The organism is Fusicatenibacter saccharivorans (assembly GCF_027667425.1).
Taxonomy (GTDB): Bacteria; Bacillota; Clostridia; order Lachnospirales; family Lachnospiraceae; genus Fusicatenibacter; species Fusicatenibacter saccharivorans.
Genome location: NZ_JAQEGR010000007.1, coordinates 1 through 194,920 on the forward strand (window position 1 = coordinate 1; position 194,920 = coordinate 194,920).

Here is a 194,920-nt window from a genome sequence, read left to right on the forward strand (position 1 = left end):
TTTTTGGGGCAACACAATCCGTCGAATTATTTTGCACTTACATTAAGAAACGCCATCTAACATTTTGACGGTTTTCCATAACATTTCTTCCTGTTCATGGAAGAAAGATTTCGTTATAATAAAATCAGACAGATCACGGAACATGTGCAGAGTCAGGAGTCGTGTCAAGGCGGAACTTTTTCCGATAGGCACTTGGCGTCATGCCCTGCTTCTGGCGGAAGGCTTTGGTAAAAACTTCGGCATTCCGGTAACCACAGGAAAAAGCGACCGTTTCGATGGAGAGATCCGTATACGATAAAAGCTCGAGCGCACGCGTGATCCGGCAGGAAGAAAGATAGTTCTGCGGTGAGGTATGGAGATATTTCTGAAACAGGGTATAAAGGTAACTCCGGTTGATGCAGACATATCTGGCAATATCCGAGACAAGAATTTCATTGGAATAATTATTTCGGATAAACTCAACGGCTTTTTCCACGTAAAGATTGCCGCTCTCCCGTGCAGAAGGATCGGCAAGCGTGATTTCGCGGGAAAGAATTGAGAAAAACTGGTACAGACAGCCTTCCAGAAGATACTGGTCCGAGGTGTCATAGGTATTGTGCTTTTGCATCTGAAACAAGAGGGACTGCAGTTCACCGGAAAAGTTGCACTGGTAGACAGGGTGCTCCTCGGAAAGACCGAGTTCCTGTACATAAGAGGCAGCTTTTTCGCCGTCAAAACCGATCCAGAGATATGTCCAGGGATCATCCGCATCGGCTTCATAGTAGGTGCGGACATTTGGCATCAGGAAAAAGCCCTGTCCGGCGGTTAAGCGGTAAGTGCGGTTTCCGATGGTAAAAGTGCCTTTTCCGGAAATAATGTAGTGGATCACGTAATTGGGGCGGACAGCCGGGCCGTAGCTGTGGAACGGCTGGCAGGCTTCGTAGCCGCAGAAGCAGAGATAAAGATCCGAAAATTTATGCTTTGGGACAGGAAGTGTCCAGGAAGTTTCCATAAGTATACCTCACAAAATGAATCATCAGAAAAGCCGGAATGTCACAAAAGGATGAGATTCCGAAATATCAGTAAAATTATATCGTGTTTTGCAGGATACTGCAAGCAGCTGTAGGAGATCAAAAGCCCGGAGTAGCAGCCGTTACGGTTCACGCAGCACCGGAACACTTGTTGTTCGGGTATGTAAGAAAGTGATTTTGGTGTGAGCAGCCCGAAAAAATGCGATAAGATAAAGGAGAAAAAACCATGGCAATCAAAGTAAGTGAAAATGGACGGTTATTTACCCTCCAGACAAAAGACAGCAGTTACCAGATGTTCGCAGATGACAAAAATGTGCTTCTGCATCTCTACTATGGAGAAAAAATCGGTGAGGAAAATCTTTCCGGTCTGATTTTCTGTACGGATATGGGATTTGCAGGAAATCCGGAGGAAGCCGGAAGCGATCGCACGTATTCTCTGGATACACTGCCGCAGGAAGTACCTTCGAGCGGAGTCGGCGATTACCGTGATGATATGGTTCGGATTCGTCAGGTGGATGGAAGCTGTGCGGCAGATTTCCGTTTCGATTCTTATGAAATCCTCGATCATTCCTATGCGGTTCCGGGTATGCCGGCACTGTACGATACAGAGGAAGAAAAAGGAGAAACGCTTGTCATCACGATGAAAGAGAAAGCTTCCGGTGTTGTACTGAAATTGTTCTACGGAGTATTTGAAAACGAAAACGTGATTACGAGAGCGGCAAGACTGGAAAACCACGGAGAGACGGCAATCGAGCTGGAAAAAATGCTGTCTTTCAGCATGGATCTGATGTATGAAAATTATGAGATGATCTATTTCTCCGGCCGTCATGCGATGGAGCGTACGGCAGAGCGGATTCCGGTGCAGCGCGCAAAAGTCGAGATCGGCAGCATCCGCGGCACGTCGAGCCATCATTACAATTCGGCCGTAATCCTCTGCGAGGAGGGGGCTGACGAGACACACGGTTCCTGCATCGGCGCATGCCTTGTTTACAGCGGAAACTTTGTTGCAGCGGCACAGAAGGATCAGAAAAACCAGACCCGTTTCCAGATGGGTATTCACCCGGCAAACTTCTGTTTCCACCTGGAAAAAGGAAAAGTGTTCGATACCCCGCAGGTGATCCTGAGCTACTCCGGAAGCGGCCTTACCAAACTGTCACAGCAGTATCATGAGATCATCCGCGAGCATATCTGCCGCGGTGCGTATAAACATGCCGAACGTCCGATCCTGATCAACAACTGGGAGGCAACGTATTTTGATTTCAATGAAGAGAAAATTCTGAAAATCGCAGAGCAGGCGCAGAAACTCGGCATCGAAATGCTGGTGCTTGATGATGGCTGGTTCGGAAAACGAGATGATGACAACAGCGGCCTTGGCGACTGGTTTGTCAACGAGAAGAAGATGAACGGTTCCATGGCACAGCTTGCAGAAAAAATCCACAAGATGGGCATGAAATTCGGTCTCTGGTTCGAGCCGGAGATGATTTCCGAGGACAGTGATCTCTACCGTGCACATCCGGACTGGGCATTTGCAGTTCCGGGACGTGTGCCAAACCATGGAAGAAATCAGCTTGTACTGGATATGACGCGTGACGATGTGCGGGAGTATCTGCTGGAGCGTTTGACGACCATCGTCCACGATGCAGAAATTGATTATGTCAAATGGGATATGAACCGCAGTGTCTGCGATGTTTACAGCCATGTGGCAGCACAGAGCCGAAACGGAGAGCTGTATCACCGCTATGTGCTCGGTGTTTATGATCTGCTCGAGCGTTTCCTTGCCGCGTGCCCGGATCTGCTGCTTGAGGGATGCAGCGGAGGCGGCGGAAGATTTGATGCCGGTATGATGTATTATTCCCCGCAGATCTGGTGCAGTGATAACACGGACGCGATCAACCGTCTGTCGATTCAGTATGGAAGTTCCTTCTTCTATCCTATCAGCACGGTTGGATCCCACGTTTCGGTATGCCCGAACCATCAGACCGGCCGCGTAACTCCATTCAAGACAAGAGGTGATGTAGCTCTTGCAGGAAGCTTCGGCTATGAGATGGACCTGAACAAGATTTCGGATGAAGAGAAAGAGATGGTAAAAGAGCAGGTTGCTGCAATGCATACATATTACGATCTGACGCACGAAGGCCTGTATTACCGTCTGACCGGGCTGAAAAAGCAGGATTTCATGGCATGGGAGTTCGTGGCAAAAGATCAGAGCCGCGCACTGCTTACACTGGTAAAGACGGATGCAGAAGGAAATCCGCTTCCGGTTCACACGAAAGTGTGCGGTCTTGCAGAGGATAAGCTGTACCGCTGCAGTCTGGATGGAGAAATCCGCTCCGGCCGTACTTGGAACCGTGCGGGACTGACGCTGCAGCAGGTGCTGGGAGAGTATGAGAGTATCCGGGTCGAATTTACAGAAGTAAAATAAAAAAGATAAGAAAAATCTTCAACTGGATTTGAGAGGAAGGGAACCTCAATCTGGTTGGAGATTTTTTTGCATAAAGAAAATCAAAGCAGGAGGGAAGGAACGTACTCTTTACAGTGCAAAAATAGTTATGATACAATAAGCAAAAGAAATTTTCTGACAGAAAATAAAGAGGGAACTGTCAAGAAAGGAAATTGTACATGAGAAACAAAAAAAACTGTTTAGCTGTTCTTCTGATGACAACTATTGTGGTAATGGGATGTGGAAATCAGCAGGTGGAAAAGGAGAATCCATCGGTTGTCTCCGAAAGAGCATCCAGTGTCCAGGATGAGTCAGAAGATGGTGAAAAAGAGTTTCTTTCTACATACCAGAATATTATAATCACACTTCCAGAAGGCTGGAATGTAATGAGAGATGAAAAAATTCAATGCAGTTTCATATCGGAAGATGGGGAAAGTCTTGAGATATCGTATCGGGAAGGAATGGCAAAAGTGATACTTATGGATTTCCCGGAGGACGAAGAGAGTGCTGAAAAATTAATCGATCAAAATGAAATAACCGGGGAAAACAGCATCAGTGATTTTGTAGCGAAAACAGTTAACGAAGGAAAAAGTAAAGAGAGTTCCTTTTATCGTTTCCAGGTAAAAAATTCCCTGCAGATTCCGACCGCATTTTTCTGCGGAGTGAAAACGGAGAATGAAGGGTATCAGATTATATGGAAAAAAGGAAACGGCAGCAACGATACACAGCAAATCGTGCCGGAAATACTGGAGTCTCTGCAGTTCCCGGACAATGAGCTGCTGACAGAAACATTTCAGACGGCCTGCCAGGAGCAGAAAAGAGCGCTGGAAGCAGAAAATAATTCGGATGGCGTGAAAAAGCAGAAGGGTAAGAAAACCGTCACCTGTATCTCACCGGTCAATGTACGTACAGAACCCAACGTCAGCACAAGCCAGGTTATCGGAGCTCTGACGACAGGGGAAGAAGTGGAAATGCTCGGAAAAGAGAACGGATGGTACAAGATTTCGTATGAGGGAAAAACGGCGTATGTGTACGAAGACTATGTGAAAGAAAAAGAAAATTAAAAAAGAATGATATTTTCAAAAAAGCTGCCGAAGCAAACAGAACCGGCAGCTTTTTTGAAATAATTTTGAAAAAGAAAAATCCCAGAAACTATCTGTTTCCGGGAAAGAAGAGGCGTCGACCGGATTTGAACCGGTGGATACTGGTGTTGCAGACCATTGCCTTACCACTTGGCTACGACGCCATATGACTCCGACGGGAATCGAACCCGTGTTACCGCCGTGAAAGGGCGATGTCTTAACCGCTTGACCACGGAGCCGAAGTTTTTGTTTTGTCTGCCGTGATTTTTGCTCAGCGACAAGTAGTATATTATCATAAGAAAACGAGTTTGGCAAGTGTTTTTTGAAAAAAAATCAAAAATTTTTGAGATTTGTGTTGCCGTGCATTCAGAAGGAAAAAATTTGCCGGGTCAGGGCATGGCTTTTCGATATTCTTCCGGTGACATACCAAAAGTCCGGCGGAAAATGCTGGCAAAATAGCTGGGGCTTTCAAATCCGGTATGCAGAGCAATTTCCAAGATAGAAAGCGAGCTGCCGGTAAGAAGATCCGCGGCTTGGGTTACGCGGTACTGGTTGATATAGGAAATAGGCGTTGTGTGAAAGTGCGTTTTGAAGAAACGACAAAAATATTGTGGATTCATATTGAGTATAGCAGCAAGATCTGAAAGACGGATTTTAGAATCATAGTTATCCTGAATATAACGTAAGAGTTTTTTACACTGATCAGATCTTTCTTTTTTACGAGTGCAGAGGGGTTCCGGATGAAGAAAAAGCTGGTATTGCGCCAGAAGTGCAAGAATCCGATACATGTCACTTTTGATCAGAAGAAACCAGCCGATGGGTTTGGTATCGTATGCATACAGGATTTCCTGGAAAAGCTCAGATAATGTCAGTACAAATGTTTTCTGTGTCTGAGAGGAGGCTTCAGCAGCAGAAAGCTCTTCCAATGGAAAAGCCGGAAGAAGCAGTTGATGAGAGAGCAGCGGACGAATCCAGTCTGCTTCACAGGAATCCAGATAGGCACATGAGAGAATTTCTGGAAGAAATACAAGGGCATGGTGAACCGAAGGGGCAGTTCCAATGCTGCAGAGCTGATGCAGTTCGTGACTGTTGATGAAAAGAAAAGTACCTTCGGAAATTGTCCGGGTTTCAGTTTTCAGTGTCAGAGTGAGAGTACCTTTTTCAACCCAGATCCATTCTAATTCTTTATGCCAGTGAAAAGGAACAGAGAGCCCGCCATGAGTATAATCCTGATGATAGATATGGAGCGGAACAGGTTCGGTTCCATGCACGGTAAAATCCCGGATTCCGCCAGAAAGAACAGGGGAACAAGATTCAGGAGAAAAGAGCTCTTTTGAACGTTCTTTTTTCATAAAAGTCAAAATCCTTTCATTAAATACGAAAATCAGGTTAGAAAATATAAGATAATATCATTATACTGCTCTTATAGGAAAAAAGAAAGAGAGGACAGAAAATGAAAAGAGAGTGGTGGCATAGCTTAACCGTATATCAGATTTACACCAGAAGCTTCTGTGACAGCAACGGAGACGGCATCGGCGATTTTGGAGGGATTCTGCAGAAGCTGGACTATCTGCAGGAGCTTGGTGTTGGAGCCATCTGGCTTTCGCCTTTTAACGATTCTCCTAATTACGACAATGGATATGATGTCAGTGACTATTATAAAGTAATGGAAGAAGCGGGCACAATGGAAGAGCTGGAAGAACTGATCGCAGCCTGTGAAAAGCGGGAAATTGTGGTCATGATGGATCTTGTTTTAAATCATAGTTCCCATCTGCACCCATGGTTCCTGGAAGCCAGAAAGGATCGAAACAGTAAATACCATGATTTTTACATCTGGAAGGAAGGAACGAAGGAGCAGCCGCCAGAAGGCGGCGGAGCATTCTTTGGAGGAAGCACCTGGGAATGGGTGCCGGAGGTTCAGGAATATTATTATCACAGTTTCAGTGTAATGCAGCCGGATCTGAACTGGAAAAATCCGTCGCTTCGGAAAGAGCTGTACCGGATGATCCAGTTCTGGATGGATAAAGGGATCCGTGGTTTCCGGCTGGATGCAATTGACAATATTGTAAAAGATGGACATGGAGGAAATGATACTCATTCGGAGCAGATTCATACATACTTAATGGAAATGAATCAGAATACGTATGGAAAATCAGAACAGATCCTGACAGTGGGGGAAACCGGAGGTGCTACGGTAGAAATGGCACAGCAGTATTCTGATCCGGAAAGCCAGGAGCTCAGTATGATTTTTCAGTTTGAACTGATGGGAATCGACGGCATCCGAAGTGGAAACTGGGATCCGAAACCGTATACGCTGCCGCAACTGAAGCAGATCTTTGAAAAATGGCAGACGGGACTGGAAGAAAAAGGATGGAACAGTCTGTTCTGGGGAAACCATGATTTTCCGCGTGTCATATCGCGCTTTGGAAATGACAGGGAACCGTATCGGGAAAAATCAGCAAAAATGTTGGCTGTCCTTCTCCATGGGATGAAAGGAACTCCTTATATTTACCAGGGGGAAGAAATCGGTATGACAAATGTGTCAGGGCTTCGGATCGATGACTATCAGGATATCGAGTCTGTAAATTTTGCCGAAGACCGTAAAAAAGAAGGCTGGGAGGAAGAAAAAATTCGTACCTATCTTGCACGGAACAGCCGGGACCATGCGCGGACGCCAATGCAGTGGAATGCGGAAAAACACGCCGGATTTACAGCGGGAACACCGTGGATGGCGGAAAATCAGAATTACGAGGAGATCAATGTGGAAAACAGCAGAAAAAATCCGGATTCCCTCTTCTATTTCTATCAAAAACTAATTGCGCTGCGTAGGAAAAATGACACTCTTGTTTATGGGGATTTCCGTCTGATTGAGGAAGAAAATCCGGATATTTTTGCTTATGAGAGAAATCTGGGAGAGAAAAAGCTGATTGTGCTCTGCAATTTCCGGGATACCGCGGCAGAGATGAAAGCCCGATATGATTTGACAAAAGGAACGGTTCTGATTCATAATGATACAGAAAGTCTCACAAAAGAAGTGTGGAAGTTACAGCCGTATGAGGCGTATATGATTGAACTTCTGCAGTAAAAAGACAGAAATGAAAAGCAGCAGGAGAAGAAAACTGCAGGAGCAACTGGAAACAGGAGGGAGAAAATGTATCGCGTTCTTCTTGTAGAAGATGAAGAAATTGAACTGGAGACATTGCGGGATTATATTGACTGGAAAAAGAACGGGATTTCCAGAGTATTTACCGCGCGCAATGGCAGAAGGGCACTGGAGTGCCTGGAAGAAAATATGGCAGATATTGTGATTACGGATATTCAGATGCCAGGAATGAGTGGAATTGAACTGGCAGAGACGATCGTACGCCGGGGGTATCCATGCAAAATTGTTTTTCTGACAGGATATGATGATTTTTCCTATATCCATTCCGCTTTTCAGGTGAATGCCGTGGATTACCTTTTAAAGCCATTTACGATTGAAGAAGTAGAAGCATGTCTGAAAAAAGTGAGAAGTGAATTGGAGAAAAGTGAGATAGCAGACTGGTCGCGGAAAACGGCGGCGAAGCAGTTGCTGGAAATGGCTTTGCGGGAAAAACAGGAAACAGAGCTTTTACGGAAAAATTTCCGTGGTGTATTTGGAGAAGAACTGGAAGAGTGCAGGTTTGGAATCATAGCGGTTTATGGAAAAACGGAAGAAAACATCTGTAGCCAAATTCAGGAAAAATACAAGGGCATCCGTTACATCAGCAAAACGGAACGGATCAGCATTCTGCTGCTGGCGGGGTATCTGTCGGTGAAAGATACGGCATTTCAGATCTGGAATGATTTGAAAGAAGACGCACCGAGAGCCGTTGGATGGTGCAGTGGAGCATGGACAGCTGACTGCCTGTACGAAAAGGCGGAAAAACTTCGGAACTGTTGTGTTCTGGCATTTCATATGGATCCACCGGAACTTTTCTGTGCAGATGAAAAAGAAACGGAAGAGGAAAAAGCATATCATTTCCGGGAACAGAAGGAGCGGAGAGAAGAAATCTGTCGTCTGGTCAGCAGCGGGAAAAAGCAGGAAACGCTGCAGACCATGAAAGATTATTTTCAACAGCTAAAGGGGCTTGCGCCGAAAACATTTGCGGGAGAAGTTTATAATCTCTATATGTATCTATGGAACCGTCTTGTTTTGAGCGATGAACTGCTGGAAAACTGGATGGAAGCAGAAAAAATTTTGAGAGAAAATGAAATTTTTGAAGCAAACAACAGTTATCAGATGCGGGAAAAGATGAAGCAGTATCTGGAACGGATGTTGGCATTTTTTGAAGAACAGAATCAAAATCCAAATTACTATGCCGTTTATCAGGTAAAAACATATCTTCAGGAGCACTGCTCGGAAAGCGCAGATATCGAGAAGCTGGCCGCGGAGGTCGGTTTGTCTCCGAATTATCTGAGGAGCCTGTTTAAAGAGGCAACAGGAAAAACGATTTTGGAATACAATACGGAAATGCGTCTGCAGAGGGCGGCGGAACTGTTAAAGAATAAGAAAAATAAAGTACGGGAAGTGAGTCTGGCGGTTGGATATGAAAATGTTTCTTACTTTGGCGTTGTGTATCGCAATGGCGATGAGTGTCCTGATGGCAGCGGGAATGCTTGCAGGATGCGGATCAAATGGCAGTACATCATCAAGTACTGCATCCGGCAGTGCATCATCTGCATCGGACGAGGTATCAACAGACGGAGTTACGATTTCTATCTTTGACAAAAACTCCGGAAGCAATACCTTTGATGATCCAGTTGCAAAAGCAATTGAGGAAAAAACAGGTGTCAAAATTCAGGTAGAAAATCCAACCGGAGATCCGCTGGAAAAATTGAACCTGATGCTGACCGGTCAGAATTACCCGGATATCGTCCTGATGGATCGTGGAAATGATATTGTAAACCGTTACATTGAGGCAGGCGCACTGCTTCCGTTGAATGATCTGATCGATGAGTACGGTCCGGATGTAAAAGAGATGTACGGGGAAACCTTAAACAAGAGTCGTTATACCGATGGAAAGAATTACTATCTGAATAACTGGTACGGAGAAGATCCAGATCCGGTAGCCGGTGTTCTGATGCGCTATGATTATCTGTGCGAAATCGTTGGAAAAGACCGCGCAGACAGCGATGAGCCATTTACACAGGAAGAGTATATTGACATTTGCAAGAAATTCAAAGAACTTCATCCGACCATTGACGGAAAAGAGAGTATTGCCATTACCTTTGATGCAGAATCCAAAAACTACGATGGAACATTAAAAGGAATGTATGGTCTGAAAACATATTATCAGGATGGGGACAATCTGGAACATGTTGCCAAAGCACCAAACTTCAAAGAGATGATGTCCTTTGCCAATGAACTGTATACCGAAGGCCTTCTGGACAAAGAGTGGGTTGTCAACAAGAAAAATCAGTGGACGCAGAAACTGTCTGCAGGTAACGTATTCAGTACCTTTGCTTCCTACTGGGATACCGATGCAGCAAATACAGCACTTGCTTCTTCTGTAGGAGAAGATGCAAAATTCTATTCCTATAAAATCCTTGGAAACGGAATCAGTGCAGATGAAACTACTTACTGCGGAAGAAGTACACTTGGCTGGGATGCAATCGCGATCACCAAGAATTGTAAAAATCCGGAAGCAGCCATGAAGATGATCAACTACCTTGCAAGCGAAGAAGGACAGTATCTTCTGATGTGGGGTATTGAGGGAACCAACTGGAATATGGAAGATGGAAAACACGTTCCGAACGATGATCTGATTGAAGGATTCCAGACGGATTTTGACAAAACAAAACTGGATACCGGCGTCCGCAAATGGACTTGGTTTGTAAAGAACGGAAATGGTACAGACGGAACTCCATACGATGTATCACAGTATAAAGTAAAAGAGACCCGGCAGGTGGCTATGAATCACTTTGGTGAGAACGACAGATGGGATACCGCAGAGTTTACAGGCCTTGCCCCGGCAGGAAGCACTCCGGATGGCTTGAAATGGCAGAAAATCCAGGATATCTACGATCAGGAATATCCGAAGATTGTGAATGCAGACAGCCACGATGCGGCAATGGAAGAGTACGACAAGATGATTTCCGAAATGAATGACGCAGGACTGGAAGATGTAGAAAAAGTTATCACACAGAATTATCAGGAGCGTATGAAACTCTGGAATGAGTAAGCTAAAGTAAAATAAAAAAATCACACACGGAAAAGAACCGGCAGAAATCGAAATACAGATTTCTATGTCGGTTCTTTTTTATCAGAAGAAGCATTGCGATTTTCAAGGAATCTGGATATAATGAGGAAAACTGGAAAAACAGGGAAATCCAACCGCATGAGACAGGAGGCATCGTACATGGCAGCGAAAGAACAGTTAACCGCAATGGAAATGATCTGGGGATTTATGAGTGGGACGACAGGACATATGGGAAAGACGGACTTTGCGCCGCAGAAGGAAGCGTTCGGGGATTTTGCATCTCCGGAAACGTATTTTCCGCGCGTGGTGCCGGAGAGCGAAGGCATCTCATCGGAAAAGCTGACGCAGATGCTTCGTGAGCTCGCCGCTGCGCGCCATACGGACATGCATCATCTGCTGGTCCTGCGGAATGGACATGTCATCTGCGAATGCAATTTCGCCCCATACCGCAGCGGCATCTGGCATGCGACGTATTCTATGTGTAAGAGCATCACTGGCATGGCGGCTGGTTTTCTGATCAGTGAAGGAAAACTTTCCCTGGACGAGAACGTCTATGATATTTTTGAAAAACGAAACGGTCTGCTGCAGAAGATCCTGCGCCCGAATTTGACCGTGGAGCATCTTCTGACGATGAAGAGCGGCGTACAGTTCAATGAGATGGGCGTTGTTTCCGGCAACGACTGGGTGGACAGCTTCTTAAATGCGCCGGTCAAGGGAACGCCGGGCGAAGCGTTTGAGTACAACAGTATGAACACGTATCTGCTGTCTGCAATCATACAGGAGCGCACCGGCATGAAAATGGTAGATTACCTGCGGCCGCGTCTGTTTGAGCCTCTTGGCATCCGGAAAGTCTTCTGGGAGAGCTGCCCGGCAGGGATTACGAAAGGCGGCTGGGGCCTCTTCCTGTGCCCGGAGGACGCGGCCAAGCTCGGGGTGATGTACGTGAACGGCGGAAAATTCGAAGGAAAACAGATCGTCCCGGCGGAATGGGTCGCAGCGTCCACCTCCGTTCATGCGACACCGCCGGAAAAGATGGGAAAATATGGCTATGGTTACCAGGTCTGGATGGAGGAGCGGCCGGGCAGCTTTGCGTTCAATGGCATGCTGGGGCAGAACGTACTCGGTTACCCGGATACCGGCGTGGTGATTGTGACGAATGCGGGCAGCAACGAGCTGTTCCAGACGTGTGAGATGCTCGACATTGTGCGGAAGTATTTCGGCGCGGAATTTGGTGCAGAGCTGAAATCCGGCGAGGCGGAAAGCCCGATGGCATATCGGAAGCTGGTGCAGACCTGCTGTGATCTGGAGGGCGCGAAAGAGACACCGGGAAGAATCCTGCGCGGCGGCTGGAAGCGGAGAACACCGGGGCCGCGGAACAGCGGAACACCGCGTCAGATCGACATGGCGCAGCTTCTGCACGGAAAAGAATATAAAATGGAGGACACGCATGTCGGCATGTTTCCGCTGACGCTGCAGGTCTTCCACAACAACTTTTCCGACGGCATCCGCCGCATCGGTTTCTTCTATGAAAAAGGCCGTTTCTTTGTCGAGCTGACCGAGGGAGAAAAAACACAGCGCATTGCGATCGGTCTTACGGGGTCCAAAGTTGTAGAATGGGTGGAAAACGAGGAATCGTATCTGCTCGGAACGACGGGACAGTTTGCGGAGAATGAAGACGGCGAACTGGTGCTGAAGCTTGAGTTTGCATTTCTGGAAGAGGCCGCAAGACGGAGGGTCAAAATCATTTTCCAGCGTGATTTCGAGCGGATCAGACTGGAGTGGAATGAGACGCCGGGCAAGGATCTGATTATTGAGGGACTTGAATCCCTCGTGACGGATGTGGCGATCGCGCCGCTTCTGCCGTCGCGGTTCCGCGAGCGGAGCCTTGACATGATCCATCTGCTGATGGCACAGACCATTGAGCCAATGGTAGAGGCACACCGCGTGTGGCCGGGGGAAGAAACGGCAGCGGAAGCTGAATCGGCCGCGGCAGTGGAAAATGCGGAAAACGCAGAAGAAACGGTGTAAAAACAGAAAAAATCAAAAGAGAAATGTGGATAAAAAAGGGAATGGAGCTGCCGGATGCGCAGTTCCATTCCCTTTTAAAAATACAGATTACAGATTCAAAGCCATATCGCCGGATTTGATCAGGTTTGCCTTGCGGAATACCTCTGAGAAGAACAAGGTGATCACAGCCGGAAGCACGAAGTGGAGCAGAATAATTTTGATGATGACGAGCTTCGGATCATCGTAAGCGATCATCGTCTGATACGTTGTGATCTGTCCGACAAGACCTGCGGAACCCATGCCGCTTCCCGTTGCATTATTCTGCATATTGGCGAGGATTGTGGAGACGGGTCCTAAAATCGCACTCGAGAAGATGACGGGCAGCCAGATCAGCGGATGACGCATGATGTTCGGCACCTGAAGCATCGAGGTTCCAAGACCCTGTGCGACAAGGCCGCCGAATTTGTTTTCCCGATAACTTGCAACCGCGAATCCGACCATGTTGCAGCAGCAGCCGATCGTTGCGGCACCGGCGGCAAGACCGGAAAGATTCAGAATGATGCCGAGTGCAGCGGAGCTGATCGGCAGTGTCAGAACCATACCCATGACGACCGAAACAACGATGCCCATGATGAACGGCCGCTGTTCCGTTGCCCAGTTGATGATGCTTCCAAGGCCTGTCATCATCTGGGAGATCGGCGGTCCGACGAGCAGTCCGACAACGGAACCGGCTCCGATGGTGATGACCGGTGTCACGATGATATCAACCTTGGTCTTGCCGGAAACCAGATGGCCGCAGGTGATGCCTGCGAAAGCTGCGATGAAAGCGCCGAGCGGTTCGCCAGGTCCTGCCAGAACGGCATTTCCGTCCACAAAGAATGTGCCGCCGGTGATCTTGCCGGCATAACCGCCGACCATGGCGGCGACGGCTGCAGAAACCGTGACAAGCGGGCTTTCCCCATATTTCACTGCCACGCCGACACCGATACCGGCACTTGTCAGGGCTGCGGCAGCTTTTCCAAGCAGATAGATCACATTTCCAGTCGAACCGCCGATCAGAAGACCGATCTGCTGAATCATTGTACCGATAATCAGGGTTGCAAAAAGACCCTGCGTCATGCCGCCGAAGCCATCAATGAAGATGTGCGAGGCGACTTTTTTGATTGTTCGCATATGGAATTCCTCCTCATGTATGTGGTGTGTTACTGTATTCACAAGTGACTTGTCAGTCGACTTTTAGTCTATCATAAGATGGGGGCGGGTGCAATCCTTTTCCGGGGGCATAAGTTGACAAAAGAAAGGGGCACGCTTATAATTGAGACAAATTCAGAGCGCTTCCAGAAAACAGCGCAGACAGTAAAAAAGTGATAAAGGAGACGCATGGGAAAACAGAAAAAGAAACAGAAAAAACGCGGCAATCCGCTTTGGACTCTGGTATTTTTAGCGGCACTTGCTGTTTTCTGCTTTTCCGGGTATAAGCTGATCGGCATTTACCTGGATTACAAGACCGGTACGGATGAATACCGGGATCTGCAGCAGTATACGACGGAAATTACAAAAACACCGGAGACACCGGCACCAAAGAAAACAGAGGAGCCGCAGGCGGAATCCAAACCGGCGGAGCCTTCCGAACCGGAGCCGGAACCACTGTCGTATCCGACAGAACCGCCGCTTGCCGTCGATTTTGAATCCCTAAAAGCGATTAACCCGGATGTGAAGGGATGGCTTTATATCGAAGCTCTTGACATCAGTTACCCGGTCGTACAGGGGCCGGACAACGATGCGTATCTTCATACGACGTATGAGGGAACGAGCAACTTTGCGGGTTCCATTTTCCTCGATTACCAGAATCAGGGTGATTTCAGTGATGGAAACACAATCGTTTACGGTCATAATATGAAGAATCTCTCCATGTTCGGAAAATTGAAACAGATGAAGGAGCAGGAAAAATATAGGGACAGCGTCTATTTCTGGATGCTGACGCCGGAATCAAACGATGTGTACCAGATTTTTTCTGCCTTTTATACGGAGGCAGACAGTGATGTCTACACGCTGTATTCCGGCGGGGGTGAAGCGTTTGTACAGTATCTGAATACCATGGCGGCGCGGTCAGAGATCCCGGTGGAGCAGCCGGAGATGGATGAAAACAGCCATATTATTGTGCTGTCCACCTGTGCGGCGAGCGATACGACTGGACGGTTCGTCGTTCTGGGCGTGCGGCGGAACCGGTAATGATTGGTCAGGAGGAGGAATGACAGATGGAAGAGGAAAGAAAAATCGAAGAACTGCAGAGATTGATTGATACGCATGAAAATATCGTATTCTTCGGCGGCGCGGGCGTGTCCACGGAGAGCGGGATTCCGGATTTCCGGAGCGTGGATGGCCTTTATCATCAGAAGTATGACGTTCCGCCGGAGACAATTTTAAGCCACAGCTATTTCCTGCGGTACCCGGAAAAGTTTTATGCTTTTTACCGCGACAAAATGCTTCCGGTCGGCGCAGAACCGAATGCGGCGCACAAAAAGCTTGCAGAGCTGGAAGCGGCGGGAAAATTAAAAGCGATTGTGACGCAGAACATTGACGGACTGCATCAGGCGGCGGGAAGTAAAGTAGTGTATGAACTGCACGGAAGCACACACCGCAATTACTGCATGAAATGCGGGGCAGCCTGCGATACAGAGCTGGTGAGAAAGAGCAGCGGCGTTCCAAGATGTGAAAAATGCGGAGGCATGATCAAACCGGATGTCGTACTCTACGAGGAGAGTCTGAATGAGAAAGTGCTCGACGGTGCGATCCGCGCGATTGCGGCCGCCGATCTTCTGATCGTCGGCGGAACGTCGCTTGCTGTGTATCCGGCAGCAGGTCTTCTCCAGTATTTTCGGGGCGATGCACTGGTCCTGATTAATAAAGGTGCAACACCGATGGACAACAACGCAGATCTTCTGATCCAGCAGCCGATCGGACAGGTGCTCGGCAGTATCCGGGTGTGAAACTTCAGAGCTGTGAAAAATGGAGGTGCGGCTCTGATGATACAGAGAGAACCTTGAGAAAAAATCTCGGAAAGTGTCAGGAAATATAAAAATAAGGCGGAAAAACATGGCAGAACATTACGAAGTAGGCGATATTGTAAAACTGAAAAAGCCGCATCCGTGCGGCAGCAGCGAGTGGGAAATCCTGCGTGTCGGCGCAGATTTCCGTCTCAAATGCACCGGCTGCGGCCACCAGATCATGGTAGCACGCAAGCTGGTCGAGAAAAACACCCGCGGATTACGAAAAAAAGATGCGTAATATCGTGAAAAAAACAAGAAAACACGCGAAAAAGGGCTTGCTATAAGCCCTTTTTTATGTTAAAATAACAAATTGTGACGTATAAAAATAATTCCTTGCTCCCCATAATGAAAATGGGGTGCCAAAAAGTCCAAAAGGAGGTAAAGCATGAACAAGTACGAATTAGCACTGGTTGTGAATGCAAAACTTGAAGAAGAGGAACGCGCAGCTGTAGTTGAGAAAGCCAAAGGTTATGTAACCCGTTACGGCGGAACAGTTGGCGAAGTAGAAGAGTGGGGCAAAAAACGCCTTGCATACGAAATTCAGCATATGCGTGAAGCATATTATTACTTTATTCAGTTTGAAGCAGACGCAACAGCTCCGGCAGAGATCGAGAGCCATATGCGTATTATGGATAACGTACTGAGATACTTAGTCGTTAAAAAGGAAGCTTAAGAGGTAAGCGAATGAATAAAGTTATATTGATGGGAAGATTGACCCGAGATCCCGACGTCAGATACTCTGCTGGAGAGAACTCCACAGCGGTAGCCCGTTATACACTGGCTGTTGACCGCAGATTCCGCAGAGACGGCGATTCCGCAACCGCAGACTTTATCGGATGCGTTGCTTTCGGCCGCCAGGCAGAATTTGCAGAGAAATACCTGCGTCAGGGAACGAAGATCGCCATCACCGGCCGCATTCAGACCGGAAGCTACACCAACCGTGAAGGCCAGAAGGTCTACACGACAGACGTAGTTGTAGAAGAGCAGGAGTTTGCAGAGAGCAAAAATGCAGGTGGAAACAACGGAGGATACTCCGCACCGCAGCATAACAATCCGGCTCCGTCCGCGAATACATCTGACCTGGGCAGCGCCGATGGTTTTATGAATATTCCCGATGGCATTGACGAAGAATTGCCATTTAATTGATAGAAAAGGAGAGATTGATCATGGCTTATAATAATAGTGAAAGACCAGCTTCCAGAAGACCGGCCCGCAGAAGAAGAAAAGTTTGTGTTTTCTGTGGTGGAGAAGAGATCAGCTACAAGGATGCAGCTAAACTGAAAAAATATGTATCCGAGCGTGGTAAAATCCTGCCGAGACGTGTAACTGGAACCTGCGCAAAACATCAGAGAGCAGTAACAGTAGCCGTTAAGAGAGCAAGACATATGGCTATTATGCCGTACGTAGATGATTGATTCTGACTTGCGCTAAGCACTGTCCGAACGTTCATTTTGAATCGGTAAATAAATGGAGGTATCTGCCCGAAAAGGGCGGGTACCTTTTTTGTATCCAGAAGTATCTTGTTGCCAAAGTACAGGTCAAAGTGGTATAATCGGAAGGACAGGAGCGAAATACAACACGCAACGTTGGAAAGGTGTTAGGAAATGAAAAGCAAAATGAAGTTGAGCGGCCAATTGCGGAGCTATCTTCGATGGCCGCTGATTTTGTCCATCCTGATGCTTGTGATGAATATCGGCATGTATTTTGTGGATGTGATGGCAGGAATGTGGTTCACGCTGTTTTTTGCAGTCTATGTGATCGCAGCCGCAGTTCTCTATTACAGACAGCGTCCGCAGGTGATCAACGAGCTGATTACCTTTGCGACCGAATACGGCCAGGTTCAGAAGCATCTGATCCAGGAACTGGCGCTGCCCTATGCCGTTATGGATTCGCAGGGAAAACTTCTCTGGGTCAACAAAGAGTTTACAAAAATCACAGGGAAGGATACACAGTATCATAAATGTATCGCCACTATTTTTCCGGAGCTGACGGTCGAGCGGCTGCCGAAAAATGAGGAGGAGACCGACATCAACGTGGCTTACGGCGAAAAGAATTTCCGTGCCCATGTAAAAAGCGTCTGCATCGACGAGCTGATCCAGAATTCGGAGATGATCAACACAGATATCAAAGGCTATTTTATGCAGGCACTGTATCTGTTCGATGAGACGGAGCTCCGCGAGTATATGCGGAAATTCGAGGACGAAACGATGGTCACCGGTCTTCTGTATCTGGACAACTACGACGAGGCGCTGGAGAGCGTCGAGGAGGTCCGCCGTTCCCTTCTGACCGCACTGGTCGAGCGAAAGATCAACAAATATTTCAACGATCTCGACGGACTGGTGAAGCGGTATGAGAACGACAAATACATCGTGGTCATGCGCCGGAGTTCGTTAAATGAACTGAAAGAGAAAAAGTTCGATATCCTCGAGGACGTCAAGACCATCAACATCGGAAACGAGATGGCGGTCACAATCAGTATGGGTATCGGAGCAGATGCTGGATCGTTTGCGAAAAACTCCGAGTATGCGAAAATCGCGATCGACCTGGCTCTTGGCCGGGGCGGCGATCAGGTCGTTTTAAAGGACGGTTCGAAGATTCAGTATTTCGGCGGAAAAACGCAGGCTGTGGAAAAGAATACGAGAGTCAAAGCCCGCGTCAAGGCGCACGCGCTGAAAGAATTTATGAACACGAAAGAGAAGGTCGTTGTCATGGGACACCGACTGCCGGATGCCGATTCGTTCGGTGCGGCCATCGGTATCTACCGTGCGGCGAAAACGCTGAATAAAAAAGCGTACATCGTCATCGACAACCCGACCAGCTCGATCATTCCGCTGATGAATACGTTCCGCGACAACCAGGATTATGAGGCGGACATGTTTGTCAACAACCATGAGGCGAAAGAGATCATGGACGACAACACGCTGCTCGTTGTGGTCGATACGAACAAGCCGAGCATCACACAGTGTGAGGAGCTGCTGTACATGGCGAAAATGATCGTCGTGCTGGATCATCACCGGCAGGGAAGCGATACGATCCGCAACTCGGTGCTTTCCTATATTGAGCCGTATGCATCATCCGCGAGCGAGATGGTTGCCGAGATTCTCCAGTATTTTACCGAGGGAATCCGCATCCGGAACGTGGAGGCGGACAGCATCTATGCTGGCATCATGATCGATACCGACAACTTTATGCAGAAAACAGGTGTCCGCACGTTCGAGGCGGCAGCGTTCCTGCGCCGCTGCGGTGCGGATGTGACGCGTGTGCGCAAGCTGTTCCGTGAGGATATGAACGATTACAAGGCAAGAGGAGAGACGATCCGCAATGCGGAGCTGTTCCGCGGCCAGTTCGCGATTTCCGAATGCCCGAGCGACTATGTGGACAGCCCGACGGTGGTCGGAGCACAAGCGGCGAACGAGCTGCTGAACATTGTCGGTGTCAAGGCGTCCTTTGTACTGACTGAGTACAAAGGCGTGATCTATATCAGCGCCCGCGCGATCGATGAGGTCAATGTACAGATCATCATGGAGCGGATGGGCGGCGGCGGTCATCTGAATATGGCAGGATGCCAGCTTGAGACCGTCGATCTGGAGGGGGCGCGCAGCCTCCTAAAATCAACCTTAACAGAAATGCAGGATGGAGGAGAAATCTGATATGAAAGTTATCTTACTGGAAGACGTAAAAGCACTTGGTAAAAAAGGACAGACTGTAAACGTAAGTGACGGATATGCAAGAAACATGCTTCTGCCGAAAAAACTCGGCATCGAGGCAACCGCAAAAAACCTGAATGAGCTGAAACTCCAGAAAGCACACGAGGACAAAGTGGCAGCAGAGCAGCTCGCTGAGGCACAGGCTTTCGCGAAAGAGATTGAGGACAAACAGGTTACCGTAGCAATCAAAGTCGGCGAGGGCGGAAAAGTATTCGGAAGTGTATCGGCAAAAGAGATCGCTGAGGCAGCAAAAGAGCAGCTCGGATACGACATCGACAAAAAGAAAATGCAGCTTCCGAACCCGATCAAGGTTCTTGGAACGACAGAAGTGCCGATCCGCCTGCATACCAAAGTAACTGCAAAGCTGAAAGTTATCGTAAAAGAAGCATAATTCTATGGAAGAAGCACTGATTAAACGAATCCTTCCGCACAGCATCGAGGCGGAGCAGTCGGTCATCGGTTCCATGCTGATGGGGCGCGAAGCCATCATGGCGGCATCGGAAATCCTGACGAGCGACGATTTTTACCAGCACCAGTACGGCGTCATTTTTGATGCCATGGTGGAGCTGTTCAATGAGGGAAAACCGGTCGATCTGGTCACCCTGCAGAACCGCCTGCGTGAAAAGGATGTTCCGCCGGAGATCAGTTCGATGGAGTTTGTCCGCGATCTTTTAAATGCGGTGCCGACTTCGGCGAATGTGCGCCATTATGCGAACATCGTCAGCGAGAAAGCGGTGCTGCGCCGTCTCATTAAGCTGACAGAAGAGATAGAGAATGACTGCTATCTGAACAAAGAGCCGGTGGAAGTCATCATGGAGGAGACGGAAAAGAAGATGTTCCAGTTATTGGGCCAGCGGAATTCCGGAGACTTCATGCCGATCCGCCAGGTTGTCATCAATACGCTGGAGAACATCGAGCGTGCATCGAAGACGAAGGGAAATGTCACGGGTATTCCGACCGGATTCACGGATCTGGACTACAAGACATCGGGTCTGCAGAACTCTGACTTTATCCTGATTGCGGCACGTCCGTCTATGGGTAAAACGGCGTTTGTCCTCAATATTGCGCAGTATATGGCGTTTAAGAAAGACAAAGCCGTTGCGATTTTCAGTCTCGAGATGTCGCGGGAGCAGCTGATGAACCGTCTGCTCTCGATGGAGTCGAAAGTAGATTCCCAGCATCTGAGAACCGGAAACCTGAAAGACGACGAATGGAGCAAGCTGATCGAGAGCGCCGGCATGATCGGTGAATCCCGACTGATGATCGACGATACACCTGGTATCTCGATCGGAGAGATGCGGTCGAAATGCCGCAAATACAAGCTGGAGCACGGTCTTGATATCATCATCATTGACTACCTGCAGCTGATGTCGGGAAGCGGAAAGAGCTCCTCGGAATCGCGCCAGCAGGAGATTTCGGATATCAGCCGTTCCTTAAAAGCACTCGCGAGAGAGCTGAATGTGCCGGTTGTTGCACTGTCCCAGCTTTCCCGGGCTGTTGAGCAGCGTACCGACCACCGTCCGATGCTTTCCGACCTGCGTGAGTCGGGAGCGATCGAGCAGGATGCCGACGTTGTTATGTTTATCTATCGAGATGATTACTATAATAAGGATTCCGAGAATAAGGGAATCGCGGAAATCATCATCGCCAAACAGCGAAACGGCCCGATCGGAACCGTCAATCTGGTCTGGCTGCCGGATTATACGAAATTTGCGAATGCAGAGAGATAAAAGAAAATATTTTATGTGTCAGAACGTGTCGTGGGATAGTCCTGCGGCACGTTTTTTGTGTATAATTGTATGAATTTGTCGGAATATTACGATGAGATTTTCTTGCGGCAGGGGATAACAGATCCTATAATAAAGGGAAGAAGGGAGTGGCTGCCGTATGGAAAATAGAACGTATCTGGTCACGGAGGCGGAGAAGCTGACCGGGGAGAAAGCGCATGTGCTCCGGTACTGGGAGGACGAGCTCGGCATGGAAATCCACCGCAATTCGCTGGGACACCGCTGCTATACTGCGCAGGACATTCAGATTTTTCTGGGAATCCGGGAACTGAAGAAAAAGGGGCTTCACCTGAAAGCGATCCGCGAGCTGATGCCGAAGCTGGTGCAGGCAACGGCGGAGATCAAAGCGTTTCCGGCGGAAGCGGCAGAGACGGCAAAGGAGAAGCCGGATCCGGCAATACCGGGAAAAGCGGACGAAGTGCCGGAGGTGGTTGTCGATCTTCTGCCCGAGCGGGAAGCAGAACAGCTGGCGGACACTGTGATGCGGCAGGAAGAGGAGGAGCGTCAGACGGAGTTTTACCGCGTGCTCGGCCGTCTGCTCGATCAGATGATACAGAAGCGGCGCCAGGAAGAGCGGAGCCGCCGTGTGGATGAGGCGATCCGCCGCCACCAGCAGAGCCGGAGAGAAGCAGCGGCGACGCTGGAGCAGAAAGGAAAACGGACGAAAGCAAAACGGGGCCATCGGAACAATGGGTAAATCGGACAGAAAAAAAGAACGCCTGCGAGAGGCGTTCTTTTTGGATCCACGCGGAAATCCGACTTATTTTGCAGCCAGATAATCGTTGATCTGGTCTTCCAGAACCTGAGCGTCCAGACCGTGAACCATAGCTGCTTCTTCCAGGGACTCACCCTGTGCAGAAGGGCAGCCGATGCAGTGCATGCCGGCTCCCATCAGGATTCCGATGATATTTGTATCCATTGCGATTAACTCGCCGATTGTCATGTCTTTCGAGATCTTTGCCATCTTAAAGTTCCTCCTTTAAATGTGTATATACCCGTCGTTCCGAGTTTGACGGCTATTTTGATTATAGCGTACCCCCGGGGGGAATGCAAGAACAAATTCATAAGATTATAGAATGTTTATAATTTTGTACTTGTATTTCAGGGGGCAATCGTTTACAATGTGGATAGTACCGAAAGGGCCAAAAAATCTACAAGGAGGATAAGATCATGGCATATGTAATCACAGACGAATGTGTAAGCTGCGGAACCTGCGCTGGAGAATGTCCAGTAGAGGCTATCGCTGAGGGAGATTCCCATTACGAAATCAACCCGGATGTATGCGTTGAGTGCGGAACATGCGCAAGCGTATGTCCAACCGAGGCTATCACAGAAGAGTAATTTGTACGGAACGTACAAAAAAGGAAGTCCTTCGCGGACTTCCTTTTTTTATACATACGTTTCAAAACTTACAGAGAAGCCAGCTCCTGCAGAGCATTCTCTTTTACCATTGCATTTCCATGTTCCAGCAGAAATGCTTCAGCGGCCAGGGAGAAGGATTCCTGTCTGCCGTACTCGGAAAGAATGTTGCAGACCTTGTTGAATTCCTCCGGTTTGCAGCCGGACTGGTGCAGAACGAGCTGATAGTTGGCATCTGCCCTGTTCTTATAGAGGGAATTGCTGCCGGTAAAATACTGGTTCAGCGCTTTTGCGGAGCTGATGACATCGTCGAGGGTTGAGAAGTGGAAGGTGCGTACCAGATCCACATTCTTTTCCTCGGATGCTGCAGGCTCTTTTTCGTTTTCCTTCTGTGCCGCTTTCTTTGCGATTTCCTGTGCCTTGTTCTTCACATCGCAGAGCTTGTGGAACAGGTCGATGATGTCGTCCGCGCCGGAATACTGTACCGGTTCCGGTCCGTCCGTATCGTCGCCGGATGGAGCAAATTTGGCGAAGCGGGTGTCGAGCTCCTGTGGATCCTCGACTCTGGTGATAATGAGGACAATGCTGTCCGGAGCCACCGGAACGGCCTCGACCATGAGCGGGGCATTATCCACATTGAAGCCGAACTGCTGGTTGGCTTCAAGCATCATATCCTGAAACAGGCTGCGGGCCTTTTCCGTGCCGTAAGCCAGTTCGCTGAGCTTTAAATTTCTTTCGGCAAGATCGGCGCTGGTCAGTGTGCAGCGGATCTTGTTATCATTGATTTTTTCTATTTTCATAACTCTCACGTCCTTAATTACTCTTTACTTATATAAATAGGGCTGCTTACAATATAGTATAACACATCACGGAAAGAAGTAAAGAACTTAAGATTTTTTTTACATTTCGCATAATTTTTTCAGAAATGAAGGGACAAACTTTATTTGTAATTCCCCCGGCTTGAAGTATAATAGGAGTTGGGGAAACCTTTGCTTCTGCCCGGAGGGTGCATACTCCGGCCGGAAGCAGGCACAGAAAAAACGGATCGGATAAGAAGGCGTCCCCGCGAAACATGATCATTGAAACTAAAAACAAAAGTATTTCATACGGATCGATGGGGCTTTCTTTTTTGTACGTCACAACTGCAAATAAGCCATGAAACAAACAATCGACAAAACTTTTTAAACAGATTTTCTGAAAAATACCCAATAGCAAAAAGCAACGATACGTTCGTTACTGTTCAATCAGCAGTGAAACACCTGCTGTTTCGCTGCGTAAGAACATGATTCAGGTGTGAGCAGCCCTCCTTTTGCGAAGCAAAACTTTAAATGAGGGCTGCGAATGTTACAGTTCGCTGGGAACCAGTGAACTGTAACGATACTTTCTGACTCGCATGCGGTTCCCTTGCGCATAACGGTTGCTATTGGGTATTTTTTTTGTTATAATGGGCGCAAGTGGGGAGATCTTCAGAGCGAAGAAAAGGGGAAAAGAACACATGAAGGAGCAACAGAAGAAAAAAGCAGCGCCGGTACTGGTCGTACTGATTCTGATCGTGCTAGTCGGTGCAGCAGGCATTGTTTCATTTTTGATAAACCGATATAAACCCGGAACCGAATACATGGCCGGGAACGAATATTTTAACCTGACAGACGAAAACAGCGTTGCGCTGATCCAGAACGGAGAACTTCTGGAAGAGCAGGCCGTCCTTATCGGAGGAGAGCCGTATGCGGCGTACACATATGTAGAATCCCAGCTGAACAGCTGCTTCTACTGGGATGAAGAAACAAAAGGAATCCTGCTTACAACGAGCGGCGGCGTGCAGACACTGCTTCCGGGCGATGCGGCCGTTGCCAAAACACCGGGCGGACAGCCTGCCGTACAGCAGGAGAGCGACGGAACGGTTTACATTTCGCTGGATGTCGTAAAAGAATACACAGATCTCGACTATGCATATTACAGCGATCCCAACCGTGTTGTAATCCGGAATGAATGGGACGGAGTGGAGCAGGCGACGGTACAGTCAGACACCGCGCAGGTGCGCCAGAAAGGCGGCATCAAGAGTCTGATTCTTGCGGATGTACAGAAGGGTGACACCCTGCTGTATCTGGAAAATCTGGACAACTGGTGCAAAGTCATGACGGCGGACGGCTATACCGGCTACATCCAGACAGAGGATATCTCCGAGCCGGAGGACATCGAAGCGCGGACGGCAAAGAAAGATTCCTATGAAAGAATTACACGGGATCACAAAATCAATCTGGTCTGGCATCAGAGCACATCGACCGAGTCGAACGACGCGATGGCAGAGATGACAGCAGAAATGACCGGCGTGAACGTGATTTCACCGACCTGGTTTTCCGTGACAGACGAAACCGGTACGATTTCCAGCCTTGCGAGCGCCGATTACGTGAAACTGGCGCATGAAGCGGGACGGGAAGTCTGGGGATTGATTGATAACTTTAATGAAGCATTTGACGAAACAACCGATCTTGCCTACGCATCCGTGCGCAGTAGAATCATTGAGCAGCTGCTCGCCGAGGCAGCATCGTGCGGCATGGACGGCATCAACGTGGATTTCGAGAATCTGAAAGAGGCCGGAATCCCGCATTACCTGCAGTTTCTGCGGGAACTGACGAGCGCGGCGCATGCACAGAATCTTGTGGTGTCGGTCGATACGCCGGTACCGCAGGCTTACACGATGTATTATCAGCGCGGCGAGCAGGCAAGATTTGTGGACTATATGATTGTCATGGCCTATGACGAGCATTTCGCGGGAAGCGAGGAGGCAGGCTCTGTTTCATCCCTCCCGTTCGTACAGCAGGCCGTGGAGGAGATGACGCGGGTGATGCCTGCCGATCAGGTGATCTGCGGAATCCCGTTTTATACCCGTGTCTGGACGGAAAAGTTCGGACAGAGCGCCATTACCAGCGAGGTGCTGGGCATGGATGGCACCAAAAACTATGCCAAAGAGAATCAGATGACAGAAACCTGGGATGCATCCCTTGGCCAGAATGTGGCAACGGTAGAAACTTCCGATGCCAGATACACGATCTGGATGGAGGATGAGCAGTCCATGGAGGAAAAACTGAAAGTGATCCAAAGCGCTGATCTCGCCGGGGTGGCAGAGTGGAAGCTCGGATTCGAGTGCGCAGACGTCTGGAGTCTGATTTCAGAATATATTGAAACAAACAGTTGACGAGGAGTCCGGGAAGGATAAGGGGAATGATAAAAGCCCGGGCACGAAGGAGGAGTATACATGTCAGAAAACAATCACGAAGAATTATTTAAAACAACGCTGATGGGCGGTTTCGATAAGGACGATGTCATGACGAAAGTGCAGAACCTGAAAGATCAGGCGTATGCCGCTCAGAAGAAACTGGAAGCGAAGATCGAGGAAAAAGAGCAGGAAATCGAGAAGCTGAACCGCAAGATCCGCGAGCGTGAGGATAAAATCGAGGAGCTCGAAAAAAATATTCATGAGAAATACCAGAGCTATATCGACAATTATGACAGCATCAGCGGCCTTGTGTTTGAGGCACAGGTGAAAGCGAAAAAACTGACACAGGAAACAGAGGAGAGCTGCAGAAAGCTAAAAGAAGAGACCGAGGAAGCCTGCCGCCGGAAAACCGAAGAAACGGACGAGTCCTGCCGCGAGAAAACGGAGGAAACGGATGAGGCGTGCTGCAAAAAGAGAGAGGAGACAAACGAGTCCTGCCGGAAACAGCGGGAAGAGACAAAGGAATCCTGTGCAAAGCAGCGCCGCGAGACGAAGGAACAGTGCGAATACATGGTAGAGAGCGCACGTCAGAAGGGCGAGGAACTGGCTGCTGTTTATGAAGAAAAACTGCAGGCCGAAGCAGAAGAAATCCAGAGCCATATGGACGCGGAGCTGCAGAAAGCCAACACCAGATACCAGAAGATTTACGCCGAGATGGAAACCATGACGAGTGTACTCGAGAAGAATCGCAGAATTTTTGAGGAGACCTTTGCCGGCATCGAAAAAATGCGTGAGGAGATGAAACGTTCTGCATCGGAAGTGGAAACCTTCATGAAAGATCCGGTAAAAAGTATCTTTCCCGGAGAGGCAAAAGAAACAGCCGCAGAGCCAGACCGTGAAGATACCGCAGAAGAAGCAGAGGAAGAAGACGAAATCGTCGAAAATTCCGCAGTCATCGATTTCGAAAATGAGCCGGATTATCTCGATGATGACAACGACGAAGAAGAGGATGAAATCCCGAATCGCGCGCATGATGAAGAAGATGAGGAAGAGTAACCGGAAGCAATAAGAGTTGTAACCTGCCCCGCTGCTGCATAAAATGACCAAGAAAGGAAATTTGCAGCAGGGGGCTTTTTATTTGGAAAAAGGGAAAAAACTGGAATGGCTGATGGCGGTGATTCTGCTTTCGGCGGCGTATGTTCTGTCCCGCGAGGGCGCACGGCTGGTGGCAGCACAGAAGGCAGCCACAAAAGTAGTGGTGCTGGACAGCGGCCACGGCGGCGACGATCCCGGCAAAATCGGGGCAAACGGTGTCAAAGAAAAGGACATCAACCTTGCGATTGCCCGTCTGCTGAAAAAGAAGCTGGAAAAGCAGGGAATCCTTGTGGTGATGACGCGGGAAGGGGAGAATGATCTCTCCGATCCGGGAGCCGTGAATGCGAAAGTGCAGGATCTGCAGCGGCGCGTGCAGCTGATTCATGAAAAAAAGCCGGACTGTGTGATCAGCATTCACCAGAACAGCTACCCGGATGCGGCGGTCAAAGGGGCGCAGGTGTTTTATTATACGGATTCAAAAGAAGGCGAAAAACTGGCGCTCTGCATGCAGGCTGCACTGGTCGCGGGGCTCGATCCGGCGAATCACAGGAAAGCCAAGGGAAACAAAACGTATTACATGCTGAAGAAGACAGACGCAGTGCTGGTGATCTGCGAGTGCGGATTCCTCTCAAATCCGGAGGAAGAAGCGCTCCTGAACACAAAGGAGTACCAGAAAAAGGTGGCGGATGCACTGTGTGACGGCGTTTTAACGTATCTGGGAGAAAAGAAGAATGGCAAAGAGAAGACACAGACGAAGACGGAAGAGACCGCTGCGGGCGCTGCTTCCGCTTATGCTTGCCCTGCTGGCGGCTTATCTGGTATTCGGAGAGTTTGATGAGAGCGATCCCGCGCAGAACGGAAGCGGAGCGGACAGCAGCACTGCTTCACAGACGGCAGACGAAAACAATGGTCTGTCAGAGAATGGCGCAACACAGTTTCAGGCGGAAAATACAGATGAGGAGGAGCTGGCGAAGCGGTATTATTACAGCCAGCTCGATGAAAACAGACAGATGATTTACCGCGAACTGGTGCAGGGAATCGCGGAACACCAGGAAACCATCATCACAAAAGGCGGCGATCCCGATGTGACGGCGGAGGTTTACGGATGGGTCTATATGGATTACCCGGAGTACTGCTGGATCAACGGAGCATCACATGTCACGGGATACGGTGAGCCGAAAAACTACTGTGAGGTAGTTCCGGAATACACGATTTCTGCGGAGGAGATCACAGGCCGCCAGACCCAGATCAAAGGGGCGGGAAATGATTTCTTAAGTGATATCGACCGTTCGATGGATGACTATGGGAAGATCAAGGCTGTCTTCGAAAAATGTATCCGGCAGATTGATTATGTGAAAGATGCGCCGGAGAATCAGACACTCTACAGCGGACTTGTGAACGGACAGACGGTCTGCGCAGGCTATGCCAGAACGTTCCAGTATCTGATGAACCGCCTGGACATCCCGGTCATTTATGTGACGGGAACGACAGACACCGGCGAGGCGCACGGCTGGAATATCGTAAAGTGCGGAGACAATTATTACAACGTCGATGTAACCTGGGGCGATCCGGTATTCGCAGAGGGCGAGAGCGGCGAGTACAATCTGCCGGACGACCTGATCTACTACGATTTTCTCTGCGTTTCCGATGCGGAATTTTCGGACACGCATCAGGCGGATGCGAATCTGCCGCTCCCGGCGTGCAATGCAGATGACCTCGAGTATTACCGCCAGATCGGCCGGTACATGGATACATTTGATGCGACGCAGATTCTGTGGGAAATGGAGACGGATATTGAAGAGACAAAAGAGTATTCCGAATTTAAATTTGCCACCGATGATCTGATGGCACAGGTCATGGAAGCCCGACCGGAGCTTCTCGATAAGGCTTCCGGCTATCTTTGCAGCTATTACGGACTCGGGTCCGTAAAATATACATACAGCGAGGATACGGCGACAAGAAAGCTGATGGTATTCTGGCAATATAAAGGAGAACCGAGTGAATGACGGTTCTCCTTTAAAAATATCCGGAAACAAAATGTCGATCAGCTCGCGCTCGAGAAACTCGATGGTAATCAGGCACGAATAAGGGAGTTCGGAAACCTGGGAAACACTCACAAGATCCTGACGGACGGTGATGGAATGATCCGTGACATCGGTAACCTCTGCGACCCAGGCGGCATGCGGGATCGTCAGATGTTTCGCAATCAAAGGGCCGACCTGCGCGGTATCGCCGTCGGTTGTCTGACGTCCGCAGATAATCAGATCCGCGCCGCCGATCACCTGAATACCCTGCGCCGGCGTTAAGAATATCCCCCGTGGGGGCTTGTGAAAAAGGCCGATTTTTGGTAGAGTAAAGGGATATTTGAGCGGTTGGAGAACGACCCCGCCGGGAAAGTTAAGAAAAAGAAGAAAGAAGCGGAAGATATGGAACAGGAATTATTACAGGAAATTGCCTCCTACTGGGGAACCCGTGCGGAGGGGTATTCTGAGGTCAATGAAAAAGAACTGGCGGGAAGCCAGAGAGAAGCGTGGCTGCATGTATTAGAGGAGCAGTTTCCAGAGAAAAAGAAAGAAGAGATGAAGATTCTCGATATCGGAACCGGCCCGGGATTCTTCCCGATGATTTTGTCGGAGGCAGGTTATACGGTGACGGCTGTTGACTACACGGAGGAGATGCTGGAAAAGGCGAAAGAGAATCTGGGAAAATATACGAAATACGGTCTGGAGCGCGTGACGCTGCAGCGGATGGATGCACAGAATCTGGAGTTTGCGGATGAGACCTTTGATGTTGTCATTTCCAGAAATCTGACCTGGAATCTGGAAAAGCCGGAGCAGGCATACCAAGAGTGGATGCGTGTCCTGAAACCGGGCGGCGTGTTGCTCAATTTTGATGCGAACTGGTACGGTTATCTCTATGACGAGGAGAAAAAAGAAGCGTACGAGGCAGACCGGAAGAAAGTGGAAGAGCAGCAGCTCGACGACCATTATCTGTGCACGGACATTGACCGCATGGAAAACATTGCGCGCCAGGTGCCGCTCTCTGCGATGGAACGGCCGGCGTGGGATACGAAGGTGCTCGAATCCCTCGGCGTCTGTTCCATCCAGACCGATTCCGAAATCTGGAAGCGCGTCTGGAGCGAGGAAGAGAGACTGAACTATGCATCGACACCGATGTTTCTGGTGCGCGCGGAAAAAAGCGCAGAGCAGTCCTTCCAGCTTGGTGATGTGACCGTCCGCCGCGGCGAAAAATATCAGGCGGCTTCCGAAGACGGCCTCTGGTATCCGGCGGCAAAACCGGGCGATATGGTAACAGAAGGGGGCCCTGTCGTTGCTTACGGAAGAATTGTGCGCGAGCCGGAGTACGACGACCGCAAAGAGCAGATTGTCCATTACTGGGAGAAACGGAGCGAGAGCTTTTTAGAGCAGAGACGCTCCGAACTTGCAAACCCGATTGCGAAGCGCTGGATGAAAGAGATTGAAAAACAGATCCCGGCGGGAAGACGGTTAAAGATCCTTGATGTGGGCTGCGGAGCCGGATTTTTCTCGATCCTGCTGGCAAAAGAGGGCCACGAGGTATTCGGCATCGACCTGACACCGGAGATGATTGAGAATGCAATCCAGCTTGCCGAAGAAGAGAATGCCGACTGCTGCTTCCAGGTCATGGACGCGGAAAATCCGATGTTTGCGGATGAAACGTTCGATGTTGTCATTTCCCGAAACCTGACGTGGACGCTGCCGAATGCGGAGCATGCTTACGGCGAGTGGATGCGTGTGCTGAAAACGGGCGGTGTGCTGCTGAACTTCGATGCCAATTACGGAAAAGAAGATGTTGCCGATACGAAGGGACTTCCGGAGGCGCATGCCCATTTCAAGGTTGGAAACGAGATGCTAGAAGAGTGCGAACGGATCAAATCACAGCTCCCGATCAGCCGCAAAAACCGGCCGGCGTACGATGTGGCGGTGCTGTGCGAAAACACAGCGGGAGAAATCCGCATTGATACGAGCCTTGGAAAACGCATTTATCTGGAAAAAGACGAGTTCTATAACCCGGCACCGATGTTTTCGATTTGTGCCGTGAAGCAGTAAAGGAGTATTTGTGAAAAAATATCTGTTAAAACGACTGCTTCGCCTGATTCCGGTATTCCTCGGCGTGACGATTCTCGCTTTTCTGCTGACGGGACTTTCCTCGGTCGATGCGGTGGATTTAAAAGAGAGCAGCAGCGGCGGCGTGATGTCGGAGGCGGAAAAAGAAGCGATGCGGGAGGAGCTGGGACTGAATGAGCCGAAAGCTGTCCAGTACCTGCAATGGCTGAAAAACGCCCTGCGCGGTGACTTCGGGGAGTCGTACGTTTCCGGCAAACCGGTGCTTGTAAGCTTCTGCGAAAAACTGCCCGCAACGATTGCACTTGCGGCGCTGGCGCTTGCCATGACGGTCTGTCTTTCGTTTCCGCTCGGTATCTTAAGTGCAAAATATCAGAATACGTGGGCGGACCGCAGTATCAGCCTGTTCTGCTTTGCAGGTAATTCGTTTCCGGGGTTTTTCACTGCACTTCTTCTCTTGTATTTCTTTTCGCTGAAATGGAATCTTTTTCCGGTTCTCAGTATGGGAAAGGGATGGAAAAGCTGTGTGCTTCCGGCGGCGACGCTTGCGGTTTCGATGACGGCAAAATACACCCGTCAGGTGCGTTCTGCCGTGCTTGCAGAGCTGGAGCAGGAGTACGTGGCGGGTGCACGGGCACGTGGGTTAAGTGAAAACCGGATTCTGTTCGGAAATATATTAAAATCCGTGCTGCTTCGGATGGTCACGCTGCTATTCTTATCCGCCGGTTCGCTGCTTGGAGGAACCGCCATCGTTGAGACGATTTTCATGTGGAATGGTGTCGGAAAAATGGCCGTGGATGCCGTTTCCATGCACGATATTCCCGTGATTCAGGCATATCTGGTGTGGATGGCGGCGATCTATCTGCTGCTGCATCTCATTGCTGATCTGCTGATGGGGGCACTGGACCCGCGGGCGAAGCTGGAGGGAATGCGATGAAAAAAGAACAGAAAAGAAAGATCCTTTTTTATGGCATCCTCGCCGGTGCGCTGCTGCTGTTTGCCGCGTGTGCGGCCCATCTGGCACCGTACGATCCGTATGAGCAGAATCTGGAACTGTCCCTTCTTCCGCCGTCCGCGGCGCACTGGATGGGGACGGACCGCTATGGAAGAGATCTGTTTTCAAGGATTCTCTCCGGCGCGCGGGTCAGCATTTTTTCAGCACTTCTTGTCGTTGCGGCAAGCGCTCTGATCGGAACACTCGCCGGAATTTTCAGCGGCTGGCTGGAAGGTAAAACGGATACGGTTCTGATGCAGATCTCCGATATTTTTCTGGCCTTTCCGGGTATGGTATTTGCAATCGCATTTTCCGGCGTTCTGCAGAGCGGCATGACGGGAGCCGTTGTGTCGCTGATCCTTGTTTCCTGGCCGAAATATGCACGGCTTGCACGGAACCGTGTGCTGGCACTGAAACACATGCCGTTCATCGCGGCGGCGCGCCTTACAGGAAACGGAACATGGAAGATGATCGGACGCCATATTCTGCCGAATCTTGCGGGGCAGACGATTGTCACAGCGGTGCTTGATATCGGAACGATGATGCTGGAAATCGCGGGTCTGTCCTTCCTCGGCCTTGGTGCGGAAGCGCCGTCGGCGGAGTGGGGAGCGATGATGAGCAACGGAAGAAGTATGCTGCAGACCGCGCCCTGGGTCATTCTGGCGCCGGGACTGGCGATTTTTCTGACCGTTCTTGTCTGCAATCTGCTTGGTGAGGCGGTACGGAAAACGGTGGATCAGGGATAAGGGGCAAACGAAAATGGAAACAAAGGGAGCAAAAACATGAGCGAAAAACTGCTGGAAATCAGCGGCCTTTCTGTCTGTTATGAGGGGGAGCAAATTTTAAATAACATCTGTTTTTCCGTCGAAAAAGGAGAAACCGTCGGCATCGCCGGGGAGTCGGGCAGTGGAAAAAGTACCTTGCTGCGAGCGATCCTGCGGCTGATGGGAAAGAATAGCTCCATCACCGGCGGGCAGATCACATTTCGCGGAGAGGAGCTGACGGGCATGTCCGAAAAGAAGCTGCGGAGTCTGTGCGGTTCAGAAATTGGTATGATTTTCCAGAATACAGGGGCATCACTCTGTCCGACCCGGAAAATCGGAGCACAGATCTGTGAAAGCGTGCGCGCCCATGAGAAACGCTGCGGATTCATCACCCCGATTTCTGGGGGAATGTCTGGCAGAAAAAGCCGCAGAGAAATCAAAGATATGACGCTCCAGCGATTTGCGGATATGGGGCTTTCGGATGGCGAGACGATCTGGAACAGCTATCCATCGTCGCTCTCCGGCGGCATGAACCAGCGCGTCGGGATTGCGCTCGCAATGCTGCTGCATCCGTCGCTTCTTCTGGCGGACGAGCCGACGAGTGCACTCGATGTGGTTTCGCAGGCGCAGGTGCTGCGGGAGCTTCAGGCGTTGCAGCAGAAAGAGCAGACGGGGATGGTGCTGGTGACGCACAATCTTGCGGTTCTCGAGCAGATGGCAGACAGGGTTGCTGTTTTGAAGGATGGAAACATCGTGGAGCAGGGGGAGACAAGGACGGTTTTCGATCACCCAAAGGACGAATATACAAAAAATCTCCTTGCGGCTGTGCCGGGAAGAGGGAAGAACGATGCATAATCATAACATGCTGGAAGTAAACAACTTAAGCAAAAACTTTGCTGGAACCGGCCGGGAAACGGAATTTGCCGCCGTGGACGGCATCAGCTTCACACTGGATGCGGGTGAATGTCTTGGCCTGATCGGGGAGAGCGGATGCGGAAAAAGCACGACGGCCCGTCTGATCACCGGATTGGTCCAGGCGGATGCAGGCAGCGTTCTGTTGGAAGGCGAGGAAATCCTCGGAAGAAAAGGCAGGCGGCAGCGCGAAGTTTACCGGAAAATACAGATGGTCTTCCAGACCCCGCAGGATTCCTTCGATCCAATGCAGACGCTCGAAACCGGGATTCTGGAAGCTTTTCGGAATCAGGGAATGAGCCGGAAAGAGGCGTGTCTTCATCTGCCGGAGCTGTTGAAAAAAGTGGAACTTAGTTCGGAAACGGCGATGCGCTATCCCCGCGAGACGAGCGGCGGAGAGTGCCAGAGAGCCGCAATTGCGCGGGCTCTTGCTGTGCAGCCGTCTCTTCTGATCTGCGACGAGGCAACGAGTGCGCTCGATGCGGCGGTACAGGCGCAGATCGTTCAACTGCTGAAAAAACTGCAGCGGGAAGAAGGACTTGCGATGCTGTGGATCGGCCACGACCTTGCGCTGGTGCGGGAACTCTGCAGCCGTGTGATTGTCATGCGGCAGGGAAAAATCGTGGAGCAGGGGGAGACGCGGGAGGTATTGGAGTACCCGAAAGAGGAATACACGAAACTGTTGATGGAGTATAGTCTGTGAGAAAACTGTTGAAACAGAAAATCAGACAGCGGAAATGGTGGTGCCATTTGCGAAAACAGGAGAAGTACAGAATGCAGAGAAAGAACGGCAGAAGGAAAAAAATTGCATATGTTTTGTGCGGCATTCTGGCGGTGGTACTGTTTTCCGGTTGTCAGAGCACAGCGGCAGATGGTACAGATGAAAAAGTTTTCGTATACGGCGACACGACATTCAACGCCGAAAACGACGAGTCCGATGTCAACCCGCACAACGGCTATTCCGGCTGGGCGTGTATCCGCTATGGGATCGGTGAGACGCTGTTTCATTATTCCGATTCTATGGAGATTGAGCCATGGCTGGCAGAAAGCTATGAGCTTGTGGACGATACAACATGGCGGATTACACTGCATGAAGGCATCTCCTTTACGAGTGGGCGCACTCTCGACGCGGAGGCGGTCAAAGAATGTCTCGAGGATCTGATCGCAGTACATGACCGTGCACGCGGGGATCTGAAAATTGAGAGCATCGAGGCAGACGGCCTGATCGTAACGATTCACACCGAACAGCCTGTCCCGGCGCTTCTGAATTATCTGTCTGACCCATATGGATGCATCATTGATATGCAGGCAGGTGTGACGGATGACGGCAATGTCGCCGGAACCGGCCCGTACCGCGCAGTACAGGTGGAGACGGATCAGGGACTGACGCTCATGAAAAATGACAATTACTGGAACGGAACGCCAAAGCTCGACCGGATCGAAGTCAAAACAATCCGCGACGGCGATACGATGACGATGGCGTTACAGTCAGGCGAGCTCGACGCGGCGTACGGCCTGCCGTATTCCAATCTGATCCTGTTCCGCGATGAACCATACACGATTTCTTCGGCGGATACGTCGCGTACCTTCTTCGGACAGTTTAACGGATCATCCGAGGTGCTGCAGGACGACCGCGTGCGCGAGGCAGTCATCGGAGCGATCGACCGGGAGGGCTTTGTGAATACGCTGATGGAAGGAAACGGAAGCGTGGCGGAAGGCCCGTTCCCCTCTTACTTTGCATTCGGCGACAGCAAAGTGCAGGAAGAGTCCTATGATCTTGAGTATTCCAGAGAACTGCTGGCTGAAGCAGGCTGGACCGATGAGGACGGCGACGGCTACGTGGAAAAAGACGGAAAACGCCTGACCATCTGCTGGCTCACGTATCCGAGCCGCCAGGAACTGCCGCTTCTCGCGGAGAGTGCACAGGCATCGCTGAAGAAAATCGGAATCGAAGTACAGATCCAGTGCACGGCAAATCATCTGGAACTGCTGAAAAAAGGAAACTGGGATGTTTATGTCAGCGCATTTGTCAGCGCACCGACGGGCGATCCCGAGTATTTCTTTACAACGCACTGCCTGCAGGATTCCTCCAAGAACCGCGGCGGTTATTACAGTGAGACACTCGAGATGCTGGAACAGCAGTTAAGCGGCGAGTTTGATACCGAAAAACGAACCGAACTGGCCATCGAGATGACGCAGATGCTGCTGGATGACCACATGTTTTTCTTCACATCACACCTCAAAATGTCGATGGTATCCGGCGAGGGCGTGACGGGGCTTACGGCGCATCCGTGCGATTATTATGAAATTACAGTCAATTTGGACAAAAACAAATGATTATTTGGCAGAAAGAGCAGAAAATGTGGATTTTCTGCTCTTTCTGCGCTATGATAGGAAAAGAACGGCACTGCGACGGTGCCAGAGAAGAGAAAAGGAGAAGTTACGATGCGGAAAGAAGAATTGAGAACATATATTGAAAACCACGAATCCGAAATGATCGAGGATCTGAAAAGCCTGATCCGGATTCCAAGCGAAAAACAGGCGGCAGAGCCAGGCAAACCATTCGGCGCACCGGCGGCAGAAGCACTGGCGCAGGGAATCGAAATTCTGGAAAAATACGGCTTTGCCGTAACCAACTACGACAACTACGCGATTGCAGCTGACTTTAATCAGGAAGAAAAGGGCCTTGATATTCTCGCCCATCTCGATGTCGTACCGGCAGGCGAAGGCTGGCAGGAGACCGATCCATTCACCCCGCGCATCAAAGAAGGAAAAATGTTCGGCCGCGGAACCGCAGACGACAAAGGACCGGCGATCGCAGCTATCTACGCAATGCGCGCTGTCAAAGAACTCGGTTACCCATTAAAGAAAAACGTCCGTCTTGTCCTCGGTTCCGACGAGGAGTGTGGAAGCTCTGACCTCGAATATTATTATAAGAAAGAAGTGGAAGCACCATGCACCTTCTCACCGGATGCCGAATTCCCGGTCATCAACATTGAAAAAGGCGGCATGCGCGGCCACTTCGAAAAAACATCCGATGCCGGAACGACAGGCGTGCGCCTTGTATCCTTACAGGCCGGCACCAAACTGAACGTTGTACCAGGCAAAGCATATGCAGAGCTTGCCGGCATGGCAAAAGAAGACCTGAAAACCTGCGCTGACGAGACTGAGCAGAAGACCGGCGTTTCCTTCGTTCTGGAAGACACCGAAAACGGCAATATAAAAATCACAGCCTGCGGTGCCTTCGCCCACGCATCCACCCCGGAAATGGGTAACAACGCACTGACCGCACTGCTGCAGCTTCTCGCATCTGTTGGAATGGAAGAGAGTGAACTGAAAAACGACATCAGTTTCCTTGCAAAAGTTTACCCGCACGGCGACGGCAAAGGCGCAGGCCTCGGTGTCGCCATGTCAGATGAAGAGTCCGGCGAGCTCACCTTAAGCCTCGACCTCATGAACTACGACGGCAAAACCTTGATCGGTTCCTACGACTGCCGCGCCCCGATCTGCGCGACAAAAGAAAACCTGTACGATACCGCCGGGCAGAACATGAAAAAAGGCGGCTTCTCCATGGAAGGCAGCGGAATGTTCCCACCACACCACGTCCCGGCCGACAGCCCGTTTGTCCAGAACCTGCTGCAGTGCTACACGGATGTCACTGGAAAACCAGGCAAACCATTTGCGATCGGCGGCGGAACGTATGTGCATCATCTGAAAAACGGTGTTGCGTTTGGATGCGCAGACCTTGAAGTCGACAACCGTATGCACGGAGCAGACGAGTTCGTGGAAATCGAATGCCTGAAAGAATGCGTTGTGATCTTCGCGGAGGCGATTGTGCGGATCTGCGGGGAATAAATAATTGAAAAATAAAAGATAAAAAAGATCTTCAGCCAAACCGATAGATTCTGAAAAGAACAAGGTTTGCCTGAAGATTTTTTATGGCTCTGAATTGCTAAAAATTTTCTCAGAACCGCAGTTCCCTGCACCGGTTCAGGCATGCAAAGATTTCCTGCCGTCTCGGCCGTGCCAGGTCGCTGGGTCTTCCAGGAGCGAGAAGAGAAGCAAGGCCTTTTTCATCCATCTGTTTTTCCAGCAGATCCACCACCTGCACCAGTGTTTTCTTACTGTCCATTTTGTGTCCGGCGGCTTCTAAAAGAAGCGCAGCCAGCCCGTTCAGCTGTTCACTGTCCGTGAGCTGTTCCACGGCGCGCAGATCCGTCAGAGATTTGTTGATGAGGATGGATTCCTGTCCCATCACTTTGACTTTCGTGCGGTCACTTCCCGTCAGGCCTTTACCCGGCTGCGGGCAGCGATGGAAGGCTGGAACGGAAAAGGGACGCACGGAGGCAGTAAACGGCGGAAATTCTGCGGCTGTGGTTTTCGCGCGATCCGTAATGTCATAAGGAACGTATTCTTTCATCTGAATGACAGTGTCTGCCACGTGGAAGTAAGAACCGGAGCTTCCGGCAACGAGAATCGACGAGATGCCGAGCTTCTCATACAGATCCCGCACGCGGCTGATAAACGGTGTGATCGGTTCCTCGCTGTCGGCAACGACGCGCTGCATCAGCTCATCGCGCACCATAAAGTTGGTGGCGGACGTATCCTCATCGATCAGAAAGAGGCTCGTGCCGGATTCGATGCCCTCGATCACGTTGGCAGCCTGCGAGGTGCTTCCGCTGGCATCGGCGGTCGAGAATGAAGTCGTATCACTCTTTCCGGGAAGATTGTGGATGAAGAGGGAGATATCGACGTTGCTGATGCTTCTGGAGTCCTCGGAGCGGAGCTTTCCGGCGCTTGCATCGGTGATGACATATTCACGGCCGTCCCCGGCGATGTGGTTGTATACGCCGCGCTCAAGAGCCTGCAGCAGGGTAGATTTTCCATGGAAGCCTCCGCCTACGATCAGTGTGACGCCGAGAGGAATTCCCATGCCGGAAACAGGTCCGCGGTTTGGAAGATCGAGGGTAACGCGCAGGGATTCCGGTGAGGTAAACGGAACGGCGTGCTTCATCGGCAGATCGGAAACACCGGTCTCGCGCGGGAGAATGGAGCCGTCGGCGATGAAGGCAGTAAGCCCTTTTTCTTTTAATGCGGAACGGATCGCCTGCTGGTCCTCACAGAGATAGGCGACGTTGGCGCATGCTTTCGGATCCAGAGCACGGTAGAACAGCGATTTTTCCACGCAGCCGGGCAGAAAGTCGAAAAGAATGCGGATCAGCTCCTGCGAGGCGATGGTGCGGCCGTTAGCCGGAAAGCCGATTTCCGTGTTGACGACAAGACTGCCGTCGGAAGGATTCAGAACACAGGCAGTACGCTCCAGAATTTCCTGCCCGCAGCGGCTTATCCCCAGCAGACCACTTTTGCCGGAACCCTTCGCGCGGAAGGAATACGGTGCGATAGTGCGCGCAAACTGGCGCAGCAAGTAATCCTGGAGGGCGACGCGCTTTTCATATGTGTCGTAGAGAAAAGCCGGAAACGCAGCGGTTTTGCCGCTGATATGAACGCTGACGCGCGATGGAGCGGCGAACGGATCGCCCTGCACGTGGTCGATGGAGAGTGTGTAGCGCGGAAACTGATAGGCACCGCGGGTAGATTTATAGGCGGGATAGCTTTTGTGATTGATACTGAATAAAAGCTGTTTCAGGTCATTTGCAGATTGCATAAAAAAAACTCCTTTCAAAATAAAAAAGGTGAGGCTGCCGTACAGAGCGTGTCTGAAAATGGCTTTTCGCAAGCTGCGAGTTCCGGTTTGCGGAAATGATTTTTCAGACACGCGCTGGACGACAGCCTCATCCAAAAAGCTTTAACGTCTGGAAACACTCTGGCGCTTCACCAGCTTGGTTGCCATGCACATTTTCAGACATTCGCGTTTCGGATCGGCCACGCGGTCAAGCAGGCGCTGGACGGCAGTGGCACCAAGCTCGCGTTTTCTGACCTTCATGGTGGAAAGCGGCGGAACCATCATATCGCACATCGGAACGTCATCAAAGCCGATGATGGAGACATCCTCCGGGATGCGGTAGCCGTTTTCACGCAGTGCACGCATGGCGGCCGCCGCGATGATGTCATTATCGGCAAAGTAGGCATCCGCGATCGGAGCTTTCGATTCGAGAAGGCGCAGCATGTCGCGGTAGCCTTCGTCCGAGGTCGGGGAAACCAGGTGAACATATGGATGCGAGGTGCTGATGCCGTTTGCACGGAGCGCTTTGTAGTAGCCGTCGGCGCGTTCGGAGAAGTTGCTGATGTCGAGGCTCGAGTGAAAGTAGCCCACGTTTTTGTGTCCGCACTGAATCAGATAATTCGTGGCGTTGAACGCCCCCTGAATGTTGTTGATCAGAACGCAGTCGTAATCGAGCTCATCGTAATAGCAGTCCACGACAACGATCGGAACAGAAAAATCGCGGAACTTGCGGAAATCGGACGGAGCCATTTCGGTTGCAAGAAGAAGAATGCCCTCACAGTCCACAGCGCGGAGTGCATCGAGCTGGCTGTCAATATCCATGGTCTCATAAAAATAGGAGATATGAAGCGCACAGCCCTGGCGGGTGCATTCGGTGGAGATTCCTTCGGTCAGCTGGGAGAAAAACGGCGTGTCGGCAGCGACCTTTCCGTGCTTTTTATAATTGACCAGCTGAATAATGCGGGAGGAAGCGCCGGAGGCTTCAGTTTTTTTCGGCGCATAGCCATACTCGGCTGCGGTTTTTAAAACCAGCTCTCTTGTGGCATCGCTGATGCCGGGTTTGTTATTGAAAACCATAGAAACCGTGGCAGGCGATACGTTGATCAGCTTTGCCAGTTCTTTCGCAGAAATATTCATAAGAGTTCAGCTCCTGTTCGATAAAATCAGCCCGCATGGTGCTTTCGTTTGTTTTGTGCATGCGGGATGTTGAAATTTATTTCAGTATTTATCTGAAAAATATTAAACTTATGCATTGATTTTAATATGAATTAAAAAAGAAGTCAACTTCTGAACTGTAAAAAAATGAAATATGAAGAAATGCATAAAAACAGCCATTCTTTTTTGTATAAATTACTAAAAAAGATTTAATAAAGCTGAATAGATGTTGACAAGTTCAAAAGAATTTAGTAATATAAGAGCCATAAAGAACAGGGAAATTCAAGGCATAATTTAGCAGAGTTTAAAGAAAATTAAGTGGAGGAAATGAATATGAAATCAATTAAGATCGGATTTGCACCTACGAGAAGAAGCATTTTCAGTGCCCCGGATGCCGTAAAATACGCCAACCTGACGAGAGAGCGTTTAAAAGAGCTCGGCGTTGAATTTGTCGATATCACAGACATCAATGAGGAGGGTCTGTTTTACGATGAGGCGGACCGTGAGAAAATCCAGGAGAAATTCCGCCGTGAAAACGTAAAGGGAATTTTCTTCCCGCACGGAAACTTCGGAACGGAATATGTCTGTGCAAGACTGGCAAAGGAAATGGGGCTTCCGGTACTTCTCTGGGGACCGCGCGATGAGAGACCGGATGAGAACGGTGTGCGTCTCCGCGACAGCCAGTGCGGCCTGTTTGCAACCGGAAAAGTGCTGCGCCGTTTTGGTGTTCCGTTCACCTATATGACGAACTGCCGTCTGACCGATCCGGAATTTGAGCGCGGCATCAAGGATTTCCTTGCTGTATGTAATGTGGTAGATACCTTCCGCCACACCAGAATCCTTCAGATCGGACCGCGTCCGTTCGATTTCTGGTCCACCATGTGCAACGAGGGCGAGCTGCTGGAAAAATTTAACATCCAGCTTTCCCCGATTCCGCTTCCGGAACTGACTGCGGAGATGAAAAAAGTAAAAGCAGAGGGCAGCGAGGTAGAAAAAGTCGTTGCATACTGCAATACCAATATGTGTGTAAAGATCAAACCGGAAGAACTGGAAAATGTAGCAGCTCTGAAGGTTGCGATGAAAAATCTGGCTGCAAAATATTCCTGCAATGCCATCGCGATCCAGTGCTGGAACGCGCTGCAGGGTGAGATCGGCATCATGCCGTGTGCGGCAAACTCACTGCTGAACGAAGAGGGAATTCCGGTTGTCTGTGAGACCGATATCCACGGAGCCATCACCGCTCTGATGGTAGAGGCTGCCGGCAGAAACGACAAGAGAAGCTTCTTTGCTGACTGGACGGTACGTCACCCGGACAACGAGAACGGCGAGCTGCTGCAGCACTGCGGACCGTGGCCGATTTCTGTTGCACAGGAAAAACCGACGATCGGTTATCCTCTGGCATTCAGCCATCCGGGCGCTGTAGAGGCACAGGCAAAATTAGGTGAAATGACACTGGCACGTTTCGACGGAGACAACGGAGAATACTCTCTGCTGCTTGGAAATGCAAAAGGTGTCGAGGGACCTTACACGAAGGGAACCTACGTATGGGTTGAGGTACAGAACCTGAAACGCCTGGAGGCAAAAATCGTGGAAGGACCGTACATCCACCACTGTGTCGGTATCCACGAGAACGTTGTGCCGGTTCTGTATGAAGCATGCAAATACATCGGTATTGCCCCGGATTTATATGATCCGATCGAGGAAGATGTCAAAGCATATTTAAGAGGAGAATGAAAATCATGAGTGAATACAAGGAATTGAGTTGTCTGGCGTATGATCTTCGGAAGAAAGTAGTGGAAATGGTAGTTTCCGGCAAGGGCGGCCACATCGGCGGTGACATGAGTGTCATTGATGTGCTTGTAGCGCTGTATTTTAAAGAGATGAACATCAGCCCTAAGAACATGGACGACCCGGACCGCGACCGTTTTGTAATGAGTAAAGGTCATTCCGTTGAGGCATATTATGCAGTACTTGCGGCAAAGGGATTCTTCCCGATGGAAGAGGTCATCGAAAAATTCTCCAAATTCGGCAGTCCGTACATCGGCCATCCGAACAATAAACTGCCGGGCATCGAGATGAATTCCGGTTCTCTCGGCCACGGACTTCCGGTCTGCGTGGGAATGGCGCTGGCAGGAAAAATGGATAAAAAAGATTACCGTGTCTACACCGTTATGGGTGACGGCGAGCTGGCAGAAGGCTCTGTCTGGGAGGGCGCAATGTCCGCAGGAAACTACAAGCTGGACAACCTCTGTGCGATCGTAGACCGCAACCGTCTGCAGATCTCCGGAAATACCGAGGATGTCATGAAACAGGACAGCCAGGAGGAGAGATGGGCAGCGTTCGGATGGAATGTTCTTTCCGTACCGGGCAACGATATGGACGCGCTCGTTCATGCGTTTGAGCTGGCGAAACACTGCAAGGGAAAACCGACGGTTATTATTGCAAACACAACGAAGGGCTGTGGTTCTTCCGTGATGGAAAATAAGGCGGAGTGGCATCATAAAGTGCCGACACCGGAGGAAGTAGAACAGATCATGAAGGATCTGGATGAGAGAAAGGAGGCACTGTCATGAATAAGATTCCAAACAGACAGGCCATTTGCGAGGTTTTAATGAAACATGCCGAAACGGATAAAGATATCGTGGTGCTCTGCAGCGATTCCAGAGGAAGTGCTTCCCTGACACCGTTTGCAAATGCGTATCCGGAGCAGTTTGTGGAGATGGGTATCGCGGAGCAGGATCTGGTCAGCGTTTCTGCCGGTCTTGCAAAATGCGGCAAGAAAGCATTTGCGGCATCTCCGGCGTGCTTCCTCTCCACCAGAAGCTATGAGCAGGCGAAGATTGACTGTGCATACTCCAACACCAATGTAAAGCTGATCGGTATCAGCGGCGGTGTGAGCTACGGTGCGCTTGGCATGAGCCATCATTCTGCACAGGATATCGCAGCAATGGCAGCCATTCCGAATATGCGTGTGTATCTGCCAAGCGACCGTTTCCAGACAGCAAAACTGGTTGAGGCGCTCCTTACCGATGAAAAACCGGCTTATATCCGAGTGGGAAGAAATGCCGTTGCGGATATTTACAGCGAAGAAAATACCCCGTTTGAGATGGATAAGGCAACGGCTCTCTCGGAAGGCACCGATGTTTTACTGGTAGCCTGCGGTGAGATGGTCCGCCCGGCGCTCGATGCAGCTGCTATGCTGAAAGAAGAGGGAATCAGCGCAGGACTGCTCGATATGTACTGTGTGAAACCGCTGGACAAAGAGGGCCTGGTAGAGGCTGCAAAGAAGGCAAAAGTTGTCATTTCGATCGAAGAGCACGCTCCATTTGGCGGCCTTGGTTCGATGGTAAGCCAGGTGGTCGGCGCAGAGTGCCCGCGTAAGGTAGTCAACATGTCTCTGCCGGATGCACCGGTGATCACGGGAACTTCTAAAGAAGTCTTTGACTATTATGGACTGAATGCCGAGGGCATTGCAAAAAAAGCGAAAGAATTACTGGCTTAACCAGAAATGGAATCAGCGGTGAATGTGATAGCCCGCAGGGAACTGTAAACTGCCGCAGGTCTGCGTATGCCATGTTCCTGCGTGCCCGGGCGGAAGAAAATCCGGGAACGCAGGAACTTTTTCTATATAATCAGGAACAAATCGTTCTGCGGAAGATGTTGGAATGTGTGGTAATCGCCAAAGATCTTGCCTATAGGGGCAGGGTGAATGCTGCGACAATAGAAAATGACGCATGGTGTGTTGAAAAACAGGGTGTATTCAGCGTTATTCGAGATGGGGATCTGGATATTTATAAAATTTTAGGAACGGAGCTGGAAAAATGGAGAAAAGGTATATCATCGGAATTGACCAGAGCACGCAGGGAACGAAAGCGCTGCTCTTTGATGGGGAGGGACATTTACTCCGCCGTACCGACCTGCCGCACCGGCAGATTGTCAATGAAAAGGGATGGGTGTCCCATGATCTGAATGAGATTTACCGGAATACAGTACAGACGGTAAAAACGCTGGTGGCAGAGTCCGGTGTTGCACCGGAAGAAATCGCCGGAATCGGCATCAGCAATCAGCGTGAGACGACGGCGATCTGGGACAAGGCGACCGGGGAACCGCTGGAAGAGGCAATTGTATGGCAGTGCGGCCGCGCAAGCGGCATTGCGCAGGAGATTGCGGAGCAGGGGCACGCAGAGGAGATCCGCGAGGCGACGGGTCTGCAGCTTTCGGCTTATTTTCCTGCTGCAAAGATGGCGTGGCTGCTTCGAAACGGCGGAGAAGAAAGACAGAAACGTGCTGCAGACGGGAAACTCTGCCTGGGTACGATTGACAGCTGGCTGGTTTACAAGCTGACGGGGGATCATGCATTTAAAACAGATTTTTCAAATGCGTCGAGAACGCAGTTGTTTAATTTGAAAACACTGGCATGGGATAAGAAGATCTGTGAGATGTTCGGGATTCCGGTCTGTGCGCTGGCCAGGGTGTGCAATTCCGATGCGGTGTATGGAGCCACGACGATGGAAGGATTGTTTTCCGAGCCGGTTCCGATCTGTGGTGTATTAGGCGACTCTCATGCGGCTCTGTTCGGACAGGGCTGTTTAAAACCGGGCATGATCAAGGCGACGTACGGAACGGGTTCTTCGCTGATGATGAACATTGGAGACAAGCCGATTAAAAGCAGTCACGGCGTTGTGACATCTCTTGCGTGGGGAAGAGGCGGCAAGGTGGACTATGTGCTGGAAGGCAATCTGAACTACACCGGAGCGGTGATTACCTGGCTGAAGGATGATCTGAAGCTGATTTCTTCGGCAAAAGAGACGGAAGGACTGGCAAGGGAGGCAAATCCGGCGGACCGCACCTATCTGGTTCCGGCGTTTACCGGGCTTGGCGCGCCGTACTGGGATGAGAAAGCAACGGCATCAATCAGCGGAATTACCCGCACCACAGGAAAAGCTGAGGTGATAAAAGCGGCTCTCGACTGCATTGCCTACCAGATCACCGACCTTGTCCGTGCGATGGAGCAGGATACCGGCATGCGGATCGAGGAACTCCGTGTAGACGGCGGCCCGACACGAAACGGATATCTGATGCAGTTCCAGAGTGATATTACGAATAAACGCGTAAATATTCCGGACGCGGAGGAGCTTTCCGGCATCGGAGCGGCTTATATGGCCGGTATTTCAGCCGGGGTCTACGATCTGGAAAAACTCGCGGGAAATATGAACCGAAGTGTGTATGAACCGAAGATGGACGATGAAATCCGGGAGAAGAAGTATGCCGGATGGAAAGTGGCTGTCGACGGGGTGTTAAGTAAATAGGAGACTTGTGCTCTGTGCGGCGGGAGGTTTTTTGCGCCTGACGGTGGGATGACGAAGGGGGGACGCGGGCATTACTGTGCACTCGGCAAATACGCGTTTGTGATAAGAAAACGAAAACGCATACGTGCGTGATTGAGAAATTTGAAAAATAAAATAATCTACAAACAAAAAGGAACGATTTGGATAGAACGTTCCTTTTTTGCATATAGAGAATAAATTGTACAGAAATAAAAGGCGCTGTATAAACAGCGCGTAATGCTGATAGAATGCGAGAAAACAGCAAGAAAAAGAGGATTAAACTTGTAGTTCAATGAAGAAAAAAATAGATGTGGTATAGTATCAAGAAAAAGGGATTTCGCATGAAGGAAAGTTCAATAGAAGATGTATTAGAGCGTGTCTGAAAAATCATTTCCACAAACTGGGACTCGCAGCTTGCGAAAAGCCTTTTTCAGACACGCTCTAGAGTGTACATTATGCAAAAAAAGGAGGGACAAGAGTTTGTCCGGTAAAAAACAGGAAGTATGGTAAGATAAGCTGGTAATGGAGAACGTATGCAGATTCGTATGGATGAAAAAGGGAGGATTCTGTTTATGGCTACTTACGTTATTTCTGATATTCACGGTGAGTATGAGAGATTCATGGAGCTGCTGGAAGAAATCGAGTTGAAAGATACAGATACGCTCTATGTTCTGGGTGATGTTTTAGACCGGGGTGAGCATCCGATTAAGGTGATATTGAAACTGATGGAAATGCCGAATGCGTTCTGTATCGTGGGGAACCATGAGGTGATGGCGCTGGAATGTCTGCGGTTTCTCTGTCAGGAAATCACAGATCTTGCCATTGAGGAAGTGGATGCTGAACTGCTGGACAATCTTGTTCTCTGGAAGTATAACGGCGGTGATGCTACGATCCGGGAATTTCGGGCGCTGGATCCCGAGATGCGGGAGGAAGTACTGAATTTTCTGGAGGATTTCAGTCTGTATGAGGAGCTTACAGTGGGAGAAAAACAGTATCTGCTGGTGCATGGAGGGCTGGGTGGATTCACACCGGAAAAGAGGATCGAGGAATATTCCCTGCACGATCTTGTATGGACCAGACCAGATTATCAGAAGGAATACTTTGCGGATACAAATCTGGTAACAGGGCATACGCCGACGCAGACGATTCCTGACAATGACAATCCCGGGTATATTTATAAAAAATATCACCACATTGCGATCGACTGCGGCGCATGCTTCCCGGGAGGGCGGCTGGCAGCAATCTGTCTGGAAACGGGGGAAGAGTTTTACAGTTCGGACAACAATGGGTGAAAGATTTTAGACGTTCCATGATGCCAGCATCAGAAGACCGGGATCCGGAACCAGCAGAACAAGCGGGAAGATTTTTGAAACAGGACATGCCAAAACACAAGCAGGAAAGCCGTTTTGGAAAAAATGAGCGGATAACGAAAGCTTTGAAGATTGCAGGAGCAGACATGAAAGCTGCGAAAGAAAAGGAGATTTTGGATGCACTATATTATTACCGATATACATAACGACAGCTGGCGGTTCATGAAATTGCTGGAAAAAATTGATCTCAAAGAGGAGGATCACCTGTATCTGCTTGGTGATTTGTTTGACCGCTGCATGGATCATCCAGACCCGGCGGGCGTGTATTTTCAGGTATTGAAGCTGGGGAAAAAATGTACTGTGATCCGCGGCAACCACGATCATTGGCTTGCCAATTACATTTTCCGCTATTACGGGATGGATGAGAGAGACCGCGTCCTCCTGCAGTCGTATCCGTACAATTCCTTCCATCTTTTACAGGAACGCCTGACGGAAGTTGATTTAAAGCAGCTCGCAGAGCGCATCCTTTCCTGGCCGGTACAGGTGGAAATCGAGGTGGACGGTCAGCCGTATCTGCTTGCCCATGCCTGTACGGCAGAACCGGGAAAATGGAAACTGGACAACTATTATCTGATGGGGGATTTGTGGTACAAGGTTTTTCTTCATGAGGGAGTGCATGGATATATTTCCGTCTGCGGCCATCAGAACATGGGAAATGGATCCATCTGGAAGAATAAAAAAGAAAACGTTTATCTGTGTGACTGCGGCTGCGGTTTTGAGAATGGAAGACTGGGATGCCTTTGCCTGGAAACGAAGGAAACTTTCTATGTATAAACAAACAGAGGAAAAGCAATGAAGCGATATATGATGTCAGATATTCACGGATTTCTGGAGGCATTCGAGGCAGCTCTGAAAAAAACAGACCTTTCGGGGAAAAACCAGCTGATTCTGTTGGGCGATTACATAGATTATGGGCCAGATGGCCGGGCGGTGCTGGAAAAAGTCAGGGCATTGCAGGAAAAATATAGTTCGGAAAAAGTCATTGCCCTGATGGGAAACCATGAAAAAGCACTGCTGGACTGGCTGGAAGAATATGCGGATGTCAACCGGCATATCGGCAGTGTGGAACAATATCGCAGCCGGGAATGGCTGGCATCGGATGCAGATGGAGACTATGAAACGCTGCACAGCTTTCTGAAAGAAGAACATTTTCAAGAGTTTCTGGAAAAAGAAGCACACCTCTCAGAGGATTCCAGAAATGCAGAAGCAGTACGGCTGATGCTCGAAGATGCGTGGGAACTGATTACCTGGATGTGCCATCTTCCTTATTTTTATGAAACAGAGCGCCAGATTCTGGTGCACGCCGGAATTGCCGAATGGGGCGGTAAAGACTGGCTGTGCGTGACCAGCAGGGAGCTGATGGTGGGGAAAAGAACGGTAAGCCGCGGAGCATTCCATAAGGATGTGATTGCAGGCCACATTTCCACGGCAAAAATCAGCGGAAACAGGACATATGACGGTATCTGGCACGACGGTCAGAGCCACTATTATCTCGATGGAACCACCTGGCGGAGCGGAAAAATTCCGGTGCTGGAATATGACAGTGAAACTGAAAAATACAGAGAAATATGGTGAGACACGTTGTAATGCAGTACAGTAAGATCACGGCAGGGCAGAAAAAGTGATTTAGTCAAATTAAGCAAGTGGTAAAGTGGATTGCGGATATCCGCTTTGAAAAGATACAGGATCGAAACAGAAGGGAGTACATCAGATGCATTTACCAATCAGTGTGACACAGGATGAATTATTAGAAGTTTTGCTTCAGGTTGCGCCGGTACGGCCGGTCTTTATCTGGGGTGCACCCGGCATCGGAAAATCCGCGTTAGTGGAAAAATTCGCAGACGAAGTCGGCCTGCCGTGCGTGTCGCTCCTCGGAAGCCAGCTCGCGCCGGAGGATATCATTGGCATTCCGCAGATCCGGGGCGAGACATCGGAATTCCTTCCGCCGAAAATGATCGCCAGAAAAGAGCCATATGTCCTGTTCCTGGACGAACTCAACGCCTGTACGCAGGAAGTGCAGAAAGCCTTCTATTCCCTGATCCATGAGCGGCGGATCGGAGAATACCATCTTCCGGAGGGAAGCATTGTGATCGGAGCAGGAAACCGTGCCGAGGACAGCGCGATCGTAAAAACGATGTCGTCCGCCCTTTTAAACCGTATGTTCCATGTGCAGCTGAAAGCGGATGTGGGACAGTGGATCAAGTGGGCGCAGGCAGAAGGACTCCATCCGTGGGTCATTGACTATATCATCCAGCGGCCGGATCACCTCTTTTCCGAACCGCCGAAAACCGAAGAACCGTTTTCCACCCCGCGTTCCTGGCACATGCTGAGCGATGCGTTGAAGGAATACCGGGCCGGGGAGCAGGATATTTCGCAGGAAACATTAAAAATGATGGCGTACGCCTGCCTCTTGGAACAGCATGCGGGGATGTTTCTTGCTTACACAAAAACACTGCGCAACACACATCTCTTGGATGACATTATCGCGCAGAAAGCAAAATGGCCGGACAAGCCGGAAAATCGGGATGTGCTGTATTTTCTCGCACAGTCCTTCCGCGCCAGACTGCTTGCAGAACTGCCGAAAAGCAAGCAGGGAATTTCCGGCGGCATGCTTTCCTTTGCGTACCGCGCCAAGGGCATGATCAAAGAACTCGCAGTCATCAATTTCGAAATCGCCCAGATGATCGTCGCAGCTGATGGGGCGGAGGCACTGCCGGACTGGTTTATGATGGAAATCATCCGTGATCTGCCGCGGCTCGTCGGATGAAAAAGGAAGGAGAAAAGGATGCCATACGTTCGAAGCAGGTATTACCGCGAAGAAGAAAAGCCGGCCGGGTACCGCAGAGTGGAGGCCGGCTTTGGTTTGCTGGAAAAAAATACACTGTTCCATCAACTGGATGGGTACATCACTGCAAAGCCCTCCCATCTGAATGCAAAAGGAAGTCTGGCCTGTGTTACGAAAGATGGAGATATCTACGTCAACATGCGGGCGAACCTGTCGCCGGAACAATGGTGCTATGTGATGGCACACAACCTTCTGCACCTGGCGTTCGGCCACTTTGACAAAGCGAGCATCCCTTCCGACTGCGAATTTGTCCCGGCACTCTGGAACAAAGCCTGTGATATCTACATCACCAGATTCCTTTATGACATCCGCCTCGGCGAGCCGATCTGCGCAGATCCGGCGGAAGCATATCCGATCAAACTGAACAGCGAGCAGAAAATTTATGAATATCTGTTGAAGCACCAGGATAATGGTGCGCAGATCTGCGGGACAAACTCTGAAAAATTAAAGGATATGATCGGGGTAGAACGGCCGATCGTTTATAAAAAGGGAGAAAGAAATGCATATGCTGAAAAATTTTCCTATGCAGTCACTCATTCCATCAAATCTGCACTCTGCGATGCGGGAGGATACGATCTTAAAACGAAAAAGAATACCGTCATTTCCAGAGCAGCAGAATGGTTCCTGTCCCATTATCCGCTGCTTGGAGGTCTTGCAGCTACATTTAAAATTGTGGAGGACATTGAAATGTGCCATCGGTATGAAATCCATATTGCAGCGGTTGACGCAGAGCAGGGAATCATTTATGCCAATCCGTCGTGCGGATTTTCGGAGGAAGAGTGGATTTTTGTTCTCGCGCATGAATATCTCCATGCCGGACTGCAGCACCAGAAACGGTGCAATGGGCGTGACTTCTTTCTGTGGAACATCGCCTGCGACTACGTCATCAACGACTGGCTGCACGAAATGGAGATCGGCAGAATGCCGCCGGATGGGCTGTTGTATGATGAAACACTTCACAACAAATCGGCAGAAAGTATCTATGATCTGATCGTGAAAGAGATCCGAAAGTACAAAAAGCTAAACACCTTCCGGGGCTTTGGCAGAGGTGATATGTTTAACGGAAACAGACCGCATTTTACTGGAAGAGAAAACGGGGTCAGCCTGGATGAACTGCTGAAAAATGCACTGCGGGAGGGATTGGATTACCATCAGGAGCACAATCGTGGTTTCCTGCCGGCCGGGCTGGTGCAGGAAATCAGGGCGCTTGCGATGCCGGTCATTCCCTGGGATGCCGCGCTGACGAAGTGGTTTGACGTACAGTTTCCACCGCTGGAAAAACACCGTACCTATGCGCGGCCGAGCAGACGGCAGGGTGCCACGCCGGACATTCCAAGACCAGGATATGCGTATTACGAGCAGGATCTGGAGAGCCGGACCTTCGGTGTGGTCGTGGACACGTCCGGTTCCATGAGTGCAAAACAGATCGGTATGGCACTTGGCTCCATCGCCAGCTATGCCGCGGCGAAAGATGTTCCGTTCGTGAGAATCATTTTCTGTGATGCCAAAGCGACGGATGCGGGATATCTGGCACCGGAAGATATTGCCGGACGGGTAAAAGTCACGGGACGAGGAGGAACCATACTGCAGCCGGGCGTGGATTGTCTGGAACAGGCGAACGATTTTCCAAAGGACGGGCCGATTCTGATTATTACGGACGGGGAGATTGAGAATGACCTGAAGGTAAGACGAGAGCATGCATTTCTGCTTCCGAGAGGAAACCGGCTGCCGTTCCGGGCACGGGGAGAAGTGTTTTATTTTCGGGAATAGTGCGGCGTAGTCTGTGTCTCTGCAAGAAGCGATAGCAGCGGCAGAGAAAGCGGACAGAATTTGCGGATGATGTTTTGCGATACTTTAGAGAACAGAAACAGAGAACACGAGAGGAGACGCTGAGAATGAGCATTGTCATTACAGGCGATACCCATGGCACCTTTGATATTGGAAAAGTTGTACGCTATTTTAACGAGCACGAAGACGAGTACACCCGGGATGACTATCTGATCATCTGCGGAGATGTCGGCATCTGCGGCTTTTCTGCAGCATACGAAGCGAATACGAGAGCCGTTTTCCGAAGTCTGCCGGTGACGACACTGTTTATCGACGGAAATCATGAGAACTTCGAACAGCTGAACTCCTACGCCGTGGAGCAGTGGAACGGCGGAAAGGTGCATATCATTGAGGACAACATGATCCATCTGATGCGCGGCCAGATCTTTACGATTGACGGGCTGAAATTCTTTACCTTCGGAGGTGCTTACAGCATCGACAAAATGTCCCGCGCGGAGGGAATTTCGTGGTTCCCGGAAGAAATTCCGTCACGGGAAGAGTACGAAGAAGGATGGAAAAATATGGAAAAAGAAGATTTTCAGGTGGACTACATACTGACCCACACAGCCCCAAGAGATGTGACCGCGGCAATGGGGTATGGAGAGCTGTCTGACGATGAGGTGGAACTTCGCCAGTACCTGCAGCGCGTGGCGGATGAGACAGAATTTCAGAAATGGTATTTCGGACACTTTCATGAAGATGCGGAAGTGGAAGAGGTGTTTGTGTGTCTGTATGATGAGGTTGTGGAGTTGAGTTAGGACAGGATCTTGTCCTGAAAAAAATAAGAAGCATGGTAAGATAAAATAGAAGCAGAGAACAGCCAGAAAATGCACGTCGAACCATAAAAATCTGCTTTGAAAAAAGAAAAGTTAATTGTGTTCTTCTGACGGGGCGTCCATGTGATCCAGCGCATACTCACACGCCTGAATCACAAAACTGGAAAAGGTAATGTCCTGGTCAGAATCGGAAATTGCCTGTTCGATCTGATCGATCAGGTGAATGGGGAAACGGATGGTTTTGTTTTCCGTTTCCTTGCGGTTGCCTTTTAACTGAAATGCCATATCAAACTCCATTCTGCTGCCGGAGAATATAAGAACGGAGCATGCTTCCGGATCTTATGTGGAAACTACGGGCAGCATAAAACATAACAAAGGTGTTTCAAAAAAAGTTCGACAAAAAATAAATTTTTCGAATCTGCGAAATCGAAAAATGAAGAAAAAGCTGTTTTGGGGACAGCTTATTTCAGTGCGCTTTTTTCTGGCTGTATTCTGATTTTAAAGAGTACTGGAAGCCCAGTCTGTTTTATTGTATTGCATAATGATAATGAAATATGCATTGCAAAATGCATGACAAAATATATTGCAAATAAAGGGAGGATGTATTACACTAAAAGAAATACAATAGAAGAAGGAGGAAAATGAAATGTTCGTTGCTCTGCTCGGCTAATGATTGAGATGTAGAGCAAGAAAAGCCGCCTTTCCATTGACGGAAGGCACCAGGGATCCTGAAGACAGCATAAGCGGCAGATATTCAGAGAAAAAGGATCGAAATTTTACATTTACGAGGGAGAAGACGTATGAAAGTGTGGAAGAAATTACAAGTTGTCTTTCTGGCACTGCTTTTATGCACCGGAATGATGACACAGCCTGCTCTTGCAGCATCGCTGCTTCAGGATGGAATCGAAGCAGCCTTGACAACAGACAAAGAAACTTACCAGCAGGGTGAAGAAATCAAAGTTACTTTAACTGTAACCAATACAAATGATACAGCAGTAACGAATCTGTCACTGGAAAATATTTTGCCGGAAAATTTTGTGCTGGCCGAAAATGCGGAGACAACAAAAAAGATGGAATCTCTGCAGGCTGGAGAAACCGTTACGTTGACAACGGTTTGTACGGTAAAAGCATCAGATGACAAGAAGGATGATGAAAATAAGGAAAATCCTTCTGGAGATGACAAAAAGAATCCGACAGATAATGAAAAGCCAGGAAATGGAAACGTAGCAAATGACACGAAGAATCCTGGTACGACAACGGGCAGCAAGGATTCCGGAACGACATTAACAAAAGATCAGGGAACTGGAAACGCAAAGCAAAATGGCCAGTCCTTAAAGGCTGAGAAACTGAAATCTGCACCGAAAATGGGTGACAACACCAAAATTATTGTTTGGGTTGTACTGCTGGTGCTGGCAGGAGCAGCCATTGTTGTTGCACTGAAGAAAAAAAACAGAAGAAATAAAATGTTGGCGTGGTTTCTGTGCCTGATTATGACGGGAAGTACTGTTGCAGGCGTATTTCCGGAACGGGCAAGAGCAGAAGCACAAAGTGTAAACATAGGAAAGGTCATGGAGCTTTCCAAGAATATTCTTGTGGATCAGACTACCGCGGAGCTGAAAGCAAAAGTTGAATATACCTACGTGAAGTCAGATGATCCATCGGACGATACCAAAACATATACACGCGGTGAGTGGGTGCAGATGCTCGCTGAAAAGGTTGAAATGAACCTGGATACAGATCCGGATTCCTTAAACCATTATTATGCGGATACGGCAGGAAATGCGTATGAAGCAGCAATCGAAATCGCAGAGAAATATGGAATCCTGCCGCCACCGGATATCGAAGATCTGGAGCAGGATATCCCGTTTTTCTATCCAGATGAACCGGCAACACGCGAATTTGCGGCTTATACGGCAGTACATGCAATGGGATTCAATGGAATACATTCGTATGATACGAACAGTTGGACGGACTGGGATAGTATTACATATCAAAATGAAGCAGCAATTGCAGTAGGGAAAGGATTTTTGGAATTAAATACAGAAAACCAGTTCCAGCCGCATGCGTTGCTTTCCAAGAAAGATGTTAAATCGATTTTCTATGAAATTGATGAAATCAGACAGGAAGACACAACAATTGGTGAAGAGCCGCATGATAATACACAGTACGTAGATGGTGTATTGAAAAAAGAACTGGAAAATATCACAGATTATACAGTTGTAGAGAATGCGGATGGAACCTATACAGTTACACTTCCGAAAACAACCGAGACAGAAAAAATCGGAGAAGGAAGTGTTATGATCCTTCCTGCGAATGAAGTTTATATTTCAGGTATCGCGCTCAAAGCAACTACGGTAACAGAGGATGGCGAGAAACTGATTCTGACATGCATAAAGCCAGAATTATGGGAAGTGGTCAGCAAAATTGATTTTGTCGGAGGCGGTACAGCACTTATCGGAGGAGCTGCTGACACGGATGAATACGGAATTGCAACACAGGCTAATATAGGAGCAGGTGGTGTTATTGATGTTGGCTACGAAAAGAATTTTGAATTTAATATTGGTTCGAATGATGAAGGAAAAGGAAAAATTGATTTTGAAATTCCTGAAATTCTGTGTGTTGTAAATGTTGACGTTGGAGTAAATGGTGTTTCGGTAAATGAACTTAAACTTGCTGTCACGGAAAATGCAAATGAAGATATTACGGCGGAAAAAGAATTTGCTGACAGTGGTCAGGTAGAATTAATGCGTTTTCCAATTACAATAGGGGCTACCGGTTTTACCTTTGATGTTGTACTTTTCTGTTCATACAAAGCAGATGGATCCTTACATATTTCATATAGCGTTGAATCAACACAGGGATTTGAATATAAAGATGGAACATGGAGAGGCATTTTCGATTTTCATCATGGTGTTGATACCCTTGAGGTAAAGGGAAATATGGAAGGCGGTATTGGCATAAAAGGTCTGTTGACTTTGTACAGTGTTTTTGATTTAGCAGGCTATTATGCAGATTTAGGCTTAGGCGTTGAGGCAGAATTTGCATACCATGATTTAGAAAATGGAAGTCTCGCATGCGAGGATATCAAGGTATATCCATACTCAACAAATGGACTCGATACAGATTCCCTGCTTGGAGATGTATTGAAGAAATATTTCGATTTTGATCTGGAATTCAAACCGCTTCAAAATGATGAAAACAACAACTTGAGAATAAAAATGCATAAGGAAAATGGAGTCCGCGTTGAAAAATGTACGTACGCCAGCGGCGGTATCACAGGATATGTTTACTCGGGCAAAACACGTTTGCCGATAGAAAACGCGAGAGTCAGAATTTCCAGAAAAGTCAGAGCAGGCAGCGGCAATGGTGGAAACAGCGTAGCCGGAGGCGGCAGTGGAGGCGGAAGCCATGGAGCCTGGAGCCTTGAAACAGAAGAAAATGAAATTGCTGTTTTTTCAGGAGGAGCTGGAGCCTGGAGAGAGGAAGGAACAGAAACAGAAAGAATTCTCTATACCGATGTGTTTGGCAAGTACAGCACCAAAAATCTGCAGGATGGAACTTATGAAATTACAGTATCCGCAACGTCTTATCAGACGTACAAGGTTGCGGAAGTTCTGGTTCAGAACAGTGAAATCAGATATGTAGAAGATATCTATATGGTGGAGCGCCATGATGATTTTAATACAGGCTCTGTAGAGGGAACGATAACCGATGCAGTCACGGGAGATGGTATTACAGAAACAGCCTACATTGTACGCAAAGGCTGGAACAATCAAACGGGTGATGCTGTGACAGAAGGAGTATTTGAAAATGCAGACTATACTCTTTCAATGGAAAATGGAAATTATACGCTTGAAATCAGCAAAGAAGGCTATGTGACGAATTACAAAAATATCACAGTAGCGGGAGACCAGATTGAAACAGCAAATATTGTTCTTGTACCGGGAGATGGGGACGGTGAAACCGCAGGAGAATTCCGCATCGTATTAACCTGGGGCGAAGAGCCGTGGGATCTGGATTCTCATCTTGCATGCTACTCGTCGGACAAACCGTATCATATCTGGTTCGGACAGACAGATTTCGAAGGAAATTCTGTTGGAAACTTAGACGTAGATGATACAAGTAGTTATGGTCCGGAAACCATTACAGTACGTAACGTAAAAGCAGACGAAAAGTTCAGCTATTTCGTACACGATTATACCAACAGTTACAGTGAAGTGGCCAATGAAATGTCTCTTTCCGGAGCAAAAGTTCAGGTTTACCTCGAAGGCAAAAACATTGTAACATACACGATTCCGACAAATCAGCCAGGAACCTTATGGCATGTTTTCGATTTCGATGGAGCGACCAAAACCATTAAATCTGTAAACACGCTTGAATATCAGAATGACCCATACACCATCGGCGGAATTGATCAGGAAATGGATGATGTGGATGACACAGAAGAGATTGAAATGTACGCTGGAAAGGTACGAAACAAAAAACAGCCAGAGCAGAAAGTGGTTGTTGAGGAAACTCCATTACCGGAAACAACATCAGAGAGCGTGATTTCAGAGTCGGAAGCAGAAAAACCTGGTGAAGCAGTATCCAAATCAGAATCAGAGCCAGATGATGAAAACGTGGCAGAAGATGAAACGGTAACTCCGTAATACAAAGAAGCTTAAAATGTGGTGAATCAGTAAATCTGGTGCACCACATTTTAAACGAATCAAGCAAGTAGCGAAGCGGATTGCGAATATTCGCTTTGACAGGCAGAATAAGGAGCAGGTACAGATGAAAAAATGGATCCGCGCAGTATTGGCAGGCACAATCATTCTGGCATTGATTCTGTTTGGAATTTTTGCTGCTCAAAATACACAGAAGAGTACAAAGCCGGAACAGAATCCGGAAGAACAGAATACAAGTGTATCGGAAAACAGCACATCGGATGAGAACACAGCAGAAAACAGTACGGATGATCCTGACATCATTGTAAAAGACAATGTAAAGGTGATTACCAATGAGATGAAATCAGAAGATCAGCCAACGGAAGTTTCTGACAACAGTCTCACCTTTGAAAAAGATCCTGGTTACCAGACCGGAGATGTTCTTGTTGCGGGAGAAATCAGTGCAGCGCCTTCTGGATTTATTCGAAAAGTAGTGCAGAAAGAAAAAACGAATCAGGGTTACCGGGTAGAAACAGAGCCGGCGACCCTGCTGGATGTATTCGAAAAGGCACATATTATCAAACAGTTCCGGCTGACGGAGGATGGTGCAAGTGAAACAGGAAATAACAGCGCTTATACCATTAAAAGACTGTCCGAAGATGAAGCGGAAGAAGAGACAGAGGAAGAAAACAGTGATTACGATTACAGTGTCTCAATCAATGTTGAAGAAGAACCCGTTCAGTTTTCCGGAGAGGCAGGATGGGGATGCTGGCTGGAACTTCAGATTGATATCGAAGACGGTGAAGTCCAGTGTGGAATTGCAGTAAGGAGCAAAGCCGGTATTGCCCTGGAATGCGGCGCAAACAGCGAGAAAGAATTTGAAAAGGAAAAAACCGTTTACGAACGAAAACTGCCGAATATCGAGTTCAACGCCGGTATTGTACCGATTGTTATTACAAATCATCTGGAAGCCGTTGTCGGGGCAGCGGGAAGTCTGGAGGGCGGCATTCACAGCTCTTACGGTGCAACAGCCGACAGCACCCTGGGATTCCAGTATGACAGCAGAACAGGCAAAGTAGAAGAAGTCAAAGAAGGAAATCTGAATTCAGACGGACTTGAGTGGAGTACGGTTGAGGTGAACGGTAGGCTGGAAGCATACATTGCCATCCGGCTGAGCGCAAAATTATATGACAGCGCTGGCCTGAATCTTTCCGGCGGAGCAGTTGGAAAAGCAGAAGGCCAGGCAAAGGTATCCATGAAGGACGACCTGGGTGGATATGCGGGCTCACTGGAGCTTTCCATCAGCCCGAGAATCAAAGGAAAAGCAGTGGTTGATATCCCGGTCATTGATAAAAAAATGCAGGAAACAGATCTTTTTGACCGGACCTTTGATCCAATCTGGTCAAAACACTGGGAGTCAAGTGCAGACTGGCAGAAGGATATGGAATGGACGGAAACTGGGGAGCAGGGAGATATCTATGTTACACGGTATGGAGAAGTAAATCAGTGTGACAGCACGGCATTCCAGTTTGAAATCCCAAAAGGCTGGGAAATTCAGACGGAGGAAGTTGGCGGTTCCATGGATGCGGTCAGAGAAAACGTTGTTCTGACAAACGATAGAGGTGTTACCGTTTCGTTTTGGTACTGCCAAGGCGCGCTTGGCGGCTATTCGCGTGATATGCTGAAGGCACAGGTTTCACAGGCAGACACTTCTAATTTTGTGCCTGGATATCCATGGGGAACCGATCGTGACTGTTCAGATCTTGGCGAATTTATGGTAGCACGAGTACATATCACAGGCGAGATGATGGCTGGTATTGATGATGATTATGTTCCTGTAGACAGCACGTTGTTCGCAGTGATACCGACATCCCGTCTTGGCGAGATTGAATTTGCAGGTCAGGCTGGGGACGTAGACGAATTTTCTTTTGACTATCCGACACCAGTTGCATTTATCGCAGAAGCACCAGACGGTACATTTACAGAAAAAGAAGAAGAACAGGTGATTCGCATTTTGAAGAGCTTTAAAGTGGCTGAATTAGATTAAGAGGTACCCCGGAGGGAAGGAAGAGATGAACTGTGTTCCGGGGTATTTCAACATCACGTAAGATAAGATGGAAGGAAAGTACTATTTTAAAATCTTGTGAGATCAAAGAGTGGGGATTTTTTGGAAATTACATAAAAAGAAATAGTAAAGAGAAACGAGCTGCGATATAATGAATGTGATGAAAAATGAGTAACGAAGAATCAATAAAAATATGGAAAAGAACATAGAAAACATGGATTTTTCGGGAAACAAAAAGAAAAAGGGAGGAGTGTTTCGAGATGGAAACAAAGAACAAAAACAAAAAGAAAGCCATCATGCTTGCTGTAATTGGTATTGCGATTGTCTGCATTTGTGTCATCGGAGTTTTTGCAAAGAAAGCGTATGACCGCCATCAGGAGGAGCTTCGTTTACAGGCGATTGAAACAAAAAACAGTGAGATTGATGAGGAATATCAGAGATTTGAAAAAGGAGAAGACAGAGATAAAAAACTGGAAGCATTGAAACAAGAGATGGAGAGTGCGGAAAAATATAAAAAGACAGAAGGCGCTTATAAGGAATGCTCTGTACACTATGAAAAAATCATTGCGCAGATGAAGAATTCCTTTGTATCCGAATATGACGACACGATCAAAATAATTGCGGATAAAATTGGTGATGATGTTGAAAAAGTGGATGATAAGGAAGCACTCAAAAACGCTACCAGCGAATTTACGACATTCAAAGATACCTTGAAAAATGACTTCGAAAATTATAATACCGTTGAGCAGGACAGCTTTGACAAATATAACAGTACGATTGATGATTATGTAACAAAATACAATGATAGAGTAACTGCTATTGAAAAAGCCGAGGAAGAAGCTCGTAAGAAAGCTGAAGAAGAGGCTAAAAAGAAGGCTGAAGAAGAAGCAGCAAGGAAAAAGGCTGAGGAAGAGGCTGCTGCTAAAGCTGCACAGGAAGAAGCAGAAAGAAAAGCTGCTGAACAGAGTTCTGGATCATCTTCAGGTGGTTCTAGCTATAGTTATGATGATAGTAATGATTATAGTTATAGTAGTGGAAGTTCAAGCTCTGATTATTCAGGTGGTTCTAGCTATAGTGATTCTGGATCTTCTAGTTCTGGAAATGATTACAGTGGTGGGTCAAGCTCATCTGGCGGAAGCTCAAGTGATATTCATAATGAATGGTATGGTGGATGGACTGATGAAAAAGGCAATGAATATAATGATTATTACGATCCAAATACAGGAAATTCATATGATTCCAATGGAAATTATCAAGGAAATATGAACGATTGGCTTTGGGATTAATATTTTAAATTAAATATTAATTAAACTATTTAAATAGGAAAAGTTTAATGCTTTTATTTTGCTTTCCTATTCAGCTCTTTTTAGTGACAGGAGCCAATATAAGATCATAAAAAATTGGATAGATTAGAAACCGATAAGAACCATTGCCAAAGCAAATAAAACCAGCTAAAATAGAGATCAGAACATAAGCACAGCTGCTGGTGTCAAAAGCCGCAAAAGTTGGAAAGGAAGGTTTCAAGATGAGAAATCCAAAACTCCCGACCGGGATTGACAACTTTAAAAAGATTCGCAATGGAAATTACTATTATGTAGATAAAACTTCCCTCATAGAACAGATTTTAAATAACGGAAGTGAGGTCACGCTTTTTACGCGCCCACGCCGTTTTGGAAAATCCCTGAATATGAGTATGATTCAGCATTTCTTTGAAATTGGAACGGATCCAGCACTTTTTGACGGCTTGAAGATTTCTAAGAATACAGAGATTTGTGAACAATATATGGGAAAATATCCCGTTATTTCCATCAGCTTAAAAGGAATTGATGCCGATTCCTATGAAAAAGCCCGTGCGCAGCTCATAAAAACAATCAATCGTGAGGCAAGAAGATTTCAATTTCTTCTGGAAAGCGACAAATTGAGCCGGGTTGATAAAGCACTTTTTTCAGAACTTCTGACAAGAAATATGGAAGAAGACACCATTACCAGCAGTCTTCAGGAACTGACACAACTGTTGGAAGTTCACTATGAACAGCAAGTGGTTGTCCTGATTGACGAATACGATGTTCCGATGGCAAAAGCCCATGAAAATGGATATTATGATGAAATGGTATTGCTGCTTCGAAATATGTTCGGAAATGTTTTAAAGACAAACAGCAGTCTTGCCTTTGCTGTTTTGACGGGCTACCTGCGAATTGCAAAAGAAAGCATCTTTACCGGACTGAACAATTTCAAAGTATATTCGATTACAAATACAGAATTTGATGAAACCTTCGGTTTTACAGATGAAGAAGTAAAGACCATGCTGCATGACTATGAAATGGATGACCGATATGACGAGGTAAAAGAATGGTATGACGGATACCGATTCGGAAAAGCAGATGTGTACTGTCCATGGGATGTTGTGAATTACTGCAATGATCATATCCATAATCCAGAGGCCGAGCCGGAAAATTACTGGATGAATACAAGCGGGAACAGTGTGATTCATCATTTTATCGACAGCATCAATGAACCGGATATGCTCACAAAAACAGAACTGGAATGGCTGGTAAATGGAAAAACAGTGATCAAACAAATCGATGAAATGGTTACCTACAATGACCTGTATTCGACCATGGATCATCTGTGGAGTACACTTTTCATGACTGGATACCTGACACAGCGCGGAAGAGAAAGCGATGGCCGCTATTGCCTTGCAATTCCAAACCGGGAAATTCGAAATATCATAACAGAACGGATTCTTACACTGTTTCAGCAGGAAGTGAAAAAAGACGGGAAAATGGCAGAACAGTTCTGCCAGGCACTCTTTGACGGAAAAGCAGCAGAGGTGGAAAGCCTTTTGAATTTGTATTTGCAGAAGACAGTTAGCGTACGCGATACCTTTGTGAGGAAATCACTGAAAGAAAATTTCTATCATGGAATTCTGCTTGGAATCTTAAGCTATAAAAATGACTGGCGTGCATCTTCCAATCGAGAATCGGGAGAAGGATTCAGCGATATTGTGATTGAAATGGGAAATGCAGAAACAGGAATTGTGATAGAAGTGAAGTATACAGATGAGAAAAAAGATCTGGAAAGAGATTGCCGGAAGGCATTGGAGCAGATTCGGGATAAAGATTATACGCAGACACTGTGGCAGGAGGGCTATAAAAAAATGGTGCAGTATGGGATTGCATTTCATTTAAAACAGTGTTGTGTGATGGAAGAAGAGATGCAGCGTAAGCGGAATCGGAATGGGGCTCTGAATAGTTACAATTTGTTATAAAATTCAGGGCAGAGATATTGCCCTGAATTTTATATACGGACAAGTTTCTGTCAATATTTTCCGTTCGATATGAGATAAAATGGTAATATTCAAAAGAAAAAGCCTACCATGAGGAGAAAAAGATGGAAGAAAAGACAGCAAACATGGCAGAGAATATTCGCGTTACATTCACCGGATTTCACTACATAAAGGATGGCGATTATCCAAATGACTTCGAGGTATGCTTACTGATCCTGAAAGACAACAGCTTATCAGCAGGCTGCTGGGATACAGGATTGTATGCCACGGAAGGCGGCAAGCAGCCAGGTGCATTCCGACAGGCAAGGGGCTGCTTTATCGATGCGGACTATGTAAAAGCCTGGACGAAGCTGGAGGATAAGGTGTATGATTTTCAACAGAACAGCATTGTATGATAGGAATACGGGAGGAGAAGTGTAATGGATAGAAGAAGTAATAATATCGCGATATTTCAGGATTCCATGGATATGATAAAAGCAAGCCAGAAGCTTCAGCAGGCAGTTCAGCTTTCAATTCAGAACCAAAAACTGTATGTTCCATCTCAGGCGATTGCACTTCCTGAATCTGGAAAATCACCTTGCAAAACGATTGTTTCATCCAAAAGAAGCTTCGAAGCCGCCTCTGCATACGCAAAAGCCAGAAAACGAGTCTGTGTCCTGAATTTCGCCTCTGCAACCAACCCCGGCGGCGGTGTAACACGGGGAAGTACGGCGCAGGAAGAATGCCTTTGCCGATGCAGCACACTGTATCCATGCCTGGACACAGAAACGATGTGGCATCAGTTCTATCAACCGCACCGAAAAGCAGGCGATCCACTTTATAATGATGATCTTCTGTACACACCAGAAGTCGTCGTATTTAAGACCGATATCGCTGCACTGGAACGAATGGAAGAAAAAGACTGGTATCAGGTAGACATCATTACCTGCGCAGCCCCGAATCTCCGAAAGAAACCAAGCAATGCCATGAACCCGTCTGCAGGAAATGCGCCGGTTAAGATTAGTGAGAAAGCACTGTACGAACTTCAGATGCAAAGGCTGGAACGTGTTTTTCAGGCGGCAGCATCGAACGGAGCGGAAGTTCTGATTTTAGGAGCGTTTGGCTGCGGCGCTTTCTGCAACCCGCCAAGAATTGTAGCACGGGTATTTCGGAGCGTACAGGAAAAATATGCATCCTATTTTGAAACGATAGAATATGCGGTGTTCTGCGGCAAAAATGATACGTTAAATTATGATACATTCAATCAGGCGCTTGGAGGTAGAAAATAAAATTTATAGCAACCCCGAAAAGAATGCAAAAAATTCAGTACCACAGAGTGTGAATTACTGTGTCACAGATTTTCGTCGTACCCTGGTACGCTTTAAAATTTGTTCCTTGCGATTCGCATTTTGTAGCATTGTCTTTTTTTCATTATTTTCGGGCTTTTCTATAAACTGGGCTCTGAAAGAACGTAAAAGCGAACCAAAAATATGACTTCATGAAAGGCAGACAAGATTAATTTTTTTAGAATAAAAAGCGTTGTACAAATGTCGCCTATAATAAGTAGAATAGGCTATGACAAACAGGAGAGGGGAAGAGGATAAATGAAGGTTCTGAACTTTGAAGACAGCGTTTACAAAGCAAATGCAATCCGCAAGGTATTGAACCAATGTGGCGTGGCTAAAATTGAACTGGTGTCAAATGTCGAGGATGGTCTGCAGATGCTGAAGAATGCAGAAGACACTGGGGATCCGTTCGATTTGATTATCACAGATATGCATTATCCCATGAAGCAGGGAGCTGTTAGTGATACGGAGGCGGGAGAAAAGCTGGTTCAGCTCCTGCAGGAGCAGGGCAAACAGACAAAGGTTATCGTATGCTCATCCAGAAATATGAAGCTTCCCGGAGTGTATGGTTGTATCTGGTATTCGGAAAGAAGATACTCTTTATATCTTAGGCGATGTAGTCGATCGTGGACCAGAGCCAATGAAAATCCTGAAATACATGATGGCACATTCCAATATCATTCCGATCATAGGAAATCATGAAGTTATGGCGCTACCGAATCTCAAACTTCTGGTGCTGGAAGTTTCGAGAAATTTTCTGGATAAACTGCCGCCGAAGGTGTATCGGGATTTTGACAACTGGACGCAGAACGGCAGTACCAGTACAATCCAGGATTTTCGCAAACTGCCGCAGGAAGAACGGCACCAGGTAGTAGAATACATGAAATCATTCCGCCCATACGGAAAGGAAATTGTTAATGGCAGGAATACTGGCTGGTGCATGCCGGACTGGATCATTTTTCAGAAACAAAACATCTGGAAGAATATTCGGTAGATGATCTGGTATGGACGCGGATTGACTACGAAATTCCATATTTCGATGATATCATTGTAGTCAGCGGACATACACCGACACAGAATATCCTTGGGAATAGCCACCCAGGGTATATTTTTAAAGCAAACCATCACATTGCGATCGACTGTGGAGCAGGGAAAATCAATGGAAGACTGGCGGCAATCTGTCTGGATACCGGGGAAGAATATTATGCACGGTAAATGCTGTAAAGAACGAAATAGGGAGGAGTATGAAAATGAATTTTAAATTGATTTTAGATAAATGGAATCTTGTATCAGAAAAAGGACTGCCGGAGGACGGAACCTGGTGTTTTGTGGCATGGAAAAACTGCACAGGCGAATATGAATGGGCCATCGGAGGCTATCAAGAAGCGGAGCATCAGTTCTATGTCAATTTTGGCATGGGAGGAATGGTTCTTGAAGAGGAAGAGGCTGTCGCATGGGCGGAACTTTTCAAAGATGAAGTTTTTACAGCGGAGTAAGGAAAATCTTCAAAGAAAAGAGGAATACGAATGAGCCAGAAACGATCAAGAGTAAAGATGAATGTAGATATAGCAAAGATGAGAAAAGCGGGAAGTACAGAAGAGACTGCTGGATTTCTTCCGGAAGAGGGGATTTTCTTATGAGGTTCATATTGGATACCTATATCATGGACAAATGACACAGGAGGGGTGGCAGCAGATTTTGACAGAACTTAAAGAGTGCGGGCTGGCACAGTTTATCCATGATGTTTTTGTGTATGACATGCCTGGAAAAATTCTTGTGGTAGAAGATGGAAAGCAAGAATATAGATAGTTCTTTCAAAAGTGCATGGTTGCGGCTAAAACGAATTGTCAGATAATAGGTAAACAAATAAGAAAAAAAGCAAATTCATATCAAAAATAATAAAAAAGAATGGTAAAAGAAAGTGGATTGCGTTATAATAAAAACAATTAAAATGTGTAACAAAAAATCAATAAAGTTAGTATAAAAGAGAATGAAAAAAGTAATGGAAAATGACATTTATATCGCCCAAAAGAGAATCAGTACAGAAAATTTTTTGTTGAAACTGAATCGACAGGCACATCAGCTTGAAGTTTATAAAAAAGCAGATGGGCAGGCTCTGCGGAAGAACTACAGCATCCGAAAGGATTTTGTCCCGTGTGAATATACGATTTATGAAAAAATCAAGGAAATGCCATGCCTGTTCGGCCGCGAAGATTCCCCAACTCCTTATGGTGTGTTTGATATTGTAAAAAAATCAAAGGTAAAAGAAGAATATATCAGCGGCTATCATAAAAAGTATGAACGGATAAAATTTTTTGGCTATCTGGTGATTTTCGAAGACTACTTTATTCACAGTGATCTTTATATGGACAGAGTGACATCTGAAACATTTGAGCAGGCAGAGCCAATCAGCAACGGAGATACCGGCACGGCAGGCTGCATTCGGGTCAGCCAGAAAAATGTAGAGTGGTTGCTGGAAAATATAGAAGTAGGAACTACGGTAATCCTTTGATGAAGTGGGGGAGCGATGGAAAAATACTGGGAAGACGTTAAAAATACGGAAGAAATAGATCGAGGTTTGTATATCATACTTCCTCTTCGATATCAAGGGGATTTTCAGTAGATACCGTTTAGTGCGAAAAAAATGAATACAAACCAGAAAGATCAATCCGATGAAGAAAAGGATCGCTCCGGATTTGATTCCGATGATTTTCTGGAAATTCTATCCATAAAATGCCGTTCTGGCGAATTTGTCAAAAGGTGTATGCTGGAGGAGAAGGCTGCAACGGTGCAGAAAAAATGGAAAGAAGCAGTAAAGATCTCCTTTCCGTATGATCTGACGCAATTGCAGGTATTTTCTTTCAACAATGGAATTGCCTTTTTAACCGTGTATCTGGCATATAAAAATAAAGACGTCCAGGAAATTTATCAGTTAATCAATCCGGGATACATAGATGATAAAAAACAGGAAATTCAGGACAGCCTGTTAGCAATTTTAGAACAGGAAGTATTTGAATCATGGCATAAGGAATATGGCGTTCAGTTAAAATGGTTCGGACAAAGCGAAAAAACAAAAATCTACATGATGAAAGAAGCTTACCGACTGAATGTGGCGGCACTTCCGAAACGTTTTGAAGAACGGAAGATTGCGGAGAAAATTGCCTATAATGAACATCGGCTGATTGATGTAACGAAGGAGTTTTCCGATTTATCGGAGAAAGATGTTGAGTATGCATCTGGGGCAAGGGATGTAAATGACAGCCATTATGGATGGGCATGTGCAATTACATCACAGGAGATTGCCTATGCGTATGGTCCCAAACCGGGGAAAACAGTTCCACTTACAGCGGAAGCATTGCTAGAACGAGCAGAAGACGATCTGGCACTAACGATGATTGTAATGTATCAAAAATATACTTGTATGCTGTTGAACGAAAAAATCCATGAGAGATTTCAGGGGATTTCAGCTCAGAGTATTCGAGGACTGAAAAAAGAAGCATTAGAATTCATCGCATACGGAACATTGACACCATCCCAGGTGTCAAAATGAAATAATGTCTGTGAGACATATCGAGCGCTGCAGAAAGAAAATGGCGTGAATGAAGCACTGGATGAGATCAAAGAAAAAATTGAACTGTTAAACGAAGAACAGGATCACATCGACAGCAAGCGGGAATCACGAGTGAGTATGATTATTGCGGTATTTGGATTCGTTTCCATTATCGCGGCGGCGTTACAGATATTAGATTACCTGAGTTCAGGGAGAGGGGTGATGATTGGGGGATTTATTGGTGCTGTGAGTGGTATTTTATGTATTAGCTTAGTATTGTATTTCAAGCAAAAAAATTAAAAAGTTGTTGCAGAAAAATTTAGAGAGATTTCGAATATCTGAGGTGAATGAAATGGACCAGTCGGAATAGATGTAACTAATTGAGAAGCTTGAATAGTGAGAGCAAAAAGTTTAAGTAAAGTGCTAAATCGAAGAAGAGATTGTATAATTAAATGCAAGAAATGAGGGAAAGAGAAAAATGGTAGAAGATAGAGTGAAAAATTTTAATTGTAAGCAAAAAGAAAGTTTGATTAAAATAATTGATGAATTAGGGGAAAAAGCAAAAAAAAAGCATTATTATGTGGGCTATTTTGAAAATGAAAATAATACATTTAATATAATGAATTTGGAAGATAAAGAAAAACATGATTATTTAAATTATTATTGGTGTGAATATCAAATAGAAAATGAACAATTTAAAATTACCATGTTTTATAAAGACTTCGACTGTGGATCTGGTAATATACATGTTCTACCAGGAGCGATTCAGGTATGGAAAAAAATAGAAGAAGATGGTTGGGATTGCTTTGGATTTTGTGAAAAAACTTTGAGTAGATCTAATAGAAATAAAGAGGGAATCGTCGAGTATAAAATGATTGGAGGAAAACCATATTGCGAATATGGGTGGATGCCATTAATTGAAACACCTGTGTTTTATGATGACAAAATCTTAGATAATTTTATTGATAATATTAAAAATAACACTGTGCAAGGTGTTAAAAATACTATGAATAGTAATGAATTTTATAAAAATGTAAAAGATTATTCATCACATGGGAGATCGGGACATTATATGCGATATTCTTTACTCAAATACGAGTACAAAGAAAACTATTTATATTATAAAACAATGTATATTACAAACATAGGTTTTTTTACAAAATATGATGGAGAAAAAGTAGCATTTGAACTGGGAAACGGTATTAATGGGTGTGGACCTAATTACTATGATGATAAATCTAATAAATGGATAATACAAAAAGAACAATATAAAGAGGATTTTAGTAACCATATTGCATAATATGAAAAAGCGATCTGACGATGCTGTACATGCTGCCCAGATAATGAATGGGCAGCATGATTTTTTTTAAAATGTATAAGGCGTTATACAAATGACGCTTATAACTGCTAGAATGACCTCAACAAAGGAAAAGATCGAAAATTAAATGTAGCCAGGGAAAAATCCAGCAACTGGATACTCAGATTAAGTGGAGGAATACAAACAATGGGCTTAAAGAACGATATAAAATTTAAAATTTTACAGGAGCTAATGCAAGAGACAAATATAGAAAGACCAATATCCATTTGGAAACTGCGCGATGCTGTTTATGGGGAAATTTCCGTAGAGGGAGACAAAGAGAAGAAAAAGAACAAACGCGATAACCAGATCAGAACTGTAAAAAAGGATGTCTTTGAACTGGAAGCGGAAGGCATTGTTACGATCACCGAGATGGATGAGGATGGAAAGATAGATAATAAAAAGAATATTATCTATTACAATCATCCATTGAGTCAGAAAAAACTGCCATTTCTGATTGAACATATTTTTACCATGACAGCAACGATGGAGGAAAAACAGGAAATTATTCGAGATCTGATCACCTGTGCCGGAGTAGGAAATATTAAGAAATATCATTGCTATCTGGAAAGGTTTTCCCCGGAATATTTATTAGATGATGTGGGAAAAGCGAAGGTTTCAAAAGAACGGAAATATCCGAAAATACCGCAGATGGAAGGCGAAGAGGTCGTCCGCCGGGCAGAACCGTGCCACTATACAAATCTGCATGAGAATATGAGCAGAATCTTTGAAGCACTGAGCAATCAGACAGGACAGTTTTTTCGGAAAATCTCATTTAAACTCATACAGTATACGAAATCAGGGGAGCGTGCTTATGTCGATGGTGGAAAGGTCTATGTCATTTCACCTTATTTCATCAGCAGTTCAAATGGGAAACTGTGGCTGGTTGGAAACCATGAGCCGTATCAGGGTTTGTCCAATTATCCGATTGAACGCATGGACGAAATTCAGGTGCTTGAGCCGGGAGAGGGAAGATACCGTCCGATGTCTGAATTGGAAGACGAGAACAAGAAGCTGGATAAGTATCGTTATGTAGCAGAACACCAGGGTGGCAGCTATGGCAGTGTGGAACCCATCATTTTACGGGTGCGGAAAACGCCAAATGCTTATACGATCATGTATCATACGTTTGATGATGAGTTTTATTTCCTAAAGGGTGGAACAGAGGAATATGATCGGGTGCTGGTATATCGAACCGCGTATTTTATGGCAAACTGGGCGATGATGAATTCAAGGGATGTCATCGTGGAGACGCCGTCTGTACAGGAACTGATCCGAAATAAAATGAAAGAACTGGAAGGGCTTTATCAGACCAATGAATAAACCAGAAGTTCAATGAAAAATTCTGGAAAGTGTGTAAAAATAGGGAAATATAAAAATTTTTGCAGGGTGCGTAAGGAGGCGTTTGTTACGATGACAGAACAAGGTAAGGTTCATTATCTACTGGTGCGTGGCTATGAGGAATTTCATGATGAGGATGAGTGGCTTGGAATTTATTCCACTTGGGAAAATGCAATTGCTGCATATGAGAGAGAACATGCTGCGCTGGAAAGAGAAAAGGCGAGAGATCTGGAAACCTTTGGCGAACGGGCTATGCAGCTTGCCATGCGTGAAGAAATCCAGATTCACAGCTTTGAGGAAACGACGGGGAGATGGCGATACCATCTCCAGTCAAAAGAAAATCTGCAGAAATGAAAAATGGAATTGTAGTATGAATTATTTTTTTGTTCCGCAAGAAGCGTTACACAAACAACGCCTATTGCGGATAGAATAGGCACATAACAAAAAGCTGTTTCAGATCCAAGGTCAGGGAGGAAAGATACATGTGTAAAAGACATAAACGTTTTGTGATATTTCTGGATGTTGACGGAGTGCTGAATACCACAACCACAGTCCAGAAAACCCCGGATGGATATACGGGGATTGATGATGCACGAGTGGAAGTCCTGGCAAAGACAATTGAAAAAATTGGTGGAGCAGATCTTGTTTTGTCTTCCGACTGGAAAGAAGTGAAACCGACAGATGATGATTATGTGTATCTCATTTCTAAACTTGCTTTGTGCGGGCTGTCGATCGATGGGCAGACACAGGATCAGATGTACAAAAGGGGAGAAGGGATTTTGAAATACCTGAAAGCACATCCGGAGATTGAAGAGTATGTAGTTCTGGATGACTGCAGATTTGACTTTCAAAAGGACCGAAAACTCTGGGAACATCTGCTGCTCACCAATGGAATCGAAAACGCACAATTTGCATCGGAAACCCCGGCGGTGGAGGCAATCGTGTTTAGGGATTATCTGAAGCTGTTTTGAAACAGGAGTACTCAAATGAGAAAGAGAATCAGCAGAATGATAGGAAATATATTGTAAAGTGACAAAAAAGTTTTTCTGCGCCAGATACTGAAGGAGGAGCAAAATGAAAAATCAAATTACAAAAGAAACCGTCTATCGTATCCCAGCTGATGTGAAGAGAGAAAGTGCTGTGACCCTGCAGGAAAAGCATCTGCTTCAGAAATTCACCAATATTCTCCGCGAGGATGGGAAAAATTACTGGTTCAATGCGGAGAGATTTCTGCGGACAGCGGAAGAATACAACTTTACAGTTTCAAGCATGATGAGAGACATCGAATTATCAGAGTATGTGGAGGAAGAAGAGATTCCAAGTCTTAAGACGCTTCGCAGATTACTCAATTATTGTGAATATCCAGATGAGAAGCTTGTGGTCGGAATTCAGGCGATTAAACGGATTGGAAAAGCGCTGTACGGGAATCAAAATGCGTTCCTTGAAATTATCGATGAAGAGAGTCTTAGCTGCATGGCAGAGCAGTATCTGAAGATTCGGGAACAGTGAAAGTAAAATCCTGTGAAACAGAAAAGTGGCCAAAAGAGTGTCCACATGCAGGAACGGTTCCATGATAAGATAAGGCATACCCGGAAAGTAAACCACAAGTTCAATGCAAACGACGGAGAGACGTGGAATAATAGGAGTACATAAGAGCTCCGGCGGATGCATCAGAATACAGGACAGATCAGGAGGAACAACTCGATATGACGTTGAACGAACTTTTCGCAATTCAGGAAGCAGACGTAACAAAAGAATTCCTGTTGAAAGCCGGCTGGAGTGAGATCGCAGAAGAACCGGCGGAGATATTCCGGCGGAGCAGGCTGGTTCCTGACAGAGTGGAATCACATAAGGAATACAAAAGTTAAAAGAGAAATATGAGTGAGGTAGCTCAGCCATGGTAGAGCAGAGAAACCAAGCCGATCATGGGTGTGGTCGGTACAGCAAAAGATCTATTGTCGCTGGTTCGATTCCAGCCCTCACTCCTGAAACATGAAAACTCACAGTCAACGTACAAAAGAATGGAGACGAGATCACAAATGAACACAGGATCTGCAATCGAAACTGAAAGATTATTCCTTCTCCCAAGCCGGACGGACAGAGACTCCGAGGCATTTTTACAAATGCTGCGGGATGATGGCGACTTCTACATATTCTGCGGAGTCAGCCCATCCGAAAAACATGTGATGGGGTTTGCCAACTACTTTGAGAGAACCGATCATGAGCTTTGCACCTATTCCATTTTTCCCAAACAGCAGAAAGACAAGTTTATTGGTTACGTAGGCGTACATAGAGAAATGGAAGACGAATACGAAATTGAATTTTATATCGCCAGAGAATACCGAAGAAACGGCTACTGTGAAGAAGCCAGCCGAGAGCTGATTAATCAGCTCTTTGGTGATGGGGTTTCTGCAAACGGAAAGAATCTTTTCATCGATAAGCTGTATGTGACAACCCAGACAGAAAATGAACCAACGATCAGCCTGCTGCGGAAGCTGGGGTTCAGAGAAGTAGAGGACGGCCCGGTCATGGTTGTGCTGGGTAACATTTTCGAAAAAGAAGATAATTTTTTCGCACACGAAGTAGTAAAACTGGTACTGACAAAGGAGGAGTTTTCTGATGGCAATTAAATTTGAAGAACTGAGAAAATATGTTGCACGCAATGTCCGCTTATCCATCTGTTTTGAGGATGGTTATTACCACGATTATCTGATGATGTCAGACATTCCGGAACAGAAATATGCCGGCTTTTACATCTATGGAGTCGGAATGGTGGATGTGGAATTTTACAGAGATGTCTATACGGCTTTGCCGGAACCGGAAGGAGAATGTTGGTGCAGTAAAGATGATACAATGAATCCGGCGATGGAACTTATGATTTCGGAAGAACCGCGGGATATCAAACGGAGTGTGGAACAGAAGCTTTTGTTCCGGGATCTAAAACCGTATCTGCAGATCGGCAGACATTTTTCTATCGTAAATCGAAATGACTGGTCATCTGAATACTATGAATATCGGAGTGAGATACCGGAGAAATACGATGATATGTATGTGTACGGCATCGGAATGGAAGAGTGTCCACATGTTGAGAAAATGTGGATGGATGTTCAGTATGAAACGGTTCACAGAAAGCAGATGGTGATTGTGCTTTCCAATCAGCCGAGAGAAGATCTGAGAACAGAATAAAAGAGAACTTTTTATGCAACGGAAAAAGGAAAGGAAGAGAGCCAGAGATATGGATAGAGATCACACGTTTGATTTACCAGATTTAACAGAAGACTTCTGGAAAACCGTTGTGTTTGCACAGGAGGATCCCCCTTCTGGAATGGGCGGCCCGGGATGTGTATGTCTGCTCAGCAAAGAGGGAAAAGAGTATATTTTCGGATTTGAAGAGACACCATTTTACAAAAGTACCGAGCTTTTCCCGATCTTTGAGACGACCGATGAAAGAATTGGTTATCGTCATAAATATAAAGCAGAAGATCACGGCTGGAAATATCTGGAGAAAGAAAATGCACTGATCCGGGAAGACATTCTGGATGAGTACAGCAAAGCGGCTGCGGAGGCGAAACGGGAAAAGGAAAATTTCTGGCATTTTTATGCCATCGATCTGGCCGGCCGGGCAATTGGCGTGGAGCATCTGGAACGATATGATTACATCGGAAGCGTTCTGTACAGGGAAAGAATGGATCGGGAAATGGCGGAACGCCGGAAAAAACGCGAGAAGGAGAAACTGACGGAGAACGAATTTAACTGGAAGCCGATGCATGTGAACAATATTCCGGACAATTCTGAGATGGGCGTTTACGCACTGTTGATGAGAAGGAATGACGGAAAAATCAAGGGTGTAAAATACTCGATTCTGTATCAGTACGAGGAGCACAGCCCGATGCTGATATACAGTGATGCAAAGGTGGAAGCCTATATTCTTTTCTACGCGGATTACGATGATATCATCGGTCCGTGGGATTATCATTCTGTCAGCAGACAGGAATGTGCAGAGCTTTACGGAAAAGAAAATCATTTTCCGCCGGAATTGGCATATTATGACTGGATTACGTTTTCAGATGGTGATATTCATAACTTCGGCAGATTTCTCCGCACATTCCAAAGTCTGGAAGAAGCTAAAGCATATGCGATGTATTATGCGAATGTGAACAGCGGCGGAATCAACAAGAAAACAATTCTGAAACAGGAGGAGGAATCCAGAATCGAAGATCATGTGAACCGTATTGCACATTACGAAGCATATCAGATGTATCGAAAATATTATAAAGAAATTCTGGATGCTATCAGCGAAGAAAACTGTTTCCCGGATTCCTGCAGCGGAGGCGGTGTATATCTGCGGGAGGCAATTTTAAAGAAAGTGCCGGAGATCACAGAAGAACAGCTCAGGATGATCTGGAGAGAACTTCCATTTGTGATTGAGAAGAGAACGCAGGACTGGATTGAACGGGAAAAGCAGTTCAGTGAAAATTATATCCGAAAGGCCAAAAAGCGGAAACCCGGGAAAACGAAAAGAACCGCAGATCAGATCGGGAAATAAAGGAGAGGTGCAATATGGGTATTTTAGAATTTCTGGAATGTTTTGATCCACTGACGGAAATCTGCGTTGAAGATGCCACGGAAGTCGTGTTTGAAGGAAGGGCAGAAGATTTTCCTGAAGAAAAGGATAAGGCCTATATCATCGTTCCGTCTCGCACAAACAACAGAGATGGCGTGATTAGGCTGTTTGTTTCGAAACAGGAATATTTGGAGAAAAAGTGCGGGCAAAATAAAATATATGTACTGGATGCACTTTTGGCTATTCTGTATTCTGTTATGAGAAAAAATTCTGAAGCAAAACAGGTATTTCTTACCATGGTGGAAAAAGCGGAGGACTATAATGAAATACTGCAGAAGTGGGAAAAAGCTCCTGAGAAAGAAAAAGAGCCGCTTGAACGGGAAAAACAGGGGAGATGGAAAGCTTTTCTGGAGGAAAAAGAGCATCTTCTTCGGGAAATGAAACAAATAGAACCACTTTGGGATATTTCGGGTCAGTGGATCGGATACAGCCAGGAAGAGCTGGAGTATTTTGCAGAGTATCTGGTAAGAAGAAAGAACATGCTTCTGGAAAGAAAACACACGCTGGAAGCACAAAGCTGGGCACAATGCCATGAAGATGAACTTTGCCAGATCATGAAAGCGGACTACCCAAATGAGGGGATTGCAGCGTTGGCACTGGAAAAGCAGTATGGACTGGATGAACAGCAGGCCAGAATGATTTTCGATTTGAGATTTCGATTCATGTTTGGAACAGCCAGAGATCTGGTAGAACGAGACAATATGGTAATTGGACGTATGCTTGAAATTTTTCTGAAAGATGAGGGAGGGGCAGAAGGATGATTTTCCTGGCGGGATCTGCGGCGAGCGGAAAAACGAAAAAAGCGGTTGCATATGGCTGGAAAGAGCGAAAAACCAGCGAGGATGGAGTTCTCCTTTTTTCACTGCAGCATGAAAAGAAGGAGATGTGGAAGATTCTGCAGAGCATGTACGGGCAGGAGGAGCTTTCCAAGATAGAAATTGATGATACACCAGCGATGATGGTGGAGAGAATGGCAGAAATCATAGCGCAGAAAGCAGAGAATGGAGCAATTTCTGTTTTTGTGATTGATGAAGTGCCGATGATGACAAGCAGAAAAAATTTTGCCGACAGAAAAGAAGAGCTGCGGTATATGATTGGCTTGCTGGGAAACTGCGAGAAAAAAGAACATGTTGTGATTGTAGCCGTTATTCCAGTGTCGAAATACTGTACAGAAATGCAGAAGAAAAAAGAAGTAAGTACCTGTTATGGAGAAATAGAAAAACCAGAAAATTGTCTGGTTTTCGTATAGACAAGAACCTGTCCACATATGGGATACGGCAGGTGGTAAGATAGCAGGTAGAAAGAGACAACAGAAGGATTACCAGTAAAAGCTCCAAGGGAGGTAGCAGCGAATGATTCTTTACAAATACACAGCAGACTGTTCAAAACTGAATCTGGAACAGGAGGATTCAACGAAGGAAGGATATGAGCGTCTCTATTCCAGACGGAGTGATGCTGCGGAATGGAACAGCAAGTTTTACACTGCCTACCGTACAGAAAAGAAGTTTTTCATTATGATCAGTGATATTCTGAATGGTCAGATGACGATTGTGGCTGCACTTGAGATGGAAGTGGTTCCCCGGGTATGTGTGGATTGTATTCAGAAGATACTGCCGGAAATTGAGTTGCTTGCGTATGAGGAGATCACAAATGATGCGTTTTGCAAAGAACTGGTTCGGGCAGAACGGAATAACTGGACGGAGTGTTACAGCGGGTCGCTGAAGGAAAAATTAAAACTTGCGATAGAACCAGAACATCACAGTTTTTTTGAACCTGTTGCGTATCAGGTAAGTGAACGGATTTATACCGCTCAAAATATGACCAGACAAAAGCAGGCGGAGCAGATGCAGGAAATTATGGCATCGGAAAGCTTCTATGACGAAATGGAGCGGATTTACGCCCCGGAAAATGAAAAACGTTTTGTTGGGCATCCGGTTCATTATCTGATCACAGCCGGTGACAAAGCGGCTGCGGATGATATGATAGATCTTCTGATTCCGGCACTGCTGGAGAATCAACGATTGCTGAGCGGCAGAGTTTACGATGTGCAGAAGATGACATACAAGGCAGAGCGGGAAGATAATTTTGACAATATTTTCTCCAGTGCTAGAGGCGGAACAGTGATTCTGAATCTGGAAGGTGAAAAGAGTACAGGAATGTATGCCACCGGCAATTATGATCTGGCGAAAACACTTGGGAAGAAACTGAATGAGTATGGAAATTCTACATTGTTTATCTTTGTGGACATTTCCGGAAGCCGCAGCGTATCGGATGAGACGATAGCGGAAATTCTTTCCAACGCGGATCTGATTCAGATTCAGGAAGGCCAGGGAGATCTGGAACGGGCGACGGGCTATTTGAAACGTCTGGCGGATAAGACAGAGTATCACGACTACACGATAGAAGAGCTGACGCGGTATCTTCCGAAAGAAAAGAAATTGTATTCTGTATCGGATATCTTTTCTGCCTACAACAGATGGTACGGAAGCGGATTAAAAACGCATATTTACAAGGCCTACAAACAAAAAGACCTCGTCAAAATTCAACTGAAAAAGAAGACAGACAAGCCGTATGTGGAGCTGCAGAAAATGGTAGGCCTGTCGGATGTAAAGAAAGTGACAGATGAGATTCTGGCGGCGGCCAAAATGCAGAAAATGCGGAAACAGATGGGTCTTCCGGGGGTTCAGTCATCCATGCATATGCTGTTTTCCGGAAATCCAGGGACAGCAAAGACAACCGTGGCGCGTCTGCTATCCCAGGTCTTGAAGGAAGAGGAAGTGCTGAAATATGGCCACATTGTAGAGTGCGGCAGACAGGATCTGGTCGGAAAATATGTCGGCTGGACGGCACAGATTGTTGAGAGTAAATTTCAGGCGGCGCGTGGCGGCATTCTGTTTATCGATGAGGCGTATTCTCTTGTAGAAGACAACCGCACGTATGGCGCCGAGGCGATCAATACCATTGTGCAGGAGATGGAGAATTACCGGGATGAGGTCATTGTCATTTTTGCAGGATATCCGGAGAAGATGAAGGAGTTTCTGGAGCAGAATGAAGGTCTTGCAAGCCGCATTGCCTTTCACCTGAATTTCCCGGATTACTCACCGGTAGAACTGACGCAGATTCTGGATCTGATGCTGGAAAAATCGGAATACCGGATGGACGAAAGAACAAGGGAAAAATGCTTTTCCATCTGCGCCGATGCCTGTCGGGAAGAAAATTACGGCAATGGACGGTTTGTCAGAAACCTGCTGGACCACGCTATCATGCGCCAGGCAGACCGCCTCATTCGGGAACATCAGAATGGTACGCTGGAAAAAGAGGAGGCCTGTCTTCTGACGGCGGACGATTTCGAGATGATCGGACTGAAAAAGAAACCGCAGAGTCGGCAGATCGGATTCTGTGCCGGGCGAACAGCATAAAAAATCAGCAAAAAAAATTAAACCAGCGGTTAAGTGCAGAAAACGAAAGCATGTGATACAGTATATGCATGAAGATTGCGGGAGTGCAAAGCACGTAGCAATCTGGTATCAAAGGGGTCAAAAAACCTTTTGACCCCAACATCTATACATAACAAAACACGGATATTTATAAAAAGACCAGAAAGGGGGAATGAACACATGAAGTTAAGCGAGCTGTTGAATGTGTTGAAAACAGCAGAAACTGTGGAAGAGATGGATATGAGACGAGAAGAAATCGCAGCACTGATTCCGGCCGTACGAACCATGTTCGGCTATGATCAGAAGAACAGTGCACATCAGTATGACTTATGGATGCATTCCCTCCATGTGGTCTGCAATCTTCCGCGGAGGATGGAAAATGATATGGTCTATCTGGCGGCGCTGCTGCACGATATCGGAAAGCCTGAAGCTCAGTGCAGGGGAAAACGCGAGGGTGATCCGGACATGCATTACTACGGTCATCCCGAAAAAAGCATGGAAATCGTGCGCGATATCGTGATCCCGGAGCTGGACCGGCAGGGGTATGTGATTCCGTGTTTCGATGTACAGGAGCTCCTGTATTATGTGAAGTATCATGATGACCACGTCAGTGTGAAATTAAAGCACGTCAGACGCCATACGAAAATGGCCAGCTTTGCGATGTTTCAAAACCTGATGCTGCTACAGCTGGCAGATGCCAAAGCACATATCCAGATCCCTGTTATCGCCGAACGGGCAGAAATCTGCGGACGGCTTGCCGGGGAGGAAGGCAGACTTCTCTATCAGAAAATTCTGGATGGGGAGTAGGCTGATGAGCCGAAGCTGTAAAAAAACGCCCGTCAGCAAAGGCCGATGCAAAAATTTCCGTTGGGCAAAGCGCGCGGCAAATAAGAGGGTTCGACGGGCGAAAACACTGTGGGGAAAATCAAAAGCATTTCGAAAAATTTCTGAGACATGGGATATCTGCGACTGGAAATTTTACGGTGAGAGATCCTGGAATCCGAATCGGGAAGAAAAAAATCACTGGGAAAAATGCTATTACAGAAAATGATCTGGAAAAGATGCATGAAACCATGGATGAATTATGAACCAAGATCCCGAAAGGAAATCCTGAGCTGGGGACAGAAGACAGAAACACTAAAATAACAGAATAAGGCGGTAGTTTAACGGGCAAAACCTGTGCAGAAAAAAAGGTTTCATGTTTGTGGAACACACAGCAACTTTTTGAGGAGAATAGGGAGGCACAGAATGCAGGTTCAAGTCCTGCCCGCCTTACGCGAGTGAGGTAGCTTAAAAGAAAGAGCGCGAAAAAACGGTCATGTGCGTGACCGTAACGGCAAACTTTTTTCCAGTGGTAATGGCGAAGATGCCGGTTCAAATCCGGCCCTCACTCAGAAAAAAACAGAAGAGCAAACGAGAAAGAATGGAGTCCATAGATCCAGAAAAGGATGTCTGGAGAAAACAGTGGAACGAAGGAAAGGAGCGGCAGCGATGGATTTTGCAGAATGGATACGGGAGCAGGCGACAAAAACTTATACAGAAAATGGAGCAGTAGCACGGAACACAACCGGCGATGCGCGGCTGGATCTGTTTGCGACAATTGGATCCCTGCGCAGAGCGGATCCGGAAAGAATTGAGCTTCTGTTTGCGGAAGCATATCAGGCAGACCCGCTGTTCGCATTGAAAATCCTGTTTTATGCGCGTGATATCCGGGAAGGTCTCGGCGAGAGACGTGTCTTTCGGATTCTACTACAGTATCTTGCCGAGTACCATCCGCAGGCAGTTATTGCCAACCTTGATCTGATTGGTGTTTTCGGCCGTTTTGACGACTGGTACTGCCTGATCGGAACTGGCGTTGAGGACGAGATGTGGAGTGCCATGAAGCAGCAGCTGGAAGCAGATCTGAAAAACTTTCAGGAGAGAAAAAGCGTTTCCCTGCTTGCTAAATGGATCAAAACGGCAGACTCTAAAAATACGGAGACGAGAAAACTCGGCATTCTGACGGCGCAGAAACTCGGCTATCCTGTTTACAACTTCAAAAGAATCGTCCGTTCTCTGCGGAAATATATCGGTGTGCTGGAAGTGAAAATGTCAGAAAGAAAGTGGGAGGAGATCGTTTACCCGGAGGTCTCCGGAAGAGCCATGATGATTTACAGGAGCGCATTTCGAAAACATGATGAAAAGCGTTTTAACCAGTATCTGTCGAAGGCACTGGATGGAAAAGAAAAGATTCATGCGGAGACGCTGTACCCGTACGATCTCGTGGAAAAAGTTCTGTATGGACGTCAATGGAATCAGGTATTGGAGGCGCAGTGGAGGCAGCTGCCGGATTATGTGGCGCAGGAAACGAATGCAATTGTCATTGCAGATGTTTCCGGTTCCATGAGTGGAAGACCCTTGGCGACATCCATTGGTCTTGCTATTTACTTTGCAGAGCGGAACCGGGGCGCTTACCACAATCTTTTCATGACGTTCAGCCAGAAGCCGGAATTTGTTTCTCTGAGAGGGGAAACCTTGCTGCAGAAAATCAAATACGTCGAGCGTACGGAATGGGGGATGAATACTAATCTTCAGGCTGCATTTGAGCGGGTTCTGGAAACAGCGATGGATCACGATGTACCGCCGGAAGAAATGCCGAAAGCGCTGATCGTTGTATCTGACATGGAGATCGACAGATGCGGAGACCGCAATTGGATGTTTTATGATCATATGAAAGAAAAGTACGAGTATTGCGGCTACCAATTACCGAATATTATTTTCTGGAATGTAGACAGTCGAAACGATATTTTCCATGCCGACAGTCGGAGAAAAGGTGTCCAGCTATACAGCGGCCAGTCGGTTACGACATTCCAGAATCTCCTGAACAATATTGACAGCACGCCGGTTAAATCGATGGAAAAAGTGATTGAGAGCGAGCGGTACGCATGCGTCAGAATTGGAAATGCGGCATAAAAATGTTAAAGTTAGCAGTATGGATAGAAAGCTTTCAAAAGATGTAAAGCTGATATTGAAAAAAAGAATGCAGAAGAATAAAGGAAAAGAGGACACTATGGCATCAAGCATGATTCACTTGGCAATTGTACAGGAGATGAGAAAGAAAGTCTCGTTTCGAGATATCAACCGCCTGTTCCTTGGGGTGATTCTGCCGGATGGGGCGGTGGCGGGAAATAGCCATTTAAAGAAGAAAATCTGCGAAAATACCAGATACACATACGATCTCGAATGTTTCCGCGACAGATACGGGAAATACATGGAGAAGGATGATTTATATCTCGGCTATTATCTTCATCTGATCCAGGATATGCTGTATCGGAGATTTATGTATGGGGAGCATGGCTGGAATTCGAGCGTTCCTGGAAATGTAGAAAAACTGCATCGTGACTACGAGATATTAAATGAATATGTTTCGAAAAAATATGGACTTTTCCAGGAAATGATCCAGGAGCTGGATCTTACAGAAGAGCCATTGGCACAGCTTGCTGAATTCGATGTGAAAGGTCTTATAAAAGAAGTCCGCGGGGAATTCGTCCAGAGAAAAGAAGAGAAATTGTCCATCCTTACCAGACAAATGGCCAACGAGTACATCGTACGCGCGACGGAATTCTGCGTGGAAGAGCTAAAGGCACTGTCCAAAGGGAAATCAGGTCTGGACAGTACTGTGTGGAGCTGGGAAAAACCAGAAAACATATCACATGAAAAATTAAACCAGAAGTTAAATGCAAAAATCGAAAATATGTAATATAGTATATACAGAACAAAGCACGGACATTCACAAAAAGAACAGAGACGTGCAGAAAGCAGGAATGCAGCAGACACATTTATGAGTGCAGACCGCAGGCATACAATGTGGGATGTATGAAGCCATGGATGAATTATGAACCAAGGTCTCTGAAGGAAATCCTGAGCTTTAGAGAGAAGGCTGAGGCAGGAAAATAGCATCTCCACCGATGATATAAAGCAAGTCAGAGTGGAACAGCATTTGATACACATCAGTATCCACAAAAAATGTGGCTGAAAATAAGGCGGTAGTTTAACGGGCAAAACCTGTGCAGAAAAATGTTTCATGTTTGTGGAACGTACAGCAAATTTTTCGTAGAGGATAAGGCACAGAATGCAGGTTCAAGTCCTGCCCGCCTTATGCGATTGAGATAGCTCAAAAGAAAGGAGCGGCAGCGATGGAACAGATCATCGAAAGCGAGCGGTATGCGTGTGTCAGAACAGGGATGTGGAAGAAAAGATGTAAAGTTGTGATTGGAAAACAGGATGTAGGAGAATAAAAGAAAAACGGACGCTGCGTTTCAAAGATGAAGCAGTGTCTGTTTTTTACTATATGTAAGATACCGGGGTCAAAGGGGTCAAAAAGCCTTTTGACCCCAACATCTATTTAAGAAAAGTTGACAGTTGAAAAATTATCCAAAATACTCTCCCGCCAGTTCCTTAAACGCCGGCAGTGCCCGCTCAATCTGCGCAGTAGTAACGCAATAAGCAATCCGCACGAATCCCGGTGCACCGAAATCGTCGCCTGGAACCAGAAGAAGTTCGTACTTTTTCGCTTTCTCACAGAACGCATACGCATCCGGTTCCGGAGTTTTCATGAAGAGATAGAAAGCGCCGTCCGGGTGAACGCAGGTGAAGCCGTAGGCGGTTAATGAATCATACAGCAGATCGCGGTTTTTCTTGTAGACCGAAAGATCAGAAACCTGTCCTGCGCATTTGGCGATGACGTGTTGGATCAGGCTTGGTGCGCAGACGAAGCCGAGGGCGCGTCCGGCACCGCAGACGGCTGCGTAGATGGTTCTTGCATCATCGACCTCATCCGGAACGAGAACGTAGCCGATACGCTCGCCCGGCAGGGAGAGGGATTTGCTGTAGGAGTAGCAGACCAGCGTGTTTTTGTAATATTTTGTCAGATACGGAACTTCCACGTCTCCGTAGACAAGCTCGCGGTACGGTTCATCAACGATCAGATAAATCGGATGGCCGTATTCGGCAGATTTTGCTTCCAGAAAAGCAGCGAGCTTCTGAATGCTTTCTTCTGTGTAGACAACGCCGGACGGATTGTTCGGAGAATTGACGAAAACGCCTTTGGTGTGCGCTGTGACAGCGGCCGAGAGGCGGTCAAAGTCGATCTGGAACGTGGAAGAATCAGCCGGCGTTTCGATCATGGCTGCGCCTGCAGATTCGATGAAAACACGGTATTCCGGAAAGTACGGGGTAAATACGATATACTCGTCGCCCGGAACGGTTAAAGCGCCAAGGACGATGCGGAGCGAAGCGGCTGCACCGCAGGTCATATAGAAGTTGTCGGCATGGAACGCGGTACCAAAGCGTTTGTTCAGGTCGGCTGCAACGGCGGCGCGGGTATCGGCATCGCCTTGCGCGGAGGTGTAGCCGAAGAGATAGTAATCGTCTTTGGAATCAAGCAGCTCCTTGATGGTCTCATGAACGGAGACCGGAGCCGGGACGTTTGGATTTCCGATACTGAAATCAAAGACATTTTCTGATCCGATCTCGGCAGCGCGTTTTTTACTGTATTCGAAAATCTCGCGGATTACCGATTTTTTTGTGCCGAGAGTTACCATTTTTTCTGAAATCATGTGTCAATCCTCCTGAAGTAAATTGTTTGCCGCTGTTTTAAATGAACTGTAAATATTATTCTTTTTTCTGCTTTTTCCTTATTTTAGCAGACAAAGACTGAATTGTAAATGCAGCATTTTCGGTCTCATGCTCCCGCAGGCTGAAAAGATGGCGGAAGCACACCACGAGTGATATCAGCAGACTGCCGAGCCGCACGGACGGAAGAAAGCGGGAAATTTGTGCGGCAACGGCAAACCCGGAGAACGAAACGATCGAGCGCAGACTGTGTGGCTGGATAATGAGAATCAACGAAAACGTCAGATAAAACGCCGCCAGAAGAAGCACCGGCCGCAGATCCGGCAGGAGGCCGAGCAGCACGCCGAACGAGACAGAGATCGCCTTTCCGCCTTTCGCAGGCTGCAGAAACGGCCATGCGTGTCCGGCCACCGGGGCGAGCAGAATCAGGGCGAAAATCCAGGAACCCATCGAAACAGCGGAACTGTGCGCCGCCAGAAACACCGGCAGAAATCCCTTCCCGATATCGCACAGGACGCAGAGCAGTCCAATCCGCGGTCCGGCCACTGAAAAGGCGTTGAAGGCACCGGGATTCTGATCTTCATTCACAGTTCGGACATCCACGTGGCAGAAGTATTTTGGAATCAGGTACGAATACAGTACGCTGCCCGAGAGGTACCCGAAGAAACTATAAAACAGATAAGCAGTAAGCATCATAAGCAGTTACTCCGAAATTAATTTTTCCAAAAGGTGTGTAATTGACGTTCCCGCCTGCGGATGGCTGTTTTGATGCTGGGCATCGCGCATCGCAATCTGACGTGCATCATCGCGGGCAAGCGAAATACCGGCCTCTGCCAGCTCTTTCTGATGTGCGCCGGTCACGGACATTCCGCGTGAGACAAAAAAAGCACGGTTTTTTGTTTCGCAACCCGGAATCGGATCAGTGTGGACAAGCGGAACGCGCCGCACAGCGGCCTCGGTACTGCTTAAGCCCCCGGGCTTTGTAAACAGCACATCGGCAGCGGCCATATATTCCGCAACGTGGCGTGTAAAACCGATGATATGTACATTTGGGTTCTTATGGAACTGCAGCCGGAGCGAACGCATCCGTTTTTTATTATTTCCGCAGATGATCACAGCCTGTTCGCCGTTTTCCAGCCGGGAAACGAGTTCATGTGCGAGCAGATGCACTTTGCCGAATCCCATACTGCCGCTCATGACGAGAAACAGCGGAGCATTCTCGGGAAGACCGAGATGGCGGCGCACATCCTCTTTGGATGCAGGGCGCGCAAATGCGGGCCGCACCGGAATACCGAGAGGAAGCAGTTTTTCTTCCGGGATGCCGCAGGATGCAAACTCCGGGATCAGATCCTTGTGCGGAACCACATAGTAATCGCAGTTCGTCTCTTCCCAGAACGGAATGCACGCGTAATCGGTGGCAACGGCAACGCAGGGAATCGTCAGCCGTCCTTTCTGTTTCATCCAGGTCAGTGTTTCCGCCGGATAAAGATGTGTGGTGACAACGGCATTAAAATGGTTTTGATCAATATAATCTGCAAGCGCATTTCCAAGCCGCGCATTTGCATAGTAAACGGGGGATTTCCAGGGAAATTTCCGTACCAGCTCACCAAGCTGATAGAGTGCGCCGAAGCCGGCCGGAAAAACGGAGACGAGCTTCACATAAGCTCCGCCGACCAGTGCGGAGGTATGCTTTCGTCCGAGGCTCATCAGATCCAGAACCTCGGCTTCGTGGTGATAAAAATTCAGACTTTCTTTTAATGCAGAGGCCGCAGCATTGTGGCCACCGCCAGTATTGCAGGATAAAATCAGTACCTTCATAAGAAAACTCCATTCTTTTGTTGTATCCCAAAGAGAACCTGAAAAAGGGGATGCCGATGATTTGTTTTCAGACACGCTTTAGTATAGAACGCTGTTATTTTTCGGACAATCCACAAAATGAGAAAAGTGTCTGATATAACAGAAAAGCGACAAGCTGCAGAAACACCGGGGAGACGCAGAGGTAGCATCCACCTGCGGATCAAGATATTGAGAGAAAGAAAAGAAACAACGGATGCCTGAAAAATTGGCAAAATAGAATAAAATCAAAAGAAAAAGAAACGAAAAACAGGATAAAATGCTGAAAAATCAATTGACATCTATTCCAAAACTTCGTATCATAAAGACAGAATGGGGCGCGTTCGGAAAGCGATCTGCGCACCGGAAAATACAGGAGGTAAGCTTAAAATGGGTAAATGGCAGAGAAGTCTTTACCAGCCGGTTCTGCCGCTGGGAAAAGACGGAAAAAGGGTAACAGGAAGCGCGGAACATATCGCACTTTCCAGAAAAGCAGCAGGCGAGGGTATGGTTCTGGTGAAAAACGAGAACGAGACATTGCCGCTCGCAAAAGGCACAAAAGTAGCTTTATTTGGAAAAGGAACGATTGATTACGTAAAAGGCGGCGGCGGAAGCGGTGACGTTACCGTTGCGTATATCCGCAACTTCTACGAAGGCATGAAGATCAAAGAGGCCGAGGGGGAGGTTTCTCTGTTCCATGAACTTCCGGAATTCTATGAGAAAAATGTAAAAGAACAGTATGCTGCAGGTGCTGTACCGGGCATGACAAGAGAGCCGGAAGTACCGGACGAGCTGGTACAGAAAGCAAAAGCATATACCGATACCGCAATCATCACCATCTGCCGCTTCTCCGGCGAGGGCTGGGACCGCAAATGCCAGATCACCGAGGAAGGCTATGAGCTGTTTGAGGATGAGAAAAAACAGATCGAGCTGAGCGCCAGCATCTTCGAAAACGGCGACTTCTGCCTGACAAACGGCGAAGCAGCCATGGTAGAAAAAGTAAAAGCAAACTTTAAAAATGTCATCGTTGTCATGAACGTCGGCGGTATGGTTGATACCAGCTGGTTCAAAGACTGCAAAGAGATTCCGGCGGTGCTGATGGCATGGCAGGGCGGCATGGAAGGCGGCCTCGCGGCAGCGGACGTTGTAACAGGCGACGTCAACCCATCGGGTAAACTGGTTGATACCTACGCAGCAACCCTCGAGGATTATCCATCCACCGAGAACTTCCATAAATCCGTTTATTACGTGGATTACAACGAGGATATCTACGTTGGTTACCGTTATTTCGAGACGATTCCGGGCGCAGCGGAGAAGGTCAATTATCCGTTCGGCTTCGGTCTTTCCTACACCAGCTTTGAGACAGAAGTTCTGGGGGCAGAAGAGAAGGATGGAAAGATTGTTGTAAAAGCAGCTGTTACCAACACCGGAAAACGTGCCGGAAAAGAAGTTGTACAGCTCTACTATGGCGCACCGCAGGGCAAGCTTGGCAAACCGGCCAAAGAGCTCGGCGCTTACCGGAAAACAAGACTGCTGCAGCCAGGCGAGACACAGAGAGTCGTTCTTTCCTTTACAGTGGAAGATATGGCATCTTTTGATGATCTTGGAAAGGTTGCAAAATCTGCCTATGTTCTTGAGGCAGGAAGCTACGTCTTCTACGTTGGAAACAATGTAAGAGATGCGAAGAAACTGGACTTCACCTACGATCTGGCAGAGGCAGAAGTGACTGCACAGTACACCAGCCTTGCCGCTCCGCATAAGCTGGAAAAACGTCTCCTTGCGGATGGAACCTACGAAGCGCTTCCGACCGATAACGGCCCTGTCGAGGAAGAAGGACTGGAGCGTCAGGATAAGCTGACTCTGGAAGGTTTCCTCCCGGCAGTCAAAGCACAGGAGAGAAAGAGCTTTGGCGAGCTTATGGAAGCAGCAAAGACGAATCCGAACCTGATGAATGTGGCCGAGGGAAAAGAAACGCTCGACGAGTTTGTAGATAAGCTTCCGACAGAAGCACTCATTCATCTGCTCGGCGGTCAGCCGAACACAGGAGTTGCCAACACGTTTGGCATGGGAAATCTGCCTGAGTACGGCATCCCGAATATCATGACCGCAGACGGACCGGCAGGCCTTCGCATTCAGCCGCAGTGTGGCGTCAACACGACCGCATGGCCGTGCGCAACATTGCTTGCCTGCACCTGGGATCCGGAGCTGATCGAAGAGATCGGTAAAGCCGGCGGAGAGGAAGTCAAAGAAAACAACATCGGCATCTGGCTGACCCCGGCTGTCAACATTCACAGAAGCCCGCTCTGCGGAAGAAACTTTGAGTATTATTCCGAGGATCCGCTTGTAGCCGGAAAATCCGGTGCGGCAATGGTACGCGGTATGCAGTCCGAGCATATCGGGGCAAGTGTGAAACACTTCTGCTGCAACAACAAAGAAACAAACCGAAAAGACAGCGATTCCCGCGTTTCCGAGCGTGCGCTGCGTGAGATTTACCTGAAAGCCTTCGAGATCATCGTAAAAGAGGCAGATCCATACACAATCATGTCGTCCTACAACCTGATCAACGGCGTTCAGGCATCTGAGAACAAGGATCTTTTGACCGGTATTCTGCGCGGTGAGTGGGACTTTAAGGGAATGGTAACGACCGACTGGTGGACACACGGCGAGCATTACCGCGAGACAAAAGCCGGAAATGATATCAAGATGGCAAACGGATACGAGGAGCGCGTACAGGAGGCATTTGAGAAGGGATACATCACCCGCGACGAAATCGCTCTTTGTGCAAAACGAATCCTGACCATGATTCTTCGCATGGACTGATGTGGATGCATGTGAATAAATAAAGAAAAGTGTAGATAACGCATAAAAAAATCGTATGCTGTTGTGGAAAAAGCAACAGCATACGATTTTTTACTTTCCGGACAGGATTCTTTCCTGTTTACACGGCAATGATCTGTAGCAAGACTCTGGCGACCGCAGCTCACGAAAAGTCTTTTGCAGAAACGCTCCGGGAAAGAAACCTGTTTTCAGGCAGTAGCCTTCTGTAGCTCTGCCATGATCTTAAATTCCCGCACGACCATAACGATGCTGACTGATGCGGCTGCAAGGTCTGCAATCGGTGCAGTGTACATCACGCCGTCAATGCCGAAGAGATACGGAAAAATCAGCAGCAGCGGAAGCAGGAAAATAATCTGTCTCGTCAGCGAAAGAAAAATACCCTTCTTCGGTGCTCCGATTGAGGTAAAGAAGTTTGAGCTGACCGGCTGGATACCGTTCAGGAATGTGAAAAACAGGAAAATACGGAAGTACCGCTCTGCAAAATGCAGGTACTCTTCTGAACCGGAACCAAAAATGCCGATAATCTGGCGCGGAAAGAGCTGGAAGCAGAGGAAGGCGACGATGGAAATGGCAGTCGCCGCAAAAACTGCTTTTTTATAAGCGTCCTTCACGCGGTCATATTTCTGTGCACCGAAGTTGAAGCTGACAATCGGCTGAAGTCCCTGGGAAATGCCGATGACAAAGGAGAAGAACAGCATATTCACCTTTGAAATAATACCGGCGCATGCAAGCGGAATGTCGCTTCCATAGACGGAATTGGAGCCGTAGTAGGTCAGTGTGTTGTTCATAACGATCTGAACAACCATCATTGCCACCTGATTGAATGCCGGAGTTGCACCAAGCGCAGCGATCCGTGCCCAGCAGGCTATTTTTGGCTTCAGATCGGAAAGAGAAAGCGGCAGCGTTTTAAAACCGCGCAGATAGAAGACAACGAGCGCGAATGATAAAATCTGTCCGGTGATCGTGGCGAGCGCTGCACCTGCCATGCCCATGTGGAAAACGAAGATGAACAGCGGGTCGAGAATCGTGTTGACGATCGCGCCGACCAGGTTGCACAGCATGGAAAATTTCGGGCTGCCATCCGCGCGGATCAGGTTGGAGCCGCCGATTGTGACGATCAGAAACGGGAAGCCGATGGAGGTAATTCTGGTGTAAGTACAGGCGTAATCAATGACATCCGGCGTCGCACCAAAGAGAAGCATCATCGGACGCAGAAAAAGCTGAACGGCAACGCAGAGGATCACACCGAGGATTGCCAGCATGGAGATGGCATTTCCAACATAGGATTTCGCGTGCTCCGGATCCTTTCTGCCCATGCAGAGATTGAAGTTTGCAGCACCGCCGATGCCGCAGAGCAGACCGATGGATGTGCAGACCATGCTGAGTGGGAACGCTACGTTGGTCGCTGCGTTTCCGAGCACGCCGATGCTGTGACCGATAAAGAGCTGGTCTACCATGTTATAGAGGGCGCTGACGAGCATCGCGATGACGCTCGGAATCGCAAAACGCCGCAAAAGAGAGCTGACCGGTTCCGAGCCGAGAGGATTTTCGGAAGGTTTCATAGAGGGTATCTCCTTTCAAATGGAATAAAAATTCATCGTTTGTATCGGGTGAACATTCCCGGAAAAACTCCGAGACTATATAGTATACCATAGAAAGAAAACAGAAAACAAGAGGGTGACCGCTATTTTCAGGAAGTGTAACAGAATCGTAGCAGAACTCTCTGCATTTTTAAAAAAGGGATTGACAAAAATGAAATATTAACCTATATTGAAACAAGGTTAACAATTCGAAAGCAGAAAGAATTGGATACAAGAACCTGCGAGGAGGACTTACATTCATGAAAAAATCAAAACTTACCACAAAACAGATTGTACTGACCGGCATGATGACGGCAGTGCTTGCGGTACTGTCCATTGTGACGATTCCGCTTCCGACCGGCGTTCCGGTGACGCTGCAGACCTTTGCAATGGCATTTTGCGGCTACGTGCTTGGCTGGAAATTGGGAGGTGCATCGTCCGCTCTTTATCTGATCCTCGGCGCGATCGGCGTTCCGGTTTATGCCGGCATGAGCGGTGGATTCGGCGCTCTTCTCGGACCGGCCGGCGGCTTTATTTTCGGATTTATTCCGATGGCAATGCTCTGCGGTGCCGGAATTAAAAAAGGCTTCCCGGGCAAACCATTCGTTCTTGGAATCGCAGGTCTTGCGGTATGTCACGCATTCGGTGTGGTACAGTTTTCCATTGTAACAGGAAACACGATCCCGGCTTCGTTCCTTGCAGTTTCCGTTCCGTACATCGTAAAAGATGTGATTTCCGTTGTAGTAGCTGAAATTCTCGGTGTAGCCGTTCGAAAAGCACTGTCAGCAGCTCATGTAATGAACTACGGAACCGCAGCATAATCACAGAGCGTTTCTGAAAAACCAAAAGATAAAAACAAGAGACAGGCATCCTGACAATCTGCCAGGTGTCTGTCTTTTTCTGTTTTGTCAAGCGGATATTCGCAATCCGCTTCGCTACTTGCCTGATTCGGTTAAAGTATTCCGCAGCAGCAGCGGTTATTTGAAAAAACGTGCAAAATGCATTTCATACAGTTTCAAAATTTTAATGAATTCCTAAGAAAGAGGCAAGAAGGCGTTAAGGGAGATATGGTAGGATAGAAAGCAGGAAAGAACAACAAAGGGGTTTGAAACTATGAGAAAAAGAACACGAAAACACCGGGGAACAGCGGGAAAAATGGTTGGAGGTTTTCTGGCATTTTTCTGCCTGATCCTGCTGACGGCCGGAATGTTCTGGGCAATCCAGGGATATGTTTCCTATCAGAAGGCAGTGAAGGAAAAGCCGCTCGCGCAGGCGGTAGAGGAAATCAGAAGCGAAGCACAGTGGGTTCCCCTGAAACAGGTGCCGGAGCTGTACAAAAAAGCGGTGCTTGCTGTCGAGGATCACCGGTATTACACACATCACGGGATAGACTGGATCAGCATGGCGCGCGCGGTTGTACATGACATCCGCGTGATGAAACCGGAGCAGGGAGGCAGTACTATCACACAGCAGCTGGTAAAAAACATGTATTACGATCAGAATAAGACACTTGCCAGAAAAGCGGCAGAGGCGTGGACAGCACTCTATGTGGAACGACAGCTCTCCAAGGAAGAAATTCTGGAGCTGTACATCAACACTATTTATTTCGGGGATGGCTATTACGGACTCAAAGAAGCATCGCGTGGTTATTTCGGAAAAGAGCCGCAGGATCTGACCGACAGCGAAGCCATTCTCCTCGCCGGAATCCCGAATGCACCGTCCGCCTACGCACCGTCGCGCCACGCGGATCTGGCGCTGCAGCGGGAAAAGCAGGTGCTGGCGGCAATGGTAAAATATGGATACCTGGAACAAAGTGAGACGGACAGCCTGCTGTGGGATGCGGCAGCCGATCCGGTTCTGGCACGATAGAAAGAAAAGTGAGGAAAAAAGAATGGGAAAACTGATCAGACTGGGGGCAACAGCGCTGTCCATGATTGGAATTTTGGTGATGATTCTCTGTGTGCAGGCGGCGATTTTATTTGTGAGGCTGTGCATCCGAAGAAAGCAGAAAAAAATTGAGCTGAAATAAGAGAAAGAAAAATGTGAGCAGAATTGCCGGAAGAAAAACGGTGATTCTGCTCGCGTTTTTTTTCTGTGAGCAATCCGATTGCGTTTCCGCCGGGAAAAAGGTATAATGAAAAACAGGCAAAAAAATGGTAAAACAGACAGCTTTTGAGGAAAAATAAATGGAACAGAAAGACAGCGCAGAACGGATTTTAAAACAGATTCCCTATGAGATCGTGTATTCCGCCCGCAAAACGCTCGCCGTCCAGGTCAAAGCGGATGGAAGCGTGGTGGTGCGCGCACCGAAACGGATGGCAAAATACAAAATCGAAGCATTCTTAAAAGAAAAACAGGATTGGATTCACACACACCGGGAAAAAGCGTTGGCGGCCGCAGAGCAGAAAGCAGCGAACCGTCTGACGGAAGCAGAGCGAAAAGCGGTGGTTAAACGTGCGGCGCAGATGCTGGCGGAAAAGACGGCACATTTTGCAAAAGAGATGGGCGTAACGTATGGCAGAATCACAATTCGTGAGCAGAAAACCCGCTGGGGCAGCTGCAGCAGCGCCGGAAACCTGAACTACAACTGGAAACTGGTGCTGATGCCGGAGCGCGTGATGGATTACGTCGTTATCCACGAGCTGGCGCACCGGAAAGAGATGAACCATTCCGCACGGTTTTACGCGGTGGTGGCACAGCAGATGCCCGATTACAAAGTGTGGCAGAGCTGGCTGAAGGAGCATGGAAGAGAGTACTGAAAAAGAGAGGCAAAACAAATGATACTGACCGAAGAAAAAACATATATCATCAATGTGACGGAAGTCGATACCGACGCGGAGCTCGGTTTAAATAAGAAAGATATTATGATCGAATACACGAATCTGGAGCTGCTGCACGCGGTTCTTGCAAGCACGATGCCGTACGGCCGTCTGTCGGCGCGCTACCGCGGAAAACGGAAGGCGGAGCTGCAGTCACGGATTGCGATGGTGGAGAGTGTGCTCGAAACACGCGGCGACCAGCTGGCAAAAGCGGAGCAGATTATGTATCTCGACACGGCGGAGCGCAGTGCAATCTGTCATTATCTCGGCATCATCTACACGCGGCTGATTGCGCAGAAGCTGTACGGAATTGACTGTATGGTACCGCTGAACCTGATCGAGCAGCCGGGGGAGAAAAAATTTGTAAAATACAACGGTGCATACCGCCAGGATCTGATCGGATACGGAAAGCAGAACGCATGGAGCGTCTGGGAGCCGGTCGGCAGGAGCGAGAACAGCCAGGCGGCCTTTGGAAATGGATGCCGGGCGGCGTCGGAGATCGAGAAGATCAATGAAAATCCGTTGGCGAAGAGCGCGGCGTGCATGACGTATTACGAGAGAGGCTATCTGAATGCCGTTGTAAAAGAGCCGGAGCGGACCGGGGACGGGACACTTTGGTTTCCAGAGGAGAATTATTTCAAAGCATATTATCAGCCGCTTTTCGAGCTGTTTGCGGACGAACAGCCGGGTGAGCTGTACGGAAGCAGCGGCGGCTTTGAACTGGAGCTGACTCTGCCGTGGACAGAGGAAGGAAAACGCGGCTTCCGCCATCTGCAGATCGGAACGGATCAGGTGACGATTGCATTGATGCGGGAAGGGAAGTACGATCAGATCTTAAAGCGGATGGAAAACGTTTTGGATGTATCAAAAGAGTGCAGATTCTGCGGGGAAGATGGCATCTGGGTAGGCGCAGAGTAAAGGTCATCGGAAGTGCCGAAGCTGCCGGGGATGATGGTACACAGATTCTGTGTGGGAAAAGCGAAAAAGAAAGGACAAGAGCAATGGCAAAAGAAATGGAAACTCTAAAGGACGAAGGGCTGCAGGGGAATGAAACGATAGAGGAAGCAATTCTGGGACTGCAAAAGGAGCCGACGCCGGAACTGCTGGCACATGTGCTGACGGTAATCCGCCGCAGAATGAAAGAGGGCGGACAGGCGATTCTTTCCGTGGAACCGCCATCCGGCGACGATCAGATCCGGATCGGAACGGTAAAGAGCGCAGACGGAAAAGTCTGGTGGGCCGCGTTTACGAGCTTTGATGAGGAATTAAAGGGGAGCAGCAGCGTGAAATCTACGTTTCTCGTGAGTCTGGAACAGCTGATCCACATGGCATCCGAAACAAAGGAGATCAGCGGTGTGATTTTCAATCCGTGGAACCGCACGATCATGCTGGATCATACGCTGCTTTCGATTATCATCGGGGAAGAGAATGCGGGGCACTGAATTGCCGAAAGGAAAAAAGCAAGCACAGAAAGACTCCGAGGGTACATTATTATTTTAAGGAGGTTTTACATCATGGAGGGTTTTCAGGTAACAGAAATCGGGGAAAAAATTTACTGTATTTTGGACGCAGGAAATTCATCGTTCTATGTAGTAGAAGGTGAAGAAAAAGCGGCTGTCATTGATACCGGCATTACGGCAGGCACAAAGATTCTGCCGGTGATCCGTGAGCTGACGGACAAGCCGCTTCTGCTGGTCATCACGCATGCGCATCCGGATCACATGTATCACATGGATGAGTTTGATGAGGTGTACATGTGCCACGATGAAAAGAAGATGGATCCAGAGACGCTTGTGATGCTGACAGCGGGAAAATTAAAACCGTGGGAGGAGATTCATGACATCCGTACCGATTCCGTGATTCCGCTCGGCGGCACAGAGCTGGCCGTCTGTCAGACACCGGGCCATACGCCGGGCAGCGTCGTTGTGCTTGAGACGAAACAGAATTACCTGTTCACCGGAGATGCGATCGGAAGCGGCTGCGGTGTCTGGATGCAGGTGCCGGGCGGAACGAGCCTGGAAGAGTATTACGACGGGCTGGTCGGACTGATGGTGTGGCTTGTGAAGAGGGGCGGCCGCATGAAATTCTTCGGCGGTCATCACACGCAGGTGTTTGAATCGACGGCGCATCCGGTTTACAATCCGCTCAGCCTCGGCGTTCTCGCAGATCTCATCGACCTTGTGGATCAGGTGATCCACGGCGAAAACCTGGGACGGCCAAGCAATGCGAAGCCGTTTTCGAAAGAACAGGTCCGCTACGCGTCGTACGGCCGCGCAGAAATGCAGTACTGTGCATCGCGGATTCACCGAAAATAAGCGCGTGAAATCTTAAAACTTCCATAAGAAGAAAGGTTTTTGCCCGCGGCGGCTTGACAAAATAAAAAAACGCGATTATGATAAATGCAGTTTCTATTCCAACAGAAAAAGAAAAGGTTATGAGGAAGAGGAGTACATGGCAGGCCCCAAAAGAGAGGATGGTTCACCGGCTGAAAGGCTGTCCGGGAAGGTGGTCATGGAAGGTAGCTTCTGAACCGGAGAGCTGAAAAGCACAGAAGATGTGATGATTAGGTTCTCACGCATGAGTCACGTTACAGACTCCGAAACGAGATACAAATTAAGGTGGTACCGCGGAATTTTCGCCCTTTGCATGCATGTTATGTGTATGTGAAGGGCGTTTTTGATTTAAGACAAGCCTCTGCGGGAATAAATACCACAATACACCAAACATAAAAGGAGGATCTCATGAGCAAAGAACTCGCAAAGACCTACGATCCGAAGGGACTCGAGGACAGACTGTATCAGAAATGGCTGGATAAAGGATATTTCCACGCCACTGTAAACCCGAACAAAAAACCGTTTACCATTATGATGCCGCCTCCGAACGTAACCGGACAGCTTCACATGGGCCATGCACTCGACAACACCATGCAGGATATTCTCTGCCGTTTCAAACGGATGGAGGGATATGAAGTCCTCTGGCAGCCGGGAACCGACCATGCGGCGATTGCAACCGAGGTAAAAGTTACCAATATGCTCAAAGAGCAGGGCATCGACAAAGATGAAATCGGACGCGAAAAATTCCTGGAGCACTGCTGGGAGTGGAAGAAAGAGTACGGCGGACGCATCAACAGCCAGTTAAGAAAGATCGGCTCCTCTGCAGACTGGGAGAGAGAACGCTTCACCATGGACGAGGGATGCTCCAAAGCCGTAGAAGAAGTATTCTGCCGTCTGTATGAAAAAGGATGGATCTACAAAGGAAGCCGCATCATCAACTGGTGCCCGGTATGCCAGACTTCCATCTCCGATGCAGAGGTTGAATATCAGGAGCAGGCAGGCCACTTCTGGCACATCAACTACCCGGTAGTTGGAGAAGAAGGCCGCTTCGTAGAAATCGCAACGACCCGTCCGGAGACTCTGCTCGGCGATACTGCCGTAGCTGTCAATCCGGAGGATGAAAGATACACCGATATTGTAGGAAAAATGCTGAAACTGCCGCTGACCGACCGTGAAATCCCGGTTATCGCAGATGCTTACGTAGACAAAGAGTTCGGAACTGGATGCGTTAAAATTACACCGGCACACGACCCGAACGATTTTGAGGTAGGAAAACGCCACAACCTCGAAGAGATCAACATCTTAAACGATGACGGAACCATGAACAACAAGTGCGGCAAATACGCCGGCATGGACCGCTACGAGGCAAGAAAAGCCATGGTAGAGGATCTCGAGAAGCTTGGCCTTCTTGTAAAAGTAGTGGATCACGTTCACAACGTAGGAACCCACGACAGATGTAAGACAACCGTAGAGCCGATGATCAAACCACAGTGGTTTGTAAAAATGGCGGATATGGCTGCCGCTGCCAGCGAAGCAGAGAAGAACGGGGAAGTAAACTTCATCCCGGATCGTTTCAGCAAGATTTATCAGAACTGGCTGAACAATATCCACGACTGGTGTATTTCCCGTCAGCTCTGGTGGGGTCATCGTATCCCGGCCTATACCTGTGATGACTGTGGCGAGATCACGGTTGTAAGAGGTGGAATGCCGGAAAAATGCCCGAAATGCGGCAGCACCCATCTCACCCAGGACCCGGATACCCTGGATACCTGGTTCAGCTCCGCTCTGTGGCCGTTCTCCACTTTAGGATGGCCGGAGAAAACACCGGAATTTGATTACTTCTATCCGACCGACGTACTCGTAACCGGATACGACATCATCTTCTTCTGGGTTATCCGTATGGTATTCTCCGCACTGGAGCAGACTAAACAGGTTCCGTTCCACCACGTACTGATCCACGGACTCGTTCGTGATTCCCAGGGTCGCAAGATGAGTAAATCCCTCGGAAACGGTATCGATCCGCTCGAAGTCATTGACAAATACGGTGCAGATGCTCTCCGTCTGACTTTGATGACCGGTAATGCACCTGGAAACGATATGCGTTTCTACTGGGAGCGTGTAGAAGCCAGCCGTAACTTCGCAAACAAAGTATGGAACGCTTCCCGTTTCATCATGATGAACCTGGAAAAAGCAGAAGTTCCGTCTGAAATGCCAAAAGACAAACTGACACTGGCAGATAAATGGATTCTTTCTAAGGTAAACACGCTGGCAACGGAAGTAACGGACAACATGGACCGCTACGAGCTCGGTATCGCCGTACAGAAGGTTTACGACTTTATCTGGGAGGAGTTCTGCGACTGGTACATCGAGATGGTAAAACCGCGTCTGTACAGCGAGACCGACGAGACGAAGGGCGCTGCACTGTGGACCTTAAAAACCGTTCTTGGCAATGCATTAAAGCTGTTGCATCCGTTTATGCCGTTCATCACAGAGGAAATCTACTGCACACTGAATCCGGACGAGGATTCCATCATGATCGCCGCATGGCCGAAAGAGACCGAAGACTTTGCATACGCAGAGGATGAGGCAGCCGTTGAGATGATGAAAGAGGCGGTAAGAAGCATCCGTGGTGTCCGCACCAGTATGAACGTACCGCCGTCAAAGAAAGCAAGCGTATTCGTTGTAACGGAAGATGCTGCTGTACAGGAAACCTTCCGAAACGGCGCCGTATTCTTCGGAACACTGGCAGGTGCAAGCGAAGTTCACGTACAGGCAGATAAAGCCGGTATTGCAGACGACGCAGTATCCGCAGTGATCCCGCAGGCGACGATCTATATCCCGTTTGCCGAGCTGGTTGACCTTGAAAAAGAGATCGCCCGCCTTGAAAAAGAGGAAGAGCGTCTGACAAAAGAGATCGCACGTTCCAACGGCATGCTTGGCAACCCGAACTTTATTAACAAAGCTCCGGAAGCAAAAGTTCAGGCAGAGAAAGAAAAACTGGCGAACTATCAGCAGATGATGGAGCAGGTTCAGACAAGATTGGAGCAGCTGAAAAAATAAATGAAAAAAGGAAAAAAACTGCATGGAAACAAGGAAACCGTAGTGAAAGTCTGCAACTGGCTCTCTTTGCCGCTGCAGGCCCTGGGATGCTGTATTCTGTATCTGGTGATTGAAGCATTTTCCCGCCATTCGCTGGCATCTGCATGGAGCTACATGGTGGAAAGCCCATGGGTCTTTTTGTACAATGCATTTTTGATCTTCACTACTTTTATGGTAGTTTATCTGTTCCGCAGACGTGTGCTGGTACGGCTGGTGATGAGCTGTTTCTGGCTGCTGCTCGGCATCATTAACGGTGTGATTCTGGCAAACCGCGTCACGCCGTTTACCGGACCGGACTTGCGGAATTTAAGTGACGGCGCAAAGGTCGTGACGAAGTATCTGTCGAAAGGTACCATGATCCTCGTCGTAGCAGCCCTTGTGGCATTATTGGCATTTTTTGTATGGGTCTGGATCAAAGGACCGAAATTTCAGGGGAAAATCCGCTGGTATCTGAATGTGCCGTTGATTGCTCTGGTAATTGTACTCTTTACGGGAGCAACAAATCTGGCGCTTGCAAAGCGTGTGCTTTCCAGCTATTTCGTCAACATCGCATTTGCCTACCAGGATTACGGCTATCCGTACTGTCTGGCAGTCACCCTGTTTGATACGGGAATTTCAGAGCCGAACGGCTATTCCGAACAGCTCGTGAAACAGATTGAGACGAGTGAAGGCGAACAAAAAGAGGATGATACGGTAAAACCGAATATTATCTTTTTGCAGCTGGAGTCCTTTTTCGATCCGGAGCTGGTTAATTTCCTCAACATTTCCGAGGATCCGATCCCGTATTACCGGCAGCTGATGAAGGATTATTCTTCCGGTTATCTCCGCGTGCCGGTGGTGGGAGCCGGAACAGCAAACACAGAGTTTGAAACTATTTCCGGCATGAGCCTCCGGTATTTCGGAGCGGGTGAGTATCCGTACAAATCGGTGCTTTCAGAGGAGACCTGTGAGAGTGCGCCGTATGTTTTAAAGAATCTTGGCTATGCGACCCATGCGATCCACAACAATGAAGCAAACTTCTATTCCAGAAGAAGTGTATTCTCACGTCTTGGTTTTGATACCTTTACCTCGGAGGAATATATGCCGGATATCTCGGATGTGACGGCGACAGGATGGGTAAAAGACCATATTCTGACAAAAGAGATCATAAAAACGCTCGATGCGACAGACGAACCGGATTATATCTATACGATTTCGGTACAGGGCCACGGTGATTATCCGACAGAGCCGGTGCTTGACGATCCGGAGATTACAGTGACAGGCGCGGAAGACCGGGAAAAAAATAATTACTCCTGGGAATATTATGTAAATCAGATCCATGAGATGGACAAATTTGTCAAAGAGCTGACGACAAAGCTTGCGGATTATCCGGAGCCGGTGGTACTTGTGATGTACGGGGACCATCTGCCAACGATGGGACTGAAAGTAGAAGATCTGGAGAACCGCTATCTGTATCAGACCGAATACGTAATCTGGGATAATATGGGACTGAAAAGAAAACAGGAAAACATTGCTTCCTACCAGATTGCAGCAGAGGTTATGAACCGTGTGGGAATTCATGACGGAACCATTTTCCGGTATCATCAGACGAGACGGAATACGAAGAATTATCAGGTGGATCTCGAGGTGCTGCAGTATGATATGCTGTATGGAAAACGGTACGTTTACGGAGAAGACGGAGAGACACCGTATGAGCGTGTGAAGCTGCAGATGGGTGCTCTGCCGGTAACACTGGAACGAATCGAAAAATCCGGAGAAGATACCTGGTATTTTTACGGAGAAAACTTTACGGCATCGAGCCGTGTGGAAGTCAACGAGGAGATACAGGATACCGTTTATGTCAGCCCGTCGATTCTGATGGTGCATAGTCTGACCCTGGAAGACGGTGATCAGATTACAATCGCGCAGCAGAGCAACAGCTCGACGAAGAAGGTGCTGACAAGGACAGAGCCGATGATGTATGAAGAGCCAAAAACGGTATCTACACCGACGCCGACGCCGAACCCGGACAGCACGAAAACAGATGTGACGCAGGAAAATGCCAATACGAGCACTGCGCCGCAGGATGAACTGACGGCAGCGCCGTCCGGTGCGCCGGAGGGCGAAGGCGACAAGATTGAGCCGTCAAAAACAGAAAACAGCGATAAACCGGCCGAAGACGGCGGTCTGCAGAATTAAAAAGAGTGTCCGAAAGATCATACAGTGGGGCGGATTTTGACGTCCCACTGTATCTTTTTACGGGGAAAGTCGAAAAGTCGGGACAAAATTTTGAAAATTGCTATGGACATATCCGGTCACTCGATTATAATGATACTAGGGTTTGAAAGCAGCCCTAAAATACTGAAGAATGGTGAAATAAAGTGAATTATACAGAAGCAGTTGATTATATCGAAACAATACCGAAATTTACGGTGAAGCATCCGCCGGAACATACGAGGGAGCTTCTTTCGCGCCTTGGGAATCCGCAGGAAGGGATCAAAATTATCCATGTGGCGGGCACGAACGGAAAGGGAAGCGTCTGCGCGTACTTGAATGCGATGCTGCTTGCAGGCGGCAAAAAGACAGGACTTTTTACCTCCCCGCACCTTGTACGCATCAACGAGCGGTTCCAGATCAACGGGGAAGATGTGTCGGATGAGCAGTTTCTCGACGCATTTCTCAAAGTGGAAAAAGCAGCCAAAGAATACGAGGCGGAGGGCGAAGGCCATCCGAGCTATTTTGAGACGCTGTTCCTGATGGGAATGCTGATTTTCAAAGAAGCCGGCGTGGAATACCTGGTCATGGAGACCGGCCTTGGCGGACGGCTGGATGCGACAAATGTGGTCGAAAAGCCGCTGGCATGCATCATCACGTCCATCAGCCGCGACCACACCGAGTATCTCGGCGACACCCTCGAGGCGATTGCGGGAGAGAAAGCCGGCATCATCAAAGCCGGTGTCCCGGTAATCTACGACGCCAGCCAGCCAGGTCCGGCTTCTGTCATTGCCGCAAAGGCGAAAGAGATGGGAAGCCCGGCATGGCCGATGGAGCCGTCGTTCTATGAGATGAAAACACAGAGCCGCGAGGGTATCACCTTTACCTTTGCATATCCGGGCGGCGAAAAAGCAGAGCTTGCGATTCCGTATGTGGCAAAATACCAGATGATGAATGCAAGCCTTGCGTTCTACATGATGCATATTCTGCAGGACGTGCACGACATTCCTAAGAACGTGCTTGCGGAAGGCCTTTCGAAGATCAAATGGCCGTGCCGTATGGAAATGGCTGCGCCGGGCGTCATCATCGACGGCGCGCACAACGAGGACGGCATTGCACAGTTTGTCAGCACGGCAGGCTATTTTGCGAAAGAAAACGAGATCACGATTCTGTTCACGGCAGTTGCAGACAAGCACTATCATGAGATGATCGGTGAAATCTGCGAGGGAATTCATCCGTCCCATGTTGTTGCAACGCAGATCGACGGAAGCCGCGTCGTACCGGCGGAAGTGCTTGCAGAGGACTTCAGAAAAGCAGGATGCACGGATGTCTGCGCGGAACCGGAGATCGGGGCAGCGTATGAGAAGGCACTGGGCAAAAAGGGCAGCGGCATGCTGTTCTGCGTGGGTTCTCTGTATCTGGCGGGCGAACTGAAAGCATATCTTGCAAAGCGGAATGGTTAGTGAATACAGGAAGGAATTTTTTGTTTATGTTAAATTACGAAGAAGAACTGAAGAAGTTTAAACCGTGTCTCGATGTGGATGAGGTGGAGGATGCGATTTACAGCCGTGATCTGACGGATGTGATCGACATTTTGAAAGAAATGATGAAAAACGACAAGCCGGAACAGGAAAACGAGACAGAAGCGGAAAAGGAAGAGTAAGGTGCCGGAATGAACTGTATGAATTGTAAATCGGTTGTGGACGTCGGAATGGAGATCTGTCCCAACTGTGGTTTTAACCTGAGAGTACAGAGAAAATGTTTTTCTCTTTCGAATATGTACTACAATCTGGGCCTCGACAAGGCGGAGATCCGGGATCTTTCCGGAGCGATCGATATGCTGCGGCGGAGCCTGAAGTTTAACAAATACAATATCCATGCGCGGAACTTGTTAGGCCTTGTCTATTTTGAGACGGGTGAAGCGGTTGCGGCGTTAAGTGAGTGGATCATCAGCAAGAATATTATGCCGGAGAATAATGTGGCGACGGAGTATATTGCGACGCTGCAGGCGGAGCAGGCGAAGCTGGATATGATCAATCAGACGATCAAGAAATACAACAGTGCGCTGAAATGCTGCCGCGAGAACAATGAGGATGTGGCTGCGATCCAGCTGCGCAAGATTCTGAACCAGAATCCGAAGCTGATCAAGGGATATCATCTGCTGGCGCTGATTTATATTCACAAGGGTGAGTATGAGAAAGCGCGGAAGATTCTGAAAAAGGCGGCGAAAATTGACAAGACGAACTCGACGACGCTTCGTTTCCTGAAGGAGGTTGATTTCCAGACGGGTACGCAGACGTCGCTGGAGCCGCGGCGGTTCGGCCGCAGGGAGCGTACGGAGGAGCAGCGCGAGGACGAGCGTGAGCGCGTGGTAAGCGGGGATACGGTGATTATTCCGCCGACGTTCCGCGAGACGTCTACAGCGGCAACGATGCTGAATATCGGTATTGGGCTGGTGCTTGGCGCACTGGTTGTGTGGTTCCTGATCGGGCCTGCGAATACGCAGCGAATTAACCGGCAGGCGGACGAGAAGGTTGTGGAATACAGCGGCAAGATGGCGAGCCAGGAGGCCCAGCTGAACCAGCTCCAGAGCCAGGTGGATTCTCTGAACGAAACGACGGCTTCTGCGCAGCAGCAGATCCAGACGGCACAGGATACGGCGGCTTCCTACGAGAACCTTTTAAAGGCTGTGGAAGCGCAGCAGCAGGGCAACACGAGCAACGCAACAAACGCACTGACCGAGGTCAACCCGGAGGTGCTTTCTGTGGACGCAAAGGCTGTGTATGACACTATTTACAAGAGCATGCAGTCGTCTATGTTCCAGGAGCTTTCGCAGTCGGGTGTGAATGCATTTGACGATGCGAATTACACTGAGGCGATTGATAAGCTTTCGAAGGCTAAGAATATCAACGACAGTGACTATACGGTGCTTAACTATCTGGCGCATGCGTATCGGCTGAGTGGGGATACCGATAATGCGATTTCGGTGTTCCAGGAGATCATCGATAAGTTCCCGGGAACCCAGAAGGCTACTAAGGCCGAGCAGCAGATTGAGGCGCTGGGGGGGACTGTGAAGACGGAGGAATAGTGAGGACGGATGCCCACGGGGCAGAATGCCGCAGGAGATGCGGCGCTGTTTCGTCGGGCTGATACCACTGACTACGCGGAGGTTGCGTGGGACGAAGGGCAAAAAAGTATAAAAGTGAGAAGATAAAACACAAAAGATGAAATTCGCTTTACGGCGAAAAATCTTTTGTGTTTTTTATTTTATGACAGGAAAGAGGGAGGATAGGAAATGGATAATCGTGTTTGGGTGAAGGATGCGGTGATGACGATTCGGCTTCCGGAAGAGGTGGATCATTTTGTGGCTGACCGGCTTCGGGAGGAGGCGGGGGAGATTTTGGTGGAGAGGAATGTGAGGGAGGTGGTGTTTGATTTTCGGAAGACGGTGTTTATGGACAGTTCGGGGATTGGACTGGTGATGGGGAGGTTTCGGGAGATGGAGCTGATTGGCGGGAAGGTGAGAGCGGTGCATGTGGGAGAGCGGATGCGGAGGATTCTGGTGATGTCGGGGGTGACGCGGGTGATTGAGGTGGAAGAGGAGAAGACGTGGAAGTAGGTTTTGGACGGGGAGTGGGCAGAAAGGGGAATGGGATGATGCGAGAAAGGATGAAAACAGAAGAGAAGATGCGGTGGAATACGATGACGCTGGAATTTGAGAGCCGTCCCTGCAATGAGAGTTTTGCGCGGGTGTCTGCGGCGGCGTTTCTGGCGCAGCTGAATCCGACGGTGGAGGAAGTGGCGGATGTCAAGACGGCGATTTCGGAGGCGGTTACGAATGCGATGATTCACGGATACCGGCAGGAAAAAGGGAAAATTCAGATGAAGTGTGTGCTGGATCTGGAGGAGAAGGTGTTTCAGGTGACGGTAAAAGATACCGGCGTCGGGATCGAAAATGTGGAGAAGGCGATGGAGCCGATGTTTACGACCTGCCCGGAGCTGGAGCGGTCGGGGATGGGGTTTTCGTTTATGGAGGCGTTTATGGATGAGCTGGAAGTAAGGTCGCATCCGGGATGGGGGACGGAAGTGGTGATGAAACGGAAAATCGGTGTGCATCCGGAAATGTAAGGGCCGGATCGGAAGTCATAGGAGTCAGAATGCATGGAACATACGCTTGCCCTGATCGAAAAGGCACACGAAGGGGATAAAGCGGCAAGGGATACACTGGCAGAGGAAAATATGGGACTGGTCTGGAGCATGGTGAGGCGGTTTGCAAACCGCGGGGTGGAGATGGAGGATTTGTGCCAGATCGGGAGCATTGGGCTGTTGAAGGCGATTGATAAATTTGATCCTTCGTTTGAAGTCTGTTTTTCGACGTATGCGGTTCCGATGATTGCGGGGGAGATCCGGCGGTTTCTGCGGTCGGAGGGGATGGTGAAGGTGAGCCGCCCGATCCGGGAACTGGCGTGGAAAGCGTATGCGGTGCGGGAGCGGCTGGAGCGGGAGAACGGGCGCGATCCGACGCTGGCGGAGATAGCGGGGGAGCTTGATGTTACCGTGGAGGAAATCGTGGAGGCGATGGAGTCCGGCGCGGAGGTGGAATCGCTGCAGAAGACCATCTATCAGGGGGAAAACCACGATATTTCTCTGATGGACCGCATTCCGGAAAAAGAGAACGGGCAGGAAAAGCTGCTGAACCGGATTTTCTTGGAAGAGCTGTTGGGACGACTGCCCGCGAAGGAGCGGCAGCTCATCTACATGCGCTATTTTCAGGACATGACGCAGGCGCAGATCGCCGGAAAACTGGGGATTTCGCAGGTGCAGGTGTCGCGGATGGAAAAGAAGATTCTGCGGCAGATGCGGATGGAAAAGGTCTGACAAAAATACAAATCCGGCGGAAGGGCGCTTTTCCTGGGAAAGGCAGAGAAAAGTGCCTGAAACCCGGGCGGATAAAGGAAGAAAAGAAAGGCGAAGCGGGGAAAGGCGGCAGAAAGTTTAAAAATATTCACTGGAATATCGGAGGAAGGTGTGCTACAATGAGCGAAATACGAAGAAAGGCAGGTGGAAGAACATGGATTATCTGACAGAAAATGTGGCGGTCAATCTGAAACGGATCCGGCAGTCGAAAGGGATGAGTCTCGACCAGGTCTCAGAGCAGACCGGGGTCAGCAAGAGTATGCTCTCGCAGATCGAAAAGGGAACGGCGAACCCGTCGCTTGGCGTGCTCGGGAAGATTACGAGCGGCCTGCGGATTGAATTTCAGGAGCTGATTGCAACGCCGCTGGTGGATAGTTATCTTGTGACACCGGAGGATCTGGTTCCGACGAAAGAGCTGGAGGGGCAGTACACTGTGTGGACGTTCTTTCCGTATGAGGACACGCGGCTTGTGGAAATCTACCGCATCGACATCGAACCGGGCGGAACGTATGTGAGCGGCGGCCACGGAGAGAAAACAAGAGAGTACCTGGTGGTGACAGACGGCGTGATGACCGTGGAGTGCAATGGAAAAGAGCATGAGATCCACTTGAAGCAGGCATTCCGTTTCGAGACAGACCAGACCCACATCTACCGCAACAGAGGGACGGAGAAGACGAGCTGCATGTGTTTCTTTCTCGACTATCACTAAAAGCCGCAGAATAACAGGCTTTCTTTTTTTGAATGAACTGTTCAATATAATGGACAGAAGTCCACTGGAACATCAGAATAAAAAACAACGGATATGAAAAAAATACGGTGGAAGACGAAAAAACATCAAAAAAGAATAGGAAAAGCGGGTGTTAAAGAAAAAGCAAAAATAAAAAACTTTTTTAAAAAAGTAATTGACAAATATAGGGAGTGGTGCTATTGTATGGTTGTACAAAATAATAAACGAAAAACAAAGCAAAGACGCTTACCAACGAGTAGTCTTTGCTTTTTTGTTTTTTATTTAAAAAATCTTTTCAACGCTATGGGAGGATAACACTATGAGATTAAAAGACACAGGATTAACGGTTCAGGACATCAAAGACAAAGTAAACAAGTACATGATCGAGACCTACGAGCGTTTCGATTTCCTTGCAGAAACCGCAGAGGGGATGTACATGTACGACGAAAACGGAACGCCGTATCTTGACTTTTACGCAGGAATCGCCGTAAACAACGCCGGAAACAGAAACCCGAAAGTTGTTGCAGCAGCAAAAGAGCAGCTCGACGATATCATGCATACCTTCAACTATCCATACACCATCCCGCAGGCACTGCTTGCTGAGAAAGTCTGCGAGACCATCGGCATGGACAAGATCTTCTATCAGAACTCCGGTACCGAGGCGAACGAGGCCATGATCAAAATGGCAAGAAAGTACGGCATCGAGAAATACGGCCCGAACCGTTACCACATCGTAACCGCAAAGATGGGCTTCCATGGAAGAACCTTCGGTGCCATGTCTGCAACCGGTCAGCCGGGCAACGGATGCCAGGTTGGATTCGGACCGATGACCTACGGATTCTCCTACGCACCGTACAATGATCTGCAGGCCTTCAAAGATGCATGTACCGAAAACACCATCGCCATCATGGTTGAGCCGGTACAGGGCGAAGGTGGTGTTCATCCGGCAACGAAAGAGTTCATGCAGGGACTCCGGAAGTTCTGTGATGAGAACGACATGCTGCTTCTGATTGATGAAGTACAGACCGGCTGGTGCAGAACCGGTGCGGTAATGTCTTACATGAACTACGGCATCAAACCGGATATCGTATCCATGGCAAAAGGTCTTGGCGGCGGAATGCCGATTGGCGCAATCTGCGCAACAGCTGAAGTAGCAAAAGCCTTTACCCCGGGATCTCACGGAACTACCTTCGGCGGCCATCCAGTCAGCTGTGCAGCAGCACTGGCAGAAGTCAACGAACTGATCGACCGCGACCTTGCCGGAAATGCAAAGAAAGTCGGTGATTACTTCGCAGAAAAATTAGCAAAACTGCCGCATGTCAAAGAAGTCAGACATCAGGGACTGCTGGTCGGCGTAGAGTTTGATGATACCATCAGCGGCGTAGAAGTCAAACATGGCTGCCTTGACCGCCATCTGCTGATCACAGCCATCGGGGCGCACATCATTCGTCTGATCCCTCCGCTTATCGTAACCGGGGAGGACTGCGACAAGGCAGTTGCTATCATCGAAGAAACCGTAAAAGCTCTGGAAAAATAAAGAATTCTTATAGAAACAAAGAAAATCTCATAGCGTGAAAAGAACAGGACAAGGACGTCAAAAAGCAAAGAACCATGCTTCGCCCCTGTCCTGTTTTTCTTTTCATTCTGTGAATCGGAAACAACAGGTAAAACAGAGAAATTAAATGTGAGAGGAAAACGGTATGGGACATCTGGTTATCACAATCGGCTGCGAGTACGGAGCCAAAGGAAATGCCATCGGCAGGAAAATTGCGGAGGATCTCGGAATTAAGTTCTACGATCGCGATCTGGTGGATCAGATTATTGAAGAAGTCGGAATTCCGAAAGACATCATGAACCGTGTAGAAGAGGGCGGTACGATTGCCGGAAAAGGAGCCGAGGGCGATGTCCGTGGATCCTTCTCAAAATATGCGGACCTGACCGAGCGTGCGATTCATGTACAGAAGCAGATCATCCGGAAACTGGCAGAAAAAGAGGCCTGCGTCATCATCGGACGATCCGCGGATTACATCTTAAAGGACAGCAAAGATATCAAGCTCCTCCGGGCTTTTATCTATGCACCGGATGAGATCCGCATTCAGAATATCATGAAGAGCCACAGCCTTTCCGAGAGCGATGCAAAAATTCTGCTGCTCGAGAAGGACAAACGGTATCACAAGCGTCATCTGGCGCTGACCGGCAGCAACCGCGGAGACCGGCACAACCGAGACATTCTGATCAACAGTGCATTCCTTGGTGTGGAGGGCACAGCGGAATATCTCGAGGAACTGATTCAGAAGAAATACGGAAGCGGGGAGGAATAAGCCATGGAACAGAAAAAATCAGAATTTGACAAAGTATTAGGTGCATGGGATATTCTCGTCATCGCTTTCGGAGCCATGATCGGCTGGGGCTGGGTCGTATCCTCAGGAAGCTGGATTCAGAAGGGCGGCGTTGTCGGAGCTTCAATTGCGTTTGTGATCGGCGGTGTCATGATCTTCTTCATCGGACTGACTTACGCAGAACTGACTGCAGCGATGCCGCAGTGCGGCGGCGAGCACGTCTTCAGCTACAAGGCGATGGGCCCGAACGGTTCGTTCATCTGTACCTGGGCGATTATTTTAGGATATGTCAGTGTTACGTGTTTCGAGGCGTGCGCCTTCCCAACCATCATCACGTATCTGTGGCCGGGATTCCTGAAAGGCTATATGTACAGCGTGGCAGGATTTGATATCTATGCTTCCTGGGTAGCCGTAGCCGTTATTGTAGCGTTCCTCATCACACTGATCAATGTGCTGGGCGCAAAAACAGCAGCCGTTCTGCAGACGGTCCTTACCTGTATCATCGGCGGCGCTGGTATCCTTCTGATTGTGGCATCCGTGATCAACGGAGATTCCAGCAATCTGCAGGGACAGATGTTCGTCGGCGAGAGCACCGGAACGATGTTCCAGAACATCATCAAAGTTGCTGTTGTTACCCCGTTCTTCTTCATCGGCTTTGACGTTATCCCGCAGGCAGCAGAGGAAATCAACGTTCCGTTAAAGAAAATCGGTAAAATGATGATTCTCTCCGTTGTACTCGCTGTTGTTTTCTATTCCTGTGTTATCCTGGCTGTCGGCTATGTGCTGAACCCGTCCGAAATCCTGAGCTCGGAAGCAGGAACCGGACTTGTCACAGCAGATGCGATGGCGAAAGCGTTCGGTACAGCGGTTATGGCAAAAGTCATCATCGTCGGCGGTATGTGCGGTATCATCACATCCTGGAACTCCTTTATGATCGGCGGTTCCCGTGCTCTGTACTCTATGGCTGAATCCTACATGATTCCGCCGATGTTCGCAAAGCTTCATCCGCAGCACAAAACTCCGATCAACGCCCTGTTCCTGATCGGCGCGCTGACTATGCTGGCTCCGTTTGCAGGACGAGGCATGATGGTGTGGATCTGTGATGCAGGTAACTTTGGATGCTGTCTTGCCTACTGTATGGTATCTCTTTCCTTCCTGATCCTGCGGAAGAAAGAACCGGATATGCCGCGTCCGTACCGTGTTCCGGCATACAAATTTGTTGGAACGATGGCGGTTCTGATGTCCGGATGCATGGTGCTTGTTTACTGCATTCCTGGTTCCGGCGGAACGCTGGTATGGCAGGAGTGGCTGATGGTAGGCGGCTGGAGCCTCCTCGGTGTTGTATTCTTTGCAGTCTGCAAGTTCAAATATAAAGAGAAGTTCGGCAGCCTGATCGAGCTGATCTCCGACGAGGACGCAGCGTCCCTGATGCCGGAGGCAGACGATGCGGAACTCGACGTTGTCATCGATGCAGCAATCGACCGTGTCCTTGCCAAAATGGCTGGCTGAAGCTGAGATAGGATAAAACAAAGCGTGTCGGAAAGAAAAATTTTCGGCACGCTTTCTGAAAGAAAGGGGAAAAATAAGATGAATTCATTCGAATTTTCGATTCCACAGAATATTATTGTCGGAGCAGGAACGCTTGCCAAACTGCCGGAGTGTGCCAAGAAGATGGGCGGAACCCATGCGATGATTCTTTCCGGTCCTACCCTGAAAAAAATGGGCGTTGTGGACAAAGCAGCGGACAGCCTGAAAGTGGCAGGCATCGCAGCCGATATTTTCACAGATATTGAGGCGAATCCGTCTGTGACGACAGTAGAAAAAGCAACCGAGAGCTATCTTGCTTCCGGCGCAGACTTTCTCGTAGCACTCGGCGGCGGTTCTCCGATGGATGTAGCAAAGGCCGTCGGTGTGACGGCAAAATACGGCGGAAGCATCACGGAATACGAAGGCGCACACAAAGTGCCGGGAAAAATTGTCCCGCTGATTGCCATTCCGACGACTGCGGGAACCGGCTCCGAGGTGACCGCATTTTCCGTGATCACCGACCACAGCAGAGATTACAAGCTGACCGTATTTAGCTATGAACTTCTTCCAGAGTACGCGATTCTCGATCCGGAACTTTTAACTTCCGCTCCGGCATCCGTTGCGGCAGCGTGCGGTATTGATGCTTTTATCCATGCGGAGGAGGCTTATATTTCTACAGCTGCATCTCCGTTTTCCGATGCCATGGCAGAAAAAGCGATGGAATTGATCGGTAAAAATATCCGCCGTTTCGTGGCGCGCAGAACCGATCTCGAAGCCGCAGAGGCGATGCTGACCGGTTCGCTGTTCGCGGGTATTGCATTTTCCTACGCAAGACTTGGAAATGTCCATGCAATGAGTCATCCTGTGAGCGCCTTCTTCGATGTGCCGCACGGCGTGGCAAATGCCGTTCTGCTTCCGGTCATCGCAGAGTACAATGCACTGGCAGACCATGGAAGATATTTGAAGATCTACAACTACATCAGCGAAATCCCGGCATACGCCGATGAATTTGAGCCGATGATGCTGGTCGGCGCGATCCGCGAGCTGACCGCAGCCATCGGAATCCCGGCCAGCCTGACCGATGCGATCCGCCAGGCGGCAAAGGGAAAAGAAGTGACAGCAGAGGAGATCGAGAGCAAAATCGTGCCGATGGCGGTAGATGCGATGAAGAGCGGAAACATCGCCGTCAACCCGAGAGCGTCCTGTCAGCAGGACATCGAGGCGCTGTACCGGAAAGCACTGTAAGAGACAAGCTAATTTATAGAAGAAACCGTAAAGGGCGATGCTGTGAAAAGTATGTACAGAATCGTCCTTTTTCTGCTTGTCTTCCGAAAATATGTGCTGTAAAATAAATTTATCGTGCTGTTCTTACAAAACAAAGCAGCGAGGGGTGGATTTTTTTATTAAATCTTACTATTGGAGGAAGCAAAACATGGAAAATAATGTATTGCAGCAATTAAAAGAAAATATCGCAAAGGTCATGATCGGAAACGAGCGCACGATAGAGCTTGTCCTGACCTGCCTTGTTGCCAAAGGTCATATCCTGCTCGAGGATGTCCCGGGAACAGGAAAAACGGTCATGGCGAAATCCCTTGCGAAATCCGTCGAGGCAGAGTTCGGCCGCATCCAGTTCACACCGGACTTACTGCCGTCCGATGTCACCGGTCTCAATTATTTTGATGCCAAAAGCGGAGAGTTCGTCTTTTCGAAAGGCCCTGCCTTCTGCAACATTCTGCTTGCCGATGAGATCAACCGTGCAACGCCGAAGACGCAGAGCAGCCTTCTCGAGTGCATGGCTGAGCGCCAGATCACCGTGGACGGTGTGACACGGCCGCTCGAGGAGCCGTTCCTCGTCATCGCCACGCAGAACCCGCTCGAGACGCTCGGAACCTTCCCGCTGCCGGAGGCGCAGATGGACCGTTTTTTAATGAAACTTTCGATGGAAGCATTAAGCCCGGCGGAAGAGACGCAGATGATCGCCCGTTTCCTGACCGAGGAGCCGCTCGCCGAGCTGTCGTCTGTCTGCCAAAAAGAAGAAATCCGTACCCTGCAGGAGGCGTGTAAAGAAGTCTACCTGCATCCGGAACTGGTACAGTATCTCGTCCGCATCGTACAGGAGACGAGAGTCAACAGCAAAATTGCAAGCGGTGTGAGCCCGCGTGGAACACTCGCATTTTTACGTGCCGTACAGGGCCACGCGCTGGTGCAGGGACGAAACTACGTTGTGCCGGAGGACTTCAAGACCGTGGCTGTTCCGGTACTCGCACACCGTCTCACCATGCAGATCGGCGCAGACGACGGAAGAGCCGCAGAATCGGTGATCGAGGAAATTTTAAACCGCATCGATCTGCCGACCGAAAACTGGTCAGGAAGGTAACGGACTATGCTTCTTTTATTACTATTTGGAATGGCGCTCGCCTGGTTTCTGCAGAAAAAGCTGTACCAGAAAAACTGGCAGAAAAACCTGAAAATCCAGGTCAGCTTCCAGGATTCCGCGATCTATGAGGGCGAGGAGAGTACGTTAAAAGAGGTCGTCGTAAACGACAAACTGCTGCCGATTCCGGCACTCGAGCTTGGCATTTCGATGAGCCGCAATCTGGAATTCGACCGCGAGGCAAAAGCAAACGCAAGTATCACCGACCAGAGCTACAAACGCGATGTCTTTTCGTTCCTGTTTCATCAGCAGGTCACGAGAACACTGCCGTTTCAGGCGAAAAAACGAGGATTCTACGAGATCACCGGTGCGCATGCCGTAGCGTACGATCTTTTTTTCCGGGAGGGTCTTTACAGCGATTACCCGCAGCAGACACAGATGTACGTTTACCCGCGCCAGGTCGATACTGCACGGATTCAGATGATCTGCCGTGCCGTGTCGGGCATGGTTCTGTCACGGAATCGCCTGTACGAGGACCCGTTTGAATTTTCCGGTATCCGCGATTACCGGAAAGAAGACCCGATGAACCGCATCAACTGGAAATCGTCGGCACGGATGGGAGATCTGATGGTCAACCAGTTTGACGCGACGACGAGCGTGGAAGTTACGGTGCTTCTCGATATCGAGGACGCCAACATTCTGCGCGAGGAAGCGCAGGTCGAGGAGAGCATCCGCATCACGTCTTCGCTTGCGGCGCGGATGGTGAAAAACAAGATGAATCTGTGGGTGAAGAGCAATGCGAAAGATGAGGAGACCGGCGAGGAGCTGCGTGTCCATCTGGCAGCGGGCGCCGGAAAAACAGCGGAGCTGAACCGGAAACTGGCGTGCGTGCAGCTTGGGGGCAATCTCACAGGCAGCGCGGAGTTTCTGCACAAAGAGGCGGAAAAAGAGCTCACCGGCCACACCTACGTTGTCGTATCCAAAAACAGAACCGATGAGGTCCGTGAGGCGCTTCATCTGCTCTCCGGTGCGCAGAACCAGGTGCTGTGGGTGATTCCGTATCTGCCGGGCGAAGAAGTTCCGTCGGAGCAGAACCGTGCGTACACCGCAATCGGCTGGGAGGTGAAACCATGGAAATAAAAAAGACACCGGTACAGATCCCGCTGACCTGGCTTCATGTCTGGCTTTTATTCGCCGGCATCTATGGCTTTGCCGCCGGTTTTCTGGAGCTGACGGGAAGGGAGGCGCTGTATTTCTGCGCCATATCCTTATTGCTGCTGATTCCGGCCGCTGCAAGCTGGATTCTGATCCGGAAAACGAAAGCACTCTGGCAGTTTCTGCTTGGCGGAATTGCGGTCTGCGCGGTGACGTATCTGGCAGCGAAATTTTTCTGTTCCCTGTTCAGTGTGCAGGCGGCAGCGGTAATTGAAGCGTCTGTGGCGGCAAACGATGGAAAAAACAAGTTTGAGAACGGTATTTCTCCTGCATTTCTGGAGAGCCTTTCCGGCGTGATGACGGGTCTTATGGCCGCTGTGATTTTCCTGATCCGCGGCTATGTCAGAATCCGCAAAGGCCAGTTAAAGAAAGCAGCGCAGGAACTGCCGGCCGGCTCAATGCCGCTGGCGGATATGGAAGCGTGGGAGATCCCGACGCTCCTCGATGAGCCAAAGCCCCTTCATTTTCTCTGGTTTATGATACAGTATGTGATCGGTGTGCTGATGAAAATGCCGTTCTACTGGCATCTGATCTACTGGTTTTTCTTTGCAGATGTATTCCTGTGCTTCTTCTGCCAGTACCTCGACGGCATGCACGGGTTCATCCGTGACCATCAGAAAATCGCCAATCTCCCGGTGGAGACGATGCAGCGGACGGGAAAACTGATCCTGAAAATTGCAGTACTCCTTCTGGTACTGTTCGTGCTCCCATCGGCGCTCTACGGAAAGGATCCGATTGCGGAGGCGATCGCAGGATATGAGCCGAAAGAGCTGGAAAGCGATCTTACGATCGAAACACCGGAGGCCGAGACGCCGCAGGGCATGGAGCAGGCCGATCTGTCCGATATGCTGGGGGACAAAGAGTACAAACCGATGCCGCAGTGGATCCAGAATCTTTTTACGGCGGTCATGTATCTTGTGATGGTTGCCGTCGGAACCGCGGTTCTGCGGGCGATTTACCAGAGCGTAAAAAATGCGGGAAAAGCCTTCTCAGAGGATGAGGAGGACGAAGTTCTCTTCCTGCATCAGGGAAACGACGAACGGGAAAATCTGCCGTGGCGGCGGGAAAAGAAAGAGGGCTATCTCTCCCCGAATATGCGTATCCGCCGGCAGTATAAAAAAACGATCAAAAAAGCCGGAAAATACCAGCCGACCGGAGCCGAAACCCCGGCGGAGCTGGAAGAGAGAAACGAGCTTTCCGGCGACGGCATGAGACGGCTGCACGACGGCTATGAAAAAGCCCGTTACAGCCGCGAGGGCTGCACAAAAGAAGAGGCGGAAGCGCTGCGGAACTGATTTAAAACCAGTTCCCAGCAGCGGTCCACAGCCAATAGAGAAAGCCGAGCAGCCAGCTTGCAAAGACACCGTACAGAATGACAGGTCCGGCGATGGTGAAAATTTTCGCACCGATGCCGAAGACCTGTCCTTCTTTTTTATATTCAATCGCAGGAGCTGCAACCGAGTTGGCAAAGCCGGTGATCGGGACGAGCGCACCGCAGCCGGCAAAGGTGACGATTTTCTGATAGATGTTGAGGCCGGTTAAAATCACACTGCTAAGGATCAGAATCAGCGAGCACCAGGAGCCAGCGTCATCTTTGCTGAGTGAGAACTGCGTTTTGCCGATATGGAGCAGAATCTGCCCCACGACACAGATCAGACCGCCGACGATAAAGGCTTTTGCCATATTGCAGAAGAGATTCTGCTTTGGCGTCACCTCTTTGACAAACTGTTCGTATTCTTTTTTTGCCCGTTCACTTTTTAAACTCTGCATCACATCTTACCTCCAGTTCTTATTGAAATCCACTTGCAAAATAATAGAGAGAGCCCGCGATTTTCCCTGCCGCCATGCAGAGAATTACAAACGGCAGTCCGCGCGTCAGTCCGATCCGGCGGCAGAGGATCGAAAACAGGTTGACGACTTCGCCGAGCGCGATGATCCAGCTTCCCAGATAAATGCCCGCAAAAAGCCAGAACACACCGGCCGTCCAGGAGGGCAGGGAAAACGAGAAGGTGCCAAGCGAGAAAAGATCGCCGAACAGCGCCCCGGCCATACAGCAGCATTCGTAAAAACGCAGACTCTCTGCTGTCTTTGTGATGCCGGCGTACCGTGTCACGATGCCAAGGCCGATCACAAGCGCGACAAGGCCGCTCGCGATGAAAAAGCCAAGGCTAAGACCGGCTGTGATCAGCAGGATCTCTGGCAGGATTCGCATGAAAAGCCTCCTTTCCTTTACCGGAGCGGTCGTTCTGTTCGATAATGGTCGTATCGATATCATCCTCGTAGACCCGCATTTCCACCTCGAGCGGCGTCGGGTCCTGCGTGAATTTCCGCCGTCCGAAATGGTTGAAATAGAGCACGACGCCAAGGCCGATGCCGATGGAATATGAAATTTCCAGCACCGAAAATCCGGGCGTCATCTGCGGGAGAAAACGGGTGTAAACATCCAAAAACAGCTCGCGGACGCCGATGTCGGTGTGGAAGGTCATAATGGAAAACGCAGTTCCGATAAACGTAAGGATGCCGACCAGAATCGTTTTGCACCAGCTGATCCAGGTGTTTTTCTGACGCGGATCCTCGTACGTTAAAATAAAATTCGGCTCGCCGATGTGGGTGACATCGACGTGCTCCTCGGCCTCCGTGACGAGGCGGACGAGGGTGGAGGCGGAGCAGACGTAGCGCCCGTATCCGTCATCGGGAAGATGCGCCACGCGGCGGACCTGATTGCGGGCGAGGACAGCGCCGTCTGAACAGGAAAGCTGCGCCACATCGCCGAGCGTCACGACGGGACTGGTGATTTTGATATTACGCTCCGTCTGAAGATACAGCATTTCACTCATGAAAAACATTCCTCTAAAAGTTTCTGAAACAGGATTTTTGTGCTACAGCGTACAGAGTTCCCTAAAACAGGAAAATCATGCGTAAGAATGGAAAAAACGGAAATACTGAAGGTCAGAAATGGTAAGACGCAAAATAAGAAAACGGAGGAATTTGCCGATGAGACAGATGACAGGAAAGCAGAGCATCTCGTTTGCCAAAGCCGTCTATATCGAGGGCAGCGCGGCGATTGTAGGAGAAAAGGAAAAGGATGGACCGCTGGGCGAATACTTTTCGCACACGCTTTCGGACCCGATGTGCGGGCAGGAGAGCTGGGAGGAGGGCGAGAGTGAACTGCAGCTTGCCACCGCGAAGCTGGCAATGCAGAAAGCCAATGTGAGGCCGGAGCAGATCCGCATGATTTTTGCGGGCGATCTTCTGGCACAGTCAATCGCATCATCGTTCGGCCTGGTGGATCTGAACTGCCCGCTCTACGGCCTGTTCGGTGCCTGCTCGACGATGGGAGAGGCGCTTTCGCTTGGCGCGATGGCAGTCGCGGGAGGATACGGTGACCGGGTGCTGGCGGTGACATCGAGCCACTTTGGAACGGCGGAGAAGGAGTTCCGTTTTCCGCTCGCCTACGGAAACCAGCGCCCGCCGTCCGCGAGCTGGACGGTGACGGGAAGCGGCGCGTGTGTGCTTGGAAAAACGAAGAGCAGAGTGAAAATCACGGGCGCTACGACGGGAAAAATCATTGATTACGGGCTGAAAGACAACCAGAACATGGGCGCCTGCATGGCCCCCGCTGCGTGCGATACGATTGCACAGAACCTCGTCGATTTCAACCGGGAACCGGCCGATTACGACCGCATTGTGACGGGAGATCTCGGCGTTGTGGGGCGGGAAATTCTGCTGGAGCTGCTGAAGAAAAAAGGATACGATATCTCGGAACAGCACAGTGACTGCGGCATGCTGATCTTCGATCCGGCAAAACAGGACACCGGTGCGGGCGGAAGCGGCTGCGGCTGTGCGGCATCGGTGCTGGCGGAGTATCTGCTGCCGAAGCTGGAAAACGGAGAGTGGAAGAGGATTCTGTTTGTACCGACTGGTGCGCTGATGTCGAAGGTCAGCTTTCAGGAGGGCAGCAGCGTGCCTGGTATTGCACAGGCGGTTGTAATCGAGAGGGAGGAGGATGTGTAAAATGGGAACGTTCATGGAATATTTCAATGCCTTCTGGGTCGGCGGCCTCATTTGTGCCCTGTGCCAGATTCTGCTCGACCGCACGAAAATGCTGCCGGGAAGAATTATGGTAACGCTTGTGTGCACGGGCGCGGTGTTGAGCTTTCTGGGACTCTACGATCCATTTGCAGAATACGCCGGGGCAGGCGCGTCGGTGCCGCTGCTCGGGTTCGGGCATCTTTTGTTTCAGGGAGTAAAAGATGCCGTAAAAGAAAGCGGATTTTTAGGATTGTTCCAGGGCGGATTAAAGGCGGGGGCTGTCGGAACATCAGCGGCGTTGATTTTCGCGTATCTTGCAAGCTGGATTTTCCAGCCGAAGATGAAAAAATAGCAGGTGAAAAATTGCGCAGAAGCAGGCGGACTGATATAATAAAGAAAAATGCCGCAGAAAAAAGCAGAATCGCAGCGGCAGGACGAATACAGAAAAAAGCGGGTGTTTTGCGGAAAAAACATCAAAACACCCGCGACAGGAAGAAAGGAAGTCTGCAATGAAGACAAGAGAAGAAGCGCTATCCTATGGCCTTTCCTTCCCGGACACATATCAGGAAGCACCGTTCCACGATGACAACTGGCAGCTCATCCGCGTGAAAGGAAGCAAAAAGGCATTTCTGTGGGTCTATGAAAAGGACGGAATCATTCAGCTGAATGTAAAAGCAAACCCGGAATGGCGGGACTACTGGCGCGATGCATTCGCGTCAGTTATCCCGGGATATCATCAGAACAAAGAACATTGGAACACGATTCTCCTCGACGGAACCGTACCCGATGACGCTGTGCGTACCATGATCGCCGAGAGCTACGACATCATCACGGACAGCCCGACCAAAAGAATCTATGAGGCGGTAAAGCAGATTCCGCGCGGAAAAGTGGCGACATACGGCCAGATAGCAGCGCTTGCAGGCGAGCCGAAGATGGCGCGTGCCGTGGGAAACGCCTTACATAAAAACACAGATCCGGAGCACATTCCATGCTACCGTGTGGTAAACTCCAAAGGCGAACTGGCCGCGGAATTTGTCTTCGGCGGCGCCGGGAAACAGGCGGATATGCTGGAGGCAGACGGCATTGTGCTGGAAAACGGCCGCGTCAATTTAAAGAAGTACGGCATCAACGTGGAAGAGATGCTGGCACAGCGGGAGCTGGAGCAAAACTGAAAAAATAGGATGCACAAAACAGCGAAAGACCGGAACGGCAGAGGAAAATGTCCGTTTCGGTCTTTCATTATGTTTGGCTTATAAAATTAGAAAATACAATTATTTCGCATTGAATACATACTTATCCATACGGTCAAATGCCTCTTTCACAAGCACATGCGGCAGTGCCAGATTCAGGCGGATCGCATACGGTCTGTGGAACGGCCGTCCGTCCTGCCAGATCACGCCGACAGCAACACCGGCTTTCAGCAGTGTATCCATATCGGTATCATGCTCCTTGCACCACTCCTCGCAGTCGAGGTACAGCATGTACGTTCCTTCTGGTTTGGAAAGCTTCACGCCCTTGAAATGCTCGAGAATGTAGTTGTACGCATAATCCGCATTCGATTTCAGCACTTCGCGCAGTTCATCCACCCACTGGTATCCCTCCGGACGGTAAGCGCCGATCAGCGCATGAACAGAGAGTACGTTCGGAGAATTGTAGTGAGAAAGGGACGAAGCCTTCTCCACACGGTCGCGCAGCATGCGGTTGTAGATGATGTGGTAGGAGCCTACAAGGCCAGCCAGGTTAAAGGTCTTGGACGGTGCATAAAGTGCGATGGTGCGCTCGCGTGCATCCTTCGAAACGGACTGCGTTGGGATATGTTTGAAGCCCGGCAGTGTCAGGTCAGACCAGATCTCATCGGAGATGACAACGCATTCATTTGCTTTGTAAATTTCCATCGCCTTTTCAATTTCCTCGCGCTCCCAGACACGGCCTGTCGGGTTGTGCGGAGAGCAGAAAATCGCGAAATGAATGTTGTGTTCTTTTAACTTGCGGTCCATATCGGCGTAGTCCATACGCCATACGCCGTTCTCATCCTGAACAAGATCGGAGAGAACGATATTGCGTCCGCAGTTCTCAAGAACACCGGTAAAACCGATGTATGTCGGGGAATGCAGAAGAATGGATTCGCCCGGGGATGTAAAAGCGGCAGCAGCCGAAGCAACACAGCCGAGCACGCCGTTCTCATAGCCGATCGCCTCACGCGGCAGATCTTCCACACCGTTGCGCTCTTTCTGCCAGCGGATGATGCTGTCAAAATATGCATCCGGCAGATTAAAGTAGCCAAAATGCGGTTCGTTGACTCTCGCGTGAATTGCTTCCTGAATGGTCGGAAGAGACGGGAAGTTCATGTCGGCCACCCACATCGGGATGCGGGAGAAGCCCTCTTTGACTTCCGCACCCGGAATCGGGATCTGATCGACAGCGATCGAATCGTGGCCGCTGCGGTTCATCAGAGATGTAAAATCGTATTTCATTGGTAAAAACCCTCCTTTGTGTTTGCTGTGCTCTCGAAGTAAAACCAAAAGCACATGGAAAACCGGATGCAGCTTCCTTTCCTCGCTGAAAGAAAAACCTGCAGCCGGCTGAATACAAATATTATAACACGGAGGGGAATTTTCGTAAACAAAAGAATGCTTTATTCGGCACCATTTATTCCGCGCCGATCCAGTTATCGCGGTTGATTGCTTCCGTGTGGCTGGTGCTTTCGTTCATGATTTTCTGCAGATCCGGCCGGTCATAGTTGACAATGCCCTTTCCGAGATATTCATGGCTGCCGCGCCGGAAGACGCTGACGACATCGCCTTTCTTAAAATCGCCTTCGACTGCCACGATGCCTTTAGGAAGCAGGCTCTTTGCCTGAACAGCAAGTGCTTCTGCGGCACCCTCATCGACGTAGAGGTTGCCCGCACTCGGCGCATAGAATGCCATCCACTGCAGACGCGTTTTCATGTTGTGGCCGCTGGCGGTAAAGTACGTTCCTTTTGCGGTTCCTTTCACCGCACGCACAATGTTGTTTTCCTCCGCCGAGGAGCAGATCAGAACCGGCACACCGGCTCTTGTGGCAAGCGAAGCGGCGGAGAGCTTCGTTGTCATGCCTCCCGTTCCGTTGCCCGATCCCGCACCGCCTGCCGCAGCAGTGAGCTCCGGCGTGATCTCATTTACCACGTCGATATGGCGCGCATTCGGGTCACTCTTTGGATTGGTAGTGTAGAGCCCGTCGATATCGGTCAGCAGAATCAGAAGCGATGCATGCAGCATCGCAGCCACCTGGGCAGAGAGCGTGTCGTTGTCGCCGACCTTCAGCTCCTCAATCGCGATCGTATCGTTCTCATTGATGATCGGAATCGCACCGCGCCCGAGCAGGACGGAGAGGGAGCCGAAGATGTTTTTATAGCGGCGGCGGTCCTCAAAGTCACTGCGGTTCAAAAGAATCTGCGCACACGGAATCTGGTACGCCATCAGATTTTTCGTGTATTCCTCCATCAGAAGGCCCTGGCCGACAGCAGCGGCAGCCTGTTTATCGTCAATTTTCGTCGGCCGTTTTTTAAAGCCGAGACGGGAAAAGCCTGCGGCGATCGCACCGGAGGAAACGAGAATCACATGGTGGCCTGCCGTCTGCAGCGCGGCAAGCTGGGTCGTAATGTTCCGTATTTTTTCAGCATCCATGGTTCCGTCTGAGAGTGTCAGGGAGCTGGTGCCGACTTTCACAACTATCGTCTGTTTTTCCATCATGAAAACCTCAAATGTAAGAAATGATAAGAAACGTTGTTTACGGGTGACAAAACATCAATTACAGACACTTTAACACAGTACTGTGTGAGAGTCAAGAAGATGCGGAATGGTCGTTACATTTTTCGTGAAAGATCTGCAAAAAGATAGAAATTTGTTGCTGGAATTCTGAAAAAGTATGGTAGAATAGAAAACGAGAAAAAGGTGTGTGCAGAAATACATTTTTCCTGAAAAACAAAAGAAGCGGAAAGAAGTCCGGCGCACGACGGAGGGAGTCCAAGATGGAGGAAAAAACAGAAGAAAGAGGCAGAGGCTGCATGACAACGCTGTGCTACATCGAAAAGGATGACAGCTATCTGATGATGCACCGCACGGTGAAAAAGAACGATGTCAACAAGGACAAGTGGATCGGCGTCGGCGGCCATGCGGAACTTGGCGAAAGCCCGGAGGAATGCCTGCTGCGTGAAGTAAAAGAGGAAACCGGCTACACGCTGACGAGCTGGCGTTTCCGCGGTCTCGTTACCTTTGTGACAGAGGCAGAAAACAGCAAAACGGTGGAGTACATGGAGTATATGTGTCTCTACACGGCAGACGGATTCACGGGAGAACCGACTGCATGTGATGAGGGCGAACTCGCCTGGGTGAAAAAAGAGGACGTCCTGCACCTGAATCTGTGGGAGGGAGACAAAATCTTTTTCCGCCTTCTGAATGAAGACGAGCCGTTTTTCTCCCTGAAGCTGCGGTATGTGGGCGACACGCTCGCAGAAGCGGTGCTGAACGGAAAACAGATGGAACTTTTTGAGGAGCGCTCAGGCGACGGCACGCCGACCGGAACCATCGTAGAACGCGGCGTGGCGCACAGTGAGGGACGGTGTCACGGAACGGCACATATCTGGATTGCACGGGCGAATGAGAAGAGCGGCTGTGAGGTACTGCTGCAGAAAAGGAGTGCCTGGAAAGATTCGAATCCGGGCTGCTACGATATTTCAAGCGCCGGCCATCTCTCGGCGGGCGATACGTATTTGGAAGGGGCTCTGCGGGAAATCGGCGAGGAGCTCGGCATCCACGCAGAGGCAGAGGAGCTGAGGGATCTTGGCCTGCTGGAAAAAGTATCACACGGTGTTTTTTACGGAAAACCGTTCCACGATCATGAGGTCAGCGCCGTGTATCTTTACACGAAGCCGGTCGAGGCGGAAAAACTGCATCTACAGGAGTCGGAAGTAGAAGCAGTCCGCTGGATGGATCTCAAAGAGTGCCAGAAGGCGGTAAGAGAAGGAAGCATTCCCAACTGTATTGATATCCGGGAACTGGAAATGATTGAAAAAGCGTGGTTCGCCGGAGAAAAAACAAAAAATGAGGAGTAAGAGAAGATGAAAGAAAATGGATTCATCAACGAGAAGCTGACCCCGAAGCACGAGGAAAAAGAGGCAGCAGCCACCGCTGAAAAATAAAAAGAAATGCATGAAAAAAGTCACCGGTTCGAAATAGAACATGGTGACTTTTTTGGATATCGCGTAAATGAAATTTGTTTTTTTATTTCGCTGCTGCTTTTACCTGGCTAAACAGTCCGGATTTCTGAAGAGCCGGACGCAGTGCCATGTAGATGACAACGGAAGCGATGGTGGAAAGTACGGCGTTGATGGAAGTTGCCGCTACGTTCCAGCTTAAGGTAACCTCTGCTGCCGGTTTTCCAAGAAGAACCAGTTTGTAGAAGTAACCGATGAGCGGATCGAAGATCACATTGAACAGAAGTCCGCCGATGGCTGCAAGCAGTGCCCATTTGAAGATCTGTTTCTGATCGGTCTGCTCGTTGATTTTACCGATTTTGTGTGCGATCAGTCCTGCGATGAGGCCGATGCAGAATTTTAAGATGAAGGTCTTTGGTGCGTATACCACATAGACCGGATCGAGAAGATCTCCGATGGTCATGCCGATCGCACCGCCGATTCCGCCGTAAACACCGCCGAGAATTAGCGCACCGAGCACACAGACAGCGTTTCCGAAATGGATTGAGGTGGCATCTCCGCCTGGCAGCCAGATTTTGAACTGCAGGAAGGTGAAGACAACGTAGGAAAGGGCTGCAAAGACACCTGTCATTGCGATTTTCCAGACTTTTTCATTTTTCATAACAACGCACTCCTTTGGTATCTGGAACTTTCGTTCCTTGATTGCACCCTATTATAGGGAGTGGTGGCATGAAGAAAAAGTTCCAATTCCGGATTTTTTGACCAGACCAGTTATTTCCGGTACGATTTCATTTTTTCGTGTTCTTCTTTTAATTCTCTGTAGAGCTGCAGCGAATTCCACGCCTGGTTCTGCGTTGTGACGATGGCTTTGAGGGCGATCGGCGGCACTTTTTTCCGGCGCATTTCGGTGAGAAAAAGATCGAGTTTCCGCTCGGAAAAGCCGGCCATGACCATCATTGGTTCATCAAATCCGGCGCCGTCATAGGCTTCGGGGGATTCTGCAAATGCTTTATTTCCGGCAAGAAATCCGATCGACTGGAGATACTGTTCCGGTTCCACAATGCGCACGCGGATACCGAGCTTTAAGAGAACCGGCTTTAAAAGCACAGCTGTTTTCGTTCCTTTGATCTGATATAAGAGTACGGTTTCCATGAGAAAAATCCTTTCCACGGGCAGATTTCCGGATCAAATGCGCGGATGCCCAGAACTATGATATAAGAAATGTTTTGGAAAAACAATACTTTTATGGTATCATAGGAACGTACAATTCAGAACACGATAAATTTTGAGATAAAAGAGAAAGGAAACCAATAAAATGTGGATAGCAGATGGATGGAAAGATTATGAAGTGCTGGATACGTCCGGCGGAGAAAAACTGGAGCGGTGGGGAGATTACCTTCTGGTAAGACCAGACCCGCAGGTCATCTGGAACACGAAAAAAGAAAATCCGGGCTGGAAAAAGAAAAACGGTCATTATCACAGAAGCAGCAAGGGCGGCGGAGAATGGGAGTTTTTCCATCTGCCGGAGCAGTGGGAGATCAACTATAAAGACCTGACCTTCCGCCTGAAACCGTTCAGCTTCAAACACACCGGCCTTTTCCCGGAGCAGGCAACGAACTGGGACTGGTTCGGCGATCTGATCCGCCGTGCCAACCGCCCGATTAAAGTGCTGAACCTGTTCGCCTACACGGGAGGCGCAACGCTCGCAGCGGCCGCAGCAGGCGCAAGCGTCACACATGTCGATGCATCCAAAGGCATGGTCAACTGGGCAAAAGAGAACGCTGCCGTGTCCGGCCTTTCGGACAAGCCGATCCGCTGGCTTGTGGATGACTGCACCAAATTTGTCGAGCGCGAGATCCGCAGAGGCAACCACTACGACGCGATCATCATGGACCCGCCGTCCTACGGAAGAGGACCAAAGGGCGAGATCTGGAAAATCGAGGAGTCGATTCATCCGTTCATCAAGCTCTGCACGCAGCTCTTAAGCGATGACCCGCTGTTCTTCCTTGTGAATTCTTACACGACAGGACTTGCACCGGCTGTCCTGACGTACATGATTTCCCTGGAATTAAAACAGTACAAAGGCCACGTAGAAGCACAGGAAATCGGCCTTCCGGTCAAGTCGACCGGCCTTGTTCTGCCGTGCGGTGCATCGGGAAGATGGCAGTCTGACAACGTTTAAAACATCTTTTGGAAGCGGACGTATGTCCGTCATACGAAAAACATTTGGCTGAAATTGCAGGAAATGAAGTATAAAACTGCAAAAAGTGGGATAAAATGCTGAAAAGTGTATAAAACATGCAAGTTCTCCTTGACAGAAACTCATGATCTGGTAAAATGGTCTTTAGTTGAGCAAGAAACCTGAAAAACGGGTAAGGAAAGTACAAGGGAGGACGTTTCATGAAACCGTATATCGAATGGACCAAAGAAGAATTAGTTGCCGAGAAAGCCAGACTGGAGCAGGAATTTGCAGAGGTAAAAGCAAAAGGCCTCAATCTGAATATTTCCAGAGGAAAACCTGCAGCAGCCCAGTTAGATCTCACGGAAGGAATGCTTACCGTTCTCTCGAAAAATGAAGACACCTTCGCAGAAGATGGAACCGACTGCCGGAACTACGGCGTGCTGACCGGTATTCCGGAAGCAAGAAAACTGATCGGAGATATCTGTGAGGTTCCGGCGGAAAACGTCATCGTTTACGGAAACGCCAGCCTTACCATTATGTTTGATACCGTAGCACGTTCGTTCCTGAAGGGCGTTGCAGGCTGCACTCCGTGGAACAAGCTGGACAAAGTAAAATTCCTCTGTCCGGTACCGGGCTATGACCGTCACTTCGGTGTAACCGAGTACTTCGGCGTTGAGATGATCAATGTTCCGATGACGCCGGAAGGACCGGACATGGACATGGTAGAAAAACTCGTTGCAGAAGATGACGCCATCAAGGGAATCTGGTGTGTACCGAAATACTCCAACCCGCAGGGCTACACCTACTCCGATGAGACCGTCAGAAGATTTGCAAACCTGAAACCGGCAGCCAAAGACTTCCGTATTTTCTGGGATAATGCATATATCATCCATCACCTGTATGATGACAGACAGGATCACCTGCTGAACATCATCGAGGAGTGCGAGAAAGCCGGAAATCCGGATATGGTCTATGAGTTCGTATCCACCTCGAAAGTAAGCTATCCGGGAGCCGGAATTGCAGCTCTCATTTCTTCTGAGGCAAACATCAAAGAGGCACAGGAGTACATGAACTTCCAGATCATCGGTCATGATAAACTGAATCAGCTGCGCCATGTAAAATTCTTCCAGAACCTGGACGGCGTGATGAATCAGATGAAAAAGCATGCTGAGATCTTAAGACCGAAATTCGAGGCAATTCTGCAGGTAATGGATCAGGAGCTGAGCGGCCTTGGCATCGCTTCCTGGACAAAACCGAACGGCGGATACTTTATCTCCTTCGATGCGATGGAGGGATGCGCAAAGAAGATCGTTGCAAAGGCAAACGAGGCCGGTCTTACCATGACAGGCGCGGGCGCAACGTATCCATATCACAACGATCCGCAGGATTCCAACATCCGTATTGCACCGTCTTTCCCGACACCGGAAGAGCTGGAAATCGCAGGTCAGGTATTCGTGCTGAGTGTCAAACTGGTCAGCGTGGATAAGATTCTGGAAAGCAAATAACAGATAAGTAAAAATACAAAAGCCGGATTCTCCCGGGGGACACAGTTTTTGTGAACTCTGGTGTGGGAGTTCCGGCTTTTTTCTATTAGAAAGTTAAAAAGAAATTTTCTATGGGACAGAAAGGAAAAACATGAAAAAGAAAGTAATAGGAATTGCCGCAGGAATCATACTCCTTGCGGCCGCAGGCAGTTACGCGGGCGTGGGGCATTACTATGCATCCCACTTTTTCCCGAAAACCGCGATCAACGGACTGAACTGCGCAGGGCTGACCGCAGAGCAGGTCAAAGAGGAAATTCAGAAGCACATTGTGGATTATACACTCAGCATTACCGAGCGCGGTGGAAAAACAGAGACATTAAGCGGCACGGAGATCGGCCTCACGTATGTGGACGACCACGCGGTGGAAAAACTGCTGGAGTCCCAGAATACTCTTGCATGGCCTGCATTCTATTGGAAAGAGAAAGAAAACCAGGTGGCGGCGGACTCTGTCTATGACAAAGAAATGGTGCAGGAAAAACTGCAGACGATGGAAGGGTTTCAGGAAGAACAGCAGGAAGCGCCGACGGATGCGTATCTGACGGATGACGGAACCTCGTACGTTATTGTGCCGGAAACAGAGGGCGAGCAGGTGGACTATGAGAAGGCGGAGCAGGCTGTCATCGAGGCGCTGGATGCCGGAGCGGCGAGCGTGGATCTGGAAGAAAAAGATGTTTACCGGAAACCGGACATTACGCAGGATGATGAAGCACTGAATGGGAAAATGGCGGAACTGAACCACCTGACAGCGGCGCGGATCACGTATGCAATCGGTGAAAACAGCTATGCCATAGACCGGGCGACCTTACAGAGCTGGCTCGTACAGGGGGAGGATGGAACCTACACGATTTCGCAGGACGAAGCGGCAGCTTTTGTGCGCCATATGGCGTATGAGACGGACACCTTCGGGCTGGCGCATACCTTCAAAACGAGTCTTGGCGCGACCATTAACCTGAATGCGGGCGGCGATTACGGCTGGTGCATCGACAAGGAGGAGACGACGCAGGCACTTCTGCAGGCGATCGAGGACGAAACACAGGGAAATCTCGACCCGGTTTACCTCTATACGGCCAATGACCGCTCGGCCAATGATATCGGAAATACATACGTCGAGGTGTGCATTTCCCAGCAGAAAATGTGGTGCTACAAGGATGGCGTTCTGGTGACGGAAACACCGGTCACAACGGGCAATCATGCGACGGGCTATGACACTCCGGCAGGCAGTGTCTGGGCGGTGGATGCGAAAAAAAGTGACTGTGATTTCAAGCTCTATCCGAGCCATGTCATGTTCTGGCTTCCGTTTAACGGCGACGTCGGAATCCACGATGCGAGCTGGCGTACCGAGTACGGCGGGGACATCTATCTGACGAACGGATCCCACGGATGTGTGAATACCCCATACACAGAAGCAGAAAAAGTGTTCAATGCTATTGAAATTGGTGACCCGGTTATCGTATACTATAGCCTGGATGATGTAACCGGGCCGCAGCCTACACAGAAAAACAGCCTGTAGGAAAAACGCTTAAGCATCACAGCAGAAGCACATCAAATAAAGGAGATTTTGATAGATGAAAATAGTAGTATTAGCTGGAGGAACCAGCACGGAACGTTCGGTATCCATTACATCGGGAACTATGGTCTGCAAGGCACTCCGCGAGAAAAACCATCAGGCAGTTCTGGTAGACGTTTTCTGCGGTATCGATGTGAAGGGGAACCTGGAAGATGTATTTGCAGAGGAGGCGTACGATATAGACAAAGCAGCAGAATATATGCACAGCTTTGATGCAGGATTAAACGAAATGATCGAATCCCGCCGCAGATTTTTCGGACCGAACGTACTGGAACTCTGCGAGGCAGCGGATGTTGTTTTCCTTGCCCTGCATGGCGCAAACGGAGAGGACGGAAAGGTACAGGCTACGTTCGATCTGCTCGGCATTCCGTATACCGGAACGGGCTATTTAAGCAGCGCCCTCGCAATGGACAAATCCATCACAAAACAGTTCTTCCGTGCACACCATGTGCCGACCCCGAACGGCGTGACCCTGAAAAAAGGCCAGGAGAGCGAGCCTTTGTCCGGCTTTGGCCTGGAGCTTCCGGTTGTCGTAAAACCGTGCTGCGGCGGTTCCAGTGTCGGTGTCTATATTGCACACACGAACGAAGAATACTGGCAGGCTATGAAGGATGCTTTCTCCTACGAACCGGAGGTTGTCGTTGAGGAGTATATCGAGGGAAGAGAGTTCTCCGTTGGCGTGGTAGACGGAAAGGCTTACCCGATCATCGAGATTGCACCGATCGAAGGCTTCTATGATTACACGAACAAATACAAAGCCGGAGCTACTGTTGATACCTGCCCGGCCGTACTGACGGAGGAGCAGACGAAAGAAATGCAGAAGCACGCAGAGGACGGCGCTGCCGCTCTCGGTATCGAAAACTACTGCCGTCTCGACTTTATGATGCGCAAGGACGGAAGAATGTACTGCCTCGAGGCAAACACCCTTCCGGGCATGACCCCGACCAGCCTTCTGCCGCAGGAGGCACAGGTACTCGGCATTTCCTATCCGGAACTCTGCGAGCTGCTGATCCAGCTTTCTCTCAGAAAAAGAGGTAACAACGCATGAAAAATATGACACTTGCGCACATCACAGAGGTGTGCGGCGGAATCTACTTCGGACCGGAAGAAAAGAAAACAGCGGAAGTCACGGATATCGTGACGGACAGCCGGAAAGCGGGAGAGGGAAGCCTCTTCGTTGCAATTCCGGGTGAGCGTGTGGACGGCCATAAATTTATCCCGAACGTGGCTTCCCAGGGCGCACTTGCTGTCATTTCCGAGCAGAAACTTGAAACACCGCCATGCCCGTATATCCTCGTGAAGGATTCCATGGAGGCCATTAAAGCAATGGCAGAATACTATATGCAGCAGCTCAATATTCCGGTTGTCGGCATTACGGGAAGTGTTGGAAAGACCAGTACAAAGGAGACGATCGCGTCGGTGCTGGCGCAGAAATACCGTGTGCTGAAAACGGATGCGAACTTTAACAATGAGCTGGGACTGTCACTTACTGTTTTCCGCCTGCGCGAGGAGGATGAGATGGCGGTTCTCGAGATGGGAATCGACGATTTCGGCCAGATGCACCGTCTGGCGAAGATCGCGCGCCCGGAGACTGCAGTCATCACGAATATCGGCTGGTGCCATCTGGAAAATCTGAAGACGCGAGATGGTATTTTACAGGCAAAAACCGAGATCTTTGATCATCTGCGTGAGAACGGGCACATTATCATCAATGGGGACGATGATAAGCTGTCTACTGTTGGAACGGTTCACGGCATCAAGCCGGTTCATTTCGGATTGGATGAAAAGAACGAATATTATGCCGATGAGATCGAGAGCCAGGGCTTCCGCGGCATTTCCTGCCGGATTCATACCCCGCAGGGGAGCTTTTCTGCACTGATTCCGATTCCGGGACGCCATATGGTTTACAATGCGCTGGCCGGAACCGCAGTCGGATGCACGTACGGGCTGACGCTGGAGCAGATCAAACAGGGAATCGAGACACTGCAGTCGGTGAGCGGAAGATTCCACATCATCGAGACAGGAAAATACACCGTTGTCGATGACTGCTACAACGCAAACCCGGTTTCGATGAAGGCATCTCTCGATGTTCTGAAAGAGGCGAAGGGAAGAAAAGTGGCTGTACTCGGCGATATGGGCGAGCTTGGAACCGATGAGGCAGCACTTCACGCCGAAGTCGGCACACACGCCGGAACCTGCGGCATTGACGCCCTCTACTGTGCGGGACCGCTCTGCGAGCATCTTGCAAAAGCGGCAAAAGAGGCTGATTCGAAGCTTGAGGTACGCCACTTTGCAGACCGCGAGAGCCTGATGGCAGAACTGCCGAAGCTCTTACAGGACGGCGATCAGATTCTGGTAAAGGCATCGCATTTTATGGAATATGGAAAGATTGTGGAGATGCTTGAAACAGCACAGAAATTATGATAAAATTTTAAACTGGAAAGTACCCATGACAGGGTGGTAGCCTCCCGAGCTAATGAATACATAGGAAGGGAGGTGGCGTAAATGACAGCATACGAAATTATTATGGTTTTTCTGGGAATCTTAGCTTTACTGATTTCCTTCGGAGGCTTCATCATTGCGTTGCTTACCTTTCTCGATAAGAGAAATAAGCGAAAATAAAAATGCCTACCCCGTCGGCAAACGGGATAGGCGGTGTTCGTAAGAACATTTAACCCTTTTCTCGAGAGCATCCACTTTGGAGTGGGTGCTTTCTTTTTATATATTTATTATATCGCAGGGGTCTGGCATTTTCAAGCATTTTCTTTCAATTGTTCTAATAGAATGTTTTTCGTATAATTTCCAATCTCTTTTTTCTCTTCCTTCGTAAGCTCGCCCGGAATGATCGGCTTGCCGTACGTTACGGTAACGTGGGTACCGCGGATCTTCGGGAAATGTGCTTCCAGAATTTCTCTGGATCCGGAAATCGAAAGCGGAATGATCGGGCAGCCGGTTTTCGTTGCCATCTTGAATGAACCGTTGTGGAACTCGCCGAGCTCCAGCTCGCTCTCCGTCTTGCCGCGGGTACCCTCCGGGAAGATACAGATGGAAGTGCCGCTCTTGATCTCCTCACATCCGGAGAGAATCATCTGCAGACCCTGCTTGATGTCGGAACGGTCGAGAAACAGGCAGTGGATGAGTTCCATCCAGTTCTTTAACAGCGGAATGCGTGAAAGCTCTTTTTTTGCGACAAATCCGCAGGAGCCCGGAACCGTTGTGTAGGTTACAAGGATATCAAAATAGCTGCGGTGATTGCCGATGTATAGAACAGCCCGGTCCTTCGGAATATTTTCCTGACCTTTTACGGTGACCTTCGTGCCGGAAAAAAACAGAATTACGCGGAAAATCCAGCGGATCAGCGCACGGCTTACCTTGTCACAGACCTCCGGCTTTTTCTTCCGGATCAGAAGCAGAACAAGAAGCACCGGGATCGACAGAATCAGATACAGAAAAGCGGTCAGAATGACCAGAATAAAACGAATCATGAATCTTTTTCTCCTCTTGGTAAAAATAGTGATATTCAGTTATTGCGTACTTTTCAGTATATGTCATATATGGGGCGGGTTGCAATAACTTTCGTCTTTTTCGGAAAAAGATTTTGCGTCATAGAAGACTGTGGCCCGTCATACAATGGATAGAAAGAGCAGGAAGCGGCGTTTGGAATGATGAAGAAAAAGAGACGGGGAAGAGTTCTTCTGGCGGCGGTGATTCTGATGCTCCTGGCATCGTGCCGGATCACAGATGTGAGCGAGGGCGAGCGGAAAGAACTGTCGTATGCGATTGTAAAGCCGGGCGATTTTCCGCCGGAAATCGATCAGATTTTGCGCAGGAAAAAAGAATCCGCGTTCCAGATGGCGTACGAGAGCGGGGACGATCTCTACATACTGCGCGGCTACGGAAAGCAGAAAAGCGGAGGCTTTTCTATACAGATCGAAGAAGTATCGAAATCGGAAAACGCCGTTTTCGTGCGGACAAAACTCGTCGGACCTGCCGCAAAGGAGGAGCAGAAAGGCGCCGCCTCCTGCCCTTACGTCGTGCTGAAAACGAAAGCGGCGGCGGGAATCTCAGTCGTATTTGAGGATTAGAGTGGGAGGAGCCTTATGGATTTTGTAAAAAAGATTCTGCATCAGATCAGCAGAAAAAGCGAAGCGGTGTCACAGATTACGTTTGATGAGGACTACAATGTGCCGGACGCACGGCCCGATGTGGGGCGGATGATTCAGAAAAAAGGCGAGGTGACGATCGGGGATGTGCAGATTTCGGAAGGAAAAGCGCGTGTATTCGGCGGCCTCGCCTTTCATCTGCTGTACGTCTCCGACGGCGAACGGCGCCGGATCTGCCAGCTCTCCGGCGAGCTTCCGATCGACGAGACGATCCATCTCGATGGTCTGACCGGCGGCGACAAGGTCTGCATCACCTGGGAAGTGGAAGATCTGAACCTGCATCTCATCAACTCGCGGAAGCTGGGCGTGCGCGCGATCGTCACGCTGCACGCGTGGATCGAGGAACTGTGCGACCTTGCCGTGCCGATGGAAATCCGCGGGGAGAGCGACGTCGCGGTAAAAAGGCAGGAATACCGCGTGGTTGAGCTTGCAGTGCAGAAAAAAGATGTGCTGCGTGTCAAAAAGGAGCTTACGATTCCGTCCGGCAAGCCGGAATTGCACGAGATTCTCTGGCAGGATCTGGAAGTGCGCGGTCTCGATCTCCGCTCTGAGGAGGGGCGGGTCAGTGCGCAGGGAGAACTCTTTGTCTTCTGCCTGTACAGCGACGGCGAGGAGGATCACCCGCTGCAGTGGGTGGAGCAGGCGCTCCCGTTCCAGGCAGAAGTGGAATGCCAGGGCTGCATCTCCGAGATGATCCCGCGGATCGAAAGCACACTCGGCCAGACCACACTCGAAATCCAGCCCGATTCCGACGGCGAGGAGCGGGTCCTGCAGGCGGAGGCCGTACTCGAACTTGACATCTGTCTGTATCAGGAAGAAACCGTATCACTTCTGCAGGACGTTTACCATCCGCACCGAGAATGCATTCCAAAAGTGCAGGAGGAGACTTTGGAGAGCCTTCTGATCCGCAATTCCTCCAAATGCCGCCTGACCGACAAACTGCAGATGCGCGTGCCGAAAAATAAAATTCTGCAGATTTGCCACAGCGACGGCAAAATCAAGATCGACGAGGAAAGAAACGTAGAAAACGGCATCGAAGTAACCGGTGTGGTGGAACTCAGGGCGCTCTATGTCGTGAGCGACGATGAAATGCCATTCTACGCCGCCGAAACCGCCCTCCCTTTCCGCCACACCATCGAAGTCCCGGAAATCGGACCGGACTGCCGCTACGAACTCCAGTCCTCCATTGACCAGCTCTCCACAACCATGCCGGACAGCAGCGACATCGAAGCCAAAGTCGTACTGAACCTGAACGCCCTCGTATTCCGCCGTAGAAAAGAGATGGTAATGCAGTACGTCGAAGAAAAAGACCGAGATCCGGAAGAACTGCAAAGCCTCCCGGGCATCACCTGCTACTTCGTCAAGCCGGGGGATACCCTGTGGGATATCGCAAAGAAATTTTATACGACAACGGAAAAAATTCGGGAACTGAACGACCTTAAAACCGAAAATCTTACGCCGATGCAGCAGCTTTTAGTAGAGCGGGTATAGTAGGAAAAGACAGCCTCCTGCCTTAAGAATGGAGTCAATCCATCAGGCAGGAAGCTGTCTTTTTGTGAGTTAACGAAATTACAATATTTTGATATGAGAAGCTTTTAAATCAATCAATCTTTGCGCATAGCCCGTAATCCGTGATATCTGCTCTGAGGTATAGCCCGCAGAAAGATATTCTGAGAAAGTGTCATCAGGCAGGAGCAGCTCAATGGCAAAGGTATCAGCTTCGGTTTCATATTCTGCCGTTTTTAAATGAGTTCTGGTATCCATAAAGATGGCATTTGCCTTTTTATGGAGAAACAAATGCCCAAGTTCGTGTGCCAGAACCAGTGTGCGCTCCTGCTCGGAAAGAGTTTCATCGAGATAGATGATATGGTTTCTCTGAAAATACTGATAAAAACCACGGACTCCGCTTAAAGGAGCATCCACGAGAATCACATTCAGTCCACGGACAATTTCAAAAGGATTCCGTGACTGGAATCGGTGAGCGATCTGATTCGCTCTTTTTTTTATGTCCATAGACATCAGTCCTTTTTATATTTTTTCGGTGTGTATTTTTCTTTGTTCTTCTTTTTTGCGAGTTCCATACCGATCTGCATTGCCGAAAGAATGGAATCGATGGCTTCCGGGGAAGCGGGATCGCCGTCAAACATCAGCCCCTCCTGAGAAAGAAGCTGTTCTTTGGTGCGGGCGAGGATTTTTTCAATATCCCGTTCGTCACGGGAAGTCAGTACCGGATCTGGTGCAGGTTCCTCTCCGTACATCAGATATTGAGGGGAAAGACTCAGATAGTCGGCAATTTTGGAAAGACGCTCAGCGGGGAAGGATCCTTTTTTTAGCTGACCGACATAACCGTTGGAAAACCCAAGGTCTTTTTCCAGCTTCGATATTGGAATTTTCCGCTCTTTACAGATTTGCTTTACACGTTCTACGCAGTTCATAACATACCTCCAATAAAAAAAATAGATAAAAGCCTAAAAAATGTATTGACAAAATAGAGAATACTCTATATAATGAGATCAAATTTAGAGAAAAACCTAAAGATAGAGAAGATTATATTTCTATATTAGAGTTTCCATAGAGAAAAGTCAATAGGTGATTCTCTAAATTTAGAACTTTATCAGAAGCGCGCAGATAAAGTATTTACGAAACCAGAAACAATACAGGATGAAGAAAAAGGAGAAATTAAAATGAGTCAGAAAACAGATCGCGTAATCGCGGAAATTTTACAGAAACGAGACCGTTTTACCAAAAACTTCCGAACAGAAAATCATGGCGGTGCAGCCGTCATTTACGGATACCCGGTTCATTATAAAGAAGGAGAAGAGTGGAAGGAAATTGATAACAGACTGGAAAAAACAGAAAACGGTTATCAGAACCATGCATCCCGGGTAAAAGTCCATTTTGCAGAAAGCAGTAATGCAAATGAAATGGTTACTATTGAAAAAACGGGAAGAAAACTGAGCTGGGGATTTCTGGCAGAAAAGCAGAAAAAACAGAACATCCGAAGCCAGGCGGCAGTACAGGCACAGAAGCGTGAAGCTGTATTTCAGCCGGAAAATCTCTATCCGACAGAAGAAGGAATGCAGAACAGAGCCGCAGTGCAGAAAACAGAAGAAAAAAGCGTGGAGCAGGAAAATCAGGAAAAAATGAGTGTTCCGGGTCTTGTGGCTGCCGGACATTATGCAGAGATTGCAGAGAATGTAGATCTCGAATACAAAATCATCGGAGAACAGGTAAAAGAAAACCTGATCTTAAAATCGGTAAAAGCAGCAGCTCTTGAATATTCGTTTTCCCTGCAGTTCCCGGGGATGATGATTGTCATTCGGGAAGACGGAGGAATTGACCTGATTGATGAAGAAACAGAAGAAGTTTTTTATTATTTTGCCCCGCCGTGTATGTACGATGCAGCCGGAAATTATTCGGAACAGGTACACTATGAACTGGAAACCGATGCGGAGCAGCATTGCAGTATTTTAAGCGTCGTACCGGATCAGACATGGCTTCAGGACGAAAACCGAGTATATCCGGTTGTGATTGATCCATCGGCAGAAACCTCGAAAACAAATAGGGCAATTGACGATACGTTTGTCCGAGAAAAAAGTCCGGACAGCGCGGTGGTAGCTTCTTATGGTTCTTTTACCGTAGGCCATAACCGGGAATATGGAAAATGCCGTTCTTTCCTGAAATTTACCAGCTTGCCTGCAATGGAACCTGGAGCGGTTATCTACGATGCAAAAATCTATGTATGGCAGTACCGGTATTCTTCGGACAGCAACCAGCCGTTTTTTATTACCGCCCATAAAGTAACGGGAGGATGGAATCCGGGATCAACCACATGGAACAATCAGCCGGCATATCAGTCGAATGTACTGGATTACTGCAGTGTAAAGCAGGTACAGTCCGGTAATACAATTACCGTTACACCGTGCGGATTCAACGTAACAAAACTGGTGCGTGAGTGGTACAACACAGGGGTAAATCATGGAATTGTTATCACGGCACAGAATGAGACACCATATCAGGAAGCCGTTTTCATTTCTTCTGATTATCCATCCAATAACTCTTATGGAATTACTTCCGAGTATTTCCCGCAAGGAATCTTTTATTACCGTAGTACAACAGGACTCGAGGACTATTACAGCTACCATGAGCAGGATGCCGGACGCGCAGGCCATGGCTATGTTAATGACTTCAATGGAAACCTTGTATGGGTGCATGAAGATGCGTCAACCAGCGGTGGGCTGCTGCCGATTCATATCCGTCATGTGTATAATCTGTCAGAACGGAGTAAAAACAACCGTATGGGAAAAGGCTGGAGAATGAACTTCATCCAGGAAATGGAAGCCACAGGAAACGCAAACTTCCCGTATGTCTACACAGATGGAGACGGAACCCGACATTACTTTTATAAAGACACAGCGGATGGAAATAAATTAAAGGATGAAGATGGCTTTGGATATGAGCTGACGCAGACAAGTTCTTCTGACGGAGATTCTTATTACATCATGAAGGACAAAAACGGCTGGGAATATGCGTTTGGTCAGGACAAATACATGCGGAGTATCAAGGATTCCAACGGAAATCTGCAGAAAGCGCAGTATGGTCCGTCCACAGCAGGTAACTATCTGGCATATCTGATTGATCCTACCGGTGCAAGAATGGACTTCAGATATGGAAAAGATAATAATCTGGGCAATCTGAATGCGAATGGAAGAAGCATTTATTTTTCCTATGACAGTGCAGGACATCTGACCAGAATTAGTTATCCGGATAATAAAAGTACGGAATTTTTCTACGATGGAGATATTCTGGTGAGCGTACAGAATAATGATGGGCGACAGATTTCATATAAGTACCAGGATGACTGCGGAGTAAAACGAGTGTCAGAAGTTTTTGAACATACAGGACCACAGAATGGGCAGAGAATGAAAATTTCCTATCGAAATGGAAATACTACGGTGTTTGAAACACAGGGATTGGATGGAGAAATCAGTCGGACAGGTGATAATCGAAAGTTTACCTACCACTTTGACAATTTCGGCTGCCCGGCGGATGTGTCGGATGAAGATGGTGCTGCAAACAGTTATCAGTTTTTACGGGAAGGACGAAAGAATAACAAGCTGAGCATGACAGGAACTTTACAGAAAGCCGTCAGGAACCGAATGGATCCAGAACCATTTTTATTACAGTGGAATCAGATTAACACAGGAAATGAAAATGCAGTTATTGGATTTAGAGCGTTAGGGGGATTCCCTTCGGGAACTTTTTGTACAATAAATAAAGATACCGTAAATGGTAGATATGGATACTCTAAAACGTATACGTTAGAAAAAGGAACTTATACTTTTTCCTGTTATGTTAAGGTTGAAAAATGTGTACCAGATCCGGAGAAAAAGCGTTCCGAATGCGGTGCCGGAATTTTACTTTCTTCCGGAAATACAGAGAAAATGGATCTGGTAACAGAGGTGAAAGATACAGATTCGGATGAATGGACTCGTGTATCGGTAACTATTACGATTGCATCTCAGACGGAGGTAACTACCGCGTTTTTCTTGGATAATATGCAGGGATGGGCTTGTTTTTCCTGTTTCCAGTTGGAAAAATCAATGGCAGCAAACAAATTTAACATGCTGCACGATGCATTTTTCGAAGATACATTTGACACAACAGGGGAATATGGCTGGAAATTAAGTCAGGGAGAAAGTGCAGACCAGATTGTAACAGATTCAGTTAAAGGTAAATGTGCAAGATTACGAGGTAACTTGTCCAAAGATAAGAGCCTGATGCAAACCGTAAAGGTGAGCGGAAAAGAAGGCGATGTATTTGTGCTCGGATGCAGTGTGAAAGCAGACGCCATTCCGGGCCGAACCTTCCGTGTTCGTGCAGTGGTTCATTTTACCGACAAAACAACGACAGAGACAATTGTGAACTGCAATCCGTATGTGACAGAGTGGCAGTTTGTCAATGGCGTAATCCTGACCAGGAAAGATGGTTCCACAACAAATAAGACCTACGAATCCATTCAGATCTATCTCGAATACCAGAAACAGCAGAATGATGCATTCTTTACCGGCTTACAGCTGATCCGTGATGATGCGGAAAGTTACGTGTATGATGCAAATGGAAATATTGTAAGTGCCAAGACAGCAGCGGAGCAGAATGCATTTATCTGCAACAAAACAGACCTGCTTTCCAAAATGGTTAAAGTGACCGGCTCTTCGTTTGAGTATGAATATGATGGAAAGAAAAATATGACAGCGGCAAGAAATTCAGAGGGAGTTCAGTACCGTTATACCTATGATAACAAGGGAAATCCGCAGGACGTAGTGATTCATCATGACAGGGTAAGTACGTCGGTAATGGCTGGCAGAAGTTATTATATTCGCCACAGAAAATCTGGTAAGTATATCGATGTAAAAGATGCATCTAATAAAGATGGAGCAGCAGTTCAGCAGTATGAGTTTTCGGGAAGTTCGGAGCAGAAATGGCGTATTGAGGATGCCGGAGAAGGATATATTATTTTCAAAGCATTTGACGGAAATGAGACATATGTACTGGATATCGGAACGGATGCAAATGGGGCAAAGGCGAAGTTAGCTGCATACGCAAACAAAGATTCACAGAAATTTCGTATCAAACCAGTAGGAGAAGGAATGTATTTGATCACAAGTAAAATTTCTAAGGACAAAAAAGCGATTGATCTTCCGAGAGCACAGCTTGATAATTCGATTCAGTTACAGATTTGGGATCAGTCAGAAACACATCCGAATCAGCAGTGGTATTTTGAGCCTGTTGCATATGAACGAAAGAGTGACCAGCCGATTTCCGGCGGGATTTATATGATGCGTCTTGGATACAGTGGACAGTATATGCAGGTAAATGGAACAACAGCGGGATCAACAGTTGTTCAGAATCGGTATTTAGGAAAAGAAGCACAGATGTTTCTGATTCATGGAGATGAAACAGGTGGATTTTTCCTGGAACCGGCCAATGCAGAGGGAAAAGCACTTTCTATGGCTTCGGATGGAACACTCACGCTGCAGGTGAAAAATACATCGGACAGCAAACAGAAATTCTGGTTTGAAGTGAGTGAAGAGGATAAAAATAATTATTGCATCAAACAGAACAGCCGGTATTTTATGATTCCAAGTCTCTCACATGAAGAGAATACAGCAATTAACGGAGCATATCCAACAGTAGAAGCCATGAGTCCACAGGAATTTATTTTGGAGAAATGCAGCGAACGTATGACGGCGCAGTATACCTACACGGCAACCGGCCGAAATGTAAAAACACTGACAGATGCCAGAGGATTTGTAACAACAAACGAATACGACAGCAAAGAACGCCTGCTGACGGGAGTTACCGATGCAAAAGGGAATAAGGTAACGTATACGTATGATACCAAGAATGACCTTCTGACCGGTGCGACGGCTTCTGATGGAACAAATACGGTAAAACTGGGTTATACGTATGATGAAGGTGACCGGTTAAAAACGATTGCCCACAATGGATTCGAGTATACCTATGAATATGATTTCCTCGGAAATCAGACCAGAATTCTGGCAGGCGGAAATGCACTGGAAGAATACGATTATCTTCCGTCGGACGGACCGCTCAGCGAAGTAAAGTATGCGACAGGAGAAGTGCTGAAAAACAGCTATGACAAGTACGAGCAGATCGTGGAGCAGAAGTGGAATGGAACGACAGTCTTCCGAAATATCTATGATGACTATGGAAATGTATTTTACCATGAGGATCTGGAAAACGACAGAAAGATTTTCTTTGACTATGACATGATCCAGAGAATGGCAGGATACCGCACAACAGATGGAGAAACGGCGCGCATTCAGTATGACAACAAGAACAGACGCACAGGCATGGTACATCAGATTGATGACAGCAAAATTTCAACATCGTGCGTATTTGGAGAGGTTGGAAAAGCACAGGCACCGGATGTGATTTATCAGATCAAGGTAAATGATGCAGTCAAAATTTCGTATACCTTTGACACGTTATGTCGTGTTACCAGAAAAACCATTCATCTGAAGGACAAAACATATCCGGTCGACTATACCTTTGTGCCGGGAAGAAAAGCGGGAATTACAACCTTGCTTCTCAAAGAAATCAACAATAACGGAAAGAAACTGTCCTTTGTTTATGATGCTGTGGGAAATATTGTTACGATTTCCGAGAATGGTGTTCAGAAAGTAAAATATACGTATAATGCTTTGAGTGAACTGACCCGTGTGGATTCTGCATGGGAAAATAAGAGTATTACGTATACCTACGATGCCGGAATGAATATGACGTCCAGAAAAGAGTATTCCTATACAACGGGAGCACTGGGCAATGCGGTAAAGACAGATCTGTTTACCTACCGTGCTTCAGGATGGAAAGATCAGCTTATTTCCTATAATGGCAGCAGCATTTCCTATGATGCGGTCGGCAACATTACAGCTTATCAGGGAAGAACACTGACCTGGTACAGAGGAAGCCTGCTGCAGAGTCTGACCTTAAACGGAAAGAAAGCAGTTTACCATTACGACAGCGAAGGACACAGAGTCCAGTGGAAAGACCTGAACGGAATCAGCCATAAGAACTACTGGTGCGGAAACAAACTGATGGGAACGAAGTATGGAGATGTACTGGTTCAGTTTGTTTACGGTGCGGATAAATCCCCGCTGATGCTGAAAAAGGGAGAAAAAGAGTATTATTACTTGTACAACAGCCAGAATGATGTCATAGGACTGATTGACAGCGATGGAAAACAGGTAGTAAACTATTCTTACGATGCATGGGGAAAACAGACTGGTCTGACCGATATCAGCGGAGAAAATATCGGAAAACTAAACCCATTCCGTTATCGTGCTTACTGCTACGATGACGATACCAAACTCTATGTCACCGCCAGCCGTTATTATGATCCGGAATTGTGCAGATTCCTTTGTGCGGACAACTTTGATGCTGTAAAAGCGAAAATGTTTAGCATGAATGGAAAGAACCTTTATGTGTACTGTTGCAACAATCCGGTGAATGCGGTAGATGATGATGGTGATTTTGGAATTTTAATGCTGGCATTCCCAGGAATCGATCCCAGAAAAGTAGCATGGAATATCTTAAAAGATGTATTTGTATATGCGGTACAGTGCGGAATGGCGAATGAGAAAGTAACCTTAGAAGGAATTGCAGAGGTGGCCATAGAAAGTGCAATCAGTAGTGTTTTGGGAGATAGCCAAGGAATTATCTTTTCAGTAGTAGTAAGTGGTTTGAAAGGAGGATATTTAGAGTATCAGGAATCAGGAGATATGGCAAGAGCAATGGGGGCAGGATTTTACGATGCTATAATGACCTTGTTAGAACCTAAAACGTATAACGCATATGTAAAAAATGAAACTATTGAGAATGCATTGGGTGCTTTTACAGACTTTTTTCAGTCTCCATTACTGAGCTATCCCAAAAGCGGTGTTTTGGATGGAGTGTTTGGAAAACCCAAGAAACAGGCAAATAAAAATGGATCAACACTTAAGAAAAACAGCAACATCAACTTTAGTACAAAAAAAGTTGGGGGGAAAAAGAAGAACTGGCAGAGTAATAAGCCTGCAATTTCCAGAAAAATGCAAAATATAGGACTTCCAGCGCTTAGATAGAAAAGTTTTAAGATGCCTTTGCGCGAAGAAAAATAGTTTTGTACAAAGGCAAAGCGTAAGAAATAACGAGGAGAAGATTGTATGAAAGTAGTATGGGGAAAATTTGGTACCGGCGTAGACCTGATTGTGTGTGCTATTAGTAGTTATTGGTGGGTGAGCCTGTGGGTAAATGAAAAAGATGCGTTCCACGCCTATTCATTAAAAACAAGTATCATAGTGTTTCTAGGAATAATGTTCTTTTTAAGCATAGCAGCTTATGGAACTGTGACATTTCTACTAAAACGAATTTATATTTATGAATGGGGAATAATGTTATCTTTTTGGGGCTATGAAAAAAAGATAGAATGGGAAGATTTTACTGTGATACAAAGATACAATGATCATTTTTTCTTCAACATATCGAAACAGAAAGATGACAGTTTGTTCTGGTGTACCTATCACCCATTTACCAGTATCATGATATTCGACAAGTTCCGCGGACCGGGCTGGGGAATCATACCGCTCAGCGCCGACGAATTTTGTGAACTCCTCACTTCATACGGTGTCAAGTATACGGAAAGTAAATAACATACAAAAAGAGTGGAAGTGGCCGTAAGATCCACGAATTACCAGCCACTTCCCTTTTTATATGCAAATTTAGAAAAAGAAAGAAGGAAATGCCAATGAAATCAATTTATCGCACGATCCTTGCCGTAGCAGGCAGCTTCCTTGCGGCACAGTTTGGAGGCTGGGATGCTGCGCTGGAAACGCTGGTCTGCTTCATGGCAATTGACTGGATCACAGGAGGTGTTCTGCTTCCTGTTGTTTTTAAAAAGAGTCCGAAATCTGAAAACGGAACGTTGGAGAGCCGTGCGGGATGGAAAGGGCTTTGCAGAAAAGGGATGATGCTGTTCTTTGTGCTGGTCGCGGAAAAACTGGATCAGCTCACACAGACGAATTACCTGCGGGATGCCGTCTGCATTGGATTTATTTTAAATGAAGCGGTTTCGATCTTGGAAAATGCAGGGCTGATGGGTGTGAAAATCCCTGAGGTTCTGCGGTCAAGGATTGATGTGCTGAGAAAGGAGGAGCAGAGTAAATGAGGGTTGACAGAAGCTATTGTAGCAACCAGAATACATGGTCGGAAAATCATCCGCAGTGTATTGTGGTACACAATACAGACAATTTTGCCGCCGGAGCCGATGCCCGCGCGCATGCAAGAGCGCAGTACCAGGGAAATTTTCAGATTATGTCGGCGCATTATTACGTAGATGACGGGGAGATCGCTTATCAGGCTGCGCCGCACAGCAGAGGATGCTGGCATGTCGGGAGAAATTATGGAAGTAAAAATCTATTCGGCAGATATGGAAACCGGAACAGCATCGCGGTTGAGATGTGCGTGCAGAAAGGATATGATTACGAAACCGCATTTTTACATACGGTGGAGCTGGTGAAAAACCTGATGAACGGGACGGGGATTCCATCAGATGCAGTTTACCGGCATTACGACATCTGCAGCAAAAACTGCCCGTCCCAGATTCAGAAGCGGGGAGACTGGGAGCGGTTCCAGCGTCTGATTCGGGAAACAGAAGACGGCAGTGAGAAAAGTGAATACAATCCCGGCATCTACCGTGTAACAGACCCGGCGCTCAACATCCGCACAGGTCCCGGAGTAGAATACCCGGTGGTGGGAGTCATCAAAGACCAGGGAAGCTATACGATCACAGAAATCAGAAACAAAAGCTGGGGCAGACTGCTGTCGGGAGCGGGATGGATCAACTGCCATAAAGCATATTGTTTTTACGGGGGAAGAGTATAAAATCCCATCTTTGCAAAACGATGTCATCGGACGGATTGACAGCGATGGAAAGCAGGGAGTAAACTATTCTTACGATGCAGGGGGAGAACTGGTAAATACCATGGATACAAGTGGTGCGAATATTGCACAGTCGAAAGAAATAACGAGGAGAAAATTGTATGAAAGTAATATGGGGAAAATTTGGTACAGGTGTAGATTTGATTCTGTGTGTTATTATTAATTACTATGTGGTGAGTATATGGGTAAATGGAAAAGATGAGTTCCATGCATATTCATTAAAAACAAGTATTATATTTCTAATAGAGGTAATGCTCGTTTTAAATATGGGGAAAACAGACCGGTCTGACCGATACCAGCGGAGAAAATATCGGAAAGCTCAATCCATTCCGCTATCGTGCTTACTGCTACGATGACGACACCAAGCTCTATGTCACCGCCAGCCGCTATTACGATCTGGAATTGTGCAGATTCCTTTGCGCAGACAACTTTGATGTTGTAAAAGCGGAAATGTTCAAAAAGTTAAATTAGTAGGTGGCAAATATGAAGGCAGGATATCGTAAATTTTATAAATATTTTAGTATATTGGTATTTATGGGCTGCGGATACCTTATGCTGAATTTTTGGGAAGAGGGAAAAGGTCAAATTAGTTCTTATAACATGCAAGATAAAGCACTTATGATATTGTGGTTTATGATTTATACTTTTGGTACGGCTGCTGGAATTATAAATACTTTAACCAGTATTTACATTTATGAATGGGGAATGCAGATCTCATTTTTGAAATATAAGAAAAAAATCGAATGGGAAGAATTTTCTGTTATACGAAGATATCATAATCATTTTTTCTTCAATATGTCAAAACAAAAAGATGCAGGTCCGTATTGGGCAATGTTTCATCCCTTTACCAGTTTTGTAATATTCGATAATTCGCGAAATCGTTCTGTTCATACCATGCCGCTTAACGCCGACGAATTTTGTGAACTGCTCACTTCATATGGTGTTCAGTACACGGAAAGAAAATAAAGATCGAAGGAATTAAAGAGAAAATATGAGAGCAGGATATCGTAAGTTTTTTATGTTTGCACAAGTTGCTACATTAATAGGCATCGGGTATCTTATGACAAGATTTTGGGAAGATGCAAAAAAACAATGTGAATTATATAATTTGCCTCAAAAGCTTTGGGTAATATTTGGAATAATGTTTATTTGTGGGATAGTGTCATGGGGAAGTGTAGATGCTTTAACACGTATTTACATCCATAAGTGGGGAATGGAACTTGCCTTTTTGGGATATAAGAAAAAAATTGTATGGGAGGATTTTTCCGTTATACAAAGATATAAAAATCATTTTTTCTTTAACGTATCAAAACAAAAAGATAGTGGTCTGTTTTTTTCAACATATCATCCATTTACTAGCTTTGTGATATTTGATAAGTCACAATTTAGTTGTGTCCGTACTATGCCAATCAGTGCCGACGAATTTTGTGATCTCCTCACTTCATACGGTGTCAAGTATAAGGAAAATAAAGCATGAGAAGAGTGGAAGTGATCGGATTTCTGTTGTTTTTACGGGGGAAAGAGAGTAGTATAATACATGTATAATTACAGCTTTGGAGGAAAAACAGTTGCTTGACTGGATCAATGTTTTTAAAGTAAACCGGAAAATTAAATCCCGTCTCTGGCCGTGGATTAAGATTATTTTGAGTATTATTCTTTTCTTTGCGGTATTTTACGGAGATATCTATGTTCACATTTTGGATAAAACAAAGACGGGGCGAATCGTGGAAGCGCTGATTCTGGTTGTGTTTTCGTTTCTGGACTATCTGATCTGCTTTATTTCTGTAGCCGAAATGGACTGCCTGAAGGACAGGCGGTATGCGGCGGCGAAAGAGAGTGGTGAATTTTATACGGTTTCTGAAATAGAAAGTTCCCTGTTCAACTATGTGCCGCGTACCTATACAATTTATTACCGGAGAGGAAGCAGAAGACTTACTTTCGGTGTGCGCACAAGAACGACAGGAAATCCGCTGGAAATGGGCGGCAGAGAATATTTCATAGGACCGACAGGAAAGCGCGAGCAGATTGTGAAAGACCTCGATACGCTGATGAAAGAAGTAAAAAAATACGCAAGATTTGACAAAGTCCTGGTACAGACAATCAATGGAGAACCGGTAAAGAGATAATGCCGGTTCTTCTTGCTTTTACGTAAAAATGCAGGTAAGATAAAAACAGCATAAGTGTAATACACATGCGTAAAAACTCATCAACGGAGAAGGTATGAAAATGGAGGAAACAAAAGATGAATTATCTGAAGGAACGGGATGGTGACCTGTTCTCCAATGCGGATCTGAAACAGCTGATTGTGCCGCTTCTGATTGAACAGCTTCTTGCCATCGCAGTCGGCATGGCGGATTCAATTATGGTATCCAGTGTCGGCGAGGCGGCGGTGTCGAGTGTGTCGCTGATTGATACGATCTTTATTCTGCTGATCAACATGTTCACCGCGATTGCAACCGGCGGAGCCGTCGTGTGCGGCCAGTATATCGGAAAGAAGCGGCCGCATAAAGCATGTGAGGCAGCTGACCAGCTTCTGCTGGTGACAACGGCGCTGTCAGTTGTGATCATGGCGGCGGTCTATCTTTTAAAGCCGTTTATTCTACATGTTGTGTTTGGAAACATTACGGCAGAGGTAGAAAGAAACTGCAATATTTATCTGATGATCGTAGCGGCCTCCATTCCGTTTCTGGCGGTTTACAACGGCTGTGCGGCCATTTTCCGTGCGCAGGGTGATTCGAAAACGCCGATGAAAATATCCATCGTCATGAACCTGATCAATATTTCGGGAAATGCGCTTCTGGTCTATGCGCTGAAATTCGGCGTGGACGGCGTTGCGATTCCGACGCTGCTTTCACGTATGTACGCGGCTGCGGCAGCATTTGTTCTCGTACATAATAAGCGGTATCCAGTGCGGTGCTCTTATCCGGTGAAATTAAAACCGGATTTCCATATGCTGAAAAAAATCCTTGGCATCGGCATTCCGAACGGCCTCGAGAACAGTATGTTCCAGCTCGGCAAAATTATGGTCTTAAGTATGATCACACAGTTCGGAACAGCGTCGATCGCGGCAAATGCCGTGTCCAACACGATTGCTGTCTTCCAGACACTGCCCGGTATGGCGATCGGAAATGCAGTGCTGACCGTAAGCGCACAGTGCGCGGGAGCGGGAGACTATGAGCAGGTAAAATACTATGCGAAAAAGCTGCACATCATCATTTATGGCATGATGATCGTCTGCTGTCTCGGTGTCATCGCGGCACTTCCGGCGGTGCTTCACGTTTACAGTCTGTCTGCGGAGGCAACAGCCATGACGGAAGATATCATCGTTTACCACGGCATCTGCTGTATGATAATCTGGCCAATTGCCTTCAATCTGCCGAATGTACTCCGCGCGTCCAATGATGTGGCATTTTGCATGATTCTCTCGATTCTTTCCATGTGGATCTGCAGAATCGGCATGAGCTATGTGCTCGGTGTGCGTATGGGATTCGGCGTCTTCGGTGTCTGGGTCGCCATGACGATGGACTGGGTTGTTCGTGCCATTTTCTTTGTCCTTCGCTATCGAAGCGGGAAGTGGCAGCATCAGACGTGATGAAAAATACGGAATGTTTTGGGGAGAGAGAAAGAAAAAACGATACATCTGGAGGAAGTTATTATTATGAAAAACGCAAAGAAACTGATTCCCGGAGCGGCGATTGCGCTGGTGATTGCCGTTGCGGCGAAATTCCTGGAAAGCCTGGAGGAGAGCGCCGGCCTGCACTTTATCGGAGCGTCGGTCATCGCCATGTTTATCGGTATGATTGTGAACGCCTTTTACAAGCCGAACAGCGTGACGGCGCCGGGAATTAAATTTACATCGAAGAAGATCCTGAAATTTGCGATTATTCTGCTCGGTGCGAGCCTGAATATCCGCACGGTGCTGACGGTCGGAAGATTTTCCCTGACGGTTATGGTATTTACCCTGGCAACGTGCTTCGGCCTTGGCGCACTGATCGGAAAAGCAATGGGACTGAACTGGAAGACGAGCAGCCTCATCAACGCCGGCACGGGTATCTGCGGCGGTTCCGCGATCGCGGCAATCGCGCCGGTCATCGAGGCAACCGATATGGACATTGCCTATGGCCTCTCCGCAACGTTTTTATTTGATACGGTCATGATTGTCGTATTCCCGATCCTCGGTCACTGGATGGGCCTTTCGGATGCCGCGTTTGGCCTCTGGGCCGGAACTGCGGTCAACGATACCTCAAGCGTCGTTGCCACCGGTTACGCATTCAGCGAGGTTGCCGGTGATTTCGCCACCATGGTAAAACTGACGCGAACCCTCGCCATTATCCCGGCTGTCCTGGCATTCGCCGCAATCAACGTACATCTGAAGCGAAAAGCACAGGCAGCAGAAGGAACCGCCGTAAAGGTAAGCATCAAATCCATTTTTCCATGGTTTATCTTAGGCTTTCTCGCCATGTCAGCACTGACCTCCTTAGGTCTTATCCCGGCAGGCACAGCAGCCGCATTAAAAACCATCAGCAAATTTCTGATGGTGGCCGCCCTTGCGGCCATCGGCCTGAACACCGATTTCAAATCCCTCTGCCGCTCCGGCGCAAAGCCGATGCTGCACGGATTCATCATTTCGCTGCTGGTAGTCCTGGTAGCGATTGCAGTCGAATTTGCGATCGGCATTGCGCCGCATGGGGTACTGTAAAGAAACAGAGAATTAAAAATCCAGGCATCCGTATAGGATGCCTGGATTTTTTAAATCAAAACGGGTTTGTCGTTTCCTTCAAAAACGTTTTCAAAACCTGCAGCACCCCGTTCTCCCAGTACGGCGGGCAGGTGTGTTTTGCTGAGGCGATGACTTCCGCTCGGGCGTTGGAGACGGCGTAGCTTTCGCCAGCGTTCTGAAGCATCTCGATGTCGTTCAGGTTGTCGCCGAAGCAGCAGACTTCGTCTGGGGTAAGGCCAAAGTAGTTCATCAGAAATGAGAGACCGGTCCATTTGCTGACGCCGCGGGCGTTGCAGTCCAACCATTCCTTACCGGCGACAGCGAGTTTTGCCTGATGATTCCACGCCGGGATGAAATTTGGGGAGCAAAGCTCTTCACAGGAGGTTGGATGGTAGATTGTGAATTTGATAATGTCCTCGTTTTCTACCTTCGATAGATCCGGTACTTCGCGGACATCGAAGCCGTAGGAGTCGCGGAGCCAGTGAAACATGCGGCTTCCGGCATCTTCGGCGAGGCAGTAGTCCGGGGTGGCGGCAAAGCAGTCGCAGGACGGAAGTTCGTCGTGTACCATGCGGCACATGGATTTCCAGAGTGCCGTTTCCATCGGATATGTTTTCAGAATCTTTTCCGGTGTGCGCACGACAGTTCCGCCATCGGAGATGTAGAGCAGGCGGTCCTTGATCGGAGCGAAAAGCTTCTGTTCACTGGAAAACTGGCGGCCGGAACAGACAACAAAATGGATGCCCTGGTCGACAAGCCTGGAAACAACAGTCATATATTCCGGGTCGATCAGAAGTGTGCCGTCTTTGACGAGCGTTCCATCGACATCGGTTGCAATCAACTTTATCATAATAGAAAATCTCCTTATCTTGTCACAGAAAAAATTCAAACTATAGCAAGACCAGAAAATAACGCAAAAAAGGCAGTGCTGCAGGGCGCGAATTACAAGGAACGGATTTGAAGGCGTACCGGGGTACGACGAAAATCCGTGACGCAGTAATTCACGTTCTGCAGTGCTGAATTTTTTGCATTATTTTCTGGGATTGCTATAAACATGATTATATCGTGAATTGCTTCGGGGTGCAAGCCGGAACCGGAGGAACGCAAAACTCCACGTTGACGAAACGCGGAAATAAGGCGTAAAATAAAGAAAAATATATATCCACAGGGGGATTTTTATTATGGCATTTATTCAGGTAAGCTTCATGTCAAAAACTTTAATGCGCACCGTACCGCTGCAGGTTATTCTGCCGGTCGACAAATTTACCTTTGGGCAGCCGGAGCGCGAGGAAAAACCGTTTAAAACGCTGTATTTGCTGCATGGCATTTTTGGGAATGAGACAGACTGGGTTCATGGAACCAGAATCCAAAGATGGGCAGAGGAGAAAAACCTTGCCGTTGTCATGCCGGCCGGCGAGAATGCGTTTTATGTGGATCAGCCGTCCATCGGTGCCATGCACGGACAGTTTATCGGAGAAGAACTGGTTGAGATTACAAGAAAAATGTTTCCGCTGTCCAGAAAAAGAGAAGACACCTTTATCGGAGGCCTTTCCATGGGTGGTTTTGGAGCACTCAGAAATGGCCTGAAATATCACGATACCTTCGGGGCTGTGATCTGCCTGTCCGGTGCACTTCATGTGCTGGAAAATCCGGAAGAGAGCAGAGCGGACAGCTTTGCACATGAAGAAGGTTATTTCGGAAATCTGGTCGAAGCAGCAAAGAGTGACAAAAACCCGGCTGTTCTTATCGAGCAGTTAAAGGAAGCACGGAAAAAAGATCCGTCTGTCAATGTGCCGACCGTATTCCAGGCGTGCGGAACAGAGGACGGACTTCTGGAAGTAAACCGTCTCTACCATAAACGGATGGAAGAGAGCGGCATGGACATTGTCTACTATGAGAGTAAGGGTGGCCATGAATGGGATTTCTGGGATGAGTGGATCAAAAAGGCACTGGACTGGCTGCCACTTGAGGAAAAGACGGAAGGCCTGAACAGCGGAAACGTAAATGTTTAAAGGAAAAAGGGAGACAGGCAATGCCAGAAACGAGAAATGACGAATTGTACCGTGCGTTAAAACACAACGGTTACCCGGACGACTTCTGCCGGGAAATTGCATACCGCCAGATGAACACGGACTTTACCGCCACGCGGATGCTCGGCTATCTCTACCGCGTCACAAGCCCGCGCGCCGAGGACGTTGTCGATGAGATGCTGGCTATTTTGAGTGACCGCAAAGCATGGATTGAGAAAAAACAGTCTGAGGAAGCCCAGGCGGCAATCAGCAGAATGTACCGGGAAGGTCTGTAACCTGTGCGGGCGTTTATGCAGAAAAAGCGGAAGGAACGGGCTTGCATTCTTTTCCGGTTTCTGCTACAATCAGTGCAGTGAAAAAGCGACGAAAAGAAACAGTAGCGACAGAGCGCATTCAGAGAGAAAGCGGCAGGTGAAAGCTTTTTGCAGAATCTATCGTGAACCGGTCTTGGAGCTGTGCACCGAAGAGAAGAAAATCCATCAGGGAAAATTTATTTCGTAGGCTGCACCGGGATCTCCCGTTACAGAGAAGGTACAGAGAGCAGAGATCACGCGTATTACAAAATACAAAAATCGTGGGGTACAAATGCTTTGTGTCAGAGTGCAGGAGTTTTCCTGAATTTAGGTGGTACCGCGGATAAAAAAATTCGCCCTAAACTGCAGCTTGCGGTTTAGGGCTTTTTTCTGTTTGAAAACGAAGCATCTAACTCGTTACTTCAGTGATGAGTTAGATGCGTAAAATGTTGACTAAAAGCTTAAAATCGGACAGGCTGGAATGTTCTCGCGTCTGGAAGACTTCAGATGTTGAAAACCCAAAGAATAAGGAGGAAATCAGAAAATGAAACTTGAAAAATTAGTAGGAGAGCGCTTCAAAGAAAGACCTGCTGACTGTGTCATCGACAGCCATGCTATTATGGTAAAAGGCGGATACATCAAATATATGGCAAACGGAATCTATTCTTCCTATCTGCCGCTGCGCCGCATTGTGCGCAAAATCGAGCAGATCCTGCGCGAGGAGATGGACAAAATCGACGGCCAGGAAGTGCAGTTCCCGGTTGTCATGCCGGCTTCTCTGTGGGATGAGTCCGGCCGTTACGATAGCATCGGCGATGAACTGCTGCGTTTCACCGACCGCAACAATGCCAAAATGGTACTCGGCATGACCCACGAGGAGGCAGCCGTACACCTTGTACGCGAGTATGCACAGAGCTACACCAAATATCCGTTTATGATCTATCAGATCCAGACAAAATTCCGTGATGAGGCCCGTCCGAGAGCCGGACTGATCCGTGTGCGTGAGTTTACGATGAAGGATGCTTACTCCTTCCATACCAGCCAGGAAGATCTGGAGCAGTATTACGAGAAATGCCACGCAGCATACGAGCGCATCTTCGAGCGTGTCGGCGTGCCGGAGGTGGTATCTGTCAAATCCGATTCCGGTATGATGGGCGGAAACATCTCCCATGAGTTCATGCTTCTGACTCCGGTCGGAGAGGATTCCATCGTTCTGTGTGATTCCTGCGATTACAGAGCCAACATGGAGGCAGCTGAGAACATTTCCGATATCGCAAGAGACGCAGAATCCGCTGCACTCGAAAAGGTTTATACACCGAACGTCCACACCATTGAAGACGTCTGCAATTTCTTCGGAGACGAGACAAAGAACTCCTGCAAAGCCGTTGTTTATCAGCAGAATGTTGATGATAAATACGTTGTCCTTTTCATCCGCGGTGATCTCGAAGTCAACGAGACGAAGCTGGTCAACTTCCTCGGCGAGCAGGTTCACGCAGCCGTGATCACCGAAGAATGCGGACTGAACGCAGGCTATATCGGACCTGTGAACCTGAAGGTGAACGGAGATGCCGTTGTTCTCTATGATAAATCCCTCGAGGGAAGAAACAACCTTTCCTGCGGAGCCAACGAGGCAGAGCATCATTACAAAGGACTCGACATGGAGCGCGACGTTCCGAATGCCGAGTATCACGATTTTGCAAAAATCCAGGAGGGCGGCATCTGCCCGAAATGCGGCAAAAAGACCGTGAAGATTTCCAGGGGTATCGAGGTCGGAAATATCTTCCAGCTTGGAACCAAATATACAAAATCCATGAATATGACCTATGTCGATGCAAACGGCGAGAGCAAGACCCCGATCATGGGATGCTACGGTATCGGTGTCGGCCGTCTGGCAGCATCGGTCTGCGAGGCACATCACGATGAGTACGGCCCGATCTGGCCGAAAGCTATCGCTCCGTGGCAGGTACACCTCTGTGCGGTCCGCGTCGATGACGAGGAAGTAAGAGCATACGCGGACAAGCTGTACGAGGATCTGCAGAACGCAGGCATCGAAGTGATCTACGACGACAGAAGCGTCAGAGCCGGCGTAATGTTTGCCGATGCCGACCTGCTCGGCATTCCGCTTCGCATCATCGTAAGCCCGAAAAATATGAAACAGGGCGTTGTCGAGGTTGCATCCCGCGATAAGACTCTGAAAACACAGATTCTGCTGGAAAATGTGATGGAAGAGATTAAACAGTATCTGTAATGATTCAGAACCATGCGAAAGGGAAGAAAAATCGCGATGGGGTTCGGAAGAAGTTCGACAGGAGAAAACACGATATGGAACTCTGGGATATCTATGATGAAAACAAACAGCCGACCGGCCGCACGATGAAGCGGAATGACTGGCATATGAAGCCGGACGAGTTTCACCTGACGGTGCTCGGCGTAATCGCAAGACCGGACGGAACCTTCCTTATCACAAAACGTGTCATGACGAAAGCCTGGGCACCGGGCTGGTGGGAGGTTTCCGGCGGCGCGGCACAGGCAGGAGAGAGCTCTTGGGAGGCCGTGCGCCGTGAGGTCAGAGAGGAAACCGGACTCGATGTGAGCAAGGCTGACGGCGGTTATCTCTTTACCTACCGGCGCATCAACCCGGATGAGAGAGACAATTACTTTGTCGATGTCTATCGCTTCGTGATGGATGTCAAAGACGAAGATCTCCATCTTCAGGAGGAAGAAACAGACGGCTACCGTTTTGCTACGTTGGACGAAATCAAAGGGTACGCCGCAGAAGGTAAATTCCTGCATTACGACAGCATCCGCCAGGCATTTGAACTGTAACAGAGAAATAAGATAATAAAAACGCGTTCCCGCCGGAAACCACAGGGGTTTCCGAAAACGGGAACGCGTTTTTGTAATTTACAGGATTCTTTCTTGCCGTAGGCATGCCTGAAAAGGGCTTTTCGTAAGCGCGTAAGCGGTTCCTTGCGGTTAATCGCGATTGAACACTTCGCGGTTGAGCGCCTTTTCCTGATGGCTGACAATCGTTGTGCAGACAGCATCGCCTGTGATGTTGACGGCGGTACGCAGCATATCGAGAATACGGTCGATACCCATGATAAGAGCGATACCCTCCGTTGGCAGTCCGACGGAATTCAGTACCATAGCCAGGGTAACAAGTCCGACGCTTGGGATACCGGCGGTACCGATGGAAGCCAGTGTTGCGGTAACAACAACCGTTGCGAGGTTTGCCGGGGTCAGATGAATACCGTACGCCTCTGCGATGAAGATGACAGCGACACCCTGCATAATGGAGGTACCATCCATGTTGATGGTTGCGCCGAGCGGAATGGTGAACGAAGAAATCTGCTTCGAGACACCCATCTTTTTGTTCAGTGTATCAATCGACATCGGGATTGTCGCGTTGGAGGTTGCGGTGGAAAATGCAAATCCCATAACCGGAAGGAATTTCTTCACGAATTTAATCGGATTCAGCCGTGTGAATACGAACAGAAGAACCTGATAAATGACGAAGCACTGCAGTGCCAGCGCCAGTGTTACATTTCCCATGTATTTCAGCATCGGTGCGAACGCAGAAAAGCCGACCGTTGCAAAGGTACGTGCAATCAGACAGAAAACGCCGACCGGGGCCACCTTCATGACCGTCATGGTCATTTCCATCATGACATCGTTAAACTGGCTGATAAAGTTGGAAACGACCGAAGCGCGGTTTCCGAGCTTTGCCAGCATTACGCCGACAAACAGGGCGAATACGATGATGGGAAGCATATCGCCGTTTGCCATGGAACCAATCGGGTTCTTCGGGATGATGTTGAGCAGTGTATCCACCAGGCTGACGCTGGAATCTGCTGCTGTCGAGGACAGGTCGGCTTTCTGAACCGCACTCATGTTAAGTCCGAGACCCGGGTGAATGAGCAGGGCGGTTCCAAGTGCGATGCAGACGGCAAGTGCTGTGGTAACAAGGTAAAAGCCGATCGTTTTTACGCCGACCTTTCCGAGGGTTTTGCTGTCTCCGATGGACATACTTCCGCAGACGAGGGAGCAGAAGACAAGCGGTACGACAAGCATCTGCATCAGGCGGATAAAGCCCTGTCCGATGACATACAGCACACCTTCTACGATGACGGTGTCCTTGATATAGCTGGACGGGATCCAATAGTGAATCACCACGCCGAGCAGCGCACCGGCCAGCAGGGCAATAAAAATCTGGGTGGAAAGCCCGGGCTTCTTTTTTGACTTTTCCGTTGTTTCTTTTCTGTTTCGGACCATTATTCGATTCCTCCGGTTTCTTCGAGATATTCTTTCAGTGCCGTTTTCCAGTCGAGCGGCTCAGGAATACCGGTCAGGCGGAGCATCATGTTGTCCAGAACAGAATAGGTCGGGCGGACATCATCGCGTGCGACAACCGGGTAGAGATCAAGGTCACCGGTTTTTCCGGTATACTCGAGGATGGTTCTTGCAAACTCATAGCGGCTGCAGCTTCCGGGGCAGACAACGTGGTACAGACCATACTCCTCGCTGTCGATAAAGTGGCAGATCACGCGCGCAAGCTCAAAAGCACTGGTCGGAGCCGCATACTGGTTGTTTGGAACCTCCATCGTGCCGCCCTTTGCCGCATTGCGGAGTACTTCGTCCACAAAATCGCGGCCGATCCCGTAAATCCAGGAGCTTCGGATGATGACAAAGCGGTTCAAAAGCTGTGTCAGGATTTTCTCTCCGGCCTCTTTTGATTTTCCGTAGATCGTACGCGGATGCACGGTATCAAACTCGTTGTACGGGATGCGGGATTCCTTGTCGAAAACGTCATCCGTTGAGATCTGAATAACCTTTGCGTCGATATCATTGGCGGCAAGCGCTACGTTGCGCACACCGATGGCATTGACACGATAGGCTTCGTCGATGTTTTTTTCACACTCGGCAACGTCGGTCATACCGGCGCAGTTGATGATAACGTCGGGACGGTTGACATAAACGAACTGTGTGACTTCATCGATTTTGGTAATATCAACCTCGTGAATATCCGTTGGAAGAAGCTGATATTCCACACCCTCCAGCAGTTCCAGAAGGGCAGTACCGATGTGGCCTTCGGCACCTGTAATCCATATTTTTTTCATAGGTTCTCTCCTGTCCTTGATTTATATACAGAAAAACTGTAATTGTATTTATTTTACCTGTGGACTTTACAGAAGTCAATAAATTATGGAAAGTCTCTGTGCAGAACCGGAAAAAAGTGGTATCATTTCTGTATATGTCTGCAGTGTAAGACTGCATATCTGCTACAAAAGAAGGAGGAGTATTTTTGAAAAAGAACAAATATGAAATCGACATGTGCAACGGCACGATTATGGATAAGCTGATTTCCTTTTCGCTGCCGCTGATGGTGTCGGGAATTTTACAGCTCATGTTCAATGCGGTTGATATTATTGTAGTCGGACGGTTCAGCGGAAGCCAGGCGCTTGCGGCTGTCGGATCGACAACGGCACTCATCAACGTGTTCATCAACCTGTTTATGGGAATTTCACTCGGTGCGAATGTACTGGCGGCGCGGTATTATGCGGCGGGGCGCGACCGGGAGATGTCGGAAACGGTACATACATCGATCATGCTGGCGCTGATCAGCGGCGTTGTGATGGCGTTTGTGGGCGTATTTTTTGCAAAAGGCGCGCTGGAGCTGATGGATACACCGGCGGATGTCATTGATCAGTCGGCATTGTATATGAGAATTTACTTTATGGGAATGCCGTTTTTCATGCTGTACAACTACGGTGCGGCGATTCTGCGTGCCGTCGGCGACACGAAGCGGCCGCTGTATTTCCTGATTGTATCGGGTGTGATCAACGCTGGTCTGAATATGTTCCTCGTGATCGTGTTCAGTCTCGGCGTGGCAGGTGTGGCGATTGCAACGGTGGTTTCGCAGGCGATCTCCTGCGTGCTGGTTCTGCGGTGCCTCTATAAGAGCGAGGGAAGTTATCAGCTCCGGTTCTCGAAGCTGTGCCTGAAAAAGGATTACATCATCCCGATTTTCCAGGTCGGCATCCCGGCGGGTATTCAGAGTACCGTCATCAACTTCTCGAACGTGCTGCTGCAGTCATCCGTCAATTCCTTCGGTTCGATTGCAATGGCAGGCTACACGGCGGCCAACAATGTGCTGGGATTTTTATACACCTCAGTCAACTCCGTCACCCAGGCGTGCATGAGCTTCACAAGCCAGAACTACGGTGTCGGAAAATACAAACGAATGGATAAGGTGCTGATCGACTGCCTGATTCTCTCCAGCGGCATCGCACTGGTGATGGGTGGCGGCGCGTATCTGTTCGGTACGGAAATCCTGCAGATTTACACCGGGGACCCGGAGGTTATCCGCTGCGGTATGGAAATTCTGTCGATCACGACGGTTCCGTATTTCCTCTGCGGCATCATGGACCTCTTCCCGGGAGCCCTGCGCGGTATGGGATGCTCGGCGGTGCCGATGATTCTGTCCGTCATCGGAACGGTCGGAACGCGAATCGTGTGGATCTTCGGCATTTTCCCGCAGCACCGCTCGCTGTATGTGCTGTTCATTTCGTATCCGGGATCGTGGATCATCACGATTATCATGCAGGTGATCTGCTATCTGATTATGCGGAAGAAAGTCTACAGCCGGGCAGCAGCCGTATAAAAAAGAGAAAAAAGACAAAAAGCCAGAAAAACCGCGGATAAATCCATTTTTAGGTGGAATTATCCGCGGTTGTGTGATAAGATGACTGTATGCGAAGAGGCAGGTAGAAGATACAGGGACACCTGCCTCTTACTCTGTGAAAAAGGAGAGAAGAGAGAACATATGAAAAAGTTTTATGCATGGTATCAGAAGCATATTACAGGTGCGATCTTTACCGGACTGCTTCTCGGTATCTTAACCGGACTTCTTCTGGCGGACCGCTTTACGCCGATTCTGACCGTAACCGGCGTCATCGGCGGCATCTACATGAACGCCTTGAATATGATGATTTTCCCGATGGTATTCTGCTCAATTGTCATGGGCATCTGCAGCATCGGAAATGCAAAAACGACAGGTAAGATCACCGGCTACTCGATGATTTTCTTCCTGTGCACCACCGCGATTGCAAGTGCAGTCGGCATTATCATTCCAAGACTGATCCGCCTCGGAAAGGGAGTCCATTTTGAGATGGCAACTTCCGATATCCAGGCGACCGAGATGACCAGCATCCTCGACACGATCAAAAACCTGATTCCGTCCAATCCGGTGAAAGCATTTGCGGAGGGCAACATGCTCCAGGTACTCGTGTTCGCTGTCGTTGTCGGCTTTACGCTGATTGCGGTCGGAGAGAAGGGACAGCCGCTCTTAAACGTGATCGACTCCCTGAATGAGGTCTGTTTAAAAGTCATCAGCACCGTTATGTACTTCACCCCGATCGGTGTCTTCTGTACGATCGTGCCGGTTGTCGAGGCAAACGGAACCAAAACCATCGTTTCCCTGGCAACCCAGCTCATCATTCTGTATGTGGCATTCTATGGATTTGCGATCGTCGTCTACGGCGGCGCTGTAAAACTCATCGGAAAGACGAGTCCGGTCAAGTTCTTTAAGGCGATCATGCCGGCAGCCCTGAATGCATTCGGAACATGTTCCAGTTCCGCGACGATCCCAATCAGCAAGCGCTGTGTCGAGAAAGAACTCGGCGTTTCGAACCAGATCAGCAGTATCGCAATCCCGCTCGGTGCCACCGTCAACATGGATGCGGTATCGATCCTGATGTCGTTTATGATCATGTTCTTCGCAAATGCCTGCGGCATCAGCGTCAGCATTTCGATGATGGTGATCATTCTGCTTGCCAACGTCCTGCTTTCTGTCGGAACACCGGGTATCCCGGGCGGTGCGATCGCATCGTTCGCAGCACTCGCCACGATGGCAGGTCTTCCGGCCGGCGTCATGGGCGTTTACATCAGTATCAATACACTGTGTGACATGGGTGCCACATGCGTCAACGTCATCGGCGATATGGCAGGCTGCGTTGTGCTGCAGGAGAAAATCAAACTGGAAGAAAACTAAAAAATGTTACATAGAAAAAGAGGGATTCCTTTCACGGGAGTCCCTCTTTTGCAATGCGTAAAATAAATTAAATATAGTCCGAAACATATGGAATATGGTGGAAGAGCAGGTCGTCCAGGCATTCCACAGTCTGTGGCGTCGTTTCGATGCGCGCCATCTCATACAGCTTGGAAGCCGTCTTGTAGCCGAGCAGCAGTGTCGTGAGCGATGCGATCGTCATTTTCATCACATGGTCCGGCTCGCGGTCGGTCGGCACACAGTGTCCTTTTTCAAAGAAGAATGTGAAGCTGTCATTGTTCCACGGAAGCAGCTCATCCTCGATCTCAAAACGGATACACACATCCGGCTCGTCCGGGTCGCAGGCGTAATGTTCCATAAACTGCACGACATCGATGATACGCCCCATCGAGTACGGGCGAATCGTTTCTTTGATATCGCTGTCCTCAAGCTCGAACGCGATGGGTTCACTGTAGTAGTTATTTCCTTTGACCTCATCGATCATGGAATCGTGCGCATGAATATACTCCCAGAGTCCCAGCTGCGCTTCGCGGTTCAGATAGATCATCTCTTTGATATGCATGATATCGGAGCTGATCAGATAGACCATGTAGCCGTACGGCACATCATCAGCGGAATAGTAGATCGCAACGACGGTATCATCCTCATCCCAGCGGAAATATTCTTCCCACGCCAGATTGTTGCGGTAGAGGCAGCCGTGCGTCTTCGAAGCAAATTTGGTATGTAGTTCCTTAAAATCCTTGTCATCCCATGCTACGCGGCGCACATAGCCAGGGGCTTTGAGTTTCCGCGGCACCTGCGTGTCCTTGATGGTGTACGTCATCTTATTGGAAATGATTTCCCATCCGAGATTCCGGTAGAGCGGAATAGAGTAGGGATAGAGAAGCGCAAAGGAACGGTGGTTTTCCCGCATGCGCGTGAGACTCCGGATCATCAGCTTTTTCATGATGCCCTGGCCGGTGTATTCCGGGTAGGTGCAGACGCTGGTGACAAAACCGACGGGATAGCGGACACCGTAGATATTCATGTCCAGCGGATAAACCGCGAACTGTGATACCAGATCCTCCTCGCAGAAACAGCCGAGCACATCGGCACGGACGAGAACCGGGAATTTGGACTGCTTGATTTCATCGTCTTTCCATCCGCTTTCGGAAAGCTCCTGCTCTGTAACCTGAAAGGCGTAGCGCAGAAGTGCATTGTACTGCTCTGCGTCGTCGATGGTCAGCGGGCGGAAGGTTAAGTTCGAATCTTTCGTTTGAATCATGGATTACTCCCTCATTTTATTGTGAATCAAAGTATAGTGAATCAGATACTTTATTTTTTCGTAAATATTCTATCATAAGAAATGGAATTTGTGCAGTTAAAAATAAAGCCCATTCCGCAAATTTGGTAAAAAGATCAAAATAGTGTTAGAAATCGGATAAAAACTTCAAGAAACAGACAAAAAAATCTAATAAAATGAAAAACATACAGGGATAGTCTGCGCGAAAAAGTAGACATACGATTTCCAGGGTGACTGCGTTGAGATCGACGTGTTCAATCCGGAGACAAGAAAATATGTCTGGGACGTATGCAAGAAGAACTACTACGATTACGGCATCAATGCTTTCTGGCTGGATAACTCCGAGCCGGATTACGGTGTTTACGATTTCGATCATTACCGCTATATTGAAGGACCGGCGCTCTCCTGCAGCAACATCTATCCGCAGTTATACAGCCGTGTCTTCTATGATAAGAAGAAAAAACCGACCGCGTAAAACCGGTCGGTTTTTTTGAATAAATTTCCATTACAGGACGGTTTTTGTACACTTTTTTCTTGACGAAACGGGAAACAATCGTTACACTATTATGTATAACTGTAATTAAAATGGGAAAATGTAGCAAAACGCGGAAGCACACAAAGGGGTAATGAAGTTTTGTGTGTACCGGGGAGAAGAGAGGGAAACAGATGAATCAGACCGAATTGCCGGAATGTGAAAAAATAAATAAGAAAGAGCCTTCTAAGGATGTTCAGATGACACAGAAACAGGCAGAACGTCTGGTGGAACATCTGAAGAATATTTTCATGTATGTGCGGGTTCTCCGTCCGGATGAGATCGGAGATTTTATTATCGATGAAGAGAATGGCAAGCTGTGTGAATGCTACGCAGTATGGAACAAAGCGATGCCGTGCCTTAACTGTATTTCCGAAAAAGCCCTGCGGGAGAAATCGCAGAAATCAAAAATGGAATGCATTGCGTCGAATGTGTATCAGGTCATTGCAAGATACGTGGAGATCGAAGGAGAACCATGCGTGATCGAGATGATCAACCGTCTCGACGATGAAACACTGATGGACTCCGAAGGACGCCAGAATCTGGTAAGCAAGCTGAACAGCTACAGCGAAGAGCTGTATCGTGACGCGCTGACCGGAGTATTCAACCGCCGCTACTTCGAAGACCAGATCCGGGACGCCAGCTTTTGCTGCGGCGTAGCCATGATCGATCTCGATGATTTCAAATTATACAACGATACATACGGCCACAATGCCGGAGATATGGCGCTTGACACCATTGTAAAGACCGTCAAGCGCTGCACCCGACGTACCGACCGTCTGATCCGCTTAGGAGGAGACGAATTTCTGCTGGTTCTGCCGGAGATGGATGAGGAAAACTTTGTACAGAAATTAAAACAGATTCAGTCACAGATCCATGAGGCACAGGTGCCGGGCTACTCGAAGATGCGTCTTTCCGTCAGCGTAGGAGGTGTTCTGACAAGAGATGAGACGATCGGCGAAGCTGCGATGCGTGCCGACCAGCTGATGTATCTTGCAAAACAACGGAAAAACATGGTTGTCACCGAGAAAGACCAGATCCTGGGTTGTCAGGACGATGTTGTCCGTCAGGAAAACCGCAGAGAAAAACAGCGCATCCTGATCGTGGATGATTCCGAGATGAACCGTATCATCCTCTCGGAGATTCTGCAGGATGAATACGATATCATCGAGGCTTCCACCGGCGAAGAGTGCCTGCGTCTGCTGGAAGAATACGGAACAGGCCTTGCGCTGATCCTTCTGGATATCGTCATGCCGGGCATGGACGGTTTCGGAGTGCTTGACTACATGAACCGCAACCACTGGATCGAAGAGGTTCCGGTCATCATGATATCGAGCGAGGATTCCACCACATTTGTGCGCCGTGCGTATGAGCAGGGCGTATCCGATTATATCAGTCGTCCGTTTGATGCAAAAGTTGTTTACCAGCGTGTCTTCAATACGATCAAATTATATGCAAAACAGCGCCGTCTCGTGACGCTCGTCACCGAGCAGATTTACGAAAAAGAGAAAAACAATCAGATGATGATCAGTATCCTGAGTCATATCATGGAATTCCGGAATGGCGAGAGCGGACTTCATGTCCACCACATCAACGTTCTGACCAGTATGCTCCTCGAGCGTCTGGTACAGAAGACAGACCGCTACCACTTAAGCTGGTCCGATCAGCTGATGATCACAACGGCATCCGCGCTGCACGATATCGGAAAGATGGGCATTGACGAGAACATTTTAAATAAGCCGGGAAGGCTGACGAAAGAAGAGTTCGAGGAGATGAAGAAACATACCCTGATCGGAGCGTCCATGCTGAAGAGCCTGGAACTGTATCAGGACGAGAAGCTGGTACAGATTGCGTACCAGATCTGTCGCTGGCATCATGAGCGGTACGACGGAAAGGGTTACCCGGACGGCTTAAAAGGTGAGGAGATCCCGATTGCAGCCCAGGTTGTATCGATTGCCGATGTTTACGATGCGCTGACAAGCGAGCGTGTCTACAAATCGGCATACACGCACGAGAAAGCCATCGAGATGATCCTGAACGGCGAGTGCGGTGCCTTCAGCCCGCTGATGCTCGAGTGTCTGCTCGATATCAAAGATGCCATCTGCGAGGAGCTGAACACCATATCCGAAGAAAAACAGACTTCGATTCAGATTGAAAAGCTGAAAAAAAATCTGAAATCGGGGGGGGGCAGAGCTGAGTTTTCTGAACTCTGATGAGAAGTTATCCACAGAAGATGCCTGGGAGAACAGGTATCATGCGGATTCGAAAGACGATCTTAAATAAAAATATACCAAAACCCATGGATTTCTGAAAAGATTCCATGGGCTTTTCGCACCTTTGTGCAAATTTTTGTTGTGATTCCGGAGGACAACTGCTATAATAACAGAAAATGTCAAAAAATACGACAAAAATACCGGAAGAGGGCTGTGCGAACAAGTACACACAAGTCTGGAAAGGATAAATATCATGAATCAGTTGGAAGTATTACGAGAGAGCCTTGGACAGTGCGATGAGATTATTCTGGATGCGCTGCTGATGAGAAACCGTATTGTCGAGGACATTATGGTATATAAAGAAGCAAATAACGTGCCGATTCTCCAGCCGGAGCAGGAAGCAAAACAGAAGGAATGGCTGGAACGCCGGATGCAGGAAAAACGCCATAAAAACGAAGTGGCGGATGTTTTCGAGAGCATCACAAGAAACAGTAAAAAGATTCAGGCAAGAAAGCTGTTCAATTATAATATTGTACTGATTGGCTTCATGGGAGCCGGAAAGAGCACCATTTCCGATTATCTCAAAACCGTGTTTGCCATGGATATCATCGAGATGGATCAGATCATCGCAGAGCGTGCCGGTATGAGCATCTCCGATATTTTTGAGACTTACGGCGAACAGTATTTCCGTGACTGCGAGACGAATCTTCTGATTGAAATGCAGTCGAGAACAAACGTTGTCATTTCGTGCGGCGGCGGAACTCCGATGCGTGAGTGCAACGTTGCGGAGATGAAAAAGAACGGCCGCGTTGTTCTTCTGACTGCAAAGCCGGAGACGATTTTAGACCGTGTCAAAGACAGCCACGACAGACCGCTGATCGAGAACAACAAAACCGTTCCGTTTATCGCAGATCTGATGAGCAAGCGCCGTGAGAAATATGAGGCCGCAGCCGACATTATCATCGAGACGGACGGAAAGAGCGAGCTGGAGATCTGTGAGGAGCTGATCCACAGCCTGCGGCAGATGGATGCAAAAGCGGAATAAAAGAGAAAAAGCAAAGAAAAAGAAGAAGCAAGAAAAAGCAAGAAAAAGAAAGAAAAAGCAAGAAAAAGCAAGAAAAAGCAAGAAAAAGCAAGAAAAAGAAGAAGGAGAATGCTGTGTGCGACGGCAGCCTCCTTCTTTTCCTTTTGATACCGAATTGCTGCGCACTTAAAAAATACAAAATGTGTAGGAAAAAAGATTGACAAAAAAGATATTTTTCGATATTCTGATAAAAGTTGGGCTAAAATCACGTGAAAAAAGTGAAAAAACAAGGTATTATTTCGTGCTATTGTCCGAATAAGAGAAAAAATTCAGGATAATTATATGAAAAACAATGGCCCGTGTGCAGACATAGCCGGATCAGCCGGGGAGGGTCTGCGGAAAACAAAGGAGGAACATCAATGAGAAAAAGAAACAAAGTCGTTTCTCTGCTTTTGGCAGGATGCATGGCAGCCGGTCTTCTGGCCGGATGCGGAAGCAGCGGAGAGACACAGGTAGCAACTGCTGACAATGCTACAGCGGCATCGACCAGTACTGGAGCAGCGGATTCTGCAGCACCGGAGACTGCAGGTGAAGTGGACGGACAGATCAATCTTCGCGCGGTATCCTTTGGAAACAACTTCGATGTACAGGATATGGGATGGCGCTGGATGATGGCAGAGTGCTACGAAGGCCTGATGCGTGACGTAGCAGATGAGAACGGAGACCGTTTCGAGTACGCCGGTGCAGAATCCATGGACGTATCCGACGACGGACTGGTTTATACCTTCCATCTGAGAAAGGATGCAAAATGGTCCGACGGACAGCCGGTTACCGCAGCAGATTATGAGTACGGATGGAAACGTCTGTTAAATCCGGAATACGGCTATTCCTATTCTTTCTTCCTGTTCAACGTAGTAGGAGCAGAGGAGTATTATAACGGACAGGGTTCTGCCGATGATATCGGAATCAAAGCAGTTGACGATTACACCTTCGAGGTTACCTTAAAGGTAGCGGATCCGACCTTCCAGTCCAAGCTGGTAGCAACTCCGCTTTACCCGACCCGTCAGGATGTCGCAGAGGCAGCCGGAGACCAGTGGGGAAAAGACTGGACAAAATGTGTCTACAACGGACCGTTTGCCATGACAAACCTGGTAGAAGATAACTCCATGACATGGGTGAAGAATGACCAGTACTGGGATAAGGACAACGTAAAACTGAATCAGGTAAACTGGTACTGTGTAGCAGAGAACGCAACAGCAGCAACCATGTTCGATAACGGACAGCTGGACGTTTTCGATGCAGCAGGCGATTATATTGCAAAATATGACAAAGAAGTAGAAGCAGGCAATATGCAGACCATGACCACCGAGTACCCGGGAACTATGGTTCTGTGCTACGAGCAGTCTGAGGGCGGAAAATCCGGTCTGATGAAAAACGTAAACATCCGCAAGGCAATTTCCTACTCCATCAACCGTGAGGAGATGGTATCAGCTGTTTACGGAAGATACACCGCAGCTTACGGCTTCGTTTCCCCGGCGATCACGCTCGACGGAACTTCCTACCGCAAGCAGGCGTCGGAGACCATGAAAGAGGAATATGAGCAGTATGCAGGAGATGCAGACAAGTTAAAAGCACTGTTCCAGAAAGGCCTTGATGAGCTTGGTATCACCGACAAACCGGAAGACATCACCATTACACTGCTGTCCCAGGGTTCTGCTACCGAGAATCAGCTCGAGAGAGAGTACCTGCAGCAGTCCATTTCCCAGAATCTGGGCGTAAAGGTAGAGCTGAACACCGTTGGTGATTACCAGATGTTTGCAAATGAGCGCGATAACAAGAACTACGATATCTTCGTAGGCGGATGGTTCAGCGATTACAACGATCCGCTGGATTTCCTGAACGTCATGAAGACAGGCGTTTATGATTCCTACGGCCTCTATAGCAACAGCGAGTACGACAGCCTGATCGATTCTCTGACCGGAGAGAACGACAACGCAAAACGCCTTGAGATTTACCAGAAGCTGGAAGATCTGCTGGTTGCACAGGATTGTGGTGTTGCACCGCTGTACTACTCTGATAAACATTACTATTATCAGAACTGGGTAAAAGATTTCTACACATCCTCCTTCGGCGCAAGCCAGGAGCTTTACAGAGCAACTGTAGAGAAATAAAAAAAGCAGCAAAACAGAAGAAATGAGGGAAGAAGGGCTTATGAAACAATAGGCTCTTCTTTCGCTATCATAATAAAATTCCGGTCGGAAAAGACCGGACAGGGAGAGGATTTTTATGCCAAAATATTTACTGCGCCGTTTCGCGGAAATGCTGATCACACTGTTTCTGATTGCAACGGCCACGTTTTTCCTTCTGGAAGCGGTTCCGGGAGATCCGCTGACGGAGCGTGCGAGCAAGCTCTCGCCGACCGTAAAGGAAAACCTCTATAAGCGCTACGGCCTCGACAAGCCGATGATGGAGCGCTATGTGATCACAATGAAGGGAATCTGCAAGGGAGAGTTCGGGGAATCTGTTGTTTATGCGGGACAGACGGTACAGAAGCTGATTCATGACCGTCTTCCGGTATCCGCCCGCCTTGGTATCCAGCAGGTGCTGGTCGGTATCACGATCGGTCTGCTGCTTGGAATTCTTGCGGCAATGAGGAGGGGAAGCTTCTGGGACTATATGGTGATCGCCCTGTCGGTCCTCTTGATTTCCATTCCGAACCTGATCTTTGGTCTGATGCTTCAGAAAATTTTCGCAGGTAACCTGAAGGTTCTGCCGACGATCGGCTGGCCTGCAGGAAAGGATCTGTGGTTCGGCGGATGGGAATATACAATTCTTCCGACCCTGACAGGATGCTTTTCTTATATCGCAACGTATGCGCGTCTGCTGAAAACATCGATGCTCGATGTGATCAATCAGGATTACGTGCTGACTGCTGAATCGAAGGGCTTAAGCCGCGGACAGATTATCCGCCGCCATATCCTTCGGAACTCGTTTATCCCGGTTATCACACAGCTTCCGATGTCGGTTGCCATGTGTATCACAGGCTCCTTCTTCATCGAGAGCATCTTTTCCATCCCGGGAATCGGACAGTATTATGTGACGGCGGTCAATAACCAGGATCTTTCCATTATCATGGGAGAGACGGTTATTATCGCAGCACTTTACATCGGTGTTCTCTTTATCACGGACCTGCTGTACGTGGTCGTTGACCCGAGAATCAGTCTGACAGGAAAGAGCAGATAAGGAGGATATTATGGCAGCATTAACACCGGAAAAATTTAAAGTAATAGGATACACCGAGGAAGATGCGAACCGGATTGACCGCCCGACCATTTCCTACTGGCAGGACGCCTGGAGACGGCTCCGCAAAAATCCGATCGCAATGGGATCTCTTGTTGTGCTCGGCATTCTGCTTGTCATGGTCATCATCGGACCGCATATCAAAGGATATGATTATGTATCCATGAATATCGCCGAGAAAAACCAGGGCGTATCGTCAAAATACTGGTTTGGAACCGACAACCTGGGACGTGACCTCTTCTCAAGAGTCTGGGTCGGCGCGCGGGCATCACTGATCATCGCGATCGTTGCAACGGCAATCAAACTCATCATTGGAACGGTATATGGCGCGCTGATGGCACATTTCGGCGGCTGGGTCGATGAGGTTCTGATGCGGATCATCGAGGTTATCAACTCGATTCCGTCTCTGCTTCTTACGATTCTGATCATGATGATTCTTGGAAATAACCTGTTTGCACTTCTGGTCGCGCTTAGTGTCACCGCATGGTGTAACACGGCACGTCAGGTGCGCGGTATGATCAAACAGCTCCGTGAGACGGAATACGTTTACGCGGCGGAGGTGCTCGGTGCAAAACCGCTCCGCATCATCTTAAAACACTATGTACCGAATATGCTGGGTATCCTGATTCTGGATACGGCGACGGCAATCCCGATGTTTATTTTTACGGAGGCAGGTCTTAGCTTCCTCGGCATCGGCCTCAAGGCACCATCGATCAGCCTTGGTGTCCTGATTTCGATGGGACAGCAGAACATGGATTTCTATCCGTCACAGCTTCTGTTCCCATGTCTCGTGCTCTGTATCATCGTTATGGCATTCAACCTTCTGGGAGACGGCCTGCGCGATGCCCTGGATCCGAGACTTCGCCAGTAATAAGTGGGAGATAACGATATGAACGAACAAAACAATCCGATTCTGGAAGTAAAAAACTTAAGAGTCTCTTATCACACCTATGCCGGTGAAGTAAAGGCAGTCCGCGGTGTACAGTTTTCTCTCGAGAAAGGTCAGGCGCTCGCAATTGTGGGCGAATCCGGCTGCGGAAAATCTGTAACGGCGAAATCCATCATGGGCCTCATCAAGGCCCCGCAGGGTGAGATTAAAGAGAACAGTGAAATTCTCTATCATGGAGAGAATATTCTGAAATACAACAAAAAACAGTGGCAGCATTACAAAGGCGGCGAGTGTGCAATCATTTTCCAGGATGCGCTGGCTTCCTTAAATCCAACGATGCGTGTCGGAAAACAGATTATGGAAAATCTGATGGGCCATAAAAACATGACAAAACAGGAAGCGGCAAAGGAGGCTGTCGAGATGCTGCGCATGGTCGGCATCCCGGAGCCGGAAAAACGTGTCAGACAGTATCCGCACGAATTTTCCGGCGGTATGCGTCAGCGTGTTATGATCGCGATTGCATTTGCCTGCGATCCGAAAATTCTGATCTGTGACGAGCCGACGACCGCGCTCGATGTGACAATTCAGGGACAGATTCTCGATATTATCAAAAATCTGCAGAAGAAAAATCAGACGTCCGTCATCATGATCACACATGATCTTGGTGTTGTGGCAAATATCGCACAGAAGATTGCGGTCATGTATTCCGGTATTATCGTGGAGAGCGGAACGTGTGAGGATATTTTCTATCGTCCGCGTCACCCGTACACCTGGGCGCTGATCCGTTCCGTACCGCGTCTGGATCTGAAAAACAAGCAGGAACTCGCGACAATTCCGGGAACTCCGCCGGATCTTTTAAACCCGCCGGTCGGATGTCCGTTCTGCACGCGGTGCAGCTACTGTATGCCGATTTGTAAGGAAGAGATGCCGGAGGCAACGGAATTCGGCGGCGAGCATAAGGCTGCCTGCTGGCTCCATCACCCGATGGCACCAAAAGTAGAAATGCCAAATCTGGAAGGAGGAGAATTGTAATGGAAAATAACGAAAAAGAAGTGCTTTTTTCCGTTTCCCATCTGAAAAAATATTTTCAGGTCGGAAACCATGCGACCTTAAAGGCCGTGGATGATGTCTCCTTCGAAATTTACAAGGGTGAGACACTTGGAATGGTTGGCGAGTCCGGATGTGGAAAGACAACATGCGGCCGTACCTGCATCGGCCTGTATGACAAGACCGACGGACAGGTGCTCTACAAGGGAACCGATGTCCATGCGTTAAACGGAAAAGAGCGGTTTGCCTTCAAAAAACAGGTACAGATGGTCTTTCAGGATCCGTATGGATCGCTTGACCCGCGTATGACAGTTGCCGATATCATCGGCGAGGGAATCGATATCCATCATCTGGCGAAGAATAAAAAAGAGCGCCAGGAGATGATCTACAAATATCTGGAACTGGTCGGACTGAACCGCGAGCATGCGAACCGTTTTGTGCACGAGTTTTCCGGCGGACAGCGCCAGCGAATCGGTATTGCGCGTGCGCTTGCCGTGCAGCCGGAGTTCATCGTTCTCGATGAGCCGATCTCCGCACTCGATGTTTCGATCCAGGCACAGATCGTCAATCTTCTTGTGGATCTGCAGAAAAAGATGGGACTGACCTATCTTTTCGTTGCCCATGATCTGTCGATGGTCAAACATATTTCCGACCGTGTGGCGGTTCTGTATCTGGGAACGCTCGTCGAGCTGACGACATCCGAGGAGCTGTACGCCAACCCGCGCCACCCGTACACACAGGCACTGCTCTCCGCGATTCCGATTCCGGACCCGAAAGTAGAGGCAGAGCGCGACCGCAAAAAAATCCGCCTCGAAGGCGAGGTGCCGAGCCCGATCAACACGAAGCCGGGCTGCAAATTCCAGGGAAGATGCAAGTACGCAAAAGACATCTGCCGACAGCAGATGCCGGAATTAAAAGACGTGGGCAACAATCACTTTGTGGCATGTCATTTCTGTGATGCGTTAGAAGAAAATAAGGAATTGTAAAACATGGAAAAGATAAAGAACATCTGCTGTGATCTCGGCAGAGCATTTACAATCGGCCTGCTCTCCGGCGGCGCTGCGGCAGCTGTGCTGCTGCTGGGAGGATTCCTCTTTGGGGGATTCACGTTCCGCGCTGCCCTTGAGGCGGCGAAAGACGGCTTGCTGCTGATCGCGGCCCTCGGCATGTTCGTGATCGCCGGAATGCTGATGGTAAAAGGCAAAAACCCGGAGAAATTCACGCAGAAGGAAAAATGGCGCGTCCACTTTGCCGTACTCGGATATAAGAGTGTGTTCGCAGTTCTCTGCGTTTCCTGGGTGCTGTGGGCGGCAGCGGCGGATTATCTTTTGTATCGGATGTGAAAATAGTTTCTATAAATAAAAAGAGAATTTTGCAGACTGTAAAAATGAGGTCCGGCAAAATTCTCTTTTTTCGTTTAGTCGTTATTCGTCTTCGAGACGGGAGATAACCATCTCCATGGATTTCTGATATTCTTCATCCGAAGAATTGTAGAACAGCATCAGATCGAGGCAGCTGCTCATTTTCTTCAGTGCTTCCGGGATGGAGTAGTCGATCGTTTTCACATATTCATCCCAGTGCTCCAGCTTCCACGTATCGCGCACGGAGTTGCGGTCGATCATGCGCTGGTGGCAGATCTCCGGTTTTGTGACAACCCAGATCACAACAAGCTTTGCCCCATGGTCAGCGAGCTTTTTGGAGAAGTCTTTCAGGAACTTCTCATCATGCACTTCGCGTGTGAATGGTGCGTTGATCAGCACAATATTGTCATACTCGAGTGCTTCCAGTCCGAAATTGACCGTTACTTCATATTCATAATCGCGGATATTCTCCTCGAAGAAATCAGAACTGCGGTTGATTTCCTGTCCGCCCGCTTTGAAAACGCGGTTCGACAGCGGAATGACCGTATCCTTGTCGAGATAAACAACGTGTTTCAGCTCCTTGGCGAGCTGTTTTGAAATGTATGTCTTTCCGCACGCCGGCGGCGAGGTTACGAGGATCATCTTTTTCATCGTTTGTATGTCTTCCTTTCCAGTTGAATAAAAAAATCACTCCTAGCATTATAGAAAATTTGGGAAAAAATTGCAAGAGAAAAGATGGTTGTGCCGGAGAAAAAATTGTCTTATAATAAAATAAGATTTTTATGCCATCACGGAGAAAATAAATGGAGGAAAGACAATGAGCAGAGCAAATACACGAGTTGTGAAAATCGGCGACCGGGTCATCGGAGGCGGAAATCCGATTCTGATCCAGTCTATGACGAATACCAAAACAGAAGATGTGGAGGCAACCGTAAAGCAGATCCAGGCGCTCACGGAAGCCGGATGTGACATTATCCGATGCGCCGTCCCGACCATGGAGGCAGCCAAGGCGCTGTCCGAGATCAAAAAGCAGATCTCGATTCCGCTTGTAGCAGATATTCATTTTGACTATCGATTGGCGATCGCCGCGATCGAAAACGGAGCCGATAAAATCCGCATCAACCCGGGCAACATCGGCAGCCGCGACCGGATCCAGGCGGTTGTAGATGCAGCAAAAGAACGCCAGATTCCGATCCGCGTCGGCGTCAACAGCGGTTCACTCGAAAAAGAGCTGGTGGAAAAATACAACGGCGTAACGGCAGAGGGCCTGGTGGAGAGCGCGCTCGACAAAGTGCGGATCATTGAGGAGATGGGCTATGACAATCTCGTCATCAGCATCAAATCGTCTGATGTGATGATGTGTGCAAAAGCGCATGAGCTGATCACGAACCAGACGGATCATCCGCTTCATGTCGGCATTACGGAGGCGGGAACGCTGTATTCCGGCAACATCAAATCGGCAGTGGGGCTCGGTATTATTTTATATCAGGGCATCGGAGATACGATCCGTGTTTCCCTGACCGGCGATCCGCTCGAGGAAATCAAATCCGCAAAACGGATCTTAAAGACCCTGGGACTTCGAAAAGGCGGCATTGAGGTCGTATCGTGTCCGACCTGCGGACGGACCCAGATTGATCTGATCGGACTGGCAAACCAGGTGGAAACACTGGTGCAGGGCTACGATCTTGATATCAAGGTTGCCGTCATGGGCTGCGTGGTCAACGGACCGGGCGAGGCAAAAGAGGCGGATCTTGGTGTTGCAGGCGGAAAAGGCGTCGGCATTTTAATTAAAAAAGGTGAAATCGTGAAAAAAGTACCGGAGAGCGAGCTGCTGTCCGTCTTAAAGGACGAGCTGGATCACTGGGGCAAGTAGAAAAGAAAGCAGGAATAGGAATGGAAAAACAGTTTCAGGAAGTATTTCCGGATTTGAGAATCGAAGGGGGCATGGCAGAGCTTCTCGATACCGTGGAGGTTTCGCGGGTATCGATCAATAAGAAAAAAGATCTGCTGCGGATCTATGTGGTCAGCCATCAGTGGATTCACAAAAAATATATTTATCAGCTGGAGCGCCAGATCGAGGAGCAGCTCTTTTCCAACGTGCCGCTGCGCGTGAAGATTATTGAGCGGTTCTATCTGTCGCGCCAGTATACGCCGGAAAACTTTCTGGAGGTGTACCGTCCGAGTATCCTGCTCGAGCTGAAAAACCACAGTGTCTTTCTGAATCATCTGTTTTCGACTGCCGAGATTACCTTCCCGGAGACGAACAAAATGCACCTGGTGCTCGTGGATTCCGTTGTGGCAAAGGAGCGCGAGGAGGAGCTGGTCCACATTCTCGAGAAAATCTTCTGTGAGCGGTGCGGCTTCGACCTGATCGTGGAAACCGAGATGAGAAAGCCGGAGGGCGAGAGCCGCGCCATGAGAAATTCCGAGCTCCGCATCCGGGAGGAAGTGCGCCACGTTCTGGCGCATACCCATTACGGTGAGATGCTCGGCGAAAAAGAGCAGAACCGGATGGAAGAGCAGGCGGAAGCAGCAGGCGAACAGCCAAAAGCAGCCGCAGCAGCCAAGGACGGCGAGGCGAAAAAAGAAAAAGCAGCAGACGGCGGAAGGGGAAAAGGTTTTTCCGGCGGCGGACGCGGTTCCTTCAAAAAAGGCAAGGGCAGTTTCGGCCGGAATGCGGACAATCAGCCGCGCAAATCCTCCAATCCGGATGTGCTGTACGGAAGAGATTTCGAGGATGAGAGCGTGGAGATTCTGAAAATCGGCGATGAGATCGGTGATGTTGTCATCCGAGGAAGAGTCCAGAGTGTGGATATGCGCGAAATCCGGAATGAGCGTACGATTTTCATGTTCACGATCACCGACTTTACGGATACCATCGGCGTCAAGATTTTCGTCCAGAACGCGGAAGTGCCGGAATTAAAGGATGCGATCAAAAAAGGCGCGTTCATTAAAGTAAAAGGAAAAACGACGGTTGATGCATTTGACCACGATCTGACGGTTATGTCTGTCTGGGGCATCAAGAAGATCACCGATTTCCGTACCGGCCGTCAGGATACGAGTCCGGTGAAGCGTGTGGAGCTGCACTGCCATACAAAGATGAGCGATATGGACGGTGTCACCGATGCTGCCCGTCTGGTACAGCGTGCCTACGAGTGGGGCCATCCGGCGATCGCGATCACCGATCACGGCGTGGTGCAGTCCTTCCCGGAGGCAAACCATGCGATCGAGGCGATCGACGGCGCTTACCGGAAAAAATACCAGGCAGAGCACCCGGATGCGACAAAAGATGAGCTGAAAAAAGTTTCGGCTCCGTTCAAGGTCATCTACGGCATGGAGGCTTATCTCGTCGACGACTTGAAAGATATCGTTGTCAACAGCAAAGGACAGGACATCCACGGAAGCTACGTTGTTTTCGATATCGAGACGACGGGATTTTCCCCGGTTGTCAACAAAATCATTGAGATCGGTGCCGTGCGTGTGGAAAACGGAGCGATTGTCGATAAGTTTTCCACCTTCGTCAATCCGAAAGTCCCGATCCCGTTCCGGATTGAGAATCTGACCGGCATCAACGACAACATGGTTCTTGACGCGCCGGACATCGAAACGGTGCTGCCGAAATTCCTGGAGTTCAGTGAGGGAGCCGTTATGGTTGCCCACAATGCTTCGTTCGATATGAGCTTTATCGAGCACAACTGCGTCCTGCAGGGGATCGAGCGGGAATTTACAACGGCGGACACCGTCGCCATGGCGCGTTTCCTGCTGCCGGGCCTGAACCGTTTCAAGCTGGATACCGTTGCGAAGGCGGTCGGCGTATCGTTGGAAAACCATCACCGTGCGGTGGACGATGCCGGCTGTACGGCGGAAATTTTCGTGAAATTCGTAAAAATGCTGGAGGAGCGCAATATTCTGACTCTGGATGACCTGAATGCGCAGGGAAAAGTATCGGAGGAGGCTGTGCGCAAGCTTCCATCGTACCATGCGATCATTCTGGCAAAGAACGAGACGGGACGTGTCAATCTGTACCGCCTCGTGTCGGAATCCCACCTGAAATACTACAACCGCCGGCCGAAGCTGCCAAAGAGCGTCTACCTGAAATACCAGGACGGTCTGATGATCGGATCTGCCTGCGAGGCGGGCGAACTCTACCAGGCAATCCTGCGCGGTGAACCGGATGCGGCGATTGCGCGTCTCGTGGACTTCTACGATTATCTGGAAATCCAGCCGATCGGCAACAACGCGTTCATGATCAAAAAAGAGGACGTTTCTGCCGTAGAGAGCGAGGAGGATTTAAAGGAGATCAACAGGCGCATCGTCAAACTTGGCGAGCAGTTCCATAAGCCTGTTGTGGCAACGTGCGACGTCCACTTCATGGATCCGCAGGACGAGATCTACCGCCGCATCATCATGACCGGAAAAGGTTTTGACGACGCGGATGAGCAGGCACCGCTGTTCCTGCGCACTACCGAGGAGATGCTTGAAGAGTTTTCGTATCTCGGAAGTGAGAAAGCGGAGGAGGTCGTCATCACCAATCCGCGCAAAATCTCCGACCTTGTCGAGAAAATCTCCCCGATCCGTGCCGGAAAATTCCCGCCGGTCATCGAGGATTCCGACAAGACACTGCGGAGAATCTGTTACGACCGCGCGCATGAAATCTACGGCGAGGAGCTGCCGGAGATCGTTTCCGCGCGCCTCGAACGGGAGCTGAACTCCATTATTTCCAACGGATATGCCGTTATGTACATCATCGCACAGAAACTAGTGTGGAAGTCGAACGAGGACGGCTATCTCGTAGGATCGCGTGGTTCCGTCGGTTCCTCGTTCGTTGCGACGATGGCGGGAATCACGGAGGTAAACCCGTTGAGCCCGCATTACTACTGCGAGTCGTGCCATTACAGCGAGTTCGATTCGCCGCGCGTCAAAGAGTACGTCGGCCGTGCCGGATGCGATATGCCGGACGCCGTCTGCCCGAACTGTGGCAAGCCGCTGAAAAAAGCGGGATTTGATATTCCGTTCGAGACGTTCCTTGGATTCAAGGGAAACAAAGAGCCGGATATCGACCTGAACTTCTCCGGTGATTACCAGAGTAAGGCGCACAAATACACAGAGGTTATTTTCGGCGCCGGTCAGACGTTCCGTGCGGGAACCATCGGTACGCTGGCGGATAAAACAGCGTTCGGTTACGTGAAGAACTATTACGAAGAGCGTGGCCAGCACAAACGGAACTGCGAGATCGACCGTATCGTGGAAGGATGCACCGGCATCCGCCGTACCACCGGCCAGCACCCGGGCGGTATCATCGTTCTGCCGTTCGGTGAGGATATCAACTCCTTCACCCCGGTGCAGCATCCGGCGAACGATATGACAACCGACATCATTACGACCCATTTCGATTACCACTCCATTGATGCCAACCTCTTAAAGCTCGACATTCTCGGACACGATGATCCGACCATGATCCGTATGCTCGAGGATATCACGCACCTTGATGCGCAGACGATTCCGCTCGATAACCCGGAGGTCATGTCGCTGTTCAAGAGCACCGAGGCGCTTGGCATCAAGCCGGAGGACATCGGCGGCTGCCCGCTTGGATGTCTTGGCGTGCCGGAGTTCGGTACCGATTTCGTTATCCAGATGCTTCTGGACACGAAGCCGCAGTCGTTCTCTGACCTGATCCGTATCTCCGGTCTGTCGCACGGAACCGACGTATGGCTCGGCAATGCGCAGACCCTGATCGAGGAGGGCAAGGCGACGATTTCCACCGCCATCTGTACCCGGGACGATATCATGATCTACCTGATCGACAAGGGACTCGAAAGTGAGCTTTCCTTTACGATCATGGAGAGTGTGCGAAAAGGAAAGGGCTTAAAACCGGAGTGGGAAGAGGAGATGAAGGCCCACGATGTGCCGGACTGGTACATCTGGTCATGTAAAAAGATCAAGTACATGTTCCCGAAAGCCCACGCGGCGGCGTACGTCATGATGGCGTACCGCATCGCTTACTATAAAATTTTCTATCCGCTGGCGTACTATGCGGCGTACTTCTCCATTCGTGCGTCCGCATTTTCCTACGAGCTCATGTGCATGGGACGCGACCGGCTGGAATATTATATGAAAGATTACGAAAAACGGAAAGACACGCTGACTCAGAAGGAGCAGGCAACCGTCAAGGATATGAAGATTGTCCAGGAAATGTACGCCCGCGGCTTCGATTTCGTGCCGGTGGACCTCTATAAGGCACAGGCGCACCGCTTCCAGGTCTACGATGACAAACATCTGATGCCGGCGCTCGACTCGATCGAGGGTCTGGGCGACAAGGCGGCCGACGCCGTTGTCCTTGCGGCACGAAACGGAAAATTCCTCTCGAAAGATGATTTCCGCGACCGCACCAAGGTCAGCAAGACGATTATCGACTTTATGGCGGACCTCGGTGTCTTCGGAGATCTGCCCGAAAGCAACCAGTTTTCGCTGTTCGACTATTAAAAGGAGCGTCCCCTTTCCGTTGCAATCCCGTGCGTCTTGGGGTATAATCAGACGTTGTGGAAAAGAACGAAAACGATTTAGATAAAATAAGGTGAAAAACATTGAGAAGAAGATTGGAACAACTGCTGAACGGCAGATTTGAATATGAGGTTCCCCATCTGCTGCTGTCCGAGACGGAGGTGGCCCTGACGCTGGACGAGGGGCAGAATTTCCGCGGAGAGCTGAATATCGGAGCGGAAGACGGGAGAAGAGTAAAAGGAATTGTGACCACAGATCATCAGAGAATCGTTCTGGCGAAAAATCAGTTCCAGGGAACGGCGAGTACGATTGAGTACGGCGTGGATACCAGCGGATTAAAAGCAGGCGATGAAATCTGTGGAAACATCACCGTCAGCAGCAATCTGGAGGAACGCTGCGTGCGGGTACACGTCTCGATTGCGGGAAAGACAATGAACATTTCCGGGCAGGAGATTCATTCCCTGGCAGATTTTGTGCATCTGGCAAGCCATGATTTCGGCGCAGCGTACCGCTTCTTTGTAAAAAAAGAGTTTGCACGTCTTCTTCAGAAAGAGGCACCGGGGCAGATGGCACTTTATCAGGGACTGTCCCACAAGCCGGTGACATTTCAGCATCTGGAGGAATTTCTGGTTGCCCTCGGTCAGAAAGAGCCGGTGCTGCTTTCGGCGGAACAGCCGGAGAAAACTGTGCTTACCGTGGACCAGCCGCGCAAGGAAACACTGTATCTGTATAAAAATACCTGGGGCTACGTCCGCATGGAAATCGAGGTGCAGGGAGACTTTCTGGAAGTGGAAAAGAAAGTCGTCACTTCAGAAGATTTCATCGGAAGCGTCTACGGTGTGGAATACATTATCCATCAGGAGAAAATCGGAAACGGCCGCCATTACGGCAGAATTACGGTGCGTCAGGGAAAACAGGAGCTTCGCTTTGAACTGGAAGTGACAAACAGCGAAAAGCATGTGACCAGCAGGAAAAATACGGAGCGCGACCGTCAGATAACTGCCATCGCGCGCGGCTATCTCGATCTGGCAGTCCATAAACGCGACTACCGTACCTGGTATCAGGACACCTGGGAGGCCATCGAGCAGTTCGAAAAAGCCGGCGGAGACATGGCGTGGGTGACGCTGGGAAAAGCATGGCTGTACGAGAGCCATGAGGAAACCGGAAAAGCAAGAGAAACGCTTTCTTACGTAAAAGAGCATCAGGAACTGCTGGACACCGCGGAGAAAAAAGGAGCGTACCTGTATCTGGCATGGAAGCTGAAAATGGAAGTGGGCCATACCGGGCTGGTATCACGCCTTGGAACACTGATGCGGCAGGAGAGTGCAAGCTATTTTCTGTTAAAGCTTGCCATTGATGCCGACGATTCCTGGCAGCAGTCGCTGACCCGTCAGCTCTACGCGATGGAACTTTGCTATGAGTGCGGGTGCAAGAGCCCGCTTCTGTATCTGGATGCGGCACAGCTCTATCTCCGCCAGGAGGGACAGCTCCGCCGGATTTCGCCGTTCACCGTTCAGGTGCTGAAATTTGCGCAGAAAGAAGGCATTTTAAGCGGGGAACTGTTAAAACGGGCCGCTTATCTTACAGAGACGATGAAAACGTTCGATGAGAATGTCTATCAGATTCTGACTGCGGGCTATGAGCGTTTTCCATCCGATGAAGTGCTCGAAGCCATCTGCAAACTGGTGATGAAGGGCCGCCCGGTGCGGAAGGAATATTTCCCGTGGTATGCAAAAGCCGTGGAGCGGAACATCCGCATCACGCGCCTGTACGAGTACTATATCGAAACGATGGATGCGTCGTTCGACGAGGTCCTTCCGCAGGTCATCCGGATGTATTTCTCCTACAGCAACACACTGGCAGGCCAGAAGAAAGCGCTGATCTACGCCAACGTGATCAAAAACCGCGAAAAAGACCGCCATACATTCCAGAGCTACCGCCCGGCGATGGAGGTTTTCACGGCAAGACAGATCCAGAAAGGCCGCATGAACCGCGAATACGCCGCACTGTACCGGACTTTTCTGAAAAAACCGGAAGATCCCGACAGCGCAAAAGCGATCGCAAATGTGCTGTTTACCCATCATGTAACGTGTGAAAATCCGAAAATCACGCGTGTGATCGTCTGCCATCCGGCGATGGCAGGCGAAACGTCCTATCCGATGACGGAACGGGGTGCTTATATCCGTCTGTACGGCAAAAAAGCGCGGATTCTTCTCGAAGATGAGCAGCGCAGAAGATATGCGGTGACAGAAACCTGCCGCGTAGAGCCATTATTTACGGATGAAGAGCTTGCCTGTGCCTGCGGCGGTTTTGCCATTGAAAATCCGGGTCTGCTGCTGCACCTGTGCGGGGAGCAGGAAGAGGAGATGCAGCTTACCGCAGAAAATCTTGCTTGGTATCAGCAGGCAGCGCGCACGAGCGCATTTTCCAGTGCTTACCGGAAAACAGTGCGTCAGAAACTGCTGGAATACTATCTTGCCCATCCGGATGAGCGTGAGACCGAGGCAGCTGTTGCAGAGCTGGAGGACAGCGCTTACGCAAAGGTGGACCGTATTTCTACGATCGAGCTTCTGGTACGCTACGGCTGTTACAGCCGCGCCTTTGCCCTGACGGATCGGTACGGCTACGAAAAGATCCCGGTGTCGTGTCTCTTCCGTCTGGCGCATGCGATGATTCTGGAAAAAGAGTTTACAGAGGACGAGGAGCTTCTCTATCTGGCATCCTACGTGGTAAAACAGGGCATCTACGATGAAATTGTATTGTGCTATCTGAGAGATTATTTCACCGGTTCTATTGAGGATATGTGCAGTTTATGGGATAAAATCCGCGGCTTCCAGATGGAGAGCGACAAGCTGGAGGAGCGCATTCTGACCTGGTCCGTCTTTGTGCGCAGCCACCCGAAGTGGGAGCAGGAAATGCTGGAGAGCTACATCCGCCAGAGCGGAAAAGAGCATGTCATTCTGGCATACCTGACGTATCTTGCGATCGGCTATTTTATGGACGGAAAACCGCTTTCGGATCAGATGTTTGACTACTTGGACCGCGCCTGGAAACAGGGTTGGGAGCTGGACGAGATCTGCCGTTTTGCGATGCTGAAACATCTTTCCACGAAGCCGCAGCTTTCTGAGGAGGAAGAAAAAGAGGCGCATACCCTGCTTCTGGCGTTTACGAAACAGGGACTCCGCTTTGCCTTCTACAAGGATCTGCCGGAGCACCTGACCGAAGGCTTCCAGATCGGCGACCGCATGTTCATCGAGGAGCGCCAGAGAGCGGAGGCAAAGGTGACGATTCATTACCGGACAAACGCCGAAGAAACATGGAAGAGCGAACCGATGCGCAATATGTATCAGGGCATTTTTGTGAAAGAGTTTCTGCTGTTCTACGGCGAGAAAATGGAGTATTACCTGACCTTTACGAACCGTCAGGGCGAGGGAAAAACAGAGGTGAAAACCGTCTCCATGACCGGCGAACCAAAAGCAGGAAAGACGCGGTACCAGCTTCTGAATCAGATGAAAGCAGCGCGCGCGGCAGGAGATTCGGAAAAAGCAGAAGAAGCATTCCAAAAGTATCTGCAGCAGGAGGCTCTGGTTCGGAACTGTTTTGCACTTGTGGATGAAAAGAAGCAGCAGGAGGATACGACATGGAACAGAAAAATTTAATTTTAGGATTTGATTTTGGAGAGAAATATTCCCAGTTCTGCTGCTATGACAGGGGAACCCATACGGCCGTCTCCATCCCGGTAAAAGAAGGAGAAGAGGCGGTGGAATTTCCGACCGCCATTGCCAAAAAACGGAATGAGGAAACGTGGAAAACAGGACCGGATGCAGAAAAATCTGCTCACGCGGGAAACGGCATCTGGCTGGACAATCTGTACGAGATCTGCATGGGATCCCGCATCTGCCAGATCGAAAACCGGGATTACACGCCGGGAGAGGTCCTTGGCACGTTCCTTCGCGAAGCACTGAAGATGATCGGCATCGAGCGCCCGGACCAGCAGATCCAGGCGATGATGATCACCACGGGCCATCTGACCCGTCCATTTGTGGAAAATGTGCGTGAAGCATACAAGATAATCGGACTGCCGCGCGGCAGAGCCTACCTGCAGGAGCATGACGAGAGCTTTTACTGCCATGTGCTGAACCAGAAGCCGGAGCTCTGGAGCCGTAAAGTCGGTCTGTTTTTCCTGAAAGATGAGGAAGCATCGTTTTCTGAACTTTCCATCAGCCGTAAAACGAAGCCGGCAACTGTGACCGTAAAACGGGGGCCAAAAGCCGCACTTTCGATCGAGCCGATGGAGCGCGACCGCGATTTCTGCCATCTGATGGGAGAAGCGATGGGGAATGAAATTTATTCCAGCGTATTTCTGGTGAGCGAGGAGTTCGACCTTGCCTGGGCCGACAACTCTCTGCGTCAGTTAAAGAAAAACCAGAGAAGAATCTTCGGCGGAACGAACCTGTTTGCACAGGGCGCCTGCTTTTCCGCGCGCGAAAAAGTGGAGGAGCGCCGCTTAAAGGGCTATCTCTTCCTCGGAAATGACCTCGTGCGCTACAACATCGGCATGGAGATGACGATCAATGGTTCTCCGGCATACTATGCGCTGATTGCAGCCGGTGTGAACTGGTATGAAGCAGAAAAAGAATGTGAACTGATCCTCGACGGAACGGAGGAGCTGGAATTTGTTGTAAGCTCCATGGAAAGCGGAAAACGAAACCGCTATACCATGAAGCTGGACGGGCTGCCCAAACGGCCGCCGAAGACAACACGGATTCGTCTGCGTCTGGAGTATGATTCTCCGGTTACGTGTCAGATCACCGCAGAGGATTTAGGTTTTGGCGATATGTTCCCGGCAAGCCACAAAATCTGGCACGAGACGATGGGGGAGGTGTAAACGATGAGCGGTTATATTTTATGTCAGGTCAAACGGGCGAAAAATCCGTATTATATTTCCAACATCAGCACAAATATTTATTCCATCGAGGAACTGTGTTATTATCTGTACCACAACATCTATCTGCTGGACGAGACCATCATTAACGAGCAGCTGCTGGTGTGGATGAAAGAAGAACTCCACTTAAGAAGACTGTACCAGCGTCTCTACGTCCTTCTGGAGGAGAAAAAGAACATCGGTGAGTTTATCCTGCCGATCTTCAAGGAGATCAATTATCTTTCCCACGATCAGTTCCGTGAGATGAATGAGCGCCTGAAACGGTTCGAGGAGCAGCCGGAGATTGTGCGGAAAAAAATCAAGGGAGACTACCTTGTTGACCACGAAAAATATATCAATGCGATCCAGGTTTACCAGGAAACGCTGAAAGATACCGAGGAAAACGAAACCAACATGGGAAGCCAGTTCACCGGAAGTATTTACAACAACATGGGCTGTGCCTACGCAAGTCTGTTCCAGATGAATGAAGCACTTACGTGCTTTCAGAAAGCAAATGAAGAGCTGCACACGAAAGCATCGTTAAAGAGCTGGCTGTTTGCGGTCTACATGAGCAAAGGACAGGACGCCTATGAGCAGATGTGCACCGAGCGGAAAGTGGATGCCGAGACGAGACGGGAGATGGACCGCCAGATCACCGAGGCAATGCATGTCGAGCTCCCGCGCGATCTGGACGAAGCTCTTGCGGCGTGGACACGGGAATATCATAAAAATACCGGACTTTGAACAAAAAGAACAAAAAAATTACTTGACAGCAAAAAAGAATGGAACTATAATACAGCCCATAAGAAAAAAATAAATACTTCGAAACCGATGAAGTGGAGATAACGTTGGAAGCGCACTCACAGAGAGCCCGGGCAGGTGGAAGCCGGACAGAAAGCGGATCAGCAAATGGACCACGGAGGGTACAGGGAAAAGCGGGAAACCGTCTGAGTATTCTGTAACGTGCAGGCATACGTTAGTTGCCAGGAATATGATCGTATTCTGCAGAGCGTGTGAGCAATCGCAAAACAAGGTGGCACCACGAGTATAAAAATATACCCGCCCTTGGCAAAGAACAAAGTGATTCTTTGCCGGGGGCGGTTTTTTGTATATCAGAAATTGGTTCTGAGGACCAGTGTTGATGACAGCCTTTGCAGACACAAGGAGAGGAGATAACAAGATGAAACAGATGACGTTAGAAGAAATTTCAAAAGCAGCCGCATCGGGAGCTTTTCGGAAAATCCCGGTAAGCAGAGAAATTTATTCGGATATCCGTACACCAGTAGAAACACTGAAAGTCCTGCAGGGCGTCAGCAGCCACTGCTACATGCTCGAAAGCGTGGAGGATAAAAAACAGTGGGGAAGATACACTTTTCTCGGCTACGATCCGTCGCTGGAACTCACCTGTGTCAACGGAAACCTGACAATCACCGCCGATGCGGCAGAGATGAAAAAAGTAGAAGATATTCCGGAAAGCCACGAAGAACAGCTTCCGACCGGACAGATCCGGCTGACCGCAAAGACAGCCCATCCGGGAGCCGTCATCAAAACCCTGATTGAGAAAAATAAAAGTCCGAAGATCGCGACACTGCCGACCTTCACCGGCGGCCTCGTCGGATACTTCTCTTACGATTACATCAAGTACAGCGAGCCGATCTTAAAGCTGGACGCAGAAGATCAGGAACATTTCAAAGATGTCGACCTGATGCTGTTCGATAAGGTCATCGCCTATGATAATTACCGTCAGAAAATCGTACTGATGCTTAATATCGAAACCGAAAATCTCGAAGAAAATTACGAAAAAGCCGTACAGGAACTCGAAAAAATGGAAGAGCTGATCCGCTTCGGAAAACCGGCCGAGACGAAAGCCGGCCACCTGAAATCCGAGTTCCGCCCGCTCTTCAATGAGAAAGCGTACTGTGAGAAAGTCGAGCAGGTCAAACATTATATCCACGAGGGAGACCTCTTCCAGCTCGTTCTCTCCAACCGGCTCGAAGCTGATTTTGAGGGAAGCCTCCTCGATACGTACCGCGTTCTCCGCACGACGAATCCGTCGCCGTACATGTTCTACTTCTCGAGTGATGATGTCGAGATCGCCGGTGCATCCCCGGAAACTCTCGTAAAAGTCGAGGACGGAGAGGTCCGGACCTTCCCGCTTGCCGGAACGCGGCCGAGAGGAAAGAGCTATGAAGAAGACCAGCGGCTGGAAAAAGAACTCCTCGCCGATGAAAAAGAGCGTGCCGAGCACAACATGCTGGTTGATCTGGGAAGAAACGATCTCGGAAAGATCTGTGATTTCGGAACCGTGGAAGTAGAAAAATACATGTCAATCGAGCGTTACTCCCACGTCATGCACATCGGTTCCACTGTAAAAGGACAGCTTCGGAAAGACAAGACCGCAGTCGATGCCATCGATTCCATCGATTCCGTTCTCCCGGCCGGAACCCTCTCCGGTGCACCAAAGCTCCGTGCCTGCCAGATCATCAACGAGCTGGAAAACAACAAGCGCGGCATTTACGGCGGTGCGATCGGCTATCTGGATTTCACCGGAAATATGGACACCTGCATCGCAATCCGGCTTGCGTTTAAGAAAAACGGAAAAGTGTTCGTCCGCTCCGGCGCCGGCATTGTAGCCGACAGCGTACCGGAAAAAGAGCATCAGGAATGCATCAACAAAGCAAAGGCCGTGATGGTCGCACTTGCAGAGGCAGAAGGAGGAAGCAACTTATGATACTGCTGGTAGATAATTATGACAGTTTTTCCTATAACCTGTATCAGCTCGCCGGTTCGATCAATCCGGACATGAAGGTCATCCGGAACGACGAGATGACAATCGACGAAATCCGCGCACTGGCACCGGCATCCATCATTTTATCTCCCGGACCGGGCCGTCCGGAGCAGGCAGGCCGATGCATGGAGATTGTAGAAAAATTAGGCGGCGAGATCCCGATCCTCGGTGTCTGCCTCGGCCATCAGGCAATCTGTGCCGCGTACGGCGCGACCGTCACCTATGCGAAACAGCTGATGCACGGCAAACAGTCCGAGACAACGCTGGATCTTACCTCGGAATTATTCCAGGGGCTGCCGGAAACCGTTCCGGTTGCAAGATACCATTCCCTCGCAGCTGATGAAGCGACACTGCCGGAAACCTTAAAGGTAACGGCAAGAACCGCAGACGGCGAGGTCATGGCAGTCGAGGACAGTGAGAAAAAGATCTACGGAGTCCAGTTCCATCCGGAATCCATTCTGACCCCGCAGGGCAGACAGATGGTAGAAAACTTCTTAAAAATTACAAGATAGATCACAGGACAGCAAAGAAAGAGAGGAACAGAATATGATTCGGGAAGCGATTGTAAAACTGGTAAATAAAGAGAACTTAACCTACGAGATGGCAGAGGGCGCCATGGATGAAATCATGGGAGGAAAAGCCGATCCGATCCAGATCAGCGCATTTTTAACTGCCATGACGATGAAAGGCGAGACAATCGAAGAGATCACCGCATGTGCCAACGGCATGAGAAAGCACGGTGTTCCCATGGAACATGACAAGGATGTTCTGGAAATCGTCGGAACCGGCGGAGATAAATCCAATTCCTTCAACATCTCCACAACAGCATCCCTTGTGATCTCTGCAGGCGGCGTCGCAGTTGCAAAACACGGAAACCGCGCCGCATCGAGCAGATCCGGCGCAGCCGACTGTCTCGAAGCGCTCGGCGTCAAAATCGACCTGGAGCCGGAGAAAAACAAAGAAGTTCTGGAAAAACTTGGAATCTGTTTCCTGTTCGCACAGAAATACCACATGTCCATGAAATACGTGGCACCGGTCCGCAAGGTGCTCGGCATCCGAACCATTTTCAACATCCTCGGACCGCTGACCAACCCGGCAGCAGCCACGATGCAGGTGATGGGTGTCTACGAGGAAGCACTTGTCCGCCCGATGGCAGAAGTTCTCTCCAATCTTGGTGTCAAACGCGGCATGGTTGTCTACGGCCAGGACTGCCTCGATGAAATTTCCTTAAGCGCACCGACAAGCGTCTGCGAGATCAAGGACGGAACGTTTGAGGAATACGTCATCACACCGGAAGAGTTCGGCATGACCCGCTGTACCAAAGAAGAGCTGGTCGGCGGAACCCCGCAGGAGAATGCTGAAATTACGAAAGAAATTCTTGCAGGAAAGAAAGGCCCGGCAAGAGACGCTGTTGTCCTGAATGCCGCCGCAGCCCTTCATGTAGCAAAAGAAATCCCGATGCAGGACGCTGTAAAACTGGCAGAGGAGCTGATCGACAGCGGAAAAGCACAGAAAAAACTCGAAGAGTTTGTGTCACTCGCCAACAGATTGGCAGAAGAGGAATAAACATATGATACTGGAAACGATTGCAGAAGCCACAAGAAAACGTGTCGCTGCAGAAAAAGAGAAGTGTTCTCTTGCAGAAATGAAAGAAAAAGCAACGGCGATGAACCCGGATACTGGATTCCCGTTTGAACAGACGCTGAAAAAGCCGGGCATGTCCTTTATCTGCGAGGTAAAAAAAGCCTCCCCATCGAAGGGCATCATCGCAGAAGATTTCCCCTATCTGGAGATCGCAAAGGAATATGAAGCGGCCGGTGCCTCCGCCATTTCCTGCCTGACCGAGCCGGAATACTTCAAAGGCGACAAGCGTTACTTAAAAAAAATTGCAGAAACCGTATCCATCCCGGTTCTGCGGAAAGATTTTACCGTGGATCCCTATATGATCTACGAGGCAAAGGTGCTCGGAGCCACCGCTGTCCTTCTGATCTGTGCGCTGCTGCCGGAGGAAACCTTAAAAGAATATCTGGAAACAGCGCATTCCCTCGGCCTTTCCGCTCTTGTGGAAGCCCACGATGAGGCGGAGGTTGCACAGGCCATGCGCGCCGGAGCAAGGATCATCGGCGTCAACAACCGCAACTTAAAAGATTTCACGGTCGATATCCACAACAGTGAGCGGCTGCGGGAGCTTGTCCCGGAAAACATTGTTTTCGTATCCGAGAGCGGCATCAAAACGCCGGAGGATGTCGGAAGACTGTATCAGAATAAAACCGATGCCGTTCTGATCGGCGAAACGCTGATGCGGAGCAGCAACAAAAGAGCAGAGCTTGAAAAACTCTCTTCAATATGTTAAAGTGGTAACGTAAGTGCGCAAAACAAAACAGAGCGCACGGGGAGTCAAACGTTATGGAAGAACAGACCAGAATCAAAATCTGCGGGCTCACACGGCTGGAAGACATCGATGCGGTGAATGAACTGAAGCCCGAATATGTCGGCTTTGTCTTTGCAAAAAGCCGCAGACAGATTACAAAAGAACATGCCGTGACGCTGCGGCGCTATCTGGATCCCGAAATCCAGGCGGTCGGCGTCTTTGTGAACGAGCTTCCGGCGATTGTCGCAGGATACCTCGAAGAGGGCGTCATCGATCTGGCACAGCTCCACGGAAATGAGAGTGAAGAATATATCCATTCGCTCCGGTTCCGCACCGGCGGGGAACTGATCAAGGCATTTTCCATCAAAACCAGGGAGGACGTCGAAAAGGCGAAAAAAAGCAGCGCCGATTACATCCTTCTCGACCACGGAAAAGGCGGTACCGGCGAATCGTTCGACTGGTCACTGATCAGAAACATGGACCGCCCGTATTTCCTTGCGGGAGGCCTGAACGCCGAAAATGTGGAACAGGCGATTTTACAGACACATCCCTTCGCCGTCGACATCAGCAGCGGTGTCGAGACAGACGGCGTAAAGGATCCGAAAAAAATCACAGAATGCATAAGGAGGATAAGACATGTCTGACGGAAGATTTGGTATTCACGGAGGCCAGTACATACCGGAAACTCTGATGAATGAAATTATCAATTTGGAAAAACAGTACAATTATTATAAAAACGATCCGGAGTTCTGCCAGGAGCTCGATGACCTGCTGAAAAATTACGCGGGCCGCCCGTCCCTTCTCTACTACGCAGAGAAAATGACAAAGGATCTCGGCGGAGCAAAAATTTACCTCAAACGAGAGGATCTGAACCACACCGGAGCCCACAAAATCAACAACGTGCTCGGACAGTGCCTCCTCGCAAAAAGAATGGGAAAAACCCGTGTCATCGCAGAGACCGGAGCCGGCCAGCACGGTGTGGCAACCGCAACGGCAGCAGCGCTGATGGGACTTGAGTGTGAGATCTTCATGGGAAAAGAAGACACCGACCGTCAGGCCCTCAATGTATACCGGATGGAGCTTCTCGGTGCAAAAGTAAATGCCGTTACTACCGGAACTATGACCTTAAAAGATGCCGTCAATGAGGCGATGCGCGAGTGGGTATCACGTGTCGATGACACCCACTACGTTCTCGGTTCCGTTATGGGTCCGCATCCGTTCCCGACCATCGTCCGCGATTTCCAGGCTGTCATCAGCAAAGAGGCAAGAGAGCAGATCCTCGAAAAAGAAGGAAAACTCCCGAAAGCCGTCATGGCATGCGTCGGCGGCGGAAGCAATGCGATGGGTATGTTCTATAACTTCATCAATGACAAAAATGTCCGCCTGATTGGATGCGAGGCAGCAGGACGCGGCGTCAACACCGCAGAGACTGCAGCAACCATTGCAACCGGAACACTCGGCGTCTTCCACGGTATGAAATCCTACTTCTGCCAGGATAAATACGGTCAGATCGCACCGGTTTACTCGATTTCCGCAGGTCTTGACTACCCGGGCATTGGACCGGAGCATGCATATCTGCATGACATCGGCCGCGCCGAATACGTTCCGGTAACGGACGATGAGGCAGTAGAAGCTTTTGAATACCTCGCAAGAACCGAGGGTATCATCTGTGCGATCGAGAGTGCCCATGCAGTAGCCCATGCGATGAAGATCGCAAAAGAATTTGATCCGGAAGACTCCATCATCATCTGCCTGTCCGGACGCGGAGACAAAGACGTAGCAGCCATTGCAAGATACAGAGGGAGGGACCTTCATGAGTAAAGTAACAGAAGCATTTTCAAACGGCAAAGCATTCATTCCGTTTCTGACAGCCGGAGATCCGAACATTGAAAAAACAGAGAATTATATTCTGGAGCTCGAAAAAGCAGGCGCAGACCTGATCGAGATCGGAATCCCGTTTTCCGATCCGATCGCCGAGGGCGTTGTCATCCAGGAGGCAGACCTCCGTTCCTTAAAAGCCGGAACCACCACCGATAAAATTTTCGATATGGTAGCCTCCGTGCGCAAAAAAACAGACATTCCGCTGGTGTTTATGACCTACTTAAACCCGGTGTTCCATTACGGATACGAGCCGTTCTTTACAAAATGCGAGGAAGTCGGCATCAATGGCATCATCATCCCGGATATGCCGTATGAGGAAAAAGGCGAATTAAACGATATTGCGCGCAGCCATCAGGTAGATGTCATTTCTCTGATTGCGCCGACGTCTGAGCAGCGCATCCAGAAAATTGCCGCAGACGCCGAAGGTTTTATCTACCTCGTATCGTCTCTGGGCGTTACCGGTGTCAGAAGCGAGATCAAGACAGACCTCGATTCCATGATCGCCGCAATCCGCAAAGTAACCGATATTCCGGTAGCCGTAGGCTTCGGCATCAACACGACCGATCAGGCAGCCAACATTGCAAAAATTGCGGACGGTGTCATCGTCGGAAGCGCTATCGTCAAAATGATTGCGAAGTACGGCACTCATGCGGAGCAGCACATCTATACGTATGTCCGCATGATGAAGGAAGCTGTCATGACAGCAAATAAATAAAACCCGCGTCATTGCGTGTTTGAAAAAACTGTGTTAAGATGAGAGCGTGTCTGAAACAAACCGTTTTGGACACGCTTTTTCAACGTAAAATACCTGACCGGCTTTCGAAAAAGCCGGATAGAATATGGAGGAAAAACGTGTTAGATGTATGTTTACTGGGAACAGGCGGTATGATGCCTCTGCCAGGCAGACGCCTGACCGCCCTGATGACCCGATACAACGGAAGCAGCCTTCTGATCGACTGCGGCGAGGGAACCCAGGTTGCCATCAAGGAAAAAGGCTGGACCTTTAAGCCGATTGATGCCATCTGCTTCACCCATTACCACGCAGACCACATCAGCGGCCTTCCAGGACTTCTCCTGACGATGGGAAACACTGACCGGAGAGAACCGCTGACCATGATCGGCCCAAAAGGCCTGGAGCGCGTCGTCAATTCACTGCGTGTCATCTGCCCGGAGCTGCCGTTTCCGATTGTATTTCACGAGGTGACAGCGCCGGAGGAAGTGATCGAGATGAACGGCTACAAAATCACAGCCTTCCGCGTGCAGCACAATATCACCTGCTACGGCTATTCGCTGGAGATCTCCCGCAAGGGAAAATTCGATGTGGAGCGCGCTAAAGCACAGGAAATTCCGATTAAATGCTGGAATCCGCTGCAGAAAGGCGAGACTGTCACCCTGGATGGAAAGACGTATACGCCGGACATGGTCCTCGGCCCTGTCAGAAAGGGACTGAAGGTGACCTACTGCACCGATACCCGCCCGATTCCGTCGATCTCTGAACATGCGAAAGGCTCCGACCTTTTCATCTGCGAGGGAATGTACGGCGAGCCGGAAAAACAGGCAAAAGCAAAAGAATTTAAGCATATGACCTTCTACGAGGCGGCAAAACTGGCAAAAGATGCCGAGGCTGCCGAAATGTGGCTGACCCACTTTTCCCCGTCGCTCGTCGGCCCGCAGCGGTACATGGATGAGGTACAGAAGATTTTCCCGGCCGCAGAGCTTGGAAAAGACGGAAGATCAGTAGAACTGTTATTTGAAGAGGAAACGAAAAATGAGTGAAAAAGATACCCTGATTCTTGCAATTGAGAGCTCCTGCGATGAAACCGCAGCCTCCGTCGTGAAAAACGGAAGATGTGTGCTGTCTAACATTATTTCATCCCAGATCGCCATCCATACCCTGTATGGCGGCGTTGTGCCGGAAATTGCATCCAGAAAACATATCGAAAAAATCAACCAGGTTGTAGAAGCGGCCTTAAAAGAAGCCGATGTCACTCTGGATGATATCGATGCGATCGGTGTTACGTACGGCCCTGGCCTTGTCGGCGCACTTCTCGTCGGCGTGGCAGAGGCAAAAGCGATCGCCTATGCAAAAAAGAAACCGCTGGTCGGCGTTCACCATATTGAAGGCCACGTCTCGGCGAACTATATCGAACACCCGGATCTGGAGCCGCCGTTCCTGTGTGAAATCATCTCCGGAGGCCATACCCATCTTGTCATTGTAAAAGATTACGGTTCTTTCGAAATCCTCGGAAGAACGAGAGACGACGCAGCCGGAGAAGCCTTCGACAAGGTAGCCCGTGCCATCGGACTCGGCTATCCGGGCGGACCGAAGATCGACAAGCTGGCAAAAGAAGGAAACCCGCACGCCATCGACTTCCCGCGTGCCCACATGGAGGATGCGCCGTATGACTTCAGCTTCAGCGGCGTAAAATCTGCCGTTTTAAACCATCTGAACAAATGCCGGATGACAGGCGAACCAATTGTCGAAGCAGACATCGCTGCGTCCTTCCAGCAGGCCGTTGTGGACGTTCTGGTGGATAATGCCATCCGTGCGGCCAAAGATTACCATATGGACCGTCTGGCGATCGCCGGCGGCGTTGCATCGAACGGGGCACTCCGCGCGGCGATGGAAGCAGCATGTGAAAAAGAGGGCATCCGCTTTTACCGTCCGTCCCCGATCTTCTGTACCGACAATGCGGCCATGATCGGTGTGGCAGCTTACTACGAGTACCAGAAGGGAACCCGCCACGGCTGGGACCTGAATGCCGTACCGAACCTGAAGCTTGGAGAACGATAAGAAAAAGAAACTTCCGCAGCAGAACGGAGAAGAGAGATCTGCTGCGGAGTTTTTGTATTTGTAGAAAACGGAGGAAAAGATGAGCGAGAAGAAAGAAAAATACACTGCGGTTGTCCTGGCAGCCGGAAAGGGAACCCGGATGGGCGGAAGCGTAGCAAAACAGTTTCTGGAAATCGGAGGAAAACCAGTCGTGGTTTACGCGCTGGAGGTTTTTGAACATTCGCCGGAGATTGACCAGATCATTCTTGTGACAGGTGCGGATAAAATAGAATACTGTCAGAAAGAGATTATCGAAAAATATGGAATTAAGAAAACTGTTTCCGTATGCGCAGGCGGAAGGGAACGGTATGAATCTGTCTGGAAAGCATTGCAGACGCTGAGAAGCCTGGAAAGCGAACAGGATCAGAAGACCGATTACGTTCTGATTCACGATGGCGCCCGCCCGTTTTTAAACCAGGAAATGCTGGAACGTCTCTGCGCATGTGTAAAAGAAGAAAAAGCCTGTGTCCTTGGCATGCCGGTCAAGGATACCATCAAGCTTACCGATGAAAACGGAAAAATCAGGGAAAGCCCGCGAAGAGATCTCGTATGGCAGGCACAGACCCCGCAGGCCTTTGCAGCAGAGCTTCTGTTTCCGGCATTCGAAAAACTGATGCAGCATTCCACAGAAGGAATCACCGACGATGCCATGGTTGTGGAGCAGGAGATGGGAATCGCATCAGTGATGGTAAAAGGCGGCTATGAAAATATAAAAATCACAACACCGGAGGATCTGCTCGTTGCAGAGAGCTTTCTGGCAGAAAAATAGAAAAAAGCAAAATACAGAAAGCAAACTATAAATGGATAAAAACAAATGTGTGAATTGCAAAACAGGGAAAAACAGCGAAAACGAAAAAGAAATTGAAAAAAATGTAAAAAAAATTCAAAAAAGTGGTTGACATTCTGAAACACTGCTGATATAATAACGAATGTCGCTGAGCGAGAGAGATAAAAACGCAAAGCTGACAAGCCAAAAACTGAGATGATTTCGGGAGTTACCGAGATTTGAATTCACACACGGAGAGGTATCGAAGCGGTCATAACGAGGCGGTCTTGAAAACCGTTTGTCCGAAAGGGCGCGTGGGTTCGAATCCCACCCTCTCCGCTCAAAACTCAGTTAATTGAATATCTGATTATGAATCAGGCAAACTATGGAGAAGTACCCAAGCTGGCTGAAGGGGCTCCCCTGGAAAGGGAGTAGGTCGTTAATAGCGGCGCGAGGGTTCAAATCCCTCCTTCTCCGCTCGGCTTTGAAAAAAAGTTGAAAAAAGTTCTTGACAAATGCAAATGAGTTTGATAAAATAAACGAGTTGCTGATCGAGAGAACAGCGAAGAACCTTGGTAATTAAACAATGAAACACATCCTCGAAAGTTCTGAATAAGTAATTCAAAACGATCGAAAGATCCTTTAAAACAGTAAAAGGGATAAATTAGCTAGTATGTTGATTTTGAACTTGGAACAAACATTTTATCAGAGAGTTTGATCCTGGCTCAGGATGAACGCTGGCGGCGTGCTTAACACATGCAAGTCGAGCGAAGCAGTTAAGAAGATTCTTCGGATGATTCTTAACTGACTGAGCGGCGGACGGGTGAGTAACGCGTGGGTGACCTGCCCCATACCGGGGGATAACAGCTGGAAACGGCTGCTAATACCGCATAAGCGCACAGAGCTGCATGGCTCGGTGTGAAAAACTCCGGTGGTATGGGATGGGCCCGCGTCTGATTAGGCAGTTGGCGGGGTAACGGCCCACCAAACCGACGATCAGTAGCCGGCCTGAGAGGGCGACCGGCCACATTGGGACTGAGACACGGCCCAAACTCCTACGGGAGGCAGCAGTGGGGAATATTGCACAATGGGGGAAACCCTGATGCAGCGACGCCGCGTGAGCGAAGAAGTATTTCGGTATGTAAAGCTCTATCAGCAGGGAAGATAATGACGGTACCTGACTAAGAAGCCCCGGCTAACTACGTGCCAGCAGCCGCGGTAATACGTAGGGGGCAAGCGTTATCCGGATTTACTGGGTGTAAAGGGAGCGTAGACGGCAAGGCAAGTCTGATGTGAAAACCCAGGGCTTAACCCTGGGACTGCATTGGAAACTGTCTGGCTCGAGTGCCGGAGAGGTAAGCGGAATTCCTAGTGTAGCGGTGAAATGCGTAGATATTAGGAAGAACACCAGTGGCGAAGGCGGCTTACTGGACGGTAACTGACGTTGAGGCTCGAAAGCGTGGGGAGCAAACAGGATTAGATACCCTGGTAGTCCACGCCGTAAACGATGAATGCTAGGTGTTGGGGAGCAAAGCTCTTCGGTGCCGCCGCAAACGCATTAAGCATTCCACCTGGGGAGTACGTTCGCAAGAATGAAACTCAAAGGAATTGACGGGGACCCGCACAAGCGGTGGAGCATGTGGTTTAATTCGAAGCAACGCGAAGAACCTTACCAGGTCTTGACATCCCGATGACCGGCCCGTAACGGGGCCTTCTCTTCGGAGCATTGGAGACAGGTGGTGCATGGTTGTCGTCAGCTCGTGTCGTGAGATGTTGGGTTAAGTCCCGCAACGAGCGCAACCCTTATCCTCAGTAGCCAGCAGGTAAAGCTGGGCACTCTGTGGAGACTGCCAGGGATAACCTGGAGGAAGGTGGGGATGACGTCAAATCATCATGCCCCTTATGATCTGGGCTACACACGTGCTACAATGGCGTAAACAAAGGGAGGCAAAGCCGCGAGGTGGAGCAAATCCCAAAAATAACGTCTCAGTTCGGACTGCAGTCTGCAACTCGACTGCACGAAGCTGGAATCGCTAGTAATCGCGAATCAGAATGTCGCGGTGAATACGTTCCCGGGTCTTGTACACACCGCCCGTCACACCATGGGAGTTGGTAACGCCCGAAGTCAGTGACCCAACCT

Annotated in this window: 171 protein-coding genes, 7 tRNA genes, 1 rRNA gene, 1 pseudogene and 1 other annotated feature; of the genes and pseudogenes, 151 read left to right on the top strand and 29 right to left on the bottom strand. The window is 48.7% G+C overall.

The genetic code is table 11. From position 1 onward, the window contains the following. Window positions 1-133 precede the first annotated feature (133 nt). Entirely contained in the window at window positions 134-991 is an 858-nt protein-coding gene (locus tag PGS38_RS07785; protein ID WP_118659354.1) for an AraC family transcriptional regulator, read from the bottom strand. A 245-nt stretch (window positions 992-1,236) separates the two neighbouring features. On the opposite strand from PGS38_RS07785, the gene PGS38_RS07790 reads away from it, so the two are divergent. Both PGS38_RS07790 and PGS38_RS07795 read left to right on the top strand, forming a co-directional pair. Further along, window positions 1,237-3,432 carry an alpha-galactosidase gene (locus PGS38_RS07790; protein WP_117761930.1) on the top strand — a complete coding sequence of 732 codons (2,196 nt, stop codon included), beginning with the start codon at window positions 1,237-1,239 and terminating at the stop codon, window positions 3,430-3,432. A 197-nt stretch (window positions 3,433-3,629) separates the two neighbouring features. Then, window positions 3,630-4,514, top strand: coding sequence for an SH3 domain-containing protein (locus tag PGS38_RS07795; RefSeq protein ID WP_117761931.1), 885 nt, complete (start codon window positions 3,630-3,632; stop codon window positions 4,512-4,514). 110 nt (window positions 4,515-4,624) lie between these two features. Here the strand turns inward: PGS38_RS07795 and PGS38_RS07800 are convergent. The 3 genes from PGS38_RS07800 to PGS38_RS07810 form a co-directional block, all read right to left on the bottom strand. Further along, window positions 4,625-4,696 (bottom strand) — tRNA-Cys (locus PGS38_RS07800). A 3-nt stretch (window positions 4,697-4,699) separates the two neighbouring features. Beyond that, window positions 4,700-4,771 (bottom strand) — tRNA-Glu (locus tag PGS38_RS07805). A 150-nt stretch (window positions 4,772-4,921) separates the two neighbouring features. Continuing rightward, complete coding sequence (locus tag PGS38_RS07810; RefSeq protein ID WP_118659355.1) at window positions 4,922-5,884, bottom strand: AraC family transcriptional regulator; 963 nt, start codon at window positions 5,882-5,884, stop codon at window positions 4,922-4,924. A gap of 101 nt (window positions 5,885-5,985) precedes the next feature. Here PGS38_RS07810 and PGS38_RS07815 point away from each other — a divergent pair, with 101 nt between their 5' ends. From PGS38_RS07815 to PGS38_RS07830, 4 genes are all read left to right on the top strand, one after another. Further along, window positions 5,986-7,617: a glycoside hydrolase family 13 protein gene (locus tag PGS38_RS07815; RefSeq protein ID WP_118659356.1), complete on the top strand. Its 1,632-nt coding sequence runs from the start codon at window positions 5,986-5,988 to the stop codon at window positions 7,615-7,617. Window positions 7,618-7,683: 66 nt separating this feature from the next. Next, window positions 7,684-9,279 (top strand): response regulator transcription factor, encoded by a 1,596-nt coding sequence (locus tag PGS38_RS07820; RefSeq protein WP_117804869.1) that lies wholly within the window; start codon window positions 7,684-7,686, stop codon window positions 9,277-9,279. Next, window positions 9,167-10,735, top strand: a complete 1,569-nt coding sequence (locus PGS38_RS07825; RefSeq protein WP_270476151.1) for an extracellular solute-binding protein — start codon at window positions 9,167-9,169, stop codon at window positions 10,733-10,735. The genes PGS38_RS07820 and PGS38_RS07825 overlap by 113 nt, the downstream gene beginning before the upstream one ends. 177 nt (window positions 10,736-10,912) lie before the next feature. After that, on the top strand, window positions 10,913-12,781 hold the full coding sequence (locus tag PGS38_RS07830) for a serine hydrolase domain-containing protein (protein ID WP_158581775.1): 1,869 nt from the start codon (window positions 10,913-10,915) through the stop codon (window positions 12,779-12,781). Window positions 12,782-12,868: 87 nt separating this feature from the next. On the opposite strand, the gene PGS38_RS07835 is transcribed toward PGS38_RS07830, so the two are convergent. Next, window positions 12,869-13,933 carry a PTS sugar transporter subunit IIC gene (locus PGS38_RS07835; RefSeq protein ID WP_117509767.1) on the bottom strand — a complete coding sequence of 355 codons (1,065 nt, stop codon included), beginning with the start codon at window positions 13,931-13,933 and terminating at the stop codon, window positions 12,869-12,871. 207 nt (window positions 13,934-14,140) lie between these two features. Here PGS38_RS07835 and srtB point away from each other — a divergent pair, with 207 nt between their 5' ends. From srtB to PGS38_RS07885, 10 genes are all read left to right on the top strand, one after another. Next, complete coding sequence (srtB, locus tag PGS38_RS07840; protein WP_055220142.1) at window positions 14,141-14,992, top strand: class B sortase; 852 nt, start codon at window positions 14,141-14,143, stop codon at window positions 14,990-14,992. Window positions 14,993-15,018: 26 nt separating this feature from the next. Then, on the top strand, window positions 15,019-15,750 hold the full coding sequence (locus PGS38_RS07845) for an NAD-dependent protein deacylase (protein ID WP_118666499.1): 732 nt from the start codon (window positions 15,019-15,021) through the stop codon (window positions 15,748-15,750). Window positions 15,751-15,856: 106 nt separating this feature from the next. Next, on the top strand, window positions 15,857-16,048 hold the full coding sequence (locus PGS38_RS07850; RefSeq protein ID WP_022461609.1) for a DUF951 domain-containing protein: 192 nt from the start codon (window positions 15,857-15,859) through the stop codon (window positions 16,046-16,048). 147 nt (window positions 16,049-16,195) lie between these two features. Further along, window positions 16,196-16,483, top strand: coding sequence for a 30S ribosomal protein S6 (rpsF, locus tag PGS38_RS07855; RefSeq protein WP_022461610.1), 288 nt, complete (start codon window positions 16,196-16,198; stop codon window positions 16,481-16,483). 11 nt (window positions 16,484-16,494) lie between these two features. Further along, a complete protein-coding gene (locus tag PGS38_RS07860) occupies window positions 16,495-16,956 on the top strand; it encodes a single-stranded DNA-binding protein (protein WP_055220137.1) in 462 nt (153 codons plus the stop codon). Window positions 16,957-16,976: 20 nt separating this feature from the next. After that, the gene (rpsR, locus tag PGS38_RS07865; protein WP_022461611.1) at window positions 16,977-17,225 is read left to right on the top strand and encodes a 30S ribosomal protein S18; all 249 of its coding nucleotides are present in this window, start codon (window positions 16,977-16,979) and stop codon (window positions 17,223-17,225) included. A gap of 189 nt (window positions 17,226-17,414) precedes the next feature. Next, a complete protein-coding gene (locus tag PGS38_RS07870) occupies window positions 17,415-19,460 on the top strand; it encodes a DHH family phosphoesterase (RefSeq protein WP_270476127.1) in 2,046 nt (681 codons plus the stop codon). 1 nt (window position 19,461) lies between these two features. Further along, complete coding sequence (rplI, locus tag PGS38_RS07875; protein WP_022461613.1) at window positions 19,462-19,908, top strand: 50S ribosomal protein L9; 447 nt, start codon at window positions 19,462-19,464, stop codon at window positions 19,906-19,908. Window positions 19,909-19,912: 4 nt separating this feature from the next. Then, on the top strand, window positions 19,913-21,247 hold the full coding sequence (dnaB, locus tag PGS38_RS07880) for a replicative DNA helicase (RefSeq protein WP_022461614.1): 1,335 nt from the start codon (window positions 19,913-19,915) through the stop codon (window positions 21,245-21,247). Window positions 21,248-21,404: 157 nt separating this feature from the next. Beyond that, window positions 21,405-22,001, top strand: coding sequence for a MerR family transcriptional regulator (locus PGS38_RS07885; RefSeq protein WP_055220134.1), 597 nt, complete (start codon window positions 21,405-21,407; stop codon window positions 21,999-22,001). Between the two features lie 63 nt (window positions 22,002-22,064). On the opposite strand, the gene PGS38_RS07890 is transcribed toward PGS38_RS07885, so the two are convergent. Next, window positions 22,065-22,268 (bottom strand): DUF1858 domain-containing protein, encoded by a 204-nt coding sequence (locus PGS38_RS07890; protein WP_022461615.1) that lies wholly within the window; start codon window positions 22,266-22,268, stop codon window positions 22,065-22,067. Window positions 22,269-22,474: 206 nt separating this feature from the next. Here PGS38_RS07890 and PGS38_RS07895 point away from each other — a divergent pair, with 206 nt between their 5' ends. Beyond that, window positions 22,475-22,645 (top strand): DUF362 domain-containing protein, encoded by a 171-nt coding sequence (locus PGS38_RS07895; protein ID WP_022461616.1) that lies wholly within the window; start codon window positions 22,475-22,477, stop codon window positions 22,643-22,645. Window positions 22,646-22,713: 68 nt separating this feature from the next. Here PGS38_RS07895 and PGS38_RS07900 read toward each other — a convergent pair whose 3' ends face one another. Beyond that, window positions 22,714-23,463, bottom strand: coding sequence for an adaptor protein MecA (locus PGS38_RS07900; protein WP_055220132.1), 750 nt, complete (start codon window positions 23,461-23,463; stop codon window positions 22,714-22,716). Between the two features lie 695 nt (window positions 23,464-24,158). On the opposite strand from PGS38_RS07900, the gene PGS38_RS07905 reads away from it, so the two are divergent. From PGS38_RS07905 to PGS38_RS07960, 12 genes are all read left to right on the top strand, one after another. Beyond that, complete coding sequence (locus PGS38_RS07905; protein ID WP_270476128.1) at window positions 24,159-25,859, top strand: glycosyl hydrolase family 18 protein; 1,701 nt, start codon at window positions 24,159-24,161, stop codon at window positions 25,857-25,859. A 60-nt stretch (window positions 25,860-25,919) separates the two neighbouring features. Then, complete coding sequence (locus PGS38_RS07910; RefSeq protein ID WP_117814513.1) at window positions 25,920-26,936, top strand: coiled-coil domain-containing protein; 1,017 nt, start codon at window positions 25,920-25,922, stop codon at window positions 26,934-26,936. Between the two features lie 82 nt (window positions 26,937-27,018). Beyond that, window positions 27,019-27,810 carry an N-acetylmuramoyl-L-alanine amidase gene (locus tag PGS38_RS07915; protein ID WP_330421815.1) on the top strand — a complete coding sequence of 264 codons (792 nt, stop codon included), beginning with the start codon at window positions 27,019-27,021 and terminating at the stop codon, window positions 27,808-27,810. Beyond that, entirely contained in the window at window positions 27,707-28,981 is a 1,275-nt protein-coding gene (locus PGS38_RS07920) for a transglutaminase domain-containing protein (RefSeq protein ID WP_118659361.1), read from the top strand. Before PGS38_RS07915 ends, PGS38_RS07920 begins: the two co-directional genes overlap by 104 nt. Before the next feature lie 135 nt (window positions 28,982-29,116). After that, the gene (locus tag PGS38_RS17935) at window positions 29,117-29,281 is read left to right on the top strand and encodes a hypothetical protein (RefSeq protein ID WP_330410122.1); all 165 of its coding nucleotides are present in this window, start codon (window positions 29,117-29,119) and stop codon (window positions 29,279-29,281) included. Window positions 29,282-29,401: 120 nt separating this feature from the next. After that, window positions 29,402-31,063 (top strand): class I SAM-dependent methyltransferase, encoded by a 1,662-nt coding sequence (locus tag PGS38_RS07930; RefSeq protein WP_118659426.1) that lies wholly within the window; start codon window positions 29,402-29,404, stop codon window positions 31,061-31,063. 10 nt (window positions 31,064-31,073) lie between these two features. Beyond that, the gene (locus tag PGS38_RS07935; protein WP_118659362.1) at window positions 31,074-32,015 is read left to right on the top strand and encodes an ABC transporter permease; all 942 of its coding nucleotides are present in this window, start codon (window positions 31,074-31,076) and stop codon (window positions 32,013-32,015) included. Further along, window positions 32,012-32,818 carry a nickel transporter permease gene (gene nikC / locus PGS38_RS07940; protein WP_055228100.1) on the top strand — a complete coding sequence of 269 codons (807 nt, stop codon included), beginning with the start codon at window positions 32,012-32,014 and terminating at the stop codon, window positions 32,816-32,818. Before PGS38_RS07935 ends, nikC begins: the two co-directional genes overlap by 4 nt. Before the next feature lie 36 nt (window positions 32,819-32,854). Beyond that, the gene (locus PGS38_RS07945) at window positions 32,855-33,691 is read left to right on the top strand and encodes an ABC transporter ATP-binding protein (RefSeq protein ID WP_118659363.1); all 837 of its coding nucleotides are present in this window, start codon (window positions 32,855-32,857) and stop codon (window positions 33,689-33,691) included. Then, window positions 33,684-34,451, top strand: a complete 768-nt coding sequence (locus PGS38_RS07950) for an ABC transporter ATP-binding protein (protein WP_022461627.1) — start codon at window positions 33,684-33,686, stop codon at window positions 34,449-34,451. Before PGS38_RS07945 ends, PGS38_RS07950 begins: the two co-directional genes overlap by 8 nt. A 71-nt stretch (window positions 34,452-34,522) precedes the next feature. Continuing rightward, window positions 34,523-36,085, top strand: a complete 1,563-nt coding sequence (locus PGS38_RS07955; RefSeq protein WP_118659364.1) for an ABC transporter substrate-binding protein — start codon at window positions 34,523-34,525, stop codon at window positions 36,083-36,085. A 108-nt stretch (window positions 36,086-36,193) separates the two neighbouring features. After that, a complete protein-coding gene (locus tag PGS38_RS07960) occupies window positions 36,194-37,603 on the top strand; it encodes a Sapep family Mn(2+)-dependent dipeptidase (protein ID WP_118659365.1) in 1,410 nt (469 codons plus the stop codon). Between the two features lie 109 nt (window positions 37,604-37,712). Here PGS38_RS07960 and PGS38_RS07965 read toward each other — a convergent pair whose 3' ends face one another. Both PGS38_RS07965 and PGS38_RS07970 read right to left on the bottom strand, forming a co-directional pair. After that, the gene (locus PGS38_RS07965; protein ID WP_119188623.1) at window positions 37,713-39,413 is read right to left on the bottom strand and encodes an ABC-ATPase domain-containing protein; all 1,701 of its coding nucleotides are present in this window, start codon (window positions 39,411-39,413) and stop codon (window positions 37,713-37,715) included. 141 nt (window positions 39,414-39,554) lie between these two features. After that, window positions 39,555-40,568 carry a LacI family DNA-binding transcriptional regulator gene (locus PGS38_RS07970; RefSeq protein WP_117509779.1) on the bottom strand — a complete coding sequence of 338 codons (1,014 nt, stop codon included), beginning with the start codon at window positions 40,566-40,568 and terminating at the stop codon, window positions 39,555-39,557. A 351-nt stretch (window positions 40,569-40,919) separates the two neighbouring features. On the opposite strand from PGS38_RS07970, the gene PGS38_RS07975 reads away from it, so the two are divergent. The 11 genes from PGS38_RS07975 to PGS38_RS08020 all read left to right on the top strand — a co-directional run bounded on the left by PGS38_RS07975 (window position 40,920) and on the right by PGS38_RS08020 (window position 52,713). Further along, window positions 40,920-42,320, top strand: a complete 1,401-nt coding sequence (locus PGS38_RS07975) for an L-fucose/L-arabinose isomerase family protein (protein WP_117814507.1) — start codon at window positions 40,920-40,922, stop codon at window positions 42,318-42,320. A 5-nt stretch (window positions 42,321-42,325) separates the two neighbouring features. Next, complete coding sequence (locus PGS38_RS07980) at window positions 42,326-43,159, top strand: transketolase (protein ID WP_117509781.1); 834 nt, start codon at window positions 42,326-42,328, stop codon at window positions 43,157-43,159. After that, entirely contained in the window at window positions 43,156-44,088 is a 933-nt protein-coding gene (locus tag PGS38_RS07985) for a transketolase family protein (protein WP_119188622.1), read from the top strand. Before PGS38_RS07980 ends, PGS38_RS07985 begins: the two co-directional genes overlap by 4 nt. 319 nt (window positions 44,089-44,407) lie before the next feature. Then, complete coding sequence (locus PGS38_RS07990; protein WP_119188621.1) at window positions 44,408-45,895, top strand: FGGY-family carbohydrate kinase; 1,488 nt, start codon at window positions 44,408-44,410, stop codon at window positions 45,893-45,895. A gap of 407 nt (window positions 45,896-46,302) precedes the next feature. Continuing rightward, on the top strand, window positions 46,303-46,404 hold the full coding sequence (locus tag PGS38_RS17795; protein WP_368249762.1) for a DUF6783 domain-containing protein: 102 nt from the start codon (window positions 46,303-46,305) through the stop codon (window positions 46,402-46,404). Between the two features lie 81 nt (window positions 46,405-46,485). Further along, a complete protein-coding gene (locus PGS38_RS07995) occupies window positions 46,486-47,205 on the top strand; it encodes a metallophosphoesterase (protein ID WP_119188639.1) in 720 nt (239 codons plus the stop codon). A 195-nt stretch (window positions 47,206-47,400) separates the two neighbouring features. After that, the gene (locus tag PGS38_RS08000) at window positions 47,401-48,057 is read left to right on the top strand and encodes a metallophosphoesterase (protein ID WP_118640458.1); all 657 of its coding nucleotides are present in this window, start codon (window positions 47,401-47,403) and stop codon (window positions 48,055-48,057) included. Between the two features lie 18 nt (window positions 48,058-48,075). Next, window positions 48,076-48,858 (top strand): metallophosphoesterase, encoded by a 783-nt coding sequence (locus PGS38_RS08005; RefSeq protein ID WP_118640459.1) that lies wholly within the window; start codon window positions 48,076-48,078, stop codon window positions 48,856-48,858. 136 nt (window positions 48,859-48,994) lie between these two features. Then, window positions 48,995-50,050 carry an AAA family ATPase gene (locus PGS38_RS08010; protein WP_118640460.1) on the top strand — a complete coding sequence of 352 codons (1,056 nt, stop codon included), beginning with the start codon at window positions 48,995-48,997 and terminating at the stop codon, window positions 50,048-50,050. 18 nt (window positions 50,051-50,068) lie between these two features. Further along, on the top strand, window positions 50,069-51,898 hold the full coding sequence (locus PGS38_RS08015) for a vWA domain-containing protein (protein ID WP_118640461.1): 1,830 nt from the start codon (window positions 50,069-50,071) through the stop codon (window positions 51,896-51,898). 125 nt (window positions 51,899-52,023) lie between these two features. Then, window positions 52,024-52,713 carry a metallophosphoesterase family protein gene (locus PGS38_RS08020; RefSeq protein ID WP_118640462.1) on the top strand — a complete coding sequence of 230 codons (690 nt, stop codon included), beginning with the start codon at window positions 52,024-52,026 and terminating at the stop codon, window positions 52,711-52,713. 111 nt (window positions 52,714-52,824) lie between these two features. On the opposite strand, the gene PGS38_RS08025 is transcribed toward PGS38_RS08020, so the two are convergent. Continuing rightward, the gene (locus PGS38_RS08025; RefSeq protein WP_055220177.1) at window positions 52,825-53,016 is read right to left on the bottom strand and encodes a YlcI/YnfO family protein; all 192 of its coding nucleotides are present in this window, start codon (window positions 53,014-53,016) and stop codon (window positions 52,825-52,827) included. A gap of 515 nt (window positions 53,017-53,531) precedes the next feature. Between PGS38_RS08025 and PGS38_RS08030 the strand changes: the two genes are divergently transcribed. The 31 genes from PGS38_RS08030 (at window position 53,532) to PGS38_RS08175 (ending at window position 82,500) form a co-directional block, all read left to right on the top strand. Continuing rightward, window positions 53,532-57,380: a PEGA domain-containing protein gene (locus PGS38_RS08030; protein ID WP_118640463.1), complete on the top strand. Its 3,849-nt coding sequence runs from the start codon at window positions 53,532-53,534 to the stop codon at window positions 57,378-57,380. Window positions 57,381-57,504: 124 nt separating this feature from the next. Beyond that, window positions 57,505-59,424 carry a hypothetical protein gene (locus tag PGS38_RS08035; protein ID WP_118640464.1) on the top strand — a complete coding sequence of 640 codons (1,920 nt, stop codon included), beginning with the start codon at window positions 57,505-57,507 and terminating at the stop codon, window positions 59,422-59,424. Window positions 59,425-59,702: 278 nt separating this feature from the next. Then, on the top strand, window positions 59,703-60,728 hold the full coding sequence (locus PGS38_RS08040; RefSeq protein WP_118640465.1) for a hypothetical protein: 1,026 nt from the start codon (window positions 59,703-59,705) through the stop codon (window positions 60,726-60,728). Window positions 60,729-60,967: 239 nt separating this feature from the next. Then, window positions 60,968-62,710, top strand: a complete 1,743-nt coding sequence (locus PGS38_RS08045) for an AAA family ATPase (RefSeq protein WP_118640466.1) — start codon at window positions 60,968-60,970, stop codon at window positions 62,708-62,710. Between the two features lie 122 nt (window positions 62,711-62,832). After that, window positions 62,833-63,123, top strand: coding sequence for a hypothetical protein (locus tag PGS38_RS08050; RefSeq protein WP_055228085.1), 291 nt, complete (start codon window positions 62,833-62,835; stop codon window positions 63,121-63,123). A 24-nt stretch (window positions 63,124-63,147) separates the two neighbouring features. After that, window positions 63,148-63,996, top strand: coding sequence for a TIGR02452 family protein (locus tag PGS38_RS08055; RefSeq protein ID WP_270476135.1), 849 nt, complete (start codon window positions 63,148-63,150; stop codon window positions 63,994-63,996). Window positions 63,997-64,311: 315 nt separating this feature from the next. Then, the gene (locus PGS38_RS08060) at window positions 64,312-64,755 is read left to right on the top strand and encodes a response regulator (protein ID WP_270476137.1); all 444 of its coding nucleotides are present in this window, start codon (window positions 64,312-64,314) and stop codon (window positions 64,753-64,755) included. Next, window positions 64,694-65,047, top strand: coding sequence for a hypothetical protein (locus PGS38_RS17800; protein ID WP_369123055.1), 354 nt, complete (start codon window positions 64,694-64,696; stop codon window positions 65,045-65,047). Before PGS38_RS08060 ends, PGS38_RS17800 begins: the two co-directional genes overlap by 62 nt. After that, window positions 64,990-65,268, top strand: a complete 279-nt coding sequence (locus PGS38_RS08065; protein ID WP_118640469.1) for a hypothetical protein — start codon at window positions 64,990-64,992, stop codon at window positions 65,266-65,268. Before PGS38_RS17800 ends, PGS38_RS08065 begins: the two co-directional genes overlap by 58 nt. Before the next feature lie 35 nt (window positions 65,269-65,303). Next, window positions 65,304-65,549: a hypothetical protein gene (locus tag PGS38_RS08070; protein WP_118640470.1), complete on the top strand. Its 246-nt coding sequence runs from the start codon at window positions 65,304-65,306 to the stop codon at window positions 65,547-65,549. A 506-nt stretch (window positions 65,550-66,055) separates the two neighbouring features. Further along, window positions 66,056-66,565, top strand: coding sequence for a L,D-transpeptidase (locus PGS38_RS08075; RefSeq protein ID WP_173815205.1), 510 nt, complete (start codon window positions 66,056-66,058; stop codon window positions 66,563-66,565). Between the two features lie 132 nt (window positions 66,566-66,697). Continuing rightward, a complete protein-coding gene (locus PGS38_RS08080; protein ID WP_118640472.1) occupies window positions 66,698-67,603 on the top strand; it encodes a hypothetical protein in 906 nt (301 codons plus the stop codon). A gap of 45 nt (window positions 67,604-67,648) precedes the next feature. Next, window positions 67,649-67,903: a hypothetical protein gene (locus PGS38_RS08085; protein WP_118640473.1), complete on the top strand. Its 255-nt coding sequence runs from the start codon at window positions 67,649-67,651 to the stop codon at window positions 67,901-67,903. 178 nt (window positions 67,904-68,081) lie between these two features. Further along, on the top strand, window positions 68,082-68,903 hold the full coding sequence (locus PGS38_RS08090; RefSeq protein WP_118640474.1) for a hypothetical protein: 822 nt from the start codon (window positions 68,082-68,084) through the stop codon (window positions 68,901-68,903). A gap of 249 nt (window positions 68,904-69,152) precedes the next feature. Then, complete coding sequence (locus PGS38_RS08095) at window positions 69,153-70,283, top strand: WYL domain-containing protein (protein WP_158565894.1); 1,131 nt, start codon at window positions 69,153-69,155, stop codon at window positions 70,281-70,283. Window positions 70,284-70,373: 90 nt separating this feature from the next. Further along, window positions 70,374-70,655: a hypothetical protein gene (locus PGS38_RS08100; protein ID WP_117509814.1), complete on the top strand. Its 282-nt coding sequence runs from the start codon at window positions 70,374-70,376 to the stop codon at window positions 70,653-70,655. A gap of 128 nt (window positions 70,656-70,783) precedes the next feature. After that, a complete protein-coding gene (locus PGS38_RS08105) occupies window positions 70,784-71,272 on the top strand; it encodes an HAD domain-containing protein (RefSeq protein ID WP_118640475.1) in 489 nt (162 codons plus the stop codon). Window positions 71,273-71,375: 103 nt separating this feature from the next. Continuing rightward, window positions 71,376-71,810: a hypothetical protein gene (locus tag PGS38_RS08110; RefSeq protein WP_117814087.1), complete on the top strand. Its 435-nt coding sequence runs from the start codon at window positions 71,376-71,378 to the stop codon at window positions 71,808-71,810. A gap of 197 nt (window positions 71,811-72,007) precedes the next feature. Then, window positions 72,008-72,169, top strand: a complete 162-nt coding sequence (locus PGS38_RS08115) for a hypothetical protein (RefSeq protein WP_156327583.1) — start codon at window positions 72,008-72,010, stop codon at window positions 72,167-72,169. A 12-nt stretch (window positions 72,170-72,181) separates the two neighbouring features. Further along, window positions 72,182-72,286: transfer RNA gene (locus tag PGS38_RS08120), tRNA-OTHER, on the top strand. A 54-nt stretch (window positions 72,287-72,340) separates the two neighbouring features. Further along, the gene (locus tag PGS38_RS08125; RefSeq protein ID WP_055228064.1) at window positions 72,341-72,931 is read left to right on the top strand and encodes a GNAT family N-acetyltransferase; all 591 of its coding nucleotides are present in this window, start codon (window positions 72,341-72,343) and stop codon (window positions 72,929-72,931) included. Next, window positions 72,921-73,487 (top strand): hypothetical protein, encoded by a 567-nt coding sequence (locus PGS38_RS08130; RefSeq protein WP_055228063.1) that lies wholly within the window; start codon window positions 72,921-72,923, stop codon window positions 73,485-73,487. The genes PGS38_RS08125 and PGS38_RS08130 overlap by 11 nt, the downstream gene beginning before the upstream one ends. A gap of 49 nt (window positions 73,488-73,536) precedes the next feature. Beyond that, the gene (locus PGS38_RS08135; RefSeq protein ID WP_055228062.1) at window positions 73,537-74,847 is read left to right on the top strand and encodes a hypothetical protein; all 1,311 of its coding nucleotides are present in this window, start codon (window positions 73,537-73,539) and stop codon (window positions 74,845-74,847) included. Between the two features lie 14 nt (window positions 74,848-74,861). Continuing rightward, window positions 74,862-75,686, top strand: coding sequence for a hypothetical protein (locus PGS38_RS08140; protein WP_055228061.1), 825 nt, complete (start codon window positions 74,862-74,864; stop codon window positions 75,684-75,686). Beyond that, complete coding sequence (locus PGS38_RS08145; protein ID WP_055228060.1) at window positions 75,683-76,174, top strand: P-loop NTPase family protein; 492 nt, start codon at window positions 75,683-75,685, stop codon at window positions 76,172-76,174. The genes PGS38_RS08140 and PGS38_RS08145 overlap by 4 nt, the downstream gene beginning before the upstream one ends. A gap of 103 nt (window positions 76,175-76,277) precedes the next feature. Continuing rightward, window positions 76,278-78,344, top strand: coding sequence for an AAA family ATPase (locus PGS38_RS08150; protein ID WP_055228059.1), 2,067 nt, complete (start codon window positions 76,278-76,280; stop codon window positions 78,342-78,344). Window positions 78,345-78,542: 198 nt separating this feature from the next. Beyond that, entirely contained in the window at window positions 78,543-79,169 is a 627-nt protein-coding gene (locus PGS38_RS08155) for an HD domain-containing protein (protein WP_055228058.1), read from the top strand. A 345-nt stretch (window positions 79,170-79,514) separates the two neighbouring features. Beyond that, window positions 79,515-79,637, top strand: a tRNA-Phe gene (locus PGS38_RS08160). 189 nt (window positions 79,638-79,826) lie between these two features. Beyond that, the gene (locus PGS38_RS08165; protein ID WP_243030547.1) at window positions 79,827-81,314 is read left to right on the top strand and encodes a DUF2828 family protein; all 1,488 of its coding nucleotides are present in this window, start codon (window positions 79,827-79,829) and stop codon (window positions 81,312-81,314) included. Between the two features lie 97 nt (window positions 81,315-81,411). Beyond that, window positions 81,412-82,101, top strand: a complete 690-nt coding sequence (locus PGS38_RS08170) for a hypothetical protein (protein WP_117814101.1) — start codon at window positions 81,412-81,414, stop codon at window positions 82,099-82,101. Window positions 82,102-82,381: 280 nt separating this feature from the next. Next, window positions 82,382-82,500 (top strand) — tRNA-Phe (locus PGS38_RS08175). A gap of 271 nt (window positions 82,501-82,771) precedes the next feature. On the opposite strand, the gene PGS38_RS08180 is transcribed toward PGS38_RS08175, so the two are convergent. From PGS38_RS08180 to PGS38_RS08190, 3 genes are read right to left on the bottom strand one after another with little or no spacing between them, the layout of a single operon-like run. Further along, a complete protein-coding gene (locus PGS38_RS08180; protein ID WP_118594852.1) occupies window positions 82,772-83,959 on the bottom strand; it encodes a pyridoxal phosphate-dependent aminotransferase in 1,188 nt (395 codons plus the stop codon). Between the two features lie 55 nt (window positions 83,960-84,014). Beyond that, window positions 84,015-84,671, bottom strand: a complete 657-nt coding sequence (locus tag PGS38_RS08185; RefSeq protein ID WP_243037969.1) for a glycerol-3-phosphate acyltransferase — start codon at window positions 84,669-84,671, stop codon at window positions 84,015-84,017. Window positions 84,672-84,677: 6 nt separating this feature from the next. Beyond that, window positions 84,678-85,793: an MGDG synthase family glycosyltransferase gene (locus PGS38_RS08190; protein WP_055220026.1), complete on the bottom strand. Its 1,116-nt coding sequence runs from the start codon at window positions 85,791-85,793 to the stop codon at window positions 84,678-84,680. 405 nt (window positions 85,794-86,198) lie between these two features. Between PGS38_RS08190 and PGS38_RS08195 the strand changes: the two genes are divergently transcribed. Continuing rightward, window positions 86,199-88,628: a glycoside hydrolase family 3 protein gene (locus PGS38_RS08195; protein WP_118594853.1), complete on the top strand. Its 2,430-nt coding sequence runs from the start codon at window positions 86,199-86,201 to the stop codon at window positions 88,626-88,628. Window positions 88,629-88,834: 206 nt separating this feature from the next. On the opposite strand, the gene PGS38_RS08200 is transcribed toward PGS38_RS08195, so the two are convergent. Further along, entirely contained in the window at window positions 88,835-90,208 is a 1,374-nt protein-coding gene (locus PGS38_RS08200) for an MATE family efflux transporter (protein WP_118594854.1), read from the bottom strand. Window positions 90,209-90,486: 278 nt separating this feature from the next. Between PGS38_RS08200 and PGS38_RS08205 the strand changes: the two genes are divergently transcribed. From PGS38_RS08205 to PGS38_RS08315, 23 genes are all read left to right on the top strand, one after another. Then, window positions 90,487-91,047: a biotin transporter BioY gene (locus PGS38_RS08205; RefSeq protein WP_022461328.1), complete on the top strand. Its 561-nt coding sequence runs from the start codon at window positions 90,487-90,489 to the stop codon at window positions 91,045-91,047. A 292-nt stretch (window positions 91,048-91,339) separates the two neighbouring features. Next, window positions 91,340-92,095 (top strand): transglycosylase domain-containing protein, encoded by a 756-nt coding sequence (locus tag PGS38_RS08210; protein WP_238046220.1) that lies wholly within the window; start codon window positions 91,340-91,342, stop codon window positions 92,093-92,095. Window positions 92,096-92,117: 22 nt separating this feature from the next. Beyond that, on the top strand, window positions 92,118-92,255 hold the full coding sequence (locus PGS38_RS08215) for a hypothetical protein (RefSeq protein ID WP_156327580.1): 138 nt from the start codon (window positions 92,118-92,120) through the stop codon (window positions 92,253-92,255). A 157-nt stretch (window positions 92,256-92,412) separates the two neighbouring features. Continuing rightward, the gene (locus PGS38_RS08220; protein ID WP_118594855.1) at window positions 92,413-92,985 is read left to right on the top strand and encodes a M48 family metallopeptidase; all 573 of its coding nucleotides are present in this window, start codon (window positions 92,413-92,415) and stop codon (window positions 92,983-92,985) included. An 18-nt stretch (window positions 92,986-93,003) separates the two neighbouring features. Then, the gene (locus PGS38_RS08225) at window positions 93,004-93,963 is read left to right on the top strand and encodes a hypothetical protein (RefSeq protein ID WP_118594856.1); all 960 of its coding nucleotides are present in this window, start codon (window positions 93,004-93,006) and stop codon (window positions 93,961-93,963) included. Window positions 93,964-94,046: 83 nt separating this feature from the next. Next, a complete protein-coding gene (locus PGS38_RS08230) occupies window positions 94,047-94,487 on the top strand; it encodes an SseB family protein (protein ID WP_226906325.1) in 441 nt (146 codons plus the stop codon). Window positions 94,488-94,559: 72 nt separating this feature from the next. Continuing rightward, window positions 94,560-95,360: an MBL fold metallo-hydrolase gene (locus tag PGS38_RS08235; protein ID WP_055220012.1), complete on the top strand. Its 801-nt coding sequence runs from the start codon at window positions 94,560-94,562 to the stop codon at window positions 95,358-95,360. A gap of 426 nt (window positions 95,361-95,786) precedes the next feature. After that, window positions 95,787-98,438, top strand: a complete 2,652-nt coding sequence (locus tag PGS38_RS08240; protein ID WP_118594857.1) for a valine--tRNA ligase — start codon at window positions 95,787-95,789, stop codon at window positions 98,436-98,438. After that, the gene (locus PGS38_RS08245) at window positions 98,439-100,655 is read left to right on the top strand and encodes an LTA synthase family protein (protein ID WP_070100823.1); all 2,217 of its coding nucleotides are present in this window, start codon (window positions 98,439-98,441) and stop codon (window positions 100,653-100,655) included. Between the two features lie 182 nt (window positions 100,656-100,837). Then, entirely contained in the window at window positions 100,838-102,133 is a 1,296-nt protein-coding gene (locus tag PGS38_RS08250) for a bifunctional folylpolyglutamate synthase/dihydrofolate synthase (protein ID WP_055220006.1), read from the top strand. Between the two features lie 26 nt (window positions 102,134-102,159). Then, window positions 102,160-102,333 carry a hypothetical protein gene (locus PGS38_RS08255; RefSeq protein ID WP_022461761.1) on the top strand — a complete coding sequence of 58 codons (174 nt, stop codon included), beginning with the start codon at window positions 102,160-102,162 and terminating at the stop codon, window positions 102,331-102,333. A gap of 9 nt (window positions 102,334-102,342) precedes the next feature. Further along, window positions 102,343-103,758 (top strand): tetratricopeptide repeat protein, encoded by a 1,416-nt coding sequence (locus PGS38_RS08260; RefSeq protein WP_022461762.1) that lies wholly within the window; start codon window positions 102,343-102,345, stop codon window positions 103,756-103,758. Window positions 103,759-103,965: 207 nt separating this feature from the next. Continuing rightward, window positions 103,966-104,289, top strand: a complete 324-nt coding sequence (locus PGS38_RS08265) for an anti-sigma factor antagonist (RefSeq protein WP_022461763.1) — start codon at window positions 103,966-103,968, stop codon at window positions 104,287-104,289. 38 nt (window positions 104,290-104,327) lie between these two features. Next, complete coding sequence (spoIIAB, locus tag PGS38_RS08270) at window positions 104,328-104,798, top strand: anti-sigma F factor (protein WP_270423031.1); 471 nt, start codon at window positions 104,328-104,330, stop codon at window positions 104,796-104,798. A 33-nt stretch (window positions 104,799-104,831) separates the two neighbouring features. After that, on the top strand, window positions 104,832-105,548 hold the full coding sequence (locus tag PGS38_RS08275; protein ID WP_055220004.1) for a SigB/SigF/SigG family RNA polymerase sigma factor: 717 nt from the start codon (window positions 104,832-104,834) through the stop codon (window positions 105,546-105,548). A gap of 193 nt (window positions 105,549-105,741) precedes the next feature. Then, entirely contained in the window at window positions 105,742-106,296 is a 555-nt protein-coding gene (locus tag PGS38_RS08280) for a helix-turn-helix domain-containing protein (protein ID WP_117509833.1), read from the top strand. A 337-nt stretch (window positions 106,297-106,633) separates the two neighbouring features. Beyond that, the gene (locus PGS38_RS08285) at window positions 106,634-107,851 is read left to right on the top strand and encodes an aspartate aminotransferase family protein (RefSeq protein WP_118594859.1); all 1,218 of its coding nucleotides are present in this window, start codon (window positions 106,634-106,636) and stop codon (window positions 107,849-107,851) included. 163 nt (window positions 107,852-108,014) lie between these two features. Beyond that, complete coding sequence (locus tag PGS38_RS08290) at window positions 108,015-108,635, top strand: cytidylate kinase-like family protein (RefSeq protein WP_117509835.1); 621 nt, start codon at window positions 108,015-108,017, stop codon at window positions 108,633-108,635. 3 nt (window positions 108,636-108,638) lie between these two features. After that, window positions 108,639-110,162: an APC family permease gene (locus PGS38_RS08295; RefSeq protein ID WP_118594860.1), complete on the top strand. Its 1,524-nt coding sequence runs from the start codon at window positions 108,639-108,641 to the stop codon at window positions 110,160-110,162. Between the two features lie 78 nt (window positions 110,163-110,240). Continuing rightward, window positions 110,241-111,425, top strand: a complete 1,185-nt coding sequence (locus tag PGS38_RS08300; protein WP_118594888.1) for an iron-containing alcohol dehydrogenase family protein — start codon at window positions 110,241-110,243, stop codon at window positions 111,423-111,425. 187 nt (window positions 111,426-111,612) lie between these two features. Continuing rightward, entirely contained in the window at window positions 111,613-112,557 is a 945-nt protein-coding gene (locus tag PGS38_RS08305) for an AAA family ATPase (protein ID WP_055219993.1), read from the top strand. Window positions 112,558-112,563: 6 nt separating this feature from the next. Continuing rightward, window positions 112,564-113,694 (top strand): DUF58 domain-containing protein, encoded by a 1,131-nt coding sequence (locus tag PGS38_RS08310; RefSeq protein ID WP_022461768.1) that lies wholly within the window; start codon window positions 112,564-112,566, stop codon window positions 113,692-113,694. Then, window positions 113,685-115,064, top strand: coding sequence for a DUF4129 domain-containing protein (locus PGS38_RS08315; protein WP_118594861.1), 1,380 nt, complete (start codon window positions 113,685-113,687; stop codon window positions 115,062-115,064). Before PGS38_RS08310 ends, PGS38_RS08315 begins: the two co-directional genes overlap by 10 nt. A 1-nt stretch (window position 115,065) precedes the next feature. On the opposite strand, the gene spoVAC is transcribed toward PGS38_RS08315, so the two are convergent. From spoVAC to PGS38_RS08330, 3 genes are read right to left on the bottom strand one after another with little or no spacing between them, the layout of a single operon-like run. Continuing rightward, window positions 115,066-115,539, bottom strand: coding sequence for a stage V sporulation protein AC (gene spoVAC / locus PGS38_RS08320; RefSeq protein WP_022461770.1), 474 nt, complete (start codon window positions 115,537-115,539; stop codon window positions 115,066-115,068). A gap of 19 nt (window positions 115,540-115,558) precedes the next feature. After that, complete coding sequence (locus PGS38_RS08325) at window positions 115,559-115,981, bottom strand: stage V sporulation protein AB (protein ID WP_055219986.1); 423 nt, start codon at window positions 115,979-115,981, stop codon at window positions 115,559-115,561. Then, the gene (locus PGS38_RS08330) at window positions 115,938-116,606 is read right to left on the bottom strand and encodes a stage V sporulation protein AA (protein ID WP_055219984.1); all 669 of its coding nucleotides are present in this window, start codon (window positions 116,604-116,606) and stop codon (window positions 115,938-115,940) included. The genes PGS38_RS08325 and PGS38_RS08330 overlap by 44 nt, the downstream gene beginning before the upstream one ends. Window positions 116,607-116,763: 157 nt before the next feature. On the opposite strand from PGS38_RS08330, the gene spoVAD reads away from it, so the two are divergent. The 3 genes from spoVAD (at window position 116,764) to PGS38_RS08345 (ending at window position 118,973) form a co-directional block, all read left to right on the top strand. Then, a complete protein-coding gene (spoVAD, locus tag PGS38_RS08335) occupies window positions 116,764-117,783 on the top strand; it encodes a stage V sporulation protein AD (RefSeq protein ID WP_055219982.1) in 1,020 nt (339 codons plus the stop codon). Between the two features lie 13 nt (window positions 117,784-117,796). Then, a complete protein-coding gene (locus PGS38_RS08340; RefSeq protein WP_055220161.1) occupies window positions 117,797-118,153 on the top strand; it encodes a SpoVA/SpoVAEb family sporulation membrane protein in 357 nt (118 codons plus the stop codon). Window positions 118,154-118,310: 157 nt separating this feature from the next. Further along, window positions 118,311-118,973 (top strand): methylated-DNA--[protein]-cysteine S-methyltransferase, encoded by a 663-nt coding sequence (locus PGS38_RS08345; protein ID WP_055220159.1) that lies wholly within the window; start codon window positions 118,311-118,313, stop codon window positions 118,971-118,973. Between the two features lie 99 nt (window positions 118,974-119,072). On the opposite strand, the gene PGS38_RS08350 is transcribed toward PGS38_RS08345, so the two are convergent. Then, on the bottom strand, window positions 119,073-120,275 hold the full coding sequence (locus tag PGS38_RS08350; RefSeq protein WP_055219980.1) for a MalY/PatB family protein: 1,203 nt from the start codon (window positions 120,273-120,275) through the stop codon (window positions 119,073-119,075). 175 nt (window positions 120,276-120,450) lie between these two features. Further along, window positions 120,451-121,533: a glutamate 5-kinase gene (proB, locus tag PGS38_RS08355; protein ID WP_243110732.1), complete on the bottom strand. Its 1,083-nt coding sequence runs from the start codon at window positions 121,531-121,533 to the stop codon at window positions 120,451-120,453. A gap of 278 nt (window positions 121,534-121,811) precedes the next feature. Here proB and PGS38_RS08360 point away from each other — a divergent pair, with 278 nt between their 5' ends. Beyond that, entirely contained in the window at window positions 121,812-122,894 is a 1,083-nt protein-coding gene (locus PGS38_RS08360; RefSeq protein WP_118697593.1) for an NUDIX domain-containing protein, read from the top strand. 169 nt (window positions 122,895-123,063) lie between these two features. Here PGS38_RS08360 and PGS38_RS08365 read toward each other — a convergent pair whose 3' ends face one another. After that, window positions 123,064-123,657, bottom strand: coding sequence for an ECF transporter S component (locus PGS38_RS08365; RefSeq protein ID WP_022461779.1), 594 nt, complete (start codon window positions 123,655-123,657; stop codon window positions 123,064-123,066). Between the two features lie 110 nt (window positions 123,658-123,767). Next, window positions 123,768-124,148, bottom strand: a complete 381-nt coding sequence (locus PGS38_RS08370) for a DUF3783 domain-containing protein (RefSeq protein WP_055219975.1) — start codon at window positions 124,146-124,148, stop codon at window positions 123,768-123,770. A gap of 163 nt (window positions 124,149-124,311) precedes the next feature. Between PGS38_RS08370 and PGS38_RS08375 the strand changes: the two genes are divergently transcribed. The 6 genes from PGS38_RS08375 to PGS38_RS08400 all read left to right on the top strand — a co-directional run bounded on the left by PGS38_RS08375 (window position 124,312) and on the right by PGS38_RS08400 (window position 130,911). Next, window positions 124,312-125,178: a class I SAM-dependent methyltransferase gene (locus tag PGS38_RS08375; RefSeq protein ID WP_022461781.1), complete on the top strand. Its 867-nt coding sequence runs from the start codon at window positions 124,312-124,314 to the stop codon at window positions 125,176-125,178. 218 nt (window positions 125,179-125,396) lie between these two features. After that, window positions 125,397-126,683, top strand: a complete 1,287-nt coding sequence (locus PGS38_RS08380; RefSeq protein ID WP_118640478.1) for an aspartate aminotransferase type Ic — start codon at window positions 125,397-125,399, stop codon at window positions 126,681-126,683. A 130-nt stretch (window positions 126,684-126,813) separates the two neighbouring features. After that, on the top strand, window positions 126,814-128,232 hold the full coding sequence (locus PGS38_RS08385) for a L,D-transpeptidase family protein (protein WP_055228034.1): 1,419 nt from the start codon (window positions 126,814-126,816) through the stop codon (window positions 128,230-128,232). A gap of 55 nt (window positions 128,233-128,287) precedes the next feature. Next, a complete protein-coding gene (locus tag PGS38_RS08390) occupies window positions 128,288-129,337 on the top strand; it encodes a D-alanine--D-alanine ligase family protein (RefSeq protein WP_055228033.1) in 1,050 nt (349 codons plus the stop codon). Further along, on the top strand, window positions 129,334-130,713 hold the full coding sequence (locus tag PGS38_RS08395) for a UDP-N-acetylmuramoyl-tripeptide--D-alanyl-D-alanine ligase (protein WP_055228032.1): 1,380 nt from the start codon (window positions 129,334-129,336) through the stop codon (window positions 130,711-130,713). Before PGS38_RS08390 ends, PGS38_RS08395 begins: the two co-directional genes overlap by 4 nt. Before the next feature lie 81 nt (window positions 130,714-130,794). Next, window positions 130,795-130,911 (top strand): putative holin-like toxin, encoded by a 117-nt coding sequence (locus PGS38_RS08400; RefSeq protein ID WP_226906323.1) that lies wholly within the window; start codon window positions 130,795-130,797, stop codon window positions 130,909-130,911. A 131-nt stretch (window positions 130,912-131,042) separates the two neighbouring features. On the opposite strand, the gene PGS38_RS08405 is transcribed toward PGS38_RS08400, so the two are convergent. Beyond that, window positions 131,043-131,774 (bottom strand): lysophospholipid acyltransferase family protein, encoded by a 732-nt coding sequence (locus PGS38_RS08405; protein WP_117804925.1) that lies wholly within the window; start codon window positions 131,772-131,774, stop codon window positions 131,043-131,045. A 177-nt stretch (window positions 131,775-131,951) separates the two neighbouring features. On the opposite strand from PGS38_RS08405, the gene PGS38_RS08410 reads away from it, so the two are divergent. Both PGS38_RS08410 and PGS38_RS08415 read left to right on the top strand, forming a co-directional pair. Continuing rightward, complete coding sequence (locus tag PGS38_RS08410; protein WP_022461788.1) at window positions 131,952-132,374, top strand: protease complex subunit PrcB family protein; 423 nt, start codon at window positions 131,952-131,954, stop codon at window positions 132,372-132,374. 15 nt (window positions 132,375-132,389) lie between these two features. Next, window positions 132,390-133,943 (top strand): DUF3794 and LysM peptidoglycan-binding domain-containing protein, encoded by a 1,554-nt coding sequence (locus tag PGS38_RS08415; RefSeq protein ID WP_118594866.1) that lies wholly within the window; start codon window positions 132,390-132,392, stop codon window positions 133,941-133,943. A gap of 78 nt (window positions 133,944-134,021) precedes the next feature. Here the strand turns inward: PGS38_RS08415 and PGS38_RS08420 are convergent, their stop codons facing one another. Beyond that, window positions 134,022-134,465 carry an ImmA/IrrE family metallo-endopeptidase gene (locus tag PGS38_RS08420; protein ID WP_055219960.1) on the bottom strand — a complete coding sequence of 148 codons (444 nt, stop codon included), beginning with the start codon at window positions 134,463-134,465 and terminating at the stop codon, window positions 134,022-134,024. A 5-nt stretch (window positions 134,466-134,470) separates the two neighbouring features. Further along, a complete protein-coding gene (locus PGS38_RS08425) occupies window positions 134,471-134,887 on the bottom strand; it encodes a helix-turn-helix domain-containing protein (RefSeq protein WP_055219958.1) in 417 nt (138 codons plus the stop codon). A 249-nt stretch (window positions 134,888-135,136) separates the two neighbouring features. On the opposite strand from PGS38_RS08425, the gene PGS38_RS08430 reads away from it, so the two are divergent. From PGS38_RS08430 to PGS38_RS08475, 10 genes are all read left to right on the top strand, one after another. Beyond that, on the top strand, window positions 135,137-142,099 hold the full coding sequence (locus PGS38_RS08430) for a DNRLRE domain-containing protein (protein ID WP_118640480.1): 6,963 nt from the start codon (window positions 135,137-135,139) through the stop codon (window positions 142,097-142,099). Between the two features lie 81 nt (window positions 142,100-142,180). After that, window positions 142,181-142,666, top strand: coding sequence for a hypothetical protein (locus tag PGS38_RS08435; protein ID WP_055219954.1), 486 nt, complete (start codon window positions 142,181-142,183; stop codon window positions 142,664-142,666). Between the two features lie 95 nt (window positions 142,667-142,761). Beyond that, window positions 142,762-143,181 (top strand): phage holin family protein, encoded by a 420-nt coding sequence (locus PGS38_RS08440; protein WP_118640481.1) that lies wholly within the window; start codon window positions 142,762-142,764, stop codon window positions 143,179-143,181. Then, the gene (locus PGS38_RS08445; RefSeq protein WP_118640482.1) at window positions 143,178-143,897 is read left to right on the top strand and encodes an N-acetylmuramoyl-L-alanine amidase; all 720 of its coding nucleotides are present in this window, start codon (window positions 143,178-143,180) and stop codon (window positions 143,895-143,897) included. Before PGS38_RS08440 ends, PGS38_RS08445 begins: the two co-directional genes overlap by 4 nt. A gap of 158 nt (window positions 143,898-144,055) precedes the next feature. Then, a complete protein-coding gene (locus tag PGS38_RS08450) occupies window positions 144,056-144,310 on the top strand; it encodes a hypothetical protein (RefSeq protein WP_055219949.1) in 255 nt (84 codons plus the stop codon). A gap of 127 nt (window positions 144,311-144,437) precedes the next feature. Beyond that, window positions 144,438-144,920: a hypothetical protein gene (locus tag PGS38_RS08455; RefSeq protein ID WP_117761627.1), complete on the top strand. Its 483-nt coding sequence runs from the start codon at window positions 144,438-144,440 to the stop codon at window positions 144,918-144,920. A 25-nt stretch (window positions 144,921-144,945) separates the two neighbouring features. Beyond that, on the top strand, window positions 144,946-145,431 hold the full coding sequence (locus PGS38_RS08460; protein ID WP_117804928.1) for a hypothetical protein: 486 nt from the start codon (window positions 144,946-144,948) through the stop codon (window positions 145,429-145,431). Between the two features lie 91 nt (window positions 145,432-145,522). Beyond that, window positions 145,523-146,080: a hypothetical protein gene (locus PGS38_RS08465; protein ID WP_117804929.1), complete on the top strand. Its 558-nt coding sequence runs from the start codon at window positions 145,523-145,525 to the stop codon at window positions 146,078-146,080. Between the two features lie 116 nt (window positions 146,081-146,196). Next, window positions 146,197-147,546, top strand: coding sequence for an MATE family efflux transporter (locus PGS38_RS08470; protein ID WP_118640483.1), 1,350 nt, complete (start codon window positions 146,197-146,199; stop codon window positions 147,544-147,546). Window positions 147,547-147,612: 66 nt separating this feature from the next. After that, on the top strand, window positions 147,613-148,653 hold the full coding sequence (locus PGS38_RS08475; protein WP_118640484.1) for a YeiH family protein: 1,041 nt from the start codon (window positions 147,613-147,615) through the stop codon (window positions 148,651-148,653). A gap of 55 nt (window positions 148,654-148,708) precedes the next feature. Here PGS38_RS08475 and PGS38_RS08480 read toward each other — a convergent pair whose 3' ends face one another. Then, entirely contained in the window at window positions 148,709-149,524 is an 816-nt protein-coding gene (locus PGS38_RS08480; protein ID WP_117509860.1) for a Cof-type HAD-IIB family hydrolase, read from the bottom strand. A 331-nt stretch (window positions 149,525-149,855) separates the two neighbouring features. Between PGS38_RS08480 and PGS38_RS08485 the strand changes: the two genes are divergently transcribed. The 4 genes from PGS38_RS08485 (at window position 149,856) to PGS38_RS08500 (ending at window position 153,823) form a co-directional block, all read left to right on the top strand. Beyond that, window positions 149,856-150,686, top strand: a complete 831-nt coding sequence (locus tag PGS38_RS08485) for an alpha/beta hydrolase (RefSeq protein WP_055219937.1) — start codon at window positions 149,856-149,858, stop codon at window positions 150,684-150,686. Between the two features lie 20 nt (window positions 150,687-150,706). Next, window positions 150,707-150,979 carry a hypothetical protein gene (locus PGS38_RS08490; protein ID WP_022461797.1) on the top strand — a complete coding sequence of 91 codons (273 nt, stop codon included), beginning with the start codon at window positions 150,707-150,709 and terminating at the stop codon, window positions 150,977-150,979. Between the two features lie 79 nt (window positions 150,980-151,058). Continuing rightward, window positions 151,059-151,361 (top strand) — a binding site (T-box leader). A gap of 180 nt (window positions 151,362-151,541) precedes the next feature. After that, on the top strand, window positions 151,542-153,245 hold the full coding sequence (locus tag PGS38_RS08495) for a proline--tRNA ligase (protein ID WP_270476143.1): 1,704 nt from the start codon (window positions 151,542-151,544) through the stop codon (window positions 153,243-153,245). Window positions 153,246-153,319: 74 nt separating this feature from the next. Next, window positions 153,320-153,823 (top strand): NUDIX hydrolase, encoded by a 504-nt coding sequence (locus PGS38_RS08500; protein ID WP_117804932.1) that lies wholly within the window; start codon window positions 153,320-153,322, stop codon window positions 153,821-153,823. A 150-nt stretch (window positions 153,824-153,973) separates the two neighbouring features. On the opposite strand, the gene PGS38_RS08505 is transcribed toward PGS38_RS08500, so the two are convergent. Then, window positions 153,974-155,272 carry a dicarboxylate/amino acid:cation symporter gene (locus PGS38_RS08505; RefSeq protein WP_022462385.1) on the bottom strand — a complete coding sequence of 433 codons (1,299 nt, stop codon included), beginning with the start codon at window positions 155,270-155,272 and terminating at the stop codon, window positions 153,974-153,976. Then, window positions 155,272-156,117: a dTDP-4-dehydrorhamnose reductase gene (gene rfbD / locus PGS38_RS08510; protein WP_117509864.1), complete on the bottom strand. Its 846-nt coding sequence runs from the start codon at window positions 156,115-156,117 to the stop codon at window positions 155,272-155,274. Before rfbD ends, PGS38_RS08505 begins: the two co-directional genes overlap by 1 nt. 212 nt (window positions 156,118-156,329) lie before the next feature. Here rfbD and PGS38_RS08515 point away from each other — a divergent pair, with 212 nt between their 5' ends. Next, the gene (locus PGS38_RS08515; RefSeq protein WP_117804950.1) at window positions 156,330-157,661 is read left to right on the top strand and encodes an MATE family efflux transporter; all 1,332 of its coding nucleotides are present in this window, start codon (window positions 156,330-156,332) and stop codon (window positions 157,659-157,661) included. Between the two features lie 162 nt (window positions 157,662-157,823). After that, complete coding sequence (locus PGS38_RS08520) at window positions 157,824-159,050, top strand: dicarboxylate/amino acid:cation symporter (protein WP_117802377.1); 1,227 nt, start codon at window positions 157,824-157,826, stop codon at window positions 159,048-159,050. A gap of 67 nt (window positions 159,051-159,117) precedes the next feature. Here the strand turns inward: PGS38_RS08520 and PGS38_RS08525 are convergent, their stop codons facing one another. After that, complete coding sequence (locus PGS38_RS08525; protein WP_022462381.1) at window positions 159,118-160,332, bottom strand: GNAT family N-acetyltransferase; 1,215 nt, start codon at window positions 160,330-160,332, stop codon at window positions 159,118-159,120. A 256-nt stretch (window positions 160,333-160,588) separates the two neighbouring features. Here PGS38_RS08525 and PGS38_RS08530 point away from each other — a divergent pair. The 10 genes and pseudogenes from PGS38_RS08530 to PGS38_RS08575 all read left to right on the top strand — a co-directional run. Beyond that, window positions 160,589-160,825: pseudogene (locus PGS38_RS08530) on the top strand (TIM-barrel domain-containing protein); the annotation flags it as partial. A 191-nt stretch (window positions 160,826-161,016) separates the two neighbouring features. Continuing rightward, window positions 161,017-163,095, top strand: coding sequence for a diguanylate cyclase (locus PGS38_RS08535; protein WP_330591463.1), 2,079 nt, complete (start codon window positions 161,017-161,019; stop codon window positions 163,093-163,095). Window positions 163,096-163,348: 253 nt separating this feature from the next. Next, on the top strand, window positions 163,349-164,140 hold the full coding sequence (locus tag PGS38_RS08540) for a shikimate kinase (protein WP_117761637.1): 792 nt from the start codon (window positions 163,349-163,351) through the stop codon (window positions 164,138-164,140). Beyond that, window positions 164,124-164,309, top strand: coding sequence for a hypothetical protein (locus PGS38_RS08545; protein ID WP_270476145.1), 186 nt, complete (start codon window positions 164,124-164,126; stop codon window positions 164,307-164,309). Before PGS38_RS08540 ends, PGS38_RS08545 begins: the two co-directional genes overlap by 17 nt. 229 nt (window positions 164,310-164,538) lie before the next feature. Next, complete coding sequence (locus PGS38_RS08550; RefSeq protein WP_173827630.1) at window positions 164,539-166,290, top strand: peptide ABC transporter substrate-binding protein; 1,752 nt, start codon at window positions 164,539-164,541, stop codon at window positions 166,288-166,290. Between the two features lie 115 nt (window positions 166,291-166,405). Then, window positions 166,406-167,362, top strand: coding sequence for an ABC transporter permease (locus PGS38_RS08555; RefSeq protein ID WP_022462669.1), 957 nt, complete (start codon window positions 166,406-166,408; stop codon window positions 167,360-167,362). A gap of 10 nt (window positions 167,363-167,372) precedes the next feature. Next, window positions 167,373-168,290 (top strand): ABC transporter permease, encoded by a 918-nt coding sequence (locus PGS38_RS08560; RefSeq protein ID WP_022462668.1) that lies wholly within the window; start codon window positions 167,373-167,375, stop codon window positions 168,288-168,290. A gap of 18 nt (window positions 168,291-168,308) precedes the next feature. Beyond that, window positions 168,309-169,340, top strand: coding sequence for an ABC transporter ATP-binding protein (locus tag PGS38_RS08565; protein WP_022462667.1), 1,032 nt, complete (start codon window positions 168,309-168,311; stop codon window positions 169,338-169,340). After that, window positions 169,340-170,341 (top strand): ABC transporter ATP-binding protein, encoded by a 1,002-nt coding sequence (locus PGS38_RS08570; protein WP_022462666.1) that lies wholly within the window; start codon window positions 169,340-169,342, stop codon window positions 170,339-170,341. The genes PGS38_RS08565 and PGS38_RS08570 overlap by 1 nt, the downstream gene beginning before the upstream one ends. A 3-nt stretch (window positions 170,342-170,344) precedes the next feature. Next, window positions 170,345-170,698 (top strand): hypothetical protein, encoded by a 354-nt coding sequence (locus PGS38_RS08575; protein ID WP_022462665.1) that lies wholly within the window; start codon window positions 170,345-170,347, stop codon window positions 170,696-170,698. A gap of 81 nt (window positions 170,699-170,779) precedes the next feature. Here PGS38_RS08575 and PGS38_RS08580 read toward each other — a convergent pair whose 3' ends face one another. After that, window positions 170,780-171,367 (bottom strand): P-loop nucleotide/nucleoside kinase family protein, encoded by a 588-nt coding sequence (locus PGS38_RS08580; protein ID WP_022462664.1) that lies wholly within the window; start codon window positions 171,365-171,367, stop codon window positions 170,780-170,782. A 166-nt stretch (window positions 171,368-171,533) separates the two neighbouring features. Here PGS38_RS08580 and ispG point away from each other — a divergent pair, with 166 nt between their 5' ends. From ispG to PGS38_RS08670, 18 genes are all read left to right on the top strand, one after another. Beyond that, window positions 171,534-172,589 carry a flavodoxin-dependent (E)-4-hydroxy-3-methylbut-2-enyl-diphosphate synthase gene (ispG, locus tag PGS38_RS08585; protein ID WP_022462663.1) on the top strand — a complete coding sequence of 352 codons (1,056 nt, stop codon included), beginning with the start codon at window positions 171,534-171,536 and terminating at the stop codon, window positions 172,587-172,589. Window positions 172,590-172,609: 20 nt separating this feature from the next. Beyond that, window positions 172,610-177,199 carry a PolC-type DNA polymerase III gene (locus PGS38_RS08590; protein WP_117509873.1) on the top strand — a complete coding sequence of 1,530 codons (4,590 nt, stop codon included), beginning with the start codon at window positions 172,610-172,612 and terminating at the stop codon, window positions 177,197-177,199. A gap of 101 nt (window positions 177,200-177,300) precedes the next feature. Continuing rightward, complete coding sequence (locus PGS38_RS08595; protein ID WP_270476146.1) at window positions 177,301-180,876, top strand: DUF5717 family protein; 3,576 nt, start codon at window positions 177,301-177,303, stop codon at window positions 180,874-180,876. Further along, on the top strand, window positions 180,858-182,105 hold the full coding sequence (locus PGS38_RS08600) for a DUF5716 family protein (protein WP_270476147.1): 1,248 nt from the start codon (window positions 180,858-180,860) through the stop codon (window positions 182,103-182,105). The genes PGS38_RS08595 and PGS38_RS08600 overlap by 19 nt, the downstream gene beginning before the upstream one ends. Window positions 182,106-182,108: 3 nt before the next feature. After that, on the top strand, window positions 182,109-182,885 hold the full coding sequence (locus PGS38_RS08605) for a hypothetical protein (RefSeq protein WP_270476148.1): 777 nt from the start codon (window positions 182,109-182,111) through the stop codon (window positions 182,883-182,885). 436 nt (window positions 182,886-183,321) lie between these two features. Next, complete coding sequence (gene trpE / locus PGS38_RS08610; protein WP_270476149.1) at window positions 183,322-184,872, top strand: anthranilate synthase component I; 1,551 nt, start codon at window positions 183,322-183,324, stop codon at window positions 184,870-184,872. After that, complete coding sequence (locus PGS38_RS08615) at window positions 184,869-185,441, top strand: anthranilate synthase component II (protein WP_117761644.1); 573 nt, start codon at window positions 184,869-184,871, stop codon at window positions 185,439-185,441. The genes trpE and PGS38_RS08615 overlap by 4 nt, the downstream gene beginning before the upstream one ends. 34 nt (window positions 185,442-185,475) lie before the next feature. Beyond that, window positions 185,476-186,495, top strand: a complete 1,020-nt coding sequence (gene trpD, locus PGS38_RS08620) for an anthranilate phosphoribosyltransferase (RefSeq protein ID WP_117761645.1) — start codon at window positions 185,476-185,478, stop codon at window positions 186,493-186,495. A gap of 4 nt (window positions 186,496-186,499) precedes the next feature. Beyond that, window positions 186,500-187,282 carry an indole-3-glycerol phosphate synthase TrpC gene (trpC, locus tag PGS38_RS08625; protein WP_117761646.1) on the top strand — a complete coding sequence of 261 codons (783 nt, stop codon included), beginning with the start codon at window positions 186,500-186,502 and terminating at the stop codon, window positions 187,280-187,282. A 53-nt stretch (window positions 187,283-187,335) separates the two neighbouring features. After that, on the top strand, window positions 187,336-187,944 hold the full coding sequence (locus PGS38_RS08630) for a phosphoribosylanthranilate isomerase (RefSeq protein ID WP_055228636.1): 609 nt from the start codon (window positions 187,336-187,338) through the stop codon (window positions 187,942-187,944). After that, on the top strand, window positions 187,937-189,121 hold the full coding sequence (trpB, locus tag PGS38_RS08635; RefSeq protein ID WP_022462653.1) for a tryptophan synthase subunit beta: 1,185 nt from the start codon (window positions 187,937-187,939) through the stop codon (window positions 189,119-189,121). Before PGS38_RS08630 ends, trpB begins: the two co-directional genes overlap by 8 nt. Further along, window positions 189,114-189,896 (top strand): tryptophan synthase subunit alpha, encoded by a 783-nt coding sequence (gene trpA, locus PGS38_RS08640; protein WP_117804941.1) that lies wholly within the window; start codon window positions 189,114-189,116, stop codon window positions 189,894-189,896. The genes trpB and trpA overlap by 8 nt, the downstream gene beginning before the upstream one ends. Before the next feature lie 137 nt (window positions 189,897-190,033). Beyond that, complete coding sequence (locus PGS38_RS08645; RefSeq protein WP_118601061.1) at window positions 190,034-190,957, top strand: ribonuclease Z; 924 nt, start codon at window positions 190,034-190,036, stop codon at window positions 190,955-190,957. Continuing rightward, entirely contained in the window at window positions 190,950-191,975 is a 1,026-nt protein-coding gene (tsaD, locus tag PGS38_RS08650; RefSeq protein ID WP_022462650.1) for a tRNA (adenosine(37)-N6)-threonylcarbamoyltransferase complex transferase subunit TsaD, read from the top strand. Before PGS38_RS08645 ends, tsaD begins: the two co-directional genes overlap by 8 nt. A gap of 79 nt (window positions 191,976-192,054) precedes the next feature. Next, window positions 192,055-192,783: a 2-C-methyl-D-erythritol 4-phosphate cytidylyltransferase gene (gene ispD, locus PGS38_RS08655; RefSeq protein ID WP_270476150.1), complete on the top strand. Its 729-nt coding sequence runs from the start codon at window positions 192,055-192,057 to the stop codon at window positions 192,781-192,783. Window positions 192,784-193,033: 250 nt separating this feature from the next. Continuing rightward, window positions 193,034-193,119: transfer RNA gene (locus tag PGS38_RS08660), tRNA-Ser, on the top strand. 48 nt (window positions 193,120-193,167) lie between these two features. Further along, window positions 193,168-193,257: transfer RNA gene (locus PGS38_RS08665), tRNA-Ser, on the top strand. A gap of 225 nt (window positions 193,258-193,482) precedes the next feature. Further along, a 16S ribosomal RNA gene (locus PGS38_RS08670) occupies window positions 193,483-194,920 on the top strand; the annotation flags it as partial.

What these genes read in the sequence shown, in the direction of transcription:
- PGS38_RS08520 (WP_117802377.1), top strand. Translation starts at nt 157,824, where the DNA reads ATGAAAAAGTTTTATGCATGGTATCAGAAGCATATTACAGGTGCGATC.
- rplI (WP_022461613.1), top strand. Translation starts at nt 19,462, where the DNA reads ATGAAAGTTATCTTACTGGAAGACGTAAAAGCACTTGGTAAAAAAGGA.
- PGS38_RS08185 (WP_243037969.1), bottom strand. Translation starts at nt 84,671, where the DNA reads ATGATGCTTACTGCTTATCTGTTTTATAGTTTCTTCGGGTACCTCTCG.
- PGS38_RS08605 (WP_270476148.1), top strand. Translation starts at nt 182,109, where the DNA reads ATGAGCGGTTATATTTTATGTCAGGTCAAACGGGCGAAAAATCCGTAT.
- PGS38_RS08450 (WP_055219949.1), top strand. Translation starts at nt 144,056, where the DNA reads ATGAAAGTAATATGGGGAAAATTTGGTACAGGTGTAGATTTGATTCTG.
- PGS38_RS08535 (WP_330591463.1), top strand. Translation starts at nt 161,017, where the DNA reads ATGAATCAGACCGAATTGCCGGAATGTGAAAAAATAAATAAGAAAGAG.
- PGS38_RS08505 (WP_022462385.1), bottom strand. Translation starts at nt 155,272, where the DNA reads ATGGTCCGAAACAGAAAAGAAACAACGGAAAAGTCAAAAAAGAAGCCC.
- PGS38_RS07835 (WP_117509767.1), bottom strand. Translation starts at nt 13,933, where the DNA reads ATGCGAACAATCAAAAAAGTCGCCTCGCACATCTTCATTGATGGCTTC.
- PGS38_RS08070 (WP_118640470.1), top strand. Translation starts at nt 65,304, where the DNA reads ATGAATTTTAAATTGATTTTAGATAAATGGAATCTTGTATCAGAAAAA.
- PGS38_RS08140 (WP_055228061.1), top strand. Translation starts at nt 74,862, where the DNA reads ATGGGTATTTTAGAATTTCTGGAATGTTTTGATCCACTGACGGAAATC.
- PGS38_RS08480 (WP_117509860.1), bottom strand. Translation starts at nt 149,524, where the DNA reads ATGATAAAGTTGATTGCAACCGATGTCGATGGAACGCTCGTCAAAGAC.
- PGS38_RS08280 (WP_117509833.1), top strand. Translation starts at nt 105,742, where the DNA reads ATGGATTATCTGACAGAAAATGTGGCGGTCAATCTGAAACGGATCCGG.
- PGS38_RS07980 (WP_117509781.1), top strand. Translation starts at nt 42,326, where the DNA reads ATGAGTGAATACAAGGAATTGAGTTGTCTGGCGTATGATCTTCGGAAG.
- PGS38_RS08225 (WP_118594856.1), top strand. Translation starts at nt 93,004, where the DNA reads ATGATACTGACCGAAGAAAAAACATATATCATCAATGTGACGGAAGTC.
- PGS38_RS07830 (WP_158581775.1), top strand. Translation starts at nt 10,913, where the DNA reads ATGGCAGCGAAAGAACAGTTAACCGCAATGGAAATGATCTGGGGATTT.
- PGS38_RS07930 (WP_118659426.1), top strand. Translation starts at nt 29,402, where the DNA reads ATGGAACAGGAATTATTACAGGAAATTGCCTCCTACTGGGGAACCCGT.
- trpA (WP_117804941.1), top strand. Translation starts at nt 189,114, where the DNA reads ATGAGTAAAGTAACAGAAGCATTTTCAAACGGCAAAGCATTCATTCCG.
- PGS38_RS08540 (WP_117761637.1), top strand. Translation starts at nt 163,349, where the DNA reads ATGAATCAGTTGGAAGTATTACGAGAGAGCCTTGGACAGTGCGATGAG.
- PGS38_RS08325 (WP_055219986.1), bottom strand. Translation starts at nt 115,981, where the DNA reads ATGCGAATCCTGCCAGAGATCCTGCTGATCACAGCCGGTCTTAGCCTT.
- PGS38_RS07825 (WP_270476151.1), top strand. Translation starts at nt 9,167, where the DNA reads ATGCTTGCAGGATGCGGATCAAATGGCAGTACATCATCAAGTACTGCA.
- PGS38_RS08150 (WP_055228059.1), top strand. Translation starts at nt 76,278, where the DNA reads ATGATTCTTTACAAATACACAGCAGACTGTTCAAAACTGAATCTGGAA.
- nikC (WP_055228100.1), top strand. Translation starts at nt 32,012, where the DNA reads ATGAAAAAAGAACAGAAAAGAAAGATCCTTTTTTATGGCATCCTCGCC.
- PGS38_RS08025 (WP_055220177.1), bottom strand. Translation starts at nt 53,016, where the DNA reads ATGGCATTTCAGTTAAAAGGCAACCGCAAGGAAACGGAAAACAAAACC.
- spoVAC (WP_022461770.1), bottom strand. Translation starts at nt 115,539, where the DNA reads ATGCAGAGTTTAAAAAGTGAACGGGCAAAAAAAGAATACGAACAGTTT.
- PGS38_RS07815 (WP_118659356.1), top strand. Translation starts at nt 5,986, where the DNA reads ATGAAAAGAGAGTGGTGGCATAGCTTAACCGTATATCAGATTTACACC.
- PGS38_RS08055 (WP_270476135.1), top strand. Translation starts at nt 63,148, where the DNA reads ATGGATAGAAGAAGTAATAATATCGCGATATTTCAGGATTCCATGGAT.
- PGS38_RS08095 (WP_158565894.1), top strand. Translation starts at nt 69,153, where the DNA reads ATGCAAGAGACAAATATAGAAAGACCAATATCCATTTGGAAACTGCGC.
- PGS38_RS08360 (WP_118697593.1), top strand. Translation starts at nt 121,812, where the DNA reads ATGGAGGAAAAAACAGAAGAAAGAGGCAGAGGCTGCATGACAACGCTG.
- tsaD (WP_022462650.1), top strand. Translation starts at nt 190,950, where the DNA reads ATGAGTGAAAAAGATACCCTGATTCTTGCAATTGAGAGCTCCTGCGAT.
- PGS38_RS07910 (WP_117814513.1), top strand. Translation starts at nt 25,920, where the DNA reads ATGTCAGAAAACAATCACGAAGAATTATTTAAAACAACGCTGATGGGC.
- ispG (WP_022462663.1), top strand. Translation starts at nt 171,534, where the DNA reads ATGAGCAGAGCAAATACACGAGTTGTGAAAATCGGCGACCGGGTCATC.
- PGS38_RS08565 (WP_022462667.1), top strand. Translation starts at nt 168,309, where the DNA reads ATGAACGAACAAAACAATCCGATTCTGGAAGTAAAAAACTTAAGAGTC.
- PGS38_RS08560 (WP_022462668.1), top strand. Translation starts at nt 167,373, where the DNA reads ATGGCAGCATTAACACCGGAAAAATTTAAAGTAATAGGATACACCGAG.
- PGS38_RS08405 (WP_117804925.1), bottom strand. Translation starts at nt 131,774, where the DNA reads ATGATTCGTTTTATTCTGGTCATTCTGACCGCTTTTCTGTATCTGATT.
- PGS38_RS08265 (WP_022461763.1), top strand. Translation starts at nt 103,966, where the DNA reads ATGGATAATCGTGTTTGGGTGAAGGATGCGGTGATGACGATTCGGCTT.
- PGS38_RS08000 (WP_118640458.1), top strand. Translation starts at nt 47,401, where the DNA reads ATGCACTATATTATTACCGATATACATAACGACAGCTGGCGGTTCATG.
- PGS38_RS08615 (WP_117761644.1), top strand. Translation starts at nt 184,869, where the DNA reads ATGATACTGCTGGTAGATAATTATGACAGTTTTTCCTATAACCTGTAT.
- PGS38_RS08005 (WP_118640459.1), top strand. Translation starts at nt 48,076, where the DNA reads ATGAAGCGATATATGATGTCAGATATTCACGGATTTCTGGAGGCATTC.
- PGS38_RS08060 (WP_270476137.1), top strand. Translation starts at nt 64,312, where the DNA reads ATGAAGGTTCTGAACTTTGAAGACAGCGTTTACAAAGCAAATGCAATC.
- PGS38_RS08600 (WP_270476147.1), top strand. Translation starts at nt 180,858, where the DNA reads ATGGAACAGAAAAATTTAATTTTAGGATTTGATTTTGGAGAGAAATAT.
- PGS38_RS08010 (WP_118640460.1), top strand. Translation starts at nt 48,995, where the DNA reads ATGCATTTACCAATCAGTGTGACACAGGATGAATTATTAGAAGTTTTG.
- PGS38_RS08420 (WP_055219960.1), bottom strand. Translation starts at nt 134,465, where the DNA reads ATGGACATAAAAAAAAGAGCGAATCAGATCGCTCACCGATTCCAGTCA.
- PGS38_RS08550 (WP_173827630.1), top strand. Translation starts at nt 164,539, where the DNA reads ATGAGAAAAAGAAACAAAGTCGTTTCTCTGCTTTTGGCAGGATGCATG.
- PGS38_RS08575 (WP_022462665.1), top strand. Translation starts at nt 170,345, where the DNA reads ATGGAAAAGATAAAGAACATCTGCTGTGATCTCGGCAGAGCATTTACA.
- trpB (WP_022462653.1), top strand. Translation starts at nt 187,937, where the DNA reads ATGTCTGACGGAAGATTTGGTATTCACGGAGGCCAGTACATACCGGAA.
- PGS38_RS08425 (WP_055219958.1), bottom strand. Translation starts at nt 134,887, where the DNA reads ATGAACTGCGTAGAACGTGTAAAGCAAATCTGTAAAGAGCGGAAAATT.
- PGS38_RS07790 (WP_117761930.1), top strand. Translation starts at nt 1,237, where the DNA reads ATGGCAATCAAAGTAAGTGAAAATGGACGGTTATTTACCCTCCAGACA.
- PGS38_RS07885 (WP_055220134.1), top strand. Translation starts at nt 21,405, where the DNA reads ATGGAAAATAGAACGTATCTGGTCACGGAGGCGGAGAAGCTGACCGGG.
- PGS38_RS08205 (WP_022461328.1), top strand. Translation starts at nt 90,487, where the DNA reads ATGAAAAAATCAAAACTTACCACAAAACAGATTGTACTGACCGGCATG.
- PGS38_RS07890 (WP_022461615.1), bottom strand. Translation starts at nt 22,268, where the DNA reads ATGGCAAAGATCTCGAAAGACATGACAATCGGCGAGTTAATCGCAATG.
- PGS38_RS08195 (WP_118594853.1), top strand. Translation starts at nt 86,199, where the DNA reads ATGGGTAAATGGCAGAGAAGTCTTTACCAGCCGGTTCTGCCGCTGGGA.
- PGS38_RS08330 (WP_055219984.1), bottom strand. Translation starts at nt 116,606, where the DNA reads ATGAGTGAAATGCTGTATCTTCAGACGGAGCGTAATATCAAAATCACC.
- PGS38_RS08475 (WP_118640484.1), top strand. Translation starts at nt 147,613, where the DNA reads ATGAAAAACGCAAAGAAACTGATTCCCGGAGCGGCGATTGCGCTGGTG.
- PGS38_RS08240 (WP_118594857.1), top strand. Translation starts at nt 95,787, where the DNA reads ATGAGCAAAGAACTCGCAAAGACCTACGATCCGAAGGGACTCGAGGAC.
- PGS38_RS08115 (WP_156327583.1), top strand. Translation starts at nt 72,008, where the DNA reads ATGACGTTGAACGAACTTTTCGCAATTCAGGAAGCAGACGTAACAAAA.
- PGS38_RS08435 (WP_055219954.1), top strand. Translation starts at nt 142,181, where the DNA reads ATGAAAGTAGTATGGGGAAAATTTGGTACCGGCGTAGACCTGATTGTG.
- PGS38_RS07785 (WP_118659354.1), bottom strand. Translation starts at nt 991, where the DNA reads ATGGAAACTTCCTGGACACTTCCTGTCCCAAAGCATAAATTTTCGGAT.
- PGS38_RS07965 (WP_119188623.1), bottom strand. Translation starts at nt 39,413, where the DNA reads ATGCAATCTGCAAATGACCTGAAACAGCTTTTATTCAGTATCAATCAC.
- PGS38_RS08215 (WP_156327580.1), top strand. Translation starts at nt 92,118, where the DNA reads ATGGGAAAACTGATCAGACTGGGGGCAACAGCGCTGTCCATGATTGGA.
- PGS38_RS08285 (WP_118594859.1), top strand. Translation starts at nt 106,634, where the DNA reads ATGAGATTAAAAGACACAGGATTAACGGTTCAGGACATCAAAGACAAA.
- trpE (WP_270476149.1), top strand. Translation starts at nt 183,322, where the DNA reads ATGAAACAGATGACGTTAGAAGAAATTTCAAAAGCAGCCGCATCGGGA.
- PGS38_RS08380 (WP_118640478.1), top strand. Translation starts at nt 125,397, where the DNA reads ATGAAACCGTATATCGAATGGACCAAAGAAGAATTAGTTGCCGAGAAA.
- proB (WP_243110732.1), bottom strand. Translation starts at nt 121,533, where the DNA reads ATGATGGAAAAACAGACGATAGTTGTGAAAGTCGGCACCAGCTCCCTG.
- PGS38_RS07905 (WP_270476128.1), top strand. Translation starts at nt 24,159, where the DNA reads ATGAAGGAGCAACAGAAGAAAAAAGCAGCGCCGGTACTGGTCGTACTG.
- PGS38_RS07950 (WP_022461627.1), top strand. Translation starts at nt 33,684, where the DNA reads ATGCATAATCATAACATGCTGGAAGTAAACAACTTAAGCAAAAACTTT.
- PGS38_RS08275 (WP_055220004.1), top strand. Translation starts at nt 104,832, where the DNA reads ATGGAACATACGCTTGCCCTGATCGAAAAGGCACACGAAGGGGATAAA.
- PGS38_RS08075 (WP_173815205.1), top strand. Translation starts at nt 66,056, where the DNA reads ATGGAAAATGACATTTATATCGCCCAAAAGAGAATCAGTACAGAAAAT.
- PGS38_RS08395 (WP_055228032.1), top strand. Translation starts at nt 129,334, where the DNA reads ATGAAAAATATGACACTTGCGCACATCACAGAGGTGTGCGGCGGAATC.
- PGS38_RS08105 (WP_118640475.1), top strand. Translation starts at nt 70,784, where the DNA reads ATGTGTAAAAGACATAAACGTTTTGTGATATTTCTGGATGTTGACGGA.
- rpsR (WP_022461611.1), top strand. Translation starts at nt 16,977, where the DNA reads ATGGCTTATAATAATAGTGAAAGACCAGCTTCCAGAAGACCGGCCCGC.
- PGS38_RS08245 (WP_070100823.1), top strand. Translation starts at nt 98,439, where the DNA reads ATGAAAAAAGGAAAAAAACTGCATGGAAACAAGGAAACCGTAGTGAAA.
- PGS38_RS08350 (WP_055219980.1), bottom strand. Translation starts at nt 120,275, where the DNA reads ATGAAATACGATTTTACATCTCTGATGAACCGCAGCGGCCACGATTCG.
- PGS38_RS08490 (WP_022461797.1), top strand. Translation starts at nt 150,707, where the DNA reads ATGCCAGAAACGAGAAATGACGAATTGTACCGTGCGTTAAAACACAAC.
- PGS38_RS08340 (WP_055220161.1), top strand. Translation starts at nt 117,797, where the DNA reads ATGGAATATTTCAATGCCTTCTGGGTCGGCGGCCTCATTTGTGCCCTG.
- PGS38_RS08630 (WP_055228636.1), top strand. Translation starts at nt 187,336, where the DNA reads ATGGAAGAACAGACCAGAATCAAAATCTGCGGGCTCACACGGCTGGAA.
- PGS38_RS08390 (WP_055228033.1), top strand. Translation starts at nt 128,288, where the DNA reads ATGAAAATAGTAGTATTAGCTGGAGGAACCAGCACGGAACGTTCGGTA.
- PGS38_RS07860 (WP_055220137.1), top strand. Translation starts at nt 16,495, where the DNA reads ATGAATAAAGTTATATTGATGGGAAGATTGACCCGAGATCCCGACGTC.
- PGS38_RS08255 (WP_022461761.1), top strand. Translation starts at nt 102,160, where the DNA reads ATGTTAAATTACGAAGAAGAACTGAAGAAGTTTAAACCGTGTCTCGAT.
- PGS38_RS08305 (WP_055219993.1), top strand. Translation starts at nt 111,613, where the DNA reads ATGGAAAATAATGTATTGCAGCAATTAAAAGAAAATATCGCAAAGGTC.
- PGS38_RS08050 (WP_055228085.1), top strand. Translation starts at nt 62,833, where the DNA reads ATGGAAGAAAAGACAGCAAACATGGCAGAGAATATTCGCGTTACATTC.
- PGS38_RS07900 (WP_055220132.1), bottom strand. Translation starts at nt 23,463, where the DNA reads ATGAAAATAGAAAAAATCAATGATAACAAGATCCGCTGCACACTGACC.
- PGS38_RS07990 (WP_119188621.1), top strand. Translation starts at nt 44,408, where the DNA reads ATGGAGAAAAGGTATATCATCGGAATTGACCAGAGCACGCAGGGAACG.
- PGS38_RS08445 (WP_118640482.1), top strand. Translation starts at nt 143,178, where the DNA reads ATGAGGGTTGACAGAAGCTATTGTAGCAACCAGAATACATGGTCGGAA.
- PGS38_RS08440 (WP_118640481.1), top strand. Translation starts at nt 142,762, where the DNA reads ATGAAATCAATTTATCGCACGATCCTTGCCGTAGCAGGCAGCTTCCTT.
- PGS38_RS08370 (WP_055219975.1), bottom strand. Translation starts at nt 124,148, where the DNA reads ATGGAAACCGTACTCTTATATCAGATCAAAGGAACGAAAACAGCTGTG.
- PGS38_RS07870 (WP_270476127.1), top strand. Translation starts at nt 17,415, where the DNA reads ATGAAAAGCAAAATGAAGTTGAGCGGCCAATTGCGGAGCTATCTTCGA.
- PGS38_RS08385 (WP_055228034.1), top strand. Translation starts at nt 126,814, where the DNA reads ATGAAAAAGAAAGTAATAGGAATTGCCGCAGGAATCATACTCCTTGCG.
- PGS38_RS08210 (WP_238046220.1), top strand. Translation starts at nt 91,340, where the DNA reads ATGAGAAAAAGAACACGAAAACACCGGGGAACAGCGGGAAAAATGGTT.
- PGS38_RS07850 (WP_022461609.1), top strand. Translation starts at nt 15,857, where the DNA reads ATGGCAGAACATTACGAAGTAGGCGATATTGTAAAACTGAAAAAGCCG.
- PGS38_RS08315 (WP_118594861.1), top strand. Translation starts at nt 113,685, where the DNA reads ATGGAAATAAAAAAGACACCGGTACAGATCCCGCTGACCTGGCTTCAT.
- trpD (WP_117761645.1), top strand. Translation starts at nt 185,476, where the DNA reads ATGATTCGGGAAGCGATTGTAAAACTGGTAAATAAAGAGAACTTAACC.
- spoIIAB (WP_270423031.1), top strand. Translation starts at nt 104,328, where the DNA reads ATGCGAGAAAGGATGAAAACAGAAGAGAAGATGCGGTGGAATACGATG.
- PGS38_RS08155 (WP_055228058.1), top strand. Translation starts at nt 78,543, where the DNA reads ATGAAGTTAAGCGAGCTGTTGAATGTGTTGAAAACAGCAGAAACTGTG.
- PGS38_RS08180 (WP_118594852.1), bottom strand. Translation starts at nt 83,959, where the DNA reads ATGATTTCAGAAAAAATGGTAACTCTCGGCACAAAAAAATCGGTAATC.
- PGS38_RS08410 (WP_022461788.1), top strand. Translation starts at nt 131,952, where the DNA reads ATGATGAAGAAAAAGAGACGGGGAAGAGTTCTTCTGGCGGCGGTGATT.
- PGS38_RS07820 (WP_117804869.1), top strand. Translation starts at nt 7,684, where the DNA reads ATGTATCGCGTTCTTCTTGTAGAAGATGAAGAAATTGAACTGGAGACA.
- PGS38_RS08375 (WP_022461781.1), top strand. Translation starts at nt 124,312, where the DNA reads ATGTGGATAGCAGATGGATGGAAAGATTATGAAGTGCTGGATACGTCC.
- PGS38_RS07955 (WP_118659364.1), top strand. Translation starts at nt 34,523, where the DNA reads ATGCAGAGAAAGAACGGCAGAAGGAAAAAAATTGCATATGTTTTGTGC.
- PGS38_RS08260 (WP_022461762.1), top strand. Translation starts at nt 102,343, where the DNA reads ATGAACTGTATGAATTGTAAATCGGTTGTGGACGTCGGAATGGAGATC.
- rpsF (WP_022461610.1), top strand. Translation starts at nt 16,196, where the DNA reads ATGAACAAGTACGAATTAGCACTGGTTGTGAATGCAAAACTTGAAGAA.
- PGS38_RS08135 (WP_055228062.1), top strand. Translation starts at nt 73,537, where the DNA reads ATGGATAGAGATCACACGTTTGATTTACCAGATTTAACAGAAGACTTC.
- PGS38_RS07945 (WP_118659363.1), top strand. Translation starts at nt 32,855, where the DNA reads ATGAGCGAAAAACTGCTGGAAATCAGCGGCCTTTCTGTCTGTTATGAG.
- PGS38_RS08555 (WP_022462669.1), top strand. Translation starts at nt 166,406, where the DNA reads ATGCCAAAATATTTACTGCGCCGTTTCGCGGAAATGCTGATCACACTG.
- PGS38_RS08130 (WP_055228063.1), top strand. Translation starts at nt 72,921, where the DNA reads ATGGCAATTAAATTTGAAGAACTGAGAAAATATGTTGCACGCAATGTC.
- PGS38_RS07995 (WP_119188639.1), top strand. Translation starts at nt 46,486, where the DNA reads ATGGCTACTTACGTTATTTCTGATATTCACGGTGAGTATGAGAGATTC.
- PGS38_RS08455 (WP_117761627.1), top strand. Translation starts at nt 144,438, where the DNA reads ATGAAGGCAGGATATCGTAAATTTTATAAATATTTTAGTATATTGGTA.
- PGS38_RS08220 (WP_118594855.1), top strand. Translation starts at nt 92,413, where the DNA reads ATGGAACAGAAAGACAGCGCAGAACGGATTTTAAAACAGATTCCCTAT.
- PGS38_RS08230 (WP_226906325.1), top strand. Translation starts at nt 94,047, where the DNA reads ATGGCAAAAGAAATGGAAACTCTAAAGGACGAAGGGCTGCAGGGGAAT.
- rfbD (WP_117509864.1), bottom strand. Translation starts at nt 156,117, where the DNA reads ATGAAAAAAATATGGATTACAGGTGCCGAAGGCCACATCGGTACTGCC.
- PGS38_RS17800 (WP_369123055.1), top strand. Translation starts at nt 64,694, where the DNA reads ATGAAAATCCTGAAATACATGATGGCACATTCCAATATCATTCCGATC.
- PGS38_RS08015 (WP_118640461.1), top strand. Translation starts at nt 50,069, where the DNA reads ATGCCATACGTTCGAAGCAGGTATTACCGCGAAGAAGAAAAGCCGGCC.
- dnaB (WP_022461614.1), top strand. Translation starts at nt 19,913, where the DNA reads ATGGAAGAAGCACTGATTAAACGAATCCTTCCGCACAGCATCGAGGCG.
- PGS38_RS08100 (WP_117509814.1), top strand. Translation starts at nt 70,374, where the DNA reads ATGACAGAACAAGGTAAGGTTCATTATCTACTGGTGCGTGGCTATGAG.
- PGS38_RS08495 (WP_270476143.1), top strand. Translation starts at nt 151,542, where the DNA reads ATGAAACTTGAAAAATTAGTAGGAGAGCGCTTCAAAGAAAGACCTGCT.
- PGS38_RS08470 (WP_118640483.1), top strand. Translation starts at nt 146,197, where the DNA reads ATGAATTATCTGAAGGAACGGGATGGTGACCTGTTCTCCAATGCGGAT.
- PGS38_RS08415 (WP_118594866.1), top strand. Translation starts at nt 132,390, where the DNA reads ATGGATTTTGTAAAAAAGATTCTGCATCAGATCAGCAGAAAAAGCGAA.
- PGS38_RS07970 (WP_117509779.1), bottom strand. Translation starts at nt 40,568, where the DNA reads ATGAATATTTCTGCGAAAGAACTGGCAAAGCTGATCAACGTATCGCCT.
- PGS38_RS08460 (WP_117804928.1), top strand. Translation starts at nt 144,946, where the DNA reads ATGAGAGCAGGATATCGTAAGTTTTTTATGTTTGCACAAGTTGCTACA.
- PGS38_RS08300 (WP_118594888.1), top strand. Translation starts at nt 110,241, where the DNA reads ATGAATTCATTCGAATTTTCGATTCCACAGAATATTATTGTCGGAGCA.
- PGS38_RS08235 (WP_055220012.1), top strand. Translation starts at nt 94,560, where the DNA reads ATGGAGGGTTTTCAGGTAACAGAAATCGGGGAAAAAATTTACTGTATT.
- PGS38_RS08545 (WP_270476145.1), top strand. Translation starts at nt 164,124, where the DNA reads ATGCAAAAGCGGAATAAAAGAGAAAAAGCAAAGAAAAAGAAGAAGCAA.
- PGS38_RS08035 (WP_118640464.1), top strand. Translation starts at nt 57,505, where the DNA reads ATGAAAAAATGGATCCGCGCAGTATTGGCAGGCACAATCATTCTGGCA.
- PGS38_RS08400 (WP_226906323.1), top strand. Translation starts at nt 130,795, where the DNA reads ATGACAGCATACGAAATTATTATGGTTTTTCTGGGAATCTTAGCTTTA.
- PGS38_RS08310 (WP_022461768.1), top strand. Translation starts at nt 112,564, where the DNA reads ATGCTTCTTTTATTACTATTTGGAATGGCGCTCGCCTGGTTTCTGCAG.
- PGS38_RS08290 (WP_117509835.1), top strand. Translation starts at nt 108,015, where the DNA reads ATGGGACATCTGGTTATCACAATCGGCTGCGAGTACGGAGCCAAAGGA.
- ispD (WP_270476150.1), top strand. Translation starts at nt 192,055, where the DNA reads ATGAGCGAGAAGAAAGAAAAATACACTGCGGTTGTCCTGGCAGCCGGA.
- PGS38_RS07985 (WP_119188622.1), top strand. Translation starts at nt 43,156, where the DNA reads ATGAATAAGATTCCAAACAGACAGGCCATTTGCGAGGTTTTAATGAAA.
- PGS38_RS07895 (WP_022461616.1), top strand. Translation starts at nt 22,475, where the DNA reads ATGGCATATGTAATCACAGACGAATGTGTAAGCTGCGGAACCTGCGCT.
- PGS38_RS08170 (WP_117814101.1), top strand. Translation starts at nt 81,412, where the DNA reads ATGGCATCAAGCATGATTCACTTGGCAATTGTACAGGAGATGAGAAAG.
- PGS38_RS17935 (WP_330410122.1), top strand. Translation starts at nt 29,117, where the DNA reads ATGATCCGTGACATCGGTAACCTCTGCGACCCAGGCGGCATGCGGGAT.
- PGS38_RS08590 (WP_117509873.1), top strand. Translation starts at nt 172,610, where the DNA reads ATGGAAAAACAGTTTCAGGAAGTATTTCCGGATTTGAGAATCGAAGGG.
- PGS38_RS08525 (WP_022462381.1), bottom strand. Translation starts at nt 160,332, where the DNA reads ATGATTCAAACGAAAGATTCGAACTTAACCTTCCGCCCGCTGACCATC.
- PGS38_RS07920 (WP_118659361.1), top strand. Translation starts at nt 27,707, where the DNA reads ATGGCAAAGAGAAGACACAGACGAAGACGGAAGAGACCGCTGCGGGCG.
- PGS38_RS08030 (WP_118640463.1), top strand. Translation starts at nt 53,532, where the DNA reads ATGAAAGTGTGGAAGAAATTACAAGTTGTCTTTCTGGCACTGCTTTTA.
- PGS38_RS08110 (WP_117814087.1), top strand. Translation starts at nt 71,376, where the DNA reads ATGAAAAATCAAATTACAAAAGAAACCGTCTATCGTATCCCAGCTGAT.
- PGS38_RS08570 (WP_022462666.1), top strand. Translation starts at nt 169,340, where the DNA reads ATGGAAAATAACGAAAAAGAAGTGCTTTTTTCCGTTTCCCATCTGAAA.
- PGS38_RS07975 (WP_117814507.1), top strand. Translation starts at nt 40,920, where the DNA reads ATGAAATCAATTAAGATCGGATTTGCACCTACGAGAAGAAGCATTTTC.
- trpC (WP_117761646.1), top strand. Translation starts at nt 186,500, where the DNA reads ATGATACTGGAAACGATTGCAGAAGCCACAAGAAAACGTGTCGCTGCA.
- PGS38_RS08040 (WP_118640465.1), top strand. Translation starts at nt 59,703, where the DNA reads ATGGAAACAAAGAACAAAAACAAAAAGAAAGCCATCATGCTTGCTGTA.
- PGS38_RS08090 (WP_118640474.1), top strand. Translation starts at nt 68,082, where the DNA reads ATGGTAGAAGATAGAGTGAAAAATTTTAATTGTAAGCAAAAAGAAAGT.
- PGS38_RS08020 (WP_118640462.1), top strand. Translation starts at nt 52,024, where the DNA reads ATGAGCATTGTCATTACAGGCGATACCCATGGCACCTTTGATATTGGA.
- PGS38_RS07795 (WP_117761931.1), top strand. Translation starts at nt 3,630, where the DNA reads ATGAGAAACAAAAAAAACTGTTTAGCTGTTCTTCTGATGACAACTATT.
- PGS38_RS08145 (WP_055228060.1), top strand. Translation starts at nt 75,683, where the DNA reads ATGATTTTCCTGGCGGGATCTGCGGCGAGCGGAAAAACGAAAAAAGCG.
- PGS38_RS08485 (WP_055219937.1), top strand. Translation starts at nt 149,856, where the DNA reads ATGGCATTTATTCAGGTAAGCTTCATGTCAAAAACTTTAATGCGCACC.
- PGS38_RS08500 (WP_117804932.1), top strand. Translation starts at nt 153,320, where the DNA reads ATGGAACTCTGGGATATCTATGATGAAAACAAACAGCCGACCGGCCGC.
- PGS38_RS08430 (WP_118640480.1), top strand. Translation starts at nt 135,137, where the DNA reads ATGAGTCAGAAAACAGATCGCGTAATCGCGGAAATTTTACAGAAACGA.
- PGS38_RS08200 (WP_118594854.1), bottom strand. Translation starts at nt 90,208, where the DNA reads ATGAAACCTTCCGAAAATCCTCTCGGCTCGGAACCGGTCAGCTCTCTT.
- PGS38_RS07845 (WP_118666499.1), top strand. Translation starts at nt 15,019, where the DNA reads ATGGAAGAGGAAAGAAAAATCGAAGAACTGCAGAGATTGATTGATACG.
- PGS38_RS08345 (WP_055220159.1), top strand. Translation starts at nt 118,311, where the DNA reads ATGAAGACAAGAGAAGAAGCGCTATCCTATGGCCTTTCCTTCCCGGAC.
- PGS38_RS08190 (WP_055220026.1), bottom strand. Translation starts at nt 85,793, where the DNA reads ATGAAGGTACTGATTTTATCCTGCAATACTGGCGGTGGCCACAATGCT.
- PGS38_RS07960 (WP_118659365.1), top strand. Translation starts at nt 36,194, where the DNA reads ATGCGGAAAGAAGAATTGAGAACATATATTGAAAACCACGAATCCGAA.
- spoVAD (WP_055219982.1), top strand. Translation starts at nt 116,764, where the DNA reads ATGAGACAGATGACAGGAAAGCAGAGCATCTCGTTTGCCAAAGCCGTC.
- srtB (WP_055220142.1), top strand. Translation starts at nt 14,141, where the DNA reads ATGGGAAAACAGAAAAAGAAACAGAAAAAACGCGGCAATCCGCTTTGG.
- PGS38_RS08295 (WP_118594860.1), top strand. Translation starts at nt 108,639, where the DNA reads ATGGAACAGAAAAAATCAGAATTTGACAAAGTATTAGGTGCATGGGAT.
- PGS38_RS08515 (WP_117804950.1), top strand. Translation starts at nt 156,330, where the DNA reads ATGTGCAACGGCACGATTATGGATAAGCTGATTTCCTTTTCGCTGCCG.
- PGS38_RS08045 (WP_118640466.1), top strand. Translation starts at nt 60,968, where the DNA reads ATGAGAAATCCAAAACTCCCGACCGGGATTGACAACTTTAAAAAGATT.
- PGS38_RS08365 (WP_022461779.1), bottom strand. Translation starts at nt 123,657, where the DNA reads ATGAAAAATGAAAAAGTCTGGAAAATCGCAATGACAGGTGTCTTTGCA.
- PGS38_RS07810 (WP_118659355.1), bottom strand. Translation starts at nt 5,884, where the DNA reads ATGAAAAAAGAACGTTCAAAAGAGCTCTTTTCTCCTGAATCTTGTTCC.
- PGS38_RS08580 (WP_022462664.1), bottom strand. Translation starts at nt 171,367, where the DNA reads ATGAAAAAGATGATCCTCGTAACCTCGCCGCCGGCGTGCGGAAAGACA.
- PGS38_RS08080 (WP_118640472.1), top strand. Translation starts at nt 66,698, where the DNA reads ATGAATACAAACCAGAAAGATCAATCCGATGAAGAAAAGGATCGCTCC.
- PGS38_RS08125 (WP_055228064.1), top strand. Translation starts at nt 72,341, where the DNA reads ATGAACACAGGATCTGCAATCGAAACTGAAAGATTATTCCTTCTCCCA.